This is a genomic window from Parasphingorhabdus sp. JC815 (assembly GCF_040717415.1).
In the GTDB taxonomy this organism is placed as follows: domain Bacteria; phylum Pseudomonadota; class Alphaproteobacteria; order Sphingomonadales; family Sphingomonadaceae; genus Parasphingorhabdus.
The window spans coordinates 860,693-1,085,655 of the sequence record NZ_JBFEFM010000001.1 but is presented as its reverse complement, the minus strand read 5'-3'; the positions used below and the strand labels follow the sequence as shown (position 1 = coordinate 1,085,655).

At 54.3% G+C, this 224,963-nt stretch carries 226 protein-coding genes, 4 tRNA genes and 1 pseudogene (2 of these 231 running past the window's edge); 112 read left to right on the top strand and 119 right to left on the bottom strand.

Annotated features, from left to right (window positions below; all coding sequences use genetic code 11):
* A protein-coding gene (thiD, locus tag AB1K62_RS05265) for a bifunctional hydroxymethylpyrimidine kinase/phosphomethylpyrimidine kinase (protein WP_367002069.1) crosses the window boundary here: on the top strand, window positions 1-532 show its 3' portion. Its footprint begins 221 nt before the window's first position; 532 of the gene's 753 nt are visible here — the last part of the coding sequence; its start codon lies beyond the left edge, outside the window; it ends in the stop codon at window positions 530-532.
* On the top strand, window positions 529-1,098 hold the full coding sequence (locus AB1K62_RS05260; RefSeq protein ID WP_367001838.1) for a ribonuclease HII: 570 nt from the start codon (window positions 529-531) through the stop codon (window positions 1,096-1,098). Before thiD ends, AB1K62_RS05260 begins: the two co-directional genes overlap by 4 nt.
* A gap of 9 nt (window positions 1,099-1,107) precedes the next feature.
* Here AB1K62_RS05260 and AB1K62_RS05255 read toward each other — a convergent pair whose 3' ends face one another.
* Complete coding sequence (locus AB1K62_RS05255) at window positions 1,108-2,100, bottom strand: acyl-CoA desaturase (RefSeq protein ID WP_367001837.1); 993 nt, start codon at window positions 2,098-2,100, stop codon at window positions 1,108-1,110.
* A 334-nt stretch (window positions 2,101-2,434) separates the two neighbouring features.
* On the opposite strand from AB1K62_RS05255, the gene AB1K62_RS05250 reads away from it, so the two are divergent.
* The 3 genes from AB1K62_RS05250 to AB1K62_RS05240 all read left to right on the top strand — a co-directional run bounded on the left by AB1K62_RS05250 (window position 2,435) and on the right by AB1K62_RS05240 (window position 6,026).
* Window positions 2,435-3,661 (top strand): DNA methyltransferase, encoded by a 1,227-nt coding sequence (locus AB1K62_RS05250; RefSeq protein ID WP_367001836.1) that lies wholly within the window; start codon window positions 2,435-2,437, stop codon window positions 3,659-3,661.
* Window positions 3,662-3,671: 10 nt separating this feature from the next.
* Entirely contained in the window at window positions 3,672-4,790 is a 1,119-nt protein-coding gene (gene folP / locus AB1K62_RS05245) for a dihydropteroate synthase (RefSeq protein ID WP_367001835.1), read from the top strand.
* A gap of 342 nt (window positions 4,791-5,132) precedes the next feature.
* Complete coding sequence (locus AB1K62_RS05240) at window positions 5,133-6,026, top strand: OmpA family protein (RefSeq protein WP_367001834.1); 894 nt, start codon at window positions 5,133-5,135, stop codon at window positions 6,024-6,026.
* 96 nt (window positions 6,027-6,122) lie between these two features.
* Here the strand turns inward: AB1K62_RS05240 and AB1K62_RS05235 are convergent, their stop codons facing one another.
* Window positions 6,123-7,364, bottom strand: coding sequence for a threonine ammonia-lyase (locus tag AB1K62_RS05235; RefSeq protein ID WP_367001833.1), 1,242 nt, complete (start codon window positions 7,362-7,364; stop codon window positions 6,123-6,125).
* Between the two features lie 57 nt (window positions 7,365-7,421).
* Between AB1K62_RS05235 and AB1K62_RS05230 the strand changes: the two genes are divergently transcribed.
* The 4 genes from AB1K62_RS05230 (at window position 7,422) to AB1K62_RS05215 (ending at window position 11,411) form a co-directional block, all read left to right on the top strand.
* Window positions 7,422-8,309 (top strand): NAD(P)-dependent oxidoreductase, encoded by an 888-nt coding sequence (locus AB1K62_RS05230; RefSeq protein WP_367001832.1) that lies wholly within the window; start codon window positions 7,422-7,424, stop codon window positions 8,307-8,309.
* A 39-nt stretch (window positions 8,310-8,348) separates the two neighbouring features.
* Window positions 8,349-10,031 carry an amidohydrolase gene (locus AB1K62_RS05225; RefSeq protein WP_367001830.1) on the top strand — a complete coding sequence of 561 codons (1,683 nt, stop codon included), beginning with the start codon at window positions 8,349-8,351 and terminating at the stop codon, window positions 10,029-10,031.
* Between the two features lie 199 nt (window positions 10,032-10,230).
* Window positions 10,231-10,473, top strand: coding sequence for a hypothetical protein (locus AB1K62_RS05220; RefSeq protein WP_367001829.1), 243 nt, complete (start codon window positions 10,231-10,233; stop codon window positions 10,471-10,473).
* A 179-nt stretch (window positions 10,474-10,652) separates the two neighbouring features.
* Entirely contained in the window at window positions 10,653-11,411 is a 759-nt protein-coding gene (locus AB1K62_RS05215; RefSeq protein WP_367001827.1) for an arginyltransferase, read from the top strand.
* A 53-nt stretch (window positions 11,412-11,464) separates the two neighbouring features.
* Here the strand turns inward: AB1K62_RS05215 and AB1K62_RS05210 are convergent, their stop codons facing one another.
* From AB1K62_RS05210 to arfB, 3 genes and pseudogenes are all read right to left on the bottom strand, one after another.
* Window positions 11,465-12,097, bottom strand: coding sequence for a hypothetical protein (locus AB1K62_RS05210; RefSeq protein WP_367001826.1), 633 nt, complete (start codon window positions 12,095-12,097; stop codon window positions 11,465-11,467).
* A 159-nt stretch (window positions 12,098-12,256) separates the two neighbouring features.
* Window positions 12,257-12,743: pseudogene (locus AB1K62_RS05205) on the bottom strand (GAF domain-containing protein).
* 109 nt (window positions 12,744-12,852) lie between these two features.
* Window positions 12,853-13,254: an alternative ribosome rescue aminoacyl-tRNA hydrolase ArfB gene (arfB, locus tag AB1K62_RS05200; RefSeq protein WP_367001824.1), complete on the bottom strand. Its 402-nt coding sequence runs from the start codon at window positions 13,252-13,254 to the stop codon at window positions 12,853-12,855.
* A gap of 350 nt (window positions 13,255-13,604) precedes the next feature.
* Between arfB and ctrA the strand changes: the two genes are divergently transcribed.
* Window positions 13,605-14,312, top strand: a complete 708-nt coding sequence (gene ctrA, locus AB1K62_RS05195) for a response regulator transcription factor CtrA (protein WP_367001823.1) — start codon at window positions 13,605-13,607, stop codon at window positions 14,310-14,312.
* 102 nt (window positions 14,313-14,414) lie between these two features.
* Here the strand turns inward: ctrA and AB1K62_RS05190 are convergent, their stop codons facing one another.
* From AB1K62_RS05190 to AB1K62_RS05170, 5 genes are all read right to left on the bottom strand, one after another.
* The gene (locus AB1K62_RS05190) at window positions 14,415-15,188 is read right to left on the bottom strand and encodes a metallophosphoesterase family protein (protein WP_367001821.1); all 774 of its coding nucleotides are present in this window, start codon (window positions 15,186-15,188) and stop codon (window positions 14,415-14,417) included.
* Between the two features lie 124 nt (window positions 15,189-15,312).
* A complete protein-coding gene (locus AB1K62_RS05185; protein WP_367001819.1) occupies window positions 15,313-16,494 on the bottom strand; it encodes a saccharopine dehydrogenase NADP-binding domain-containing protein in 1,182 nt (393 codons plus the stop codon).
* Window positions 16,495-16,899: 405 nt separating this feature from the next.
* Window positions 16,900-17,454: a dCTP deaminase gene (dcd, locus tag AB1K62_RS05180; protein ID WP_367001817.1), complete on the bottom strand. Its 555-nt coding sequence runs from the start codon at window positions 17,452-17,454 to the stop codon at window positions 16,900-16,902.
* A gap of 56 nt (window positions 17,455-17,510) precedes the next feature.
* Complete coding sequence (locus AB1K62_RS05175; protein WP_367001816.1) at window positions 17,511-18,203, bottom strand: GH25 family lysozyme; 693 nt, start codon at window positions 18,201-18,203, stop codon at window positions 17,511-17,513.
* 79 nt (window positions 18,204-18,282) lie between these two features.
* Entirely contained in the window at window positions 18,283-18,765 is a 483-nt protein-coding gene (locus tag AB1K62_RS05170) for a UPF0262 family protein (RefSeq protein ID WP_367001814.1), read from the bottom strand.
* Window positions 18,766-18,930: 165 nt separating this feature from the next.
* Between AB1K62_RS05170 and AB1K62_RS05165 the strand changes: the two genes are divergently transcribed.
* Entirely contained in the window at window positions 18,931-20,430 is a 1,500-nt protein-coding gene (locus AB1K62_RS05165) for a replicative DNA helicase (protein WP_367001812.1), read from the top strand.
* 34 nt (window positions 20,431-20,464) lie between these two features.
* Here the strand turns inward: AB1K62_RS05165 and AB1K62_RS05160 are convergent, their stop codons facing one another.
* From AB1K62_RS05160 to AB1K62_RS05095, 14 genes are all read right to left on the bottom strand, one after another.
* Window positions 20,465-21,943, bottom strand: coding sequence for a hypothetical protein (locus tag AB1K62_RS05160; RefSeq protein WP_367001810.1), 1,479 nt, complete (start codon window positions 21,941-21,943; stop codon window positions 20,465-20,467).
* 55 nt (window positions 21,944-21,998) lie between these two features.
* A complete protein-coding gene (locus tag AB1K62_RS05155; RefSeq protein ID WP_367001808.1) occupies window positions 21,999-22,451 on the bottom strand; it encodes a hypothetical protein in 453 nt (150 codons plus the stop codon).
* A gap of 43 nt (window positions 22,452-22,494) precedes the next feature.
* Complete coding sequence (locus AB1K62_RS05150) at window positions 22,495-23,205, bottom strand: C39 family peptidase (RefSeq protein ID WP_367001806.1); 711 nt, start codon at window positions 23,203-23,205, stop codon at window positions 22,495-22,497.
* Window positions 23,202-24,245, bottom strand: coding sequence for a hypothetical protein (locus AB1K62_RS05145; protein ID WP_367001805.1), 1,044 nt, complete (start codon window positions 24,243-24,245; stop codon window positions 23,202-23,204). The genes AB1K62_RS05150 and AB1K62_RS05145 overlap by 4 nt, the downstream gene beginning before the upstream one ends.
* A gap of 61 nt (window positions 24,246-24,306) precedes the next feature.
* Complete coding sequence (locus tag AB1K62_RS05140; RefSeq protein ID WP_367001803.1) at window positions 24,307-25,182, bottom strand: hypothetical protein; 876 nt, start codon at window positions 25,180-25,182, stop codon at window positions 24,307-24,309.
* 24 nt (window positions 25,183-25,206) lie between these two features.
* The gene (locus tag AB1K62_RS05135; RefSeq protein ID WP_367001801.1) at window positions 25,207-26,079 is read right to left on the bottom strand and encodes a hypothetical protein; all 873 of its coding nucleotides are present in this window, start codon (window positions 26,077-26,079) and stop codon (window positions 25,207-25,209) included.
* A 154-nt stretch (window positions 26,080-26,233) separates the two neighbouring features.
* Window positions 26,234-26,956, bottom strand: coding sequence for a Crp/Fnr family transcriptional regulator (locus AB1K62_RS05130; protein WP_367001799.1), 723 nt, complete (start codon window positions 26,954-26,956; stop codon window positions 26,234-26,236).
* 292 nt (window positions 26,957-27,248) lie between these two features.
* On the bottom strand, window positions 27,249-28,028 hold the full coding sequence (locus AB1K62_RS05125) for a phosphoadenylyl-sulfate reductase (RefSeq protein WP_367001796.1): 780 nt from the start codon (window positions 28,026-28,028) through the stop codon (window positions 27,249-27,251).
* Window positions 28,021-28,446 carry a DUF934 domain-containing protein gene (locus AB1K62_RS05120; RefSeq protein WP_367001793.1) on the bottom strand — a complete coding sequence of 142 codons (426 nt, stop codon included), beginning with the start codon at window positions 28,444-28,446 and terminating at the stop codon, window positions 28,021-28,023. Before AB1K62_RS05120 ends, AB1K62_RS05125 begins: the two co-directional genes overlap by 8 nt.
* Window positions 28,439-30,073 carry a nitrite/sulfite reductase gene (locus AB1K62_RS05115; protein WP_367001790.1) on the bottom strand — a complete coding sequence of 545 codons (1,635 nt, stop codon included), beginning with the start codon at window positions 30,071-30,073 and terminating at the stop codon, window positions 28,439-28,441. Before AB1K62_RS05115 ends, AB1K62_RS05120 begins: the two co-directional genes overlap by 8 nt.
* 16 nt (window positions 30,074-30,089) lie before the next feature.
* The gene (locus AB1K62_RS05110; protein ID WP_367001787.1) at window positions 30,090-30,386 is read right to left on the bottom strand and encodes a DUF2849 domain-containing protein; all 297 of its coding nucleotides are present in this window, start codon (window positions 30,384-30,386) and stop codon (window positions 30,090-30,092) included.
* On the bottom strand, window positions 30,383-31,189 hold the full coding sequence (gene cobA / locus AB1K62_RS05105; RefSeq protein ID WP_367001784.1) for a uroporphyrinogen-III C-methyltransferase: 807 nt from the start codon (window positions 31,187-31,189) through the stop codon (window positions 30,383-30,385). Before cobA ends, AB1K62_RS05110 begins: the two co-directional genes overlap by 4 nt.
* Window positions 31,190-31,255: 66 nt before the next feature.
* Entirely contained in the window at window positions 31,256-32,707 is a 1,452-nt protein-coding gene (astD, locus tag AB1K62_RS05100) for a succinylglutamate-semialdehyde dehydrogenase (RefSeq protein ID WP_367001781.1), read from the bottom strand.
* Between the two features lie 155 nt (window positions 32,708-32,862).
* The gene (locus AB1K62_RS05095; protein WP_367001778.1) at window positions 32,863-34,269 is read right to left on the bottom strand and encodes a protein adenylyltransferase SelO family protein; all 1,407 of its coding nucleotides are present in this window, start codon (window positions 34,267-34,269) and stop codon (window positions 32,863-32,865) included.
* 62 nt (window positions 34,270-34,331) lie between these two features.
* Between AB1K62_RS05095 and AB1K62_RS05090 the strand changes: the two genes are divergently transcribed.
* The 4 genes from AB1K62_RS05090 (at window position 34,332) to AB1K62_RS05075 (ending at window position 38,261) form a co-directional block, all read left to right on the top strand.
* A complete protein-coding gene (locus tag AB1K62_RS05090; protein WP_367001775.1) occupies window positions 34,332-35,192 on the top strand; it encodes an alpha/beta hydrolase in 861 nt (286 codons plus the stop codon).
* Between the two features lie 34 nt (window positions 35,193-35,226).
* Window positions 35,227-36,363: a glycosyltransferase family 4 protein gene (locus tag AB1K62_RS05085; protein ID WP_367001772.1), complete on the top strand. Its 1,137-nt coding sequence runs from the start codon at window positions 35,227-35,229 to the stop codon at window positions 36,361-36,363.
* Window positions 36,364-36,460: 97 nt separating this feature from the next.
* A complete protein-coding gene (locus AB1K62_RS05080) occupies window positions 36,461-37,864 on the top strand; it encodes a nitronate monooxygenase (RefSeq protein ID WP_367001769.1) in 1,404 nt (467 codons plus the stop codon).
* Window positions 37,865-37,931: 67 nt separating this feature from the next.
* On the top strand, window positions 37,932-38,261 hold the full coding sequence (locus AB1K62_RS05075) for a PilZ domain-containing protein (RefSeq protein WP_367001767.1): 330 nt from the start codon (window positions 37,932-37,934) through the stop codon (window positions 38,259-38,261).
* Window positions 38,262-38,292: 31 nt separating this feature from the next.
* On the opposite strand, the gene AB1K62_RS05070 is transcribed toward AB1K62_RS05075, so the two are convergent.
* A complete protein-coding gene (locus AB1K62_RS05070) occupies window positions 38,293-39,594 on the bottom strand; it encodes an ammonium transporter (RefSeq protein WP_367001764.1) in 1,302 nt (433 codons plus the stop codon).
* A gap of 60 nt (window positions 39,595-39,654) precedes the next feature.
* Window positions 39,655-40,668, bottom strand: coding sequence for a D-glycerate dehydrogenase (locus AB1K62_RS05065; RefSeq protein WP_367001762.1), 1,014 nt, complete (start codon window positions 40,666-40,668; stop codon window positions 39,655-39,657).
* Between the two features lie 136 nt (window positions 40,669-40,804).
* On the opposite strand from AB1K62_RS05065, the gene AB1K62_RS05060 reads away from it, so the two are divergent.
* The gene (locus AB1K62_RS05060) at window positions 40,805-41,296 is read left to right on the top strand and encodes an SH3 domain-containing protein (RefSeq protein WP_367001759.1); all 492 of its coding nucleotides are present in this window, start codon (window positions 40,805-40,807) and stop codon (window positions 41,294-41,296) included.
* Window positions 41,297-41,702: 406 nt separating this feature from the next.
* On the opposite strand, the gene AB1K62_RS05055 is transcribed toward AB1K62_RS05060, so the two are convergent.
* Window positions 41,703-42,893: an acetyl-CoA C-acyltransferase gene (locus AB1K62_RS05055; protein WP_367001756.1), complete on the bottom strand. Its 1,191-nt coding sequence runs from the start codon at window positions 42,891-42,893 to the stop codon at window positions 41,703-41,705.
* A 223-nt stretch (window positions 42,894-43,116) separates the two neighbouring features.
* On the opposite strand from AB1K62_RS05055, the gene AB1K62_RS05050 reads away from it, so the two are divergent.
* Both AB1K62_RS05050 and AB1K62_RS05045 read left to right on the top strand, forming a co-directional pair.
* Complete coding sequence (locus AB1K62_RS05050; RefSeq protein ID WP_367001754.1) at window positions 43,117-43,878, top strand: prepilin peptidase; 762 nt, start codon at window positions 43,117-43,119, stop codon at window positions 43,876-43,878.
* A gap of 91 nt (window positions 43,879-43,969) precedes the next feature.
* Window positions 43,970-44,054: transfer RNA gene (locus AB1K62_RS05045), tRNA-Leu, on the top strand.
* Between the two features lie 231 nt (window positions 44,055-44,285).
* Here AB1K62_RS05045 and AB1K62_RS05040 read toward each other — a convergent pair.
* From AB1K62_RS05040 to AB1K62_RS05010, 7 genes are all read right to left on the bottom strand, one after another.
* Complete coding sequence (locus AB1K62_RS05040; protein ID WP_367001752.1) at window positions 44,286-47,219, bottom strand: TonB-dependent receptor; 2,934 nt, start codon at window positions 47,217-47,219, stop codon at window positions 44,286-44,288.
* A 241-nt stretch (window positions 47,220-47,460) separates the two neighbouring features.
* On the bottom strand, window positions 47,461-50,004 hold the full coding sequence (locus AB1K62_RS05035) for a TonB-dependent receptor (RefSeq protein WP_367001750.1): 2,544 nt from the start codon (window positions 50,002-50,004) through the stop codon (window positions 47,461-47,463).
* A 192-nt stretch (window positions 50,005-50,196) separates the two neighbouring features.
* Window positions 50,197-50,272 (bottom strand) — tRNA-Thr (locus AB1K62_RS05030).
* Window positions 50,273-50,313: 41 nt separating this feature from the next.
* Window positions 50,314-51,186, bottom strand: a complete 873-nt coding sequence (locus AB1K62_RS05025) for a hypothetical protein (protein ID WP_367001747.1) — start codon at window positions 51,184-51,186, stop codon at window positions 50,314-50,316.
* A 102-nt stretch (window positions 51,187-51,288) separates the two neighbouring features.
* Window positions 51,289-52,527 (bottom strand): mechanosensitive ion channel, encoded by a 1,239-nt coding sequence (locus AB1K62_RS05020; RefSeq protein ID WP_367001745.1) that lies wholly within the window; start codon window positions 52,525-52,527, stop codon window positions 51,289-51,291.
* A gap of 141 nt (window positions 52,528-52,668) precedes the next feature.
* Window positions 52,669-53,661: an NADPH:quinone oxidoreductase family protein gene (locus tag AB1K62_RS05015; RefSeq protein ID WP_367001742.1), complete on the bottom strand. Its 993-nt coding sequence runs from the start codon at window positions 53,659-53,661 to the stop codon at window positions 52,669-52,671.
* Window positions 53,662-53,753: 92 nt separating this feature from the next.
* Entirely contained in the window at window positions 53,754-55,070 is a 1,317-nt protein-coding gene (locus tag AB1K62_RS05010) for a replication-associated recombination protein A (protein WP_367001740.1), read from the bottom strand.
* Between the two features lie 136 nt (window positions 55,071-55,206).
* On the opposite strand from AB1K62_RS05010, the gene AB1K62_RS05005 reads away from it, so the two are divergent.
* Entirely contained in the window at window positions 55,207-55,665 is a 459-nt protein-coding gene (locus AB1K62_RS05005) for a hypothetical protein (RefSeq protein ID WP_367001737.1), read from the top strand.
* A 36-nt stretch (window positions 55,666-55,701) separates the two neighbouring features.
* Here AB1K62_RS05005 and AB1K62_RS05000 read toward each other — a convergent pair whose 3' ends face one another.
* Window positions 55,702-56,883, bottom strand: coding sequence for a glycosyltransferase family 1 protein (locus AB1K62_RS05000; protein ID WP_367002067.1), 1,182 nt, complete (start codon window positions 56,881-56,883; stop codon window positions 55,702-55,704).
* A gap of 61 nt (window positions 56,884-56,944) precedes the next feature.
* Here AB1K62_RS05000 and AB1K62_RS04995 point away from each other — a divergent pair, with 61 nt between their 5' ends.
* On the top strand, window positions 56,945-57,601 hold the full coding sequence (locus AB1K62_RS04995; protein WP_367001734.1) for an MOSC domain-containing protein: 657 nt from the start codon (window positions 56,945-56,947) through the stop codon (window positions 57,599-57,601).
* A gap of 4 nt (window positions 57,602-57,605) precedes the next feature.
* On the opposite strand, the gene AB1K62_RS04990 is transcribed toward AB1K62_RS04995, so the two are convergent.
* The 11 genes from AB1K62_RS04990 to AB1K62_RS04940 all read right to left on the bottom strand — a co-directional run bounded on the left by AB1K62_RS04990 (window position 57,606) and on the right by AB1K62_RS04940 (window position 65,687).
* Window positions 57,606-58,553 carry a hemolysin family protein gene (locus AB1K62_RS04990; protein ID WP_367001733.1) on the bottom strand — a complete coding sequence of 316 codons (948 nt, stop codon included), beginning with the start codon at window positions 58,551-58,553 and terminating at the stop codon, window positions 57,606-57,608.
* 21 nt (window positions 58,554-58,574) lie between these two features.
* A complete protein-coding gene (gene ybeY, locus AB1K62_RS04985; protein WP_367001731.1) occupies window positions 58,575-59,084 on the bottom strand; it encodes an rRNA maturation RNase YbeY in 510 nt (169 codons plus the stop codon).
* Complete coding sequence (locus tag AB1K62_RS04980; protein WP_367001729.1) at window positions 59,071-60,099, bottom strand: PhoH family protein; 1,029 nt, start codon at window positions 60,097-60,099, stop codon at window positions 59,071-59,073. The genes ybeY and AB1K62_RS04980 overlap by 14 nt, the downstream gene beginning before the upstream one ends.
* A complete protein-coding gene (gene miaB / locus AB1K62_RS04975; RefSeq protein WP_367002065.1) occupies window positions 60,099-61,436 on the bottom strand; it encodes a tRNA (N6-isopentenyl adenosine(37)-C2)-methylthiotransferase MiaB in 1,338 nt (445 codons plus the stop codon). Before miaB ends, AB1K62_RS04980 begins: the two co-directional genes overlap by 1 nt.
* A 9-nt stretch (window positions 61,437-61,445) precedes the next feature.
* Window positions 61,446-62,246 (bottom strand): lysophospholipid acyltransferase family protein, encoded by an 801-nt coding sequence (locus AB1K62_RS04970; protein ID WP_367001728.1) that lies wholly within the window; start codon window positions 62,244-62,246, stop codon window positions 61,446-61,448.
* Window positions 62,218-62,640: a Fur family transcriptional regulator gene (locus AB1K62_RS04965; protein ID WP_367001727.1), complete on the bottom strand. Its 423-nt coding sequence runs from the start codon at window positions 62,638-62,640 to the stop codon at window positions 62,218-62,220. The genes AB1K62_RS04970 and AB1K62_RS04965 overlap by 29 nt, the downstream gene beginning before the upstream one ends.
* A gap of 118 nt (window positions 62,641-62,758) precedes the next feature.
* The gene (locus AB1K62_RS04960) at window positions 62,759-63,178 is read right to left on the bottom strand and encodes a MucR family transcriptional regulator (RefSeq protein WP_367001726.1); all 420 of its coding nucleotides are present in this window, start codon (window positions 63,176-63,178) and stop codon (window positions 62,759-62,761) included.
* Between the two features lie 134 nt (window positions 63,179-63,312).
* The gene (gene rimI, locus AB1K62_RS04955) at window positions 63,313-63,825 is read right to left on the bottom strand and encodes a ribosomal protein S18-alanine N-acetyltransferase (RefSeq protein ID WP_367001725.1); all 513 of its coding nucleotides are present in this window, start codon (window positions 63,823-63,825) and stop codon (window positions 63,313-63,315) included.
* A 4-nt stretch (window positions 63,826-63,829) separates the two neighbouring features.
* Window positions 63,830-64,462, bottom strand: a complete 633-nt coding sequence (gene tsaB, locus AB1K62_RS04950) for a tRNA (adenosine(37)-N6)-threonylcarbamoyltransferase complex dimerization subunit type 1 TsaB (RefSeq protein WP_367001724.1) — start codon at window positions 64,460-64,462, stop codon at window positions 63,830-63,832.
* Between the two features lie 15 nt (window positions 64,463-64,477).
* The gene (locus AB1K62_RS04945) at window positions 64,478-65,071 is read right to left on the bottom strand and encodes a malonic semialdehyde reductase (RefSeq protein ID WP_367001722.1); all 594 of its coding nucleotides are present in this window, start codon (window positions 65,069-65,071) and stop codon (window positions 64,478-64,480) included.
* A gap of 43 nt (window positions 65,072-65,114) precedes the next feature.
* Window positions 65,115-65,687 (bottom strand): NifU family protein, encoded by a 573-nt coding sequence (locus AB1K62_RS04940; protein ID WP_367001719.1) that lies wholly within the window; start codon window positions 65,685-65,687, stop codon window positions 65,115-65,117.
* A gap of 175 nt (window positions 65,688-65,862) precedes the next feature.
* On the opposite strand from AB1K62_RS04940, the gene AB1K62_RS04935 reads away from it, so the two are divergent.
* Window positions 65,863-68,790, top strand: a complete 2,928-nt coding sequence (locus tag AB1K62_RS04935; protein ID WP_367001718.1) for an insulinase family protein — start codon at window positions 65,863-65,865, stop codon at window positions 68,788-68,790.
* Between the two features lie 32 nt (window positions 68,791-68,822).
* Here the strand turns inward: AB1K62_RS04935 and AB1K62_RS04930 are convergent, their stop codons facing one another.
* The 5 genes from AB1K62_RS04930 to AB1K62_RS04910 all read right to left on the bottom strand — a co-directional run bounded on the left by AB1K62_RS04930 (window position 68,823) and on the right by AB1K62_RS04910 (window position 72,241).
* Window positions 68,823-69,431: a peroxiredoxin family protein gene (locus tag AB1K62_RS04930; RefSeq protein WP_367001717.1), complete on the bottom strand. Its 609-nt coding sequence runs from the start codon at window positions 69,429-69,431 to the stop codon at window positions 68,823-68,825.
* 28 nt (window positions 69,432-69,459) lie between these two features.
* Window positions 69,460-69,861, bottom strand: coding sequence for a GFA family protein (locus AB1K62_RS04925; RefSeq protein WP_367001715.1), 402 nt, complete (start codon window positions 69,859-69,861; stop codon window positions 69,460-69,462).
* Between the two features lie 32 nt (window positions 69,862-69,893).
* Window positions 69,894-71,195 carry an ATP-dependent protease ATPase subunit HslU gene (gene hslU, locus AB1K62_RS04920; RefSeq protein ID WP_367001713.1) on the bottom strand — a complete coding sequence of 434 codons (1,302 nt, stop codon included), beginning with the start codon at window positions 71,193-71,195 and terminating at the stop codon, window positions 69,894-69,896.
* A 66-nt stretch (window positions 71,196-71,261) separates the two neighbouring features.
* A complete protein-coding gene (hslV, locus tag AB1K62_RS04915; protein WP_367001712.1) occupies window positions 71,262-71,804 on the bottom strand; it encodes an ATP-dependent protease subunit HslV in 543 nt (180 codons plus the stop codon).
* 188 nt (window positions 71,805-71,992) lie between these two features.
* Window positions 71,993-72,241, bottom strand: a complete 249-nt coding sequence (locus tag AB1K62_RS04910; protein ID WP_367001710.1) for a hypothetical protein — start codon at window positions 72,239-72,241, stop codon at window positions 71,993-71,995.
* A 260-nt stretch (window positions 72,242-72,501) separates the two neighbouring features.
* Between AB1K62_RS04910 and AB1K62_RS04905 the strand changes: the two genes are divergently transcribed.
* A complete protein-coding gene (locus AB1K62_RS04905) occupies window positions 72,502-72,768 on the top strand; it encodes a hypothetical protein (RefSeq protein WP_367001707.1) in 267 nt (88 codons plus the stop codon).
* 18 nt (window positions 72,769-72,786) lie between these two features.
* On the opposite strand, the gene AB1K62_RS04900 is transcribed toward AB1K62_RS04905, so the two are convergent.
* Complete coding sequence (locus tag AB1K62_RS04900) at window positions 72,787-74,073, bottom strand: MFS transporter (RefSeq protein WP_367001705.1); 1,287 nt, start codon at window positions 74,071-74,073, stop codon at window positions 72,787-72,789.
* Window positions 74,074-74,254: 181 nt separating this feature from the next.
* Between AB1K62_RS04900 and pgsA the strand changes: the two genes are divergently transcribed.
* Genes pgsA through AB1K62_RS04885 form a run of 3 tightly spaced genes read left to right on the top strand, consistent with a single transcriptional unit; the run spans window position 74,255 to window position 75,522 of the window.
* Window positions 74,255-74,806, top strand: coding sequence for a CDP-diacylglycerol--glycerol-3-phosphate 3-phosphatidyltransferase (gene pgsA / locus AB1K62_RS04895; RefSeq protein WP_367001702.1), 552 nt, complete (start codon window positions 74,255-74,257; stop codon window positions 74,804-74,806).
* A 12-nt stretch (window positions 74,807-74,818) separates the two neighbouring features.
* Window positions 74,819-75,082: a molybdopterin converting factor subunit 1 gene (moaD, locus tag AB1K62_RS04890; protein ID WP_367001699.1), complete on the top strand. Its 264-nt coding sequence runs from the start codon at window positions 74,819-74,821 to the stop codon at window positions 75,080-75,082.
* The gene (locus AB1K62_RS04885; protein ID WP_367001698.1) at window positions 75,079-75,522 is read left to right on the top strand and encodes a molybdenum cofactor biosynthesis protein MoaE; all 444 of its coding nucleotides are present in this window, start codon (window positions 75,079-75,081) and stop codon (window positions 75,520-75,522) included. The genes moaD and AB1K62_RS04885 overlap by 4 nt, the downstream gene beginning before the upstream one ends.
* Here the strand turns inward: AB1K62_RS04885 and AB1K62_RS04880 are convergent.
* The gene (locus AB1K62_RS04880) at window positions 75,519-76,442 is read right to left on the bottom strand and encodes a hydrogen peroxide-inducible genes activator (RefSeq protein WP_367001696.1); all 924 of its coding nucleotides are present in this window, start codon (window positions 76,440-76,442) and stop codon (window positions 75,519-75,521) included. The two genes, AB1K62_RS04885 and AB1K62_RS04880, sit on opposite strands and share 4 nt — an antisense overlap.
* Before the next feature lie 152 nt (window positions 76,443-76,594).
* On the opposite strand from AB1K62_RS04880, the gene epsC reads away from it, so the two are divergent.
* The 3 genes from epsC to AB1K62_RS04865 all read left to right on the top strand — a co-directional run bounded on the left by epsC (window position 76,595) and on the right by AB1K62_RS04865 (window position 79,153).
* A complete protein-coding gene (gene epsC / locus AB1K62_RS04875; RefSeq protein ID WP_367001694.1) occupies window positions 76,595-77,299 on the top strand; it encodes a serine O-acetyltransferase EpsC in 705 nt (234 codons plus the stop codon).
* Window positions 77,299-77,655 (top strand): DUF2794 domain-containing protein, encoded by a 357-nt coding sequence (locus AB1K62_RS04870; RefSeq protein WP_367001692.1) that lies wholly within the window; start codon window positions 77,299-77,301, stop codon window positions 77,653-77,655. The genes epsC and AB1K62_RS04870 overlap by 1 nt, the downstream gene beginning before the upstream one ends.
* 145 nt (window positions 77,656-77,800) lie before the next feature.
* A complete protein-coding gene (locus AB1K62_RS04865) occupies window positions 77,801-79,153 on the top strand; it encodes a porin (protein ID WP_367001691.1) in 1,353 nt (450 codons plus the stop codon).
* A 78-nt stretch (window positions 79,154-79,231) separates the two neighbouring features.
* On the opposite strand, the gene phoB is transcribed toward AB1K62_RS04865, so the two are convergent.
* The 7 genes from phoB to AB1K62_RS04830 all read right to left on the bottom strand — a co-directional run bounded on the left by phoB (window position 79,232) and on the right by AB1K62_RS04830 (window position 86,707).
* Window positions 79,232-79,927, bottom strand: a complete 696-nt coding sequence (gene phoB, locus AB1K62_RS04860; RefSeq protein ID WP_367001690.1) for a phosphate regulon transcriptional regulator PhoB — start codon at window positions 79,925-79,927, stop codon at window positions 79,232-79,234.
* 4 nt (window positions 79,928-79,931) lie between these two features.
* Window positions 79,932-80,657 (bottom strand): phosphate signaling complex protein PhoU, encoded by a 726-nt coding sequence (phoU, locus tag AB1K62_RS04855; RefSeq protein WP_367001688.1) that lies wholly within the window; start codon window positions 80,655-80,657, stop codon window positions 79,932-79,934.
* Window positions 80,658-80,686: 29 nt separating this feature from the next.
* Window positions 80,687-81,484, bottom strand: a complete 798-nt coding sequence (pstB, locus tag AB1K62_RS04850; RefSeq protein WP_367002063.1) for a phosphate ABC transporter ATP-binding protein PstB — start codon at window positions 81,482-81,484, stop codon at window positions 80,687-80,689.
* 65 nt (window positions 81,485-81,549) lie between these two features.
* Window positions 81,550-82,797 (bottom strand): phosphate ABC transporter permease PstA, encoded by a 1,248-nt coding sequence (gene pstA, locus AB1K62_RS04845; RefSeq protein ID WP_367001686.1) that lies wholly within the window; start codon window positions 82,795-82,797, stop codon window positions 81,550-81,552.
* A 10-nt stretch (window positions 82,798-82,807) separates the two neighbouring features.
* Window positions 82,808-84,190 carry a phosphate ABC transporter permease subunit PstC gene (pstC, locus tag AB1K62_RS04840; RefSeq protein ID WP_367001684.1) on the bottom strand — a complete coding sequence of 461 codons (1,383 nt, stop codon included), beginning with the start codon at window positions 84,188-84,190 and terminating at the stop codon, window positions 82,808-82,810.
* 81 nt (window positions 84,191-84,271) lie between these two features.
* The gene (locus AB1K62_RS04835; protein WP_367001683.1) at window positions 84,272-85,315 is read right to left on the bottom strand and encodes a substrate-binding domain-containing protein; all 1,044 of its coding nucleotides are present in this window, start codon (window positions 85,313-85,315) and stop codon (window positions 84,272-84,274) included.
* A 162-nt stretch (window positions 85,316-85,477) separates the two neighbouring features.
* The gene (locus tag AB1K62_RS04830; RefSeq protein ID WP_367001680.1) at window positions 85,478-86,707 is read right to left on the bottom strand and encodes an ATP-binding protein; all 1,230 of its coding nucleotides are present in this window, start codon (window positions 86,705-86,707) and stop codon (window positions 85,478-85,480) included.
* Window positions 86,708-86,924: 217 nt separating this feature from the next.
* Between AB1K62_RS04830 and AB1K62_RS04825 the strand changes: the two genes are divergently transcribed.
* The 4 genes from AB1K62_RS04825 (at window position 86,925) to AB1K62_RS04810 (ending at window position 89,606) form a co-directional block, all read left to right on the top strand.
* On the top strand, window positions 86,925-87,344 hold the full coding sequence (locus tag AB1K62_RS04825) for a hypothetical protein (RefSeq protein ID WP_367001678.1): 420 nt from the start codon (window positions 86,925-86,927) through the stop codon (window positions 87,342-87,344).
* 94 nt (window positions 87,345-87,438) lie between these two features.
* Window positions 87,439-87,714: an HPr-rel-A system PqqD family peptide chaperone gene (locus tag AB1K62_RS04820; protein WP_367001676.1), complete on the top strand. Its 276-nt coding sequence runs from the start codon at window positions 87,439-87,441 to the stop codon at window positions 87,712-87,714.
* 6 nt (window positions 87,715-87,720) lie between these two features.
* Entirely contained in the window at window positions 87,721-88,590 is an 870-nt protein-coding gene (locus AB1K62_RS04815; RefSeq protein ID WP_367001674.1) for an HprK-related kinase A, read from the top strand.
* Window positions 88,587-89,606: a nucleotidyltransferase family protein gene (locus AB1K62_RS04810; protein ID WP_367001672.1), complete on the top strand. Its 1,020-nt coding sequence runs from the start codon at window positions 88,587-88,589 to the stop codon at window positions 89,604-89,606. The genes AB1K62_RS04815 and AB1K62_RS04810 overlap by 4 nt, the downstream gene beginning before the upstream one ends.
* On the opposite strand, the gene AB1K62_RS04805 is transcribed toward AB1K62_RS04810, so the two are convergent.
* Window positions 89,603-90,304 (bottom strand): HAD hydrolase-like protein, encoded by a 702-nt coding sequence (locus AB1K62_RS04805; RefSeq protein WP_367001669.1) that lies wholly within the window; start codon window positions 90,302-90,304, stop codon window positions 89,603-89,605. The genes AB1K62_RS04810 and AB1K62_RS04805 overlap by 4 nt on opposite strands.
* A 95-nt stretch (window positions 90,305-90,399) precedes the next feature.
* Here AB1K62_RS04805 and glmU point away from each other — a divergent pair, with 95 nt between their 5' ends.
* From glmU to queE, 9 genes are all read left to right on the top strand, one after another.
* Entirely contained in the window at window positions 90,400-91,746 is a 1,347-nt protein-coding gene (glmU, locus tag AB1K62_RS04800) for a bifunctional UDP-N-acetylglucosamine diphosphorylase/glucosamine-1-phosphate N-acetyltransferase GlmU (protein WP_367001667.1), read from the top strand.
* Between the two features lie 73 nt (window positions 91,747-91,819).
* Window positions 91,820-93,643, top strand: a complete 1,824-nt coding sequence (gene glmS, locus AB1K62_RS04795; RefSeq protein ID WP_367001665.1) for a glutamine--fructose-6-phosphate transaminase (isomerizing) — start codon at window positions 91,820-91,822, stop codon at window positions 93,641-93,643.
* A gap of 3 nt (window positions 93,644-93,646) precedes the next feature.
* Window positions 93,647-94,087 (top strand): OsmC family protein, encoded by a 441-nt coding sequence (locus AB1K62_RS04790; RefSeq protein WP_367001664.1) that lies wholly within the window; start codon window positions 93,647-93,649, stop codon window positions 94,085-94,087.
* Between the two features lie 123 nt (window positions 94,088-94,210).
* Window positions 94,211-95,395 carry an aspartate aminotransferase family protein gene (locus AB1K62_RS04785; RefSeq protein ID WP_367001662.1) on the top strand — a complete coding sequence of 395 codons (1,185 nt, stop codon included), beginning with the start codon at window positions 94,211-94,213 and terminating at the stop codon, window positions 95,393-95,395.
* On the top strand, window positions 95,392-96,318 hold the full coding sequence (gene argF / locus AB1K62_RS04780) for an ornithine carbamoyltransferase (protein WP_367001659.1): 927 nt from the start codon (window positions 95,392-95,394) through the stop codon (window positions 96,316-96,318). The genes AB1K62_RS04785 and argF overlap by 4 nt, the downstream gene beginning before the upstream one ends.
* Entirely contained in the window at window positions 96,318-97,232 is a 915-nt protein-coding gene (locus AB1K62_RS04775; RefSeq protein WP_367001657.1) for an Hsp33 family molecular chaperone HslO, read from the top strand. The genes argF and AB1K62_RS04775 overlap by 1 nt, the downstream gene beginning before the upstream one ends.
* Window positions 97,233-97,436: 204 nt before the next feature.
* Entirely contained in the window at window positions 97,437-97,841 is a 405-nt protein-coding gene (locus AB1K62_RS04770; protein WP_367001654.1) for a hypothetical protein, read from the top strand.
* 221 nt (window positions 97,842-98,062) lie between these two features.
* Complete coding sequence (queC, locus tag AB1K62_RS04765; RefSeq protein ID WP_367001652.1) at window positions 98,063-98,776, top strand: 7-cyano-7-deazaguanine synthase QueC; 714 nt, start codon at window positions 98,063-98,065, stop codon at window positions 98,774-98,776.
* A gap of 19 nt (window positions 98,777-98,795) precedes the next feature.
* Entirely contained in the window at window positions 98,796-99,440 is a 645-nt protein-coding gene (gene queE, locus AB1K62_RS04760; RefSeq protein WP_367001650.1) for a 7-carboxy-7-deazaguanine synthase, read from the top strand.
* 63 nt (window positions 99,441-99,503) lie between these two features.
* Here the strand turns inward: queE and AB1K62_RS04755 are convergent, their stop codons facing one another.
* On the bottom strand, window positions 99,504-99,803 hold the full coding sequence (locus AB1K62_RS04755; protein ID WP_367001647.1) for a hypothetical protein: 300 nt from the start codon (window positions 99,801-99,803) through the stop codon (window positions 99,504-99,506).
* A gap of 36 nt (window positions 99,804-99,839) precedes the next feature.
* Window positions 99,840-100,493 carry a lipoyl(octanoyl) transferase LipB gene (lipB, locus tag AB1K62_RS04750; protein ID WP_367001644.1) on the bottom strand — a complete coding sequence of 218 codons (654 nt, stop codon included), beginning with the start codon at window positions 100,491-100,493 and terminating at the stop codon, window positions 99,840-99,842.
* 73 nt (window positions 100,494-100,566) lie between these two features.
* Between lipB and AB1K62_RS04745 the strand changes: the two genes are divergently transcribed.
* The gene (locus tag AB1K62_RS04745; RefSeq protein WP_367001643.1) at window positions 100,567-101,319 is read left to right on the top strand and encodes a hypothetical protein; all 753 of its coding nucleotides are present in this window, start codon (window positions 100,567-100,569) and stop codon (window positions 101,317-101,319) included.
* On the opposite strand, the gene AB1K62_RS04740 is transcribed toward AB1K62_RS04745, so the two are convergent.
* The 3 genes from AB1K62_RS04740 to AB1K62_RS04730 are packed head-to-tail and all read right to left on the bottom strand — an operon-like array spanning window position 101,293 to window position 103,257.
* Window positions 101,293-101,910 carry a GNAT family N-acetyltransferase gene (locus AB1K62_RS04740; RefSeq protein WP_367001641.1) on the bottom strand — a complete coding sequence of 206 codons (618 nt, stop codon included), beginning with the start codon at window positions 101,908-101,910 and terminating at the stop codon, window positions 101,293-101,295. The genes AB1K62_RS04745 and AB1K62_RS04740 overlap by 27 nt on opposite strands.
* A gap of 7 nt (window positions 101,911-101,917) precedes the next feature.
* On the bottom strand, window positions 101,918-102,802 hold the full coding sequence (hemF, locus tag AB1K62_RS04735; RefSeq protein ID WP_367001638.1) for an oxygen-dependent coproporphyrinogen oxidase: 885 nt from the start codon (window positions 102,800-102,802) through the stop codon (window positions 101,918-101,920).
* Window positions 102,799-103,257 carry a tRNA (cytidine(34)-2'-O)-methyltransferase gene (locus AB1K62_RS04730; RefSeq protein ID WP_367001635.1) on the bottom strand — a complete coding sequence of 153 codons (459 nt, stop codon included), beginning with the start codon at window positions 103,255-103,257 and terminating at the stop codon, window positions 102,799-102,801. The genes hemF and AB1K62_RS04730 overlap by 4 nt, the downstream gene beginning before the upstream one ends.
* Before the next feature lie 172 nt (window positions 103,258-103,429).
* On the opposite strand from AB1K62_RS04730, the gene petA reads away from it, so the two are divergent.
* The 3 genes from petA to AB1K62_RS04715 are packed head-to-tail and all read left to right on the top strand — an operon-like array spanning window position 103,430 to window position 106,168.
* Window positions 103,430-104,011, top strand: a complete 582-nt coding sequence (petA, locus tag AB1K62_RS04725; RefSeq protein WP_367001633.1) for a ubiquinol-cytochrome c reductase iron-sulfur subunit — start codon at window positions 103,430-103,432, stop codon at window positions 104,009-104,011.
* A 12-nt stretch (window positions 104,012-104,023) separates the two neighbouring features.
* A complete protein-coding gene (locus AB1K62_RS04720; RefSeq protein WP_367001630.1) occupies window positions 104,024-105,295 on the top strand; it encodes a cytochrome b/b6 in 1,272 nt (423 codons plus the stop codon).
* A gap of 18 nt (window positions 105,296-105,313) precedes the next feature.
* Window positions 105,314-106,168 carry a cytochrome c1 gene (locus AB1K62_RS04715; RefSeq protein ID WP_367001628.1) on the top strand — a complete coding sequence of 285 codons (855 nt, stop codon included), beginning with the start codon at window positions 105,314-105,316 and terminating at the stop codon, window positions 106,166-106,168.
* Window positions 106,169-106,592: 424 nt separating this feature from the next.
* Here the strand turns inward: AB1K62_RS04715 and glpK are convergent, their stop codons facing one another.
* A complete protein-coding gene (gene glpK, locus AB1K62_RS04710; RefSeq protein WP_367001627.1) occupies window positions 106,593-108,065 on the bottom strand; it encodes a glycerol kinase GlpK in 1,473 nt (490 codons plus the stop codon).
* 184 nt (window positions 108,066-108,249) lie between these two features.
* A complete protein-coding gene (locus AB1K62_RS04705) occupies window positions 108,250-109,065 on the bottom strand; it encodes a flagellin (RefSeq protein WP_367001625.1) in 816 nt (271 codons plus the stop codon).
* Between the two features lie 544 nt (window positions 109,066-109,609).
* On the opposite strand from AB1K62_RS04705, the gene fliE reads away from it, so the two are divergent.
* From fliE to AB1K62_RS04615, 18 genes are all read left to right on the top strand, one after another.
* On the top strand, window positions 109,610-109,945 hold the full coding sequence (gene fliE, locus AB1K62_RS04700) for a flagellar hook-basal body complex protein FliE (RefSeq protein ID WP_367001623.1): 336 nt from the start codon (window positions 109,610-109,612) through the stop codon (window positions 109,943-109,945).
* 1 nt (window position 109,946) lies between these two features.
* Complete coding sequence (gene fliF, locus AB1K62_RS04695; protein WP_367001621.1) at window positions 109,947-111,662, top strand: flagellar basal-body MS-ring/collar protein FliF; 1,716 nt, start codon at window positions 109,947-109,949, stop codon at window positions 111,660-111,662.
* Complete coding sequence (gene fliG, locus AB1K62_RS04690; protein ID WP_367001619.1) at window positions 111,655-112,716, top strand: flagellar motor switch protein FliG; 1,062 nt, start codon at window positions 111,655-111,657, stop codon at window positions 112,714-112,716. The genes fliF and fliG overlap by 8 nt, the downstream gene beginning before the upstream one ends.
* A complete protein-coding gene (locus AB1K62_RS04685; RefSeq protein ID WP_367001618.1) occupies window positions 112,703-113,377 on the top strand; it encodes a FliH/SctL family protein in 675 nt (224 codons plus the stop codon). The genes fliG and AB1K62_RS04685 overlap by 14 nt, the downstream gene beginning before the upstream one ends.
* Window positions 113,371-114,702, top strand: coding sequence for a FliI/YscN family ATPase (locus tag AB1K62_RS04680; protein WP_367001615.1), 1,332 nt, complete (start codon window positions 113,371-113,373; stop codon window positions 114,700-114,702). Before AB1K62_RS04685 ends, AB1K62_RS04680 begins: the two co-directional genes overlap by 7 nt.
* Window positions 114,699-115,121 carry a hypothetical protein gene (locus AB1K62_RS04675; RefSeq protein ID WP_367001612.1) on the top strand — a complete coding sequence of 141 codons (423 nt, stop codon included), beginning with the start codon at window positions 114,699-114,701 and terminating at the stop codon, window positions 115,119-115,121. Before AB1K62_RS04680 ends, AB1K62_RS04675 begins: the two co-directional genes overlap by 4 nt.
* A gap of 4 nt (window positions 115,122-115,125) precedes the next feature.
* A complete protein-coding gene (locus tag AB1K62_RS04670; protein WP_367001610.1) occupies window positions 115,126-116,550 on the top strand; it encodes a flagellar hook-length control protein FliK in 1,425 nt (474 codons plus the stop codon).
* Window positions 116,551-116,576: 26 nt separating this feature from the next.
* On the top strand, window positions 116,577-117,176 hold the full coding sequence (locus AB1K62_RS04665; protein ID WP_367001608.1) for a flagellar basal body-associated FliL family protein: 600 nt from the start codon (window positions 116,577-116,579) through the stop codon (window positions 117,174-117,176).
* Window positions 117,176-118,063 (top strand): FliM/FliN family flagellar motor switch protein, encoded by an 888-nt coding sequence (locus AB1K62_RS04660; protein ID WP_367001607.1) that lies wholly within the window; start codon window positions 117,176-117,178, stop codon window positions 118,061-118,063. Before AB1K62_RS04665 ends, AB1K62_RS04660 begins: the two co-directional genes overlap by 1 nt.
* The gene (gene fliN / locus AB1K62_RS04655; protein ID WP_367001606.1) at window positions 118,060-118,458 is read left to right on the top strand and encodes a flagellar motor switch protein FliN; all 399 of its coding nucleotides are present in this window, start codon (window positions 118,060-118,062) and stop codon (window positions 118,456-118,458) included. The genes AB1K62_RS04660 and fliN overlap by 4 nt, the downstream gene beginning before the upstream one ends.
* Before the next feature lie 2 nt (window positions 118,459-118,460).
* The gene (locus AB1K62_RS04650) at window positions 118,461-118,718 is read left to right on the top strand and encodes a flagellar biosynthetic protein FliO (RefSeq protein ID WP_367001604.1); all 258 of its coding nucleotides are present in this window, start codon (window positions 118,461-118,463) and stop codon (window positions 118,716-118,718) included.
* A 38-nt stretch (window positions 118,719-118,756) separates the two neighbouring features.
* Complete coding sequence (gene fliP / locus AB1K62_RS04645; protein WP_367002062.1) at window positions 118,757-119,476, top strand: flagellar type III secretion system pore protein FliP; 720 nt, start codon at window positions 118,757-118,759, stop codon at window positions 119,474-119,476.
* Between the two features lie 14 nt (window positions 119,477-119,490).
* A complete protein-coding gene (locus tag AB1K62_RS04640; RefSeq protein ID WP_367001602.1) occupies window positions 119,491-119,766 on the top strand; it encodes a flagellar biosynthetic protein FliQ in 276 nt (91 codons plus the stop codon).
* Between the two features lie 9 nt (window positions 119,767-119,775).
* Entirely contained in the window at window positions 119,776-120,570 is a 795-nt protein-coding gene (gene fliR / locus AB1K62_RS04635; protein WP_367001600.1) for a flagellar biosynthetic protein FliR, read from the top strand.
* 8 nt (window positions 120,571-120,578) lie between these two features.
* Window positions 120,579-121,724 carry a flagellar type III secretion system protein FlhB gene (locus AB1K62_RS04630; RefSeq protein ID WP_367001597.1) on the top strand — a complete coding sequence of 382 codons (1,146 nt, stop codon included), beginning with the start codon at window positions 120,579-120,581 and terminating at the stop codon, window positions 121,722-121,724.
* A 73-nt stretch (window positions 121,725-121,797) separates the two neighbouring features.
* Window positions 121,798-123,180 (top strand): flagellar filament capping protein FliD, encoded by a 1,383-nt coding sequence (gene fliD / locus AB1K62_RS04625; RefSeq protein WP_367001596.1) that lies wholly within the window; start codon window positions 121,798-121,800, stop codon window positions 123,178-123,180.
* A 62-nt stretch (window positions 123,181-123,242) separates the two neighbouring features.
* Entirely contained in the window at window positions 123,243-123,611 is a 369-nt protein-coding gene (locus tag AB1K62_RS04620) for a flagellar export chaperone FliS (RefSeq protein WP_367001594.1), read from the top strand.
* Window positions 123,612-123,783: 172 nt separating this feature from the next.
* On the top strand, window positions 123,784-124,599 hold the full coding sequence (locus tag AB1K62_RS04615; protein WP_367001591.1) for an NUDIX domain-containing protein: 816 nt from the start codon (window positions 123,784-123,786) through the stop codon (window positions 124,597-124,599).
* Between the two features lie 9 nt (window positions 124,600-124,608).
* Here the strand turns inward: AB1K62_RS04615 and AB1K62_RS04610 are convergent.
* Window positions 124,609-124,685: transfer RNA gene (locus AB1K62_RS04610), tRNA-Arg, on the bottom strand.
* A 173-nt stretch (window positions 124,686-124,858) separates the two neighbouring features.
* On the opposite strand from AB1K62_RS04610, the gene AB1K62_RS04605 reads away from it, so the two are divergent.
* Entirely contained in the window at window positions 124,859-125,590 is a 732-nt protein-coding gene (locus AB1K62_RS04605; protein WP_367001588.1) for a queuosine precursor transporter, read from the top strand.
* A 7-nt stretch (window positions 125,591-125,597) separates the two neighbouring features.
* Here the strand turns inward: AB1K62_RS04605 and AB1K62_RS04600 are convergent, their stop codons facing one another.
* A complete protein-coding gene (locus AB1K62_RS04600; RefSeq protein ID WP_367001586.1) occupies window positions 125,598-126,035 on the bottom strand; it encodes a hypothetical protein in 438 nt (145 codons plus the stop codon).
* A gap of 146 nt (window positions 126,036-126,181) precedes the next feature.
* On the opposite strand from AB1K62_RS04600, the gene AB1K62_RS04595 reads away from it, so the two are divergent.
* The gene (locus AB1K62_RS04595) at window positions 126,182-126,718 is read left to right on the top strand and encodes a peroxiredoxin (RefSeq protein WP_367001584.1); all 537 of its coding nucleotides are present in this window, start codon (window positions 126,182-126,184) and stop codon (window positions 126,716-126,718) included.
* Window positions 126,719-126,839: 121 nt separating this feature from the next.
* Window positions 126,840-127,355, top strand: a complete 516-nt coding sequence (locus tag AB1K62_RS04590; protein WP_367001582.1) for a 2'-5' RNA ligase family protein — start codon at window positions 126,840-126,842, stop codon at window positions 127,353-127,355.
* A gap of 34 nt (window positions 127,356-127,389) precedes the next feature.
* On the opposite strand, the gene AB1K62_RS04585 is transcribed toward AB1K62_RS04590, so the two are convergent.
* A complete protein-coding gene (locus AB1K62_RS04585; RefSeq protein ID WP_367001579.1) occupies window positions 127,390-128,625 on the bottom strand; it encodes an FAD-dependent oxidoreductase in 1,236 nt (411 codons plus the stop codon).
* A gap of 214 nt (window positions 128,626-128,839) precedes the next feature.
* Between AB1K62_RS04585 and AB1K62_RS04580 the strand changes: the two genes are divergently transcribed.
* Both AB1K62_RS04580 and AB1K62_RS04575 read left to right on the top strand, forming a co-directional pair.
* Window positions 128,840-128,916 (top strand) — tRNA-Met (locus AB1K62_RS04580).
* A gap of 178 nt (window positions 128,917-129,094) precedes the next feature.
* Window positions 129,095-130,348 (top strand): integrase arm-type DNA-binding domain-containing protein, encoded by a 1,254-nt coding sequence (locus AB1K62_RS04575; RefSeq protein ID WP_224800986.1) that lies wholly within the window; start codon window positions 129,095-129,097, stop codon window positions 130,346-130,348.
* Between the two features lie 7 nt (window positions 130,349-130,355).
* Here the strand turns inward: AB1K62_RS04575 and AB1K62_RS04570 are convergent, their stop codons facing one another.
* Window positions 130,356-130,559 carry a DUF5818 domain-containing protein gene (locus tag AB1K62_RS04570; RefSeq protein ID WP_224800987.1) on the bottom strand — a complete coding sequence of 68 codons (204 nt, stop codon included), beginning with the start codon at window positions 130,557-130,559 and terminating at the stop codon, window positions 130,356-130,358.
* Window positions 130,556-131,140, bottom strand: coding sequence for a lytic transglycosylase domain-containing protein (locus AB1K62_RS04565; protein WP_224800988.1), 585 nt, complete (start codon window positions 131,138-131,140; stop codon window positions 130,556-130,558). The genes AB1K62_RS04570 and AB1K62_RS04565 overlap by 4 nt, the downstream gene beginning before the upstream one ends.
* A gap of 145 nt (window positions 131,141-131,285) precedes the next feature.
* Here AB1K62_RS04565 and AB1K62_RS04560 point away from each other — a divergent pair, with 145 nt between their 5' ends.
* The 3 genes from AB1K62_RS04560 (at window position 131,286) to AB1K62_RS04550 (ending at window position 138,602) form a co-directional block, all read left to right on the top strand.
* Window positions 131,286-132,200, top strand: coding sequence for a toprim domain-containing protein (locus tag AB1K62_RS04560; RefSeq protein WP_224800989.1), 915 nt, complete (start codon window positions 131,286-131,288; stop codon window positions 132,198-132,200).
* A 76-nt stretch (window positions 132,201-132,276) separates the two neighbouring features.
* On the top strand, window positions 132,277-136,524 hold the full coding sequence (locus AB1K62_RS04555; RefSeq protein ID WP_322295529.1) for a strawberry notch-like NTP hydrolase domain-containing protein: 4,248 nt from the start codon (window positions 132,277-132,279) through the stop codon (window positions 136,522-136,524).
* Window positions 136,525-136,628: 104 nt separating this feature from the next.
* Window positions 136,629-138,602: a ParB/RepB/Spo0J family partition protein gene (locus AB1K62_RS04550; protein ID WP_322295528.1), complete on the top strand. Its 1,974-nt coding sequence runs from the start codon at window positions 136,629-136,631 to the stop codon at window positions 138,600-138,602.
* A 184-nt stretch (window positions 138,603-138,786) separates the two neighbouring features.
* Here the strand turns inward: AB1K62_RS04550 and AB1K62_RS04545 are convergent, their stop codons facing one another.
* Together AB1K62_RS04545 and AB1K62_RS04540 are read right to left on the bottom strand one after the other, a co-directional pair.
* Complete coding sequence (locus AB1K62_RS04545; RefSeq protein ID WP_322295527.1) at window positions 138,787-139,269, bottom strand: hypothetical protein; 483 nt, start codon at window positions 139,267-139,269, stop codon at window positions 138,787-138,789.
* Window positions 139,269-140,750 carry a hypothetical protein gene (locus AB1K62_RS04540; RefSeq protein WP_367001575.1) on the bottom strand — a complete coding sequence of 494 codons (1,482 nt, stop codon included), beginning with the start codon at window positions 140,748-140,750 and terminating at the stop codon, window positions 139,269-139,271. The genes AB1K62_RS04545 and AB1K62_RS04540 overlap by 1 nt, the downstream gene beginning before the upstream one ends.
* A gap of 461 nt (window positions 140,751-141,211) precedes the next feature.
* Between AB1K62_RS04540 and AB1K62_RS04535 the strand changes: the two genes are divergently transcribed.
* The 5 genes from AB1K62_RS04535 to AB1K62_RS04515 all read left to right on the top strand — a co-directional run bounded on the left by AB1K62_RS04535 (window position 141,212) and on the right by AB1K62_RS04515 (window position 144,754).
* Window positions 141,212-142,141: a zincin-like metallopeptidase domain-containing protein gene (locus AB1K62_RS04535; protein WP_322295525.1), complete on the top strand. Its 930-nt coding sequence runs from the start codon at window positions 141,212-141,214 to the stop codon at window positions 142,139-142,141.
* 11 nt (window positions 142,142-142,152) lie between these two features.
* Window positions 142,153-142,593, top strand: a complete 441-nt coding sequence (locus AB1K62_RS04530) for a hypothetical protein (RefSeq protein ID WP_322295524.1) — start codon at window positions 142,153-142,155, stop codon at window positions 142,591-142,593.
* A gap of 219 nt (window positions 142,594-142,812) precedes the next feature.
* Entirely contained in the window at window positions 142,813-143,748 is a 936-nt protein-coding gene (locus tag AB1K62_RS04525; protein WP_367001573.1) for a DUF2493 domain-containing protein, read from the top strand.
* 70 nt (window positions 143,749-143,818) lie between these two features.
* The gene (locus AB1K62_RS04520; protein ID WP_367001570.1) at window positions 143,819-144,088 is read left to right on the top strand and encodes a hypothetical protein; all 270 of its coding nucleotides are present in this window, start codon (window positions 143,819-143,821) and stop codon (window positions 144,086-144,088) included.
* 267 nt (window positions 144,089-144,355) lie between these two features.
* Window positions 144,356-144,754, top strand: coding sequence for a single-stranded DNA-binding protein (locus AB1K62_RS04515; RefSeq protein WP_322295522.1), 399 nt, complete (start codon window positions 144,356-144,358; stop codon window positions 144,752-144,754).
* Window positions 144,755-144,819: 65 nt separating this feature from the next.
* Here AB1K62_RS04515 and AB1K62_RS04510 read toward each other — a convergent pair whose 3' ends face one another.
* The gene (locus AB1K62_RS04510; RefSeq protein ID WP_322295521.1) at window positions 144,820-145,086 is read right to left on the bottom strand and encodes a DUF6437 family protein; all 267 of its coding nucleotides are present in this window, start codon (window positions 145,084-145,086) and stop codon (window positions 144,820-144,822) included.
* Between the two features lie 343 nt (window positions 145,087-145,429).
* Here AB1K62_RS04510 and AB1K62_RS04505 point away from each other — a divergent pair, with 343 nt between their 5' ends.
* The 4 genes from AB1K62_RS04505 (at window position 145,430) to mobF (ending at window position 151,951) form a co-directional block, all read left to right on the top strand.
* The gene (locus AB1K62_RS04505) at window positions 145,430-145,651 is read left to right on the top strand and encodes a hypothetical protein (protein ID WP_322295520.1); all 222 of its coding nucleotides are present in this window, start codon (window positions 145,430-145,432) and stop codon (window positions 145,649-145,651) included.
* Between the two features lie 680 nt (window positions 145,652-146,331).
* Window positions 146,332-146,661, top strand: a complete 330-nt coding sequence (locus AB1K62_RS04500) for a hypothetical protein (RefSeq protein WP_152434326.1) — start codon at window positions 146,332-146,334, stop codon at window positions 146,659-146,661.
* Entirely contained in the window at window positions 146,651-148,990 is a 2,340-nt protein-coding gene (locus AB1K62_RS04495) for a type IV secretion system DNA-binding domain-containing protein (RefSeq protein WP_367001567.1), read from the top strand. The genes AB1K62_RS04500 and AB1K62_RS04495 overlap by 11 nt, the downstream gene beginning before the upstream one ends.
* Before the next feature lie 48 nt (window positions 148,991-149,038).
* Window positions 149,039-151,951 carry a MobF family relaxase gene (gene mobF, locus AB1K62_RS04490; RefSeq protein ID WP_367001565.1) on the top strand — a complete coding sequence of 971 codons (2,913 nt, stop codon included), beginning with the start codon at window positions 149,039-149,041 and terminating at the stop codon, window positions 151,949-151,951.
* Between the two features lie 93 nt (window positions 151,952-152,044).
* Here mobF and AB1K62_RS04485 read toward each other — a convergent pair whose 3' ends face one another.
* Entirely contained in the window at window positions 152,045-153,259 is a 1,215-nt protein-coding gene (locus AB1K62_RS04485) for a type II toxin-antitoxin system HipA family toxin (RefSeq protein WP_367001563.1), read from the bottom strand.
* Entirely contained in the window at window positions 153,256-153,879 is a 624-nt protein-coding gene (locus AB1K62_RS04480) for a helix-turn-helix transcriptional regulator (RefSeq protein WP_367001561.1), read from the bottom strand. The genes AB1K62_RS04485 and AB1K62_RS04480 overlap by 4 nt, the downstream gene beginning before the upstream one ends.
* Window positions 153,880-154,216: 337 nt before the next feature.
* Here AB1K62_RS04480 and AB1K62_RS04475 point away from each other — a divergent pair, with 337 nt between their 5' ends.
* Window positions 154,217-154,849 carry a tyrosine-type recombinase/integrase gene (locus AB1K62_RS04475; RefSeq protein ID WP_367001559.1) on the top strand — a complete coding sequence of 211 codons (633 nt, stop codon included), beginning with the start codon at window positions 154,217-154,219 and terminating at the stop codon, window positions 154,847-154,849.
* 166 nt (window positions 154,850-155,015) lie between these two features.
* Here the strand turns inward: AB1K62_RS04475 and AB1K62_RS04470 are convergent, their stop codons facing one another.
* Genes AB1K62_RS04470 through AB1K62_RS04455 form a run of 4 tightly spaced genes read right to left on the bottom strand, consistent with a single transcriptional unit; the run spans window position 155,016 to window position 160,534 of the window.
* Entirely contained in the window at window positions 155,016-158,129 is a 3,114-nt protein-coding gene (locus AB1K62_RS04470; protein ID WP_367001558.1) for an efflux RND transporter permease subunit, read from the bottom strand.
* Between the two features lies 1 nt (window position 158,130).
* Window positions 158,131-159,243: an efflux RND transporter periplasmic adaptor subunit gene (locus AB1K62_RS04465; protein WP_367001555.1), complete on the bottom strand. Its 1,113-nt coding sequence runs from the start codon at window positions 159,241-159,243 to the stop codon at window positions 158,131-158,133.
* Window positions 159,237-159,650: a hotdog fold thioesterase gene (locus AB1K62_RS04460; protein ID WP_367001553.1), complete on the bottom strand. Its 414-nt coding sequence runs from the start codon at window positions 159,648-159,650 to the stop codon at window positions 159,237-159,239. The genes AB1K62_RS04465 and AB1K62_RS04460 overlap by 7 nt, the downstream gene beginning before the upstream one ends.
* A complete protein-coding gene (locus AB1K62_RS04455) occupies window positions 159,647-160,534 on the bottom strand; it encodes an alpha/beta hydrolase (RefSeq protein ID WP_367001551.1) in 888 nt (295 codons plus the stop codon). Before AB1K62_RS04455 ends, AB1K62_RS04460 begins: the two co-directional genes overlap by 4 nt.
* A gap of 66 nt (window positions 160,535-160,600) precedes the next feature.
* Between AB1K62_RS04455 and AB1K62_RS04450 the strand changes: the two genes are divergently transcribed.
* The 3 genes from AB1K62_RS04450 (at window position 160,601) to AB1K62_RS04440 (ending at window position 162,933) form a co-directional block, all read left to right on the top strand.
* Window positions 160,601-161,086, top strand: coding sequence for a MarR family transcriptional regulator (locus tag AB1K62_RS04450; protein WP_367001550.1), 486 nt, complete (start codon window positions 160,601-160,603; stop codon window positions 161,084-161,086).
* Between the two features lie 316 nt (window positions 161,087-161,402).
* On the top strand, window positions 161,403-161,840 hold the full coding sequence (locus tag AB1K62_RS04445; protein WP_367001548.1) for a PRC-barrel domain-containing protein: 438 nt from the start codon (window positions 161,403-161,405) through the stop codon (window positions 161,838-161,840).
* 205 nt (window positions 161,841-162,045) lie between these two features.
* Window positions 162,046-162,933 (top strand): cobalamin B12-binding domain-containing protein, encoded by an 888-nt coding sequence (locus AB1K62_RS04440; protein ID WP_367001547.1) that lies wholly within the window; start codon window positions 162,046-162,048, stop codon window positions 162,931-162,933.
* A gap of 81 nt (window positions 162,934-163,014) precedes the next feature.
* On the opposite strand, the gene AB1K62_RS04435 is transcribed toward AB1K62_RS04440, so the two are convergent.
* The 3 genes from AB1K62_RS04435 to AB1K62_RS04425 all read right to left on the bottom strand — a co-directional run bounded on the left by AB1K62_RS04435 (window position 163,015) and on the right by AB1K62_RS04425 (window position 164,815).
* On the bottom strand, window positions 163,015-163,650 hold the full coding sequence (locus tag AB1K62_RS04435) for a S24 family peptidase (RefSeq protein ID WP_137675989.1): 636 nt from the start codon (window positions 163,648-163,650) through the stop codon (window positions 163,015-163,017).
* Window positions 163,651-163,953: 303 nt separating this feature from the next.
* Window positions 163,954-164,205: a hypothetical protein gene (locus AB1K62_RS04430; RefSeq protein ID WP_367001544.1), complete on the bottom strand. Its 252-nt coding sequence runs from the start codon at window positions 164,203-164,205 to the stop codon at window positions 163,954-163,956.
* A 70-nt stretch (window positions 164,206-164,275) separates the two neighbouring features.
* A complete protein-coding gene (locus AB1K62_RS04425) occupies window positions 164,276-164,815 on the bottom strand; it encodes a thermonuclease family protein (RefSeq protein WP_367001542.1) in 540 nt (179 codons plus the stop codon).
* A 123-nt stretch (window positions 164,816-164,938) separates the two neighbouring features.
* On the opposite strand from AB1K62_RS04425, the gene AB1K62_RS04420 reads away from it, so the two are divergent.
* Window positions 164,939-165,148 carry a hypothetical protein gene (locus tag AB1K62_RS04420; RefSeq protein ID WP_367001541.1) on the top strand — a complete coding sequence of 70 codons (210 nt, stop codon included), beginning with the start codon at window positions 164,939-164,941 and terminating at the stop codon, window positions 165,146-165,148.
* Between the two features lies 1 nt (window position 165,149).
* Here AB1K62_RS04420 and AB1K62_RS04415 read toward each other — a convergent pair whose 3' ends face one another.
* Genes AB1K62_RS04415 through AB1K62_RS04330 form a run of 18 tightly spaced genes read right to left on the bottom strand, consistent with a single transcriptional unit; the run spans window position 165,150 to window position 182,745 of the window.
* Window positions 165,150-167,852, bottom strand: coding sequence for a conjugal transfer protein TraG N-terminal domain-containing protein (locus AB1K62_RS04415; RefSeq protein ID WP_367001540.1), 2,703 nt, complete (start codon window positions 167,850-167,852; stop codon window positions 165,150-165,152).
* A gap of 9 nt (window positions 167,853-167,861) precedes the next feature.
* Entirely contained in the window at window positions 167,862-169,298 is a 1,437-nt protein-coding gene (locus AB1K62_RS04410; RefSeq protein WP_367001539.1) for a conjugal transfer protein TraH, read from the bottom strand.
* A complete protein-coding gene (locus AB1K62_RS04405) occupies window positions 169,288-170,097 on the bottom strand; it encodes a conjugal transfer protein TraF (RefSeq protein WP_367001538.1) in 810 nt (269 codons plus the stop codon). The genes AB1K62_RS04410 and AB1K62_RS04405 overlap by 11 nt, the downstream gene beginning before the upstream one ends.
* A complete protein-coding gene (locus tag AB1K62_RS04400) occupies window positions 170,094-171,815 on the bottom strand; it encodes a conjugal transfer protein TraN (RefSeq protein WP_367001537.1) in 1,722 nt (573 codons plus the stop codon). Before AB1K62_RS04400 ends, AB1K62_RS04405 begins: the two co-directional genes overlap by 4 nt.
* The gene (trbC, locus tag AB1K62_RS04395) at window positions 171,812-172,567 is read right to left on the bottom strand and encodes a type-F conjugative transfer system pilin assembly protein TrbC (protein ID WP_367001535.1); all 756 of its coding nucleotides are present in this window, start codon (window positions 172,565-172,567) and stop codon (window positions 171,812-171,814) included. Before trbC ends, AB1K62_RS04400 begins: the two co-directional genes overlap by 4 nt.
* Window positions 172,564-173,577: a conjugal transfer pilus assembly protein TraU gene (traU, locus tag AB1K62_RS04390; protein ID WP_367001533.1), complete on the bottom strand. Its 1,014-nt coding sequence runs from the start codon at window positions 173,575-173,577 to the stop codon at window positions 172,564-172,566. The genes trbC and traU overlap by 4 nt, the downstream gene beginning before the upstream one ends.
* Window positions 173,574-174,206 (bottom strand): type-F conjugative transfer system protein TraW, encoded by a 633-nt coding sequence (traW, locus tag AB1K62_RS04385; protein ID WP_367002061.1) that lies wholly within the window; start codon window positions 174,204-174,206, stop codon window positions 173,574-173,576. The genes traU and traW overlap by 4 nt, the downstream gene beginning before the upstream one ends.
* Entirely contained in the window at window positions 174,206-174,712 is a 507-nt protein-coding gene (locus tag AB1K62_RS04380; RefSeq protein WP_007163820.1) for a S26 family signal peptidase, read from the bottom strand. The genes traW and AB1K62_RS04380 overlap by 1 nt, the downstream gene beginning before the upstream one ends.
* Window positions 174,709-175,089, bottom strand: coding sequence for a TrbI F-type domain-containing protein (locus tag AB1K62_RS04375; protein ID WP_041685066.1), 381 nt, complete (start codon window positions 175,087-175,089; stop codon window positions 174,709-174,711). The genes AB1K62_RS04380 and AB1K62_RS04375 overlap by 4 nt, the downstream gene beginning before the upstream one ends.
* Window positions 175,082-175,489: a hypothetical protein gene (locus AB1K62_RS04370; protein ID WP_011413826.1), complete on the bottom strand. Its 408-nt coding sequence runs from the start codon at window positions 175,487-175,489 to the stop codon at window positions 175,082-175,084. Before AB1K62_RS04370 ends, AB1K62_RS04375 begins: the two co-directional genes overlap by 8 nt.
* Window positions 175,486-178,035, bottom strand: a complete 2,550-nt coding sequence (gene traC / locus AB1K62_RS04365; protein ID WP_367001531.1) for a type IV secretion system protein TraC — start codon at window positions 178,033-178,035, stop codon at window positions 175,486-175,488. The genes AB1K62_RS04370 and traC overlap by 4 nt, the downstream gene beginning before the upstream one ends.
* Entirely contained in the window at window positions 178,032-178,616 is a 585-nt protein-coding gene (locus AB1K62_RS04360; protein WP_367001528.1) for a hypothetical protein, read from the bottom strand. Before AB1K62_RS04360 ends, traC begins: the two co-directional genes overlap by 4 nt.
* Window positions 178,613-179,491 (bottom strand): DsbC family protein, encoded by an 879-nt coding sequence (locus AB1K62_RS04355; RefSeq protein ID WP_367001526.1) that lies wholly within the window; start codon window positions 179,489-179,491, stop codon window positions 178,613-178,615. Before AB1K62_RS04355 ends, AB1K62_RS04360 begins: the two co-directional genes overlap by 4 nt.
* On the bottom strand, window positions 179,488-180,771 hold the full coding sequence (locus tag AB1K62_RS04350; RefSeq protein ID WP_367001523.1) for a TraB/VirB10 family protein: 1,284 nt from the start codon (window positions 180,769-180,771) through the stop codon (window positions 179,488-179,490). The genes AB1K62_RS04355 and AB1K62_RS04350 overlap by 4 nt, the downstream gene beginning before the upstream one ends.
* Complete coding sequence (locus AB1K62_RS04345) at window positions 180,771-181,526, bottom strand: type-F conjugative transfer system secretin TraK (RefSeq protein ID WP_367001521.1); 756 nt, start codon at window positions 181,524-181,526, stop codon at window positions 180,771-180,773. Before AB1K62_RS04345 ends, AB1K62_RS04350 begins: the two co-directional genes overlap by 1 nt.
* Window positions 181,523-182,092 carry a type IV conjugative transfer system protein TraE gene (locus AB1K62_RS04340; RefSeq protein WP_367001519.1) on the bottom strand — a complete coding sequence of 190 codons (570 nt, stop codon included), beginning with the start codon at window positions 182,090-182,092 and terminating at the stop codon, window positions 181,523-181,525. Before AB1K62_RS04340 ends, AB1K62_RS04345 begins: the two co-directional genes overlap by 4 nt.
* A gap of 12 nt (window positions 182,093-182,104) precedes the next feature.
* On the bottom strand, window positions 182,105-182,392 hold the full coding sequence (gene traL / locus AB1K62_RS04335; protein WP_010412623.1) for a type IV conjugative transfer system protein TraL: 288 nt from the start codon (window positions 182,390-182,392) through the stop codon (window positions 182,105-182,107).
* A gap of 26 nt (window positions 182,393-182,418) precedes the next feature.
* Window positions 182,419-182,745 (bottom strand): hypothetical protein, encoded by a 327-nt coding sequence (locus AB1K62_RS04330; protein ID WP_011413834.1) that lies wholly within the window; start codon window positions 182,743-182,745, stop codon window positions 182,419-182,421.
* 363 nt (window positions 182,746-183,108) lie between these two features.
* Between AB1K62_RS04330 and AB1K62_RS04325 the strand changes: the two genes are divergently transcribed.
* Complete coding sequence (locus AB1K62_RS04325) at window positions 183,109-183,570, top strand: hypothetical protein (protein ID WP_138615241.1); 462 nt, start codon at window positions 183,109-183,111, stop codon at window positions 183,568-183,570.
* 1 nt (window position 183,571) lies between these two features.
* Window positions 183,572-183,838, top strand: a complete 267-nt coding sequence (locus AB1K62_RS04320) for an AlpA family transcriptional regulator (protein ID WP_086438276.1) — start codon at window positions 183,572-183,574, stop codon at window positions 183,836-183,838.
* A 47-nt stretch (window positions 183,839-183,885) separates the two neighbouring features.
* Here the strand turns inward: AB1K62_RS04320 and AB1K62_RS04315 are convergent, their stop codons facing one another.
* Window positions 183,886-184,272, bottom strand: a complete 387-nt coding sequence (locus AB1K62_RS04315; RefSeq protein WP_367001516.1) for a helix-turn-helix domain-containing protein — start codon at window positions 184,270-184,272, stop codon at window positions 183,886-183,888.
* A gap of 82 nt (window positions 184,273-184,354) precedes the next feature.
* Here AB1K62_RS04315 and AB1K62_RS04310 point away from each other — a divergent pair, with 82 nt between their 5' ends.
* The 14 genes from AB1K62_RS04310 to AB1K62_RS04245 all read left to right on the top strand — a co-directional run bounded on the left by AB1K62_RS04310 (window position 184,355) and on the right by AB1K62_RS04245 (window position 203,964).
* On the top strand, window positions 184,355-184,717 hold the full coding sequence (locus tag AB1K62_RS04310; protein WP_010412645.1) for a DUF3703 domain-containing protein: 363 nt from the start codon (window positions 184,355-184,357) through the stop codon (window positions 184,715-184,717).
* A gap of 8 nt (window positions 184,718-184,725) precedes the next feature.
* Complete coding sequence (locus tag AB1K62_RS04305) at window positions 184,726-185,370, top strand: class I SAM-dependent methyltransferase (RefSeq protein WP_221572382.1); 645 nt, start codon at window positions 184,726-184,728, stop codon at window positions 185,368-185,370.
* A gap of 2 nt (window positions 185,371-185,372) precedes the next feature.
* Window positions 185,373-185,786 (top strand): hypothetical protein, encoded by a 414-nt coding sequence (locus AB1K62_RS04300; RefSeq protein ID WP_367001514.1) that lies wholly within the window; start codon window positions 185,373-185,375, stop codon window positions 185,784-185,786.
* Window positions 185,787-185,850: 64 nt separating this feature from the next.
* Window positions 185,851-187,089 (top strand): TolC family protein, encoded by a 1,239-nt coding sequence (locus AB1K62_RS04295; protein ID WP_367001513.1) that lies wholly within the window; start codon window positions 185,851-185,853, stop codon window positions 187,087-187,089.
* A gap of 11 nt (window positions 187,090-187,100) precedes the next feature.
* Window positions 187,101-188,264, top strand: coding sequence for an efflux RND transporter periplasmic adaptor subunit (locus AB1K62_RS04290; RefSeq protein WP_367001511.1), 1,164 nt, complete (start codon window positions 187,101-187,103; stop codon window positions 188,262-188,264).
* 46 nt (window positions 188,265-188,310) lie between these two features.
* Window positions 188,311-191,532: a CusA/CzcA family heavy metal efflux RND transporter gene (locus AB1K62_RS04285; RefSeq protein WP_367002059.1), complete on the top strand. Its 3,222-nt coding sequence runs from the start codon at window positions 188,311-188,313 to the stop codon at window positions 191,530-191,532.
* A complete protein-coding gene (locus tag AB1K62_RS04280; protein ID WP_367001509.1) occupies window positions 191,532-194,024 on the top strand; it encodes a heavy metal translocating P-type ATPase in 2,493 nt (830 codons plus the stop codon). The genes AB1K62_RS04285 and AB1K62_RS04280 overlap by 1 nt, the downstream gene beginning before the upstream one ends.
* A complete protein-coding gene (locus AB1K62_RS04275; protein WP_367001508.1) occupies window positions 194,021-194,659 on the top strand; it encodes a cation diffusion facilitator family transporter in 639 nt (212 codons plus the stop codon). Before AB1K62_RS04280 ends, AB1K62_RS04275 begins: the two co-directional genes overlap by 4 nt.
* The gene (locus tag AB1K62_RS04270; protein ID WP_367001507.1) at window positions 194,610-195,125 is read left to right on the top strand and encodes a hypothetical protein; all 516 of its coding nucleotides are present in this window, start codon (window positions 194,610-194,612) and stop codon (window positions 195,123-195,125) included. The genes AB1K62_RS04275 and AB1K62_RS04270 overlap by 50 nt, the downstream gene beginning before the upstream one ends.
* A gap of 121 nt (window positions 195,126-195,246) precedes the next feature.
* The gene (locus AB1K62_RS04265; RefSeq protein WP_367001506.1) at window positions 195,247-196,482 is read left to right on the top strand and encodes a TolC family protein; all 1,236 of its coding nucleotides are present in this window, start codon (window positions 195,247-195,249) and stop codon (window positions 196,480-196,482) included.
* Window positions 196,479-197,969, top strand: coding sequence for an efflux RND transporter periplasmic adaptor subunit (locus AB1K62_RS04260; RefSeq protein WP_367001504.1), 1,491 nt, complete (start codon window positions 196,479-196,481; stop codon window positions 197,967-197,969). The genes AB1K62_RS04265 and AB1K62_RS04260 overlap by 4 nt, the downstream gene beginning before the upstream one ends.
* Window positions 197,966-201,133, top strand: coding sequence for an efflux RND transporter permease subunit (locus tag AB1K62_RS04255; protein ID WP_367001503.1), 3,168 nt, complete (start codon window positions 197,966-197,968; stop codon window positions 201,131-201,133). Before AB1K62_RS04260 ends, AB1K62_RS04255 begins: the two co-directional genes overlap by 4 nt.
* A complete protein-coding gene (locus AB1K62_RS04250) occupies window positions 201,112-201,495 on the top strand; it encodes a copper-binding protein (protein WP_336986780.1) in 384 nt (127 codons plus the stop codon). The genes AB1K62_RS04255 and AB1K62_RS04250 overlap by 22 nt, the downstream gene beginning before the upstream one ends.
* 138 nt (window positions 201,496-201,633) lie before the next feature.
* Window positions 201,634-203,964 (top strand): heavy metal translocating P-type ATPase, encoded by a 2,331-nt coding sequence (locus AB1K62_RS04245; protein ID WP_367001501.1) that lies wholly within the window; start codon window positions 201,634-201,636, stop codon window positions 203,962-203,964.
* 15 nt (window positions 203,965-203,979) lie between these two features.
* Here the strand turns inward: AB1K62_RS04245 and AB1K62_RS04240 are convergent, their stop codons facing one another.
* From AB1K62_RS04240 to AB1K62_RS04195, 10 genes are all read right to left on the bottom strand, one after another.
* A complete protein-coding gene (locus tag AB1K62_RS04240) occupies window positions 203,980-205,329 on the bottom strand; it encodes an MBL fold metallo-hydrolase (protein ID WP_367001500.1) in 1,350 nt (449 codons plus the stop codon).
* A 71-nt stretch (window positions 205,330-205,400) separates the two neighbouring features.
* Window positions 205,401-206,105 carry an NAD(P)H-binding protein gene (locus AB1K62_RS04235; protein WP_367001499.1) on the bottom strand — a complete coding sequence of 235 codons (705 nt, stop codon included), beginning with the start codon at window positions 206,103-206,105 and terminating at the stop codon, window positions 205,401-205,403.
* 93 nt (window positions 206,106-206,198) lie between these two features.
* Window positions 206,199-206,687: a DUF6692 family protein gene (locus AB1K62_RS04230; RefSeq protein ID WP_367001498.1), complete on the bottom strand. Its 489-nt coding sequence runs from the start codon at window positions 206,685-206,687 to the stop codon at window positions 206,199-206,201.
* Window positions 206,684-207,211, bottom strand: coding sequence for a DUF305 domain-containing protein (locus tag AB1K62_RS04225; protein WP_367001496.1), 528 nt, complete (start codon window positions 207,209-207,211; stop codon window positions 206,684-206,686). Before AB1K62_RS04225 ends, AB1K62_RS04230 begins: the two co-directional genes overlap by 4 nt.
* Window positions 207,208-207,621 (bottom strand): potassium channel family protein, encoded by a 414-nt coding sequence (locus AB1K62_RS04220; RefSeq protein WP_367001494.1) that lies wholly within the window; start codon window positions 207,619-207,621, stop codon window positions 207,208-207,210. The genes AB1K62_RS04225 and AB1K62_RS04220 overlap by 4 nt, the downstream gene beginning before the upstream one ends.
* Window positions 207,618-208,367 (bottom strand): MauE/DoxX family redox-associated membrane protein, encoded by a 750-nt coding sequence (locus AB1K62_RS04215; protein ID WP_367001492.1) that lies wholly within the window; start codon window positions 208,365-208,367, stop codon window positions 207,618-207,620. Before AB1K62_RS04215 ends, AB1K62_RS04220 begins: the two co-directional genes overlap by 4 nt.
* 111 nt (window positions 208,368-208,478) lie before the next feature.
* Complete coding sequence (locus tag AB1K62_RS04210) at window positions 208,479-209,831, bottom strand: APC family permease (protein WP_367001491.1); 1,353 nt, start codon at window positions 209,829-209,831, stop codon at window positions 208,479-208,481.
* Window positions 209,832-210,042: 211 nt separating this feature from the next.
* The gene (locus AB1K62_RS04205; protein ID WP_173214113.1) at window positions 210,043-210,318 is read right to left on the bottom strand and encodes a hypothetical protein; all 276 of its coding nucleotides are present in this window, start codon (window positions 210,316-210,318) and stop codon (window positions 210,043-210,045) included.
* A 44-nt stretch (window positions 210,319-210,362) separates the two neighbouring features.
* Entirely contained in the window at window positions 210,363-210,830 is a 468-nt protein-coding gene (locus AB1K62_RS04200; protein WP_367001489.1) for a DUF411 domain-containing protein, read from the bottom strand.
* On the bottom strand, window positions 210,827-211,513 hold the full coding sequence (locus AB1K62_RS04195) for a class I SAM-dependent methyltransferase (RefSeq protein ID WP_011413848.1): 687 nt from the start codon (window positions 211,511-211,513) through the stop codon (window positions 210,827-210,829). The genes AB1K62_RS04200 and AB1K62_RS04195 overlap by 4 nt, the downstream gene beginning before the upstream one ends.
* Before the next feature lie 149 nt (window positions 211,514-211,662).
* Here AB1K62_RS04195 and AB1K62_RS04190 point away from each other — a divergent pair, with 149 nt between their 5' ends.
* The 7 genes from AB1K62_RS04190 (at window position 211,663) to AB1K62_RS04160 (ending at window position 217,547) form a co-directional block, all read left to right on the top strand.
* The gene (locus tag AB1K62_RS04190) at window positions 211,663-211,959 is read left to right on the top strand and encodes a hypothetical protein (RefSeq protein WP_011413849.1); all 297 of its coding nucleotides are present in this window, start codon (window positions 211,663-211,665) and stop codon (window positions 211,957-211,959) included.
* 3 nt (window positions 211,960-211,962) lie between these two features.
* Window positions 211,963-212,397, top strand: coding sequence for a periplasmic heavy metal sensor (locus tag AB1K62_RS04185; protein WP_173214117.1), 435 nt, complete (start codon window positions 211,963-211,965; stop codon window positions 212,395-212,397).
* Between the two features lie 6 nt (window positions 212,398-212,403).
* Window positions 212,404-212,970 (top strand): RNA polymerase sigma factor, encoded by a 567-nt coding sequence (locus AB1K62_RS04180; protein WP_367001488.1) that lies wholly within the window; start codon window positions 212,404-212,406, stop codon window positions 212,968-212,970.
* Between the two features lie 48 nt (window positions 212,971-213,018).
* Window positions 213,019-214,869, top strand: coding sequence for a copper resistance system multicopper oxidase (locus tag AB1K62_RS04175; protein WP_367001485.1), 1,851 nt, complete (start codon window positions 213,019-213,021; stop codon window positions 214,867-214,869).
* Window positions 214,866-216,215: a copper resistance protein B gene (locus AB1K62_RS04170; RefSeq protein ID WP_367001484.1), complete on the top strand. Its 1,350-nt coding sequence runs from the start codon at window positions 214,866-214,868 to the stop codon at window positions 216,213-216,215. Before AB1K62_RS04175 ends, AB1K62_RS04170 begins: the two co-directional genes overlap by 4 nt.
* Before the next feature lie 154 nt (window positions 216,216-216,369).
* On the top strand, window positions 216,370-216,792 hold the full coding sequence (locus AB1K62_RS04165; RefSeq protein ID WP_367001483.1) for a nuclear transport factor 2 family protein: 423 nt from the start codon (window positions 216,370-216,372) through the stop codon (window positions 216,790-216,792).
* A 20-nt stretch (window positions 216,793-216,812) separates the two neighbouring features.
* Complete coding sequence (locus AB1K62_RS04160) at window positions 216,813-217,547, top strand: PepSY domain-containing protein (protein ID WP_367001482.1); 735 nt, start codon at window positions 216,813-216,815, stop codon at window positions 217,545-217,547.
* A gap of 13 nt (window positions 217,548-217,560) precedes the next feature.
* On the opposite strand, the gene AB1K62_RS04155 is transcribed toward AB1K62_RS04160, so the two are convergent.
* On the bottom strand, window positions 217,561-218,001 hold the full coding sequence (locus AB1K62_RS04155) for a hypothetical protein (RefSeq protein ID WP_367001481.1): 441 nt from the start codon (window positions 217,999-218,001) through the stop codon (window positions 217,561-217,563).
* Window positions 218,002-218,094: 93 nt separating this feature from the next.
* Window positions 218,095-218,382: a hypothetical protein gene (locus AB1K62_RS04150; RefSeq protein ID WP_090479056.1), complete on the bottom strand. Its 288-nt coding sequence runs from the start codon at window positions 218,380-218,382 to the stop codon at window positions 218,095-218,097.
* 223 nt (window positions 218,383-218,605) lie between these two features.
* On the opposite strand from AB1K62_RS04150, the gene AB1K62_RS04145 reads away from it, so the two are divergent.
* The 3 genes from AB1K62_RS04145 to AB1K62_RS04135 all read left to right on the top strand — a co-directional run bounded on the left by AB1K62_RS04145 (window position 218,606) and on the right by AB1K62_RS04135 (window position 220,257).
* The gene (locus AB1K62_RS04145; RefSeq protein ID WP_245755803.1) at window positions 218,606-218,995 is read left to right on the top strand and encodes a hypothetical protein; all 390 of its coding nucleotides are present in this window, start codon (window positions 218,606-218,608) and stop codon (window positions 218,993-218,995) included.
* 213 nt (window positions 218,996-219,208) lie between these two features.
* The gene (locus AB1K62_RS04140; protein ID WP_367001479.1) at window positions 219,209-219,838 is read left to right on the top strand and encodes a DUF2231 domain-containing protein; all 630 of its coding nucleotides are present in this window, start codon (window positions 219,209-219,211) and stop codon (window positions 219,836-219,838) included.
* Window positions 219,839-219,846: 8 nt separating this feature from the next.
* Window positions 219,847-220,257, top strand: coding sequence for a hypothetical protein (locus AB1K62_RS04135; RefSeq protein WP_367001478.1), 411 nt, complete (start codon window positions 219,847-219,849; stop codon window positions 220,255-220,257).
* Window positions 220,258-220,519: 262 nt separating this feature from the next.
* Here the strand turns inward: AB1K62_RS04135 and AB1K62_RS04130 are convergent, their stop codons facing one another.
* The 3 genes from AB1K62_RS04130 to AB1K62_RS04120 all read right to left on the bottom strand — a co-directional run bounded on the left by AB1K62_RS04130 (window position 220,520) and on the right by AB1K62_RS04120 (window position 223,808).
* Complete coding sequence (locus tag AB1K62_RS04130; RefSeq protein ID WP_367001476.1) at window positions 220,520-221,872, bottom strand: MBL fold metallo-hydrolase; 1,353 nt, start codon at window positions 221,870-221,872, stop codon at window positions 220,520-220,522.
* A gap of 289 nt (window positions 221,873-222,161) precedes the next feature.
* Window positions 222,162-222,398 carry a hypothetical protein gene (locus AB1K62_RS04125; RefSeq protein WP_367001475.1) on the bottom strand — a complete coding sequence of 79 codons (237 nt, stop codon included), beginning with the start codon at window positions 222,396-222,398 and terminating at the stop codon, window positions 222,162-222,164.
* 9 nt (window positions 222,399-222,407) lie between these two features.
* Window positions 222,408-223,808 carry a M28 family peptidase gene (locus tag AB1K62_RS04120; RefSeq protein WP_367001473.1) on the bottom strand — a complete coding sequence of 467 codons (1,401 nt, stop codon included), beginning with the start codon at window positions 223,806-223,808 and terminating at the stop codon, window positions 222,408-222,410.
* A gap of 187 nt (window positions 223,809-223,995) precedes the next feature.
* On the opposite strand from AB1K62_RS04120, the gene ettA reads away from it, so the two are divergent.
* A protein-coding gene (gene ettA, locus AB1K62_RS04115; RefSeq protein WP_367001472.1) for an energy-dependent translational throttle protein EttA crosses the window boundary here: on the top strand, window positions 223,996-224,963 show its 5' portion. It continues 712 nt past the right edge of the window; 968 of the gene's 1,680 nt are visible here — the first part of the coding sequence; its start codon is at window positions 223,996-223,998; its stop codon lies beyond the right edge, outside the window.

Sequence of the window (224,963 nt, the reverse complement as noted above, 5' to 3'; positions counted from 1 at the left end):
TGTCGATGCGATCAAGATCGGGATGTTGGGTTCGCCCGAAATTGCATTGGCAGTTGCCGGATTCCTGAAATCCCTAAAGGATATTCCGGTCGTTTTTGATCCCGTGATGGTAGCCACGAGCGGCGCTGCACTGGCAGACGAGCAGACGGTTTCCGCTTTTCAGGAGATAGTTCCGTTGAGCAGTCTGGTGACGCCCAATCTGGACGAGATGGAGCGTATGGGCGGGGAATCTGTTATTGCCGATTACACCGTGCCGTTTCTGGTCAAAGGTGGGCATGGTGATGGCGATATTCTGACAGATAGGCTGATTGGCGCGGAAGGAGAGCGGGAGCGCTGGGAAGGCAGCAGGATAGTCACGCAGCACAGCCACGGCACCGGATGCACCCTGTCTGCAGCTATTGCGACCCATCTCGGGGCAGGTGACAGCATGAGTGTGGCAATTGGCAAGGCGCGTCAATATGTGCGGAAAAGCTTGAAAACTGCACCCGGCTATGGCGCGGGAAATGGCCCGATGGGCGTGCCGAAAATATGATGTTGCAAATGGTGGCAGGAGTTGATGAAGCGGGCAGGGGGCCGCTGGCAGGGCCGGTTGTTGCCGCAGCGGTGATTTTGCCGGATGGGCATGGTATAAAGGGGCTGGATGACAGCAAGAAACTGACCGCGAAAAAACGCGCTGCCCTGGAAACAGAAATACTGGATAAAGCCTATTATTATATAGCATTATGTAGTGAAGCAGAGATTGATTCTATCAATATATTGCAGGCGACTATGTTGGCCATGACCCGGGCGGCCGATGGCCTGTCGTGCAGGCCCGATCACATATTGGTCGATGGCAATCGCTTACCTAAGTGGGGGCATCAGGCAGAAGCCGTGATTGGCGGCGATGCAATCCACCCGTGCATTTCGGCAGCTTCCATATTAGCCAAACAATATCGTGACCGGATGATGGTTGCGGCCGCAGAACGTTACCCTCAATATGGCTGGGAACGGAATAAAGGCTATGGCACGGCGGAGCATATGGCCGCGCTCAGACAATATGGGCCTACACCTTTGCACCGTAAAAGCTTTGCGCCAGTCGCGCAGTTCGCATTGCTATAATGCTCCGTATCAGTAAGATTGTTTGGCCGTGCCAGTTGCTTTTTGTTGCTGCACCCATTCACCATTTTCATTTTTGATATAGCGCGGCGCCCATTTGACGTTCCACACCAGCCCCATTTTTTCCCACAGCCGGATTAGACCGGCACATGGATCAAATTCCCACCATGTGACACCGGACGTTGCAGAGCGGGGGTGCTGATGATGGTTATTATGCCAGCCATCGCCCATGGTCAAAATGTTAATGAAAATATTGTTTCGAGCCGTATCATGTCCAGTAAATCTTTGCGATCCAAAGAGATGACCAATACTGTTCACACTTTGTAATACCGTAAGAACTGCAAAAATTCGCAGGAATCCGGCTATTAATATTGTCCCGATAATTGCTTCGGGACCAGCAAAAGCCAGCGCCCACAAAACAGGAAAAACGATCGCAGACACAAAATACCAGAACCACCTTGTGCGATGCGCGAACATGACAATTTCATTATCGATCAAGCCTTTTCCATAGATTTCAAGATCGGTTGTCGTACGGTCGAACAGCCAGCCGACATGACTGTGATGGAATTTCGCAAACCCTTTTAGCGGCTTTCCATGGCCATCAAAATGCGGGCTATGGGCATCGCCGACCTTATCCGTCATAGCATGGTGGCGGCGATGATTAGCGGCCCAGTGAAGCGCAGACCCCTGCGCTGCCGATTGGGTCAAAATAGCAATGAATATGCCCATTGGTTTGGATGTCTCAAATGCGCGGTGCGAAAAATAGCGGTGATAGCCGACGATGCACCCGATCATGGATAAGACATAACCGACCAGAAAAGCAGACCATTCCGTCCAGCCGGAACCATAAGCGATCATCCAGTAGACTGCTGCAATAGAGCCGCCGATTTTAGTTGTGGATAATATGGCATGTTCACGCAATTTTGCACGGGCCGCCCGTCCGCCATATTTGACCCCGGACGGCATTGTAATATCTGTGCTTTTACCGCTGCTATCAATCGCCATTACATGCCCCCCCCCAAATGGTCAGATAAAGCTCTTTGTAGAAATGTTACCGGAGTATAGTCATATTTTTGCTGATCGGGCAATTGGGTTAACCGATATCGGTGATAGGCGCCCACAATTGTTGGGCCAATAAATTATTATCATTTTTTTTCGTTTACTTATTTTAGCGAGTCCTTTTCGCCACACCACAAGGGATTGAGTCCATGATACCGGCCACGACTCCACATCTGGTGAGCGGACTCCTTTCGTTCTCTTTTTGCTATAATCGTTAACCATGGAAACGCGCCTTTAACCTAAGTTAACAGCCTTGACCGCTCGCCTCAAAGGACTCACCGTGAAGATCACTTCAGTCAAAGAGGCAAAATTCATGGAAATTATTGAGCGTATCGACACGCCCAAAACAAAAACGAAAGCAAAGCCGGTTAAGCGGGTAAAAGCACCAAAAACGGTTTCTAAAAAGCTAAATCAGCTGTCTAAAAAAGACGCAGCCGCGTTGCCGCTCAACCAGATTTTGAAAATGGATTGTATTGAGGCAATGAAATCCTTGCCTGATGAGAGCGTCGATATGGTTTTTGCCGATCCGCCCTATAATCTGCAACTGGGCGGAGATTTGTTCCGGCCCGAAGGCGGTCAAGTCGATGCAGTTGATGATGATTGGGACAAATTTGACAGCTTTGCTCTTTATGATGCTTTTACCAAGGCCTGGATGAAAGAGGCGCGGCGCATATTAAAGCCTGACGGATCGCTATGGGTGATTGGCAGCTATCACAATATATTCCGTGTCGGTGCTTCCTTGCAAGATCTTGGCTATTGGATCCTCAACGATATTATCTGGCGCAAAGCCAATCCGATGCCGAATTTCAAAGGTACACGCTTTACCAATGCACATGAAACGCTGATCTGGGCCTCGAAATCCGAGAAAGCCAAATATACATTCAATTACCGAGCCATGAAAAACCTCAATGACGAGTTACAAATGCGTAGCGATTGGGTCATGCCGATTTGCGGCGGGCAAGAACGGTTAAAACGCAATGGTGTCAAAGCTCATCCGACACAAAAACCGGAAGCGTTGCTCTATCGGGTCATGCTGGCAACCACTAATAAGGGAGACGTGGTGCTGGATCCGTTTTTTGGAACCGGAACCACCGGCGCTGTCGCAAAGCGTCTGGGCCGTCACTGGATCGGTTGTGAAAAAGAAGACAAATATTGTGATGTAGCGCAGGAGCGTATCGATGCGGCGTTACCGCTGGATGAAAGCGATCTTAAAACCATGCAGTCGCCAAAATCTAAACCGCGGGTGGCGTTTGGCACATTGGTCGAAACCGGCTATCTGAAACCGGGGACAATATTGTGCAGCAAGAACCGTAAATTCAAAGCAAAAGTCCGCGCGGATGGGTCGCTCTTATGGGAGGGCCACGAAGGCTCCATCCATAAAATCGGAGCGACTGTTCAAGGCGCGCCAAGCTGTAATGGCTGGACCTATTGGTATTATGATGATGGCAAACAGTTGAAACCGGTTGACGATTTGCGTCAGACATATTTGTTAGCCACAGAGCCATAAGGAAACCATCATGGCGGGACCATCTCGGCCAAATGCGAAACTCTATCTGAAACCTACGAGCTTTCTTGAAAGCCCGCAATATTATGATGAGCAGAATCTACGGCTAAACAATAGCTTATTGTGGTTCTCCCAAATCGAATGTCTGATAACCGAGGACGGCCAGCCGACGGTCAGAAAACTGGTCCCGGTGGAGCTATGGGCCACAGTCGCTTCGCATTTGCCGGAAAACCTGCAACCACGAGCCGCCGCATTATTTGACAATCTGGTCAAAAGCCATGCACCGCTGCAATGCGGAGATCGGGTATTACGCTTTGATCAGCCGCATGTGATGGGCATAGTGAATATCACGCCGAACAGTTTTTCAGATGGCGGCAAGCATGATGGCGATCCGCAAAAGGCGGCAGACGCCGGTTTTGACATGGCAGCGGCGGGGGCATCCATCATCGACATCGGCGGAGAATCTACCCGGCCCGATGCAGACACTGTTTGGGAAGGTGACGAAATCAAGCGGGTCGTGCCGGTGATCGAACGGCTTGCCCAATGCGGTGCGGCTATATCTATTGATACGCGCAAGGCAGCGGTGATGGAGGCTGCGATTGCGGCAGGGGCGCATATCATTAACGATATATCTGCATTGCTACATGACAAACGGTCTTTAGAAGTTGCTGGTGTGTCCGGCAGACCGGTTGTGTTGATGCACGCACCGTCCAGTGGAGATGATCCGCATAAGGGCGGTGAATATAAAGATGTCGTGACCGAAACGTTCGATTGGCTGGAACAGCGCATCACAGATATTGTCGAAGCGGGTTTTGAAAGAAACAGGATTATTGTCGATCCGGGACTTGGTTTTGGCAAGTCGCTGTCCGAAAATCTGGCACTGATGAACAATATTGCGCTATTCCACGGATTGGGTCAGCCGCTGCTTATCGGGGCCAGTCGCAAACGGATGATCGGTGCACTTTCCAATGAAGCAACGGCGGATCAGCGCCTTGGCGGCTCCATCGCGTGCGCCCATCACGCTGTGCAACAAGGCGCACAGATTGTACGGGTGCATGATGTGCCCGAAACTGTTCAAGCAATTCAGATGTGGCGTGGCATGCGGGACGCCGGAGTTACGGCGCGAGTTTAAAAGTCTTGCGGCAATAATTCTAGCCGTCATCTCCTCTCAAATCTATCCTCGCAGTTTTAGAGTGCATATTCGCGTTGTTTTGCGGCGCGGAATGTAACGGTTCGCCGCAAGGTCTGCTCGGATTGTCCTTAGAACGGACAATGAAGGCGGTTGTGTTCATGCGCGAGAAAGGATGTCTTGACCACTTGGGAAGCCGATATGTTCACAGGCGGTATCTATGCCGCTTCTTATTGTGCTGCCACCGGACGGGGAACCTGACAGGCGGTGCATCATCACGGGTCCGGTTTTACAAACACCACTAATATGCTGGACCGGAAGCTAATGCTTGAAGGAGTAGAAATCATGAGCAACTTTTCCAAAAGTCTAAGTATCCCCTACCTGCTTGCTACAGTCGCTATATTGGTGCCGGGCAGCGTGTCTGCACAGCAGGGTATGACAGAAGCTGAAAGACAGGCCATCATTGTATCCGGGCAACAAGCGCAAGAAGCTGAACTTCTATTTGAAGCCGCTACCGAAGGGCCGGATATTGAAGGTATTATCAGCGCGCGCAGCGGCGACAGTTTGCAAATCACGGCGAACGACGGCACAAGCACGATTATTACATTTAATGAAGCCACCGAGATTAAAGCCAAAAAAGGCTTTTTGGGTCTTGGCCGTAAAAGTCTCTCCGGTGACTCGCTTCTCAATGGCCTGCCTGTTTCGATTAAGACATTGCAGTCGGGAGGCCAATTGATCGCGAGTAAGATCAGTCTGGATAACAGTGATCTAGAAACCGCTAATATGATCCACAATGGTACGGCACAGGGTTTTGCGAAACAGACCGCGGCAACCGAGGCGCTGCGTGGTCGTATGGGCGACATTGACAAATATAATGTCAAGGGCACAACGAATGTGAACTTTGACTCGGGCAAAGCCGTGCTTTCCGAGAAAGCCAAGGCCGATCTGTGTGCGACAGCAAGCTCCGCAGAAGCTATTGATAATGCTCTGCTGCTTGTGGTGGGTTATACTGACTCAACCGGAAGCTATGAACTAAATCAACGGCTGAGCGAAAAACGGGCGAGCCGCGTGGTCAATTATATCCAGCAGAATTGTGGCTGGAAACCATATCGCATGCTGACCCCCACCGGCATGGCCAAAGCGGATCCGATTGCGAGCAATGCCACCGCAGAAGGCAAAGCGCAGAACCGGCGTGTGGCGGTAAATATTCTGGTTAGCAAAGGGCTCGACGGCCTATAAGCCATGCGGGGCGGGTGCTTTTGGGTGTCCGCCCCTAATCCAGAGCAGTCCAGTAACGCATTTTAGCCGGAGATTGCAGAAAAATACCTGCTTAGCCTAATCTGCCAGCTCGACCTGTCGGACATCATAGCCGGATTTATTAAGATCAACGATCAGTCCATCAAGTTGTTCTTTGTCTTTGGCTTCACATTCAATATCCGTAATCAACCCCTTGGCTGGTAGGTTTGTAAATACGCGCTGGTGGTAGACTTCGATTATGTTGACCCCATGTTCGGCAAATTGTTTCACAACATTGTAAAGTGCGCCCGGCTGATCACGCAGATGCAGGCGCAGGCGGGCAAGGCGACCGGACCGGGCCAGATCGCGCAGCAGAACATTCGCCAGAAGTCGGGTATCAATATTACCGCCGCATAAAACCAGACCGACTTTTTCACCGGCGAATTTTTCCTTGTTAGCAAGCAAAGCAGCAAGCCCGGCAGCACCGGCGCCCTCGACAACGGTTTTTTCTATCTGGAGCAGCAAACTGACCGCGCCTTCCAGTTGCGCTTCACCGACCAGCAAAATTTCATCGACATATTTTTGAATAATTCCGGCGGTAAATTCCGATGGATTGCGAACGGCAATCCCTTCGGCAAGCGTATCACCGCCAGCGGAGACTTCTGTGCCATTCAGCTTGCCATACATGCTGGGGTAAAGAGCGGCCTGTACGCCGGTCATTTTTATCTCTGGTTTCATGGCATGTGCGGCCGTTGCCATACCTGAAAACAGACCTCCGCCGCCAATCGGTATGATAAGACGGTCAAGATCAGGAACGGCCTCCAGCATCTCAATCGCCACAGTTCCCTGTCCAGCAGCGACGCGTGGATCATCAAAGGCATGAATATAAGTGAGGCCGCGCTGCTGCGCGAGTTCCAGCGCGTGGGAATAGGCTTCGTCATAACTGCCGCCCGCCATCACAATTTCTGCACCATGGCCACGGGTTTGCTCGACCTTCACCATTGGCGTGGTGGTCGGCATGACTATTGTCGCGGGAATGTCCAATTTTCTGGCATTATAGGCAAGACCCTGAGCATGATTGCCAGCCGAAGCGGCAATCACTCCGGCGGCCCGCTTGCTCTCGTCCATCAATAGCAGGGCATTCAGTGCGCCGCGTTCTTTGTATGCGGCAGTAAATTGCAGGTTTTCAAATTTCAGATAAACGTCCGTACCCGCCAATTCGGACAGGGTAATGCTCTTTAATGTCGGAGTTTGCACGACACGGTCACGAATGCGCGCATGCGCCGCCCGGACATCGGCATAGTTGAAAGATGGAAGCGAGCTGGTTTCTTTATCTGTCATAGGCGAAACGCCCTAACCTATCTGGTCTTTCAGGGAAACAAAGATTATGCAAGTGTAATGGTGAAAATTGCATTTATCGGAATTGGCGTAATGGGCGGCCCTATAGCTATGCATCTGGTCCGGGCTGGTCATGAGCTAACAGTCTATAATCGCAGCAAATCCAAGGCTCAAAAATGGGTCGACGAAAATGGCGGAACGGTTGCCGTCAACCCCGCCGAAGCGGCAAAGGGCGCTCAGATAGTCATTAGCTGTGTTGGTAATGACGACGATCTTCGTTCTGTGACCATGGGACGCGATGGTGCTTTTGGCGTGATGCCTAGCGGATGTCTGTTCATCGATCACACCACAGTATCAGGACATCTAGCGCGGCAGTTGTCAGTTGAGGGGGAAGGGCGCGGTATTCATGTTTTGGACGCGCCGGTATCGGGCGGTCAAGCAGGCGCGGAAAACGGCAAGCTTTCAATCATGTGCGGCGGAAGTCAGGAGGCCTTTGCCGCTGCAAAGCCTATCATGACAGCTTATGCATCCCGCATAGTGCATGTTGGTGCGCCGGGGGCTGGGCAGATGACAAAAATGTGCAACCAGATTGCCATTGCCGGTATCCTTCAGGGATTGTCAGAAGCATTGCGCTTTGCTCAGGCAAGCAGTCTGGATCTTGATAAAGTGCAAGAGGCGATTTCAGGCGGAGCGGCGCAAAGCTGGCAAATGGATAACCGCTGGGCGACGATGGCGCAGGACGAGTTTGATTTTGGTTTTGCAGTAGACTGGATGCGCAAGGATCTCGGGCTGGCGCTGGAAGAGGCACGGACTAACGGTTCGACTTTGCCTGTCGCTGCACTGGTTGATCAATTTTATGCCGAAGTGCAGCTTGCCGGTGGCGGTCGCAAGGATACCAGCTCGCTGGTCTCACGGTTGCCAGGCGGATCTAAGGACCTCAAAAGATAAGTTACTAAATAGCCAGAAGGCCGGTTTTAACAAAGGATAATGATGCGTATTTTTTCAATATCAGGAATGGGTACGGCATTATGTGCATGTGCGGCCCTTTTGCTTGCAGATGCACCGGCACGGGCCGAAAGCTTGATTGCAAATGTTAACGGCATGACGCTTGGTGAAGATGGAAAGCTCATTCGCTTTTCTGCCATGGTCATAGATGATGATGGCCGGGTAAAGGAACTGCTAAACCGCAAAGACAAGCAACCTAAGGACGTTGATTTCCGCTTTGACGGCAAAGGGAAAACCCTGATTCCCGGCTTTGTCGATGCGCATGGTCATGTAATGGGGCTGGGCTTTGCTGCGCTCACACTCGACCTGTCCAGAACAAAATCTCTGGAAGAAGCGCAGCAGGCATTGCGCGATTATGCGGCCAAATATCCCAATCGCCAATGGATTATCGGGCGCGGCTGGAATCAGGAGGCTTGGGGACTAGGCCGCTACCCCAATGCCGCAGAGCTCGACGCGGTCATAGCTGATAGGCCAGTATATCTCACGCGGGTCGATGGCCATGCCGCATGGGTGAACAGCGCGGCCATGAAAGCGGCAGGGATTACCGCCACGACCAAATCGCCATCCGGCGGCGCAATTGAAAGAACCGGCGGCAAACCAAGCGGAGTTTTCATTGATAAGGCGCAAAGCCTGTTTGAACAGGCCATTCCGGCACCGCGTCCGGTGGAAGATGATATAGCTTTGATGAAGGCTCAGGATATATTGCTGTCGCAAGGCGTAACTACGATTACGGATATGGGAACAACTCTTCGGGACTGGCAGAGTTTTCGCCGGGCAGGGGATAAACAGCAGTTGCAGATGCGAATCATCTCTTATGCAGGCGATATAGAAAATATGGTTGCGATTGGCGGTCCGGGGCCGTCGCCGTGGCTCTATGATGACCGGCTGAAGCTGGCGGGTGTAAAATTATATCTTGATGGCGCCCTGGGCTCGCGCGGCGCTCTTTTGAAACAGCCTTATTCCGATAAACCGGCAGAGCAGGGACTTGCCCTTATCACTCCGTCGCAGCTCAGGAACAAAATGAGCAGGGCAGCGATGGATGGCTTTCAAACAGCGGTCCATGCTAATGGTGATCAGGCGAACGCTGAGCTTTTATCCGCGATTGAAGAATTGCAATATACATTCAAGGGTGATCGGCGCTGGCGCATAGAACATGCACAAATTATTGATCCCGTCGATTTACCAAATATTGTCAAAACAGGGGCAATCGCATCAATGCAGCCGGTCCACCAGACATCTGATCGGTTGATGGCAGAGGCGCGTCTTGGTCCTGATCGTCTAGCCGGTGCTTATGCGTGGAATACTATTCTTGAGTCGGGCGCGAAATTGGCTTTTGGCACAGATGTACCAGTTGAATCTGCAAATCCGTTTCCGGGGTTGGCAGCAGCAATGACCCGGGAAGATGCTAATGGCCAACCCGTTGGAGGATGGATGTCAGCAGAGCGTTTGACGCGGGTAGAGGCATGGAAGGCTTATACAATGGGCGCCGCCTATGCGTCATTTGCAGAAGATAGAATTGGTAGCCTGACAAAAGGAAAGCGTGCGGATTTTCTGATTATCGATAAAGACATCATGTTGGCGCAGCCGCAGGAAATAAGAGATATTACAGTAGAACAAACATGGATTGCCGGTCGTCCGGTTTTTATTAGGGCAGCGCAGCAATAATCATTACAACCTATTGTAAAGGCAATTAGGCTTGTTTTTTGGGATAGCTATTTGATTTGTAAATTGTCTGTCCGTACTATCAACCTGATAGTGTATGCAAAAATAAATAGAGTCGTGTAACACTATTATCCTATCAAGGGATTCAGCCGACGTTGGATTAATCTTTGATAATTAAAAAATATTCTGATTGGAGTATGGAATGAACTTGAAAAAATTAGCAGCATCAGTTGCTGCTGTATCTCTCGCAACTGCACCCGCAATGGCACAATCTGTGCAGAGCACTGCTCCTGTTGCAGAGCGCATTGGTGCGACTACGGATGCCAAATCTCAAAAGCTTCAGGGAAGCACAGGCATCATCGTTGGTGTTTTGGCAGCGGCGGCTGTTATCGCTGGCATTATCATCATTGCTGATGATGACGACGATGCTCCGACAAGCCCCTGAGTTTGAATAAATTTCAAGAAAGGCGGGGCTTTTGTCCCGTTTTTTTTTGTCTTAAAGCCATGTATTTTATAAATATATACTAATCAGCTAACATCATGGTAAATGGCCTTTTCATATTTGCTAACAAAAGGCATATTAGATTCATCGATTCTTAACCTTGTAGATTGAGGTATATATCTGTGACCGCACCGGTTCGTTTTCCACGATTTTTTGTCACGAACCCTAGTCCGTGCCCGTATCTGCCGGGCAAAAGCGAGCGGAAAGTTTTTACCGAACTAAATGGCCCGCATACAGATGAATTGAATGACGCATTGGGCCGTATAGGGTTTCGCCGTAGTCAGAATGTCGCTTACAGACCAAGCTGTCTTGATTGCAAAGCCTGCGTTTCTGTGCGTGTTGTGGCTGATGAATTTCGTCCAAATGCCACGCAACGAAAATTGATGAGGCGTAATCAGGATCTGGTGGTCGAGGCCTGTCAGCCCTGGGCGACGGAAGAGCAATTTGCGCTATTGCAGGACTATCTCTCGAAGCGGCATCCCGGCGGAGGGATGACGGAAATGGATGAGATGGACTATTCCGACATGGTCGAACAGTCTCCAGTCAAAAGCTATGTCATTGAATATCGTGAACCACCGGTAAACGGGGTTAAAGGCCGGTTGGTCGGTGCATGCTTAAGTGACCAGCAGGGTGATGGTCTTTCGATGATTTACAGTTTTTTCGATGCAAACCATCCTAGTCGTAGCGGCCTTGGCAATTATATTATTATTGACCATATATTGCGCGCTCGCAAAGCAGCATTGCCATATGTTTATTTGGGCTATTGGGTCAATGGATCAAGCCGGATGGAGTATAAGGTCCGGTTTCAGCCGCTAGAGCAATTAGGCCCTGATGGATGGCACCGGTTTGATGCTAAACAGGTAGCGCTTCAGCACAGTTGATAGCCGTCAATATTTTAGAAAACCGCGATCAGTCCTAAAGTTTTCTGACCAGCCTATTCTTCGTAGTAGGTTGTGGTTGTACTTGTTGGTGCCGTTTCAATCACGATCGTAGTAACCGGATATTGATAATAGGCAGGATAATAGTAACCACCATTCCAGCCATTAGGGTGTCGTGTCTGAGGCTGATACTGTGGTCCGTAGTGATATTGAGGATATTTATGATATTCTGACGGGCGGGCTGGAACCCGATACTCGGCATTTGGCGCGCGGGAATATTGGTGATGCTCATAGTTACTACCCGCTTCTTCGGCTGAGCTATCCAAATATGTATCATCAGCATAGCTGACACCTGTTTGGGCAGCATTAGTGCCTATGAAAGTGCCAGTATATTGTCCTTCATACACGGTGCCCTGAGCATCCCGGTAAGTGCCTTGCCATTGACCCTGGTATGAGCCGTCTTCGCGATATGCTCCGATCCAATCACCTTGATAAGTTGACGATCCGCGTATACCCGGATGGCTTGCGAAAACGCGATCCTCGTTCATCAGAATGCTGTCGTCATAATCTGCGCGATAACGGTCAGGTCCGGCAGGGGAAGCAGTTGCGGTGGATGATTCGGGGGCAGCTGCTGTTACTGGTGTTATCGCCAGTGCGCCAGCCAAGCCGGTGAGCATAAGGGTTCTCATAGTTAACAACTCCCGTTCTGGAACATGCCACCAATATGATCTACTATTGATGATTAACAAGAAACTAACATTATTCGCGCTGTATAGCTATTAACAGATAGTAAAATACGACTATTCTTGTAAACTGTCTCGTAATGGGGCGATATGATGTATGGTCGATTAACCAAGCCTATTAGTAATTGCAGCAATCAAGGATGCCAGACCGCTTTTCATCCGCTGACGAAAAGCGGTCTGGTGATGGGCTGTCTAGGTCAAGGACGGCGATTACTTTTCCTGCTTTGCTGACCGGTACAACCAGCTCGCTTCGGCTTGCTGCGTCGCAGGCAATATGGCCCGGGAATGCGTTGACATCGGCTACCCGTTGCACTTCGTTTGTCGCTGCTGCGACCCCGCAGACACCTTTACCGATCGCAATCCGGATGCAGGCAGCTTTCCCTTGGAATGGACCGAGAACCAGTTCATCATCCAGCACCCGGTAGAAACCGGCCCAATTCAGATCGGGTATATACTGCCAAATTAGTGCAGCGATATTGGCCATATTGGCAATGGCATCGGGCTCACCATCCGTCAGCGCACACGCTGCGGCGGTTAAATCGTCATATAAGATGTCGGGTGATTGTACTGAGGAGATGGAAAAATCATACATAGGGCAGATCACCTTATCGGGAAGGAGCTTATTTAATATAGAGATGACACATAAGACGACAGCAATTACTTTGTGTCGATAAACTCATATTTTGCCAAGCACTATAAGTTCAGTCCAGCTTTGGCTTGCTACGCATTTTTTTGATGCCGGATTTCTTCTTTTTGGAATCCACCCGCCTTGCCTTTGCGGCGCGGCTTGGCTTTGTTTTTACCCGGCGGGCATCGCGCTGATGCGCTTCGACGAGCATTTCTTCCACTCGTTTGCGCGCTTCTTCGCGATTGGCTTCCCGCGTGCGATGTTGCCGGACGGTTATTATTAACTCACCACCGCTCGTCATCTTACGTCCAGCCAGCTCACGCAATTTGCGAAACGCAAAAGGTGGTAAGCGCAATGCATAAATATTAACGCGCATCTGCACGGCTGTCTCGACCTTGTTAACATTTTGCCCACCTGGTCCAGAGGCCGCGAGGAAGCTTTCGCTGATTGCTGTTTCTGGAATATCAAACGCCATAATCTGTCTCTAGTCTATCAGGGACATAACGCATAGGGGGCGCAAAATGGAGAATATCAGAGGAAATAAGCTGGCCGAAAATGTCAATTTTTAAGGCGGAATTGGATTTTCGACCAGTTTTAGACTGTTTGTCCCGAAAAATATTAATTTATTTTTGTAGCAGTCATAATGACGTGAAATGACTCATTTCTGCGGCTTACAGAGTCTGAAGCCGTCTTGCGACTCGCCTTATATCCTGTCTTAATCTAAAATTAACCTTTTACGTTCATCTGTCTTATGGTTAATAAATATAACAGGGGCATCGGGATTTACTCGTTGCGAATGCATTAAATAACAAAAGGGGCTTCCCAATGCGTGTGCTGCTTATTGAAGATGAGCCAACAACAGCAAAAGCAATTGAGCTGATGCTTACGACCGAAGGCTTTAACGTATACACAACGGATCTGGGTGAAGAGGGCCTCGATCTTGGCAAGCTGTATGACTATGATATCATATGCCTCGATCTAAATCTGCCTGATATGCACGGCTATGACGTGCTGAAAAAACTGCGCGTTGCGAAAGTGCAGACGCCAGTTCTTATTCTTTCCGGTATCAGCGAGATGGATAGCAAAGTGCGTTCCTTTGGCTTTGGTGCCGATGATTATGTGACCAAGCCTTTCCATCGGGATGAGCTTGTTGCCCGTATTCATGCTGTTGTGCGCCGGTCCAAGGGGCACTCGCAATCGGTTATCCGCACTGGCAAGCTTGCGGTGAACCTTGATGCGAAAACCGTAGAAGTTGATGGCAACCGCGTTCACCTTACCGGCAAGGAATATGCGATGCTTGAATTGCTCTCCCTGCGTAAGGGGACGACCCTGACCAAGGAAATGTTCCTCAACCATCTTTACGGCGGTATGGATGAGCCGGAACTGAAAATTATCGACGTGTTTATTTGTAAGCTTCGTAAAAAATTGTCGCTGGCTTGCGGCGGTGAAAACTATATCGAAACCGTGTGGGGGCGCGGATATGTTCTGCGCGATATGGAAGAAGAAGCCGGGTCAGAGGTGCAGGTCGCTTAAGATTTACTCGTTGTCTGCCATTGCTAGGACAGCGTTTCGCCTGAAAGCCTATTTCACTACCCAAAACTAACTTTCGGCGGATCCCGTTAGGGTTCCGCCATTTTATTGTGGGGCGGAGGTATCAAGATACCAGCGTTGATCAGCCTCCAGCGCCAGCGCGGTTAGCTTTTCAGTATAATAAGCTCCGGTATCAATCCCGATCCTGTTACTTTTCTCCACGACATCGCCATTGATCGTATGGCCATAGACGATGACTTTTTCATGCGGCTCTTTTGCGGATAGAAATTCTTCCCTTATCCAGCGCAAATCCTTTGGCTTTTGCTCTTCGAGAGACAGGCCGGGGCGGATTCCGGCATGCACGAACGCATAATCCCCGATAGTGATCTGATCCTCAAAACTTTTGACAAAATCAATGTGGCTAGCCGGAATAAGGTCCGGCAAACGCACCGCCAGAGCAGCGCTGTCGAGGTTCATATATTCCTGCATGCTGATTTCATAACTTAATATCGTTTCTTTTCCGCCGATACGGGTGAAAAAGCGGGTGGCTTTTTCGTTGCCGCTTGCAGCTTGCAGAAAAACTTCTTCATGATTGCCCATCAGGAAACGGACATTGCCCAGTTTCTGTTTAAGCTGCATCGCGGTTTCAAGAACGCCGGAGCTGTCCGGGCCGCGATCAATAAGGTCGCCGAGGAAGATTATTTCGGTTTCCGATTTGCCGCGTGCGGTATCATCATCAATAATTTTCCCGATCAGCTGTTGCAGCAAATCGTTGCGGCCATGCACATCACCAATGGCATAAACACGGCGCCCTTCCGGTACAGTCGCTTTATCCAGAGGACGGGATCGGGATTTCTTTTTGAACAGGCTCTTTAACATAGTGCCAACGAACTTTTTCCATTTTATGTTTCAAGCATGTGCGCGCACTTTTGCATTTATCCGCATATCAGTGCGAGCCGGCTGCTCCATATAGTGATTTAATATGAATGGGAAATTTAGGAGGCTAGTTTTCAATGGTGAAACTCAAACCTGCATTTTTTTCCAGTCTTTTGGTCAATTTCTCACCCATTAATGCACCGGGGGTCCAAATACCGCCGCCATAGGCATTGCCGTCCAACGCAATACATAATGCGGATTCGGCAATCATTTTGGATGTTGAGCCATAGCCGGGGTCTTTGTCCCCTTTGACGCAAAGGCTTGCGCTATTACCATCTGCCGTTTCCCCAAGGAATAACAGGTCGTAATAGCCATTCTCCCGTTGTTCAGGGGTCGGGCCTTCGCCCGGTTTGGGCGCATCATCGCCACCTAGCGGATTGGCTTTGGCTATCATTTCTGCTGCTTGCTTGCCGATGTCACCGGGGCTGGTGACGATCATTTCGTCATATTTGAAATCTTTGCCATAGGGAAAGTCGAGTAGATAATTTGTACGGTGGACATTTTTTGTATTGATCGTCGCCATGATGAACGGCGCGACCCAGCTATTCAGAGCCTTATCCTTTTTGGGTATTAGCATATTTGGCTGATCCGGCCCTTCAAATCCGGGCGTGAGGCCAAAGCTGCTTGTCAGGATTTTAACCAGCGACGGGTCCTTCGCAACCGCCTTCATCGTTTCTTTCAGGCTGGCCGCAGTACCACCAGAGAAAGTGCCCTCCATAGCGCGAACACGGCCCTTGATACGGGTAGCGGGTTTGCCGAAGCGTTTTTCCATTTCCTTCTGCAACATCAACACGCCCAGATCAAAGGGGATGGAGTCAAAGCCGCAAGAAAAACAAATTTGCGCTCCGGATTTTTCGGCAGCGTCCTGATGCTCGTCAATTTTTTGACGCATCCAGCCGGGTTCACCGCACAGATCGACATAATGCGTCCCGTTTTTGACACAGGCAGCGACAAGTTCGTCACCATATAATTGATAAGGTCCGACTGTAGTCAGGATTACGGCGGCGCGGCTCGCCATCATGTCGAGGGATGCCGGATCATTGGAATCTGCGACAACCAGTGGGGTTTCCTCCGGTATGCCGATAAGATTGCGGACCTCTTTCAGCTTTTCCATTGAGCGTCCGGCCATAGCCCATTTGGGCGCTTCGGGACCAAGACCATATTGTTGAGACATATATTCGGCTACCAGACGGCCAGTATAGCCGGTTGCGCCATAGATGATGAGATCAAATTCGCGTGCGTCGGCCATGATATATTTCTCCTGATTATAGCTTCCGGTTTTATTCCCGGTTATCGCGCAATTTAGGCTTAAAGAGTTAGTGAAACAAGCCGCTGTTTATCCCTGAGCGGATATTATGTTTTCGTGCCTTTTCTGCAAAAAACATGCTGTTAATTTGAGCACCCTTTGCCCTAAGTTCAGTAAGTTCACACCAAGGAAGGTTTATTTTCCCTCAATTCCGGTTTTTTTGCGAAAGATTTCCAACAATTGTCCAACATCTCTCGGGAAGAAAAAAATACACCCTTCGCCGTTAAAAATAAGCGGGTGGTGTAACATCTGTCTTACCGGGAAAGCGCTCCATCTATCATGTGCGCCGCTCTGTAGGAAAGCACTTAGTGAGTGAGATGCTGGTATTAGGGTAATACCCAAGGGCAATTAAAGTTTCGGCAGGGTCACACCTTGCTGGCCCATATATTTGCCTGCCCGATCAGCATAGCTTGTTTCACACGGTTCATTGCCTTTCAAAAACAGAAACTGGCATGCCCCTTCATTGGCGTATATTTTTGCGGGCAGGGGCGTGGTGTTGGAAAACTCCAGCGTCACATGACCTTCCCAGCCCGGTTCAAGCGGGGTTACATTTACGATGATACCGCAGCGGGCATAGGTCGATTTTCCAAGGCAGATGACCAGAACATCACGCGGGATACGGAAATATTCCACTGTCCGCGCCAAAGCAAAGCTGTTGGGCGGAATGATGCAACAATCGGTTTTGCGGTCAATCAGACTGTCTGCATCGAAATTTTTCGGATCAACGACAGCGCTATTCACGTTGGTAAAAATCTTGAACTCATCGGCCACTCGCGCATCATAACCATAAGATGACAGACCATAGCTGATACAGCCGTCACGCTTTTGGCCTTCAACAAATGGTTCGATCATTTTATTCGTTTGGGCTTCTTCGCGAATCCATCTGTCAGACAATATGCTCATATTTTTCTTTCTTCGGGCGTTAGAACGTCTTGTGGCAAGGCTTCATGCCAGCAAGCTCACGGGCGCACAACATTCCAGTTAACCGGACCATCAATACCACTGACACGGCGCATGTCCGATGCGCGCCACATCACCCATGGCTTGGCTGCATAATCCGGGGGAAAGAAGTTTTTTTCCAGCCAGAATGTGCGATTAAGGCCACTGCTGATATTATATTCTTCTTCAAATTCTTCGGATACAGCGATGACGGCGGGTTTTCCGCTATGTCCTTCGATCTGGTTCAGGAAAGTATTCAACTCGCTCAGCAACAATGCGCGTCCGGGGCGATCCTCGCACGGATTATCAAATGTCAACCGGACCGTAGGGGGCAGGATGTTCTTGTCGCGGGGAACTGTTGTCACAAATAATGCTGCCTGGTCATTGGCGGAGCCGCAAAGATTATATGAGTGAACAGCGCCATAGCGGATACCCGCTTCACGCGCGCCTTTGATATTTTCAGCAAAAAGCGGATCGCGTTTTTTCGCTCCATTGGTGGCGCGGATATAGGCAAAATCGACACCGGTAGCACCGGCAATATGCCATATAATCTCGCCGTTGCCGGCATCCACCGAAATGCCCTGAACGGGATATTGATTGCGCGGTGGTGCCCATCCGATCGCTATATTACGCACGACAAAGGCAATGATGAGCAGCGCAGCGATGATCAGGCCCACCTGCAGCACGGTTTTTTTCCTGTTCTGCTTGGCCACTCTGTTTCCCTGATGCACGACGGTACGAAAATATTTGTTCAATTATGAAGAAGTTGAAACACAGCCGAAAGAGAATCGGCTAGTTCTTGATATGTAATACGCATATCAAAGTGAAGAGGCGACGAGCGGTTTTGAAATCAACTTCGATTTTGCCGTCAAGCCGTTCGGTGAGCAATTCTGCTCCATGGTCATGCACTCCGCGCCGGGCCATATCTATGGTTTCTATTTCCTGCGCCGTGGCCTTGCGAATGGCTTGATAATAGCTGTCACAAATTGCGAAATAATCGCGGATAGGACGCCGGAACCGGCCAAGTGCAAGGATAAGGGTCTCCAGCGGGTCGCCGTTTTCACGCGCGATGGAAATGACCAGCCGGCCTTCCTGAACGCTAAGATGCAGATTATAGGGACCGGCGTAACCATCCTCATGCTCGCGCAGCGGCTTAAAGTGGTTTTCTTCGATCAGGTCAAAGATCGCAATACGCCGTTCTTGTTCAATATCGGCATTGCGCCACAATATTGTCGCTTCGTCGAGTTCGACATTTATGATGCGAGGATCGGCCATGCATGCTCTGTTGCCGCAGCGCCGAGGTAAGAACAAGTTATTTTGCAGTGCAGCAGGAAAACAAAATAATTATCCACAAGGCTATCCCCATCAATGTCCACATTTGTTTAGCAAATTTTAGGGAACGGGCTTGCTCTGAATCGCTTCTGCGTGGATGATAAGGGCATGGCCCAATTAGTTCGTTTTGATGCAGTCGAAGAAGAGACCCAGCGCCTGCCGCGCAATGTTGAGGCAGAGGCCACGTTTCTGGGCGCGTTGCTGATCGACAACCGTGTAGCAGAGGATGTGCAGATAAAACTGCGTCCTGAACATTTCTACGAACCACTGCATGGCCGCATTTACGAGCAAGCCTTGAAGTTACTCGACCGCAATATGGTCGTCACGCCGGTCACGCTAAAACCTTATTTTGAAGCCGATGAAGCGATGAAGGTTCTGGGCGGGCCGTCCTATCTCGCCAAGCTGACCGGAGATGGCGCCGGTTTGATCGGTGCGCGGGACTTTGCCGACCAGATTTATGATCTGGCGCTGTTGCGGGAATTGGTCAGCGTTGGCCGGACTTTAGTTGATAATGCACTGGATACCAGCGAAACCGTTGACCCCAAGACACAGATTGAAAATGCGGAATCGGCACTTTACCGCGTATCGGAAGGCGAAGCGCAGGAAGGCGGCGTTAAATCTTTCCTGGCTGCATCGACCGAAGCGCTGAGCAATGTCGAGCGCGCATTTAACAGCGGCGGTAAAGTATCGGGTATCACTACGGGCCTAACTGATCTTAACGCCAAAATGGGCGGCCTCCACCGTTCGGATTTGCTTATTCTGGCAGGGCGGCCCGGCATGGGTAAGACTTCACTGGCAACCAATATTGCGTTTAACGCCGCGAACCGGTTTCGCCGCGATATGCAGGATGGCATTGAACCGGAAGATTCGCTTGGCGCCAAAACCGCTTTTTTCAGCCTTGAAATGTCCGCGGATCAATTGGCGACCAGAATATTGTCCGAGCAAGCGGAAATAAGTTCCGAAAAACTCCGCATGGGTTCTATTAGCCGCGATGAAATGCACCGTTTGGCGCTGGCATCGCGTGAATTGCAGGATTTGCCGCTATACATTGATGACACACCGGCGCTGACCATTGCAGCCTTACGGACCCGCGCGCGGCGGTTGCAGCGGCGCAGCGGTATTAATTTGATCGTCGTCGATTATCTTCAGCTTCTTCAAGGTTCGGGCCGGGCCAGTGATAACCGGGTGAACGAGATTTCCGAAATTAGCCGGGGTCTTAAAACTTTGGCCAAAGAATTAAATTGTCCGGTGATTGCGCTGTCCCAGCTTAGCCGCCAAGTGGAAAGCCGCGAAGATAAGCGCCCACAGCTTTCGGATTTGCGTGAATCCGGTTCGATCGAGCAGGATGCCGATATTGTGATGTTCATTTACCGCGATGAATATTATCACCTTGCCGTGAAACCCGATGATCCGGATGAACATTCGACCGAGGAACAAAAGGCCAAATATCTGGCTTGGGAAACCGAACATCAAAGCAAAGTTGGCAAGGCCACAGTTATCGTTGCGAAAAACCGTCAGGGTTCAACCGGCAATATCCAGCTCAGCTTCCTGAGCGAATTTACCAAATTCGGCGATCTGGCCTTTGGCGACGGACCTGAAGAATATTAAGCGCTTCGCAAGGCTTATATGGTCTTTTGCATCGTTAGAATATGATCGGTAGTCGCACGGAAAATGTGAAGTCGGGCGATTCATCAGTCAAACCGTTTGCTGCTGAAAACACCAGCGACATTTTATCGGTCAAGCCAATGGATGTGCCCAGCGATAACCGTGCATCATGGGTTCCCGATCCGGGTATTTTTACGCCGTTGGACCGGGTCGCAAAACGCTGTTTGTCGAGGAAAGAGAAGTTCATCGACACTCGCTCGTTAATGGACATATTCATACCTGTGAAAAATTCAAAACCGTGGCCCGGCTCAATCAACCCGAACTCGTCAAACCGCCGTTTGAATGTGTAGTTAAAGCTACCGCCTGCAAACAGGACCACAGGATCAATAGGCCAGACAAATGTTACGCCCGGTGAGATTGTGTAAAAACCGGAACCCGTTGGCGCTGCGGTTAAAATGCGTTCGGGGCTATCTTCTTCGGGGGCAATGCGCTCGATTTCAAACGCGCTTTTGCCAGTAGGAAATTCTGCTTGTAACCGGAAGATGGTTGCAGGACGCCAGCCTCTAGCCGCGAACGGCTGCCAGGCGAGGGTCAAACCAACATCGCCAAGACCATTTCCTGTAATACGCCGCTCGGTAGCATCACCAGTGCCAATTCCGGTTGTCTCTGTATCGTTACGGTAGACATAGGGAACCCGCACATCGACCTGCACTCTTCTGGCCAGACCATAGCGGGCGGTTAGTGCGCCGGTGATGATGTCACGGTTCACATCATCCACTCGTATGGAGCCAATGACAATGGCGTTAAAGATTGAAAAGCCGCTGATATTGACGCGGTCGCTGGAAATGGAAGTGTAATCTATACTCGGCTCCAGCTGGAATTTCCCGGCCGGTAATAATACGCCGCCTTGGTCGAGGAGAAGCTGATCGACGGCCTTGTCCGATTGCGGACGATCTTCACTATCCGCCTGACCTGATGCGGTGCTATTATCTGACGGCACAGGCTGGGCAGGGAGGTCTTGTCTGGTTTGCTCTTGTGGCAACTGTGGCTGCGGAGACAATTGCACAGTTTGAAACCGCCCGGACTGCGGGAGGGTCCGGTCGATTGCATCCCATTTTCCCTGCCCAGCAAGTGCGACCCGCAGCCTTTTCGTTTCGAGCATCTGGTCTTGGAGTCCGCGGCCTTGCTCTGCGATGACTTGCGCTTGTCGTTCTATAATACGTTGCTGGTTTTCCAATTGAGTGGCCTGAGCATCCAATCGCGCTTCCAGTTCGTTTAACCGGTATTCCAGCTTGATATTCCGATGCTTTTCGGGCGCTGCTTCACTATCGTATTGAGGATCATCACTATCCTCTATAACCGGTATTTCCCCCCTGTTGTTCTTTGCCATTGCGGATTGTAACGGCACGACTGAATAAGCCAGAGTGCCGATAATCACCGATATATATCCTAGATGAAAATAGTTGTTCACATCATTTGATGCACTCATCCCCGGTGTAATTCTTGTATTCTTCATCTTTTCACACTCCCGCTATGACGATGATTAGAAATTTATTATGTGTCGGTTATCTTCAAAAACCGAATGCAGACCCGTTTGTGATACCGCTTGTATCTGCTATGCCGCCTTCCAGAATATAGACGTTCAGCGTCAGATTATTGTTCACGATATTATTATTGCCGACAATCGATGCAAATTGAACAAAGCCGCCGGTATTGGGCAGGCTTGCCAAACCAACATCCAGGCTGACCAGATCAGAAGATTGCGAATTGATGTTAACGCCGGGGGGTAAATCGCCGCTCAGGCTGGAAATGTCACCATAGCCGGAAAGGCTGAACAATATTCCGCCATAGCCTCCTCGCGTTTCGCCCAGTTCTGTATCCGACATAGCACGCATATCATCGGGTGCTCCGGCAAAACTCAGCGCGGCAAGCGTGCCTGTGTTTGCAGTAGCTCCGCTAGCTGCGACCAATAAAAAGCCGCAAAAACTGATTTTGGCCAGGGATTGTAACTTTATCATGGTCATGGTCCGTCTCCTTTCGAATAATGTGGTTTTGTGTATTATTGTTCTAAAATTCCCCCGGTAATTTTATTTCTCTTGCGCCCAGAGCGACGCTGATCGACCTCAGGTCTGATGGCCGCGCGAGTATTGTGGGATCTTCCATGAAAACCGGCTGCGGCGCTGTGCCTTGCTTGACTACGGCCAGAATGATCCCGTTCCATTGGCTGGCAAAGGCTTCCATCGTCGGGCGTGTGTTGCCAAAAGCAGGGTCGGCGATCAGGACACGGCCATTATGTACGCGCTTTATGACCACAAAATGGTTGTAGCCGCGTACATTGACCAGTGCGATGACTGGCACTTTCAGATTGACGAGCTTCTCTACGGATTTCATTTCGAAGCCACCGGCAATAAAGCCTTGTGTTTCCAGATAGCGCTTCAGTTCCAGAAGCGAAAAACCCTGCGCTGCAATTTTCTTTTGTGCTTCTTCGGGTACGCCCTCAAAAATCGAGTTGATAATTGTTCTTTCATCTCTGGGCATATCATATGCATAGGTGAGCAGGGTAGCTACAGCAGCAGCGCCGCAGCTTAGATCCTGTGACTGGCGAGTCATATTACGAAAGCGCATATCCGCCAGTGATGTTACATTAACTCTGATCTGTCCTGTGCCCGCCAACGGTATCGGGAGGGATTGTGCATGAGCAAGCGAGCCGACACAAAGGCAGGCTGTGATATACAGCGAGCCTGTTTTCATAACCCGCGTAGATGTCAGCCAACTCATAATCCGCCACCTGGAATATGTGTCATGGATATACTCATGCTATTCGTGGTTTGATTGGCATGACCGGAAACCTGTGAAACCTGAGCGATACCGGCAAAGCCGTCGAACGATCCGGCAAGGGTCGTGCTGCCGTTATTGTCGCTGTTATTTTCTTCTAAACTTGTAGGTGCTGGATGAACTGTGCCGAGGCCGTTATCTGAAATAGCCTGTGCATCCGCATAGTCTCCCAAAGCTATAGCCAGTAGATTGGATTGCAGGTTGCCGCCGCCGCTGGCTTGATTAACCTGTGCCAGGCCACCCATATTATTAAAGCTGTCCATGAGGGAAACCGGGCCTGCATTTGCGGCATAGACCTCGTTTTGCGATGATATGTCACCATTATCGCTTGATCCTACAACATCGGCAAGCGCCACGCCGCTTGGTGCCGCTGCGACGGCGATTATATTTTCTTGAATACCGCCGTTACCCGACACCTGATTTAGCGCGAAAATACCGCTCGAATTATTGCCGACATTGGTAATTGTGCTGGTGGCTAAGATGTTATCAAATGTTGCCGGGTTAGTCTGGCTGACCATTGCCGATCCGGTTGCGGAGGCGACAGCAAGATTATCTCTTTCTCTTACTATTGCCAGCGCTGCGATGTTCGCTTGTGAAGACCCTGTTGCAGATGACTGGTTGACCGCAGTAACACCGGATGATGCGTTTCCAACATCGGCCATAACTGCACTTGCATTGATACTTGCGTTGCTGTGCGAATTATCCGTGGCGCGTTGAGATGAAGTGGCATCCGATAAAGCAGCGCCATTGTTCGTAACGACGCTGGCTGCAAAAATATTATCCTGCTGCGTTAAATCAGCTGCGGATTGGTTGAGCTGGAATATACCGCTACTTTCATTACCTGATCCGGATGTCTGTGCATCAGGCTGTATAGCCTCAAGGTCTTCATCGGGACTATTGACTTGCGCTATTGCAGGGGGCGTTTGCAATATTAACGCTAATGTAACGGTCCCGATGAAGGAAAGGTTAGTGCATTTTATCATTATATTTCCGCCGTTAGGGAAAGCGGTTGGATTGATAACCGCTTTCCCGCCTAGCTATGCCTTATTGACCAAGGCCAACGGCGCTGCTCAGAGCAGCCACCGAGATAACCGTTGCCTGATTGTTAAAGGCGCCGGTTGCTTGATTGACATTGGTCACACCAGAGTTGCCATTCATGGAATTAGCCACGATAGCCGTTTTCAGTGTGTTCACGTCTAACAGCGTGTTACCACTGTTTTCCTGACCCAGGCCGGCATCTGACAGAGCGACAAGCGCGTTATCACCGACAGCTGCTGACAGGACATTATGCTGGTTATTTGCATTACCAACATTCTGGTTGCCCTGAACAATACCGGTATTCCCGTTATAGGAATTGGTAATTCTCGCTGTCAGGTCAAATTCAAAGTCACCGTCAAGAGTAACATTGCCTTGGTTATCAACCAGCCCTTCGAGGTTGTCGAAGCCTTCCTGGTGAGTGGCGCTACTATCGGTTATTCTCTGGTCGGCATAAGCTTCGGACATTACGACCTGACTATCTTCCTCTCCAGAGAAAACCACGGCAGCAGAGACTACGTTACCCTGATTGGTCGTTTGACCTGCATCCTGGTTGAACTGCACAATGCCGGTGTTTTCATTAACCGATTCATTTGTCCGGGCTTCCTTGTCGATATCTTCGTCCGTGACACCTTCTTCAATCGGTCCGATTTCAACACTATCGATTGTTGCATTAACAACAGCGTCTGATTGCGCTGAGCCATCAAGCTCAGCATCAAAAACAACGTCTACATCGACATTCTTGTCTTTGAACGTGTCAACGTCAATTACTATGTCTTTGTTGACATCAACGGTTCCTACTACTTGAACATCCGCCATCGCGGGCGTCGCAAGGCCAGCCGACAGGATCAGTGCCAGGGCTGAAATTTTTACTGTATGAGTCATTTCCTTGTCCTCCTTGGACATGATTTAGTTAGAGAATGTTGGCAGATCGGAACCGACGGCGGCTATCGAAACGATATTTGCCTGGTTCGACATGTTACCGACGGACTGGTTTACACCGACAATACCGGTGTTTCCGTTCAGCGAGTTGTTTACCGTGGCAATTTTATTGATACCAAACGGGTTCTCGGGGTCGCTGGATTCCTGAACGATATTATTAGCGTTCACCTGACCAAGGTCTGCTTCGGAAATGGCCACTCCATTGTCATCAAGCGCAAATGCCAGTGACAGAATATTGACCTGATTGGCCATGTTGCCGGTGGCCTGGTTGCCGTAAACAAGGCCGGCATTCGTGTTAAAAGAGTTACGAATATCGGCGCTGCGGAACAACACATTGACGGTTTCGACAAGGTTACCACCATCCGCATAACTGCCGCCTTCACCGGCTAGGGCATCGGGTGTGCCATTGCGTTGATCTGCTGCGGCAAGTGATTCTGCAAACCCGCTATTTCCGGGAACATCCGGATCATCATTGTCTGCATCAATCGCAACACTGATCAAGGAACCCTGGTTATTGAGGTTGCCGCCAGCTTGGTTCAAGGAGACAATACCTTCATTGTCGGATGCGGAGTTACGGATGAAATCCTCTTTTTCCGCACAATTGGTGCAGGCCTCGTTGTCATAATTGCTCTGGTTCGCAATAGCTGTGGATTCAGCAAATTTTTCTGCGTCTAGATTGACATCAACTTCCAATAGAACATCAGTATCGACGTCTATTGTTTCGAAAACATCAATAGTTTTGGTGAGGTCGATCTCGCCAATGACCGTTACATCAGCCATGGCTGGTGCAGAAATGCCCAGCGCGATTGTCGCCGCTCCGGCGAGTAATTTATGAGTCATGATTTCTCTCCATCTCTCTGTTTTGCCCCTTAATTAAGGAGTGGTAATAAGATGAACTAACCAGTAATTTTTACAATATTAGGATTCTATTAATCTCTCATAAATATATTAAACTATATATAGCTGTGTAATTTAAGAATATCTTATATTATATTTAGTGACGGTGAGTTAATTCTTTAACTGCATTAAGATCGCAAATCTCAATCTCACCTTTTACTAATTTTATCAGGCCATCCGCTTTCATTTTTTTAAGAATTTGGTTAAAATAAACGGGGGTTACGCCGATAGCTGCGGCCAGATCGACCTGACGGATTTTGATGCGATTATCCACACGAGTCGGTTGATTAATTTCTGACGGAAGATTGTTGCCGTTATGTACGGCAAGAAGGATATAGGCCACGCGGGCGGACCCCTGGCGGCACATGATGTTGCTAAGCCCTCTATATGCACGTATCAGCGCGGCATTCATAACTTCCCCAACAGCATGATATAGCTGCGGTTCAGATAATAATATCCGCCGAAAGCTCTCGGTCGATAATATATGCATACTAACGTTAGAGAGGCATTGTGCGGAATGACTGGCATTTGTGCCAAAACTGCCAGCATCCATAATTATGGAGTTTTTGAATTGAAAATCAAAGATCTGTCGGTGGTCATTCGGGCAGAGATGGACAATGGCGACGCAGCCTTCATCAATATAGTAGATATTGCCTACATTCTCTCCTTGCCGAAAGAGATAATCGCCACGGTGTCTTACGGTCGCCACGCCCTCATCATGGATATAGGATTTTAGTTTTTGGGTCAGCACGCTAGACTGATAAAAGCCATTTTCCGTGTCGAAAGATAATTGCTGCTGCGATACCGACATATGGTTCATAAAGGCCTCCGAGACCAGATATCTGCTTCTCACAGATTGTCTGGGACATGGCGACCCCTATTATTTCATACATCTTGCGAGCCGTTTCGTCGGCTTCTGATGCAATTTCTTTAACAAGTTAAGCTACGAGATTAACTATAGTTTGTCAATGTTGGCTGTTGAGGGCATTAGCAAAGAGCGTGAGCCTGTTTCAATATAGAACAGGTATCCCAGAACGCCACTGGCAATAGTTTCAGGCTCAATAGCTATAGAAATAGCTAGATTATAGCCGCGTCAAATGTTGTGCCGTGGACTAAAAAATCGGATCATTAGGACTATCATCATCCTCTGAAAGCGGGGTCACTTCATTATGGATGCCGCATTCTGTTTTATCCCATCCGCGCCAGCGTCCCGCGCGGGGGTCTTCACCAGGTTTGACCTTGGATGTGCAGGGCGCACAGCCGACAGATAAATAGCCTTCTGCCTCCAACGGGTGCCGGGGTAACTTATGTTCTTCAAAATAGGCTTCGAGATCATCTTTAACCCAGTCGCCAAGCGGATTGATTTTCAAACGGCCGTCTTCGACTTCGAAACGTGGCAGGTTTTGACGGGTCACGGACTGGAATGCCTTGCGCCCCGAAATCCAGCTATTCAAACCGGATTTGGCACGCGCCAAAGGCTCTACCTTACGGATTTCACAGCACCCATCAGGATCAAAAGACCAACGCAGGCCATTTTCATCTTTTTCAGCAAGAACTACCGGGTCCGGCTGCACAACATTGGCATTTTTAATCCCCAATGTGCGGATCAGCATGTCGCGATAGGTCAGCGTTTCAGGAAACATTTTCAATGTATCGACAAATGTTACCGGAATGGACGGGTCTGCCTCTGCTACCAGATGCAATAAGACCGCGCTTTCGGTCCCGAACGAAGAGACAACGGCGGTTTCGCCAAGATTGCCTTCCTCAAACAGCGCTTTTAACAAAGCAGAGGCATGAACACCTTCAAACCGTGCATTTAATGCATCGGCATCGGCTTGTGTAAAATCCGGACGGGCATCAATAACATCTATTGCGCGCGCTGGTTCACTCATGACGCAATTTCCAAATAGGCACGGCATCATCAGCGGCCGATTGATAGACATATTCGTAACGGTTCAGCGACTTTTCGACGACTTCCGGATCAAGCGGGCTATTGGGCGCAAAGCTGTCAAAGCCACAGCGGCGCATGTGCCAGATCTGATCGACCAGAACATCTCCGACAGCGCGGATTTCGCCCTTGTAACCGGATTCGCGCAATATCCGTGCTGAGCTATATCCGCGCCCGTCACGAAACCGCGGAAAATCAATCACTACCAATTGTAACCGGTCAAGATAAGGCAGTAGGTCACGGGCATCGTCGCCAGCTTCGATAAGCACCGCACTGGAATTGCTCTGCTCGGAAAAAGCAGAGATGGTAACCACCGGTTCCATCGGGGCATCATCATCCCGGTATCGTAAAATATCAGTCATAGAGAGCCTCCTTGAACGGAGCCATTCCGACACGGCGATAGGTGTCAAGAAAACGTTCCCCGTCTTCGCGTAATTCGCGATATTTAGTGATTGTCGTTTCAACAGCATCGACGATACCGTCCTCATCAAAACCGGGGCCGGTTATTTTGGCAAGGCTGGCATCTTCGGCTCCGGAGCCGCCAAGCAGAAGCTGGTAGTTTTCAGTGCCTTTGCGATCAACGCCCAATATTCCGATATGTCCGACATGATGATGTCCGCACGCGTTAATACAGCCGGAAATTTTCAGTTTTAATTCGCCCAGATCGCGTTGTCCTTGGGGATCGGAAAAGCGCTCGGCAATTTTCTGTGCGACCGGGATCGAGCGTGCGTTTGCAAGGGTGCAATAATCCAGCCCGGGGCAAGCAATAATGTCGCTGATAAGATCAAGATTTGCAGGAGCAAGACCAGCGGCATCAAGCTTTTGCCAAAGCGCATATAGATCAGATTTTTTGACGTGCGGAAACACAAGATTTTGTGCGTGGGTCACGCGCAATTCATCGAAACTATATTGTTCGGCCAGATCCGCAATCAGGTCCATCTGCTCAGCGGTCGCATCGCCCGGAATACCCTTGTCCGGTTTCAGACTGATATTCACAATGGCATAGCCCGGCTGCTTATGTTGCTTGATATTCTGATCTACCCAGATTTTGAAATCGGGATCGCTAAAGTCAATTTCGTCCTTTGCGTTCTGGTCAAAAGCGGGCGGTTCGAAATAGGTGGCAATCCGATCCAGTTCCTTTTGCGGTATGTCCGAGGCATTGGGCAGAATAGCCTGCCATTCGGATTCTACCTGCTCTGTAAATTTCTCGGCGCCCCATTGATGGACAAGGATTTTAATGCGCTGTTTATGGATATTGTCGCGCCGCGCCCAGCGGTTCCACACACGCAGCACCGCCTCTGTATAGCTGAACATATGATTCACGGGCAGAAATTCGCGGATCAGCGGGGCTACAAATGGCGTCCGGCCCATGCCGCCGCCGACATAAACTTCAAAGCCCAGTTCGCCAGCGTCATTGCGTATCAGTTTGAAGCCCAGATCATGGGACCGCATTGCAGCGCGATCTTCGTCGCTGGCGATTACCGCAATCTTGAATTTGCGGGGCATGTAGCTGAATTCAGGATGAAAGCTGGTCGCTTGCCGGATTAGCTCCGCATAGGGACGCGGATCTATAAGTTCATCGGCGGCGGCACCGGCATATTGGTCTGCCGAAACGTTACGGATGCTTTCACCGCTTGTCTGGATCGCGTGCATTTCAACGGTCGCCAATTCCGCGAGAATATCAGCCGCCTGTTCGAGCTTGATCCAGTGATACTGGATATTCTGCCGCGTGGTGAAATGGCCATATCCGCGGTCATATTTTCTTGCGATCTCGGCAAGTTTACGTAACTGGCGGGAGCTAAGCGTGCCATAAGGTATGGCAACGCGCAGCATATAGGCATGCAGTTGCAGATAGAGGCCGTTTTTCAAACGCAATGGTTTGAACTGGTCCTCCGTCAGTTCGCCCGCTATCCGGCGGTTTGCCTGGTCACGAAATTCGTCAACCCGTGCGTCGACCATGGCCTGGTCATATTTGTCATATTGATACATCGTTATATTACCTAAATTATATTACCCAGTTCCCGGCTTCAGGATCGGCTGGCTTTAATGTAAGATCGGGTCTGACTGTTGGTCCCAATGCACGAACCCGGTCCTTGATATGGGCAGGGCGTGGACCGTCTTCAGTTGCTTCAGCGTTAATCGCATAAGACGAGTTCACTTTGCGCGTGGCTTCTTCTCTTTGCAAAATGGCTTCATAATTATCGCCGACGTCAACAGCATCTTCTACATGGCGGGACCAGTCGCTTCCGGTCCACCAAATTACATCGCCTGTCTTGAGGTCATTTCCGGTTAATATCTTCAAAATTCTACTCCTGCCATTTGGGCATATTCAATAAACTTGTCTTCTGCATCGCCATAACGGGCCACTTCGCCAACCACCAAGAGCGCAGGGCTTTTAACATTTTCACGCTGCACCAGATCACCAAGGTCAGTGAGAAGTGTCTGAAGCGCACGAAAATTATCGCGCGTGCCGTTTTCCAGCACTGCCACTGGAATATCTGGTGAGGCACCATCCGCAATCAGTTTTTCGACAATGGCTTCGGCATTTGCAACGCCCATGTAAATAACCAGTGTCCGGCCTTTGCCCACCAATCCGGACCAGTTTTGATCAGACAGGCCTTTGCATTGCCCCGCTACGAAAGAAACCGCACTGGACGCATCACGATGGGTCAATGGCATTCTGGCCTGTGCTGCACAGCCAAGCGCTGCGCTGATACCGGGGACAACCTCAACCTGGATGCCCGCTTTAATACAATCGCTGGCTTCTTCACCACCGCGGCCAAAAATAAAGGGATCTCCGCCTTTTAAGCGCACGACCTTATGGCCTTTGCGCGCCTCGGAAATCAGCAGGGCGTTTATGGCCTCTTGTTTCATACTGTGACGGGAGCGCTGTTTGGCAACAGATATTCGTTTGGTGGTCGCCGGAGCCATGGCCAGTATATCCATGCTGACCAAGCCGTCATGAACAATGATGTCCGCTTCGGACAGGAGCCGGGCAGCGCGCAACGTCAATAGTTCGGGGTCACCCGGGCCTGCGCCGACTAGATAGACTCTACCGTCATTACGCGGCGACAGACGCCGAGATGGCAATTCATAATTTTTCATGGGCCCGATATGCAGCGATAGTCGGCCCTTTTCAAAGCAGAAGTTTTTTGGGTAGCCTAAGTTATACTATTGACCAGCAGAAGAAGCCTCATCTTCGGCATCGCCACTATCTTCATCTTTCAAGCCAATTCCGATAGATGCTTTTGCTTGATCCGCTTCCATGGAAACGACCGGATAAGCGCAATAATCTGCAGCATAATAAGCACTTGGCCGGTGATTTCCAGACAGGCCTACGCCGCCAAACGGGGCTTCGGAAGATGCGCCAACGGTCATTTTGTTCCAATTGACAATACCAGCGCGGCTATGGGACCAGAATTGATTAAATTGATCCGCGCTTCCACCGATTAGCGCAGCTGATAATCCGTATCGCGTGTTATTTGCCTCTGCGATGGCCTCTTCAAAGTTACTGACGCGAATAATTTGTAAGATCGGGCCAAATAGCTCAATGTCGGGACGTTCGGCCATGCTGGTGACATCAATTATTCCCGGAGTAAGAAACGGGCGATTTTCTATTGGTCGCGCCATATGTTTGACCGGGCGGCCACCGTGGCTCATTAACGCAAGAAAGCTCTCGGTCAGGCCGTCTGCTACGTCATTGTCGATGACCGGCCCCATGAACGGGGCAGGGGTGCTGAACGGGCCGTCAATGATCAGACGGTCAGCGATGCGTTTTACTTCGCGAACCACGCGGTCATACAGGCTATCCTTGACGATCATGCGGCTTGCAGCGGAACAGCGTTGCCCTGCGGTCAGAAAAGCGGATTGCACGACCAGAACGGCGGCACTGTGAATGTCACCGGTATCCCAGACAATTATCGGATTATTGCCGCCCATTTCCAAAGCCAATATCTTGTCCGGACGGCTGGCAAACTGACGGTTGAGCGCAACGCCGGTTTGTGCTGATCCGGTGAATAAAAGACCGTCTATATCGTCATTAGCTGCCAGATTTTTTCCAGTATCCGGCCCGCCTTGCAATATATTGAACACGCCATCAGGCACACCTGATTTCTGTAAAATATCAAATAGAAACTGTCCGACAGCCGGGGTTTTTTCGGACGGTTTAAACACGATAGTATTGCCAGCGATCAGGGCCGGGACAATATGTCCATTGGGCAAATGCGCGGGGAAGTTATAAGGACCAAGAACAGCCAGTACGCCATGGGGTTTATGACGAAGAGCCGCGCGCATATCTGCCGGACTGGATAGCTTGCGCTGCGGAGTACGCTCGGCAAAGGCTGTGACCGAAATATCGACTTTCTTGATCACCGACTCTACTTCGGTATGGGATTCCCAGATCGGTTTGCCCGTTTCGCGTGAAATAAGTTCCGCAAATTCATCTGCGTGCTGACGAACGCGATTGGCATATCTGCGTACCACTTCGATACGCTTCATAACCGGAAGCGCAGCCCAGCTTGGCCAAGCGGCGCGTGCATTGGCCACAGCAGCATCGGCATCACCGGCTTCGCCTCTCCACAAAATTTCGCCAGTCGCTGGTTCAGTTGATATGAGTTCAGTCAAAAATCATTCCAATGTTTTAATTCGCGCAATACGCTAAATGTCGGTTGGTTTATAGAACCCTTAACTAGTCGGGGTCGTGCAAAAATCCAGCCGATATTACCTTTATTTACGCTCCTTTAGCCATATACAGATAGTTGCTGGTGTAACAAAGCCTCTCATGGCTTCAGAGACCTTAACGCATGCCCCATGTTTCGGATGGCGTTGATTTTACGGGTTAAAGGCTGCCAATCATCGTCCTTCGCAATAGCATCCCAGATTGTTTCGACTTCTTCAATATGCATCGAGCAGGGCGCACCGGATTGCCAGTAATCATGTTCCGATCCGCGAACCTGTTTGCGTTTTTCCATTTCCTGCCGAAACACTTTAAATTCATCAGACGTATATTCCGCGCCTTCGGGAATGACATCCTGCCCCCAATCAAAGAAAAACCGGTCAATGGTCACCGTTTTGAGGCCCAGTGCTTTTTCGGCAGCTATGACAAGAGGTTTATCTTTGTCAAAACCTTCACTTTCCACGCCAAGTCGCCAACACATATGTTCGGTAAAGGCTTCGCCATATGAACGGGGAAAGCTATCCAATGTTGCAACCAGCTGATCGCTCTCGCAGATTAAAGTGAGTGCGCTGGCTAATTGTGCGAGATTCCAGTGCAATGCTTCGGGTTGCCGGGCAAAACAGTAAAGCCCTTCACGATCAAAATAGGCGGCAGTGAAACCCGGTTCCCAATATGGGGTGAAACGCCATGGGCCATAATCGAAGCTTTCTCCGGTAATATTGATATTATCCGTATTCAGCACACCGTGGACAAACCCTGCGGTCATATAACTAGCTGCTAGCCGGGCGGCTCTGCTTGCTACATACTGGAACAATTCCGTTGCCGGATTATCGGTTTTCGCGCCGCCATAGAAATTTTCCAGACAATAATCGACCAGCGCATGCATAAGGTCGGTATTTCTTTCAGCTGCTATCCTCTGGAATGTGCCGTAACGGATATGGCTGTGACTGAGCCGTGTCATCACTGCTGATCGGGTGGGGGAGGGTTCGTCACCGCGATATAGTTTTTCTCCGGTTTCAATCAATGAAAACGTCTTGGATGTTTCAACGCCCAGCGCTTCCAGCATTTCAGTGGCTAATATTTCGCGAACGCCGCCTTTCAATGTCAGCTTACCATCGCCGGAACGGCTCCACGGGGTCGTGCCCGATCCCTTGGTGGCAAGATCCATTAGCCGGTTTTCATGATCACGCATCTGGGCAAATAGAAAGCCGCGCCCGTCACCGATATCCGGATTATAATTTCGGAACTGGTGACCATGATAACGCAGCGCTAATGGTGGGTCCAGATTATCGGGGAGCGGATCGAAACGACCAAAATGATTGATCCATTCGTCTTCGGTCAGGTCTGATAAGCCAACAGACTGATCCCAGCGATCATTACGAAATCGCAACTCGTGCATCGGGAAAACGGCAGCTTGTACAGGATCTCCGATTTTTTCACCCAATTGCGTTATCCTTACATCAGGACGGTAGGGCGATTTTGCGGGTTCAGCTTGCGGTTTATATGGCATTACTCAATAGTGGGGATGAATATAGGGCGCGGCAAGGCAGAACCGGGGGAAATACAAGATTTATGACCCAGTTAAATTATAAAGACCGATATTGGACATCGGATGATGGCCTGCAATTGCATTATCGCGATTACCCGGGTGACGAGCAGAAGACTCCCATTATCTGTATCCCCGGATTAACCCGCAATATCCGTGATTTTGTTCATTTGGGTGACTGGCTAGATGGAAAGCGCCGTATCATCATGGTCGATCTGCGCGGGCGGGGTGAAAGCGAATATGCCAAGGATAGTACAAGCTATAATGTGAAAACCTATGTTGGTGATATTATCAGTCTGATGGACGAGAATAAGATAGCGAAAGCCGTGTTTTTCGGAACATCGCTGGGCGGAATTGTCACAATGGTTATCGCATCCAGGCATCCTGCGCGTATTGCCGGTGCCATGATCAACGATATTGGTCCCGATGTCGATCAGCGCGGGTTGGACCGGATTGCTGAATATCTGGGGCAGGGGCGTAGTTTTGATACATGGGCCCATGCGGCTCGTGATATGGCGGTCATTAACAAGGATATTTTTCCTGATTTTAAGCTGAAAGATTGGATTGCTCACGCTAAGAAGCTCTATGGAATGAACAGTTCCGGGCGGATCAAGCTGGATTATGATATGAAAATATCCGATCCGTTTGAAAGCAAGGGCGGTGATAATGCTGCACTTTGGCGAGCATTGGATTCATTACAGGATGTGCCGACGCTGATCTTGCGGGGCGCTTTGTCAGATCTTTTCAGTCTGGCAACCGCACAAAAAATGCTTGGTAGATTGAACAAGGCTGAACTGGTTACCATCCCGCGTGTCGGACATGCGCCGACTTTGGAGGAACCTGCATCTCTTGACGCGATTGCTGCATTGCTTCAACGGATAAATTGATCTTTTTCGACTTTAGCGATAGCCAGCATATCCGATGAAAACATCCAGAATCCTGCATTTGCACAGCACGTTTAATCTTGGCGGCAAGGAAGCGCGAGCGGTCCAGCTGATGAACTATTTTGGCGAGCAGGCAGAGCATACGATATTATCAGCAGAACCCGGAAATTTATCGGCGCGCGAGGCGATTGCAAAGCATATCAAAGTCAATTTTCCGGAGGATGCACCGCCTCTTGCAGGTAAACCATCCTTGAAACGCTATCGTAAAATGATTGATTATTACCGGGGCTTTGATCTGGTTTTATCATATAATTGGGGAGCGATGGACGGCGTGATGGCACGGACATTATTTTCCGGGTTTAAAGGATTGCCGCCTCTGATCCATCATGAAGATGGTTTTAACGAGGATGAACGCACAAAGCTGAATTGGAAACGGAATTTGTTCCGGAAATTCGCGCTGGGTGGTAGTATGGCGCTGGTGGTTCCTTCGGAACGGTTGGAAACCATCGCAAAAACAGTATGGAAACAGCCAGAAAACAAAATACACCGGATTCCTAATGGAATTGAGGTGAAGCGTTTTGACAAAAAACCGCAACGCGGTGCACTGCCGGGCTTTAAGAAAGCAAAAGAAGATGTCGTTGTCGGGACAGTGGCAGGGCTTCGCGCGATTAAAAACCTGCCACGACTGGTGCGGGCCTGCGCTACGGCTGGTGATAATGTCAGGCTGGTGATTGTTGGAGAAGGACCGGAAAAAGAAGCGGTTTTAAGCGAAGCTAAGCGTTGCGGGATGGACGACCGATTGTTAATGCCCGGGTTTCAGGCTAACCCCGAGCGATACGTCGGACTGTTCGATATATTTGCATTATCTTCGGATAGCGAACAATTTCCGATTTCTCTGATTGAGGCGATGGCCGCAGGCTTGCCTGTAGTGGCAACCGATGTTGGTGATATAAAATCTATGGTATGTCAGGTGAATCAGGAGTTTATTACGCCTGTTGTTGAAGAGGATGCATTTGTCAGAGCACTGTCAAAACTGGTCCAAAGTGAACAGTTGCGGCAGAATATTGGCGCGCAAAACCGGATGAAGGCACAGGCAGAATATAACGAAAGCAAGATGTTGGCGCGATATGCAATATTATATGGCCATGCTTTGGGTAGACCCAGATTTGCTTAGATTCTGATGCAGAATAATATTATCAATATTTACTAATTTTTTCGGACAATTTCGCGATGTGGTGTTAAGGCCCGCTCGATGTATATAGGAGAATATAGTGTTTAAAGGGCTTAAGCCTATCCAGTATAACGGTCGAGAAGTGTGGCCGTTGATAGAAGGTGGTAAAGGTGTTGCTGCCACCAATCATGCGAGTTCCGGCGCATGGGCCGCTGCGGGCGGTATCGGGACTGTTTCTGCCGTCAATGCGGACAGCTATGATGATGACGGCAATGTCATTCCGCAAATTTACCATGGCAAGACTCGCGGCGCTCGCCACGAAGAGCTGGTAAAATATGCCATTGATGGCGCGGTTGCACAGGTAACACGCGCCCATGAAATTGCTGATGGCAAGGGTGCGATCAATATTAACGTATTGTGGGAAATGGGCGGTGCCGAGCAGGTATTACACGGCGTTCTGGAACAGACCAAAGGCATGGTTGCCGGTGTTACCTGTGGTGCTGGGATGCCCTATAAGCTGTCGGAAATTGCCGAACAATATGGTGTAAATTATCTGCCGATCATTAGCTCTGCCCGCGCGTTTCGGGCTTTGTGGAAACGGTCTTATAAAAAAGTGCCAGACTTACTTGGCGCGGTAGTTTATGAAGATCCGTGGTTGGCGGGTGGACATAATGGCTTGAGTAACGCGGAAGACCCCCGCAAACCCGAAGATCCTTATCCGCGCGTAAAAGCTGTGCGCGACGTCATGCGCGCAGAAGGCATAGCAGACAGTGTTCCTATCATCATGGCGGGCGGTGTCTGGGCGCTTAAAGATTGGGATGACTGGATTGATAATGAGGAATTGGGGCAGATTGCCTTTCAATTTGGTACACGCCCACTGCTGACCAAAGAAAGCCCGATCCCTGATACTTGGAAGAACGAGCTTATCAAGATCAAGGAGGGGGATGTTCTTCTGCACAAATTCTCGCCTACCGGGTTTTATTCTTCGGCAGTGCGTAATGAGTTTCTTCGCAGTCTGGAAGCGCGTTCGGAACGCCAGATCCCTTATTCGACCGAAAAAGCCGGAGAGCATACCCATCAATTGGATGTCGGTGTGAAAGGCAAGAATTTCTGGGTTACACGCAATGACCTTCTACGTGCGCGCAGTTGGGATGGCCTGGGCTTCACCATGGCGCTTAAAACGCCAGATAACACGCTTATCTTTACAACGCCCGATGAAGCTACGATGATTCGTAAAGATCAGGCAGATTGCATGGGTTGTCTGTCACATTGTGGTTTTTCCTCCTGGAAGGATCATGATAATTACAGCACAGGCCGATTAGCCGATCCGCGCAGCTTTTGTATCCAGAAATCCTTGCAAGAAGTGGTCCATGGATCACCGGTTGAGGAACATCTCATGTTTGCAGGACATGGTGCTTATAATTTTGGCAAGGACCCTTTCTATTCCAATGGTTTTGTGCCCACTGTCCAACAGTTGATAGATCGCATCCTGACCGGAGAATGAATGACTTAGCGCCGTTAACCTTTTGATATCCTCTTCCATTTACATAGTGCTAAAGATTGGAGGGGGCATGGCGTTAAAATCATCACGTTATCGAAAAGTCGGGCCAGCATCGTTGAGCCAGCGTACCGAGCCGCGTCATACTGTAGTGATTTCCAGCGCTTCACTAAAACGCAAAGGTAACAAACCGATTGCTGCTACTCTGCTGGATATATCCATTTATGGATGCCGTTTTGAAGCGGACGCCATATTTAAAGAAGGCGAAAAAGTGGTTGTGACAATGGATGAGCATGAGCCGGTTAATGCGACTATGGTATGGCAGAAAACAAGGCAAGCCGGATGCCGTTTTGCCGATGCACTGGATACAGAAGTTTTGCGCGCTCTCACTCTGTCAGCATAAACCGTAAGCGACTCCTACTTCCTATATTTTCCTAATCTATATTCAATGCCCGTTCGCCGTGATTGGCGATGTCGAGGCCGTCGCGTTCGTCATCTTCACTAACCCGCATCGGTAAAATAAAGCTGATCCCGAAGCCGAGAACTGCCGTGGCGATGGCAGACCAAATGACGACGACGCCAACACCGATCAATTGCGCGATAAACTGGCTTCCAAATGCCATGTCGTCCGCATAGCCAACACCGCCCATGCTATCGCCAAGAAATATAGCGAGCATTAGCGAGCCGAATATTCCGCCCACCGCGTGAATAGCGAAAACGTCCAGACTGTCGTCGATCTTGAAACCATTTTTGACTAGCCCGATCGCAAAGAAACACACAAAAGCTGCGGCCGCGCCAATTATCAGCGCACCGCCCGGCCCTATATAACCGGAAGCAGGAGTAATGGCCGCTAACCCGGCAATTGCACCTGTAGCAGCGCCAATGGTGGTTGACTTTCCGACTTTGATCCGCTCCATCAATATCCATATCAACGATGCCATGGCAGCTGCGACATGGGTGTTGATAACTGCGGCTGAAGCATTGTCGGTTGCGGTTAAAGCAGAGCCGCCATTCAGCCCAAGCCATCCCACCCAAAGCAATCCTGCCCCGGCAACGGCAAAAGCCGGACTATGCGGTAGCATCAGGGTTTTTGGCCAACCAATGCGATTGCCCATCATAATTGCGATGACGAGCGACGAGATACCAGCTGTAGTATGAACAACAATGCCGCCCGCAAAGTCCAGCACGCCAAGCTGCGCAAGCCAGCCTCCACCCCAGACCCAATGCGCTACTGGCGCAAAAACCACCAGAAGCCATAACGAACAAAAGGTTATCACCCAGCCAAATCTTGCGCGGCCCACCCATGCGCCGACCATTAGTGCACAGGCGATAATCGCAAATGTCATATGGAACATCGCAAAGGCCGATTCCGGTATTGCCGTTCCTTCGCGCACATTACCAAGATTGCCTAACATCCAGTTGAAGCCATTGCCTAAAATACCGCTGCTGACCGGCCCAAAGGCAAGGGTATATCCCACTACAACCCACAGGATTGATATGATTCCCGCAATCGCGAAGCATTGTATCAGCACCGACAGGAAGTTTTTCGAGCGAACCAGACCGCCATAAAATAGGGCAAGACCGGGAATGGCCATCAACAGGATTAGCGCGGTGGATGTCAGAACCCAGGCCGTGTCACCGCTATTGCTGACATCAACAGGGTCGATATATTGCTGAGCAGTTGCTGGTGCGGCGGCCAATATTGTTGCTATGCCTGCGACAATAGTTTTACCCATATGTTTCACCTATTCCCTCTGAAACAATGTTCTTCTTAGCATATATTCATGCCTGAAAGATTAAGCCCAGCCTTCCAGCACCTGATCAGGCGGTCTGTGTCCATCGGCCCATACACGAATGTTAGCGATAACGCGTTCACCCGATGCTTCGCGTCCTTCAAATGTGGCGCTGCCCATATGCGGGAGCAAAACGACATTTTTAAGCGTTAGCAGGCGTTTATCTACCGCGGGTTCACGCGCATAGACATCAAGCCCCGCTCCGCCGATCTCTTCATTCTGAAGCGCTGTGATCAATGCATTTTCGTCAATCAGGTCGCCGCGGGCGGTGTTGATAAAATAGGTGGAGGGTTTCATCATCGCTATGCGGTCGGCACTGATCAAACCATGGGTTTCGGGTGTGCGTGGGCAATGGATGGTAATGATGTCACAGCTGCGGATAAGTTCATCCAGATCAGCAATATAGCTGGCGTTCAAAGATTCCTCGACTGCGGGGGGCAATTGGCGACGGTTGTGATAAACAATGGATAGTCCAAAGCCCGATGCCCGGCGTGCAACCGCCTGACCGATGCGGCCCATGCCGATAATGCCGAGTTTCTTTCCACCGATACAGTGCCCAAGCATGCCTGATGGTTTCCAACCCTCCCATTTTCCAGAGCGCATCAGTTTTTCGCCCTCGGCCAGACGGCGGGGAACAGAAAGAATCAACGCCATGGTCATATCGGCCGTATCTTCGGTAAATACGCCCGGTGTGTTGGTGATCATAATTTTGCGTGAACGGGCAGCTGCCAGATCAATATGATCTACCCCGGCACCAAAGCTAGCAAGCAGTTTCAGGCGATCTGGCGCTTGGGCAATCATCTCGGCATCTATCTGGTCGGTGACGGTAGGGACCAGAACATCACAATCGGCCATGGCCGCGATCAAATCATCGCGGGTAAAGGCGCGATCAGTTAAATTGGGCACGACATCAAAAAGTTCACCCATTCGGTCGTGAACAGAATCGGGCAGTTCCCGGGTCACTATGACTCGTGGTTTTGCGGGGCGAGGTCGGTCGTATTGAGATGTAGCAGCCATATGGCATTTGCTATGCCTGATTTTTACATCAGGTCAAGAAGGTGGCGCTTGAAGCGTGTTCGGCTTTCAGTTTATGACTGTTACTCAAAGGTTGCTTAAAGCACTGCGCTACTGGGGAATAATATAGTTTTGCATCATGGGTAAATTTTTATCGAGAATATTGCCGATGCTCGGGCTGGCTATCTGGATATTGGCATCTGCTCCCCCGGCGATGGCTGAGCGGGACCCCCCTTATTGGGCCTCAATTGATAAACCAAAAGCACGAATGCGTACGGGGCCAAGCACCGAATATCCGATAACATGGATATACAAGCGGAAAAACTTGCCGATAAAAATCGTTGCGCGCTATCGGTCCTGGCGCAAGGTTGAAGACCCGGGCGGCACACAAGGCTGGATACATGCCGGCCTGTTAAGCGGCTCTCTAACCGCGATGGTGACGGGGCAGAAGGGGCAGGTGCGAACATTGCACGCTAAGCCGGATGAAGATGCGAAAATAATCTGGCACGTTGAAGCAGGAGTTGTTGGCAAGATTAGCCGATGCGAAAACGGATGGTGTCTGTTCGATGTCGATGGACGTCGTGGTTATATCAATCAGGCAGTTATCTGGGGCGGCCAAGCATTGGAATAATGAAGAAGATGTTCAGTTGATATAAATAACGGAGCTATTCTATCTGTCACCGCTAAGTTCACTAAGTTCACACCAAGAACGGCTTTTGCCAGAGCTTCCCGTCGATATTTCTTTTTCAAAGTTCACACAAATCACACGGTGATTTCCGGATAATATTCGTATTAATCTATCATTTCCGGCGATCTACCATTTCCGGCGATTTATCATTTCCGGCCAAAGTTCTGCTCTGGCCAAAGTTCAGCCGCGTAGATGTTATTCAATATAAGAAAGAGCCGGATGAGTGTTTATCATAGAGAACCCATGTAGGACAGCTTCATAACTGTCCCTCGTCCGGGGAGAATATTCGCTGTAAGTCCCACCAAGGGGCAGGAAACAATGTTTCCCGCCCATTAGTGATGGCCTGGAATTATTCAGCCAGCTCTATCGCAACCGCAGTTGCTTCTCCGCCGCCGATACACAGCGCAGCGACACCGCGCTTCAAGCCCCGTTTTTTCAATGCAGCGATCAATGTTACCATGATCCGCGCACCGCTGGCTCCAATCGGATGGCCCAGCGCGGTTGCGCCGCCGTTGACGTTTAACTTGTCACGGGAAATCCCGATATCCTGCATGGCGAACATAGCAACACAGGCAAAGGCTTCATTCACTTCCCACAGATCAACATCATCCACATTCCAATTCGCTTTTTTCAGCACTTTTTGAATTGCTGCCACGGGAGCCGTGGTGAATTTGGCGGGTGCATGGGCATGGGCGGCATGGGCAACAATTGTGGCTTCAGGCTTCAATCCTTTGTCTTTTGCCACGCTGGCCCGGCTTAATACCATCGCCGCCGCGCCGTCCGAAATAGAAGAGGCATTGGCCGCGGTGATTGTGCCGTCTTTCGCAAAAGCAGGACGCAATTGCGGGATTTTGTCGGGATTGCCTTTTAACGGTTGCTCATCCTTGTCCACTGTAACGCTGCCTTTGCGGGTCTTGACCTCGACGGGGACGACTTCATCATCAAACGCATCGCTCTCGACAGCAGCTTTTGCGCGAGCGAGCGATTCAATCGCATATTCGTCCTGAGATTCGCGGGTCAGTTGATATTCGCCAGCAGTTTCCTCGGCAAAGCTGCCCATCGCCCGTCCGGGCTCATAAGCATCTTCCAGTCCGTCGAGAAACATATGATCCATTGCCTGCGCGTGGCCCAGCCGCGCGCCGCCACGCATTTTCGGAAGCAGATAAGGCGCGTTGGTCATGCTTTCCATTCCGCCGGTGACAATGATGTCCACCGAACCTGCGGCCAATGCTTCGGTGCCCATGATTGCGGCCTGCATACCCGATCCGCACATTTTGTTAAGTGTGGTGGCTTCGACCGATTGCGGTAATCCGCCCAAAATGGCTGCTTGACGGGCAGGGGCCTGACCCTGGCCAGCGGATAAAACATTACCCATGTAAATGCGTTCCACATCCGCGCCATCGACGCCTGCGCGCTCTACCGCCGCGCGAACGGCAACAGCGCCCAGATCAGGCGCGCTTACGTCGCCCAAAGCGCCTTGCATGCCGCCCATCGGGGTGCGGGCATAAGAAAGAATGACGACTGGATCGGATTGAGACATGAGTAAGGCCTTTCAAAAAAAATCTGCGAATGTATCTGCGTGGGCAGTGTGCATATTGGCCTTCGACATAGGCGCCACTTCGCAGTTTTTCAATGCAGGGATAAGGGAAAAAGCGTTGTTCAAATTGCGTGCTTTTGAGAAAACCAGCGCTTTCGGCTCGACAAGTTCAAGGGTAACGGGAAAGAGAAGCATATCCATTTGCCAAGACGTTTCAGGATAAGCAATGAATCCTATCCTCTATCCCATTTCAGGAGCCATATTCGGCCTGATGATTGGCAGTTTTCTGGCGACGATATTTGCTCGCTGGCCACAAGGGGAATCGGTCGTGTCGGGGCGTTCGCGCTGTGATCACTGTGGTCAAAAATTGCGGGCGGTTGATCTTATCCCGGTTTTCAGTTTTATTTTGCGGGCAGGAAAATGCGCGAAGTGCGGCGCAGCGATAAATTACGATCATCTGGTGATTGAGCTGGCAGCGGGCCTGATCGGGGGCGTGGCTCTATATGCCGCGCCGGGCATCACGGGCGCTCTAGGCGCTATATTTGGCTGGTTGCTACTTATCTTGGCGTCGCTTGATGCAAAATGGCAATGGTTGCCCGACCGGCTGACAATGGCATTGGCGGTGACCGGATTGACGGGCTCCCTCATAGTCGATGATCCTGATTTTCTGAACCGGCTGATTGGCGGTATTTCCGGGTTTTTTGCGCTTTTTCTGGTTGGCTGGGGCTATCAATTGCTACGCGGTCGGGAAGGGCTGGGAGGCGGTGATCCTAAATTACTGGGTGCGATCGGATGCTGGCTGGGATGGTCGGCGCTGCCATTGGTCATATTGGGTGCGGCGCTGACCGGATTGACTATGGCCGCATTACAAAGACTGCGCGGACAGGGGATTGCGGCGGATACTGCGTTGCCTCTGGGCAGCTTTATGGCGATCGCTGCTTTCCCGCTTTGGATCATTCAGACAATGACCAGCGGGAACCTGCTTTAAGCGGAAACGCATTCAGAGGGTTGCCAGCAAAATTATACTCCGCTAACAGGACCGCGATTTCGTAAATGCCAGTCTACGGCAAAGGAAGTCAGCCCCTGTGGTGGAATTGGTAGACGCGCTCGACTCAAAATCGAGTTCCGCAAGGAGTGCCCGTTCGAGTCGGGCCAGGGGCACCATTTTCCAGACGATCATCCAGCGGATGATCGCTCGATACTATCTCCTCTGGAAAATTGCTCCTTCTGAGAAAAAGGGTGAATACCGCCCATCATTATCTGCGGGGCATATTCGGCAAAACCTGCAATCGGTTACTACGCAGCATATTTTTGGCACCCGGCCTATAAAGCTCAGCCTATAAAAAAGCCCCGCCAGTTTCCCGGCAGGGCTCATTTTTCTACGTGACGATCTCTTTAGAACTTAAAGCCCGCTCCAATACCATAGCGGCGCGGGTCAAGCGTGAAGACATTTGTGTAAAGGCCTGATGAGGCATCTGTCACATATTGCCCCGTGATACTGTTGCTATCAAATATATTTTGAATAAATCCGCGAACATACCACCTGTTATCGGCGCCATTCAGCTGAACCTGTGCATTGGCTTGAGTAAATCCTTCGATACGGTCCGGTGTGCTATTAAAAATACTACCATAGCTGTTGCCGGTATAGGCAATATCGAGGCGTGGAACCAAGCTCATGCCATTGTTGAAGTTTGCGGTATATTGTGCCCCAACCGAAAATTTGACATTGGGTGCCTGTGGCAGTTCGTTGCCTCGGATATTAACCGGAACACCGGAACCCAGAACTTCAAATGGCAGATTGCCACCCGTTATTGCCCCGGCCAATACAGAACAGATGCTGTAAGCCCCCGTTGATGCAATACCGCCATCGGCCGGAAATGCTTGTGGTGCGTTCAGGCCCAGTCCGGCATTGACCGCAGCAACAAAGCCGTTAACTCCGGCTACATTACCCGCAACCGTTGGAACCACAGCACAGTTAGATGCATTGGACAGGTCTTTAATAATGACCGCATCGCTGCGTCCACCACCGGGGTCTCTGGGATTGGAAAGAAACTTGTCTTCCGACACCTTGGTGTGAAGGTAACTAAAGCCAAGGTTAAACACCCAATCCGGATCGGGCCGGATGACCGCTTCTGCTTCCAGACCATAAATATCAGCGCCGACATTGTCATTAACGGATGTTCGCGCAACAATACGGCTAAGCTGCAAGTCTTTATATTTATAGTAGAAACCTGTCAGATTAAGCTGCAATGCGCCATCAGCAAATGAGTTTTTCAGGCCGACTTCAAATGCATCCACCTTTTCCGGCCGGAATGCTTCGTTTACTGTGAATACCGGTGACAAAGGCGGGTTTATACCACCGGATTTATAACCGCGCGAATAGGATATATAGAGTAAATTATCGTCCGTAATTTTATAGTCGATGACTGCGCGCCCCGTCAGCTTGTCAAAACTGACTTTGCGGTTTTGAAATGGTTCACAACCTGCAGCAGATCCGACAGCCCCTACCGGAGAACCAGCAGTACAAGGTGTCGAAAGATCCGCATCAAATAATGCTCCATACGGCGTGTCATCAATATTGCCGGTCAAAGTATAAGGGATGAAGACCCCCGAATTAAGCAGTGCTGTCCGTGCACGAACAGACTTTTTATCGTTGTTGTAACGAAGCCCGACTGTGAATTTCAGACGATCACTCACATCGAAATAAGCCTCACCGAAAATACCATAGGATTTCAGATTAAAATTGTCCGTATTATTACGATAAAAGGATTGCCCTTGATGGGATGGTGGCAATCCACCAGCAAGAGAACCAAATGATCCCAAAATCGCTGACGAATAATCAAGCCCGAAAGCATTCACATAATAGCTATTTTCTTTCACGTCAGACTCAGCGTAGATGCCGCCAAGAAGAAAATTGAACATTCCGTCCAGATCGCTACTGATGATTGCTTCACCTGACCATGCCGAACCTTTCTGGTTAGAACGGTCAAATTGTAGCGGCTCACTACCGCAAATTGCATTGCCGCCAAACGAACCAAGTCCCGTCGGATCAGTATCAGACGTGCAATATATGCCGCCGCCCGGTCCGCCCGGGTTAAGCGCACTTGCCGCCGGAGCAAAATAAGCCGCCGGTAGTCCTGGAATTAATCCGGCAGCCGCAGCGGCAAGCGTCGTTAAGCCCGGTGTATAGAGCGACTTGTCCCCCACATTCAGGTTATAGTCCTGCCGCGAGTCAACTTTTATTTCCTGATAAGTACCAGATAGCTGTGCGCTGATCGGTCCGAAATTATGTTCTACTCTGCCCTGAAAAATAAGTTCGCTGGTAAAATATTCCGGGGTAAAAGCCGTATTTACCTTACGTGGATCACTAGGCGTTACGGAATTTGCGTAAATATCCGGATCATTTTCCAGACTCCCAAGCGCGAATGCTGTCGGAATACCGGCAATTGACAATAATTCTGTCGAAGCAAAAATTGCCGCTAGCGTGGAGTTCCCGTTGACCGGAGAAGCATCCAGACGATTATTGAGGCAGCCTAACACGCCTGTCGGGTCGGTTTGGCAGAGCTGTTTCTGGATACGCATCCGGTCATCATCTTCCCGGAAATAAGACGCCATGAAATCAACTGTTGTATCCGGACCCGGCTCCCAACGTAGAGAACCACGAATGGAATATAGATCACGACCATCAATTCTGCTGTTATCAAACAGGTTTTTTGTGAAACCATCCCGATTGATGTACACGCCGGCAATTCTTGCTGCCAACGTTTCCCCGATTGGGACGTTTACCATGCCTTTGACCTTGAAGGATTGGTAATTGCCATATTCACCGTCAATTGAAGCTTCAAATAGGTCGGTCCTGGGTTTGGTAGTTACAACGTTAACCACGCCGGATGTCGCGCTACGGCCAAATAATGTCCCCTGTGGGCCACGCAAAACTTCGACGCGTTCCAGATCATAAAACTCTGTTTCGAAAAGCCGCGTTTGAAACAGCGGTGATTCATTGAGGTGGATCGCCGTAGCCGAGTCGCAAGTGACCCCGGTACATAAATCTCCGATGCCGCGGATGGTAAAGCTGGAACTGGTAAAATTGGTCTTGGTGAATGTTATGTTCGGCAACGTCAGTTGAAGGTCGGAACTATTTTCAATCTGTTGCGCTTCCAATGCGGTTGAATCGAACGCAGAAACAGCAATTGGAACGTCTTGAAGGCTTTGGGCCTGTCGCTGGGCTGTCACGATGATGATCTTGTCATCCATTCTGTTATCTTGCGCTAATGCTGGTGATGATACAGCAGTTATGGCTGTGGCAGCTAATAGTAACGACTTACGCATAAATCTCTCCCGTCCCCTATGTTGACTGGAGAGTGCAGCTTTATGCTCATCCCTCCAGATACATTGATATTCAACTAATCAGGCAATTAAGTCTAGATAGAAATTAAAAAAATGCACCCTTACGTTACATTATTGCAACTTTGCTCCCTGGGTTTCGTGAGAAGCGAACGAAAAAAAAAGCCCCGCCAGTTTCCTGGCAGGGCCTGTTAAACCTTGAAAAGCTGTGGCCTTTCCGGCTCTGCTAAAACTTGTAACGTGCGGTTACACCATAGGTTCTTGGCTGGTTTGGATAACCGCTAATGCTGCCGCTTTGCGCGACGGAAGGGAATACCAGGGTCAGATATTTGTCATTCGTCAGGTTGCGGCCATAGACCGATAGCTCAAATCCACTGATATGTTGAAAGGTCACAGCAGCGTTTAACTGTTTGACTTCCCGTTTCAGACTTTCTGCAAAACCATTTGGGAAACCGATAAGTCCGTCGACCAAATGCACCGGGCTTTCATACAAATAGTCACCGCGCGCAATTAAACGTGATCCATTGTCAAATTCATGCGTGTAAGTTGCGCCCATTGAAGCAGAAATGCCGGGGATACCAGCCGGGGTCGCGCCGGAAATATCTCCAAATGCCGAATTGACGAACGAGTCATATTTTGTATCGAGATACGTCACCGCCAAAAATAATGTCAGCGGGTCAACCGGAGTCACCGTACCATCAAATTCTATTCCAAAGGTGGATTGCTCGCCTGCATTGGCCAATGCAAAACCTGTTCCGGTGAACACATTGCTCTGGAATCCTTCAATTGATTGTTTGAAGGCTGTAATATTGAAAGCCGCATAGTCAAACTGGGCTTTCAAACCGATTTCATAGACTTCAGAATTTTCCGGTCCGGCAAAGCGCGAGCCGGATGTCAGATTAGGCGTATTCAATCCGCCAGCGATTATTGCGGGTAAATCCGTTGCCAATGGCCGGCTATCGCGCGAGAGGTTAATCGAACTGGCCTTGAAACCTGTTGCATAGGTTGCATAGACGTTGACATTGTCGTTAACCGCATAAGAAGCGCGAACAGACCATGCGAGATCATCGTCATTGGTCCGGCCATCTTCCACGGCATTCGGCACGTTCAGGAACGGCGGAAGGAATTGGAAGTTTTTCAAGTCAGCAAGTGGGTTTGCGCTATCACCATTTGGCAACGTCGCAGTGGGATTAGCAGCAAGAAACGCCGCGGTGGCCGGGTCTACACCGCCACCAATCAACAATTGCTCCCGGAATGGTGCATATTGCGGTGCATCAAGGTCGATGCCGGAAAAGACATCACTACTCGTCACATCTGTGGAAAAGCGTTTTTTATCCTTGGTATAATTAAAACCGCCAGTCAGTGTGAGCTTATCAGTAATTTCAAAATCGACCGTGCCGAAAATCGAATAGGCTTCGTTGGAGAAGTCATAGGCTTCGTCAAAACCGTCAGCAGAACGGAAAAATCTCCCGACATATTGGGTGGGATCGCCGTCCAATGCACCAAAGGTTTGCTCAAGCATAGGAACACTCAAAGCCCCGCCAGATGCCGCCTGAACTAACGCATTGCCATAAGTGCGGAATTGGCTGCCAAATTGAAACTCGTTAATTTGGTCAATATTTTCGTCAAAATAATAGCCGCCAAGCAGGAAGTTGACCGGACCATCAAATTCAGATGCCAAACGTAATTCCTGTGTAAAGGTCTTGATACGCGTATCAGCGAAATTTCGACCGATGAGATCAGCGCCAGTAAAGTCGGAATCCTGATCCGTCACGGCATTTACACGCCGATAAGCGGTGATAGCTGCCAGGTTCAGCGCACCAAAACTATAGTCGAGCTGACCCGAAACACCATAGTTTTCAATATTGTTGGAGGACAGGAAGTTGTTATAAACATTATATGAAAACGGATTTTCCGGATCGACAGCTTTGCCGCCAGCCAGCATATCGGAAATTGCGCTCGTCGGACCGTTTACAATATTGGCTGCGATACAGCAGTTCTCGTCAATCTTGTCGTAATCCGCAATCAAGCGGACCGATAGATCGTTAGATGGTTCAAACAGTAATTGCGCGCGCGTGCCCCAGCGATCACGATCGTTAACATCCGTGCCCAGGGCCAGATCCTGTGCATATCCATCCCGCCGGTTATATTTACCGGCAAGACTGAAAGCCACGGTGTCGGTTAGCGGTCCGGTAATATCAGCCTTCGCAACAACCGTATTGTAATTACCATAAGTCAATGAAGCAGAACCGCCAAAGTCAAATTGCGGCTTTTGCGTAACCACGCTGATAACGCCGGCAGATGCGTTCTTTCCGAACAACGTAGATTGCGGCCCGCGAAGTACCTCGATCCGCTGAACATTCGGAAGATCGCCAATCTGCGCCGCAGAGCGAGAACGATACACACCATCAATGAACACGCCCACAGATGGCTCGATACCGGCATTATTAGCGCCATTGCCAAAACCGCGAATAACAAAATTGGTATTGGCCGAGCTTTGAAATTGCGACACACGCAGCGACGGAACGATAGATTGCAGGTCCAGAAGATCACGGATTTCCGCTTGTTCAATGGTCTCTGCACCTGTCACCGAAACGGCGATTGGGGTCTCTTGCAAGGTTGTTTCACGCTTGGACGCGGTCACGATGATGATATTGCTATCAGCCGCGGTATCTTGCTGCGTATTTTGTGCAACATTCTCAGCATAAGCAGGTACAGCTGAAATCAGGCCACCAATTGCGGTAGCGGTCAAATATTTTGATATTTTCATGATATACTCCTGAGAGCCCTTTTCGTATAAAGTGCGCTAAATAAATCCGTTATAAATCTGCGCGCTCCTTGATGGAGGCGAGTCAATAAGTCCACCGTTACCAGTTACTTAGCGCCACTATACGCGCCATTATTGTAAGGATGCACACAAAGCGTTGCCGCGATGCAACAGATAAGTTCAGAGTTTAAATAATGGTGCCGAATATCCGACTCGAACGGATGACCTACCGCTTACAAGGCGGTTGCTCTACCAGCTGAGCTAATTCGGCGCTGGTTTTGTGGCTGTTGCCAATAACGAGCGCTCTTTGCTTCAAAAAACTCCAAAGGTCCAGCCCTCTTTTTGTGCAATTTCATTTGTTAGCATTGGCGGGTGCCATAGCTTTGTGTTCAGGCTTGCGTTTTTCATCCATGTAGCGGTGATTAATGCGTCTGTGCTATGGTCATCATAGCGCCGCAGTTTTGGCGGCAGAGATGAATTAAGTGACGACAAAGCGCATTCCAGCCCACTGCGATCGCGTATTTTGCTTCGGCCCTTGGGCAATCCTGCTGCACGTGCGGCAATCGCGGTGTAAATTTCTACGATCATGGGGCCGTTATCAGGCACGGGGTCAAAGGGCCAGATGGGAATAGCGCCATCGAGTTGATGCAGCATACGCATTCCGGTCAGGCTGGATTTACCGACCTGCGCTGCACCAATTAAGTTAAAGCAACTGGCGCTGTTACATTGCCCGGTATTGCGTTGATGATGTTCAACAACGCGCAACCGTCCTGCACCGCCGATAAACAAATCCCCGACATGATCGCGGCTGTGCCTGAAATGGCGCGCGGCTTCACGATGGTTGAGAAAGGATTGAACGCCCAGATAAGGGTCGGCGGCGCATAGATGCTCTACCAATTGCCACAAACCTGCCGCGTTGGCAGGAGTAGCGTCCCATTCAGGGAAATAGGCTCCGCTATCCAGAAAAGGCAGTCCCATCGACAAGTCTAGACCAATTAGCATATTCTGCTTGGTCGTCGATATATGTAACAGCCAGTCGCGGACATCTTCGCGTGACCATTTCGGGCTGGGGGAAATCAGGGTCGGCGGTCCGTCCGGTCCAATAACAGCTACCGCTATGCCATCGGGGCGTTCCGTTTTTGCTCCGGACCAGTCAATGCAGGTAAAATATTCAAAACGACGCATTTGGTGATTTTAAGGCATGAAGTTCATAAGTGGCAAAAAATAGACAAAAGAAAAGGGCAGGCCACACGGACCCGCCCTTTAATTCTTTAAAAGTTTTCCAGCTTATTTGCCGGCAGAGGGCTTTTTAGGAGCCGGTTTGCGAGACGCTGGTTTAGCCGCGGTTTTTTTCGGAGGATTGGCATATAAGTCCTCCAAAACTTTGCCAGCGACATTGCGGCCGCCCCAACCAAAGGCCAAAGCTGCTGCCGCTGCGCCGCCAATCACGAGAGCCATAAAGGCCATCTCGACGATTTCTTCGCCCACGCCCATGAATTGCAGACCCATGAAAGTGAACAGCACGATCGCAGCATAACGCACGATAGAAGCGGCCATATTGCTTTCTCCGGTGCCGCTGATGACCCGGGCCATAAGATTGGCGATAAGAAAGCCAACCCCGATCACTACGCCGCCAAAGATAACCCGGCCACCAAGGACGAGGATTTGGTCAAGGATGATGGTCAGATCACTAAAGCCCAGCATACGTGTTGCCGCAATGGCAAAGAACAGCATGATTGCAATCTGTGCGATACGGGCAAGAATGGAAGTAAGCGGTGTTCCGCTTGGCAGAATATCCATTGCCGCAACCGATTGATCAACGCCCAATCCTGGCAGAACTTCCTTAATAATCTGAACCGCAAACTTGCTGATCAGATAACCAATGCCAAGAATGATCGCAGCACCGATAATATTCGGGATAGCGGCAAGAATCATGCGGAGCATATCGCTAGCTGGTCCGGAAACGGATTCTAGTTTCAAGGTTTCAAGCGAAAGGATTGCGACCGGAATTATAATCAACACATATGCAATAGTTCCTAATGTTTTGCTGATCTGTGTATTGCCGGTAACTGTATCGACGCCTCCACGATTAGCCCATTTGTCAAAATCTACCGTTTGCAATGTCGTCACCAGAATATCGCGGACGATACGTGCGACAACCAGACCAATGAAGAATATTATTGCCGCACCCAAGAGGTTGGGAACAAATTCCATGATACTGTTTAACAGGGTTTGAATAGGCGCATCGACGCCGCCTAAACCTAATACGCGCAATATGATGAGCAAACCAAAAAGCCAGATCAGTAAAGATACTATTTTGCCGAGGGATTCTCCGACCGAGGTGCCAGAAGATGTATCCTGTCTGAGGAAGCCTACATTATCAACCAGCTTTGCGAACGCCCATTTAGCTGATTTAGCTAAAACCCAAGTAACGAGGAGGACTAGCAGTGCAAGGCCTACTTTCTCTCCTAGTTGCATGGCGAGCTCAGCATCAAAAGCATAGTTCCCTATTCTTATTCCATCCATAACGCTTCCCCTTAATTGTGGATAATCATATATTAAACAGAATGGTAACATGTTATTCATGCAAGATACAGGGTTGAGTAGTTTCAATGGCACGGCACAGATGTAACATTTTGTTTCGTGCCGCAGTTGAATGATTGTGGGTTAAAGCGTCATATCAATCACTACTCGCCCGATTACGGCCCGTTTTTCGAGGACGCGAAGGGCGTCTTTCGCCTGGTCCAGCGCAAAGCTGTGCGAGATATGAGGGTGCATTATGCCCTGCTGCGCCAGATCGAGAAGCGCTTTTTGACTACGCTTGGCCAGTTGCGGGTCGCGTCTAGCGCTTTCGCCAGCGCGCAGGCCGATGAGGCTATAGCCTTTGATGAGTGCATGATTGGCCGGAAATGATGGGATATCACCGCTGGCAAAGCCGACAATGAGATAACGTCCGCCCCAACTGATAGCGCGCGTTGCTGTTATCGCCAAATCACCGCCGACCGGATCGAACACGACATTGACTCCTTTTCCGCCGGTCAGCTCTTTGACTTTGGCGGCAAGGTCCGGGTCAGCAGGGTCAAGACTATGCGTCGCTCCCGCTTCCATAATCGCCCGCCGCTTTTCATCGCTGGACCCTGTGCCAATTACTATCGCGCCTATATGCTTGGCGAGTTTGACCGCTGCCATACCAACGCCGCCACTGGCACCGAGGATCAGGACCGTTTCGCCTTTTTGTAACGCAGCCTTGTCGTTGAGGGCATGCCATGCCGTGATCGCAGCGCCGTGCCAGCATGCGCCTTCGGTGAAGGAGAGGGCCGGGGGCAGGGGAGTGGCTTTATCGGCGGTCAGAATGATCTGTTCGGCAAAGCCATCGCCCTTGTTGCCGCCCATTATACGGTCACCAATGGCAAAGCCGGTTACGTCTGGTGCGACCTCGATAACCTCTCCGGCGATCTCAAGGCCTGGAACGAATGGAGGCGATGGGCGGAACTGGTATTTCCCGTAAGCCATTAATAAATCAGGGAAATTTAATCCAGCTGCTTTTACGGCTATGCGTAGCTCTCCAGCCTGTAGCGGTTCTGCCTCCATCTCTTTAATCTCGATGGAATCTGGTCCGCTCAACGCGGAGCAGACAGCGGCGCGGTATGTTTTACTCACAGGGACACACTATAGTAATGGCGAGTGAACATGATTCATTTGCTCCAATCGGCGTTTATGACCCGGGCACCCCGATAGATGCCGGTAAGACTTTAACCATTTCTCTCACGCCGTAAATTCTCCCAATAGTCTAGTCTCTCACGGATTTTCCGTTCAAAGCCGCGATCAACCGGCGTATAAAACTGCATGGCTTCCATTTCTTCGGGCCAGTAATTATCGCCGGAAAAGCCCGCATCCGTGCTATGGTCATAGGTATAATCTTTGCCGTAACCAATATCTTTCATCAGCTTGGTCGGCGCGTTAAGAATATTTTGCGGTGGCATGAGCGACCCTGTTTGCTTGGCGGATTTCCAAGCAGATCTTTGCGCTTTGTAAGCCGCATCGGATTTCGGGGCCGTCGCGCAATAGATACACGCCTGCGCGATGGCCAGTTCGCCTTCCGGACTGCCCAGAAAATCATAAGCATCTTTCGCGGCCAGCGCCTGTATCAACGCCTGCGGATCAGCCATTCCGATATCCTCGCTGGCAAAACGCACAATCCGCCGAAGGACATACAGCGGCTCCTCTCCCGCCACCAGCATGCGGGCAAGATAATAAAGCGCCGCCTGAACATCCGATCCGCGCATTGATTTATGCAGTGCGGAGATCAGGTTATAATGACCCTCCCGATCCTTGTCATAGACTGCCATACGCCGGTGCAACAGCTTTGCCAGCGCAGCAGAATCAAGCGGCTCATTGATGTCGAGCGAAAATAATGTTTCGGCCTGATTGAGCAAAAACCGTCCATCGCCGTCGGCGCTGGCAATCAACGCATCACGCGCACTCTCTGTAATTGGCAGGGCTTTGCCCATCAACGCCTCAGCCTTGGTCAAAAGCTGATCCAGCGCAGGGCTGTCCAGCCGGTTGAGGATCAGCACCTGTGTCCGGCTGAGGAGGGCGGCATTCAGTTCAAAAGACGGGTTTTCAGTTGTCGCCCCGACCAATATGACCGTGCCTTTTTCAACATAAGGCAGAAAGCTGTCTTGCTGCGAGCGATTGAAGCGATGGATTTCGTCAACAAATAACAAAGTTTGCTGGCCGGTTTGTTGTCGCTGCCCGGCCTCGGCAAATACTTTTTTAAGCTCCGCAACGCCGGAAAAAACCGCCGATATAGCCTTGAAATGAAGGTCGGTTTCATTGGCGAGCAGCCGGGCCAGACTGGTCTTTCCGGTTCCCGGTGGCCCCCAGAATATTATGGAAGACAGCTTGCCAGCCACGATCATACGTTTCAGCGCGCCATTATCCCCGACAAGATGGTCCTGACCGACCACATCGTCCAGCTTCTGAGGACGAAGCCGCTCGGCCAGCGGACTATTGTCGGCCATATCGCCTTGTGCCTGCGGGGTATCAGAGAGGAACAAATCATCCATCACTTGCGCTTATGGCATTTTCTTTACTGAAAAACAGCTTGATCGTTGCTCTATCCCTGAATTTTCCTGAAATTTTTCCATATTCTGCAATCAGGATGCCTGTGGTATAATGTCAAAGCGGGGTAAGGAGAGAAAAATGTCTGAAACACTGGAAGCCTTAACCCATGATAGACGGCCAAAAACGCCGTGGCATATATGGACGGTCGGTATCATTGCCACGCTATGGAATGCGGGGGGTGTGCTGGATTATGTAATGACCCAGACGCGCAATGAATCTTATCTGGGTTCATTCTCCCCCGAACAACCGGATTATTTTTTCAATTTTCCAATCTGGGCCAATATCGCTTGGGCATTTGGCGTCTGGGGTGCATTTATCGGCTCGCTATTGATATTATTACGCAGCCGTTATGCCGTTGCTGCGTTTATCATATCCTTGCTGGGATTGATTGGATCAACAATCTATCAAATGACTGCCGATATGCCATCCAGTTTAAACACACCGGGAATCTGGGCTTTTAACGCGCTTATCTGGACGTCGGTAATTTTCCTTATCTGGTATTCCAGCAAGATGACTGGCAAGGGTATATTGCGTTAGAGTGATTGCTCACCCAAACTCATAACCCGCTTTAATTTACCGGACAGCGGCCTGTTTGATCGGGCTGTGACCGGATTGGCGCTGACGGATCAGACGAATATAGGTTTCTGCGACCGTGTGGTTAATCTGATCCCAGCTAAACTCATCGGCGCGCTTCTCGCCAGCTTTACCATGGTTTTTGCGAATGGCTTCATCTTGGCAATAGAGCTGTAAAACATCGGCGAAATCGCGAATGGCGCCGGGTGTGACCAGCCGTCCCGATACCTTGTCTTTGACCAGACTTTGACTTCCCGTTGCCTTTGCCGCGACGACCGGTAGGCCGCAAGCCATGGCTTCCAGCGTTACATTGCCAAAGGTTTCGGTGATGGACGGATTAAAAAGCATATCCATGCTGGCTACCGCACGTCCCAGATCATGCCCTTGCTGGAACCCTGCAAATATCGCGTCGTCCATCCGGTCTTCAAACCATTGCTGGGCCGGGCCTTCACCAATGATTAGCACCCGGTGTTTAATGTCGCGGCGTTTTAATTCGTCAATCGTGTCGGCAAAAACGTCCAGTCCTTTTTCCATGACCAACCGGCCCAGAAAGCCGATCACCGGCTCATCATTAGCAATTCCGAAGGATTGCCGCCAAGCCAGATCGCGCTTTGACGGATTGAAAACATCTTTATCAACGCCGCGCGACCATATTCCGACATCATAGTTCATGCGTTGTTCTCGCAACACCTGTGCCATGGATTCGGAAGGGGCGACCAGCGCGTCACAGCGGCGGTACAAGCGGCGCAAAATCGCCTCGATCACCGGTTCCAGAAACGCCAGATTATAATAGCGCGGATAGGTTTCAAAACGGGTGTGCACCGAAGCCAATACCGGAATATCACGATTACGCGCCCAGCTAACCATACGGTGGCCAACGCGGTCGGGACTCGAAATTTGCATGATATTGGGGTTGAACTCTGCCAGATCGCGTTTGGCAGTGGCCGAAATATGTGTAGGGAAACGATATTCCCCGCGTCCCGGAAAGGCAAAAGAAGGGACGCTGATCAAATCGCCGGTAGGTTCAAATGCCGGAGTATCCGTGGTCGGAGAATAGACGCGCACGGCGGCTCCCTGACGCAGAAGATATTCCGCTAATCTGTTCAAAGCCTGATTCGCGCCATCGCGTACGAAATTATAATTGCCGCTATATAAGGCAATGCGAAGGTCACTTATTTCCATTTTTGCCTTGAAGCATAATAAATCGGAAATTGCCAACGTGAACTTTGCCAGATATAAATTGATGATGATAGTAACATCGCTCGACGCCTTGCTCATCGGCATGCCGAAATTATTTCGTGAAGATGGCGAGATGAGCGCCATTGTAAAACATCCGGTAACAGAGGCAATCGAACTGGGGCCGTTCGGTTTTGTCGGCAATCAGGTCGGTGATCTATTGCACCACGGCGGGCGCGACAAAGCCGTGCATCTTTATCCGCTGGAGCATTATGATTTCTGGAAACAGAAATACCCCGGACTGGATATTCTGGAGAAACCCGGCGCGTTCGGAGAAAATCTTAGCTGCACCGGAATGACCGAGGACCGGTTGCATCTGGGCGATATTTTCCGGTTGGGCGAAGCGGTGATCGAATGTAGCCATGCGCGGCAACCGTGCTGGAAACTCAATCACCATTTTGGCCATAAAGATGTCATGAAAACGGTAATCAAGACGACCAGATCGGGCAGCTATTTCCGCGTGCTGCAACCGGGCATCGTGCGCGCAGGCGACCGGTTAATCCAGATAGACCGCCAGCATGACGACTGGCCGTTAACACGCCTGTTCAAGCTGATCATTGGCGGTGAACATAAAGGGCAGGGCGCTGAACTGGAAAAACTGTCCACAATGCCCGCATTGGCAGAAACGTGGCGTAAGCGAGCGGCGCAATTGGCCGCTCACTAATCATTTATGCGTCAGGGGTATTTATTTCTGGCGGTAACAGACGCAGTTTCGTCACACGCCGGTCATCTGCTTCCGTAATTTCCAGTTGCCAGCCGCTGGGGTGGGGCAATATTTCACCGGTTTTGGGAATATGCCCGGCGAGAACGAAAGACAGGCCGCCGATTGTGTCGACATCCTCGTCAATTTCCGCCAGCGCCGGATTGATTTCACGGCCAACATGAACCAGCTCTGCCCGGGCGTCGGCTTCCCAAATCCCACTGTCCAATTGTTTCAGCATCGGGACAGGCTCGTCATCATGCTCATCCTCGATATCGCCGACAATTTCTTCGACAATATCCTCAATCGTAACGAGACCTTCTGTGCCGTTATATTCATCAAAAATAATGGCCAGATGAATACGCGTCGCCCGCATTTCGGCAAGCAGATCCAGCACGCCCATGGATTCGGGCACAAAGCGCGGTTGGCGCAGATAGGGAGTGATGTCTGTAGGCGGTGTTCCGCCTTTGGCAACCAGCGCAAATATATCCTTGATATGGATCATGCCAATGATTGTATCGAGGTCATTGCGGTAAACCGGAATGCGGCTATGCCCGTGTTCAGAAAATATCTCGACATATTCGCTGAACGGTGCGCTTTCCTCGATCGCGATTATGTCGGCGCGGGGAACGGCAATATCGTCAACGCGGTGGTCGCTGAAATGAAGCAAATTACGCAGCATTTCCACTTCAACCTGTGAAATGTCAGTAATGCCGTTTTTGGAGCTATCCCCGTCATTCTCATGTTCGTCAATGACTTCTTCGAGTTGCGCGCGTAGCGAATTATCTTCCGCTTCCCCGAAAACCAAGGCTTTCAGGTTGCGCCATATTCGCCCGGGTTCGTCATCCTCGCCACGGGAAGCAGGCGATGATCGTCCTACAGCTCCGTTGCTATTTGTATCGGTATCCTCTGACATATTAATATTCTTGGTCACTTTTCATATATGTTGTTCGATATAGGGATTGGCAATACCCAGATTTTGTAACGCTTTAATTTCCAGCGCTTCCATTATCAAAGCATCTGATTCTTGCTCATGATCATGGCCCAATAGATGTAAAACGCCGTGAACCAGCAGATGCGATGCGTGGTCCTCCATAGGAATGGCTTTTTCCTGCGCTTCGTTCTGGCAAATATCATAAGCCATTATAATATCACCGAGCAAGACTTCGCCGTCATCACTGTTGGACAGGCCATCAAGCAGATCATAAGGCACCATGGGGAAAGACAGGACGTTGGTCGGTTTGTCTTTGCCACGATAAGCCAGGTTCAACTGCTGGACTTCTTCATTGCCAGAGAGCTTGATACTGATTTCCAGCGCAAAATTACGATCAGCCAAGCCGCCGTAGGAAGATACAGACAGCGCAGCTTTTGCAGCTTCCTCGCTTCGTTTCTGCCAATCAATTCCGTTTTGCCACTGCGGGCCGGTGTTCAGCTCAATCTGTAGCATCTTTGCCTTCATAGGCTTCGACAATTTTCCCGACAAGGGGATGGCGCACAACGTCCGAAGCCCCGAACCTCACCATGCTGACGCTATCAATACCGTCAAGTTTCTGGACCGCATCGGCAAGGCCGGACGTTGCCCCGTCGGGTAAATCGACCTGCTTGGGATCGCCGCAAATCACCATCCGGCTGTTCATGCCGAAACGGGTGAGGAACATCTTCATTTGCGCTGTCGTTGTGTTCTGGGCTTCGTCCAATATTACAAAGGCATCGGCCAATGTCCGGCCCCGCATGAACGCGATTGGGGCAATTTCAATTTCCCCGCTTTCAATCCGGCGTTCTACCTGCTCTGCGGGCAGCGTATCATAGAGTGCATCATATAGCGGGCGCAGGAAAGGATCGACTTTTTCTTTGAGATCACCGGGCAGAAAACCGATTTTTTCCCCGGCCTCGACCGCCGGGCGAGAGAGGATCAGGCGGTCAACCGACCCTGTCACCAATTGGGATACAGCCTGAGCCACAGCCAGATAGGTTTTACCCGTACCCGCCGGACCCAGCGCAAAAATCATATCATCACGCGCCAGCTTTTCCATATAATCGGCCTGCCGGACGGAGCGCGGAAATATCGTTTTCTTGCGCGTCCGGATCATCACTTTGGGCGGCGCAGACAGAGCATTTTTCACCTGTTTTTGCGCGCTAGCGGACTTGGTGGATTTGGCTATGCGGGGATCAGCAACCATGCTGATAATCGCTTCGACCACGGCGGTATCAATTTCCTGCCCATCTTCAAGCCGGTTATAAATGCCGACCAGAACATCGCGTGCCTGTGTCGCTGCTTCTCTGTCGCCTTCGATTTTCAGCTTGTTCCCGCGTGCAGCGATATAGACATTAAGACGGTTTTCAATCGCCACGATATTGCGGTCATATTCGCCAAACAAATCGCCCAGAATCTGGGGATCGTCAAATTCAACATCCAGAGTCAAGAGATCGGGGCTGTCGCCAGCAATGCTCTTTTTTGCCATCAGGCAGCTTCTTTCTGTGTCAGCCTGCCTTGCAAACTGTTGGGACCCGCGCTTTCGATAGTGACATCAACCATATCACCAATCGCAAGTCCGGGGGCAACGATATGAACCGACTGAAGCCACGGCGTTTTGCCGACAAGTTGCCCGTCAAGTTTGCCATTGCGTTCCAGCAATATGTCAGTGCGCCGACCCAGAGCCTGTCGATTGAAATCATGCTGTTGTTCGTTCAACAAGGCTTGCAGCCGTTGCAGTCGCTCGTCCATGACTTCCGGTGCGATTTGATCTTCCATCGTTGCAGCAGGGGTTCCGGGACGCGGTGAATATTTGAAGGAATATGCCTGCGCGTAATTGGCTTCTTTGACAACCGCCAGTGTCTCTTCAAAATCGGCATCGGTTTCGCCGGGGAAACCTACAATGAAATCACCGGATATGGCGATATCGGGTCGGGCGTCCCGCATCCTGGCAAGAATATCGAGATAGCTGTTAGTGGTGTGTGAACGGTTCATGGCTTTGAGAATCCGGTCACTGCCAGACTGCACCGGAAGATGCAGATAGGGCATTAATGCCGGAACTTCGCCATGGGCCGCAATTAACGCATCCGTCATGTCATTCGGGTGGCTGGTCGTATATCTTATCCGCTCCAGACCATCTATAGCGTCGAGCGCACGGATCAGGCCATCAAGGCCCTGTATCCGTCCCTTGTCATCTTCGCTGGTCCAGGAGTTCACATTTTGGCCGAGGAGAGTGATTTCCTTTACGCCCCCGTCAACCAGCGCGCGCGCCTCGTCGAGCAAGTCATTCCACGGGCGGGAAATTTCAGCGCCGCGAGTATAGGGAACAACACAATAGGTGCAGAATTTGTCGCATCCTTCCTGCACGGTAAGAAAGGCGGTGGGCCGGACCTGTTTCTTGCGCGTGGGCAGAGCATCGAATTTCGATGCAGCAGGCATATCTGTGTCCAGTGCCTTCTTGCCGGTTTTGGCACGCTCGATAAGCTCGGGAAGCCGGTGATAGGCTTGTGGCCCAACAACAATGTCAACACTGGGCGCACGGCGAGAGATTTCTTTTCCCTCTGCCTGTGCCACACAGCCAGCGACGGCAATCATCGGGCTTTTTCCGTCCTTGCCGCGCAAACGGCCAATATCGGAATAGACTTTTTCAGCCGCTTTTTCCCGGATATGACAGGTATTGAGCACAACCAGATCGGCGTCCTCACCGTCTGCGGCGCTTGACATGCCCTGATCGGCAAGCATTTCGGACATGCGCTCGCCATCATAGACGTTCATTTGACAGCCGAAGGATTTAATACGGTATTTTTTTGGATTGTTTCGATTCATATCCGCCATCTATACAACGGGCTTTCCGGCCTGGGAAGCGGAAAGCGCCTGAGCAATCCGCCGCTGTGCTTCTGCACTAATAGATTTCCGGTCACCAAAGTCTGAAGGATCGAACGGTTCAAGGAAATATAAGGTGGTAGGAATAATGCCAATTCGGGCAAATAACCGCTTTGCGTTAACCAAAGCCGGTTCATCGCCAACCCATGCAATTTCTTTGTTCAGTTTACCATAATCGAGCAACATGGGCTGCACCATGGTCGGCACGGGCGGCGGAGCCATCGCCTGAAATAAAGAAGGTTTGAACGGTAACAAGTCCGTCCCGTCACCCGTTGTTCCTTCCGGAAACACCGTAATCGGGTAATTTTCTTCTATGGCCTCGCGAATAATGTCAATTTGGCCATTGACCCGCATACGGTCAGTTCGCGACACAAAAATTGTCTTGTTAATGCGACATAGCCAGCCAATTACAGGCCAGTGCGCTATCCCGTCCTGCGCGACAAAAGTGCAACCGGTAACGCCCGCTATAACAGGAATATCGAACCAACTAATATGGTTGGAGACGTAAAAAACGTCCTTTTTCAGGCGTTGTCCCCGGGTTTTAATCACGGCACCGCAATTTGTGGCGACAAGCCAGAGAAAAAATCGTGGCCATGGCGATGGCAAACGAAACAGCCGCCACAAAAAATGCAGGAACAGAGATATTACCAAAGTGAAAACAATGGCCGAGATGCGTAGCCCTATGAGTAGCAGGCCAGCCACCGGGACCGAAAGCTGGTTTGCATCACTTTTTCCGGTCAGCGGATACGCCATATAGCTCCATGCGGTGATCAACCAGTCTGTAGCCTAGTTTTTCAGCTATCTGCTTTTGCAGGGATTCCAGTTCGGGATCGACAAATTCGATCACCTTGCCGGTTTCTACATCAATAAGATGATCATGATGGGATTCCGGAACCGCTTCATAGCGTGCACGCCCGTCACCAAAATCATGGCGATCAAGAATGCCGGCTTCTTCAAAAAGACGAACTGTCCGATAGACTGTAGCGATCGAGATACGCGGATCTACGGCGGTTGCGCGCTCGTGCAATGTCTCGACATCAGGATGATCATCAGCATCAGAAATCACCCGGGCAATGACGCGCCGCTGGTCCGTAATCCGCAAACCTTTTTCAGCGCATAGCTTCTCGAGATCAATTCTATCTGACATTTGCTCCATCCTGATAATGATATCTTAGTTTATCCCCAACTTACCATAAAGCAAAGGAGAATAGGGAAAAACATATGCTGTCGCGTGATAGAGTTTATCTAACGCGAACAGGCCATGATCACTTTTTTTTCTTTCGACCCAAGCCGATTGCTTTGGCCAATTCCCTACGTTGCTTGGCATAGTTGGGCGCGACCATGGGATAATCTCTCGGCAGGTCCCATTTGGCCCGATATTCGTCGGGTGTCATTCCGTAATGAGTCATCAAATGCCGTTTCAGCATTTTCAGTTTTTTGCCATCTTCCAGACAGACGATATAATCAGGTTTTATTGAGGATTTAATCGGCACAGCCGGTTCGGGGCGCTCTTGTTCCGCGGTTTTTTGGGAGAGCCCGGCTAAAGCCTCGTGAACATTTGTAATTATTAAAGGCAAATCCGAAACAGCGACGCTGTTATTTGCAACATGCGCGGCAACTATATCCGACGTCAGCGCAATCAGCATTTCATTCAGAGCGCCATCTTCTTCTGTTTTTTCTGTCATAATTATCTCAGGGAGCCGGTAAATTTCAGCTTGGTTTGTTTTAAGGAGAGGGATTCATAGGCTCATTTGCACGGACAAATTTTCTTTTCAATAGTGAACCCGTATATTATGTTTATTTCACTATAAAATTTTTATTACAAAGACTTTCTATAGGTAATTGCATCAAATTTTTGTTTCCCTTCTCCGGTATAATAAGCGCGACGTATTCCGATTTTCTGGAATCCAAGTCTTTCATACAGGTTTTGGGCAGGGTTATTGGATCGCACTTCTAAAAATACTGCGGCAACCTTATTCTTGGCGGCATCAGCTATGAGCTGTTTAAGTAAAATTAATCCAATACCTTTGTTTTGATATTGTGGATCGACCGCGATCATCAATAACTCTTCTTCACCCGCTATGTTCCGGCTTATGGTAAATCCGCATGGCTCGTTATCATAGCTGGCGATTATCAACTGGGTGCCCGGCAAGGACAGCATCGACCGGCATTGATTGTTGTTCCAGGATTCCCCGTATCGACTGGAAAAAGCCGATTGCATGATTTGCATCACAATGGCTAGCTGTCCGATATGCCCATTTTCCAGCACAAGCGAGGTGGCGGGGTCTGTGAGATTTCCCTGATTACAGAGACTAGGATGAGTTTCCGGCATGGTTTTACAACTGGCGAACCGGCTGTGCATCGGGCGGGCGGCCATAAATCGGCGTAACGGCTAAATGCCTTGACGAAAATAACAAAGAATTGGCGGCATCAGGCAGAATATTGGAATAGGTTATATCGCTGTCATCGCTAGAAAACATGTCAGCAAGGGATTGCGCCGCTGAACCTGCGAAATGATCGGCTTTTCGGTGGAGCAAAGCTGTTTCGGCTGACAGGGAAAGCAGGTCATCAATAGCTTCTCCGTCGGCACCGAAATTCTGGACAAAAAATTCACCATGGCCACCGATCATAGTAACAAAAACAGGGGCAGGGTTATTCATTCGAGATAAGGCCTGTGCAGCGACAAGATGCAGACATTGATATCCGGATATTCCTGCTTGCCAAGCCAAAGCGAGTGCTTTTGCGGCAGACAGACCGATTCGAACGCCGGTAAAGCTCCCTGGCCCACAATTGACGAGAATATGATCAGCGCGGCCCTTACCCGGTAATTGCGCGATCATCGGTATCAGTTTTTCTGCATGACCGCGGCCAATTTCTTCATAGGCGCTGCTAACCAGCCGTTCGTTGTCGAAAAGAGCAACCGAGCAAGCCGTGCTTGCCGTGTCTATGGTGAGGATGCGGCTACCCATTTTTTAAACTGGTCGTCAGATAATCATGTTGAATTTGGAAAAGTCGGGGCGGGGGCTGCGCTCGAAAATTGTTGTCGGATCGCCGTAACCGAGTGTGGAGATGAAATTTGATTTCACGCTGGGCTGATCAGCAAAAAATTCCTTGTCTACAGCATCATTGTCAAATCCCGACATCGGGCCGGTGTCGAGCCCTAATGCACGGGCGGCGAGGATGAAATACGCGCCTTGCAAGGAGCTATTCCGCATGGCGCCTACCGCGCGACCTTCTGGATCACCCTCGAACCAGCTTTTTGCATCTGTATGGGGGAAAAGCTCTGGAAGATATTCGTGAAAATCCTCATCCATGCCAATGATGACCGCGGCAGGCGCTTGAATGATTTTGTCGGGGTTTGCGCCAGTCGAGAGATCCGCAAGCCTTTGTTTGGACTCTTGGCTATGGCACCAGACAAGCCTTGCCGGTAGCATATTGGCGCTGGTCGGACCCATTTTCATCAGATCCCAGATCGCGTGAAGCTGTTCGGTGGTGACAAGTTTATCTTGATAACCGTTATATGTCCGCGCCGTTCGGAAAAGCTGGTCCAGTGCAGCATCATCAAGAGGCTGGTTCATAAAAATCCTTTGGTTTATTATCGGTTCGAGACTGGAAGTTCGGTTAAGCAGCTCTGACTTCTGTCACTTCTGGTACATAATGTTTAAGCAAGGATTCAATACCATGTTTCAACGTTGCGGTTGAGGAAGGACATCCTGCACATGCGCCCTGCATTTTCAGAAACACTGTCCCCTTGTTGAACCCGCGATATATAATATCGCCGCCGTCATTGGCCACAGCGGGGCGAACGCGGGTTTCAATCAATTCCCGGATTTGTGCAACAATGTCTGCATCTTCGGGATCATCATGGACTTCTTCCTCTGCCGGAATATGTATTTCACCCGCGGTCCCGGGCTTGAACAAAGGTAGATCAGCCGAAAAATGATCCAGCAATATGCTTAATACCTGCGGCTTGACATCAGACCAATTTGATCCGGGAGCAGCGGTCACAGAAACGAAATCCGAACCGAAAAATACGCCGGTCACATCGCCAAGGGTGAACAGCGCCTCCGCAAGTGGTGAAATTTCGGCATCTTCAGGGGATGCGAAATCTCTTGTGCCGTCAGACATGACAGTTTGACCCATCAGAAATTTGAGGGTGGATGGATTTGGGGTTTTTTCGGTTTCTATCAACATAACTCTAATGTGGGACTATTAGGCCGGGCTATCAAGCCCAAAGTGCCTTATTGCCTATATATGAGGAAACATTCAGCCGAAATGGTCCGATATGGCTTTGCGGACGATCAGATTTACGTTCTGCAACCTTTATTATTCATTGGCTAGTAAGATGCGGCCTGTTTATAACTGCGCTATGAACAAATATCATAGCGCATCTGCCTGTTTTATTGCCGGCATCTCCTTATTCGCTGGAGCACTATCATCTAGCTTTACTGTGCCATTCGTAGCGCACGCACAGGATATTCAGACCGAAGCAAGCACCGCGCAGAAGCCGTGGTTATATGAAGGCAGCAATGTTCCCGTTGATAAAAGCTGGACATTCGGTGTGCTTGATAACGGCCTGCGCTATGCGGTTAAAAATAACGGTGTTCCGCCGGGACAGGTCTCGATCCGGGTCCGTATGGATGTCGGATCTTTGATGGAGCAGGACCATGAGCAGGGCTTTGCCCATTTTATGGAACATCTATCATTCCGAGGCTCGGAATATGTGCCTGACGGAGAAGCGAAACGGATATGGCAACGGCTGGGCGCGACTTTTGGTAGCGACAGCAACGCAGAGACGACCCCGACTCAGACCGTCTATAAGCTTGACCTACCGGATGCCAATCCGGGCAGCCTTGACGAAAGTGTGAAAATTATATCCGGTATGATCAGCAAGCCGGGCCTGAATGCCGCTGCAATAAATGCCGAACGACCAGTTGTAATGGCCGAGCTACGGGAACGCGAAGGGCCGCAATCCAAATTGCAGGATGCAACCCGTGAATTATTTTTTGCAGGGCAGCGTCTGGCCACACGGGCGCCGATAGGCACGATGAAAACATTGAAAGCTGCTAAGCCGGACATGTTGAAGGATTTTCATAATCGCTGGTATCGACCGGAAAATACGGTGATTGTAATCGCCGGTGATGGTGATCCAGAGGTTTTTGAAGCATTAATCAAAAAACATTTTTCCGATTGGCGGGTAGCAGGCGATCCGGGTGTTGCTCCTGCATTTGGTGATCCTGATCCCAGCGCAGATATTAGCAGAGTGATGATCCAGCCCACTTTGCCTCGGTTCATAACTATGGCCACAGTCCGCCCATGGCGGCAGGTTGATGATACTATCGCATATAATCAGCAATTGCTGATCGACTTGCTCGCTTTGCAAATGATTAACCGTCGCCTTGAATCACGGGCGAGGGCAGGGGGAAGCTATCTTCAGGCGAATGTGAGCCAGGAAGATGTCAGTCGCTCTGTTGATGGAACCTTTGTCAATATTGTACCCTTGGGTGATGATTGGGTTTCTGCGCTTCGTGATGTGCGCGCTGTTATCGCAGATGCAACGACACATGCGCCGTCAGAAGCCGATATTGAACGGGAAATCTCCGAATTTGATGCTGCTCTTGCTATCGGGGTCGAGGGCTATTCCACCGAGGCTGCGCGAAAACAAGCCGATAATATTATAAATGCTGTGGATATTAGAGAAACCGTGGCGACACCGCAAACGGCGCTCGACGTATTTCGGAATATGCGCGATCTTTATACTCCGCAAAGATTGCTGGAATCGACACAAAAACTGTTTGATGGTGTCGCGACGCGGGCGTTGATGTCATCACCGACGGTTGTGGAAAAGGGCAAAGTCGAGCTTGCTAAACTATTAAGCGAAAAGGTTACTGCGGCGGACAATGCGCGTGTCGAACAGGCGCAACTTGGCTTTGACGCACTGCCACAGATTGGAACAAAGGGAAGGGTTGTTTTGTCCGAGAATATCAAACGGTTTGAGATTGAAAAATTGATCTTGTCCAACGGTGTTCGGGTGCTGTTATTTCCCAATACTGCCGAGCGTAACAAAATCATGGTCAATGCGCGCTTTGGTAAAGGCTATAGCGGCCTGAACGCCAATGAAGAAGGGTTGGCATGGACAGGCGGAATGGCATTGATGGCTAGCGGTATTGGTAAGCTGGGCCAGGAAGGACTAGATAAAATTACCACTGGTCGGCGCATCGGCTTAAAGTTCGATATTGACGATGATGCGTTTGAGATAAAAGCAGACACAAGACCTGCTGATCTTGAGGATCAACTACATTTGATCGCTGCGAAATTACAATATCCTCGCTGGGATGAAGCGCCGGTTATACGCGGCAAAGCCGCGGCCTTGATCGGTTATGACAGTTTCTCAGCCTCGCCACAGGCAGTGCTGAATCGCGATCTGGAATGGCTTGTTCGTGGCAAGGACCCACGGTGGAAAACTCCCGATAAGGACGATTTCAATGCTTTGACACCAGAGAAGTTCAAAGAGTTTTGGGAACCGATTTTGGCCAGAGGTCCCGTTGAACTGATGTTATTTGGTGATTTTGACCGGGATGAGGCGATGGAGGCGGTGTTGAAAACCTTTGGCGCGCTTCGCAAGCGACCGGTTGATAAAATAACGGATGGCTCCGTGTCGCCACAGTTTCCCAAACCTAATGGAACCCCTGAAATCCTGATACACAAGGGCGGTAAAGAACGTGCGGCGGCTTTGATTGCCTGGCCGACCGGCGGTGGGTTGGAGAATATTCGCGAAAGCCGTAAGCTTGAGGTGCTGGCTTCAATCTTTAACGACCGGATGTTTGAAATATTGCGGTCCAAACAAGGCGCTAGCTATAGTCCGCAGGTTATCAATAACTGGCCGACTTCGTTTAAGACAGGTGGCTATATCAGCGCATCCAGCCAGTTGACGCCGGAAAATATAGACCGATTTTATGGCGTGGCGGAAGAGATCGCCAAGGATTTACGCGAGAATCCGGTTAGCCCCGATGAGTTGCAGCGGGTCGTCGAACCGCTCCGCCAGCTCATATCAAGAGCCAGCAGTGGTAATAGTTTCTGGATGAGCCAATTGGAGGGCGCCAGTCTTGATCCGCAAAAGTTTATCTCACTGGGTTCTCTGTTAAGTGATTATACGGTGATAACGCCCGAGGAAGTGCAGCAACTGGCGCAAAAATATCTGAAAGATTCAACTCAATGGAAATTGCTGGTGCTGCCAGAGGGGAGCAGTAAAGCCTCAGCCGCTAATGATAGTGCTCAGGTCAGCGGATTCAGATAGGTCAAGCCTATAGCATGGGTTTTAGCCGATATTTAAATGGCGTCCACCATGGCCAGAATTTGGTCATTGCTGGGGCGCTTGGTATAATCACCGGACACTGATTTCCCGGTAATCGTGCCATTTTTATCGACTATAATGATAGAGGCATAAGGAACACCAACAGCTTCCCCTTCGGTATATTGCGGGTCGCGCAGGCCAAAAGCATCTATTGCGGCAGAGCTTTCATCAGACAACATTTTATAGTCCAGCATCTGGTTCTTTAAGAAACGATCCTGACTCTCGGCGCTGTCATAGCTTATGCCATATAAATTATAACCGCGCTGTTCCAGATTACTGGCGATTTCACCTAAGCCTTTTAACTGCGACTGGCAAAAGGGGCACCATTTCACTGACCGGGTGAATATCAGCACCGCCGGACCATCTTTCAGCACATTTGCCAAAGTTGTTTCACCGTCAGTTGTAGCAAATTTTGCTTGTAAAGGGACTGTCTCACCAATGGCCAGTCCGACATCTATCGTCGGCACTGTGTCAGCTTCCGGAGCTGTGGTTTGTTCCGCTTCACTGGTATCGGCTCGATTTTCATTGTCTGAGCATGACGCAAGGACAAGGGCCGTGACGAAAATAAGGGCGTTTCGTGTCATAATATGGCTCCTGAAAATATAAGCCGACTTATTCCTGCGGCGGGAAACGGTCAAATCCGGGTATTTCATGAGCGGTTTTTTCCCATGAAATCTGTTCGCTAAGTTGAATATTCATTACCGGAGAATAGTCGTCCGGCGTATCTAGCGTAGCGGTTTTTACATCAATAAGATCGGGCAGCATCTGGTCATTTTTATAAGCAATACCCGTCCCGCAATCGGCACAAAACAAACGTTGTGCCCCGGATTGGCCATTCACGGATTTTAATTCGCCCTTCGTTAAGGTGAATGCGTCTTCCGCCATCATGATCCAGGCAACAGATGCCGCGCCGCTACTTTTCTGGCAATCACGGCAGTGACAGATGGCATGGGTGATCGGGTCGCCAGAAATTTTGTAGCGCACAGACCCGCAATAACATCCGCCCTCAGCCATCTTTCTCTCCGTCGGAGTTTGTTCAGATGTGTTTATAGCACATATTTCGACAAATCTGTATCTTTGACAACATCGGATAGCTGGCTGTCCACATAGGCAGCATCAACAGTAATAGTTTCCCCTTTTCTATCCTCGGCATCAAAGCTGATATCTTCGAGCAGTTTTTCCATTATAGTCTGCAATCGCCGCGCACCGATATTCTCTACCGATTCATTCACTTCGGCGGCTACCTGCGCCAGCTTGGCAATCGCATCGCTTGTGATCTCAACCGTGACATCTTCAGTCTCTAATAGAGCGATATATTGCTCTGGCAGATTAGCCTTGGTTTCTGTTAGAATACGGACGAAATCTTCTTCGGTAAGCGCTTGCAGCTCCACCCGGATCGGAAGGCGTCCTTGCAATTCGGGAAGCATATCACTGGGCTTGGAAATTGAAAAAGCGCCTGAAGCAATGAACAATATATGGTCGGTTTTCATCGGGCCATATTTGGTGGCGACTGTTGTGCCTTCGATCAGCGGTAACAGGTCACGTTGGACGCCCTCCCGGCTGACTGAACCGCCGCGCACGTCACTGACAGCAATCTTGTCAATTTCATCGAGGAACACAATGCCATTGGATTCCGCATCGGAAATCGCCGCACGCGCAATATCGTCATCATCGAGGCGTTTGTCTGACTCTTCCTCGATCAGCTTGTCCCACGCATCCGCAACCCGCATTTTGCGGCGCTTCATCGCGTTCTGCCCAAAAGCCTTGCCCATCATGTCAGACAGGTTGATCATGCCAACCTGACCGGACATGCCGGGGATGTCCATTGGCGCGCTAGGCGTATCTTCAACCTCGATTTCAATCTCGGTGTCATTCATGTGATTGTCGACCACTCGCTGGCGGAAGCTCTCGCGGGTTGCTTCGCTGGCATTTTCTCCGCACAATACATCTAGCAAGCGTTTCATCGCTGCCTCTGATGCTGCGTCACGCACCGCCAACCGGCGACGCTCACGCTCAAGACGGACCGCCTCCTCGGCAAGATCGCGGGCAATTTGTTCAACATCGCGGCCAACATAGCCGACTTCGGTGAATTTGGTTGCTTCGATTTTGATAAACGGAGCATCGGCCAGCTTTGCCAGACGCCGGGAAATTTCTGTCTTACCGCAACCGGTCGGCCCGATCATGAGGATGTTTTTGGGGGTTACTTCCTCGCGTAATTCAGCAGGCAATCTCTGACGCCGCCAGCGATTACGCAATGCCACGGCGACTGCTCGTTTTGCCTCTTTTTGTCCGACGATATGTTCGTCCAGCGCCTTGACAATGGCCTTGGGGGTGAGATTTTTTAACATGTTCAACCTTTGATGGAAGATAGTTGGAAAACTGTAGATAAAACTACAGATTCAGGGGGAGCGAAATTACGTTGCGCTATCGAGAATCTCGGTTGTAACCTGATCATTCGTATAGACACAGACTTCTGCCGCAATAGCCATGGCTTTGCGCGCCAGTTTTTCGGCATCTTCTTCATATTCAACCAGCGCCCTGGACGCGGCAAGCGCAAAATTACCACCGGATCCAATGGCTGCAATGCCTTCCAACGGTTCCAATACGTCGCCATTGCCAGTCAGTATCAAGGTAACATTTTTATCCGCTACGATCATCATAGCTTCCAGATTACGTAAATATTTGTCTGTACGCCAATCCTTGGCCAATTCCACAGCCGCGCGCATCAATTGGCCATTATGGCGTTCCAGCTTTGCCTCCAGACGCTCAAACAAGGTAAAAGCATCCGCTGTTGCGCCGGCAAAACCACCGATAACGGAGCCATCGTGCAGTTGACGGACTTTACGCGCATTGGGTTTCATTACGGTTTGACCCATAGAAACCTGGCCATCGCCGATAACGATTACTTTGCCATTTTTACGAACGGAGAGGATGGTGGTGCCATGCCATTGTTGCATGCCATGCTGCTGATTTTCTGTCATAAACGGGATATGGGAAATCTGTTGGGCAAGTGCAACCGTTGGAAGCACCGCAGCAATTATTTGTATCTCTTCAAGACGTCCAGAAAAAAGGGATACAAAAAAATGGATACAAAAAAAATGGCGACCAAAGGGCCGCCATCTTTAAAATATCTTACAACCTGAGCTCAGGGGCTGGTTGGTGCATCGTCGCTTCCGTCAGCGGCGATAACGATACCACCAATTACAGCGGCAGCAGCGAGAACGGCAATGATGATGCCTGATCCGCCAGCAAGTTTGCTTTCTTTGTCTGTAGATGCGCTAGCACGAACAGCTTCAGAAGCTTTAGAAACTGGCTGAACAGCCTGTGCGAACACAGGAGTTGCTACCAGTGAAGCGGCTGCAACTGCAGCCATACCAATTTTATCGAGACGCATAATTTGCTCCTTCGGGGTTTCGCATTCACTCAATAGAATTGGGGCACTGCCATAGCAATTATTTGAAATCAACCAGATTTTGCTTCATTTCGGCGCAATTATGTGACGTTGTTGCAAAGATCACACAATTGTAAATTATGTCCATTCAGACTGTTTGCCTATCGTTGTTAAGTAAAGAAATCCGTATCATTTCAAGACAATCACATAGAAAGGCCATTTTTCAATAGATTTAATGCCTAATTTTTTGTTAACAAATGGGCATGAAAGATATGCGAACCCGTTCTTTGGCGTTTCGTGATGCCCGTTTTTTCCCACTCGGTGAAGGAATTGCCGAGAGAAGCACTGGGAAAAGTTCAAGGCATCCTTTCCGAATCACCTTGTCGCATAAACTATTGGTGCAGACCGACGATCAGGCATGCTGCGAGCAAGCTGCCGCACAGCCAAAAAAATGGTTAGGCGAGGATATGAGCCTTTTTCTCCTCAGCTTTTCAGCGTTTTTTACTGCCTTTTATCTATTCATATTTTAAGCTGATTATCGGTGCTATTTAATCGCAAGCGAGATGCAGTTGCTGGCCAAGCCATGCTGCTACTACACACATAGCTGCAACTAATAATAATTGTTCAGTGGTAGAAACGCCCAGCAGATTAAGCCCTAAAGCCAATAGCGCGCCCAGCACCATACACCCAGAGTTGACTACATTATTCGCGGCAATCGTTCTGGCGGTTTCGCTAATATCAACAGTAGTTGTCAAAAAGGCATATAGCGGCACGACAAACATACCTCCAAATATCGAGACACCCGCCAATGTCCCCAATAGTGCCCATGCTCCGTCATGCATCATGAATGTGCTGAATGTGTATAGCTCTCCACCGGGCAAGCCATCCCAACTGCGGGCAATGAAGAAAAGAATAATAACGAATATGCCCATCACAAGTACGCTAAACGGTGCGTAGCGTGCTGATACTTTACTATCGAGCAAGCGGTTGATCATGATCGAGCCTACCGCAATTCCAACTGAGAAAACACCGAGAAACAGGCTGGCGACAGCAGGCGTTGCGGTTAGAACATTCTCAACCAGTGGCGGAAATTGGATGATGAGGACCGATCCGATAGTCCAGAAAAAACTTATTGCTGCAATCGCAAGATATAATGGCCGGATATGTAGTGTCGCAGAAATGAGTTTGATAGATGAACGAATAAAATTGAAATCTATTTTATCGACTGTTTTCTGGGGTGGTGCGCTTGGCAAGAAATGTGCTGCAATACGGCCAATCAAAGCGACCACAAACACCGAAATAATAGCAATCTCAACCCCTCTACCCTTACTATCAATTATAATGCCGCCCAATATTGTGCCGGCCAATATGGCAATATATGTGCCCGCCTCTACCAACCCTGTCCCGGCTAGAACTTCGTCTTTTTCAAGATGTTGTGGTAGAATTGCATATTTGATTGGTCCGAAAAAAGTGGATTGCAAACCAAGTAGGAACAAGGCCGTTAACATAACAGGAATCGATTCCATCCACAGTCCAAGACCGCCGATAATCGCAATCACAATTTCCAGTGTTTTTACAAATCTTGTAATCCGTGCCTTGTCATAATTGTCGGCCAATTGCCCGGCGAGTGACGAGAAAAGAAAAAACGGCAGAATGAAAATACCTGATGCAAGGGCGTTGAACTGAAAATCTTGCTGCGGGTTCTGATAAATTCCATATGTGACCAGAATTATCATTGAGAATTTGAACAGATTGTCATTGAACGCTCCCAGCATTTGAGTGACAAAAAGCGGCCAAAAGCGCCGTTTCGCCAATAATCGAAGTGCTGGGGTCATTTTCGGGATTTTCAGTTATTGAGCATTGTCAGACAGGATGAATTTGATCGACACCCTAACGATGTTAACTGATAGCGCAAGGCGTTGAATGTTCGAAAGTTTATGGAGGTGGGCATATTTCAAGGATAGGATTTTACTTTAGCTGAAATCTAGGTAAGGCAGCGAGCATGTTGGTAAAAATATGTTGAACCTACCAAATATATTGACCCTTTCCCGTATATTCACGGTGCCGTTTCTTGTCGGCTTATTATGGTGGCCGGATTGGAGGCTTGGTTATTTGCTGGCAACCGGTCTTTATATCTTGATGGCGATTACGGATTATTTTGACGGTTATCTTGCCCGATCTCAAGGGACAGTCTCAAGACTTGGTATTTTTCTAGATCCGATCGCGGATAAGATCATGGTCGCTTCCGTCATTCTCATCCTTTGTGCGAGCGGCGATATAGAAGGATATAGTGTCATTGCTGCGCTGGTTATTTTGCTACGCGAGATTGCGGTTTCGGGATTACGCGAGTTTTTAGCAGGGTTGCAGGTGAGTGTGCCTGTTTCCAAATTAGCCAAATGGAAAACTACATTTCAGCTTGTCTCGCTGGGCGCTCTGATTCTGGCTGGCGGATTGCCGCAGTTTTCTTTCATACAGATCGTCGGAATCACAACTCTCTGGGCGGCTGCTATTTTGACATTGATCACGGGCTGGGACTATCTTCGGGTGGGCCTGAAACATATGGATTAAATAACTGCGATTATGCCGCATCAAATCAATATAGTATATTTTGCATGGGTTAAGGAGCGGCTTGGTCGTGACCAAGAAACTGTTGCTTTTCCGGAAACCATTAAAACGGTTGAGGAGCTAGTTGAGCATCTTCGCAATATCGACGTTTCTTATTTTGATGTCTTTTCTGATCTTAAAAAGCTGCGTTTTGCATTGGACCATGATTTTGTCGGAACGGACCATTTGCTGGCGAGTGCGAAAGAGCTTGCAATATTTCCGCCGGTTACTGGCGGATGATAAAAATAGCGGTCATTACTGGCGATTTCGATGCCGGTGCCGAGATCAAATATCTTTCGGCAGATGGCGGCGGTGCGGTTAACAGCTTTCTGGGACAGGTGAGGGGGGAAGGCGACCTTGAAGCCCTCGAACTGGAACATTATCCGGCCATGACAGAGGGAGCCCTGCGGAAAATTGCCGATAAAGCTGCGGCCAAGTGGGATTTGCGGGGCATTACCATCATTCACCGTGTCGGTAGGCTGAAAGTTGGAGAGCAAATTGTTCTGGCAGCGACTTGTTCCGATCATCGGCAAGCTGCGATTGAAAGCTGCGCGTATATTATGGACCAGCTTAAAACTGTTGCGCCCTTTTGGAAAAAAGAAATATGGCGAGACGGTAGTGAAAGCTGGATAGAGGCGCGCCAGTCTGATAGGGATGCTGCTGAACGGTGGGACTGCTAGGCCGCTTTTTCAGTAACCCAGCTTTTCGTCTGCCGCATAATCTCAGCCAAAAGCTTGAACTCATCTTTTCGCGGACTATTTTTGCGCCAGACGAGTGCGATATCACGCGACGCATGTTTTGTTTTGAGCGGACGTGCAACAATGTCGGTGTGGTTCAATATCCCGCTATCAATCGCCATTCTAGGGAGCAGTGTCAGTCCCAGGCCGTTATCAACCATTTGCACCAATGTATGCAGGGATGTTCCCATCATTCGGGCTGATGCTCTTAATTCCGGGCGATTGCAGGCAGCCAGAGCATGATCTTTCAAGCAATGACCATCTTCAAGTAACAGCAAGCGGTTCTCATCAATGAGCGCAGGGTCAATGATCTTGGGCGGATTTCGGGGATCATCTTTGGGGAAAGCGACCAGGATCTCATCATCGAATAATATTTCCGATTCCACATCTCCGCATGCGAAAGGTTGAGCCAATAAAACACAATCCACATGTCCGTGACGGAGAGAATCACAAGCGGCCTGACTAGGTTCTTCTTTCAGATAGAGTTTAAGTTGCGGCCGTTCCTTGCGTAACCGGGGGAGCAGTTTGGGGAGCAGAAATGGCGCGATAGTGGGGATAACACTCATCCGGACATCGCCAACCAATGGCTGACCGGCTGAACGCGCCATATCGGTCAGTTCTTCGGCTTCGCGCAGGATTCGGTGTGATTTTTCTACCATTTTCTTGCCTAGCTCGGTGAATCGGACAACCCGGCGTGTCCGTTCGACCAAGGTGACATCAAGCAAAGTTTCCAGTTCCTTGATACCGGCAGATAACGTCGATTGCGTGACATAACAGGCTTCTGCAGCCCGCCCGAAATGACCATGGTCTTCGAGCGCTACCAAATATTGTAGCTGTTTCAATGTTGGCAGATAGTTCGTCACGATTGATTCCTTCAATGAATAAGGTTATATTAAGTCGATATGGTGATAAATACGAGAGGTAAAAGCCTTGCTCTAAATCAGTAGCAAGAAAAGACTGGAAATGTCCTCTCACCAACCCTAGTTTGATGGCTGTTAATCTACCGGAGAAGAAGATGTTTCGGGAACTGCGTGAATATCTGGATTCCGTGAAAGAGCGTGATCCTTCGCCCCGCTCCCGCTGGGAAATACTGTTATATCCGGGCGTTTGGGCTTTGGGGCTGCACCGTGTCGCCCATTGGTTATTCAATGGGGAACTTTATTTTCTGGCGCGGTTTGTTAACCATTTTGCACGGCTTATCACTGCGATTGATATTCATCCGGGTGCTAAAATTGGCAAGCATCTCTTTATTGACCATGGTTTTTCGGTCATCGGAGAAACGGCGGAAATCGGGGATAATGTTACTATTTACCAATGCGTGACCCTTGGTGGAACCAATCCTGCAAACGGGATTGGCGGCAAAAGACATCCGACGATTGATGATGATGCGATTTTGGGATCAGGGGCGCAGATATTGGGACCGATCACGGTTGGTAAAAGATCGCGCATCGGTGCTAACGCTGTAGTGACGCAAGATGTTCCGGAAGGCGCAACGATGGTTGGAGTCCGCGCACGTCCCACGTTGGTTAAGGTGGAGCAATATCAGGAAGAGTTCACACCCTATGGAACGCCTTGTAGCGAGGTGTTTGATCCTTCGACGCAAAAACTGGAAATATTACAGTGTGAAGTCGAGCAGTTGCAAAAGCGCATTGCCGCTTTCACTAAAGGTCGCAAAAATGTCGGTGAAGATAATACAGAAAGCGATAGAGATAGTGCCTAATGGGGTCCGAAATCTCTAACGTTTCTCCCTTTCCTGATCCACGAGCGTTTCCTGTCCAAGTTGGCTTTGAACGGCGGGAGATGGAACGCATTTTCAATCTTTATGGGCGAATGGTGGCCGCTGGACATTGGCGCGACTATGCGATAGACATGGGCAAGGATGCTGCAATATTTGCAGCCTTCCGGCGAGCTTCGGAACGTCCTCAAATACGTATTGAAAAACGACCCGCGAACCGGAACAAGCAAGGTCTGTGGGTATTGCATGGCGAACATGGTCAAGTTTTGAAGCGCGGCGATGATCTGGCCGCCGTTCTGGCCCCAATCGAACGCCGGTTGATGAAGTTGATCAAGAAATAGGCCTTCTGCCAAGATATTCTCTTGGTGAATCCTTGAAAAATATCCCTTGTAAAATAACTGCAATAAAAGTGACGTTTTTTCGAAACGCTTCAGCCATAGAGCCGAGTTATTATTCATCAAGAAGTTATGAAGGGCTCTTAAAAATATGAAATTGAAATTTGTTTTTGCAACCGGTGCGGCCATTTTTGCTCTGCTACCCGGTCAGGCTTTTGCAGCACCACTTTCCGAACAGGAAGCGACTGCGTTGCTAGAACGCCTGAACCAGATGGAGCAAGAGATTGTTAAGCTGCGTGGGCAATTGGATGCTGTAGAAAATGAACAACAGCAAAGTAGAAAAGTTGCTGAAGTTACAAAAGTTGATCAGTCTAAAAAGGCGACAAGCATAAAATTCAAGGGGGCTCCGGAAATCAAAACCGCTGATGGATGGAGTTTTAAGCCGCGGGGCCGGATCCTCTATGACTTTAATAATCTTTCATCCGTGCCATCCACAATCAATATACCGGGTGAGGGCTTCTCTAACGAAGCGCGGCGCGTCAGACTAGGTGTGCAAGGAAGCATTCCAGGCGGTTTCGGATATAAGCTTGAGGCCGATCTTTTGGACGGTGTCGAGATAACAGACGCTTATCTTGACTATAAAACGGATGGCTTAACGGTGAAACTTGGCCAGCATAATAATTTCCAGTCTCTGGAAGAATTGTCCAGCAGTAATGATGGTAGCTTTATCGAGCGCTCGGCCTTTACCGATGCCTTTGGTTTCCAACGTCAGGTTGGTGTTTCGGCTGCCTATCAATCCGGAGCGCTATTGCTGCAAGCCGGTGTTTTTACAGATAATATCGCTGACCTGAACGACGGAAACGACAGCATTGGACTGGATGGCCGCTTGGTATTCTCTCCAAAACTTGGAGAGGCCCAGCTTCATCTGGGTGGCTCGCTTCACTGGAAAGATCTTGGAGACAATATTGGCTCACTACGATATCGCCAGCGCCCATTGATCCATAGTGTCGATACCCGTTTTATAAATACCGGGAATATGGCAGCCGATGAACAGCTGACTTATGGATTGGAAGCGGCAATCATTGCAGGCCGGTTTCATGCTTCAGCAGAGTCTCATTGGGCAAAGGTCATCCGGTCAGGGCTAGCTAATCCGACATTTTTTGGAGGATCGGTGGAGGCCGGTATATTTCTGAGCGATGACAAGCGCGAATATAAAGGCGGCGTTTTCAAGGGCGTGAAAGTTAGCAATCCGGTAGGTTCTGGCGGTTCCGGGGCGTGGCAGATCAATGTCCGTTATGATCGGCTCGACCTTACCGATAAGACTATTATTGGAGGAACGCAGGACGGTTTTATGGCCTCGCTCATTTGGACACCGGTTAATTATGTTCGCTTCCTTTTGAACTACGGGCATCTGTCTTATGGAAATGCACTTGGTATTGTTGCCGGGGCGCCCAATGATTATTCTGTGGATGTTGTTGGAGCGCGAGCGCAAATTTCCTTCTAACTAGTGTTATTAGATCAAAGAAAAGGCCGGTTTCATCCGGCCTTTTTTATGTCTGCATAATTTGCGTATGTGATTACATCAGGCAGCCTCAGTGTCGAGGGCGTATCCCGCTGAGCGAATTGTCCGGATGATGTCAGGCTGTTGGTTGACATTTATTGCTTTGCGAAGGCGGCGAATATGTACATCTACGGTCCGTAATTCTATATCGCTATCCTGACCCCAAACGCTATCAAGCAACCGTTCACGAGAAAATACCCAATTGGGATGCTCCAGAAAATGCCGTAAGAGCCGAAACTCGGTTGGCCCTAGAGCTATTGCTTTACCGTTACGTTTGACCCTGTGACCGACAGTGTCCATCTCGACATTACCAAAAACCAGTTTTTCACCGGCCAGAGCAGGTCGCACCCGCCGTAGCACAGCTTTTACTCTGGCAATCAGCTCGCGCGGACTGAAAGGTTTAGTAATATAATCATCCGCTCCGGTTTCGAGGCCACGGATTTTATCCTCTTCCTCACCGCGTGCGGTTAGCATGATGATAGGGGTATTCGCTGTTTCTGATGAGCGGCGTAGATTTCGGCAAACTTCAATTCCGGAAAGATTCTCTATCATCCAGTCCAGTAAGATAACATCAGGGCGATGTTCTTTTACGAGTAATAAGGCTTCTTCACCGTCGGATGTATGAATGACGTTATATTCTTCTTTTTTGAAGTGCCATGATAAAAGTTCCGCCAATGCCGCATCATCTTCTACCAATAATAATTTTGCACCTGACATTTTGCTAACCCTTGTCTTGAGGTTCATCCACAAAGTCAGTGGGATTATCACCGCGGTCGCGCTCGGGCATGGGTTCTCCCCGTGCAGCGAAATATACCATTTCAGCCACATTGGTTGCATGATCGCCAATACGTTCCAGGTTTTTGGCGATGAAAAGCAGGTGCGCCGCTTCACCGATATTTTTGGGGTTTTCAATCATGAACGTGATGACGGACCGAAAAATGCTGGTGTAAAAATCATCAACAATCTGGTCCCGTTCACTCACTTCCAGAGCCAGCTCGGCATCGCGCCGTGCAAAGGCTTCTAAGGCATCACGCACCAGTTCCGATGCTACATTCGACATAGACGGAAGCAGGGAAGCTGGTTCCAATCGGTGTGTGCTGCCAATGACGGGCACGCGTTTCGCGATATTCTTTGCATAATCCCCAATGCGTTCGACCACTCCCGATATTTTGAAGGTGGCAATCAACTCGCGTAAATCATCCGCCATTGGCGCGCGCAGAGCTATGGTTTGTATAGTCAACTCGTCGATGCGTTTTTCAAGTTCATCGATTAACTTGTCTTCTTCAACAACTTCTGCAGCCAGTTCAAGATCATGTTTTGACAGCGCACGCATAGCTTTGGCTATGGCCTGTTCACTGCGACCACCAATTTCTGCAACCATTCCGCGCAGCTCGTTGATGTCGGTGTCAAAGGCTTTAACCGTATGCTCTGTGCCACTACTTGTCATTTCTCGGGTTCCTTCCATTAGCGCTTCGACTAACCGTAGCGTCCAGTAATATAGTCTCTGGTTTTCTCTTCAGTCGGATTAGTGAATATATCTGATGTAACACCATATTCGACTAATGTTCCCAGATGAAAAAATGCGGTTCGCTGCGACACACGGGCAGCTTGCTGCATATTATGTGTTACGATTACGATAGCATATTTGCCGCGTAGTTCATGAATGAGTTCTTCAATCTTCGCGGTTGCAATTGGGTCCAGTGCAGAACAGGGCTCATCCATCAGGATAACTTCCGGATCAACGGCAATCGCACGGGCAATACATAATCTTTGTTGCTGTCCCCCGGACAAGGCGGTTCCGCTGTCTTGCAAGCGGTCCTGCACTTCACCCCAAAGACCCGCGCGTTGCAGGGATGTTTCAACAATATGATCCAGTTCGTCCTTGCTGCTGGCAAGACCGTGAATACGCGGGCCATAAGCGATATTGTCATAAATTGATTTGGGAAAAGGATTAGGCTTTTGGAAAACCATCCCTACACGGGCGCGCAGTTGGACAACGTCCATCTTCGGGGCGTATATATCCTCACCTTCTAGCGCGATTTCACCTGTTACTTTGGCAATTGGGATCGTGTCATTCATCCGGTTCAAACATCGCAAGAAAGTTGACTTCCCGCATCCGGATGGACCGATAAAGGCGGTAACATTATCCATGGTGACGTCGATGGAAACATCTTTGATAGCTTGCTTTTTTCCATAGAAAACGTTCACATTTCGCGTGGTCATTTTCAACGGCCCATCACCGGCTGAGATGGCTAAGTTGGAAGGTTCGGTCATAGTTGAACTCTCAATCGGGCTTTTCTTTGAACTGGCTGTGTCTATTGTCTCTATCATATCATTTTCTACCAACGGGTCTCAAAACGATTACGCAAATAAATAGCTAAAGCGTTCATGGTTAAAAGAAACAGAAGCAATATGATGATCGCAGCAGAGGTTTTTTCAACAAATCCGCGGTTTACTTCATCGGACCATAAATAGATTTGCACGGGAAGAACCGTTGCGGGTTCCACAATCCCGCTTGGCGGCGTTGCGATAAAAGCGCGCATTCCGATCATCAACAGCGGGGCGGTTTCACCTAATGCGCGCGCCATTCCGATGATGGTGCCGGTCAGTATGCCGGGCAGCGCCAGTGGCAGGACATGATGGAATACAACCTGCATTTTACTGGCCCCGATACCCAGTGCTGCCTCTCGAATAGACGGCGGGACGGCTTTGACCGCATTACGACCAGATATAACGATAACAGGCATGGTCATAAGAGCCAGCGTCAAGCCGCCAACCAAGGCAGCAGATCGCGGTAAGCCAAAAAGATTTAGGAACACCGCAAGGCCTAACAGTCCGAAAATAATCGAAGGAACAGCAGCAAGATTGTTGATGGATACTTCGATCAGGTCGGTAAAACGGTTCTTTGGTGCATATTCTTCCAGATATAGAGCAGAAAGCACACCGATAGGAAATGCGATGATCAACGTGATGAACATCGTTATCAATGAGCCTTTCAGCGCTCCCCATATTCCAACCTGCATCGGATCGGTCGCATCGGAATTGCTCAGGAAATTCCAGTTGAATCCCGTGCTAAGCTTATCTCCCAGTTCAGCGACTTTTTTCTCTGCAAAGGGATTGCCTTTACCTTTGTAAGCGACATCAATGTCGGATTCGACAGGAAGGTGAATAATGGCTTTGGTTTCGACAATCTCAGGATTGTTGAGAATTTTCATCTTAACGGTCTGCCATCCACCGTCTGAAAACAAATCAGTGCCATTGTCATCATATTGGATTTGAACGCTGGTATTCACAATATCCTGAACGCCCAGCGTCTGCACGTTCGCGATTGCATTCTGGCCTTCAAACTGGCTAGCCGACGCGCCGCCGGTCATCGCCGGAAAATCTATTTCCACAGGCAGTTCGGTCTGGGTAAATCCGCGCAAACCATTGCCGACCATTACGATCAGCAGAAACGCCAGAAAGCTCACCGATAGGACAACCGCGCCCAGACCTATGGCTTTGAACCGCCGTTCGGATGCATAGCGCTTGCGGATGCGGTTTTGCATCGCCTCGCCCTGCCAATCGGTTGGATTACGTTCTTTCATGACAGCGCTGCTATTCATAAGCTTCCCGATATTTTTTAACGACTCTGAGCGCGATGAGGTTGAGCAGCAAAGTCACGATGAACAACACAAGTCCCAGCGCGAAAGCAGCCAGAGTTTTTGGGCTGTCAAATTCCTGATCACCAGTCAGCAACTGGACGATCTGGGTTGTTACAGTGGTCACGCTGGAAAACGGATTGGCGGTCATATTTGCCGCCAGACCAGCGGCCATAACGACGATCATAGTCTCTCCGATTGCGCGGCTTACTGCCAACAAGACACCGCCGACAACGCCTGGCAAGGCAGCCGGAATTAGAACTTTCTTGATGGTTTCGCTTTTCGTTGCCCCCATGGCGAGAGATCCGTCACGCATCGCGCCAGGCACAGCGGCAATGCTGTCATCTGCCATTGAGGAGACAAATGGGATTATCATGATGCCCATAACCACACCAGCAGCCAGCGCCGATTCCGATGATGCGTTGGAAATGCCGATAAAAACCGCAAAGTCGCGCAAGGCGGGAGCGACAGTTAATGCTGCGAAATAGCCATAAACTACTGTTGGAACCCCTGCGAGAACTTCCAATATCGGTTTCATCCATGCCCGGAACTTGGGCGCAGCATATTGGGTGAGATAAACCGCACTCATCAAACCGAGTGGGATAGCCACGATCATCGCAATGATGGCGCCAATAAAAACAGTACCCCAAAAAAGCGGAATGGCACCAAATCCGCTTTCTCCACGGGGGCCAGCGACAGATTTCGGATTCCATTCGGTTCCGAATAAAAAGTCCAGCGGTGATACCATGGAAAAGAAGCGCGCCGATTCAAATACCAGCGAAACAAATATACCGACCGTGGTGATTGTGGCGATTAGTGAAGCAAAAAGTAGCGCCATCATTGTGACCCGCTCTATCTTCGTACGCGCTCTAAGGTCTGGTTTTAGCCGAAGCCAGGCAAAGGCACCGCAGGAAAACACCAGAAGTAGAACCGCAATCGTGCCAAGCATTCCATAATAGGACAGGGCAGCTTTGTAAGGCTGAACCATAGTCATGGATAAAGGATTAAACGCTTGTGTCTGCTGTTCTAATGCGATCAAACGGGCTTCAGCAAGTATCGCTCCACGGGCAAACGGGTCTTGCGGTAGTTGCTCAGCAGCCGGACTGGTTAAAGCTGCATCGGTGATTAGTGCCGGGCTAGCAATATTCCAAATGACAAGAAATAGCAGAGCCGGGCCAATTGCCCATAAGGCAACATACCAGCCATGATAGCTAGGCAGTGAATGAACGGCATGCTTATTTGGGCTGTTTATTGAAAAGCGCCTCGCTTTGACGCGGCCAAAAAACCAGGAAACACCACCAAGTAAGATGATCAGCAGGAAGAGAATGGAGCCTGTCACGGTATAAAACCTGATCCTTGATTAGAGATTTGTGTAATCATATGCGGGCTACAAAATAGCAGCCCGCATTCCAATAACTTATTATTTCAATTCAGTACCGGATAATGTTGGAAGATTTTTTACAACCTCCGTCGTTCTGGTACGGATATTTTCAGGTGAAGCGATTAACCCGGCCTTTGCCAAATAACCATCATTTCCTCCCGCACTGGCAAATTCAGTTAGATAATCCTGAAGTCCCGGAATAACGCCGACATGCTGTTTTTTGGCATATATATAGAGCGGGCGTGCACCCGGATACTCCCCTGATGCGATCGCATCATAAGTAGGTTGAACGCCGGAAACCGCGATCCCGCGAACAGAATTGCTATTCTCTTCCAGAAAACTATATCCAAAAATACCCAAACTATTGGGGTTTGCTTTTAGTTTCTGGACAATCAGATTGTCATTTTCACCAGTGTCGACATAGGCTCCGTCGGTACGAATATCGTGACAAATACTTTCATATTCGTCTTTGTTTTTATCTTTCAATGCCTTGGTTTCAGGGTCCGTTTTGCAGCCCACTTCCATGATCAATTCGGTCAATGCATCACGCGTCCCGGATGTTGATGGTGGACCGTAAATATTAATAGCAATGTTGGGGAGTGATGGGTCAATATCTGACCAGTTTTCAGTTTTATTTTCTTTGCCGAATGGCCGCTCGGCAATGGCTCGGTAAATATGCTTTGGTGTTAGGTTAATTGCCGGGCCTTTAATGGATTGTGCAACGGCAATTCCGTCAATACCTATCTGAATTTCAACAATGTCCGTTACACCATTTGTTTTACACATTTCAAATTCGGACTTTTTCATACGTCGTGAAGCGTTGACAATATCAGGTGTATTCGCCCCAATACCCGCGCAAAAAAGCTTCATTCCGCCGCCGGTACCAGTAGATTCCAGGATAGGCGACGTATTTGCACTGTTCACACTATATTTTTCAGCAACCGCTTTAGCGAAAGGAAAGACTGTTGAGGAACCAACGATTCTGATTTCATTACGCGAGCCGCCCTGACCACCCGAGGCCTGATCCTGACATGCTGTCAGAGCTAGTGTGGATGCCGCTAAAAGGACGATTTTTTTTAACATTATTCGTTTCCTGTCTTTTTAAAGTATCGAAATCTGGTTCAAGAATCAGACATGATTTTCAACTGATTGACTTGCCTCTAAAAGTCTGGAGTGTCCCATTGATTACATATTTGTGACAGTTTCATTACAAATGCTCCGTAATTCGCATAATGACTGGCTGAATTATCTGACCGGTAAAAAAATTGTTACGCTTGTGCCTATTCCTTTTTTGCTGGTAATTTCCATTCTACCCCCATGCCGCTCAGTAATATGTTTAACTATCGCGAGGCCCAGCCCCGTACCGCCAATGGATTTGCTGCGTCCTTTATCAACACGATAAAATCGTTCGGTCAATCGAGGGATATGCTCGGATGCTATGCCATCTCCTTTGTCAGTCACAGTCATACGTAACAGGGAATTGTTGCGATTGGGGGCTACGGAGACGGTAACAGATGTTCCTTTCTCTCCATATTTAAAAGCATTGCTGATCAAATTATGGAGCAATTGGGATAGTTGTGCATAATCACCCTGAATCATCGGCAAGTTTTCGGGCACTGAGAGATTAAAGTCTGTCTCCTGTTTGTTACGACTGTTTAGAAAAACAGCTTTCACATCTGATATAAGATTTGCCAGATTGACTGGCTCTGATGGCAATTGATATTTTTCCGCTTCAATGCGTGACAAAGACATCAAGTCTTCGACCAGACGTTGCATGCGATCAGCTTCTTTATACATTATCTGCAGAAACCTGATGCGCGTTTCGTCATCTTTGCCAGCATCGGGATCTTCCAGAGTCTCGATAAAGCCCTTTATCGCGGCCAGCGGTGTGCGTAATTCATGACTGGCATTGGCAACAAAATCCGTACGCATTCGTTCGGCGGCATAATGGCTGCTTTGATCGGAAAGCTGAACCAACTTTAAGCCGTCGGCCAAGGCATGAATACGTAATTCCCAGCGCTGACCAGCGCTACCAACCCCAACAAGCAATATCGGCTCTCCTGTGTGCTGGACATTGGGATTTGCAAGACGATCGGCAGCGGCGGGATGACGAATCGCAACCCGCACATCTTCTCCGATGATATGATCACCAAGAAAGCTCTTGGCTGCTGCGTTCGCCTGCGCCACCTTTGCGTCCCGGATTAGAAGTATGGGATCGGTAATCGGCTGAATTACTTCCCGATAAGCTTCTGTTTTACCCTGCTCGAATATCCGCTTTTTCTGGCGCTCTAATATACTCAAGTCTGGGGGGGGCGGTTCATGATCTTCCAAGGCAATAATTGCTAAAGCAACAAGGCCAAACGCTGACATGATGATGATTTTCAGTAATGCTGCGGGGGTTTGTGTCGCCAGAATTGATCCTCCGATAATCAGAAGGATTGCAAAAATCAGGCGAAGAGGGGAGATGCTATTCATATTATCCAAAGTAATGAAATCCGCTCACCCATGTTTACCCGTGTTTTCGTGATAACGGCAATGGCTAAGATTATCGTTTGCGAAAGCAGTGTGCATGTTATGCGTTAAATATTTCCGGTAATTTGTCCCGTTTATAGACGTTGAACCATGAGGACGACTGTTTACTCGCATTTAATCGTTTTTCCTCTAAAACGGGGGCTAAAGGAATTCAAACACCATGACTAGCAAGTCGGACCAAGATCAACGAGAAGCGAAAGATTGCACAAACGCAGCGATTGTAACGCGCCGCCGCGCCCTTATGATGGGTGCAGTAACGGCTTCTGCGGTAGTCAGTATCAAGCCAGCTTTGGCACAGACAGCGGGTTCCGTGCTTAACTGCGAAATTCCGGTTCCGGGTAACCACGCCGCAGGCGGATATATCGGCGCAGACGGGAAGATTGTTCCGCCCGATACGCCCGGTGCATTTCCGCCAGCGGGGCGTAATTTTACTGGCGAAGAGGTCAAGCGCGCAATGAATGGTCGATCATTGCCCGGGACATCCTATGACCAGTCCAAAGCCTATGTGAATTACATCCGCCGGTTACAGTCCGGGCAAAGCGGCTTTACTTGTTACGCTTCCTTGCAAATGCCACGATAGCCAAAGGCTTATTAACATTTCCATGCTAGCAGACGGGCTTGTTTGAACGACTTGCTGCCGCTTAAGGCTGCGACCGGGGAGTGTGTAACCGCAAATGAGCAATCTTTACCGCGCTGCTCCTGATGGGCTGATACAGCATCCGCTGGATAGTATGACTCTGCTTTTCCAGAGGTCATCGGGGATTACACATATGGTTGCTGATCCTGTGCCCGCAATTATGGAGGTTATGGAGACTGACTGCGTAACTGCGAATGATGTCGTTCAGCGCTTGGCTCTCAGTTACGATATGGAAGTTGGTATGGAGACCATCGACATCGTCTTGGCCCGTCTGGAAGAGCTCTGCGCGCTCGGTCTGGTTGAGCGGGTTTAGCGGAAGGTGGCTGGACTTCATCACCTTTACCTGACCGTGGGGCCGGCACGTTTCCGGGTGACTTCTTCGTGGCGCAAGCCATTGGAGCAACTCGCTGCGCTGTATAGCGGTTATCCAGCCTCCCAAGACGGTTTTGCCGATTTCACCGTCCGGCTGGAACCGGAAAAGCCGTGGCGGCGCTATATCAGGCCATCGGTGCATATTTCCGGAGATTATTGGCTTCCCGATGCCGCGCCCTTACCGTTGAGTCAAAGCCTGCTTGCGGCTGAAATGGGGATGAACCTGCAAATGGCTCTGGGCTGGCGCAGACACTTACTACTCCATGCCAGCAGCGTGGAAAAAGAAGGCAAAGCGCTGCTGATGACGGGCCTGTCCGGCTCCGGCAAATCGACACTGTCCGCGATGCTGGCTGAAAGGGGCTGGCGGTTCATGGGCGATGAATTTGCCCTGATCAATCCTGAAACCGGCATGGCGCATAGTTTTCCGCGTCTCATCAGCCTGAAAAACGAAGCGATTTCAGCGATGGAGGCAATAGTGCCTGAAACCCGTTTCGGACCGTTGATGCAAGGGACGCCCAAAGGCGATATCCGCCATATTGTTCCGCCATCAGATGCGGTGAGCAGAATGACGGAAACAGCCAAGCCTGCACTGCTTTTGTTCCCGCGCTTTGGTTATGAACCAGCCTTGCGTGATATGGGCAAGAGCGAGATTTTCATCCGCTTGACCCAGGCATCGACCAACTATGTTGCTTTGGGAGAAACGGGTTTCCGGACGCTTACAAAATTTGTCGATACGGTTCCGGCAAAGGCCATGGATTATCAATCTGGTGAGCAGGCAGAAGAATTGATCGAAAGCCTGTGGAGCGAGCTTCCATGATCCGCAATGCCCGGCATTTGGTGGACGCCCTACGTGAACCCGAAACAGTCCTGTCATTGAGCGGTAGGGACTGGACGGACCTGATGAGTATCGCGCGAGCCGAATCTTTACTTGGCAGTCTGGCCCATCGTTTGTCGAATATTGCAGTTCCGCAAGAGGTTAAACCTATTCTGAAAGATGCGATTCAAGCCACTGACTTTGCACGGTTACAGGCATTGTGGGAGGCGGACTGCGCGCGCCGGGCTTTAGCACCACTAAAATGTAAAACTGTGCTGATGAAAGGGACCGCCTATGTCGCGGCGGATCTTGATGCAGCTATTGGCCGGAATATCGGTGATCTGGATATCATGGTCGCGCATGATCGCTTATCGGTCGTCGAAACCGCTTTGCTGGATGCTGGCTGGGAATGGGTAAAGCCGGACCCTTATGATGACCAATATTATCGTGATTACATGCATGAATTGCCGCCACTCATCCACCGTGAACGGGACCGGATGATCGATGTGCATCATACAATTTTGCCACTGACCGCCGGGCCTACTCCAAACGCTACCGCGATTCTGGACGCGGCGGTGCGGCTTGATTCCGGCCTTTATGTCATGGCTCCGCCCGATATGTTGCTACACTCGATTGCACATCTTTTTGCCGATGGCGATCTTGCGGGGGGATTGCGTAATTTATGGGATATTGATCAGTTGATCCGGCAGTTTTCTTCGAATGAAGGCTTTTGGACGGACTTGCGAAGCCGCGCGAAAACACATCAACTGGAGCCGCATTTGGCACGCGCACTGCGTTTGGCTACCCGCTTATATGATACTCCAGTTAGGAAAAATTATACCGGTCAAACAAGGTTGACCGACCATTTTTATGTCCGGCGCCTTTTGGCGAGAGATGGCTGGGGACGAGAGAAATATAAGCTGACACGACTGGCTTTTTATATCCGCTCGCATTGGCTACGCATGCCACCGCTTATGCTCGCACGTCATTTATGGACAAAATGGCGAAAGGGTAATTAACGCCCGCCCAATTGGGCCAAAGCCGGAACCAGTTGATCATAATGGTCGATAATTGCATCGGCGCCTAATTCCTCAACCGGATGATGCGAAAAGCCGAAACTTACCGCAACATTGGTAATGCCGGCATTTTTTGCAGCTTTAATGTCGAAAATACTGTCGCCGATAAATGCGGCGGGTGTTTCGTCCACCACACCACCGCAGCGTCGAATCATCTCGTCAATCGGATCACGTTTGGGTTTGCTTCGGCCTTTACCCATTGTATCGCCGCCGATTACAGTAATGAACCGGTCGATCATTCCGACATTGGTAAGCAGTTTAACCGCGAGATTTTCAAATTTATTGGTGACGACGGCCAATTTTATGTCTTGTCCCTGAAGAAAATCCATAGCGTCGATCAGACCGTCAAACGCAGGTGAATTCCGGCCAAGATTGGCCTCATAATGGTCGATCAATACGGGCAGCAGGCTTTTGGCCAGATCCTGATCATCATTTTGGTCATTGCTGTCAGAATCATTCAAGGCCATTTCCAACATATGTCGCGCACCCATGCCAACGAGTGAGCGTACAGATTTTTTGTCCACATGGGGCTTGCCTGCATGTGCAAGAGCGTGATTAAGCGATGCAGCCAGTTCCATGCTGGTGTCCAGCAAAGTTCCGTCCAGATCAAAGCCAATAATTTTATACGGTATGTCTTTCATGCAAATACATAGAACCGATCTTTCTGGTATAAGCAACCGCATCATGGCATGGGGCGGCAATTCAGCACGCAGAACAATTAGACGGAGTTTCTTGCATGAGTGATCGCCCGGTAGCCGCCATTATATTAGCCGCGGGTCAAGGCACGCGGATGAAGTCGGAAAAGCACAAAGTGCTGCACCCGATTGCGGGCAAGCCCATGCTCCATCATTTGCTCGATACCGTTGATTCTATTGGCGTTGAGCGAACTGTCATTGTCGTGGGCGCACGGCGGGAACAGATAGAAGCCAGTGTCGAGGGCCGTGATGTCGCCATTGCGGTGCAAGAGGATCAACTGGGCACCGGACATGCCGTTGCACAAGCAAAAGCTGCGCTGGAAGGTTTTGCCGGTGATATACTCATTTTATACGGCGATGTTCCGATGGTTAGCGCACGGACGATGGAAGATATGATTTTCCGTCTGAATAACGGCACTGATCCGCGCGCTGTCGTGCTAGGGTTCCGTCCCGATAATGCTGGAGCTTATGGCCGGATCATTGCCGATGATCAGGGCGAAATCAAAAAAATGGTAGAATTTAAAGACGCCAATGATGAAGAACGCAGTGTAAGCCTTTGTAATAGCGGCCTGATGGCAGCGCGAGCGACCGATTTGTTCATACTGCTGGATCAGATCAGCAACGATAACGCTGCGGGTGAATATTACCTTCCGGATATTGTGATGTTGCCGGGTCAAAAAAGCGCCGTGATCGAAGTAGATGACCCCGCCGAGGTTGCCGGAGTGAATAGCCGTGCGGAACTTGCCGCAGTTGAAGGAGAGTGGCAACGCCGCCGCCGCAATCTGGCTATGGCGGATGGTGTTAGCCTGATTGCGCCGGAAACCGTTTTCTTTTCACATGATACAGAGGTTTCTTCAGATGTAGTGATAGAACCTAATGTTATTTTTGGCCCCGGTGTTTCCATTGCAAGCGGGACACGGATTTACGGGCATAGCCATATTGAGGGCGCTTCCATTGGCGCAAATAGTAATGTCGGCCCGTTTGCGCGATTACGGCCCGGCGCGGTAATGGAAGAAGGCTCCAAAGTCGGCAATTTTGTTGAAATGAAGAAAAGCACATTAGGCAAAGGGGCCAAGGCCAATCACCTGACCTATCTGGGTGATGCCGAAGTGGGTGAGGGCGCAAATATTGGCGCGGGCACGATAACTTGTAATTATGACGGATTTTTCAAATATAAAACGGTGATCGGTAAGGGGGCGTTTATCGGATCAAACAGCGCTCTGGTCGCTCCGGTGACAATAGGTGACGGTGCAATAGTCGCAGCAGGAGCGACGCTCACCAAAGATGTTGCCGCCGATGATCTTGCGCTCGTAAGGCCTGAGCAATCGGTGAAAACCGGGTGGGCAAAGAAATTTCGTGAAGCGATGATGAAGAAGAAGAGGAGGTAAGCTTTTACAGGTGTTTAACCTGAAATGCTTATATTCTTTATAGCCTGGATTATAGAAGGACAGCCAAAACAATATGTGCGGAATTATTGGAATTGTGGGCAAGCAAGCCGTCTCTGATCGTCTGGTCGATGGCCTGAAGCGTATGGAATATCGCGGCTATGACAGCGCCGGTGTTTGCACGGTTCATGATGGCTCGCTGATACGCCGCCGTGCGGAAGGAAAGCTCGCCAATCTGGTTGATGTGTTGAAATCCGATGATGCTGCCGGGAATATCGGTATTGCCCATACTCGCTGGGCTACGCATGGCGCGCCAACCACCAGTAACGCGCACCCTCATGCCACTGCCGAAGTTGCGTTGGTCCACAATGGCATTATCGAAAACTTCAAATCTCTGCGCGAAGAACTGATGGCGCGGGGGCATAGTTTTGAAAGCGAAACCGATACAGAAGTGGTCGCGCATCTTATCAGCGAGCAGGTCGAAGACGGTAAGTCTCCACAGAACGCGGTCAAGGCCGTTCTGCCTTTACTACGCGGGGCTTTTGCTTTGGCTATTGCGTTTCGTTCACAGCCTGATTTGCTGATTGGTGCGCGGCTTGGATCGCCGTTGGTGGTCGGCTATGGCGATGGTGAGACTTTTCTGGGGTCCGACGCGCTTGCGCTTGCGCCCCTCACGCAAGAAATTGCTTATCTGGACGAGGGCGACTGGGTGGTTATCACCCGTGATAATGCCCATATTTATGACAAAGATAACAACCCTGTAGAGCGGGAAGTTACGACTTCAGGTGTATCGGCTGCGACCATAGAGAAGGGCAATTATCGCCATTTCATGCAGAAGGAAATTTTTGAGCAACCCACCGTGGTCGCGCAAACTTTGCAGAGCTATCTTCGGCCATTGGAGCAGCAAGTGGCATTGCCGCAAATGGATTTTGATTTGCGTGATATAAAGCGCATCACCATCGTCGCCTGCGGGACCAGCTATTATGCAGGAATGGTTGCGAAATACTGGTTTGAAAGTTTTGCCCGCGTGCCGGTCGATCTCGATTTCGCATCCGAATTTCGGTATCGTGATCCGGTCTTCGAACCGGGCGGACTGGCGCTGTTTATATCCCAATCGGGTGAAACTGCCGATACATTGGCCGCGCTTCGTCATGCCAAAGAAAACGGACAGAAAATAGCCGTGGTGGTCAATGTGCCGACCAGCTCGATGGCGCGTGAGGCCGATCTGTTGCTGCCCACCCATGCCGGACCGGAAATTGGCGTGGCATCGACCAAGGCATTTTCGTGCCAATTGGCAGTATTGGCGGCGCTCGCAGCGCATCTTGCCGTGGTGAAAGGACAAATGACGCGGGACGAGGAACGTCAGGTGGTTAAACATCTGACCGAAGCCCCAGCAGCGCTCAATGCCGCGCTCGACCATGATGAAAATATTGCCGATATGGCGCATGTCATCGCTCCGGCGCGTGATGTGCTGTATCTTGGCCGTGGCCCGGATTATCCGCTCGCACTGGAAGGGGCACTGAAATTAAAGGAAATCAGCTATATACACGCTGAAGGCTATGCCTCAGGCGAGATGAAACATGGCCCGATAGCCTTGATTGATGAAGATGTGCCGGTGATTGTGCTGGCGCCTTCCGGGCCACTGTTTGAGAAAACAGTGTCCAATATGCAAGAAGTGCGCGCGCGCGGTGGCCAAGTGGTTCTGATTTCCGATGCCGAAGGACTTGCAGAAGCTGGTGAAGGTTGCATGGCGACGATTGAAATGCCAAAAGTTCACCCGTTGATCGCGCCACTTGTCTATGCTGTGCCTGTGCAGTTGCTGGCTTATCATGTAGCAGTGGCGAAGGGCACGGATGTCGATCAGCCACGTAATCTTGCGAAATCAGTAACGGTGGAGTGAAATATGGTTAGCAATCCTTCCTACCTCACGGTTGAAACAGCAGATGGTAAATTTCAGCAAACAGTCCGTGTGGGCAAACATGTTTTTATTGCTGACGAACCGGAATCCATGGGCGGGGACGATGAAGGGCCATCACCCTATGATTTATTGCTTGCGGCTCTAGGCACCTGTACCTCGATGACGATGAAGATGTATGCGGATCGCAAAGATATTCCGCTAGAGGCCGTGCATGTTGAACTAGAGCACAGCCGCGAACATGTTGAAGACTGCAAAACATGTAATAATAAATCCAACCGGATCGACGTAATTGACCGCGCCATCACCCTGACAGGTGATCTGACAGATGAACAGCGGAGTAAACTGCTGGAAATTGCTGAAAAATGCCCGGTCCACCGCACATTGGTAAACCATATCGATATTCACACCACGCAAGTGCGCGTGTGACGGATTGACGGAGAGCGGCTACGGCGCGTATAAGCGACCACGCAAGGGCGGCCAGTCGGGTCGCCCTTTCTGTTTGGCCTCTTTCTCTCGAATAACAGTAACAGAAAGATAAAGGAATTAAAGATGACGATTACACCGCTCATGCCCGTATATCCCCGGTGTGGTTTTCGTCCTGTGCGAGGCGAAGGCGCCTGGCTGATTTCTGAAGACGGCAGCCGCGCCCTGGATTTTGCCAGCGGTATCGCGGTGAATCTGTTGGGCCACGGCCACCCGCATCTGACTAAGGCTATTCAGGAGCAAGCATCGACTTTGATGCATGTGTCGAACCTTTATGGTAGCCCGCAGGGTGAGAAATTCGCTCAAAGGCTAGTCGACACGACCTTCGCTGATACGGTTTTCTTTACCAATAGCGGCGCGGAGGCGGTTGAATGTGCGATTAAAACCGCCCGTGTCTATCACCAGTCACAAGGCAGCGAGCGGTTTGAAATCATCACGTTCAAAAACGCTTTTCATGGCCGGACAATGGCAACCATATCCGCGTCCAATCAGGAAAAAATGCACAAAGGCTTTTCTCCGCTATTGAATGGTTTCAAATATGTGGATTTTGATGATCTGGAAGGTGCAGAAGCGGCAATCGGTCCAAAGACCGCCGGTTTTTTGGTTGAGCCTATTCAAGGTGAGGGCGGCGTTCGCCCGGCTTCAGAAGAATTCATGAAAGGTCTGCGCGCTTTGGCGGACGAGCATGGCCTATTGTTGATCCTCGACGAAGTGCAATGCGGTGTAGCGCGGACCGGAGCGCTTTATGCTCATGAGCTTTACGGCATTAAACCTGATATTATGGCAAGCGCAAAAGGTATTGGCGGGGGCTTCCCGCTTGGGGCCTGTCTCGCCACCGAAGAAGCTGCACGCGGAATGGTTCCCGGCACACATGGTTCTACCTATGGCGGCAATCCGCTGGCTATGGCTGCGGGTAATGCTGTCTGGGATGTGGTCGCGAATGATGAATTTTTAGCGCATGTCCGCGATATCAGCGGAAAACTGCGTTCTGCGGTTGAACAGTTTATCGGTAATTATCCCGATCTGTTCACCGGCATACGCGGCCATGGATTGATGCTGGGTATTACAATGACTCACGAAACCCGGTCCTTTGTAGCGCATTTGCGTGATAATCATGGGCTGCTGACGGTTGCAGCAGGGGATAATACCCTGCGGATATTGCCGCCACTTAACATTGATGAAAACCATATAGCGACATTTATGGAAAAACTGTCCGCTGGTGCGGCTGATTATCAGGTGCCTGAATCATGAGCCGGCATTTCCTGAACCTTGCCGATGCAGGTGGTGATGCGCTGGCCGCGATGCTGAACGATGCCTTGGAGCGTAAAGAAGCGCGCAAAACCTGGCCTAAAGGCAAAGTCGATCCTGATACGCCGCTTAGTGATCATGTTCTGGCGATGATCTTTGAAAAGAGCAGCACCAGAACCCGTGTGTCATTTGATATTGCTATTCGTCAATTAGGTGGAACCAGTCTGGTCATGGACAGCGGTTCCATGCAATTGGGCCGCGGTGAATCTATTGCTGACACGGCCAAAGTCTTGTCGCGTATGTGCGATGCAATCATGATCCGGACCGACGACCATGCTAAAATCGAGGATCTGGCCGCCAATGCGAGTGTGCCGGTTATCAACGGGCTTACCGATCTGTCGCACCCTTGCCAGATTGTCGCTGACCTATTGACGCTGATTGAACACGGCAAATCACTTCCCGGACTGGAAATAGCGTGGCTGGGCGATAGCAATAATGTTCTGAACAGTATTGTCGAAGCGGCAGGATTAATGAAACTCAACGTTCGTATTGGTAGTCCTGAGGGCTATGATCCGGATCAGAGGTTTATCTCACAGGCGCAGGCGGAAGGAGCCAATATCACTTTGTACCGTAACGCGATGGAAGCGGCCGCCGGAGCGGATGTAATTGTCGCTGATACATGGATGTCAATGGGGCAGGCGCATGCCGATGAAAAAATCGATGCAATGATGCCGTTTCAGGTCAATGATGTCATTATGGAGCAGGCGAAACCGGATGCCGTTTTTCTGCACTGTCTTCCGGCCCATCGCGGCGAAGAAGTCATGCCTTCGGTTATTGACGGGCCACAGTCGCTAGTGTGGGATGAAGCAGAAAACCGTATTCATGCACAAAAATCAGTTTTGCGCTGGGCTTTTGGTCAAATCTGATGGCTGGCAATGCGACTGACACGACGTTGATTGACAGGAATCTGTCTTTCTCAATCCCGGCAAAACACTGCCGGGGACGGGCGGTGCGTCTTGGCCCGGTGTTGGATGACATACTTGCGGCGCATAATTATCCGCCACAGATAAAAGCATTGCTGGCCGAAGCGGTCTGCCTGACTGCTTTATTGGGAGCTTTGCTGAAAGAGGAAGAAGCACAGCTTACGTTGCAGGCGCAGACCGAAAGCGGCGTCATCAGCTTGCTTGCTTGCGACTATAAAGACGGTGACATGCGTGGCTATGTCCAGTTCGACGCCGAACGACTCGCTAGAGAGCCAATGGAGCCCAACTTGATGGCACTCTTCGGTAAGGGCTATCTTGCGATTACATTTGATCATCCTCCGCCGCGTGGGCGCTCGCAGGGCATTGTTCCGCTGGAAGGCGCAAGTCTCGCGGAAGCTGTGCAAAGTTATTTCATGCAATCCGAGCAAATTCCGACCTTGGTAAGAGTCGCGCATAAGGTGGAAGGGAATCACACCGTTGTTGGCGGATTGTTAGTACAGCATCTTCCCGATGGTGAGGAGGGCAAGGAGCGGTTGCACGTCCGTATTGATCATCCGGAGTGGGAACATGTCAAGATAATGGGCGGCAGTGTTCGGAACGAAGAGTTGCTCAATCCCAATCTATCAATGGAAGATTTACTCTGGCGCCTGTTCAGCGAGAGCGATGAGGTGAGGCTCTTGGGTGGTAAACCGCTGGTTAAGGGGTGCCGCTGTAGTGAGAATCATATCCGGGACGTCATTGCGCGTTTTCCGAAACAAGATAAAGCGGATATGGCCAGTGAGGATGGGACAATCTCGATTGATTGTGCCTTTTGCAGCAAGACCTTCACCATCTCGAGTGCAAGCCTGAATAACTGAGATTGATCCATATTAGATTATTTTTTCGCTAGGATTTGTCGAAAATATACAATCAATCGCCGCAATTGAGCGCGATAATCGCCACAATCTTTTGGTACTAGAGAGTTTATAAGAAGCTCTAATGGACCCTAGACGAATATCTGGCGGGTGGATCCGGATCTTCATTGCCCGGTTCATCATAGGTAACAGGAAAGGAAGCATAGAATGAAAGCTATTACACTGATGAAAATAATCAGTGCATCTATTGCCGTATTTCTTGTATTTCCGATTTCAGCGACGGCACACTCATCAGAACTGACATTATTGAGCAGTTTACAAAAAGGCGAATGGACGCTGAAGGAGCGCGGTTCACAGACCAGCAAAAAACTTTGCCTTGGTGATCCGGCAATATTGCTGCAAATTCAGCATAGTGGAGCGGCTTGTTCGCGCTATGTCATTCAGGATAAACCCGGTATACTTCGTGTAAGTTATAAATGCGGAAGCTCTGACCATGGCGTAACCACTATAAAGCGCGAATCTAGCGGATTAATACAACTTCAATCGCAGGGCATTAAAGCCAATGCCCCTTTTTCCCTGAATTATGAGGGACGCAGAACGGGCAGCTGCTAGATAAAGCTGGGCATCCAGTTTCGTTCATCAAATATTTACCATTATTCTGTTAGGGAAGGAACATCATGTTTTGGCGTGATTTCTTCCTTTCGGGTTTGAACTAGAAACCCAAACTGGGCCGCGTTCCATTGGAATGGGGCCCTATTTTTTGAAAAATTTATGCCTAATAGCCTATTTCTGAATGCTTGATTATCCCCGCGAAGAGGATTAGCGGGGCGGGCATGTCTCAAAATAACAAAAAAGCCGTTGTGCTGCTTTCCGGCGGCCTCGATTCCATGGTAGCTGCCGCGATTGCGCGGGAGGAGGGCTATAATATCGTCGCTTTGACTGTCGATTATAATCAACGGCATAAAATTGAACTTCAATCTGCTGCCCGAATTGCGAAGAAGCTAGATGTTAGCGAACATATCATTCTGCCGCTAGATCTAAGCCGTTTTGGCGGGTCGGCGCTAACTGATGATATTGATGTCCCGAAATCCGCCGCTCAATCTGGTCAATCATCCAGGACAGCCAGCGATATTCCGGTAACCTACGTCCCTGCGCGCAATCTGATTTTTCTGTCACTCACTCTTGGTCTGGCCGAAGCCCGTAATGCACGCGACATTTATATTGGTGTCAATGCGCTGGATTATTCGGGCTATCCTGATTGCCGCCCCGAATTTATCGAAGGGTTTGAGAGACTCGCCGACCTTGCAACCAAAGCCGGAGATATGGGGAGCGGTTTTACAATACAAACACCGCTGCAGTATATGACCAAAGCAGACATTGCCAAAGAAGCGCAGCGGCTGAATATTGATCCGGCGCTGAGCTGGACCTGTTATGATCCTGTAGATGGCGATTTACATTGTGGCCAATGTGAAAGCTGTCATTTGCGCCACAAAGGTTTTGTCGAAGCGGGAATAGCCGATCCCACGCGCTATGCGACTATATCGTGAGCTTCTTGAGACTGATATTATGAGTTACGCAGTAAAGGAAATGTTCCTGACGTTACAAGGAGAAGGTGTGCAGGCCGGGCGCCGCGCGGTATTTGCGCGTTTTACCGGATGCAACCTTTGGTCCGGCCTTGAAAAGGACCGGTCATCTGCCATTTGTCAGTTTTGCGACACCGATTTTGTTGGAATGGACGGGGATGGCGGCGGCCGGTTTCGGGACGCGGCCGCTTTTGTTGATGCGGTTACTGCCACATGGGGAGAGGGCGTTGACGCCCGGTTTGTGGTGCTTACTGGCGGCGAACCGATGCTGCAAGTGGATGATTCGTTGATCTCTGCACTTCACGAAGCAGGGTTTGAAATTGCGATTGAATCCAACGGTACATTGGCTGTGCCGCGCTCGATCGACTGGATTTGTATTAGCCCGAAAGCAGGAAGCGAAACAGTTCAGCGGTCAGGCGATGAATTGAAATTGGTCTGGCCGCAATCGGGGAGTGATTGGGAAGCGATGCAGGAGTGGGATTTTGCCAATCATTTGCTGCAACCGATGGACGCTCGCCTGGATCAGGCCGCCAATGACGACAATCTAAAAAGTGCAATTGCTTTTGTTCAAGCTCACCCGAAATGGCGCTTGTCTCTGCAGACCCACAAGATTTTGGGGCTGGCCTGATTTGTTCGTGCTGAAAGTGATTCCGGTTTAAGCGCTTTATTTTTCCGCGCCAGTTGTACCTGATTAGCCCTCACTATTTCCGGCATCTTCATCAGAAGCGGTTTTTTCAGCAGTATCCTCTTCTTTGGAGTTTTTCGCATCAGCGCGGTCGCTGTTAAGCATATCGTCGGTAGTTTCCTGAGCATCGACATTAAGCATGTCGTCGCTGATTGTACCGTCAAGAACATCAACTTCATCCATACGGGTTTCGGTTACCGTATCACTTTCCGGAGCTTCCGGGTCGCCCGAACAAGCTGCGATGGAAAAAAGGGCAATCGCCATAGCCGAAGTTTTGAGGGCGGAAGTTTTGATCAATTTTGTCATGATTATTCCTAGTCTTCTTTCATTCGTAATAACGCGTCACACGACTTTATCAATTGCAGCAAGAAAATCAGGAGCGGCTTTCTTTAATGCTGCGTCAAAATCTTCCATAGTGGCATCAATGCCCAATTGTTTCAGGCTAGTTACCGGATATTCGCTGATACCACAGGGAATAATACCGCCAAAATGGCTGAGATCCGGATCAATATTCACTGAAAACCCGTGCATTGTTACCCATTTGCGAATGCGAATACCAATGGCACCGATTTTCGCTTCCTCCCCCTGCGGTGTGTCGCACCAGATGCCGACCCTTCCCTCGACAGCCCGTGCATTGACACCAAATTCGGCCAAAGCACTGATGACCCAGCCCTCCAACGCATGGACAAAATTACGAACATCGGCTTTCCGCTTTTTCAGGTTCAGCATCACATAGCCCACGCGCTGACCCGGCCCATGATATGTATGACGTCCACCGCGTCCGGTTTCAAAAACCGGAAACTGCTGACTGAGTAATTCCGCGGGATTGGCACTTGTCCCGGCGGTATAGAGTGGAGGATGTTCCAGCAGCCATATAAGCTCGGGCAGTTCGCCAGCATGAATGGCTGCATTGCGCTGCTCCATTTCGGCCAGGGCATCCGGATAGGCGACTCGGCTATTGGTTTTGCGCCATTCAATGTCGGATAAATTGTTCATAAAAATTCCGTGCACAATTGGCGCGCCGGTGGCAAGAGTGGGCCAATGAAATTCCAAGCTAAGGGTTGAATCGATGAAGCTCAATTACATGCAATGCTGGAACGGAGCGATGGCGATTTTCCGTGATCATAAAGAAGCGATTCTAGCGATAGCAGGGGTCTTTGTGTTTTTGCCGACCTTGTTAATGGCGCAGTTCGTCGGACAACCTGCTATAGATGGAGGTGAGGACCTGAACGCGGTTGCAGCAGCTTACTCGGCCCATTTTAGCCAAAATGCGGTGGCGATCATCCTGTCTAATCTGTTGATCAGTTTTGGCGGATTTGTGATATTTATGACAGTCGCTCGTTCGCATAGCGGCACTGTAGCTGATGATTTAAGCAAGGGGCTGCGGTTATTTGTAATCTTTCTGCTCGCCAATATCCTGACTGGCTTGGCAACTTTTGCAGGTTTCATGCTGTTGATCATTCCCGGAGTTTATATCGCATGCCGGCTGGTACTGGTGCCGATAATTATTGCCGATCAGGGCGAGAGAAATCCGCTGGAGTCGCTAAAAACCAGTTGGTACATGACAAAAGGTAACGGTTTTTCAATTCTGTTATTTATTCTTATCATCGCTATTGTCGGGGCCATCACGGTTAGCGTGGCCCAAATGATTGTCGGAGTGATCGTTGGTATCGCCACAAGTGGCGAGGGCTGGGCATTGATCGATAATCTCGTATCGGCCCTTGGCAGCACGGCTCTTCAGCTTCTGTTTACATTGATCATCGCATCAATTTATGATCAATTATCTCAAAATAATTCACAGGTTGGAGATGTTTTTAGCTGACGGAATAATCGGCACATGTCGCCCGGCATCCATTGGTAGATGTCCACTAAGGCGCGGGTCGGTAGCTATCTCGATCTCGCGTTTATATGCAGTAAAGCCCACGCGTTCATAAAAAACAGGTGCGCGGGGCGAATCATTGGTACAAGTATGTAGCCAGACCCGTTTAATCCCGTCTTTCCAAGCGCGTTCCAGTGTCTGAGCCATCATAATGCTGCCCCGGCCTTTGCCATTCATTTCCGGGATTAGTCCGAAATAAGATATTTCGCATTGCTCTGGCTGGCTAAAGTCCAGTTCCACGAATCCCACAGTATTCCCATCGTACATCGCTTTGAAAATCTTTACATTGGGATCGTGGATTGCCGAACGCAACTCATCATCGGTTAGCAATAATCTGCCAAACCACAGCCAGTCATCGCCCACCTGCCGGAACAATTTTCTATATTCTTCCAGATCAGGACGGTCCCAGGCCATTAAGGTTAAATCGGTTTTATTGCCAAAAATCTCGGGTTTTTGGGTCATTTCGAAATATGTGACGACAGCTGCGAGTTTACCGTCAGGGACTTTACTTATAGTTACCGGATTATCGCCCATAGGCTGATCAGCTCCACTTTGCTTCGGGTGGCAGGCTCATCAATATCGCATCGACATTGCCCCCGGTTTTCAAACCAAATGTAGTCCCGCGATCATATACAAGATTAAACTCTGCATAACGACCGCGCCAGATAAGCTGTTGCTCTTTTTCATCTTCGGTAAACGGTAAGCCCATGCGCCGCCGCACAAGCAAAGGGAAAATGTCAAGGAAAGCCAGACCAACATCTTTCGTAAATGCGAAGTGTTTCTCGAAATCATCGTCTGATTCGAGTTCCAGATGATCGTAAAAAATGCCGCCAACACCGCGATGAACTTCCCGGTGGGGAATATAAAAATAGTCATCTGCCCATTTTTTATATTCCGGATAATAATTCGGATCATGATGGTCACACGCCTGTTTTAACCGTGCGTGAAACGCCTCCGTGTCCTCTTCATAAGGAATTGGCGGGTTGAGGTCGGCCCCGCCGCCAAACCAGCGCTTTGTAGTGCACAGAAACCGGGTGTTCATATGAACTGCGGGAACATGGGGATTGGCCATATGCGCGACAAGACTTATGCCGGTCGCAAAAAAGTGCGGATTTTCAGCTGCTCCGTGAATGGATTTAGCGAATTCCTCGCTAAATGTACCGTTGACGGTTGAAATGTTCACACCGGCTTTTTCAAAAACTTTGCCTTTGATTACACCGCGGACACCGCCGCCGCCCGGGCTGCCATCGGGATCTTTACGATCCCATGATAAATAATCAAAGTGGGCGTCACTCCCTGCCTCAATTTCGATTTTTTCAAATTCTGCACAAATATCATCGCGCAGTTTTGCAAACCATGCCTGTGCGCGCAATTGCTGATCATCCAGAGGCTTGTCATTTTCTGGAGCAGGGGGATGTACTGTCATGAAGGGAATTGTCCTGTCTGTTTTAATGCTTCGCCCAGTGCCATGCCCGTAGAAACGGCAAGGTTCAATGAGCGCATACCATTTTTCATCTTTATAGTGATTCGTTCATCCGCGCGTTGATTAACATCAATGGGTACGCCGCTACTTTCCGATCCGAACAACAGAATATCATCCGGTTGAAACGCAAATTCATGGTAGCCTGTCTGAGCCTTGCTCGTGAGCAATATGATCCTGGCCGATTGTGAATCAGCATAAGCCAAAAATGCGTCCCAATCCGCATGTCGTGTAAAATCAACATGGTCAAAATAGTCCATACCTGCGCGTTTCAAGCTGCGGTCACTAAACGGAAATCCACACGGCTCGATGATATCGACAGCGACATCAAGGCAGGCGCATGTCCTTAGAATCGTTCCTAAATTTCCGGCAATATCGGGTTGATACAGGGCTACTCGCATGATGTGTCCAGCATGGGGTTGTTTATAATGTTCGGTCAATCAAAAATTGACTGTTGGCAAACCATAGTATTCGAGGCTATCAGGCGCGCAAATCACTGTCAGTTGAAACTTATTAAGCGTTTTGTTTGAATTGGCAGGCAGGGATAAGAAACAAACGTAAGGGCATGTTTGCATGGCTAGTCTTGATACCGCGGTTGAACCAGATGATTCAGCCGTTCTGGAACCTGAAATCGGTGGCGTCCGGCGCCGGGATTTTATTAACATCGCGGCAGTGAGTTTTGGCGGAGTTGGCGTTGTTGCTACCGTTTTTCCACTGGTGAACCAGATGAACCCAAGCGCAGATGTTCTGGCGCTTTCATCAATTGAAGTCGATATTTCGGCCATTGAGCCGGGTCAGGCGATCAAGACCAGTTGGCGTAAGCAACCTATTTTTATTCGTAACCTGACCCCCGCAGAGATTAAAGCAGCTAATACAGTTGATGTTTCGAATCTTCGTGATCCAGAAACTTTGGCCGATCGGACATTACCCGGTAAGGAAAACTGGTTAATCACCCTGGGCGTTTGTACCCATCTTGGCTGTGTTCCTCTTGGTGCAGCACAGGGCGAAGTCAAAGGCGAGTTTGGCGGCTATTTTTGTCCATGCCATGGTTCGCACTATGATACGGCAGGGCGAGCACGTAAAGGCCCGGCACCGACCAATTTGGAAGTGCCGGAATATAGTTTTCTATCAGATACTGTCGTGAAAATCGGCTAGGGGCAAGAAAAGATGAGTTTTCCTTGGGCAAAGCAATATAAGCCAACGACCGGATTTGGTCAGTGGATGGACGAGAGACTGCCGGTCGGCCGGATGGTGTATAACAGCCTTGGTGCTGGTTATCCGGCGCCTCGCAATCTCAACTATATGTGGAACTTCGGTTCCATAGCCGGTTTTTTTCTGGTCGTTCAGATTGTAACCGGTATAATATTAGCGATGCATTATGCTGCCAATGCAGCCATCGCATTTGACTCCGTTGAACACATCATGCGTGATGTAAACAGTGGCTGGATGATCCGCTATGCCCATGCCAATGGTGCAAGCTTTTTCTTTATTGCTATCTATTTGCATATCGGCCGTGGTCTTTATTATGGTTCTTATAAAGCCCCGCGCGAGATGATCTGGTTGCTTGGCGTTGTTATATATTTACTCGCCATGGCGACTGCCTTCATGGGCTATGTGCTTCCTTGGGGTCAGATGAGCTTTTGGGGCGCAAAAGTGATTACCGGCTTGTTCGAGGCCATCCCGATTGTGGGTAAGCCGATCCAGGAACTGCTCCTTGGTGGTTTTGCACCTGATAATGCGGCGTTGAACCGGTTTTTCTCACTCCACTATCTATTGCCGTTTATCATTGCCGGTGTTGTTATCATGCACATCTGGGCATTGCATATTCCGGGGTCGAGTAATCCGACAGGCGTTAATGTTAAAGGTGAGCAGGATACTATTCCTTTCCACCCTTTTTATACCGTTAAAGATGGCTGGTTCCTTGGTTTGGCTCTGATCTTCTTTACGGCTATGATGTTCTTCATGCCCAATGCTCTGGGTCATGCTGATAACTATATTCCGGCCAATCCGCTTTCTACTCCGGCGCATATTGTTCCTGAGTGGTACTTCTGGCCATGGTACGCCATACTGCGCGCCTTTACTTTTGACTTCTTGTTCATTCCGGCAAAATTACTGGGTGTATTGGCGATGTTCTCAGCCATATTGGTCTGGTTCTTCCTGCCATGGCTCGATAAATCACCAGTTCGCTCGGGTGACTATCGGCCAAAGTTCAAGAAATTCTTTTGGTTTGGTTTAATCCCTTGCGTCGCGGTGCTTGGCTATTGCGGCGGGGCGCCAGCGGAAGAGCCGTTTGTCATGATGAGTCAGATTGCGGGTGCTTATTATTTTGCACACTTCCTGATCATTCTGCCGCTGCTGTCACGGATTGAAAAACCCGAGCCGCTGCCAAATTCGATCACCGAAGCGGTGACCGGCAAACCACTAAAACAAACCAGCTAAGTAACAGGGATCTGGGTAATGGTAAGATTTTTCGGTATATTGATCGGTTTGTTCTTTACTGGGATGCTGGTCTATTCATTTGGACGAGGCGCAGTGGAGTATATTTCCAATCCGCCAGTAAAGGCTGTGGAATATCAATTCCACGAAGAGCCAAAAGACGTTTCGTTCGCAAGCGATGGTCCGTTTGGTAAATTTGACAATCAACAACTGCAACGTGGATTTCAGGTTTACAAAGAGGTTTGTGCAGCTTGTCATTCCATTCGTCTGGTAGCGTTTCGCAATCTTGCGGAACTTGGTTATACCGACGATGAAGTAAAGGCTATCGCTGCAAACTGGCCTATTGAAACGCCAGCTATTGATCCTGAAACTGGTGAAGCATCTACTCGTCCATCAATTCCGGCGGATAAGTTTCCTCTCGCTTTTGCAAATGATGTTGCGGCTGCTGCAGCTAATAATAACGCCATCCCGCCTGATCTTTCGCTGATGACCAAAGCACGTGAAGGTGGCGCGCCTTATATCTATTCGTTGCTTACAGGTTACACCGACCCACCAGCGGCGTTGCCAGAAGCCAATCGCCCTGGTCCCGGACTGCATTACAACCCTTATTTTGCGAACTTGAATATCGCTATGGCACCGCCGATCACTGGTAATGATCAAGTGACATATTCTGACGGAACTAAGGCTACTGTTTCGCAAATGGCAAAAGACGTTTCGGCATTCCTGATCTGGACCGCTGAACCTTCATTGATCAAACAAAAGCAGACTGGCTGGGCCGTGATCGGGTTTTTGTTGCTAGCGACTATTCTGGCTTTCCTGTCTTACAAAACAATCTGGGCAGACCTGAAAGCCCAGAAGAAGAAAAAAGCTGCATAAAGCTTTCGTAATATAATATATAAAAAGGCCCGCCAGATGGTGGGCCTTTTTTTTAACTAAGCTATTCTATCCCGGTTATTATCTCAGCTGTAATTCGGTGCATTTATCAGTCTCGGGGATTGAGGACGCGGTAGTATATATTCAGATTTTACCAGCGCTTCCCATATTAACTCTCTATAACCTATTGCTGTTCACTTTGATCAGTTCTTGAAATCGGATTGCAATAGTGAGCCAGTCGTTTGATAACGGAGAAGTCAAAAGCAACTATTTCGTTACTCGTGAACCGCGGATACGAAAGCTAGTGAAAATAGAGATTCTTATAGTTCCCGCAATTACAGCTATGGTTCGTAACCTTCTCACTTTTGGCCTTCGTGCCGCTACGTCGAGCTAGCGGCCCGGATTCGCAAAATTAAATGTATTGTTTTTAGCTCGCCAAAACACCATCCACAGCCTTTTTCCATCCAGCAATACGGGCGCTATGTTGCGTTGCCTCAATTGCGGGATGATAGGTTTCAAAACCCGCTATCATAACAGAAGCATCCTGTAGTGTCTCATAAGCCCCGCAGCCAACCGCCGCGAGCATGGCGGCGCCTAGCGCGGTTGTTTCAATAAAATCGGGCCGTTCAACTGGAATATTCAGTATGTCTGAGAGGTCTTGCACCATCCAGTCATTGGCAACCATGCCGCCATCAATGCGTAGGTTTTGCCAATCAGTCCCATCAGCAGAAAAAGCCGTTTTAAGATCGTGGCATTGATAGGCCATTGCTTCTAGCGCGGCTCGGATAATATGTGCCTTTGTAGTTGAGAAGTTGAGGCCTGAGATAGTCGCCGTAGCATCTGCTTTCCAATAGGGTGCGCCAATGCCGGAAAGTGCAGGAACCAGATAAACCCCGCCATTATCCTTAACCGACCGGGCCAGCTCTTCACTTTCACCGGCATATTTGATTAAACCTATTTTGTCGCGAAGCCATTGTATTAAACTGCCGGCTACGAAAACAGACCCCTCCAGCGCATAAATACGCTGTCCATTAAGTTGATATAGCACGGTGGAAAGTAGACGGTTCTTGGAATGGGGCGGTTTCACTCCGCTATTGGTCAGAATAAACGCGCCGGTACCAAAGGTCGCTTTCGTCTCGCCTTCGCTAAAACAGGCTTGCCCGATTGTAGCGGCCTGCTGATCTCCGGCAGAACCACATATTTTTATGGGTGCGCCGAATAACTCTTTACATGTTTTGCCTAAGTCTCCCGCACAATCCACGATGGCTGGCAATGTTTTGCGCGGAATATCAAAAAGAGCCAGTAATTCATCATCCCAATCCGTTCTGTCCAAGGCCATTAGCATTGTACGACTGGCATTGGTGGCATCGGTGATATGATGGCCGCCGGTTAAGCGATATATAAGATAGGATTCAATCGTTCCGAAAGCCAGATTGTCCCCCACTGCTGCTACTTCAGGTTTGTTTTGAAGTATCCAACTGATTTTGCTGCCCGAGAAATAGGGATCGAGCAGCAATCCTGTTTTTGACTGTATAGTCGGTTCCAGATCTTTTGCTTTTAGAGCGTTGCACATATCAGCAGTCCGGCGATCCTGCCAAACAATCGCTTTGCATAAAGGCTCCCCGGAGCGCTTGTCCCAAGCGACAATAGTTTCACGCTGATTGGTAATGCCAATAGCGGCGATTTTTTCTGCTCCGCCAGCTTGCTCAATCATCTTTTGGCAACAGAGCAGCGTCTTCGTCCAGATTTCCGCGGCATCATGCTCGACCAGACCTGTCGCGGGGTAATATTGCTGTAGTTCTTCCTGCTGCGATCCACGTAATTTGCCATCAATGCCAAATAGCATGGCTCGCGTTGAGGTTGTTCCTTCATCAATTACCAGAATTAGCTGTGCAGCCATAATAGCGCTCCCATATGAGGGCTCACGCTAATTACTCGCTCGTAAAAGGCAAGGGTAAGCTATGATGGGGGGACAACAACTGACAGTGAAAAAAACCTCCGGCGCCAGTCAGTAACTGAAAGCCGGAGGCTGAGTATCCGCTAGATAGGATAAATGCCTATCTGCCTATAATTTTACAGATATATTAGCGGACCAGGCTAAGCACGCCCTGCTGCGATTGATTGGCCTGAGCCAGCATTGCGGTGGATGCCTGGCTTAATATCTGTGATTTGGCCAATGCAGTGGTTTCTCCGGAAAAGTCTACGTCTTCAATGCGTGACCGCGATTCCGTCATGTTTGTCACTCGTCCAGTCAGATTGGAAATAGTCGCCTGCAGCCGGTTTTGCGATGCACCCAGAGACGCTTGAGCAGTGGTCACGGTATCCATTGCTGCAGTTAGAGTCGCCAGAGCCGCTGTAGCGCCTGCTGCAGTGCTGATATCAAGTGTATCGACAGCCAAACTTGTTGCCGTAACATCGGCAAGGTTAATAGCTACATTTTGGCCTGCCGCGGTACCGGTCTGAATGTTAACTATGGGGGTACTACCATCCAGCAAGGCAACATTATTAAACTCTGTCCGCGTTGCGACATCCCCAATTTGCAAGATCAAAGCCGCGACTTCAGTCTGAAGATTGACGCGATCACCGGCAGATAAAGTACCGTTAGCAGACTGAACAGATAGCTCGCGCATACGTTGCAGCATGTTGTTAATTTCTTTCATGCCGCTTTCTGCGGTCTGAGCCAGCGAGATACCGTCATTAGCATTGCGGATGGCCATATTCAGACCGCGAACTTCAGCAGTCATCCGAGTGGAAATGGCGAGGCCAGCGGCATCATCGCTTGCATTATTGATACGCCGCCCAGTGGACAACCGCTCAATGGACTTAGCAAGGCTCATTTCTGCACTATTGGCTGCGCGGTTGGTACGCATGGCTGCCACGTTGGTTCCGATAATCGTCATATTATTTTCCTTTCAAAAGCAGATGAGTCGCCCAAAAATAGAAATAGTGGCGGTCTCATCCACAAAAACGGAGCCGTTGAAGATTGCTTTAGCGGTTAGTTTTTAGGGCCCGTAGAGAGTGCCAATAAAATGGCAGGGCGTCAGCGATTTGGCACAGAAAAGTCATTAAATTGGCTTTGCGTCCAAATGAAATCTCTAACCATCTGTAAAATAATGAGAAATATTAACTCTGTAAATTGGCACAGCGCTTGCGAACCTATTGTTTAGCTGAGCTTTCTTGTTTCAGCAGCGGCTATTTTTAGGACCAGTAAACGGGAAAAATGATGACCTCAATTAAATGCGCGGTACGTAAAATATATTCTCTCCTATACGCAAATCCGTTTCATAGTAATTGCGGGATCAATTCTCGCGCCGTTCTCGTCACAGGCTCCCCCATACTGGTCGGGGTGAGCTTTGGCCTACCGCTGTGCGTCAATTCGCAAATATCACGAAACCCTTTGGTAGTGAAGCGATGCACAGCGGACTTGGCTGTTGGGGAAGTATCGTGAAAGCCATCAACAGTTCGCAATTAATGATAATGCGACAAGCTATTATCGCACAAAATGATATATTGAAAAAAGCCGCCTCTGCTCCTTCCGGTACAGTTGCTACCCCATCCCAGCCAGTATTCAGTGATGCTTTGAAATCTGCAATTGGAGATGTCAGCAAATTGCAGCACATATCTGGTGACATCACGCGTGAGTATACGTCAGGCCAGAGTAACGAAGTTGCTAAAGTGATGATAGCCAAGCAAAAAGCTTCACTCGGATTCGAATTGACGCTTCAGGTTCGCAATAAGCTGATCAAAGCATATCAAGACATCATGACCATGCCGGTGTGATATGAACGAACTCAGCCTTACCACTAACGATCAGATCTCTGACCCAGAGAAAGGGCTAACGCGGGTTGTTCCAATGAATGCCTTTGCATCCGGTGTGGATTGGCGAGACCGTTTGCGTGGTCTGGCAACGCAGCCTGCTATCATGCGTGCTCTTCCATTGCTTGGTTTGCTAACTGTCGTGGTGGCTGCCGGAGCCTTGTGGCTGGCATTACGGGAACCGCCGCAGCGCGACCTGTTCAGAGGGCTACCTGAAACGGATAGGGCCGCCGTTGCCGAAGCGTTAAAGCAATCTGATATTTCGTTTGATTTTAACGATACTACCGGGGCGTTGACCGTTGCGGAGAGCGACTACCACGAAGCCAAGCTATCGCTTGCCGCACAAGGGTTGCCCAAATCGTCGCCTGATGGTGACAGCTTGATTTCGTCTATGCCCATGGGCGCGAGTAGAGCAGTTGAAAACGAGCAACTACGCAGCGCTCGCGAGCTTGATTTAGCGCGGACCATAGAGGCTATGGATAATATAGTTTCGGCCCGGGTGCTTTTAGCTGTTGAACCGCCAAGCATATTTGTACGCGACCGATCAAAGCCATCTGCGTCGGTGATGCTAAATCTTGCTAGCGGAACACCGCTTACCGAAGCACAAGTGCAATCCATCATCCATCTTGTCGCTAGTTCAATTCCAGGCCTATCTGCCGATGCGGTAAGCGTTGTCGATCAAAATGGTCGGTTGATGTCCCGACAAGGCGATACAGGGTCCTCTGCTCAGGTAGAACGACACTTGATGGTGCAGGCGCAGGTCGAGGAACGGTATCGGCGAACCATATCATCATTATTAACTCCGATGATTGGCGCTGAGAATTTTACTGCGGAAGTTACTGCAGAAATGGACTTTTCCGAAAAGCAGGCCACTCGTGAAAGCTTTCCCAAAGAAGGCGCGCGGATCAGGTCCGAGCAAGGAAGCTGGTCCAGTGAACCAGGTGAGAAAGCAAGCTATGGCATCCCGGGGGCATTATCTAATCGTCCGCCAGAGGGTCCTGAATTAACTGATGGTTTTCAGGATGGTAAGGACCAGACGGATAAAGAAGAAATCAGCCGAACTTCTGAGAAATTTGCTCGCCGATTTGAATTGGACCGTGAAATATCGGTCTCCAAAGAGGCTGCCGGTTCGCTTAGTCGCTTGTCCGTTGCAGTCGCTTTGCGCTCACCAGTGGGAAGCAATCAGCGTTCCGAAGAAGAATTATCAGCTGTCGAAGCTTTGGTGAAGGGGGCAATCGGTTTTCAAGCGCAACGCGGAGATGTCGTTGCGATAGAGGCCCGTCCATTCATGCCGGTGGAAGTGGTAACACAAAACTGGTGGGAAGCGAGTTGGGTTTCCTTGATGGTCCGCAATCTCTCCGCATTATTCGTGGCGCTAGCATTGGTTTTTGGGATTGGACGTCCGTTACTCAAAAAATTCCGGTCGGACAAAACGAAGCTGTCAACTGAACAGCAACTGGAGCTGGCATCCGATCTGGATGAGGAAGTTGCCCATGCCAATAGGCGGCAGACTCCACCTGTTCGTCCAGTATCTCTGGATATGATTAGTTCAGCAGATGGTTATTCGGAACGAGCCGCGCTTATTCAGAACTTCGTGCGCCAAAACCCCGATCATGCGGCGCTGACTGTGCAGGATTTGCTTGCAGAAGATCAGACGGAAGGGGAAGCTGTCGATGGTTGAATCTGTCGTTAATGAAAAGAACGAGCCCCAGATAATATCGACTGTAACAGATGTTCAGGAGCATCATTTGTCCGGGCGTCAAACAGCAGCGATATTATTGATGATTTTCGGGGAGGATGAAGCCGCCGATATTCTGTCACGCCTGCTACCTGATGAAGTCCAGGGACTTGGCGAGGCGATGTTTGAGATTCGCAACGTCACCGAAGAAGAGGTCAATCTTGTATTTGACCGCTTCGTTGAACGGGCGCGCAGTCGTACGACTGTCGGTTATCGCGCAGACAAGCAAATTCAAAACATGTTCAATAAAGCACTGGGGCCCAGCCGGGCAGCAAATATGTTGTCTCGGGTCCGGCCACAGCAAAACTGTGCGGAATTGAACCAATTAAAATGGATGACGGCAGAAGAAGTTGTCGAGATGATAGCGGATGAACATCCACAGTTGATGGCAGTAGTCTTATCATTTCTTGATCCGGAAATTGCAGGGAAGGTGCTTCAGAAACTGGACGCTGATATTCAGGATGATGTTGTTTTTCGTGTCGCATCTATGGGTGCTATCAGCGCAAATGCTGTATCCGATATTGAATCATTATTGTCGAAACAGGTTCAGAAACCCGGTGTGATAATCGGTTCTCGTGCAGGTAACGCCAGTGACGCCGCTGCTATCATGAACAATGTCGAAAAACCGGCGGAACAACGGATCATAAAAGCGCTACTTAAGCGTGATAAGTCGATGGCGCGGGCAATCGAAGAAGAAATGCTTGTTTTTTCTGATCTTATCGCTCTTGAAGACAAAAGTCTGGGCACGCTTATCCGGTCTGTTGAGAATCCGGTATTGCTTTTGGCTATCAAAGGTGCGGAAAGCAGTCTGGCAAAAAAGATGTTCGCTTGCATGTCCAAACGTGCTGCGCAGTCCATTCAGGATGAACTGGCGGAAATGGGGCCAGTTTCCAAAGATGATGTAATCATTGCACAGAAACAGATAGTCGCGCTCGCCCGATTAATGGCCGAAGAAGGCACAATTATACTGAAAGGGCATAGTGATGACTTTGTATGATCATGGGCCCGATCACAATTTTGTATCCATGCAAGAGTCGGATAATCTGTTTGTAGCTGGCACGTGGCAAACGGGCGAACCGGGCTTTAATCCCAAATTCGCTCTAGCCGTTCATCAGGTAGATCAGGAAGTCGATGATAGTGGTGAGATTGACTGCGAGGAAGACAGTCCTCTTGCCTCAGACGCAACGCTTCTGAAAGTTGCCGAGGCTTATTCACAAGGATATCTTAATGGGCAGCAAGCAATTGCCGTTCAGCTTGACGAGAGTGAGGAAAGACAGAAGGCTCTCGCACAAGCCATAAGCCGGTTGAAACCGGTTGATGAAGCCAAGCTGGCGAAACAGCTTTGGGAAGCGGTGTTGTCGTTGTTTCGGCAAGCAGTTGGAAATGCGAAAATCGATGACGCGCTAATGCAACAGCGATGCGAAGAGGCGGTGAAATCCATTGATAGTGAACGGGGCGAGTCATGTTTGTACGTCGCGCCAGCTGATGTCGAATTCCTGCGATCATATGATTGTGCCATTCCGATCGTAGCGGATCCTGAACTGTTGCCCGGTTCGGTGTATCTGGATTCTGAATCAGGCCAGCTTACCTCTGGCACCTTATCGATTGAGCAGGACATTGCATCGCGCATCGGACTGGATGGCGGTGCGACATGTTGAAACTGGACTATGATCGGCTATCTCGTCTTTTGATTGAGACTGGCGAGATCACACCTGGGCCTGTGAAATGGGGGAAGGTGAAGTCATGTTCAGCAGGTTTGCTGCGGGTTAGCGGTTTTGATTACCCGATCGGATTTGGTGCCGAAATCAGTTCAGAAGATGGCCGGAATATTGGTGCCGAGGTTGTCGGTTTTGATGGCGCGATGACAACCCTTGCCCCTTTTGATGAACATGCGGCTATACGGGTAGATGCGCTGGTAAAACCTATGGCAAATGCAGCGGAGATTGATGTCGGTTCTGGTTTGATTGGCCGGATTATTGATCCTCTGGGCAATCCGATGGATGATATGGAGCCCATCATCGCAGAATCGGGATGGCCCCTGATGGGCCGGAAATCCAACATCATTCATCGCGGACGCATCACGGAGCCGCTGGATGTTGGAGTTCAGTCGATTAACGCGCTCCTACCGCTGGGCTGTGGTCAACGGGTCGCTGTTGTCGCCGGGTCGGGCGTGGGAAAAACTGTTCTAATGCAGCAACTTAGCTCTTCTTCCCAGGCCGATGTGATTATCGTAGGGCTAATCGGGGAACGGGCGCGGGAAGTGAGCGATTTTATTACTGCGAGCCGGAACAGCGGGATCGCGAAAAAGATGGTCATCGTTGCCGTTCCTGCCAATCACAGCCCGATTTTACGAATAAAAGCGGCTCAGCGCGCAGCCGCTATCGCCGAATATTTCCGGGATCAGGGCAAAAATATTTTGTTGATGATTGACAGTCTGACACGGGTTGCCCACGCGCAACGCGAAATAGGATTGGCTGCGGGTGAACCGCCGACGATTAAGGGTTATCCGCCCAGTGCAATTGCCCTGATACCGCAATTGCTGGAGAGGGCCGGGAGGGATACCGTGTCCGGCGGATCAATCACTGCAATTTACACTGTACTTGCCGATGGCGATGATCTTGATGATCCGATTGTCGATGCCGCGCGCGCTATTGCCGACGGGCATATCATATTGTCGAGGGAGCTGGCGGAGCAGGGGGTTTATCCTGCCATTGATATTGGCAAGTCAATCAGCCGCGTCGCTCAGGATATTATCGGCAGGGATCATGCAGCAGCACTACAGAACTTTCGATCCTTGTGGAGCTGTTACGCGGAAAACCGCGATCTGATTTCGATGGGGGCCTATCGCGCAGGGAGTGATGATCTGTTGGATCAGGCCATAGCGCGTCGCTACGATCAACTAGAGTTTATGAAACAAGCGGTTAACGAGAAGGTCAGCCGTAGCCGCTCTGTAGAGAAACTGGTCCGGGAGTATGGCGAATGACCCGACATATCCGGTCAAAGCAACGTATCCTCACCATTTGCAAGGTGAATGGCAAAATGACGGAGCGCGATTATCTGCGCGCGCGCAAGGATATCGTAAAAAGAGAAGCGTCCCGCGATCAACTTGGCGTCATGACGAAGCAGATGCTGGATATGGGCGGCTGTCTTTCGTCTGCAACGCTCGCGGCAAAGATGGAGTTTGGCCATCGGCTCATCTCTCTCAATCAGCATCAGAAACAGCGTATCGCGCAGGATGAGAAAGCAGCCGCGATGCTTTTATCTAAAGCACATTTATCAAAACAGCAGGAAGAGCAAGCAGCACAGAGTCTGCGGGCTACAACGAAATCTTTTGAAAACCGGCAACAGCAAAACCAGCCGGTGAGGACGAAAAGCCGTCATTTTGATAACAGGGAAGGGTAACAATATGAACGGTCTTGTCCAATTGACGCCGAAGTCCACGGCTTCTCCATTGAAATCACAGTCTATTCTGTCTGAAGATGAGCAGATTTCATCGAGTTTTTCCAATGCTTTTATCGACGCATCAATCAATGAAACCGCCAATAGCGCCACCAATATAGTTACGGCTGGTGATGGCATTGAAAGTGGGATTGACCAAAAGCTAGTGGAAAATAGCGAAGAGAATATTACCAATGACAGACCGGTCATTGAATCAGCGATAAGCGAAGAACCAGAGCCATTGAAACCGGATGTGGAATTGGCTTTACTCTCTGTCGTAGAGTCCAAAAAACCGGAAGTCTTTATTAAACCACGCGCAGGAGTCGAAGGGGAATCCGTAACTGGAGCCTTTCTTGAAACTGCTCCTATATCTGCGCCTATTTCCAAAGTAGCATCCGCTATCGCCAGTCCGGATCAATTGACGGCGGAAATCGTAGTATCACAAGGAGGAATAGAAGAAGATACAGCAGCGCAAGACAAATTATTGCAGCGTAGCACGCATATTCCGTCGCCGCTGGTTCGCGATGCTTCGATCAAAGATAAACCTGTAGCGATAACCGAGCAGCTGCCTTCAAAAGCCGCACGATCACTGGCTGAAGTTCCTGCGAAAGCCAGCGCAATGGAGCAAAAAATATTTACCGCGCTCGCATCAGATGATTTGGCGCCGGATGAATTCGCGCCAGTTGAAGAGGCATCATTACGTGTCGTGCGGTCCGGACCCGCCCAGTTAGTAAATGTCAATGTGTCGGCAGCGACCATCAACGATACCGCGATGACGCAAAACGCTGCTGCTTCATCAGCCATGTCCCCCGCACCATTGTCACCAATGGCTGTGTCCTCCACACTATTGCCTCCCTCGAATATGTCAGCACCTGTTTCTGCGCCGGTTCCGACGTTTGCACCGACATTGAATATGGATACGGGCAATGAATGGGTCTCCAGATTAAGTCAGGATATAGGCCAGCTATCGGCCGAAAAACCGGAATTGAATTTTCAGCTCAAGCCCGAACATCTGGGAAAATTGTCTATCAAAATCACAGCAGGTGCCGCGGGTGATATTGTTCGGATGGAAGCAGAAAATGGAAACGTTAAAGCGCTGATAATCAGTTCGCAAACCCGGTTGGAACAGGATATCCGGCTGTCGGGACTGAAACTCTCGCGCGTTGATGTTGTGGTGCAGGATGATGCACAGTTTGACCAAGGGTCCGGCCCGCGCGACGACGGATCGGGTAACCGTGCCACGGGTGAAAACTTGTTACAGGACGCGCAACGACAAGATCAGTCACCCAAATCCCGATCACAAGGCTTTTCGGCGGAGGCGGATATGCTCGCGCAAAATGATCGGAGTGCCACTGCCGCCACTTCCCAGCATTACGGCGCACGATACGCCTGATCCTTACATAAAATTGGAGAATACCTATGGCTGACGCCGAGAAAGCTGAACCTGTGCGCTCTAAACAGGGCCGACATATAAAGAAAAAGGCAATGGCCGTTCTATTGCTAACTGTGCTTGGCGCTGGCGGCGTGGCCGTTGGCTATTTTGCAGCAAATGGTTTTCAACCGTTAAATATGTCCGGTGAAGTGGAAATGCCCAAACTGGTGGCAAAGGAAGGCCGGTCGATAGATCCTGTGGTTATGACCACCAAACCAGCGGCTATAATTTCTAATGAGGGATCAAAGGACCAGATAGAGGAAAGCGCATATAAAGCGACTTATTATCCTATTGAAGATCCCTTTACGACCAATTTGAAAAATAGCGACAGCTTTGCACAGATATCCATTTCTGTAGCGACCTATTATGATGCACAGGTGCTGGACAATATTGCGGAGCATGAAACCGCTATCCGGTCGGCAATTTTAATGTCTCTTGCCGATCAGGAACTGGTAGCGCTTGGCACTCCGCAGGGCAAACGGACGCTGCAGAAGATATTGACCGATGCAATCAATGGCGTGCTGAAAGAAAAGACCGGCTTTGGCGGAGTCGATAATGTGTATTTCACCAGCTTCGTGGTGCAATAATGGCAAAGATTGTTTCATATAGTTTTGCTGAGAAGCCCGCCCATCGTCTGACAGATCTGTCGCCGCTCAGGCGGATATCGGACCGCTATGTTTCGGCCATGGAAAATGCGATTGAACATATTGCCGGTCAGCCCGTTCAAGTCGTTGCGGAAGAGATTGAATTTACGGCATATTCCCGGTGGTCATCGGCGCTTGATACATTGTCCAGCCTGTCGGTTTTCCGCCTTTACCCTTTGCGCGGTACAGTAATATTGCGTCTGGAAGAAGGGATGATTAACCATTTAATCAACGTCTATTTTGGCGGTGCCCCGGCACCTTCTGTGCGGAGGACAAAAGAGGGCTTCCGGCCAACCGAGATGCAGTTGATTGATCGTCTGGCGCCTTCGCTGATAGATCATCTGTGCGATATTTTCTCCGGCTACGGCCCGATGAAACCGGTTTTTCAGCGCCATGAGTCCAGCCCTTCGCTTATCACCGGTTATAAAGAGCAGGAACAGGTGATGCGCCAACCGTTCCGGATCACCGCTGACGCTAAAAATTCGTGGCAAGCTGAATTGATATATTCGTCCGAAGCGGCGGCGAGCGCGATAGAGTTTGTGCAGAACAAGGATATTGAATTACCGGCAGCATCCGATCCGTTCTGGCAGCAGCGGTGGGCGGAAAATCTGAAACAGATATATTTGCCGCTACGCAGCATATTGGCGCAGCCGACTATGCGGATGCCAGAACTTTTCGAGTTAAAACCCGGCGATGTCATCCCGATCACGCCGCAAGCCAACCCGCCATTATTTGTCGCTAATCGCAGATTCGCAACCGGCACATTGGGCGAGAAAAACGGCTGTGCCGCTTTCAGAATAGAACATATCGAACAGGGAGATAAAGGATGAGTGATACAAAGCCTGCTCAGGCAGCGAAAGCCACGAAGAACATAAATAAAGCAAAAGATAGTAAAGCATCTGCCCAAGCTAGTCAGCTACCGGGCCAGCAACCGGTAAAGCAATCCGGAAATAGCGAGAGTAGCCATTACCGCCTATTGGCCGATATTCCTGTGCGGCTGTCTGTCGAGGTGGGTTCGGTCTCCAAGCGTCTGGCCGATATAATGGCGTTTCAGGAAGGCGAGGTTGTCGAACTCGACCGGCAATCGGATGATCTGCTTGACATAAAGGTTAATGGCACGCTGGTCGCCAAAGGAGAGGTCGTCACGATTGATGGGCGCTTTGGTGTACGGATTGCCGAGCTAGCCGATCAATCTGCGGGTTTTCCAGCGGTTGAGAGGCGCTGACAATGGCGGTTTATATTCTAAAGCTGCTGATTTTATTGCCAGTCATGTGCGGGCTGATTTTTGCGGCCTTATGGCTATATCGTAAATATCAGCCCGCATTGATCGAAGGGCAGAAACAGCGCGGCATCAAAATGCTCGAAACACTGCCGCTGGGTAATTTTGCCAAGCTGGTCATCATTGAATTTGGTGGCCGGAAAATTCTTCTATCCGTGACCAGAGGCCGGGTAGAACGGATTGCGGCAAACGACGACGCGTCATGATCCGTTTGATAGCCTTTGGCGTCATGGCCGCACTATTGATGAGTGGTTTTGCCGAACCTGTATTTGCACAGGATGGCGGTTCAGGAGGCTTGGGCAAAGCTCTAGACGAAATTTCGGGCGATGGCAGACCTTTGACCCTGTCGCTCCAGATTTTGCTGCTGATGAGCTTGCTGACCATATTGCCGTCTATCATTTTGATGATGAGCAGTTTTACCCGCATTATCATTGTTTTGTCGATCCTGCGCCAGGCTTTGGGATTGCAGCAGACACCGCCCAATCAGGTGCTGGTCGGGCTATCATTACTTTTGTCATTATTTGTCATGAGTCCGGTTATTGATACCATTAATGTCGATGCCTATTCGCCATTCGGGGAAGGGGACATACCGGTTGAAGAGGCGATTAGTCGCTCTGGCACTGCGCTGCATGGTTTTATGATTAAACAAACACGGCAGTCGGATCTGAAACTGTTCATGGAACTGGCCGATGCTCCGCCGATTGCCAAGCCGGTAGATACACCGTTTACCATCCTTTTGCCCGCCTTTGTGACCAGCGAGTTGAAAACCGCTTTCCAGATAGGTTTCCTGATATTTCTGCCATTCCTGATCATTGATCTGGTGGTGGCGTCAACATTGATGGCACTAGGTATGATGATGTTGTCCCCGACAATTATATCCATGCCGTTCAAGCTATTGCTGTTCGTGCTGGTCGATGGATGGGCGCTGACGATGGGCACTTTGGCCGGTTCTTTTGCGACCTAGCGAGAGGAGACAATATGACTGACAGCAGTGACTTTTTTATTGGTATGGCGCAGCAAACATTGTGGATTACCGCGCTTGCCGCTGCGCCGATACTGGTGCCTGCGCTGCTCGGCGGATTGCTGCTGGGCATGGTTCAGGCAGCAACGTCGATAAACGAAGCAACGCTAAGCTTTGTGCCCAAATTGTTGATCGTGGCGATCATGCTGGGGCTTTTCGGCGGGTCGATCATGTATTTGATCGTTGATTTTACCCGTGACGTTTATGACCGGATACCAGCGCTGCTGGTTTGACAGACTGATATGATCGCGCCCGGATTTGCTGGATTGGAAGAGCAGCTATGGCTGTGGCTTTTCGCTATGATCAGGCCGGGTGCCGCTTTTTTTGCAGCTCCTGTTACGGGCGCGAAAATGGTTCCGGTGCAGTTGCGGCTTATCATCTCTCTAGCGGTCGGAATCGCGGCTGTCGGCGGGTCGGCTATCACATTACCGCAGGACGGGTTGATCAGTATCTCGGGCTTTGCCTTGATTGCCGGAGAGATTGTCATCGGCCTTGCTATCGGTTTTACAATCCAGATCGGCTATGCTGGCGCGTTTGTCGCGGGAGAGACGATCAGTAACGCCATGGGACTGGGTTTTGCTTCGATGTCAGACCCGCAAACAGGGCAATCCACGCCAGTCATCGGGCAGTTTTTGTCGATCATAGCGACGCTTATATTTCTGGCCATTGACGGCCATCTGATCCTCGCCTCCGTCATTGTGCGTAGCTATGAAAACTTGCCTCCGGGTGGCGGTATTCTGTCGGCGGATGCTGCGCTGAGATTGGCCCGGTTTGGCGGCACATTGTTCGTTGCGGGGCTGGCCATTGCCTTTCCTGTCGGATCTGCCTTGCTTCTGGTGCAGATCATCATGGGCCTGCTTGCGCGCTCTGCGCCATCGATGAACCTGTTTGCCGTTGGTTTGCCAGCGACGTTAACTCTTGGGCTGGTGATGCTGGCGATGGCCGCCCCTATGATGATTGACGGCATCGGAAGGACGCTGGTCCAATCGCTGGAATTTAGCGACACTCTGGCGAGTGATGCACAGAATAGCCGATAGGGGGGATAATGGCAGAAGGACCACCGGGCGGCGGTGAAAAAACCGAACCGCCCACACCCAAACGGCTTCAAGACAGCGCGAAAAAAGGCGATGTCCTACAATCAAAGGAGCTGGGCGGGGCGATGATCGTAATTGCCGGAGCAGCGGGATTTGCAATGCTTGGCGATATGCTGGTGGACGGGCTGGCGCAGATGGTAACCAGCGGCTTGACCATCGAACGCAGCGACATTGAACATTTCAATCCCGGTGAGCGGACTTATCGTCATCTGGGCAAGATTATTCTGCCATTTATTGGCCTGTTCTCGATAACTATATTGGCAGCTTTAGCCACGCCGTTACTACTCGGTTCTCTTGGTTTCCGCTGGACAGCGATGAAGCCGAAGGGAGACAAGCTGAACCCGGTAAATGGCCTGAAACGGATGTTCGGGACGCGCGGTTTGATTGAATTAGCCAAATCTTTGGCAAAGGTCGTGCTGCTTGGATTTATCGGACTATGGCTGGTTTATGCGAACCTGCCATATATGTTTGCGATGGGCATGCAGGATGTACGGGCTGCGGTAGGGCAGTTTGCCGATTTGTTCATTATCATCATCATGGTCATGGCCGCAGGATTTTTTATCATAGCCGGAATTGATGTGCCCGCGCAGATGTTTCAGCGCAACAAGCGGCTGCGGATGACTAAGCAAGAGGTCAAAGATGAACATAAGGATATTGAGGGGTCGCCGGAACTGAAATCGGCTTTGCGAAAAAGACAGCAAGAAACCCTGTCCCGATCCGCACGCAAGGCGATGGAAGAAGCGACTGTCGTGCTCAACAATCCCACTCATTTTTCCGTGGTTTTGCGCTATCGGCCCGGCATGGATGCCGTTCCCGTTGTTTTGGCGCGAGGCAGGGATGAAGTCGCGGATGCCATAAGACAATTGGCCGAAGAACGATCGGTACCGATGCTGCAATATCCGATGCTAACCCGCGCGATTTATTTTACGACGCCGGTAGGCGGTGTAATTGACGAGCGGCTGTATGTTGCTGTCGCTACCGTATTGGCGTTTCTGTTCCGGCTTGATGCACAAATTGCCGATGAACTGGACCGGCCCCATGTCGATCTGCCCAAAGAATTACGTTTTAACAGTGATGGACAAAGCGCCGAAGAATAGAGCGAGGAATAACGTCAAAGAATATTTCGAACGTTAATATAAATTTACCGCTGCCCTTGTCGTTTTGAGTTTCATGTTTGATTCAATATCCAATCTCATCGGCTCTGGTACCGGGGTGAATAGCGGGCAGCTTATTGTTGACCTCTTGGCGGCATCTCGTGAACCAAAGGAAGCCATTCTTCAAAACCGCCAACAAGCCAATCGTGCAAAAATTTCGGCACTGGCATCGGCTTCATCATCGCTGGATACATTTACCAATGCGTTGACGGGCTTGCTCAATGGCCGTGCTTTTTCCGGCAATCTGGTGTCCAGCCAGCCATCCTTGGCCACTGTTGGTTTTGTGGATGGCACCCGTCCTCAAGGGCTTCCCGCTACGCTTGAAATATCACAAATAGCGTCAGCTCGCCGGTTGGTGTCAGCGCCAGTTGCTAACAGCAATATTGCACTTGGTGCCGGAACTATGACCATTACAGGTGCCGGTGGTAGTTTTAGCGTAACTTTGGCGCCCGGTACAGATAGTCTGGCCGAGCTTGCCAATGCGATAAATCAATCAGCAGCCAATCAGGCTGGGCCAAAAGTTTCAGCCTCCATCATAACTGATAATGGTGGTGCCAGGCTTGTTCTGGAAGGGCAGGAGGGTGCAGGTCAGGCATTTACTGTAACCGGTGATTTTGCAGATTATAATTATCCGCCTGGCGCTGGTATGACTTTGGTCAGCGATGCAGCCGATGCGTTAATAAAAGTTGATGGCGTGGATCTAAGTTATAGCAGCAATATCATTGAAAACGCTATTCAGGGTATTTCGATCAATCTGAAAGCAGCGTCGCCGGGAACGCAAATTATCATCAGCGGAGATCAACCGGCAACCACTGTCGCCAATCTCGTCACGGAATTTGTGGATGCTTATAACCAGCTAAGATCCGCTCTGAACAATGCCACTTCTGTTAAAGCCGATGGCGAAGCAGGTCCATTGGCCGGTGATGCGGGTGTGCGGGAAATGATCCGTTCGCTTGGACAAATTGGCGCGACTGCTCTGGTCGATAACGGTCCCTATCGCGCCTTGTCGGACATCGGTGTGAAAACAAACCGGGACGGGACGCTTAGCATTGATAAAACCCGGCTTGATGCTGTTCTAGCTAATGATGTTGATGCGGTTGCGAATATGCTGGATCCGCTGGTCGTAAATGGTAATAATCCGGGGGTCGCCGGTGTGTTGCAAACGATAAGAGATCGCTTGCAAGGCGATAATGGCCCGCTGAAATCATCCCAAAACCGGCTGGAACAGATTAAAACCGATTTGGCAGAGGCTTGGGAAAAGCTGGATCAGGATAGCGAGCGCTATGAAGAACAGTTAAGCCGCAGCTTTGCCAATATGGACCGTCAACTGGCTCGGTTAAAAGCCACGCAATCCTACCTTACCCAGCAAATTGCTGCCTGGAATAACAATCGAGAGTAGGTTTCGGCCTTTGGACAAATCAGCAAGATAATCAGGGGAGAAAAAGCGTGTATAATATAAATTTGGTTGAATCAGGCTATGCCGCAGCCGGTAAAGAAGCACGGGTTATGAACGCCAATGCTCATGAGTTGATTACCATCCTGTTTGAAGAATTGCTGAATCTTCTAGACGAAATCTACGTGATCCAGTCGCGTGACGAAAAACGGGGAATTGCCGATCAACAAGCGATGGCATTAACTATTGTAGATTCCCTGATGATTAGTCTGGATATGGAAAAGGGAGGGGATTTGGCAAAAAATTTGCACCAAATATATTCCCAGGTGCGTCATTTAATTGCCGCTAAGGAATCGGCCAGCAGCTTGGAAAATAACCGTGCCGCGCACCAGATAATTTCTGAAATATATTCCGCATGGTTACAAATCGAGGTTTAATTTGCGCTTCTTCATGGCTCACCAAGCATCACTCAAGTCGTAAGGTTCGACAATTCCTATGACATATTGACTGCTACGATCCGCAGCCCTTTGCAAATGGCTATAGGCTTAGATTATGGCTTTACTTTCTCAATGGCTTTACTTTGCTCGTTCTTGCTGGTCATATGCAGATATGACAAACGAACAACAACCAAACAGCATTGACGCTTTGACCGGAAAGCCGATGCCAAAACCCATTCCTGCATCAACATTGGTGATTTTTCGGGATCAGGAAGGTGCTGCGGCACCGGATCTGTTAATGGTGGAGCGTTCGGCAAAAATGGCGTTTGCCGCTGGTGCTGCGGTTTTCCCGGGTGGACGGGTTGATGATGCCGATTATGATTTTGCCGCAACGCTGGGCCATGATGATGTCGATGAATATGCTGCGCGTATCGCCGCCATTCGCGAGTCAATTGAAGAAACCGGTATTGCAGTTGGCGTGGAAGGCGATCTACAGGCACGCCGGGTTACAGAAGCGCGTGAAGCATTGCATGATGGCACGATATTATCCGAGATATGCAACCAGTTTGATTGGCAATTGCGTTTGGAAAAGCTGGTGCCCTTCACCCGCTGGTGCCCGCCATTTGCTGAGAAACGGGTGTTTGATACGCGCTTCTATATGATCGCACATGATGACCATGCCGCAGAAGCCACAGTGGACGAGACAGAAAATTACAATTTGTTCTGGAGCAGCGCCCAAGGCGTGCTGGAAAAGGCGGAAGCGGGTGAAGTCAAAATTATTTTCCCGACCAAGCGTAATCTGGAACGACTAGCGCAATTCAACTCTTTTGCAGAAGCGGCAGAGCATAGCCGCCAGCATCCCGTGTCCTTGGTATCCCCCACAGTCGAAAAACGCGACGACGGTACGCATCTGTGTATTCCGGAAGGAATTGGCTATCCGATAACATCCGAACCAATGGACGCGGTGCAACGCGGTTTCAAGAAATAGCGGAAAAAATGGCGCGCCCGACAGGAGTCGAACCTGTGGCCTCAAGATTAGAAGTCTCGCGCTCTATCCAGCTGAGCTACGGGCGCGCACCTTTGGAAACCCCCTGTTTTGGGGAAGTCTCGCTTAATCGCAGTTTTCTGCGGCCTTGCGGGTAAACAGGATCGTATGGATTGTCAACCATGCTGATTGTATCTGATCATCACCGGACAAGTGATAGTTATGCCATTGAAACTTCACGGCGATTGGCTAACATCCCTCGATGAGCACCGACCCTATCAAACGCAGCAGCGCCGCCAGTCAGGCAGGCCATAATTTCCGCTATTTTGATTTTGTGATGGCCGCGTTTGTCACTGTCTTGTTGCTATCCAATATCATCGGCGCGGCCAAACCGACGTTTATCATGATTAGTGGTGAGCAATGGGTATATGGTGCCGGAATATTATTCTTCCCGCTTGGCTATGTCATCGGCGATATATTGACCGAAGTTTATGGTTATGCACGGGCGCGGCGGGTTATCTGGGCGGGCTTTGGTGCTTTGCTGTTCATGGCGCTTATGAGCTGGGTTGTCGTGTCCTTGCCACCCGCGGATGGCTGGGACGGGCAAGCGGCCTATGAAAGCGTATTTGGCCAGGTACCGCGCATTGTGGCAGCATCCATAGTCGCTTTTTGGTCAGGAGAATTTGTCAACAGCTATGTCATGGCACGGATGAAGCTGTGGACTCGCGGCAAAATGCTATGGTCACGCACAATCGGCTCAACCATAGTCGGGCAGGGGGTTGATAGCCTGATCTTTTATCCGCTCGCATTTTGGGGCGTATGGGAAACCTCAGCGATATTCATGGTTATGGCATCTAACTGGTTACTCAAAGTATCATGGGAGGCAGCATTGACCCCTGTGACCTATGCCGTAGTGGGCTGGTTAAAGCGGAGGGAAGGCGTGGATATCTATGATGAATCCACGGATTTCACTCCCTTCAAAACCTCTATTTGAAAAGCGGCTATTCAATGATGCGGCTTTTCTCTGCCCAGTGCGCGAAAATGAAAAAAATGATGGCCAGCACCAATATGAGTAATTGCATAAACCAGCCGGCCAGGTCGAAATATTCTGTATAGCCGTCGAGAATGAAAAAGCTGGAAAACTGGACCAGCACTGAGATCAGGGATAGCAGGAACAGGCGAACTGTAATCGGCCTTCGGAGCAATAGCATTACCGCTCCCAGAAACCCGGTAATGGCCGCTACGGCAAAGGCGGCGCTCGCCCAAAAAGGGCGGTTGGCGAATAAATTCTGTTCTACCGCGGTCAATCGTGCAAAATCCCCTGCGCTCATTGTGACTTCAGATGCATAGGCGGCGAGTCCAAAACTGTTCCATATTAGCGCAAAAACCGCACCGATCCAGAACCAGACCGGGGTATGAGCCTGTCTATTATATGCCATCTATATTTTCCTCTAGTCAAAAACCCGAACTCTTTAACAATACTGATTTTGCTCATTGAAAAACTAGATAACTCCGATGAATTTAATCAATTTCATAAATTATAAAATTACACTATAATAGAGCCATCATTCAAATGGAGATAAATATGATCGGTAGAAATGTCCCTCAAGTAACCCTTCACACCCGCGTTCGTGACGAAAGCGTAGACGGTCCTAATCCGTTTCGTTGGGAAGATGTAGATACCAAAGATTTGTTCAGCGGCAAGCGTATTGCTGTGTTCTCCCTGCCCGGCGCTTTCACGCCAACCTGTTCAAACGAGCAATGCCCTGCTTTTGAACGGCTTTATGATGAGTTCAAAGCCAAAGGTGTTGACGAAGTATATTGTATTTCGGTCAATGACGCTTTCGTGATGTACCAATGGGGTAAGTCACTGGGTCTGGAGAAAGTCAAATTGCTGCCAGACGGATCGGGCGATTTTACCCGTCGTATGGGTATGTTGATCAAAAAAGACCATCTTGGTTTTGGTGATCGCAGCTGGCGTTATGCAATGATTGTCGATGACGGAAAAGTCAGTGCATGGTTTGAAGAGCCTGGCATTAACGATGATGGCTCGGACAGCGATCCTTATGGTGAAACCAAACCTGAAAAATTGCTGGCTTGGCTAGACGAGAATAAAGGATAAAACAGCCTCATTTTTGGCTGAACAAGCATTGCAGGGGCCGCGAGCGAATATTCGTTCGCGGCCCTTCTGTTTTGTGGATAATCTGAATTTGAATAATATATGGTGCAACTGTTAGCAGGCTATGACAACGCTCAACAAACCAATCATCATGACGGCCACAATGGCCAAACAGGATTTTTCATGGGCCGACAGTCTACGCCGTCAATATTATCCGCCCGAGCGCAATTTAATCTCTGCACATATTACGCTTTTTCACCATCTGCCGCCTCAAGCGTTGGAGGAGGTCAAGCGGTCTGTCATAGACATGGCCCGGCATAGTAAGCCGCCCGAAACAATGCTTCAACGTTTGATCCATCTGGGCGGCGGAGTGGGGTATCAGCTACATTCGCCAGATCTATTGGCAATGCGGATGGAATTGGCAGACAGGTTTCACGGTTTATTAAGCGTACAGGACCAACAGGTTCCCCGGCTTCACATCACGATACAGAACAAGGTGTCTGCGAAAGAAGCCAAGCAATTGCTGAACCATTTGTCGCTTGAATTCGAGCCAAGGCCCTTGCAGATCAAAGGTCTGGCGCTGCACTATTATATGGATGGACCTTGGCACGAAATTGGAGAATGGCCATTTCGCGGCTGAACAATAATTTAGTCCCGATAATCTTGAACAGGGGCTAGACGCGTTCGACTTCCTTAATCGGAATATTGGTATCCGCTAGTTGTGTCGTATCAAGGCATAGTCCGCTTTCTACTATTTTGCGACCCTGCACATAATCCTTGGTTGCATTAACGCAATCAAGCGCGATAACCTTGCCATCTTTCAAATAGATTATGGAGAATTTACGGCTCGCCGGATCTCCGCGCACCACATATTCATCATGGCCGCTGGAAAGACCGACTGTTTGCAATTTCAGATCATATTGATTTGACCAGAACCATGGAACCGCATCATATTTGCAATCTTCACCCATGATATCCAAAGCCGCAACTTTTGCCTGGTCATTGGCATTTTGAACTGATTCAAGCCGGATATGCGCGCCATCAGCATAGCGATTGCCATGTGCGGCGCAGTCACCAATCGCATAAATACTGTCGAGGCTGGTTCGGCAATGCTGATCGACATCGACACCGTTCCCTGCGGCAGCACCAGCAGCAACCAAAGGACCGGTTTCGGGAATAATGCCAATACCAACGATAATCATATCTGCATTCAGAACGCGCCCGTCCGATAGCTTTACGCCCGTAGCCATGCCATTTTCATCGGTTTCAAAAGCCTCAACCGTCGCTTCCAACTCAACGGTAACGCCTTGCTTACGGTGCTCTTCCTCATAAAAACGAGACAGGGTTTCGCCCGCTACCCGCGACAATACGCGGTCGAGCGATTCCAATATCGTCACTTTTTTGCCCAGCTTGGTCAATACGGCGGCGGCCTCAAGCCCGATATAGCCTCCTCCGACTACGACCACTGTTTCGGTAGTGGGCAGGGCAGCCATAATCTTGTCCACATCGGCTCGTGAACGCACACCATGGATATTGCGCGCCTGACTCCCCGGACAATCCAACATGCGCGGTGAACCACCGGTGGCCCAGATCAAGTTGCCGAATCCGATTTCATCATCGGTGCTAAGCGTGACAGTTTTTCCCACAGGATCAACTTTGGCGACGCGATAACCGGTTAAAAGATCAATCTCCCGTTCACTCCAAAAACTTTCAGGACGCAGCATGATACGCTCGAAAGGCTTATCTCCGGCCAGATATTCTTTTGAGAGTGGTGGCCGCTCATAGGGGGGATATTTCTCGTTACCCAACAGTCCGATCGTTCCGTCAAACTTTTGCTGTCGCAACGCAATAGCGGCCTGAGCACCGGCATGGCCTGCTCCAACAATCAGTGTGTCGTAAAATTTATTCACATTCTGCCCCTTTGCATCGTGATCTGGCACGGGCACGACTGTTAGCGCGTATAATAGCCGCCATGCAAGTATTAGCAGAAAATGAGCTGCAACTTGTTGACCGATCAGAATGCTGTGCCTATAGCGCCGCGGACCAAGGAATTTTGAAGCGATTCTGATCGCATCAAAAACCGGTGTACCAGATTGATTTTTCAATCTGATAATCGGGTCAATTGGCGGAGTAGCTCAGGTGGTTAGAGCAGTGGAATCATAATCCATGTGTCGGGGGTTCGAGTCCCTCCTCCGCTACCAATCTCGAATCCGCATGGGTTCGCTTGCTTCCGCATACATCCGTAAACTTCAATTAAAACAGAATGATGTGAGTGATTCGCGTCCGCTTGCGTGCGCATGCATTCGCTTGAAGCCGGATTTGGTGTGGGGGTATTTTGGGGGTATTTTCCGGGGGTAGCGAAAAGGAGCGATACCCCCAATGGCCTTGAGTGAGATTCAGATCAAAAAAGCGAAGGCGGCTGAGCGTCCATACAAGCTTGCGGATGGGGAGGGATTATTCCTCCTGGTGCAAAAGAACGGCTCGAAGCTCTGGCGGCTGAAATACCGGTACCACGGGAAGGAGAAGCTGCTTTCTTTCGGTGCCTACCCCGAAGTCGGAATAGCGGCCGCAAGAGAACTCAAGAGAGCTGCCAAGGGTGTGCTGGCCGAAGGCAGGGACCCGATGGTTCACAAACCGGGTCGGGACTTCGAAGAGGCTAAGACCTTCAGGGCGATTGCCACCATGTGGCATGAGAACAGAGCAAGTAGTCTCAATCCCGCCCATGCGAAGCGCGTGTGGTCGCGGATGGAGCAGGACGTGCTTCCTGTCTTAGGCGAGCTCATGATGCATGAGATAACTCCACCAGAAGTCCTGAAGGTCATTCGGAAGATCGAGGAGCGCGGCGCGCTCGACATCAGTCGACGGGCCAAGCAATGCATTGGTCAGGTATTCCAGTTCGCGATTGCCAGCGGACTTTGCGATTCCGATCCAACGGCGCATCTTCGGGGGGCTTTGAAGCCACGTCCTCGGGTCAAGCATATGGCGAAGCTGCCTCTGGCACAGCTACCCGAACTCATCATCAAGATGGAGCGATACCAGGAAGAGGGTGAGAGACGATCCGAAATTACGCGGGCGGCATTGACCTTTGCTCTTCTTACATGGGTCCGGACCAAGGAACTCCGGTTCGCCAAGAAGCACGAGTTTGAAGGTCTAGTCGGAGATTTACCAGTTTGGCGCATTGGCGCTGATCGGATGAAAATGGGCCGCGAGCATATCGTGCCTTTGTCGCGACAAGCCGCTTCTCTTGCTCAAGATATGATCAGCAAGTCCGAAGGCGAATACGTCTTTCCAGGCCAGAAGCCCAAGATGCCGCTTTCCGAGAATACGATGATCTATGGCCTCTATCGCCTCGGTTACCACGGGCGACAAACTGTTCACGGCTTCAGGGGTCTGGCGAGCACCTGGGCGAATGAGCAGCTGGTCGAGGTCGGCGAACCACCGATGTGGATCCGCAGATATCATGAAGACTGGGTCGAACTGCAATTGGCACACAGCGAAGAGAACGAGGTTCGCGGGGCATACAATGCTGCCGAATATCTCGCTCCCCGTCGTGCAATGCTGCAGGATTGGGCAGACTTCCTCGATTCCATCGGCGGCAAAGCGCAAAACATTGCTGTTTTGAGAGCCGCTTGACCTGCTCCTAGGCGGGCACCTGCCCCAGCCATTCGACGCGAAGGCGGTCGAACCCGACAACGATACCCTCTGCGGTAACCTCAAATCCAAAGTCGTTGTTTGAGGGTTCGTAGTCTTCGAGAACCCAATGATCTCCGGCATCGGTTACAATTACGGCTCCCCGAGGAAGGTGCTCGAGCCGTCCGCTGATCCTTTTCCGATTCGTAGTCATATCGAACCGTATGCCATCCATCGGTCGACAACGCTCTTCACATATCCAGGTGTTTCACGATTTTTCGGTATCCCGCCGGCTCGCGACACAGCGCCGGGTCCAGCATTGTATGCGGCCAGCGCGAGATGGATCGCACCGAAGCGCTCTAGCATCTGCTTCAGATACCGCGCGCCGCCATCGATGTTCTCAGCCGGATCGTGGCGATTGCTGACACCAAGTTCTCTTGCCGTTCCCGGCATGAGTTGAGCGAGCCCAGCGGCGCCAGCCGGACTGATTGCCATCGGGTTGAACCGCGATTCCTGCCAAATCAGGGCCTGAAGCAGTCGAGGCGGCAATTGGTATCGCGCTTCAGCTTGCCGGATGAGTGGCTCATACAAGGCTTCCTTGAAGCTTCTATCGATATAGGCCGCGCCGCCATCTGGCTTGTCCAAGTGGATTGCAGTCGGGTTGAAAGCGCGCCCTTTGTCGGTTGTAACCTCAACTGTGCCGAGGTCATGGTCGAAGACCTGAAACTCCTGCGCGTGCGCGGATCCCGAAATCGCAATCGCGAGCGCACCGCAACCACAAGCCACCAGAGACATTCGCATTGAATTACCTTTCACCTTGCCTCGATCCGCAAGAGAACATAAATAGAACGAATGGGTGTAGGAAAACGTTTTTTTGCGAGTTTATCCGAGAGGAGAGGGGTTCGTCTGGAAGGGGCAATTGTGAGGCGATGGAGCCGGTATGCCTGTTTCGAATTCAACCCTGTCACGTACCTCGCTTGAGGACACCGCCCGCAACATCTGCGAAAGCCGAGGGGGCAAATGGTCAGGCACAAAGGGGATGGCCTGCTGCCCCGCACACGAAGACCGCACACCTTCGCTCGGCGTGACGCTCGGCCGAAAGGCTATTCTCTTCCATTGTTTTGCGGGCTGCGATCAGCAGAGCGTGCTTTCCGCTCTGGCACGCGAAGGTTTCGAGGTGGCCAGGTTTTTCTCGGGTTCTTCGGCCGAGGATCAGCTCGAGCCAACCAGGGTGCGCAAACCCTCGGCAGCAGCGTTGAGGATCTGGCGCGAAGCAGAACCATTGGGTGGCAGTCCGGCGAAGGCCTACCTTGAGAGCCGCGGCATCCTGGCCGCATCTTCAGCTCTTCGCTTTCATCCACGCACGCCACTCGGGCCGAAAGGACGGACCCGTTTTCTTCCCGCTATGATTGCGGCGGTCAGCCTCGACGAGGGGCCAATCGCGATCCACCGCACATTTTTGTCCGTCGAGGGCTCAACCAAGGCAGCCTTCGAAAAGCCAAAGCGCGCGCTTGGCTCGCTCGGTGAAGCTGCTGTCCGTCTCTTTGCTCCGGTTTCCGGGAAGCTCGGCCTTGCCGAGGGGATCGAGAGCGCGTTGTCAGCCTATGCGCTCACCGGCATTCCCGTTTGGGCGACCCTCGGGAATGAGCGCTTCGGTCTCGTGAGCGTGCCCGAGACCGTGACCGAACTCCACCTCTTCGTCGATCACGATGCTGGCGGCAAGTTGGCCGCTTCTCGTGCCCTGGCCGCCTATGCCCGCGATGGACGCACGATCCACGTTCGCAAGCCGTCATCACGCGGTACCGATTGGAACGATGAACTTACAGCATGGCTGCACCGCAAGGCGGCACAGTAAGAGGAGAGAGGGCTTCTCGAATTCCTGATCCGGCAGAGGGCGTGTCCCGATGCCCCCATCAGGAGGACGAATTGCCATGTTTCAATCAGACCTGTTTCCAGCTGGCGAGCAGTTGTCGTCAGTGCCATTGGCCTACGCCATCGGCACCAGGATTGCCGAGCTTCTTGCTTCGGGACGTCATCTTACCCGCGCTGACATTTCCGGGCTGTTCGCCGACAAGACCGGCGTCATGGACTGGGGAAGCGCCTGGACCATCGACGACTACAACAACGCGGTCGAGATCGGCGCACTGCTCTGGCTGCGAGAGTCTTCTCGCATCGGTCTGGCGACAAGCATTCACGAAGCAGAAGCACGTTTTGACTGGCTCGAAGCAGCCTTGCCGCCGCGGCACGTTCGCAGCGAAGCACAGGTCGAGCTCCAACAATTCTCGACCCCGCCAATGCTGACCTGGCTGATGGCAAAGGCCGCAGCTGTCTCTGCGCAAGACACCCTACTCGAGCCGTCCGCAGGCAATGGTGCCCTTGCACTTTGGGGCAGCGTTGAGAACGCTTCGCTGCTCCTCAACGAGATCGACCCGGCAAGACGAGACAGCCTAGGCCATATCTTCCCCACGCACGCAATCACTGCGCATGACGGGGAACTGATTGCCGACCTGAATCGCGGTCCTGTACCGTCGGTCGTGTTGATGAACCCGCCGTTCGCCCGCAGCCAGGAACGCGGCAAGGATGGCGAGACGGCGCAGCGCCACCTTCGTAGTGCAATCCGAGCCGCTGCCGCTGGTGCGAGGATAGTCGCCATCATGCCCGAAGGCTTCGATGCTTCCGCTTTCGCCAAAGCACAGGACGAAACGTCGCTCCTGCTCAATGTCCGCTTGGAGCAGATGTTTCGCCGGACAGGGACGGGGATTGCCGTTCGCCTGGTCGTGATCGACAAGGTGCCTTCTGCGCCTGAGCCAGCGATCACCGGAGATACCTGCGACCTGATCGCGCTCCACGAGCTTGTCACCGCGCTTCCGCGCCGCGCGCAAACATCCGCCAGCCTCCATCGCCTGTCAGTCGGAAAGCCAGTGCGCCTCGTTGGCAAGACTTCGACCCGACCTACGCCGGTTCGACCGATGGCGCCGTTCGCCTCGACACCAGCAGCCACGGCGAATGCGATCGACCTTGCCTATTCGGTCCTCGCCGACCCCGCGCCTGTGCCCGAACAGGCAGGCATCTACCTGCCTTACCGCCCCAGCCGCATCATGTTCGAGGATGCGCCGGTTCATCCCACCCCGCTCGTGGAATCGGTCGCCATGGGTTCGGTCGCAGCACCCCAGCCGGACGTCACACCGCGCCTTCCCGCTTGCTGCCAGGCCGAGGGCCTTCTGTCCGAAGCGCAATGCGAGACACTGGTCTACGCTGCCCAGGCATTTGCGCGCGATCTTTCGGGTCAGTTCAAGGTGAGCCAGGAAGGCACCTCGCTGGAACTCTCCGAGGACGGACACTCCTACCGCCAGGGCTTCTTCCTTGGCGACGGGACCGGAGCTGGCAAGGGTCGCCAGATCGCGGGCGTCATGATGGACCGCTGGCTCTCGGGCGAACGCCGCCATGTGTGGATCACCAAGAACGAGGCACTGCTCGAAGATGCGCGCCGCGACTGGGAAGCGCTTGGCGGGCTCCCGCTCGATATTCAGCCACTCTCCCGATGGAAGCTCGGAACTCCAGTGACGATGCCCGAGGGTATACTGTTCGTCACCTATCCAACGCTGCGTTCGGGACGCGCCGAGGACACGAGGCTCGATCAGATCCTTGCTTGGGCCGCCGAAGATTTCGAGGGCGTGATCGCCTTCGACGAAGCGCACGCCATGGCGAACGCGCTCGGCTCCTCTTCCAGCCGCGGCAACACCAAAGGATCGGAACAGGGGATGGCAGGGCTCAGGCTTCAGAACCGCCTGCCGCGCGCTCGCGTGCTGTACGCTTCTGCTACCGGCGCGTCTGACATTGCCAACCTCGGTTACACCTCCCGGCTTGGCCTGTGGGGACCCGAGACCGCCTTTCCGACCCACGAGGCGTTCATGACCGAGATCCGAGCTGGCGGCGTTGCGGCGATGGAACTCGTCGCCCGCGACCTCAAGGCCCAGGGGCTCTATCTCGCTCGCGCACTGTCCTTCGCTGGGGTCGAGTACGAGATCCTTGAGCACAGCCTGACCGAAGCGCAGGTGCGGATCTACGATGCCTATGCCGATGCCTGGGCGATCATTCACCGCAACCTCGAAGCTGCGCTCGAAGCAACCCGCGTGGTCGACGAGGACAGCGGCGATACGCTCAACCGCAATGCCAAGGCTGCAGCGCTGTCGATCTTCGAAGGCACCAAGCAGCGCTTCTTTGCCCAGCTCCTGCTTTCGATGAAACTGCCGAGCCTGATCCCCGCGATGGAAGCAGAGCTTGGCGAAGACCATTCGGTAGTCGTGCAGCTGGTTTCGACCGCGGAAGCCATGCTCGACCGACGCCTCGCCGACCTCACCGTGGAAGAACGCGAAGCGCTCGATATCGATCTGTCCCCGCGTGAATACGTCATCGACTATCTCGCCAAGAGCTTTCCGGTGCGATTGATGCAGGTCTTCGCCGACGAGGAGGGTAACCTGCGTTCCGAGGCAATGAGCGACGAGGAGGGCAATCCCGTTTTCTGCCCGCGCGCCGTCGCCGCGCGCGATGCGCTGATCGAGCAGCTCTGCGCGCTGCCGCCCATCGCAACAGCACTCGACGCGATCATCGAGCACTTCGGAACCGACGCCGTGGCCGAAGTCACGGGTCGGACCCGCAGGCTTGTACTGGGCCGTGATGGTCACCAGCGTCTCGAACGGCGAAGCCCCAGTGCCAATGTCGCCGAAGCGCAAAGCTTTATGGAAGGCACTAAGCGCATCCTGGTCTTCTCGGACGCTGGCGGCACGGGTCGATCCTACCATGCCGATCTTGGCTGCCGTAACCAGCAGCGCCGGGTTCATTTCCTGCTCGAGCCGGGCTGGCGCGCCGACAACGCCATCCAGGGTCTCGGTCGCACGAACCGCACCAATCAGGCCTCGGCCCCGCTGTTCCGGCCGGTAACCACCGACGTGAAGGGCGAGCGCCGCTTCATCTCGACCATTGCGCGAAGGCTCGACGCATTGGGCGCGCTAACGCGCGGCCAGCGCCAGACGGGCGGTCAGAACCTGTTCGACCCGGCCGACAATCTCGAAAGCGACTATGCGCGCGACGCGCTCAGCCGCTGGTTCCAGCTGCTCTACGAGGGCAAGCTCGAAGCCACGAGCTTCGCCAACTTCGTCGAGCGCACCGGCCTCCGGCTTGAAAATCCCGATGGCGGATTGACCGACAATCTCCCGACGATCCAGCGCTGGCTGAATCGCATCCTCGCGCTTCCGATCGCGCTGCAGAATGCCATATTCGAGGAATATCTTGGCCTCGTCGAAGCACGGATTGAAGCCGCGCGCGAAGCTGGAACGCTCGACCAGGGGCTGGAAACCGTGAGGGTCGATCACTTCACGGTCCTCGCCGATGAGCTCCTGCGCACAGATCCCGTGACCGGTGCCGAGACCCGCCTCGTCTCGCTCGAAGTGACAAGGCACCTTCGGCCCCTAAGCTTGCAGCGCCTGGTGCGGATGCACGAGATCGGCAGCTCACACGCGATACCGATGCGCAATACCCGCTCGGGCAAGGTCGCACTGTCGGTTCCAGCCCGGCGTCTCATCGCCGACGACGGCGCCGTAATCGAACGTCGGCGCCTGCTGCGCCCGCTTAACTCCGTAAACTGGACACTTGAGGCACTCGGTGAAAGCCACTGGGAGGAAATTGGCGTCACCGCATTCACCAGTACCTGGCGGGCCGAGGAAGAAGAGGCTGCCGCGTCACCGGTGACCGAGCGCGTCCATCTCGCCACCGGACTGCTGCTTCCGGTCTGGAAGCGCTTGCCCGGCGATCATGTCCGCGTCACCCGGCTCGTTGCCGAGGACGGCCAGTCGATCATTGGCCGCGAAGTGCTCGATATCGATCTCGCTGCGATTGCCGAGACCTTTGGTCTTTCCGGGGTTACCGGACCATCGGCAGAGCAGATCGGCGACCTGGTCATCGCCAGCGGAAAACCGCTGGGCCTTGCGAGCCACGATCCACTCACCGTGAAGCGATCGCTGGTCGGCGGCGAACAGCGCCTTGAACTGACCGGATTTTCGCCGGATCGGCTCGACTGGTACAAGGGCAAAGGCTGCTTCACCGAGATCATCCGCTACCGCACGCGCCTGTTCGTCCCGGTGTCGAATGCCTCGTCGGTTCTCCCCGCGCTTGCCGCCTGATCCCTCGGGCAGACCCCAATCTCAGAACGAGAGTGGAGGGAGCCCTTTGGGCTTGTGGGCCTCGTGATCCTCACCTGCGCCTTCATTCCATCAGGAGAACACCCATGATCCAGTCGATTCCCTTGAAGAAGCTCGTCCCGAGCCCGCTCAACGTTCGCAAGGCGAGCGACGTGCTGGCCGACCTCCAGCTGCGGGCAGACATCGCTGCGCGCGGCCTGTTGCAGAACCTTGTCGTGCGCAAAGGAAAGCGCGGCAAGTTCGAAGTCGAGGCCGGCGGTCGCCGTCTCGCCGCGCTGCAGGCGTTGGCCGGAGAGGGCACCTTGCCCGAAAACCACGAGGTTACCTGCCTCGTCATCGAAGGCGAGGAAAGCGAAGTGCGCGAGGCCAGCCTTGCCGAGAACTTCCAGCGTCTCGCGATGAACCCCGCCGACGAGGCGCAGGCCTTCGCTTCTATCATCGAGGCAGGGGCTACCCCCGAAGACGTGGCGCGCCGCTTCGGCCTCACCGTCCGGTTCGTCGAAGGACGTCTGCGCCTAGCCTCTCTCGCGCCTTGCGTCTTCGAAGCGCTCGCCGAAGGCACGATCACGCTCGATATGGCCAAGGCCTACGGCGCTATCTCCGACGTGGAGCGCCAAGCTAATGTCTATGCCGAGCTGCAGGACGCCTGGTACCAAATCACGCCCGACACGATCCGCCGCATGGTGCTCGACGCAACCGTTCGTGGCTCCGATCCGCGAGCGGTTCTCGTCGGACGCGATGCCTACCTCGCCGCGGGCGGCCGGATCGAACGCGAACTGTTCGACGACGATGCCAGCGAGAGCTGGATCGATATCGCGCTGCTCGAAGACCTCGCGCACAAGGCCATGGAAGAAGCCGCAGAAAAGGCCGCGCTCGGATATGGCCTTGCCTGGGTGCGCCCGACCCTTGGCAACTATGTCAGCCACGACCTTGTTGAAGGTCTCGGTCGCTTGCCCTGCGAGCCTGCGCCGATGACCGAACAGGAAGCTCAGGAACTCGGCGAGCTCGAGGCCGACTACGACCGCGTCGCCGCTGTGCTCGAAGACGAGGACAGCGACGAGGACGAGGTCGCCAAGGCCGAGAAGGAACTAGTGGTGATCGACCGTGCCATGCGCGTGCTCAATGACCGGCCGCCGGTACTCGCCGACGAACTGAAACCGGAGGCCGGCGCCTTCCTCGTCCTCTCGCGCAATGGCGAGCCGACCCTGGTCCCGCAGTTCTACACCGAGACCGAGGTCATCGCTGACGAAGGCGTGGTCGAGGCCATTGAAGAGAGCGGTGCGGCTAAGCTCAAGGGGAGCTCGCTTTCCCAGCGCCTGCTCGACGAACTCGCAATGCAGCGCCGCGACATCCTGGCAATCCATCTCGCCAACGACCCGGCACTAGCGCTCGACTTTATGGTCTTCACGCTCGCCGATGCCGATGGGCACGACTGGCGCGCCAAGAAAGCGTCGACCCTCGTTGGCTCGGTCGCGTCCGGGCCTATCGCTGGGTTCGAGGCGAAGGATGCGCCGGCGAGTGCCGCGCTTGCCGAGTTCGCCGGGTCGCTCGATGAAAGCTGGCGTGCGGGTGAAAGCGATGTCGAGCGGTTCGCGAAATTCCGAGCGCTTTCCGACGAGGCGCGCTCAGCATGGCTTGGCCATGTCGTCTCGCGCACTCTGGTTGCCAGCCTTGCCTGCGAAGGCGAACGATCGGTGCCGATGCACGAGGCACTCGGCTCGCTCCTCGAAATCGAGACCGCGCATTGGTGGCGTCCCACGGCGAACAACTACTTCGACCGGGTGGCTAAGGCGCGCACGCTCGAAGCGCTCGACGCCGCCGGCGGTCCCGAACTCGTCAGTCGTTATGCCGCATCGAAGAAGGCTGAGCTTGCGAGCGCTGCCGAACGCATCTTCTCGGGCAACTTCATTGGCGAGCCCGAGGTCAAGGAACGGGCGCTGGCTTGGGTTCCGACGATCATGTGTTTCGCCGGTGCCGAGCAAGTCGCACCGATTGCCGCCGACGGCGAAGAGTCGGTCAGCGAAGACACCGCTGGTGAAATTGCCGAGCAGGCTGCCTGACCCCTCCTGACAGGTCCATGCCACTCGGTGGGCGGTCCGTCCCTCTCGGGATGGGCCGCCTTTTCCATGTCAAATTCTGGACCGTTTGTAGTTTGCCGGCTTCTGTCAGAAAGTAGTGGCAAGCTGCCTTGGGCGGCTGTCAGGTCAGCCCGCTGGTGTTAAGCAACTGGTCCGAACGACGGGATCAGGACTTGCCCTTCAAGGCGCCTGCGGGCGTTGGTGGCGCGGGAGCAATGTTTTCAGTGTCAGGCCGCTCGATCATTGGTACGAACAGCGCGTTTTTGGGGCATCTGCTTCCTTCGGGTAAATTCACGAAGCTTCCCGCTGTTGCTCTCGGAAAGTAGAGATCTTCACCGTAATCCACGGTCAGGCCAAATGCCTGCAATCTATCGCTCCCTACAACCAGCCGATCTGATCCGCCCCGGAACACTGGCGTGAAGTGCTCGCTACCGACCGTCAATACCAAACAGCGGCCGTCAAGTCGTAAGATGCCAGCAGTGCCACCCATTCCGGCCGACGTAGTGCCTTCCGGCGGATCGACGACATACAGGTTCTCAACAATCTGATTGTCTACCGGATCGGATAGCACCCTATTTTCTTCCATCCCACCTGGTTGGCATGCTGCGACTGATACGGCCAGCAGAATCGAGGCGAACCCTTTAGTCATCAGTTCACCGCCACCGCACCGGTCGTTGTCAGAATCGTGCCAGCAGCATGATCGTTAATACGGTCAATCGGCATATAATATGCGGGGCAACTCTGGTCGCCCGGCATGACACAAGGTCGATCATATCCGTCTCCACGATCGCGCACGGATCCTATGAGAACGATCCCCGCCGCCTTCACCTGATAATAACCTGCTGTCGAATTCCACACAGGTTCGGTGACCGCCGGCCCGCCGCTGTCCCCACCGTTTGCCAAGACCATGTAGTCCTGACCCTCGACTTTCACGTATCCGTAGTATTGCCGCGTGGAGCCATCGTCCAATACTTCGACGGCGGTGGTCGAAGACGCTGTGATAAGGCCACAGGTAATTCCGGTGGTCTGGCCGCCGAGGCATCGTGTCTGACCGGCGGCATGGTTGTAATTCTGCGTGTTAGCCGAAGACCCAAGCACCGCTCCGGTGACCTGCGAGTAGCCGCCCTCAATCGGATAATTCGGGTTTACGTTTGCCCAACTCTTGTATTCCCAGCCACTCAGCGTTTTCTGATAATAGTTCCCGCCTCGATTGTTCCAAAACCAGACATATGGACCAGGCTTAATTGTTCCAGTCCGCACCTGGCGATAATCATAGGATCGACCCGAATTGTTGAAAACGAACCGGTCAACCTCCGCAGGTGTGACCAGCGTCACGGTGTGTCCGTCAGGATATTTGTATGCAGCATTGCCTTGGCAATGCCCCGAGCTAGCGGTCAGCATCCCATCCTGCCCGCTGCCCGTTCGGATCGAAAACGCATACGTGCAGGTCGGGGTGCCCGTGCCCGGAGCGGGAAAGAACTGCCAACCGCCGTAAAATACATCGCCTGATCGTGCGCCAGTCTGCACAGTTTGAGGCTTACCTCCCGGAACGAACCGGACGACCGATCTTAAATCCGTTGGGAGTGCGGGCATGAGTTTCTGCCCGGCGGTTTCGGTAGCACTGATTTCGAACTTGTCTGTGCGAAAGTCATAGCCCACCGTTCCGGGCAACTTCATATTCGCGAGGGTATCGGCAATCCGCCTGTTCAGTACATCGAGTTCGCTGACGGTATATTTGCTTCGCTTGACCGCTACATAGCGCCGCAATTCCTGCGCCACCATCTTCTGCGCATCACCAACCGGTACATCGCGCGCAATTACGTAAGTGACCCTATAGTTCGGCTCATGGTCGATGAACACACTGACGAAATCATCGCCGAACGCCTCTACAAAAGAAGCAGTACTCTCGGTAATCTTTTCGTCTAGCGCAAGTCTTTGCCTAGCCTCAAGCTCCGAGAGGCCGAAGCGCTTCGCCAGATAACCAGCTCCGGGTGCCTTTTGAGACTTGGATACTTCGACGGGAGCCGAATCCGCTGCCGGAATCTCCGGTGGCCCGGGAGGTTGTTGTGCAAGGAGACTCGGACCCGCGAGTGCAGTTCCAAGAACAAGAAGGCTCTTGAAAATTTTCATGCCAGACGTCCCATGTTTGCGTAGTGGCAACCGTATTGGTCGCGGCATTCAACTCAAATGAACGTAAATTCTCCATTACGGTTCCATGCTTTGGGGTAGTCGGGTGACGTCTGAAAAAGTTCGGTATCGTAGAGTCGGCGGGATAAGCATGGAATTCGCTCGCACATCCTTGGCAGACTTTGCCTAAATATTTCCCGCATCCATCAAACTCGGAAGTGATATCGATAAATTTGGCTGCGTGTCTGCCATCGGTGCAACGGTTGGCGCGACATTAGGGTTTCGAGGGTTTGGTTGAGAGCGCAAATTTGCCACTCTAAGGGAGCGGCAGCTTTCGGGGAAATTGCCAGTGGACGCGAACGGCTGAGTACAGGGCGCCAAGCGGCCAACAGGAAACGAGAGGGGAGGGAGCTTTGCTCTTCCTGAGCCGGGGCATGCCCGTCCCGGCGATCAGGAGAGCTCCCATGACCAAGTATCGCCGCACTGCTTCGACCTCGCCAGCTGAGCGCATCACTGCCGCCATTATCGAAAAGCTTGAAGAAGGCACCAAGCCTTGGGTCAAGCCGTGGCGCGGTGTGTCAGTCTCGCGACCCTTGCGCTCCTGCGGAACGCCCTATCGCGGAATGAATACCTTCTGGCTATGGATGGTGGCCGATGGCTGCGGCTACGCCTCGCCATACTGGATGACCTATCCCCAGTGTCAGGCGCTCGGCGGACAGGTCCGCAAGGGCGAAAAATCGACGATCGCGATCTTCTACAAGAGCTACACCAAGGAGGTCGAGACCGCAGACGGCGCAGCGGACACCGAGAACCGGCGCGTGCTCAAGGCCTATGCCGTGTTCAACGCGGATCAGTGCGATGGCCTTGCTGCATTCTACCATCCCAAGCCACTCGTTGCCGCGCTTGAACCCGAAGGCCGCGAAGCCCGGCTCGATGCCTTTTTCGGTCAAGTGGGCGCCAACCTGCGCCATCAGGGCGCGCAGGCCTACTACGAGCCGCTGCGCGACCGCGTGACCATGCCGCCAGCAGAACTTTTCGAAGCCTACGACCACTACTACGCTACACTCGCACATGAACTGTCGCACTGGACGGGGCATTCCTCGCGGCTCGGTCGCGATCTCAAGAACCGTTTCGGCAGCGACGCCTATGCTGCCGAGGAACTGATCGCCGAACTTTCGTCGGCAATCCTCGGCGCTGAACTGGGTCTTCCGGTCACCCACCTCGATCATCATGCCAGCTACATCGCCTCCTGGCTAAAGATCCTCAAATCGGACGAGCGCGCGATCCTCACTGCTGCGGCCAAGGCCGAGGAAGCGGCAAGCCTGCTGCTCAAACTGGGTGGTTGCCAATCCCACGAAAGCAAGCCCGACATCAATCTCGCTGATGCAGCCTGAGGAGCAGAGAGATGGGACGTTCAGTCAGCTATCCGACCGGCTCCGTAGTGGCCTTTCGCCTGCTTGATGAGGGCGAAAACGAAGATGTCGACTGGGTCTACGAGTGCCTCGTCGACGAGGTCATCGATACCGCGAAAGCGGCCTTTCCTTCCTTCGAGCGCTTCGACGGATGGCGCGGGCGCGAGGATCGCATTCTCCTGCGAAACGCCTTCGCTGATTGCGGCGTTTCGACTTATTGCGGGCTCGCGGCGATCTGGCTCGCCGAACGCGACGATGCCCGGTACTGGGAGGCCGATTTCTACAACCCACGAGCGGCGAGGGCACGGCACTGGCTCGACCAGGTGTCGGCAAGGTTCATCGAATTGTTCGGTGAGCTGCGCATGGTCGGGCGGTTCTCGAATGGCGAAGCGATCTTCGAGCGCTCCCGATCCACCTGCGACACCGGGTCCTGATCCTGCCTCATCCCTCTCCGCCGGGAGAGGCCCTTGGGCCGGTCAGGGCGCGCCGCAACCTGCGGCCCGTCGGCCCGTGTTGCCCGCGCCAGCCTAGGGCCGCAGGTTTCCCGCTGCGCGGTGCGTCACGCCCCTTTTACCGGCCCTGATCGGGCTCCGGCGGACAGGGCCGAGGCAATGGTGCCTCCTTTCCTTGTTCCCGCGATCAGGAGACACCCCATGTACGACAGCTTCATCGACCAGTTGAGCGGCCTTGACCTTTCAGGCCTCAGCATCAGGCCGGCGCGATTCAGCGAAACCGACTTTCCCTGCGAGGACGCGATCGAGCAGACGCTTGGCGCCGTATGGTCCGACCTCTTCGCGATGTTTTCCGACACGGCCCTGGAAGCTGACGCCGAGGACATTGCCTGGGGCGTGGTCAATCTCTTTCACCGTGCAGCCAGCCGCAAGTCGGCTCAACTTGATCGGGCCAGCGACGAGATCCGGGTCCTCCTCGCATCAGCCGACGGGTCCGAAGTGCATTCGAGCAATCTTGAAGAGCAGGTTGAGCGCGCGCAGGCTGCCGAAGCGAGCATGCTGGCCTTCGAGCAGATGCGCGAGGCTGCGGCAGCACTATACCGCGATGAGACCGGCTCCTCTTGGAAGCCGGTTTCCGGCTCGCGCACGAGCCATACGCGCCACCTTACCTCGGCTGTGATCGATGCCCGCGATTTCCTTCGCGCACGTGCTGAGAACCGGCGCCACGCCCTGATCCCGGAAGGAACTCCAATCGTCTTTGCCGGTGGTCGCCAGAGCTTCGAAAGCGCTGAGGACGCGCGCGTTTATGCCGACAATATCTGGGCAACGCTGGACAAGGTTCGCGATGCGGTTCCCGATCTCTTCCTGGTCCATGGCGGCGACGGCAAGGGTGCCGATCGCCTGGCCGCCAGCTGGGCCGAACGCCGCGAAGTCCAGCAGCTGACTTATTCGCTCGATCGTCGTCTCGGTGCCCGCGCCGGGTTCAAGCGCAACGAGCAGATGCTTTCGCTGGGTCCGCGTTATGTCGTCGCCTTTCCGGGCAATGGCGTGACCGAACGGCTCGTCATCGATGCCAAGGCACGCCGGATCACCGTGGTCGATCGTCGCGGCCCCTTGGGCACATCTCCCGGGTCCTGAGGGGCCCTTGATCATCTGCATCTGAATTGCCTGGATGTGCATTCGGCGCCGACCCGACTATGGACCGGTCATGCAACTTGACGATCTGCTGCAGCGCTACTTTGCCACCACCGACCTCTCCGGGGTTTCTCCCGATACCTTTGCAGCCGGCATTGAGCATTGCCGGGTCGATCTCGGCCTTGAGAAGGACCGGGGCAAGCGCTTTGCACTGTGGTCGTTCTTGCACATGTTCGGGTCTGCCCCCGATCTCGACGTTGCGTTCGAAAACGAGGAAGACCGGGAAGCAGCCCGCAACTTCATGGATCTTCTGGCGGCATCGGAAGGCGATGGAGCAGGCTGATTGCAGCAGGGTATTGGCACCTTCAGGCCCGCACCCGATACCCATCCGGCTTTCTTCGCGAACAGTCCTGAACCAGGTCAGCTGAGGACAGCAACCCGTTCCTTGCCGGCCGTGTTAGCAGCTGCGCTGCCTGCCCGCACCACCCGTCATGAACAGGTTCCCCTTCGGCCCTTCAGGCCTGCGGTGCAGTCCTCCCATGTCCTGCTTCTTCTGGATGTTCGCAAGCCGGAGATGGTCTCCGGTTTGAGGAACCGAAGGAATACACCCATGACCAATATTGCAATCCTCACTGGCCGCATCGCTCGCGATCCCGACACCCGCGAGACCAAGGGCGGCACCAATGTTACTGGGATCACCGTCGTCACCGATCGACCGCTGCGCGACAAGGACGGCAAGACCTACAAGGACGAGAACGGCTACACCGCCAAGGAAAGCGAGTTTCACCGGGTGACCTGCTTCAACGGCCTTGCCAAGACCGTCGGGCAGTACTGCTCCAAGGGCCAGCTGGTTTCAGTCCAGGGCCGCATCCACTATACCCAGTGGGAAGATAAGGACGGGGTTACCCGCTACGGCACCGAAATCCTCGCGGACAAGGTCGATTTCCTCTCCCGCGGCAGTGGTTCGAGCGACGACAACGAGAACACCGACGCTCCCGAGATCGACTGAACTCTCCCGTCGGTCTCCCTCCCGAAGGGGTCCTGTCTTAGCGGACAGGACCCCTTTTGTTTTTCCTACTCTTCCGATGACTGTTCGGTGCGAGAAGACGATCGAGCCGGTGGAACCAGCTTCAGTAGAGACGCCTCTTCGCCGAGCTTTCCAAGTTCTCCGGCAACTCTTGCGAGCGCCTTCTTCGAGAAGGTCTCAAGTCCTGTTCCCAATATGATGCGGCCCAGTTCTAGGGCGGCTTGCTCCTCAAGTTGTTTCTGGCGCTCGGCAAGTGCCAGCCGGTCGGCCTCGAGTTTCCGGAGTGCTGCGACAGCGCTTCGTTTGGTTGGCATCGGGGTTCCTTTCCTGCACCCCTCGGTGGATCCTCCCTTCGATCAACATGCACCCGGGCACAGCCTGTAGGAAAGTCCAATCGCGCGGGTCGTCCCTTGCACTCCATAACGGAGCGGGGGAGGGGGCTGGCTCACCGAGTTCCAAGGGTGATGGGCATAGGGCCGGCGCGTCAAGGACGGCGGGGCCCCACCATTTTGCCTCCCCTGCGCTTTGCTCCGGTCCGACAAAATCGTTGCCCCCACCGCCGCTTCGCGGTCGCCCTCAGGGCGATCCCTGACCCGCCGGCCCCATGCCCCTCCGCCTGTTTCCTGTCGTCTCAGCGACAGGTTTCAGGAGGATATCATGACTGCACTCAGCACCTTGGACACGAACGCGCACAGCTATTTCGAAGCGCTTGCAGTTGCCGAAAGGCGCGCCCTGCACAGTTTCTTCGACCAGCACGTGGTGGAAGATGAAGACCTGGGCTACTTCGCCCTGGACGAGGGTGACTACAACGCACTGCCTGCGCATCTCGCCAGCCGCGTGGTGCACACGGTCCATGGAGCCATGCTCGACGAATACTGACGACCAAACGAGGGCAGGAGCCGGTGACGGTTCCTGCCCTTTTTTCGTGTTCGCTGGCACTGGAGCGGGGCGAAAAGCGGAACGGGGCTGGGGTCGCGCTCGGTCCCGCCCCGCCTTCGGCGGTGCTCCTGCGGGCGCGGCCTTCTTGTTCTGGGCCCCGCACGCACTCCCGAACGACAGCGGGTCGGACCGGCGCGGTGCCGCGGGAACCGACAGACCCCGGTCCCGGGCACCGCACGCGCTCCTTTGCCGCAGCCTTTGCGGGGGTGCGGACCTTGTGCGTGGTATTCATTCAAACGCAGATCAGGCTCAATTACGTTCGCGAACTGGATGCTCGCGCCTCCGAGGGCTCAGTTGGAAAATGCCTTCGAGAAAGGAGCGACCAGGGTCACCGGATTTCACCGCGCAATGGGGAACAGAATTGGCACACCGTACGCAGCGGGTGCTGCAATGGAAGGCATTAAAATGCTTCGCGAATTCACGAAATCTCGCCGATGTCATCTTCTGTGCCGGATGCGGTCCAGTTGCTCGCTCGTCCGTGCCGAGTCGGCACAGATCCATCTAGCCTCCTGCAATTGTTTGTGAATTTTCCGTTTTCCTACACCCCGTGCTGCGGCCTAGAGTGGCACTTGCCTTTCGAAGGGTGAGCCAGGTTCTTTGAACACAAGGAACTTGGAAAAATGCAAAGACACCACCGGTTTGTAACCTATGTCACGCCCCTGATCGCCGAATGGATCAGGAAACAAGCAGACGAGCGCAGGGTCAGCGCGAGTATCGTTGTTTGCGATTGCATCTTCGATGCCTGGCAGCGCGCGACCGAAGCTGACCTGAGGACTCCGGCGACCGATCCGGTCCGCCAGAACATCTTCATCACGGTCGCATTGGATGCGCTGCTTACGCATCATCCCGACACTACCTTGCGTGATAAAACCGTCGCTGCCTACCAGCGCCGGCTGGAGCGCCTCGGTATCGTTGCACCCCGACCCATGGGAGGCGACGATGAAGCATAATCTCGTCAACTTCACCCGCGGCAGCCAGCTTCTGGGGCATTTCGGCTTCATGTTTGCTGCGGGCCTCAAGGGGCCCTTGGTCGTGACACTCCTGGTCGTTCTCGGGCTGGTCTATTGGGACGTAAGCAGCGCGCTAGATGACTATCAGGTCTACCTCCTGTGGATGCATGCCTATGCCTCTGGCTATGCCTTCATGGAGTTCGATCCAGACAAGCTTGTGAACCTCAAGCTGGCCGATGGGAGCCTCGTCGCATTTCCCATTTCCGTGGTGACCGATTACCCGCCGATGCGCGAAGCGGTCGCGCTTTTCCAGAGCGCGGTCATCAGCGCTTTGTGGCTTGCAGGGTTCATTCTTGCGCCGCTCTTCGCGCTTTTCTGGTGGGTTGCCGAACGCTTCGGCGAGAAGTCGAAACAGAAGAAGCATGTGCGCGGGGCGGAGCTTGCTACCTTGCGTGAACTTGACCGGGAGATTGCCGCGCACAACCGCAATGCCCGTGCCCGCGAGTATGGCGATGCGCTGGGCTGGCGCTGGCGTCTGGCCGGGTCGGCTTCGCTGCGGGATGCGGGCTTCTATTCTCCAGCGCATCTGGCAGGGGTCAGCTGGCCTTGGCGCCTCGAGCAGAGCCACGCGATGCTTGTTGGCACAACCGGGACAGGCAAGACCGTCGTCCTAACCGAGCTTACCAGGGAGATCCGTGAACGGGGCGAACGTGCGGTCATTTTCGATCTTACCGGGGCCTTTGTCGAAACCTTCTACGATCCCAAACGCGACATCATTCTCAACCCGCTCGACGCGCGTTGCCCCGCATGGAGCGTGTTCAACGATTGCTCCACGCGTGCCGAATTCCATGCCGCAGCGGAGTCGCTCGTCCCGCATGATGGGGGCGGTGCCGAACAGTTCTGGGTGCTCGCCGCGCGCACGCTGTTCGTCGAGACCTGTCTCAAGCTCGCCGAAGCAGGGCGGGGCACCAACGCCGCGCTTGCCCATGAACTGATGAACGCCGATCTCTCCGATCTGCACCGCCTGGTCGAAGATACCATGGCCGGTCCCATCAGCACGCCGAGCGCGGCGCGCATGGCGGAATCGGTCCGGGCAGTGTTCAATGTCAATGCCAAGGCGCTCCAGATGCTGCCCGAAGACGGGAAGCCCTTTTCGGTCCGCGCGTGGATCAACGGGGCAGGTGATCCGGGCTCGATCCTGTTCCTGTCTGCCCGCTACATCGACATGAGCGTGCTCTCGCAATTGCTCACGCTGTGGCTCGACACCGCGATCAATACGCTGATGGCGGGCCAGCGCTCGCGGGACATCAGGCTCTGGTTCCTGATCGACGAACTGGGCGCCCTGCATCGTCTCCCTTCACTCGAAAAGGGCCTCCAGACCGCGCGCAATTTCGGGGGCGCGATCGTCACCGGGATTCATGCCTTTGCCAAGCTCGAGGATGTCTACGGTGAGAACATGGCGATGACCCTGTCCTCACTTGCCCGCACCAAGCTTATCCTTGGTACCGCAGATCGCGAGACCGCCACCTGGTGTTCCGATATCATCGGCCACCGCGAGGTTCGCGAGATGGAGGAAGGATACAGCTATGGCTACAACAATGCGCGTGATGCGGTCAGCCTGACGCCCCGCCGCCAGGTCGTCCCGCTGCTGCTTCCCGACGAGCTGATGAAGCTCAAGAACCTTCATGGCTTCATCAAGTTTCCCGAAGGATTTCCGGCGGCACCCGTGGTTCTCGAACCGCGCAACTGGCCTCGGGTAGCCGAAGGCTTCATTCCCCGCGATATGCCGAAGCCACCGCCGCAGACCCGGCACGCTGATGATAAAGATGGAGCAGGGGGCGGTGCCGGAGCAGCCTCTGAAACAGGCGACAATGATGGCGATCCTCGCCGGATGAGGGACGCGCACGATCGCTCCGACAGCGCTGAAAAGAAAGCCGACAAGGAAGACAAAAAGGAACTGCGCCGGACCCGTCGCAGCAACAAGGGCGATCAGGCTCGACCGGACCAGACAAGGAAGCGTCGCGATCCGAATGCGCGAGGGAAAAGGGCGACATCGGACCCTCAGCGGCCGGCTCAATCCGAACTTCCTCTGGCTTCGAAAGCTGAGGAGCACCGCGGCATGGAGCAACGGGCTGTGCCTTCCGCCAGGTCCGATATTCCCGATCCCGCAGCGCATCAGCGAGCACAGGTCGCGCGCGGCAAGGCCGACCAGAGGCTCCAGGAAGAGCAGCAGAAGTCGCTTCTTGGCGGTGCAGCGAAGCAGGGCCGCGATGCCGATCAGGGGCAGGACCATGGTCACGATTACGGGGACTTCGATCCGGATATGTGACGCTCAACCGGGGAGGGGACGAGGGCCAAGAGAAAGTGATCCCAGCCCATGCTTTCCGTCGCCAATGTCCGCTCGCCATCGGCGGCGGCAAGCTACTTCGCTTCGGACAATTACTACGCGAGCGCCGATGCCGACCGCTCGGGCCGGTGGGTTGGCGAGGGTGCAAGGCGCCTTGGTCTCGACGGCAAGGTCGAGACCGCAGTGTTCGACGCGCTGCTGCGCGGAGAGCTGCCCGACGGCAGCAGTGTCGGCAATCCCGGGCAGGCACACCGCCCAGGTACAGACCTCACCTTCTCCGTTCCCAAGAGCTGGTCGCTGCTGGCGCTCGTCGGGAAGGACGAGCGGATCATCCCTGCCTATCGCGAAGCCGTCCTCGAAGCGCTGCACTGGGCTGAGAAGAATGCGGCCGAGACCCGGATGGTGGAGAAAGGCAAGATCGTAACGCAGGCCACCGGAAACCTTGCGATCGGCCTGTTCCAGCACGACACCAACCGCAACCAGGAGCCGAACCTCCATTTCCATGCGGTGATCGCCAATGTCACGCAAGGCAAGGACGGGAAGTGGCGTACGCTCAAGAACGACCGGCTCTGGCAGCTCAACACCACGCTCAATTCTATCGCGATGGCGCGCTTTCGCGTCGCGGTCGAGAAGCTTGGCTATGAGCCGGGACCGACCCTCAAGCATGGCAATTTCGAGGCGCGCGGTATCACCCGCGAACAGGTCATGGCGTTCTCGAGCCGCCGCCAGGAAGTACTCGATGCACGGCGCGGTTCTGGTCTTGAAGCGGGCCGCATTGCCGCGCTCGATACGCGCGCGAGCAAGGACGGGATCGAGGACCGCGAGGCCCTCGGCATGCAATGGAGCGAAACCGCGAAATCGATCGGGTTGGACCTCGCGCCCTTGGTCGAGCGGGCGCAGACCCGCACACTGAAACAGTCGATCGAAACTGGCAGGTTCGGTTCGCTTGCCGAGCGCGGGCGCGCATGGCTGGGACGTTTCGCCGCGCATGTCAGGGGCGATCCGGCCGATCCGTTCGTGCCCAAATCGGTCCTCAGGCAGGGCCGTGAGACGATCGCAGCTGCGCAGGCCGTCGCTTCGGCGGTGCGTCATCTTTCGCAGCGCGAGGCTGCCTTCGAGCGCACCGCGCTCTACAAGGCTGCGCTCGATTTCGGGTTGCCAGCGACGATTGCCGATATTGAAAGACGGACCCGCGCCTTGGTGCGCTCCGGCGACCTGATAGCGGGCAAGGGAGACCACAGGGGCTGGCTCGCCTCGCGTGACGCGGTGCTGACCGAGCAAAGGATCATGTCCGAGGTTGCCGCCGGCAAGGGTGCGAGCTCATCTGCAGTTGAGCCGGGAAGCGCTACTGATCGTGTCCAGACCGCTGCAATGGCAGGGCAGGGGTTCCGCCTCAACGAGGGCCAGCTCGGAGCGGCGAAGCTGATCCTGACGTCAGAGGATCGAACGATCGCGGTCCAGGGAATTGCCGGTGCCGGCAAGAGCAGCGTTCTGAAGCCAGTCGCCGAGGTGCTGCGCGACGAGGGCCACCCGGTCATTGGCCTCGCGATCCAGAACACGCTCGTCCAGATGCTCGAACGCGACACCGGCATCGGCTCGCAGACGCTGGCACGCTTTCTTGGTGGCTGGAACAAGCTGCTCGACGATCCCGGCAACGCGGCGCTGCGTTTGGAGGCCAAGGCGGCGCTGAAGGACCATGTGCTCGTGCTCGACGAGGCTTCGATGGTCTCGAACGAGGACAAGGAAAAGCTCGTCCGCCTTGCCAATCTTGCTGGCGTTCACCGCCTGGTCCTGATGGGGGACCGCAAGCAGCTCGGCGCAGTCGATGCGGGCAAACCCTTCGCGCTGCTGCAGCGGACGGGCATGGCGAGCGCTGAAATGGCGACCAACCTGCGCGCCCGCGATCCAGTCATCCGCGAGGCGCAGGCGGCAGCACAGGCGGGTGATGTACGCACGGCGCTGCGTCACCTGCAGCCGCACACGGTCGAGGCCAAGGGCGATGGCGCGCTGGTCGCTGCTGATACCTGGTTGGCGCTCGACAAGGACGACCGCGCGCGGACATCGATCTACGCCTCGGGCCGCGCCATCCGCTCTGCGGTCAATGCTGCCGTCCAGCAGGGACTTCTCGCCAATGGCGAGATCGGACCGGGCAAGGCCGAGCTTGGAGTGCTCGATCGCGTCAACACGACCCGCGAAGAACTGCGACATCTGTCAGCCTACCAGCCTGGCCGGGTGCTCGAGGTCTCGAGAAAGCAACAGGCCCTGGGACTGTCAGCGGGCGAGTATCGTGTCCTGGGACAGGACCGGAAGGGCAGGCAGGTCGAAGTCGCGGACAAGCGCGGCAAGCGGTTCCGGTTCGATCCCGCGCGGATCAGGGCAGGGAAGGGCGACCAGAATCTGACCTTGCATGAGCCGAGGAAGCTAGAAATCCATGAAGGCGACCGGATCCGATGGACCCGCAACGATCATCGCCGCGGCCTCTTCAATGCCGACCAGGCCAGGGTGGTTGCCATTGCCGGTGGGAAGATCACATTCGAAGCTTCCAAGGGAGACCAGGTCGAGCTCAAAAAGGACGATCCGATGCTGAAGCGGATCGATCTTGCCTATGCGCTCAACGCCCACATGGCGCAGGGTCTGACATCCGATCGCGGCATAGCCGTCATGGACAGCCGCGAGCGCAACCTGTCGAACCAGAAGACCTTCCTGGTGACGATCACGAGGCTTCGCGATCACCTGACGCTGGTTGTCGACAGTTCGGACAAGCTCGGAGCGGCCGTCGCACGCAACAAAGGCGAGAAGGCATCGGCCCTCGAGGTCACCGCACAGTTGACCCCGACAGAAAAGAAAATCGGCGAACTTGATCAGCTGAAACCGGAAGAGGCCAACAAGGCCGAAAAGGAACTCGCTCGAAGCAAGAGCAAGACACTGGATTTCGGGATTTGAAGGGCCGCTTTGCGACCCAATCTTCAGACGTGTTGGTCCGGCAGTTGGTCCAGGTGGTGCTTACGCGCGAACGATCGGATTTCGGAACCGCTCTCAGATCGCAAGAGTCTTGCGATGCCTCTCAATCGCGCTTCGCACGTCATCGGGGAAGGGCAGGTGTCCGCTTTCGTTGCTCCAGGCGTCGTCGAACTGTGCAACGACATCCTTCGCTGTCGCGGTGATCAATTTGGCAGGCAGCCTTGCCTTGTCGGCGATCGTCTCGAGTTCGTCATAGGTGTAGGATGCCCACTCGCGCGAGCTATGAAATTTGAGTGCAGCATCGTCGCCTGGGATATAGGCGAGCGTCGAAAGCAGGTCATAGGCAGGTGCCAGCAGCGCGTTGCGCCGGTCCGGATAAATCAACGACCAGTTCTTGAGATGCATGTCGCCATTGCCGATCAGCACCGAGTAGGTGAGCCGGCGGACGAATTCGATCACGCTTTGCTCGTCGGTCTCGATCGCCAGCACGCTGAGGATCTGGCGGTAGCTCGCATTCTCGTATTTATCGTCTGCAAAGACACCGAACACCTGGGCGAAGTCTTCGGTGTGCACTGGTCCTTCTTCCCCCCGGTCGAAGCGCCGGATGGCAAAAGCGGATTTACCGTAGCGTGTGATACCTTCGGGTATGCCATCAATCTGATCGAGGGGCACAAGGTCGATTTCAGGTACGTCGATCCCGATCTTTGCTGCCAGTTTCATCGCTGCGAATTCAGCCTCGGGCACGTCCGGATGTCTCGCAGAGGGGAGCTTGACGATCCAGTCGCCGCCGCTGCCTGTGACTGGGATCGTCAGTCCGCCATTCTTGCCCTGGGCTTTGATAGCCGAGAATTTGAGTTGCACGCCGGCAAGCGAGAAGCGCAGCGCGCGCTCTGCCTGCTTCCCCGCCGCTTCTTCATCTAGCTCGTCGGCCTCCGTTTCCTCGGCATCGACGGCGAGGGCGCGCACTGCGCCGGGAAGATCGTGCCCGAGCTGTGCGAGAAGGTGGTATTCGCGCACGGCTTTCACGCCGGCGCGGCGGGCCAGGTAGTCGCGAAGCGTTCCTTCAGGAAGGAGGTTGGAGAAGAACGGCTCGATCTTCGTTCGATAGCTACGTGGCTCTGCGATGATCTCGCCATTCGCGTCCTTGTAGGCGAGCGAAAGCGTCGGCCGATCCTGGTCGGCAAGGTAGACATCGTCGAATGTGAAGATGCTCGCATCTCCATCGAGGCGCGCAATCGTTCCAACGCGCGTCTCACCCAGAAAGATATCGAGAGCCGCTGCGTCGATCATGTGGCGTCGTCCTCAAGCCGGTAAGCAGGTAGTTTGCGGGCACTATCTCGATCGATTGCGTGGACCTGCAGGTTTCTGACGTGTTTGAGGGCACGTGTGGATGCCGCGATCTGTTGGGCGAGTTTCTTCGTTCCCTTTTGCTGCTCAAGCGCCCAGCCGAGATCCTGGAGATGCTTTTTCAGATGAGCGACGGGCTGCAAGGCTTGCTGGATGGCCTTGAGCGTTTCGGGAGTGAAATTAATGGTCTGGATATCTTTCAGGGCGCTTTGAAGCTCATTCACCTCGGTGACGCTCGGATAGCTCTCCCGTACTCGCTCGGCGAACCGGTTGGTTTCGGCAATAGTTGCGAGCGTTCGGCTTGTCTCGCTTCTTTCGCGCTGTGATCGCAAAACGCCTTCGATCGCCGGTACGGTCTTTCGAGGCACAAGCTTCAGCTCGAGGTCGAGCGCGCGCGCTATTTCGACAAGGCTTGAAATCTGTAGGTCTACACTCCCGCCTTCGATTTTGGAGATATGGCTTTGAGGCAAGCCTACCCGTTCACCCAGCTGTTTCTGGGTAAAGCCTTTTGCTATCCGTGCCGCTTTGATGCTTGCGGCGATGTCCTCGATTGTCGTGCTCATAAATATGTTTCTACATATGCTGGCCTACGTCTATATGTTTTAGCATATACCATGATCGTTGAGAAAGGCAATAGAGATATGCAATGGCATATATACACTACCCATGATAGGCCATTGCATATCATGGGTAGTGTTTGCCGCGCATAAAGCGTGAGCAGTCGTCACTTCAAAGAACCTTTGCCGGTCCTTCAGACGACAGAGCTTTCGCCCAGAAATCTGCCGATAAGTCAGGAAGGCCAACGGCGGCAATGCGCCCTAGTTTTGGCCATGGCGATCCCAGATCTTAGTTCCCAATAGCGGACATTCTTCGTGGCCATTCCGGCCAAGGAGAATGAAAATGACCTATTCACAATTCGACCCAGCTGCACAGAACCGAGTACCTTGGAATTTCGGCGCAAAGATTGGCCCCAAACGCCCATTCAATCAGAAACAGATCTGGGCCATTCGCTTCTTCCTAGATCGCGAAGAGCGCATCAGAGACCGGGCGCTGTTCGACTTGGCAATCGACAGCAAGCTGCGTGGTTGCGATCTGGTTGAGTTGAAAATCGGCGACTTGGTGAGCGGTCCCGAAATCAGGAAACGAGCGATGATCACGCAGCGCAAGACTGGTCGGCCTGTTCAGTTCGAGATTGCGACAGACGCACGTGCAAGTCTATTCGCGTGGCTGGAGCTCAGAGGAGGTGACGTTGAGGACTTCGTCTTTCCGAGCCGAGTTGATGCCACTCGCCACTTGAGCACGCGGCATTATGCTCGACTGGTTGACGAGTGGGTAAAAGGGATTGGCCTCCGAACTGAGGAGTATGGAACTCATTCGCTTCGCCGCACAAAGGCCTCGATCATTTACAAGGCCACAGGCAACATAAGGGCGATCCAAATTCTATTGGGTCATTCCAAGATCGAAAACACCGTTCGATATCTAGGCGTTGACATTGAGGACGCTCTCACGCTCGCTGAAAAGACCGAGATCTGACCGCTATGGGACGCCAGTCTCGCTTGGACTGGCGTCCGCTCCGCCGCGAAAAAGCAGACGGCTCTGATCGCTATTGCCAGCCTTTGTCTAGCGATAGGTGTAGGGATTCAGCGCGACTATCTCATGAAGCAGATCAGTCGGGAAGATCATCCCAGATCGCTCCTTCCTATGCGCCAGAATTGGAACGGATGAACGAGAATTTCGCAAGTTTTGTACGTAGCTTACTTACGCCGCCCCTCAAGTCCGCCGAGGCCGCATATGCTGCAGGAACGACGAGCAATGTGAGGAAAGTCGAGGTCGTTAAACCTCCGATGATGATGAAGCCCATTGCGTTGCGCCATTCGGCGGCGTCGGATTGGGCTAGTGCTACAGGTAGCATTCCGAAGACCGCTGCCAGCGCTGTCATCAATACGGGCCGCAAGCGCTCCGGGGCGGCGCTGCGCATCGCAGCACCAGCCTCGTCGCCTCGGTCGCGATATTGATTGGCAAGATCGACCAACAGGATACCGTTTTTCATCACAATACCCATGAGTGCAATCATTCCGATCTGCGCGAACAGGCTCATCTCTTCACCCGTTGCCCACATCAGGAAATAAGCACCGGAGAATGATAGCGGCGCGGTCAGCATGATAATTATCGGCTGGCCAAAGCTGTTAAACTGGCTCGCTAGCACAATGTAGAGCGCCACGAGCGCCAGCCCGAAGGCAAAGATGATGGCCTCACCCGTTTCGGCCAAGCGGCGGGCGGTACCTTCCATTTGGGTGGCCAATCCAGCGGGCGGCGGGTTCGCTGCTAGCAAATCTTCAACCTCTAAAACGGCGACGCTTAAAGGCACACCGGGTGCTGTGTTTGCCAATACTGAAATCTGGCGAGATCGATCGATTCGTTCTATTTCTGCAGCGCTCTGATTCACTTCAACCGTGGCCACCGAAGCAAGGTCTACCAGCGTCCCTTGCCCAGTTCGCAATGGCAGTGTTTCGACATCGGAAAGGTTCTGCCGCGCGCTCTCATCAAGACGGACCCGCACATCATACCGACGCTCTTGATCGTTAAATGTGCCAGCATCACTGCCGCCGATCAGGGTGCGAGACGCAGCAGCCAAACTGCGTGCGGAGATGCCCAAATCCGCCGCGCGGTCGCGGTCGACCACAATTTGCAATTCGGGACGCCCACCTTCGTAAGTTGATCGCACGTCAACAAAATTGGATTGGGTCGACAGTTCGCCTGCTAACAATTGCGCATAGTCGTTGATTGCGGCTGAATCCCGTCCGGTGATGATTAATTCAATGGCGGTCTGTCCAACACCTGCCCCTGATACCCAAGGGACCTCCCCGATGGCAATTTCGCGCGCGCTTGGCACATTTTCGCCAAGCGCATCGCGTGCGAATGTCATTAGATCATCCTGTGACAGATCGCGGGAGCGCTTGTGCGTGAGCCCGACATAGATATCGAGTTCGTGCACCTTCGGGTTGCTCCCGCTGCCTGCACTCACGAATACGAGGTCAATCTCCGGATGCTCTCGTAAGGCTTCATCGACTTGTCTTGCAGCTTCCTTCGCGCCCGAAATACCAGTTCCGAGCGGCAATTTAACCGTTGTAAGAAATTCAGACCGGTCAGTGGTCGACATAAAGGTGCTGGGGACTTGGGAGGCGAATAGGCCGCCGACAAACACGCTTGCGAGCGCGCCTCCGAGTACCAGATAACGGCGGTCAATCGCCCATCCCACCAAGTGTTCATAGCGTTTGCGCATCCCGACATGGAAACTCTCGATCCTGCCTAGCCAGCCACTATCGGCATGTTCAGGTCGCAGCAGCCGAGCCGACATGGCTGGTGTCAGCGTTAAGGCGACCAACATCGACACGCTGACCGAGAAGACGATTGAAAGTCCGTATTGGAAGAAGAAGCGCCCGACGATCCCTTCCATGAAAGCGATTGGTACAAATACCGCCAGTGTTGCGAATGTTCCGGCCAAGACTGCCAGCGCCACGCGTTTGGTTGCCGAGTGCGCCGCCTCGGTGGCCTCAATTCCTTCATCGACATCATTTTGCACGGCCTCAACCACAACAATCGCATCATCGACCAGCAGGCCAATCGCGACCGTCAGCGCCAGCAGTGTGATCATGTTGATGGTAAAATCGAACATCGCAAATGCGACAAAGGTCGCAACGATTGAAGTTGGAATGGCGAGAAGCACAATGATCGTCGCACGCCAACTCAGCAGAAATAGGAAGGTCACTGCCACAACCAGCAGAACTGCGATAAACAGATCGAACAGTACGTCCCCAATTGCCTGTTCGATAAACCGCGAGGTGTCCCGCGCGATTACAAAGTTCACGCCTTCGGATGCGGTGGCTTCAATATTCTCGATTTCTGCGCGTATCTGTTCGGCGACGGCGACCGTGTTCTCGCCGCTTTGCTTGCGCACTTCGAGCACCACGCCAAGTTCACCGTCGAGCTGAGCGTAGCTATCTTCGTCTTCGACCGAGTCTTCTACCCGCCCGATATCGCCAATCCGCACCGTTTGCCCATTGGGCCGATAAGCGACCGGGATCGCTGCAAACTCTGCCGCATTCGCCGCCTCGGCCAATGTGCGAATGCCGAATTGCCGAGTCCGACCATCGGTTACCAGCCGTCCGCCCGGCAGCTCTGCGTTCTCGCGCTGGATCGCAGACAGCACATCATCCGCTGTGACCCCGCGGGCTCGCATTGCTGATGCGTCAAGCCATATACGCATTTCGCGTTCGCGCCCACCGACAAGTTCAACCGAACCGACACCGGGAACCCGCTGCAAACGCTCTTTGACCACTTCGTCGGCGAAAGTGGTTAGATCACGGATTGGCAAGTCGCCCGAGAGCAGCACCGAAAGAATCGGCGCTGCATCAGGATCAACTTTTTCAATTACCGGTGGCTCGGCATCAGCGGGCAGATCACCTCCCAGCCGGGATATCTTGTCGCGAACTTCCTGCGCCTTCAGGTCTGCGTCTTCCTCCAGCTCGAACTCTAGATTGACGATGCTGACACCTTCGGCGCTGATGGATCGCATCTGTTTGAGGCCGGATATGGTGTTGAGCTGCTCCTCAATAATATCGGTGACTTCAGTCTCGACTGTTCCCGGAGAAGCACCGGGCAGAGTGGTGGTAACGGATACGTAGGGAAACTCGACCTCAGGGAAGAGATCAACGCCAAGACGGCCAAAAGAGACAATGCCAAGCACGACAAGCGATGCAATCAGCATCGTCGCAAAGACCGGTCGCCGGATTGATACGTCGGCTAACCACATATTAGGTTTCGCTTGGCGTGCGGCGCGGCTTGACTGGAGCGCCTACACGCAATGTGGCCGGAGGATTGAGTATGACCTCGTCTCCCTCGTTCAACCCCGACTGGACGCGAACTCTGTCAAGATCGATACTCTCGTAGGTTACCTGGCGGCGCTGCGCCTTGCCGTCTTCGACCACCAATACAATAGCGGATGCATTGTCGCCTTGAATGGCGGTGCCCGGCAGGATGATCGCCGGTTCGGGAGAAACTTCAATCAAAGCACGTGCGGCCAACCCCGAGCTAATCCGATAATTCGGGTTGCGGATCGGGAGCCTCAGCTCGACCATTCGGCTTTCCGGATCGACGCGGTCATTGATGATGTAAACGATGCTATCGAACGGCTCATCAAACCCTTCGATAAACACGCGAGCAGGCATATTTCGACGGAAAGAATCCACGTATTCCTGCGGGGTATTGACGATAGCGGCGACTGTTCCGAGCTCTTGCAGTTCAAGCGCTGCCGACTGTCCTCCCATCGAAAAACGATTGTTGAGATAGACGCCTTCATCCACCAACCGAGCGGTCACGACACCGTCATAGGGTGCGCGTGTGATCGTGTCGCTAAGCGCCTGCCGTGCCGTTCCAAGAACGGCTTCGGCTTGGGCCTTCTGCGCGCGCGCGACAGCCAGCTCGGTTTCGGCAGCGTCGACTTGCGCCTTAGAGACGAACCCCCTTGGAGCCAGCGCCATCACCCGGTCATATCGACGCTCTGCCTCAATCGCCTGTGCCTCGTTCAGATCAACCGCTGCCTGCGCCTCTGCGACCCGGCGTTGATAATCAGCCTGTCGAATTCGGAAGAGCGGCTGCCCGCGCGTTACCCTGTCGCCGACTTTGACGAATATCCGTTCGACAGGCCCCTCGGCCAATGCACCAATTGCGCTGCGCTGCTTTGCCGCGATGGTACCAAACGCCTTTACCGGCTCTGCCAAGAGTTCAGGCTTTACGATGATCGTTTCGACTTGGCGCGGCTCTGATTGCGCCGGTTCGATTACATCGACAGTTTCCGAGCTGTCCGAACACGCTGCCAGAGCGAGCGCGCAAATGGCCAGCCAAAACAGGGCTCCGCGCCTCAGCATGTATAGGCACCCCGGCCACTTGCTACGAGCTTGCCCGCAGGGCCAGTAATGTTTGTCTCTGCAACGGATATCTGCCGCCCAATCTTCACAATGCGCCCCGTCGCCGTGAGCGGCCCTGATGTGGCAGGACGATGATAATCGACCCTTAGATCGGCGGTCGCTTTGACCTTCGTCCCCATCGCAAGGAGTGTGTAAAGTCCGGTAAGATCGATAAGAGCCGCCAGAACGCCCCCGTGAGCAGCGCCTAACATGGGGTTGGAAACAATCTCATTGCGCCATGGCATTAGGAGCTGAAGCTGATCGGCTGAATGCGACTTGATCTCGACGCCCAGCCATTGGTGGAAGGGCGCGATGCGCAACATCTCTTCCAGCTGTTCGCGCTCGATAAGGGCTGGCTCCTTGGTCATGTAGCCTTTTCCTTCGTGCCATGATGGCGTTTCAGAAAGCCGACAATCGCCGCCGAAAATGCATCGTTGGAATCCCCGACCACCATGTGCGTTGCACCGGCAATGTCTGTGTATTCGGCATGGGGAACCATTTTTCTTAGGTGCGTGACTGACTCCTCAGAGACGAGGTCGCTCGATCCCCCGCGAACGAGATGCAGCGGGAGCGACAGATTTGCCGCCGCCTTACTCAACCCTTCAAACTGTCTTTCTTGATGCTCTGGGTCCAATCGCTTTTCGCTCATTATGTTGCGGATAAATTGGGGGTCCCAATGCCAATAAAAGCGTCCATCGGCCTTTTGCCGCAAATAGTGTTTGAGGTTTCCTCCAGCCCCGCGCTTCTGGCGATGCGGCATGTAGCTGGCGATAATTTCTGCCGCTTCTTCTGGGGAAGCAAACCCGCGATCAATATGCTTCTCCATAAAGCCGACCACACGCATGACCCCGCTTGGCTCCATCCGCGGTGCTATGTCGACAAGAGTGAGTGAAGCGAAGCTGCCCGAAGCAAGTTCACCCTCGGCAATCATTCCTGCAAGCCCGCCAAGCGATGCACCCACGACCGCAGGCTTGCGATCAAGCTGCGACGTTACCGCAACGAGGTCAGACGCGAAATCGCGCAGGTCATAGGAGCCGTCTTCGGACCACGCACTGTCACCATGACCGCGCAAATCAAGCGCAATGACGCGGAAGCCAGCCGAGGTGAGCTCACCGGTGACACGTTTCCAAGCGCGGCGGGTTTGTCCACCGCCATGCGCAAGCAAGACCGGGGGAGCACTTTCGTCTCCAGAGACCTCGGCGGCGAGCTTGATCGCTTCATGGCCTCTGATGGTTTGCGCGTTGTCTGACATATCCGTCAGTTGCTACATTGTAATGTGCTTTACAGTAAAGAATTTTATTTTTCTCAGGGAGATGGTATGGGTCCGGTGATGGCATCCAACTCGAAACAAGACGCTGACGCAGCCGCAGAGAGCTTTCTGACCGACACAGATCGGTTCGTCTTTCTGCTAGAGGATGTGACCTCGCGATTGCGGCGCAACTTTGATTTTTCGGTCGAACAGTTTGGCCTCACTCGCACGCAGTGGCGCACCTTGGCCTATGTCTACCGGACACCCGGAATGACCCAGACGCAGCTGGCAAAGCGGCTGGACCTCGAGCGCGCCAGCATTGGTCAGGCAATCGATAGGCTTGAGAAAATGGAGCTGGTCGAACGACGAAGTGCGCAGAATGATCGGCGAGTGTGGCATGTGCACCTGCTGCCTGCTGCAATCGAGCTATTGCCAGCATTGCGCAAGGAAGCGGACGCTACATATGAGAGACTGCTCTCTGGTTTGGAGCTCAACGATCTGGAGCGCTTCGGTAAAGCCTTGCTGAAGATGCGCGATAATCTTGATGTCGATTAGGCGCTGGTTGGCAGGGACGAGCCACCTGTCGGATTGGCCTAGGTAAACTTCTGCAATTGGGTCGGGAGCGGAATGGCAGCTTCTGTACTACCCAAACCGAAAAGCAGACTGACAGGTTCCGGCCCATATGTCGTCATCGGCCGCCATAAGTAATTATTTCGGAACGATATTTGGAATGGCCCGTTTATGTATTGAACACGCCGATAGCGATGTTCGACGCCGGTGGCGCCTCCCCTTTGCGGTCGAGTACGAGCCACCTCAATCAAGCGCCCAGTAGGGGCCGCGTCCGCTTTCGGCCAAACAGGAGATTTGCATCATGCAGACTACTGAAAAAACTCTTTCACAAAAGACTTTCGACACAACCACGCTGGACGAGCGTAAGGAATTTGATCGCAGTCGCCCCCTGGAGCGCGATGAGACGACATTCCTCATTTCATCAGGCAAGGTAGAAGGAACTGATGTGTTCGCCACTGATGGTGAGAAGATTGGTACGATCGATCACCTGATGCTTGGTAAGCGCAGCGGCCGCGTCGAATACGCAGTCATGAGTTTTGGCGGCTTTCTCGGGATAGGGGAGAGTTTTGCCCCACTTCCATGGGAGACGCTGGATTACGACCCCGAGCGTGGTGGCTATGTCGTGAATATCGACAAATCCCTTCTAAAGGATGCACCGCGTTTCGAACGTGACAGCGAACCTGCTTGGGATACCGCCTACGGCCAGCACGTCTATTCGTACTACGGTGTGATGTACTAACCTAGGATTGAAATGGCTTTAAGGATGAGATCACTCATCCTGAACACACAAGGGCTTCGACGTTATCGTCGGAGCCCTTTTTATTTGGATTGGGCCAAGGTCGATATCGAACTAACCCAACCTGGTCACCTATGGACTCTTCAGTGGCGATCTGATTTTATGAAGGTTTGCTGTCTATCAAAGGTCGAAGTTATGGAGTAGCGCGATGGGCCGGTCGCAGGAACAGATAGCGGTTCCAGTAATGGACCGCCATGAAGTTCGCCAGGTCGAACGATACTTTGTCGAGCCAGAGATTTATGCGCGCCCTGATGTCTCGCGGCGCCAGGCAAACCTCGCGCGGTTTGTATCAGGTGAGATAGTCCCGAGATTGCTGCGCCTTCATACCGAAGTCGTTCCTGACGCACCGCCCGCAGAACTATTGATCAAAGCTCTGCGGCCCAACAGCACGGATGTGGGTGAGCTCGCCAAGATAGTCCTGGGTGATGATCTTGCAGCAGCGACGTCTTATGTCACGGTCATGCGAGATCGCGGCCTGTCTATAGAGACGCTCTATACTCAGCTGCTTGAGCCGACCGCTCGTTGTTTGGGAAGGATGTGGGAGAATGACGAGTGTGATTTCATCGATGTCACCATCGGTGTAGGACGCCTTCAACTCCTTCTCTCTACGTTCAACGAGACCTGCTCACTGCCTGAACTTGCAACCAACCGCCGCTTTTTGATTGCAGCAGCACCTGGCAACCAACATGTCTTCGGTGCATCAATGATTGAAAAACTGTTGTCCGCAGGCGGCTGGCAGGTTCAGCCGGAATACTCTGGCGATCCCGATCAAATTGAACAGGCAGTGCGAAGCAACTGGTTTGCGGTTGTAGGCCTGACTGCGGGTTCGGATCTGCAACTGGAAGATCTCAAATCAATCATTGCTGATGTGCGTAAGCAATCCCAAAACCGAGCAATTGGCATATTGGTTGGTGGGCCGATTTTCATAGAAAACCCGACGCTTGCAGTCGAAGTAGGGGCGGACGCTACAGCTAGCAACGCTCCTGCAGCAGTCCTTGCTGCGCAAAGACTATTTGATGCCGCTGTTCAAAGGTAATTTGCCAGCCTCGAAATTACGTCAGCCTTCCTAGGTGTCGTACAAAGAGCGGACTGTCTGCAATCGGCCCAAGTCCTGCCGTTACAAGGCTCGGCCAAACCAGATGACCCGACCGACGACGTGCACCTCAGATCGGTCCATGTCGTGCCAAGTTGGATAAGCTGGGTTGTCGCTGGCGATTGTGATTTGTCGGCCACCAGGCTTGATAGCAATACGCTTAACGACCAGAGCATCATCAGCGCGCAAAACGTAGATTCCATCGCGCAATCGTGAGCCATGGTCTGACGCGTCGACCAGGACCTCGTCACCATCGCTGAGCGTGGGCTCCATCGAGTCACCCTTTACGCCGACGATCGACAGGCTGGCGCTCTTGGCCGACGTCAGGTGCCGCAGCCACCGCTCATCGAACCCGAACCGGGTGTGTGCAGTCTCACTGGCAGCTACCGCGCCGAATCCAGCAGATGCTTCCACATCGAGAACGGGGATCTCGACCATACCATCATTGACTGGATTGGCGGGACCGCCGAGCACTTGCTCATCGACGCCGAAGAAGCAGGCGAGTGTCTTTCGGTCTTCGTCATCGAGCTTTCGCGGTGAACCGCGCTTGATGAATTGCTGCACATAGGCAGGGTTGCGGCCAAGCAGCCGCGATATCGAGGCGTAGCCATATCCGCCCTTGAGGATCAGCCGGTCGAGCTCTTCCCTGACATGTTCCATCTGTCTGTCCTTCGAATCTCAATTGTAGGAATTTTCCTAGACTCGCGGATGTGATCCTACTAAGAACATAACAAGAACACAAGGGATTTGCGAGTCGGAGCGAAAGGGTTATGACCTTGCTGGAACGGATCGAAAAGCATCTGAAAGATCACCATATTTCGGCAACGCGCTTCGGCCGGCGCGCAGTTGGCGATCCTCGATTCGTACTCGATCTCAGGCAAGGGCGAAGGCCGCGTCGACGAACGCTTGAACGGCTGGAAGCCTATCTGCAGTCAGTCGACGCTAGAGATCCTCAAGGTTCTATCAGGAATAGGTCCTGCGCTCGACAAGTTGCTCATAGCGACGGGCAACATTCTGCCAAAGTCTTCCCCCGTCCTGCGCGCCGGCCCGGTTTAGCTGATCGATCTTCGACGCAATGAATTCACCTCCGGCATCGCCGTGGTGCTTCTCGACCCATAGCGCCATGCCCCAAAGTTCCTGATCGCGGGTGAGCGTCAAAAGAGCGCCGCGATGCCAACAACAAGCATGAGAACGACCGGTATACCCAGAAGCCATGCCTCGAGCTTCAATTTCCATTCTGGCTCATTGCTCGGAAACGGCTCGTTGCTGTCGGGCCAATCGCGCATCAGCACCAAGGCTCCCTGCGACCGGACCAGGTTCGCGCAAGGCCTTCGGCGACCAGCTGGTCGCCGATCGAGCGCCCATTGCGCAACAGCACCCGCAGCTTGCGACCGTACTGGTCTTCGTCCCTGCTTCCAATTGTCACCGCTTCGAAGTCGCCCTGGTTGAGCAGGGCAACCAGCCGGTCGCGTGCCTTGATGCCGAGGTCGTACTCGTAGTCGCACTTAGGCTGCGAGATCTCAGGCGTGTCGATGTCCGCGATCCTGATCTTCACGCCTTCGAGCCAGATTGTGTCGCCGTCGACGACGCAGGTGCGTCTGACCATGCCGCAGACCGCAAAGCTGTGCGTGGTTCGCGCTTCGGCGCTCGCCGACCCAAATGGCCAATAAATGCCAACCAGGCCTCCAAGAATGCAAGCGAAGAGACCGCCAGCTACAAGAAGGGCGAGGCTTCTTCCTCTGCCGCGCTTGCTCCGGTCACGTCCGGTCCGGAACTCGACAACATTATCGCGGGGTGGTCTCTTGGCCATTCCACCTTCTTTCATTTCCGGACTGTCAGGCCAAGACACCGTGCTCGCTTTCCCGATGATTTTCGGCTAGTTTCTCTGCAACGCGAGGGGGCGGCCTAGAGGGGAGAGTGCAGACTTGCTCCCGAAGGAGAATGAGCGATGAGCGATCCAGACAACACTCCCACTGGCGGCAAGCAGGACTGGGAAGGTCTTCGTGAAGTTGACCGGGCCATCGCCGAGAACCGTCTCACTTCCTACACCTGGAAGAAGATCTGGGCTGATCCTTGGGAGCGGCGCGGAATTTACCTATTTGCCGCGTTGTTCCTAGCGTTTGTGATCTACGTGATCATCTACGACGGACTGATCTGAACTACCATTCCTTCACATCGTCCGCCGCTTCTGCTGAGGCTCCCTTGGCATCGCGGGTCTTTCCGTCGAGGTAGCCCTTTATGGAACCGATGCTCTGTTCTCCCCGTCGCTGGACCCGATCGACATCGCGGGCGATGTCTTCTCTTTCGCTGGACGGGGTGCTCAGGCTTCCCGGCACGCCGCCAAGCTGCACCGATCCCCGGACGCTTTCCGCACTGCTCACCGAAGGCCGAGCGACGGGCGCAGAGGGTGGCAAGACCAGGTCGCCCGCGATCTCGGCATTGAACTGGTCCGCATAGCTTTCGACGAACCGCGCCTGAAGCTGCTGGCCCCGCGCGCTCATCTGGAAGTCGATGTCGTCAAAGCGGACCGGGCCGTAGTAGTCCCGGTTAGCCTCGATCTCCGCCATGCCCCATTCGCGATAGGCCTGGCTGAGGTTGAGAGTGCCTGCGGCATTGGCGCTTTCGTACCAGCTTGCCTGGTTCTCGAGTCGGCTGGCGATCTCTTCGGCGCGGCGCGCTTCACGCGTGTAGCTCTGCGCCTCTGTGATCGAGGTAGTGATGCCTGCCGAGGTGCTGGACACCAGTGCTTCCGAACTAGAGCTCGTTTCGCGCAAGAAACCTTCCCGCGTGCTCGACCAGCTACGGCTGTCCGAGATTTGGCGCAGCGCACCCGTGATGCGCGAGCGGTCCTCTGAAGCGATCCCAATGTCGCTGTCAGTCCAGCTCTGATTACGGCCGCCGCCTAGCCCAAGTGTTCCCTTCGTACCCTTTCGCTCTACTTTTCCTTCGATCCCTGCATTTCCATTTAGGAACCACGAGACTGTGATGTCGTCGGCCGCGCGGCGCGACAGCCCGAATTGCTGCTGGAGTGTCTTCGAGGCGTTGTCGACCTCGCTGAAGGCGCTGCCGATGCTGTCACTCGTTGACGTGCCACTGACGCTCTCGTTCGAGCGCGAGCGGGTGTAGGCATCGCGTAGTTCGCTGAAGCGGGTGACAGCTGAACTCGTCGATTGCTGGGCAAGATTCGAGAATGTCTCGCTCTGGCCGCGGCTCTGGCTCGCCATGGTGGCAAGCCGGCTCGAGAAGTCCTGCCCGAGTGTCGGAGTGAAAGGATAGCTCGAGGTCGGCACAGTCGCGAACTCGGCTTGAGGGAAGCCGGTGGTCTGGGTGCCGTTTTCGCCCGTGGCTCGCGTCTGCGCGGCGCCGTAGCCAATGTTGGGCGCGAGGCTGGCTTGCGCAAACTGGCGCGAGAACACGTTCGAGTTCTCAAGGCTGGTATTGCCGAGCGAAACATTGCCGGTGCTCGCTTCGCGCGCCGCCTCTTCTGCCGCGTTCTGGCTCGGATTGAGGTAGCTCGTTGCCTGGCCCGATATGGCGAGCGCGCCCCTGGCGACGCCGCCTGCAAGGAACGGTATCGATGCGACGAGGTAGCCGGCCAGAATCCCGATATCGTTGTTGACGTCGGTCATGCCGGAAAAGGTCGCGAGGCTGAGACCGGTTGCGCCGCCCGCTGCCGCCACATCGCTCGCGCCCTTGAGCATCAGGATCATGTGAAGGATGACGAACAGCGGCCCCCAAGCTGCCAGATAGAAGAAGCCCGTGACATAACCTCTTAGTGCGATCGGTCCGGTCTTGGGCATCAGGAACAGTGGGAAGAGCACCGGAAAAAGCGCGTAGAATACGACCGTCAGGACGACATTGAGGATCGGGACCCACTTCATGGCGTTATGCGCGATCGAGGAATAGGTCCGCTCGGTCTGGATATCGGCGCGGGTCTGCGCGAACACATCGACGCTCGATGCGCCGCTAGCTCCGGCAAATCCATGCATCGCCTGGTTCATGGCGTTGATGGTCAGAACCTGGCGGAAGATGCTGCTTGCATCCTTCGAGACGCCGGTGAGGTATTGATAGGCAATCGGCAGGTCGGCGATAAGCTTGGCCTTCGCGAGCGCCTCGGTCTGGCGGGGGTAGAGCTGGCGTCCGGCGACCTGTGTCATCTCATCGATAAGCCCGGCCCATTGGTTGGAGAGCGCAGTGTAGGCCTCGCGGCAGGTGATGATCGAGGCCGTAACGCTATCGTCCGCCTGCCGGGTGACGAAGCGCTGTGCACGCGCGGCACTGCCAGGCGCAATGGTCGCCCAGATATCGTTGCTTTCGGACAGTTCCTTCATCGAGTAGCGGCCGAGGAGCAGGTCGTAGAACACGCATTGCCGCACATGCTCGTCGAAATTGGCGGCAAACTCGGGATCGGCGATGCGCAGCGAGCGTGTCGCTTCGAGCAGGCGCGCGCCATAAATCATGCCGTTCTTCGAATAGTTGAGATCGTCGGGAAGCCCGAACACGGTCTCGGCTGAGCGGGTGAGGTAATCGCCAGCCTGGCTGGTGAAGCTCGCCATCAGGGCGAGCCCGAGCGGAACATTAGCAACCGTGGCTGGGGCTAGGCTCGGATTGACGCGGTCGGTGACCTGCACATCCATGCGCGGCACCATCAGGCACATGTAGATGAGCGTCGCGCCGAGGAACCAGTTGAGCCAGGAGCGCCAGTCCTGATTGAACGCGACGACAATGACCGCAAGCGCCATCCCCATGACCAGCGCCACCTGGATCAGGCTCTTGTAACCGCCTGCACCCGTCCATGCGGCGACGGCGTTCAAGACATTGACGATGTATTCGCCGCCGCCGGTTGTGAAGATCTCGACCATGTCGCGGCCTCAGGGGATAATGGAGCGCGACTGGAGCCCGCGCGACCAGTCGAGCGCTGCGGACATCGAGGGCGACATCGAAGCCGCGAGGGAGTTCTCGATCATCGCGGTCTTCTCGATGATCTGCATGATCGCCGAGACCTTGGCCTGTCCGGTAGCCTGCCTCTGGACCAGGCCAGAACGCACTTCGGCGACCTGGCCGCGCCAGATCGCAAGCTTGGCTTCATCGGAGGCGATGAAGCTCGCCATCGAGCGACCGGCTTCCGAGACGATCCGGTCGAGGATGGCATAGAGCAGATCGATGCTGGCGATCTCGGCGAGCGTTTCGCGGTCGTCGGTCGGCATGCCGCGTCCATAGGCGGCCTGGACGGTAAGGATCTTGTACAAGGGGACAGAGGCGACCTGCAGCAGTTCCTTTTCGGCATTGCCGATCGCGGTGTCGGCCCGGATCGCATCGACCATGTTCCCGATGAGGAGCGCGACCCGCGGGCGGATGGCCTTTGCATTCGATAGGCTCATCTGCTCGAAGGTGGGATTGAGGCAGAGATCGGTCTCGTCGCAGCGGAAAACGCGCACGGTCTGGCCCTGCGTCCCGTCTAGGAGCGCGCTTACGAGCGTCGAGGACGCGTCGCCCGCGAACGGCACAAACTTGCCGGGCTCATCATCCTTGGGCGGCACGTAGATGACCGTGCCAATCAGCGTCATGGCGTACTCGGCGAGTTCGCGGTCGAAGGTCCCGCCGGGATTGAAGAAGGCACTCTTTTTCAGGACGTGCCAGGTGTAGTTGCGCGCGACGCCGGGATTGACGTCGGCATAGTCGCTACCGGCTCCCTCGTTGGTCGAGGCGCGCTGGCCGCGCGTGCCGCAGCCGTGCTTCGCTGCGGCATAGTCGGTGAAAATGCCTTCGGAATTGCCGATCGCTTCGCAGATCGCCTTGTCGGCGAGATCGCCCTTGGGCCACAGGCCGCCGACCAGCCCCTGCGCCATTTCGCAGGAGTTGATCGAGAGATTGTTCATGAGCTGCGCCTTCTGGCTGAACTCCTGCATGATCTTGTTGCACTCTGGGCACACGGTATCGATCGCCAGGCTGAACGCGAACCCGACCGCGTTGTTGGCGACGGCTTTCAGAAGAGCGACCATCTCGCTTGCATTGATGAAGGAAAAGGATCCGGCAAAGATATCGATGCCCCCGCAGCCCGCCCTTGCGCGCGGCAGCTGGAGATTGGCGATGTTGGTCGTCTTCTGAGGGAAGCGCGTCCAGACATTGCCGAGGCTGTAATAGCCCGCCGACTGGCCTTCGAATGCGGTCGGGCCCGTGACATTCGCCGCCGCCCCCATGTCGTCCATGAAGCGGTCCATGCTGTCGCCAACATTCGCGGCGACCGGTGAGGCAACAATGCTGGCGGCGGCAAGGGTCAATGCCGCGTTGCGGATGCTAGTAATCATGTCCGGCTTCCTTGGAGGTGAGAAGGTAGATGCGGTCCTGCAGCTCGTCGGCCGAGAGCACGCCGTAGCCGATCGGAATCGGGCGTTTGGTCACGCTGTCCCACAGCACCAGAGCGGGGGTGGCTTTGCCTTCGAGACCAAGCTTGCCGCGCTGGTTCGTCTCGACCCGATAGTCGGGAAAATGCCGGGATGGACCGCCATCGGTGGAGATCGCGCGCACGGTGATCCGCCAGCGGTCGGCGACGCCCTTCACGATCGGGCTCATCACTTCGCACGGTCCGCAGGTCGAACTGAAGAAATAGAAAAGGCCGTAGCGCTGCGAGAGCGTTGCCATGACGTGATCGCGCTCGGCGCTGCGGGCATCCTGCCACTGCTTCTTGGCGACCGCTCCGACGGGGCGTTCAAGCGTGTAGTCGAGGTCCGGGTCCTGCCAGATCGCCCGCTGCCAGACATCGGAGAACAGCGAGGCGCGGTCGAGCTGCGCGCGCTGGAAACGGATATAGGCCGCGACATTCGCTTCGGTCGGATAGAGGATCGCTCGTGCCTTCAGCTCGCGCAGCTCGGACGTGATCGCGTCGAGTTCTTGGCTGGCCGGGACCGGTTCGGTTTCGGGCTGTTGCAGATCTTGTGCGGGAGGTGGTTTGACGCAGTAGAACCAGTAGCCGAGCCGGCGCTCTTCGCAGTAGAGCGTGTCGGCCGCAGTGGTCGATGGAGTGTCTTGCCGTTCCTGTGCCTGGGTCGACGTAGCGGAGAGGGCAGCAACCCCCAGGACGAGTGCCGTGCGATACAAATGGGTCATTGGCCGCCCCTTGCGTAATAATCGTCGATCTTTTGCTGGATGAGGATGCTGGTCTCGAGTTCGTCGGGCAGCCGCGCGGCCTCGGTGAACTCTGCATAAACCTCGGTGAAATCCATACGGGAAAGATCGAGCTGCGCAAACTCGTCGAGAGTGAACCCCTCACATTGTTCTTCTTTGGGCTTGTCCCATGGCTTGGGGAGCTGCTTACGGCCCTGTTCCTGCAGGATCCGCGAGAGCTTGCTCTCGAAACAGCAATAGACCTTCTTCTTCGTCAGGCAGACGCCAAGGAACTTGTCCGAACAATAGGTCCCGACATAGGCGCACAGCCCCTGCGCATCGCGTTCGTGGAGCAGCACTTCCTCGCGATTGCAGCCGAGCGCGACCAGCAGGCTGATCCCCGGAATGAGCGGGAAACCCTTACCCTTGCAGCAGTTGAGCACGCCGAAGACCTTGGACGAGCAGGTGTTGCGCGTGCCGCGGAACAGTGTCAGCGTGTTCGGATCGAACTGGCCGCGCGCCTCGTCCATGGCGTGCAATGCGACCGCCGCATCCTTGAACTCGTCATTGGCGGTGCGCTCGATCGTCTCGCAGCTGCCATCAATGCAATAGACATCGCCGTCGCAGACATACTGGGTGGAGCTGTCCGTACCGGGCAGGGGACATTCGTAGATGCGCTCCCAGGTCTCGCAGGGCATCTCGTCGGTGAGGCATTCCTCGCCGATGAACCGGCAGGTGCCCTGGCTTTCGATGTCCGAACAGTCGCTCGCCGCCTCGCGCGATGTGCAGGTGTAGCTGCGCTGCCATTCCCAGCAGGGCCGGGTGACCGAGACACCGTCGATCACCCGTGTCTGCGGATCGGCATCGGTGCAGATCTCGGTATCGAGCGTACAGTCGCCATTATCGGCAAATCCGGTGCACTGGCTCTCGTCGGAAAAAGTATCGATCGAGTTGTCCGTGGTCACCGCATAGGGCGTGTAGCGCGCATCTGGAGTGTCGCATGTGATTTCAGCGACGGGATCGCCAGGTTCGGTGCAGTATCTGTAGAACTGGTCCTCCCGCCACTGGAGGCAGGGTCCGGGCCGATACCCGGTGATCCGGCACGAGCCACCATCGAATGCCGAGCACCAGGGATATCCATAGACTGTGCTCGTTTCATTGCAGAGATAGTGCCATCGCTGGCGCCGGGTCACGTTGGCGACGAGCGGGACTTCGCACTGGCCCGCCGACTGGTCGATCCGCGTGCCAGCGTTGCAGGTAGCGGTGTAGGTCCCTGCCGATCCGGACCCGGGCGGCAGCGGCACGCAATTGCCCTGGCCGCCCGAGATTGCCATGCCGCTGGTGTAGTCGAGCGGGGTCTCGTTGATGGCGAGGCTGCGCGCGATGACGTCCTCGATCTCACTCGGATCGAAGCGCGCGCGATTGGCCACGCTGTCGCGCATCGCCCGATAGCCTTGGTGTCCGGTGGCAGCGGCTGCCGCGCTACTTTCGATCCGGTCGGGATCGTCGGCGAGCGTTTCGAGGTCACGCACGGCATTGCGATCGTAGTTGGGGAGGGTGGATGCGTCGGGCTGCGATCTGGCAGCTTCTTGCGCTTCGCCTCGCAGGCTTTCGCCAAAGGCCTTGCCATCGGCCCGCGCGTCCTGCTGCTGAGCGGAAAGGGGCGCGGCGAGGACGAGAAGAGCGAGCAGCCCCATGCGAAGCGATTGTGTGACAATCATGGCCGCTCTCCCTCGAGGCGGCGAAGGTGGAGGCGAGCAAGTTGTGCGCCCGGACCGCCTCCCGAAGCGAAGGTGTCAAGCACTTCGGCCACGCTGATATTGCCGGCAATGCGGTCGTGCGGCGGCAAGACGTCTTTGCAGTCGAACCCGTCGCAGGGGCTGAAATCGCTTGCGATCATCACGAAGCTCGGGGCAACCTTGATATCGAAGGCGCGGAACAGGCGCGGGTCGATCCCGAGCGCGCCGGCATCATCGCTATCGTTCCAGATGGCGGCGATGCGTTTCTTGAAGCGCGCGCTGTCGCCTTGCGGGAAACCGCGCAGTACGGTGACGCCGCCGGCCCTTGAGACATCGCGAACCAGCGCCTTCAATGAGGGCTCGGGCATTGCCAATGAGGCAAAAGCGATGAACCGGGGCGTGTCGCCCATCGCTGCGACTTCCGCATCGGCCTGGGCGCGGATCATGCCATCGATATCGAGCGGCCCGGCATTCGCGGTCGCCTGCGCAGTCTCGGCATAGGCTGCGCGATTGTCGAAAGCCGTTTGCTGAGCGGCGCGCGCGTCTTCTGCGAGGGCATCCGCTTTTGTCCTGACCGATGTGGCGAGAGCCTCGGCGTCGGCGGCATGTTCGGCCGCGCGCGCGCGGATTTCGGCGAGGTCAAGGTCGGGCCCGGCATCCTGCGCGGAAGCTGCTGCAAATCCAGCAGCGATCACGAGGCTCAGGCCGACGAGAAGGGGGAAGGCGTTTCTCATAGCGCGCAGCAATTCCTCTTGCGCCAGACGAGGTATCCCATGTCTTCGCCGATGGCGGGGATGACCTGTCCGGGGGACTGGAAGGTGGTGGAGGCACCAATGGGCGGGCAGGCGTAGCGGCCCTTGGTCGCCGGGTTGGGGTTGGTGGCCTGGAAGCGGTATTGCTGCTTGCGCATCACCGGCATCAGGTACTTGCCGCACAGACCCTTCGAACCCATCGTCCCCCACGAGACCAGCTCGCGGTGGAGCTTGTAAGCGAAGCGCGAGAGCACGAGCCGCGAGGCCTGCACATGTCCGATCGAGGCCGAGACATTGCCATTCATCGGGTACATCGAACCCTGGCAGCCCGCGCACCAGAACATCTCATCGAGCGGCAGGTTCGCGGTCGATGCAGCGCAATCCGCAGCGCAAGCGGCAAGCGCCAGCGGGTTGGCGAAGAGCACCGCTTCGGGGTTGATGATCGCGGTGAGCTCGCTGTCCTGCCACAGCGGATCGATCTCGGAGATGTAGAGGATGTCGATCGAACCGGGCTCGAGGCACAGGAAATCGGCGACGATCTCCATCCAGTAGATCAGCGGATAGGCATACCAATGGACGTGCCAGCTCGAATAATACTGGCTCGCGCCGCCCACCGCCGAAGGACCCGAGATCGAGCGGAACCCGATATCGAAGCCGGGATCGAGTTTCATGCCGCCGAGGTTCACGAAGCACCATGGCTTCATACTGACATCGGCGAGCCGGACCGGCTCCCAGAACCCCATCGCGATGCCGGGCCGAAGACCGCACAGGCACAGCGGGAAATCGGGGTTGTCCGGATCGGGGCGATTGCTCGGCCAGATTTCGAGCCCGCCGACGGATATCGGGAACAGGCACGACCAGCAGATGTCGGTGATCGGATTGACGAATTGCCCGGTGCACTTGCCCGGACCGGCATCGGCCGAAGCGGGTGATGCGAAGACCAGCGACAGCATCGCCGTGAAAAGCACGAGGAAGGCGCGGATTCCGGTCATGGCTGTGCCTTCCGGCGCGGCAGCGCAATCTCGCTGACTTCGAGGAAGCGCCCGTTCTGGCGCACCCGCGCGGGAACAGCCTTGATACCGAATTTTTGCGTCAGCTTGCCGCCCTGGTCGAAATAGAAGCGGCGTTGACGGGCCTTCATCAGCTCGAGCGGTGCGCCTTTCACGAGGATCAGCTTGGCATTGGCGTCCTGCCTCAGCGCCCAGGCGATCTGCGCAGGGTCGTCGCCGTCGAGAAACAGGAGGTCGGAGCGCAGCTTGACGCTGTCGAGCGGATTGACCCGGGTTCCGGCGGCATGGATCATCTCGCCTTTTGCGCCCCGGATATCGGCAGCAAGCGCGATTGTCGGATCGAACGCCCAGCTGCGGCTTGCGCTTGCGCGAATGAGGCCGGCAACCGGATCGGGTCGGTTGACGCGTGCGATCGTGCGACGCTTGAGTTCCTCGTTGAGCCGCGCGGTCTCGCCCGACTTTTCCATCTGCGCGAGGCGCGTATGAATCTGTTCGAGCAGGTCGCGCTCGATCACAGGGAAGACCGCGCCGCGCTGGCCGTAGTCTCGTGCCTGCAGGCTGGCAGGGAGCATGGCGAGGAGAAGCGCGCCAATCGGAAGGAAAGAGCGCATCACAGGATTGCCCTCCCGCTGCCGAGGATCTGCCCGCGGCAGACGAAGCCGATTTCCCCGTAGCGGCTGTCTAGCCCGCGTGGATGGTCGGTTCCGGTGTAGTAGCAACCTTCCGGTATTGCGCCTTCGGGACCGCGCGTGAGCGGCACGCCAAGGCGGGTGACCTCGAGCAGGCTCGCGACCTGCTTTCCGTCGATGAAGACCGCATCGCCCTCGTGGCGCACGACATCGCCCGGCATGCCAAGCACGTGCTTGCCGAACATCTGCGGTTCCTTTCCGAAATGCCTTTCGACGAGTTCGCTTTGCGGCGGCTCAAAGAAGATCAGGCTGCCGCGTTCGATCGGCGCGCGCTTGTCGAGCCAGAACGCCCAGTTTGGCAGGCTCGGGCTCGCATTGATGAGGAAAGCGTGGTCCTTGCTGAAGGCATCGAGCGGCGCCCAGGCGAGCGGCAGCAGGACCAGCCCCGAGAGCAGCAGCGAACGGCGGATCGAGCGGGGCAGGCTCATGGCTGGATCTCCCCTGCGAGCTTGTCCGCGATGCGCTGCTCGAGTTCGGAGGTTGCGTCTTCGGCAGCGCCCGCGAGCACGGCCTCGGCAACCAGCACCACGCGGCCGTCATGGCCCATGTCGGCAACGGCGCTTTCGGCGGCCTTGAGGTAGGCAAGGCTAGCCGCCTGGACGACCGCCGGATCGGCATCGGCGCGCGCGGCTTCCTCGACGAATGTCCCGATGGTCTCGGCGAGCCGGACCGTGACGATCCGCTGCTCTGGCGAGCTGGTGACCTGCTGCGTAATCCACGCACCCCACAGGAGCGCGGCAACGAGCAAGGCTACGGCGAGGAGTTTCGGGCCCAGCTGGCTAAGTGGGAGGTTCAGTCTATCCATGGCGGGGAGATCCTTCGGCGAGGCGGCGATCGAGGCGGCGCAGGAAAGCCGGCAATCGCAGCAGGGCGAGGCCGCCGGCTGCGATGAGGAATGCGATCTGGAGGTCCTGGGCAAAGAAGCGGCGCGCGACCGGTTCAGCGGTGCGGTAATGGTCGGCAAGATTGCCGATCTGCGCGAACAGCGCCGTCAGGTCCCATCCAGCGATGAGAAGGAACACGAACAGCGGCAGGCCGAGGACCAGCAGCAGCGTGCTCGCCGCGAAGCTTGCCGTTTCGATCAGCACCAGGCAGGTGCCCTGGGACAGCGCCAGCCAGTCGATCACACGGTGCTTGTCGCGGGCTTGTCTGACTGACGGAAGCGGCACGCGATCTATGAGCGTGGTGGTCTCGAGCACCATCATGCGCCTCCTTCCACACCTGCGACCAGCGCGACTGCGCGCTCGAGCGGCATGCCGTTTTCGACATGGCGGCGGATCGCGGCATAGGTGTCAGGATCGGAGGAGAAGATGGTTGCCGAGAGTGGGTCGAGCACCAGGCGTCCAACGGCTTCCATCTCGGGACCTTTGAGGTAGATCTCGCTGTACTCGGTGCCCGAGCGCTTGAGGCTGCGGATCAGCGTCTCGGTCCGGTCGTCCATGTCGAGCCGGGCCTCCTTGCGGAAATCGGCGATGGTCTCGGGCTTCTGTTGGAGCACCAGCATCCAGTCGCTGTTTTCGAGCGCGGCGCGCGCACCATCGGACTTGTAGTAGTCGTTCAAGGACTGGGTCGCGGTCGCAAGCGCGCCGCCATATTTGCGCGCGGTGCGGGCATAGGTCTCGACGAACTCGCCCATCGAACCGCCCTTGAGCATCGCCCAGGCCTCGTCGATCAGCAGCAGCTTCTTGGTCGAGCGCGACGAGCGCGTCATCGCCTGACCGGTCATGAACATGATTGCCGAGAGGACAACGCTTCGAAGCTCCTCGCGGGACGCGAGGTCGCTCATCTCGAAGACGGTGAAATCGTCTTCGAGCGCGAAACTCGCTTTCCCGGAGAAGAAGCCGGCGTAGCTGCCGCCGCGGCAGAAGGGCGCGATCGCGGTCGCCAGGTCCTTTCCTGCCTCGTTCTCGCTCTGATGGAGGGCATGCGCGACATCGTCGATCGCGCCGCCGCTGCCGAGCGCTTCCCAGACCTGCGTCACCGCGCGGTCGATGAGCCCGCGCTCGGTGTCCGAGGGCGCGGCGCTTGGCCGCGCCATCTGGCTGACGATCGCCTTGATCATCGCAAAGCAGTCGAGCCGGTAGTCCTCGTCCTCATGCGCGCGGGCATCGTCGACCATCGAGAAGGGGTTGAGCGAGAATCCCGAGGCAAGGGTGAACTCGACGAAGCGGCCGCCTTGCAGCTTGACCGAATGCTCGAAGCTGCGACCGTCGTCGATCACCACGACCTTGGCGCCCGCGCCGCGCAGCGCGGCACAGAGTTCCTGCAGCAGCACCGACTTGCCCGAGCCCGACTTCCCGCAAATCGCGATGTTGTGATTGCCGGCCGCGTTCTCGAAGGGCGACCAGAAGAAGGGCTGGCCGCGTCGTCCGAGGAGCAGCAGGTGCGGGATCGTCCCGCCGAGATACTCGCCCTGCAGGGGGGCGATATGGGCCGCGGTGGTCGAGAGCATGGTCCGAAAGCGTTTGAGCCGCGCAAGGTCGTGGACCAGACCATCGGCGAGGCTCAACGGGAACGCCGCGACGAGGCCCTGGAGCTGGAGGAAGCGCTCGTCGGCAAGGTCCCATCCGGCCGCCTTGTAGATAGCCTTGACCGTGCGCTCATGCGCATCGCCTTCGCCAAGCGGCGAGATCGTGGTGAGACCGTAGAACAGCTTGACGAGCTTCTTGCCCGCCTGGAGCTCGGCCTGGACGTGTTTCCATTCTGCCGACTGCTCGGACAGTTTGGGCAGGAAACGTGCGCTCTTCGTTTCCGACAGGCTGGTGGTGCGCATGAACTTGTAGCCTGCGCGCGCCGAGGCGGCTTCCTGGTCGGGATAATGCAGGCACAGCATGGTCGCAGCCGGGCAGGGAAAGCGCAGCTTGTCGGTGAACATGTCGCCGATGAGCCGCGCGCATTCCCACGGTGCCCAGCGCTCAGGGGTAGAGCGCACGCCGTAATGGCGCACATCGAAGCGGTCGGGATAGCATTCACCTACCTGCGGCACGCCATCTCGCGAGCGCCCGGTCTCGCGGAAGCGCTCGGTGCGCAAGATCAGCCGGTCGTCCTCGACTTCGAGTTCGATGTCGCGGCGGATCGCTTGCGCGTCGAGCGTGTCCTCGCGGTTCCAGTGGGTGAGATCGGGTTCGCGCGCGGTGGTCGGCGAGGTGAGCTCGTCGACCAGTGCGAGGAGGCCTGCGGGCTCGAGCTTGTTCGATGCAAGGCTGAGCGAGTTCAGCATCCCCGCCATCCCGTCGCGGCATTCGGTGAGTTCTGCATCGGTGACGCTTCCGGGCACCGGAACGCCGAGCGAGAGCACCAGACGCACATGGCGTGCATGAAACGGCGCGTGTGCCGAGCCCGACTTCCAGACGAGATCGTAGAGCCGGTTGGTGCGGGCCTTCGCGATCGCTTCGTAGATCCCGCCCTGCTCGTAGCGCGGCGCGAACCAGGGGCCGACGATGGCACCGATGCGCGGAGACGCGAAGTTCAGCACCTGCAAACAGGCGCCTTGCGGCAGGCTCTCGGAGAAGAACTGCCCGAGGATCTCACCTGTCCGCTCGTCGGCTCCGATGAGCGGGGTGACTTCGAGAATGAAGCCCTTCGAGTGCGCGTTGCGGTAGAGCGCTGCATCCTCGTCGTAGACGCGGTACGGAAGCCAGTCCGACAGCATGTCGAGCGCGAAACGCGGCTGCGCATGGTCGGCTTTCTTCGCATCGCCGAACAGGCCAGCAAGGAGCGCATCGCGCGCAGAGGATAGCGAGAGGTTCACTTGGGCTCTCCTTCGGGCAGAACAGGGTGGGGCACCTGGCCGGGGGAGGGGGAACGACCAGGTGCCCCGGGGTCCGGCGCTTTGGCGCCGGGCAGCTCCGTCAGATCCTGCGAGGGGATGACCAGGACATCGGGAGGTTGCTGGGGGGACGGATTGGAATGCTGGAAAGGAATTGCTTCTGCGGCGGTGGGCGGCGGGCCTTCCGCTTCAGCCGGGCGCGCCAGCGCGCGCAGCACGTCGCCCGTCGAACGCGGCGCGCGCCAGCGCTCGGCAGCGCGATCGGCCAGCACGACATGAACAACCCGGGCCTCGTGGATGCGGCCCGCCTCGTCGCGGTAACCCGCAAGGACGATCCGCAATCCGCGATCACCGGACCCGTGCGCTCGCGCAGGGGCATGACTTGGCCGTTCTGCCTGTGAAACGCGGGTCGCGGCATCGTCGATCATCGAGGTCGGCGCGCAGCTTCCCTCCGGCGCGCGGCAGGCAAAGTCGCCCTTGACGTTGCCGCCAAGCGTCGCGCAGCCGGCGATCGTCAAGGCGAGGGTGGCCGTCACTCCGACACGGGTCGCACCGCCGCTCATTGCTTCGATCCGGTCTTGGCATTGGCAAAGGCGCGCAGTGTCTTTGCATCACGGTAGCCGTGCAGCACCGCACCGTCGCGCGCCCGGACGATTACCGGGGTTCCGGCAAAGCCGTTGGCCTGTGCAAAGGCTTCGTTGGCATCGAGCGCAGCGGCTTTCTTGCAGGCAGCGCGCGGTTCGAGGTACTTGCCGGTGTAGGCGGCATGGAGCGCCCCGACCGGATCGGCGGCGCACAGCACCGCCTCGGACATGCGCCGGCTCGATGCGCCGAAGATCGAGATCGGCCGTTCCTCTACAAGAACGCCTGCCTTCTCGAGTTCGCCGGTGAGCCGCTTACAGTAGCCGCACTGGAAATCCGAGAAGACAACCAGCTTCGGCCCCTTGGGATTGCCCCACAGGATCGCGCCTTCCTTGGGAAGGGCTTTGAGATCGACATGCGTCGCGACCTGCCTGTCGCGGGTTTCGGCAACGTCATGGCGCCCTCCAGTGTCCTCGCCGGCGTGGCGGGCTGCGCCGGCGGCGAGCAGGTCGGGGTTGAGTTCGAGCAGGCGCGCGGCAGTCACGTCGCGCCGCTCCTCCATGTCGTAGAGCCGCCCGACGAAGAGGTAGCGTGCCGCTTCGTCGATGTAGAACAGCGTCTCACCCGAGACGACCTCGCACCATGGCGCGAATGTCGTGCAATCGAGCGCGTCGATCGGCGTTCTGGGCAGACGAAGCTTGAGCGCTTCAACCACATCTCGCGTGATCGCGGCCTGCGCGGGCATGGCGGTTACGATCGCGACGCCGCTTGTAAGGAGGGCTGCTGCGCTGGCGGCGGCGAGCGATATGTGCGCGGCGCGCGCCTTGAGGCCGGGCCGCTGGTTCGAGTAGTTCATTGGGGTGTGCTCCTGACATGGACGCCGTCGAGAAAGACGATCTCGACTGCGATGCCGGTCGGCATCTCGACGACGGGTTGGTACTGTTCTGCGCGTTCGATGAGGTATTTGCTGACGGTGTCGGCGGCTTCGCCCGCGCCCTGGCCCAGGCCGCCTGCGAGGATGTCGGTCGGCGAGAGCGCGTCGCGCTTGCCGTCGCTGCCGACAGGCTGCGCAAAGATGCCGTTGGCATTGGCCGAGAAGCCGCGGCCGAAGCCGCCGACGATTCCGGCGAGCAGCGCCTGGCTGACGAGGCTGCCTTCGCGGCTGACGACATTGCCGCGCACGCCCGACTTGCCGGCGAAGGCGATGAATCCCTTCACTTCGCTCACCGCGAAGCGTCCGCCGGGCTGCGCACAGGTCATGCGCACGAGCTTGACGTAAACCTTCTCGGCCGAGAGATCGCCGCGCGCCGCGCCGTTGACGAGGCAGCCGGTGAGATCGGTGGTGAGGAGCTTGTTGCCCTGCAGCACCGAGCGCGCCGGACCGGTGATCCGCAGCACCACGGGCAGCGGATCGCTCTGGCTGGTGACCCCGGTCGAGGCGTCGACCCCGACGATTACGGTGGCAGGTGCATAGCTGTTGGGCGGCAGGTAATCGCGGCTTGCCTCGAGCAGCAGCGCCGGCGCGCTTTCGGTTGCCTTGGCCTTGGCGGTACCCGGCTTGTCGTTTGAGAAGCTCAGCAGGCTTGCCTTGGGTTCGCTGGGTGGCTCGAGCGGTCCGGGAGCGAAGCCCGGAGCCCGCGGATCGACTGCGGCCACCGGCGCAACTGGGGGATTGGTGCGGACGGTTTCGAGTTCCGAGCGCAAGGCAGCGTTCTCGGCCGAGATCGCATCGATCGCAGCTTGCCCGTCGCTCAGCATCCGCGCGTTCTCGCCCCGCAGCGTTTCGAGCTCCTGCTCGATCGAAGCCCTGGGAAGCTGGGTCTCCTGCAGGTCCTTGATCGCCTTGCCCTGCGCATCGAGGCGGTTGCCGTAAGTGGCGACGAATTCGCGCTGCGAGAGATTGCGATTGACCAGCGCGCCGGTCTCGATCGTGGTTGCGCCCGCGCCGTCGGCGCTCGCTTCATCCTCGCCGCCGAAGATGAACATCGAACCGGCGATGAGCGCCACGCCGCCGATCCCGGCAAGCAGCAGCTTCTGGCGCTGCGCGACCGTGCGGTTGAGATCGCGCCGGGCTTTGCCGCGCGTCTCGTCCTTTGGCGCTGCCGCGGGCGTATCGCGTGTGTCGGGATCGGCCATTATTCGAGCCCTCCCTTCGTAAAGACAAGGAAGGCTTGCGTGCTCTCGCCGGGCTGGAGGCTGTCTCGGCCATAGGCAAAGGCCAGCGCCCCGGCGGGCGCCTCGCGCTCACCGGCAAGGTCGACGGGCTTCGGGCCGAGATTGCGCAGGGTGAAGGCCTGACCGATCAGCTCGGCACCTTCGTATTCGGCGACCTGCTGCACTTCGAGGCTGTCGGTCAGGCGCGGACGCGAAAGTTCGGCGCGCGCCCGGAAGCCCGGCAGAACGCCGTCGCTCGCCATCGCCTCGATCAGGCGGATCGCGGCTTCGTCGCGGGTCGGGGCTTGGCCTTCCCATTCGCCCGCCTGGGACTTGGCGAGCGCGGGATTGGTGACGAAGAGCTGGCTCGCTTCCTCGCCTTCGACGCGGCAGGCGAACTTGTAGACATAGCCCGCGCTGCTGGTCGCGAAGAAGCTGACCCTTGCGCTCGCATATTGCAGCGGCACCGAGACATAGATGTCGCCGCGCACCGGTTCGTGGGTCACTTCGAAATCGTTGTAGGGATAACCGCTTGCCATCTTGGAGACATTGGCAAAACCATCCTCGATGAGGGCGATACGGGTCAGCGCGTCGCGCGCGAGCACGCAGTCGATCGCGGCGCCATCAGCGGCCTCGACGAACTGGTCGGCATGCGCTGGGGTGGCAAAGGCGCAGCTTGCGGCGGCGAGCGCCACGGCGGTCAGCGCGGCGGGGAAGGGGCGGGATAGGAGTGTCATGGGTTCTCCTCCTCGTTTTCGGTTGGGAGCTGGCGGAAGCCGGTGAGGCCGAGACTGAGGCCGCGGCGGTTCCAGCTGAATTCGAAGCTGCGCTCTTGGCTTGCGATCACCTGCGCGCCGACGAAGGTCTTGAGCGTGCCGGTGACGACAGCGGTGAGCGCCTGCGCGTCGACCTCCATCCGCGAGATGACGAAGGCCTGGCTGATGTCCGAACCGCGCTGCTCGTCGACGATCTTGACGAGCTCGGCCTTGAGGCTCCCGTGCGCTGACGGATCTGCCACCTTGAGGACCTGTTCCATCCAGTAGTCGAGGCTCTCGGGTGCGCGATTGAGCAGCATGAGCGCGGTGTCGCGGGTTACGAGTTCGAGGTAGTGCGCATCGGTACCGCCGCTCCCGAGCGTCAGGCGCTCGGTCGTGACAGGCACCAAAATGACGCTTTCCTCGCGCGTCGCCGCCGCGCCGACCGCCAGCAGGCTGGTAAGGCTCAGCACGGCTGACAGCGCGGCGAAGCGGTTGCGCTGTTTGAGGTGACGCTGCGCTTCCTCATAGGCGAATTCGTGTTTCACTTGGATCCTCCCTCAGCCTGCGAGCAGGCGGCAGTGGGAGGGCGGCGTGGCTTTCAGCCCGAGGAAGCTCCCCGGCAGATACCAGTAGGCAGCATGGACCAGTTTCGACCCTGCGCCTGATGCCTTCGCCTTTCGAAGGGCGAACCAGGTCATGACCGATAGGCCGGTGCCGATGATGATGTGCTGCGAAAGGATGCCCCACGCGAAGGGGACGAGCAGTCCCGCAAACTCGTCGATGGTCCAGAAGCCGATGAGCTCCGGATCGTCGAGCCGCCGTGGAACGAGGTATCTGTCGGCCATGCCGCCCTCCCGTCGTTAGACCGCGATCAGATGGTCGCGGTCACGACCGAGGTGACGATCGGCACACCGGTGCCGACGCCGATACCGACACCGACCGGGACCGCGACCTGCCCGAGGGCGAAGCGGCCCGAGGCGAGCGCGATAAGCCCGCCGGCAAGGCTGAGGACGGTGATGATTTTCCCGCCCGAACCTTCGAGGAAGTCGGTAAATTTCTGCAGCGCCGGATCAAAGGTCGTATCGGCACCGGCATAGGCGGCACCGGCGCAGGCGAGCGCAATGGCGGCCGGAAGAATATAGTTGCGGGCACGAATGCCTTTGCTGGATTGGCGCTGAAGAGTGATTGCTTTGGTCATCGAGGAACTCCGTTTCGAACATTGGCAGCGATGCGTTCGCTGTATGTTCTTTCCTCGATTGGAAGGCAGGGTGTAGGAAAACGGAAACTGCAGCACGCGGTATTCCGACCAAGAGAAATCGTCGATTCTGGGCAATCTGACCGGGTTTTGCGCGACCGGTGCAGACATTGCGGCCAAGAATACCGATCATTGCGCCACCCATACCGAAATCTGAGATCGAGGGACCGGAATCTGCGCGAATCAAATCGTGTGACGATGAGCCGGTTTCCTACGTGTTCCTTATTTGTTCTTTTTCCTTTCCTACAGTTTGACGCGTTGCCTAGCCTGTTGGTGATTCGCTAAAGATCACCGGAAGCAGGAACAATGGCGCGAAACGCAAACGACAAATGGGAAGAACTATCGCGAGGAGTCGCAGCTTTCCTCGACCATGCCGTGGACGAAAGTGGCAAGTCCCGGCGGACGATTGCCGCACAGACGAATATCAACAAGGACGCGCTCCGACGCATCCTCGCCGGGACACGGTCAGCCACACTGCCAGAGGCGCTGGCCATCCTTGACGCGAGCGGACACGCGCCGCGCACCTCCCTGATGCTGGCACTCGCGGGGTACTCGCAGCGTAGCGAGGATTGGCAGAATAGCGGCGTGCTGGAATTTCTTGAAACCTTCATAAGCGAGTTGCCGTCTGCTTTGGATCAGGCGCTGGGCGAGAGGCTGCTCGATGTGAGACCGCGCTGGGCAAAGGGGACCGCGCACCGCACCGCCGGTCTCCTGTCGGATCACCTCGCGCAACTGGAGCGGCAGGATGAACAAAGCTTCGCTCTCTGAAATGACGACCGGTCTCGAAACGGACGCGGAAGCCGTTCCTGTCGAGCCAACGCCAGACCGGCTCATTCGTCTTCCCGAGGTCATGGCGCGCGTGGGCCTGCGCCGAACGGCAATCTATCAGCGGATGCGCGAAGGCCGTTTTCCAAAGTCGCGTTCGCTCGGTCCCCGTTGCACGGTTTGGGTCGAATCCGAGATCGATGACTGGATCGGTTCTGTTGTCGAACGCACCGACGAGATATGTCAGAACACGCCCCGAATTTCGAGATGATCATGTCTTGCGTCCCGTCACTGCTCCCATAAACGCCCTCTGTCCGGCTAGCCGGAAAGCACTTCGATTATCCGGCATTCGCCAACCGCTCCGTGCTGGCAGTCGTCGACCATATGGCGCAGTTCGGTTCGCAGTTTTCGCAAGTCACCAAGCTTCCGATCCACCTCGCGCAGGTGGAGGCTGGCAATAGAGTCCACGGCTTCGCACGATTGCGATGGATCATCCGCCAAAGAAAGCAATTGGCGCACCTCCGCCATGGTGAAGCCGAGGTCGCGTGCGCGGCGGATAAGCCGCAATCTGGCCAATTCGGTCGGGCCATAGTCCCGGTAGTTGCCGGCGGTGCGTGGTGGTTCCTCCAGCAATCCGGTCCGTTCGTAGTAGCGGATGGTTTCGGCGGTCGTGCCGGTCTTCCGCGCCAGGGCACCAATCTTCATGGGTTTCTCGCAATCCTTGACCTTGTAGCCACTACAAGGTGCATAAGACGATTCGAAGATGCAAGCAGAACGGTGAAATCCTGTGGCAAAGAAGGACATTATTGAACTTATCGAAGCTGAGCGGCGCGTTTTCCGTGCCGCCAGGCAGTCTGGTGATCGGGCTTTGGCTTGGACCGCGCTCGAGCGGGAACATATTCTGGGCCAGGGCTTCTTCGGGCCGCACCTTCGTTCACATATGACGATGCTGGGCTATGCAGTTGAAACCCGCGATGGCCGCGAAGTTCTGGGGCAGGTCATACGTCTTGCGCTCGCTCCCCTTGGTAATCTCACCGGACGGCTCCCCTGGGGCAATACCGGACGCGCAAACGTGAGCGCATTCGCGCCAATGCCATACCCGGACGACCTCGCGGAGGTTTTCACCATCTCTTCGGACGAGGTTCGCTAGCACGCGCCATGGCAATTCTATCCAACGAACAGGTTGAACGTCTCTACGACAAGAACGCGGGAATCTATGACCGATTGGTGTCGGGGTTTCGGTGGGCCGGTCTTGGTCGCTGGCGACGCGATCTGGTTAACCGGCTTGAACTCAACGCCGGTGACCATGTGATCGATCTATGTGCTGGCACCGGCGCAAACCTCGCGTTTCTGCTTGAGAGAGTAGGACCAAGCGGCAAGGTGACGCTGGTCGACCTTTCGCAAGGCATGCTCGACCAAGCCCGTCGACGAGCGAAGCGCCTGCGAGCTAGCAATGTCGAATTTGTGCAGTCAGACGTAGCCGCCTTCCGCTTTCCGAGCGAGACCAGCGCAGTCATCAGCACCTTTGGACTGGAAATGCCACCTGACTACGCCGCGATCATCGAGCGCGCCTCAGCTGCTCTCCCGACGGGTGCCCGGATGGCCCTACTTGGCCTGAAGCACCCCGAGCGCTGGCCGCGATGGCTGATTGAAATCGGCATAGTGCTGACCAAACCATTTGGTGTGGCGCGGGAATATGAAGAGTTCCGCCCTTGGCTTCCAGCACGCAAAGTTTTGCGCGAAGTTCATTTCCGCGAGTTTCTGGCCGGTTGTGCGTATGAATTCGTCGGTGCCAAATCGTGATCATGAAAAGACAAGCGCTCAGACAGCCGTGGTTGCGCAAGCTTTGCAAGGTTGCTAAAGGGTTGAGTAACATGCCGCGTCTTGTGTTCCCCTTCCTTGCGATCATCGCCATTCTTTTCGGTAGTGTCCTATCGTTACCTGACGCGCATGCTTCAGAAGGCGAAAGCTTCGTTCATGCGGCCGATCACGTTTATGCGCATGGGGCGGACCACTTCGATAGCAATGATCCCGAGCCGGACCATGATGGTCAGGACCATTCGGCAACGCATCATCACAATTGCAGCTTCAGCCTCGCCGATAGTGGAGTGTTCCTGGCGTCGCCCTTTGCGCGCACGAATAGCCTGAAGGGTCCGCTTGCGACTTCGATGCTCACCTCGCGCGCGCCGCCGGTTCTGATCCAACCTCCCAAAGCCTGACAGCAAATCATGTGCGAGTGCGCCTGCGCGTGCGCTCGATTGGTTTCAGTCAGGAGATACAATAATGCGGTGCTTTGCACTGGCCGCGGCCTTGATTGCCGTGTCCACGGGTTCGCCAGTATTGGCACAGGAAACAGTTACACTCGAGCAAGCGCTCGCTCGAGCGGGCGTCGGCGTTGAAGGGGAAGATGACCCTTCCAGCAATCCACGGGTTTACGGCCCTCAGGCGGAGGCCGAAGCCGCGCGTGCGGCTATCGACCAAGCACGCCTCCGACCCAATCCCGAGTTATCGCTCGAGGCCGAGAACATCGCGGGCTCCGGCGCTTTCTCCGGGCTGCGATCGACCGAATATACCCTGGCGATCGGCCAGCAGCTCGAACTCGGCGGCAAGCGAAGCGCACGCATCGCGAGCGCACGCGCATCATCCGATTTCGCCGGCTTGCAGAGCAAATTTGCCTTGTCGCAACTCGCTCTGGGGGTGCGCGAGCGTTATGTGGAGGCTGTAGCCGCAGGCCAACGCCTCGTTCTCGCGCGGCAAATCGTCGAGCGAAACCGTGAACTGACGCGGATCGCCAACGTGCTTGTAGAGGTTGGGCGGGAGCCGCCGCTTCGAGCTATGCGTGCACAAGCTACGCTTGCCGAGGCGGAAGCCGAACTGCAGGCTGCAGAAGCGGCTAATGGTGCGGCTCGTCAGGCGCTCGCGGCACTCTGGGCGACCGGTCAGTCCAGCCCATCTGTTTCTGCCGCATTTCCCGAACTATCGCCGCCGCTTGACCTGCCGAGTTCGGATGATCCCCTGCCGTTGCGGATTGCAGGGGCGAGAACTGCCTTCGCGCAGGCGGAGATCGCGCGCGAGCGCTCGCTAGGAGTGCCCGATCCCACGCTGTCCGCAGGCGTGCGGCGCTTTGAAGAAAGCAACGATCAAGCCTTCATCGTCGGCATTTCTATCCCGCTGCCTTTCCGCAATCGCAACCAGGGCAACATCGCAGCCGCTGAAGCGCAATATCGCGCGGCAAGCGCAAGCGAGGCAATAGCCGAGGCGGACTACCGGCTCGATTTCGAGCGAACCCGAACGCTTTATCTGGCCGCCGAAACGCGGGTGGAAACCCTTTCCAGCGCATCCCTGCCGCAGGCCGAGGAAGCGCTCAGGCTCGTCGAGATCGGCTACCGCAATGGCAGATTTCCGCTGATCGAAGTCCTGGCAGCTGCCGAAGCGCGCGACGCCATTCGTGAAAATCTGATCCAGGCAGAAGAGACCCGCGGCCTGCTCGCCGCGCGGCTCATCTGGCTCTCCGCACAGTGAGATCCCTTCCCATGAAACGTAACTATTTTATCGCGATAATCGGCATCCTTGTTCTGGTGGCCGTATCTGCTTGGGCCTTCTGGCCGTCAGGGTCAGTCGACCACTCTGAAGACGGGCATAGCGAAGAGGAAGGCGGAGCAGAAACCGCAGGTTCCGAAGGCGTTCTGCTGATAGACGCGAAGCAGATCGTGGCTTCGTCGATAGAAATCGAAGCTGTCCAATTCGGCGCTGCGACGGAGCTTGTATTCCCAGCGACCGTCGCCGCAGCGCCGAATGCCAGCGCGCGGATCGATGCACGTGCTTCCGGTGTGGTGAGGAGCGTGAACAAGACGCTTGGCGACTATGTCAGGCAGGGGGAGGTGATCGCGCGGATCGAGAGCGCTGATGCTGCCGGACTGGCTGCGCAGGTCGCTGCCGCGCGTGCCCGCGTCAATGAACTGTCTGCGCTCTACGACCGCGAAAAGCGGCTGTTCGAGGCCAATGTGACGGCCCGGCAGGATCTCGAAGCGGCGCAGGCCAATCTGCAAGTGGCAAGATCGGAGCTGTCACGCGCACAAGCCGCATCCGCAGCTGCTGGTGTCAGCGGGGATGGGCGTTCGCTGGCCGTGACGAGTCCGATTTCAGGGCAGATCACCAGCGCGCCGATCGTGCTTGGCTCCTACGTCTCCGTCGGTGAAGAGATGTTCCAGATCATGAACGCGAGCGGCTTGCAGGTGCAGGTCGCCTTGCCTGCCAGCGATGCTGCGAGAATTCGGCCGGGCGATGAAGCTACGTTGGAGCTCGGTCAGGACCGGGAGATCGGCGGACGTGTGCGCTCGGTGACCCCGGCACTCGATCCGGAAAGCCGTAGCGCGACAGCGATAATCTCACTCGCCGGAGCGGTCCCTGGATTGCAGCCAGGCGCTTTCCTGCAAGCTCGCATCAGACCCTCTGGAGAAGCTGACGCGACAGCCATTTCGGTGCCTGAATCCGCAGTTCAGATGGTCGAAGGCCGGGAAGTCGTGTTCCTTCGCACGCGTACCGGCTTCCGGGCGACGCCTGTCGTGACGGGATCGCGCTCGGGAGGGCGCATCGTGATCGAGTCCGGATTGCAGAATGGCCAGCGGATCGCGACCGAAAACGCCTTCCTGCTCAAAGCCGAACTCGGAAAAGAGGAGGCCGAACATGGACATTGATCGGTCTGAAAGCGGTTTCGAGGAGGAGCGCAGCAGCCATGATGGCCTGATTGGCGGCGTCCTTGACTGGTCGGTGCGCAATCGCTGGGCGGTCGTAGCCCTTGCCCTAGGTGTTGCCATTTGGGGCGCGTTCAATCTTGCAAAACTGCCGATTGATGCGGTGCCGGACATCACCAATGTTCAGGTGCAGATAAACACCGAGGCACCGGCCCTCTCGCCCTCGCAGATCGAAACGCAGGTAACCTTCCCTGTCGAAACCGGACTAGCCGGTATCGAGGGACTTGAGATGACCCGCTCGATCTCGCGTAACGGCTTCAGCCAGGTCACCGCGATCTTCGAAGAAGGCACCGACATCTACTTTGCCCGGTCGCAGGTCGAAGAGAGGATCGCCAACCTGGCCTCTTCGCTTCCTGCAGGTGCGGAGCCGTCAATGGGTCCGATTGCAACCGGTCTCGGCGAGGTGTTGATGTATACCATCGAATTCGAGCATCCGGGTGGAACCGATGCGCCCAAGGGTGGTGCTGTTGGCTGGCAGAAGGACGGCAGCTTTCTCACGGACCGGGGCGAGCGATTGGACACGGCGGTGGCAAGAGCCGCCTATCTGCGCACGGTACAGGATTGGGTTGTCGCGCCGCTGATGCGTACGGCCGACGGCGTGGCGGGCGTGGACTCGATCGGTGGCTTTGAGAAGCAGTACCTGGTGCAGCCAGACCCCGACCGCCTCAACGGCTACGGCGTTTCGCTCGACCAGCTGATCGCCGCGCTCGAAGCGGCGAACCAGGCCGAAGGCGCCAACTTTGTCGAAAGGGCTGGCGAAGCTCTTCTTGCACGGGTCGATTCCCGGCTGAATTCCGTAGAAGACATTGCGCAGGCAGTGGTGGCAACGCGCGAAGGTGTGCCGATCCGCGTCGGCGACGTGGCAACGGTCGAGATTGGCGGCGATCTCCGCACTGGTGCAGCCTCGCTGAATGGCGAGGAAGCCGTCGTGGGTACTGTGCTGATGCGCGCAGGCGAAAACAGCCGCACCGTAGCTGCGGGTGCTGCCGACAGGCTCGACGAGGTACGGTCGTCGCTTCCAGCAGGAGTTGAGGCGGAGATCGTCTACAACCGTTCGACACTCGTCGATGCGACCATCGTGACGGTACGCAACAACCTTGTCGAGGGCGCGCTGCTCGTCATTGTCGTTTTGTTCCTGCTGCTTGGAAACATCCGCGCCGCCATCATTGCAGCTCTGGTCATCCCTTTGTCGATGCTGATGGCAGCTATTGGCATGAACCGGCTTGGCGTATCTGGCAACCTGATGAGTCTTGGTGCGCTTGATTTCGGCCTGATTGTCGATGGCGCTGTCATCATCGTCGAAAACAGCATCGCGCGCCTCGCCGCAAGGCAGGAGCACGAGGGACGTTTGCTCACACTGCGCGAACGCCTTGCCGAGACGCGGGCAGCGGCGCATGAGATGATCAAGCCAACGGTGTATGGCCAGGCGATCATCTTTCTGGTTTTTGCGCCGCTCCTCACCTTCACCGGGGTTGAGGGCAAGACATTTTCGCCCATGGCCATCACGGTGATGCTGGCACTTGCCTCAGCATTCATACTCTCGCTTACTTTCGTCCCAGCGATGATCGCTCTCTTGCTGAACAAGAAAATCAACGAGCAGGAAGCAAAGCCCATCCGATTGGCGAAAGAGCGCTATGGTCCGCTGCTGCGCAGAGCGCTTGCCCGTCCATGGCCTGTCATCGGTACCGGAGTCGGCGTGTTCGCGCTCGCGGCGCTTGTCTTCAGCTTCATCGGCAGCGAATTTACACCGCAGCTCGACGAGCGTGATCTGGCTGTCCAGTCATTGCGTATTCCTTCCACCCCACTGGAGCAGTCGCTTACAATGCAGCGCCAGGTCGAAGCGCGATTGAAGCAATTCCCGCAGGTTGAGCTGGTATTCTCGCGCACCGGCACGGCAGAGGTCGCGACCGACCCCATGCCGCCGAACATCTCGGATGCCTATGTTATCCTCAAACCGCGCGAAGAATGGCCTGACCCCTCGCTGTCTAAGGATCAACTTGTAAGCGAGATGGAAGAGGCGCTCGGCAATCTCGTTGGCAATCTCTATGAATTCAGCCAGCCCATCGAGCTGCGCTTCAACGAGCTCATCGCAGGCGTTCGCGGCGATGTCGCGGTCAAACTCTACGGGGATGATCTTACGGCTATGACTGCGGCTGCAAACCAGGTCGCGGTCGTGCTCCGCGGTGTCGAGGGCGCGGCCGATGTGAAGGTCCAGCAGGTTTCGGGTTTTCCGACGCTCGATATAGCCTTCGATAGGCCAACGATTGCGCGCTACGGCCTCACGGTCGAAGACGTGGCGCAGTCCGTTGCCATAGCGCTTGGAGGTCGAAACGCAGGGCTGGTGTTCGAAGGCGATCGACGTTTCGATGTCGTGGTCAGGCTGTCCGATGCGAACCGCAACGACTTTGACCAGCTTGGAACATTACCCATTGTCCTGCCCAATGGCGGAAGCGTCCCGCTTCGTACTGTGGCAGAATTTCAGGTGATAGATGGGTTGGCCGAAGTCCGGCGCGAGCAAGGGCGCCGACTGGTGATTGTGTCCGCCAACGTCCGTGAACGTGATCTCGGTTCATTCGTCGAGCAGGCACAGTCCGAGGTTGCCGCGAATGTTGATTTGCCGTCCGCATCATTCATCGAATGGGGTGGCCAATATCAGAACCTGCAACAAGCTCAGCAGCGTCTGCTCATCGTGGTCCCGCTTGCCTTCGCGGTTATCCTACTGTTGCTTTATATGGCGGTCGGCGGTTGGGTCCCTGCGCTGGCGGTGTTCAGCGCAATCCCCATGGCACTGGCTGGCGGGGTCTTTTTCCTGGCTCTGCGCGGCATGCCTTTTTCCATCTCGGCAGCGGTCGGGTTCATTGCTCTCTCCGGAGTTGCGACGCTGAACGGCCTCGTCATGATCACAGCGATCAAGCAGCGTCTCGAGCAAGGCTTGGAACTGGGCGACGCGATCATCGAGGGCGCGATCGCGCGGCTGCGGCCGGTGTTGATGACAGCGCTAGTTGCATCGCTCGGCTTTGTTCCGATGGCGCTTGCGACGGGAACCGGGGCCGAAGTGCAACGTCCATTGGCTACGGTTGTCATTGGTGGGTTGATCACCGCCACCGCGCTCACCCTGTTCGTATTGCCTGCCATTGTAAGCCTGATCTTCGCGAGAAAACCGCGCGCGACCCAGGTTGAGACATCAGCAGCAGCGAGGAGCGACAGCTAGTGACACGGAATATCGAACTCGAACTATCGTCGCTTCTCCCGGACATTCCGAGCGACACCGACAGATGTATCGCTCGGCTGCAGTCGTTGCTCAGTTCGCGGGCAGGTGTGCATGGGGTCGAGGTCGTTGAAGGATCGAACAGTGCACCTGCCCAGCTTGCAATATCTTACGATCCCGATCGTCTCACGATCGCGCGGATCAGAGAACTTGCGCACGTAGCAGGAGCGGAAATTTCCGGGCGCTACGGGCATGTTGTGTGGCAAACCGAGGGCATTAATTCGGTGCGCCGGGCGCAGACGGTCGCAGATCTGGTAGCCCGCGAATCCGGCGTACTTGAAGCAAATGCCGATGCGAGCGGAAAGCTGGTCGCCGAGTTCGACCGCCGGCGTACCGATGAGACCGCGATTGCCAATGCGCTGCAAGAACTGGGGGTTTCAATCAAGGCCGACAAAATCGCCGCAAATGCCAGAGATGCTGAAGAACACCGCCATGACGATAAAGATCATTCCGGGCACAGTCACGGCGGCATCTTCGGCGCTAATACTGAACTCTTTTTCTCGCTCGCTTCGGGCGCATTTCTCGCCATCGGCTTCGGGATCGAGAAGCTATGGGACGGGCATCCGGTCTGGCTGCCGTTCGCTTGTTATATAGCGGCATATTTCTTCGGAGGCTTCTTCACTCTCCGAGAGGCGTGGGACAATTTGCGCCTCCGCCGGTTCGAAATCGACAGCCTCATGCTTGTCGCCGCTGCGGGCGCCGCCTTTCTCGGGGAATGGGCCGAAGGCGCGCTACTGCTGTTCCTGTTCAGTTTCGGCCACGCGCTCGAACACTACGCGATGGGGCGCGCGAAGAAAGCTATCGAAGCGCTCGCCGGGCTTGCCCCGGACACCGCACGGGTAAAGCGCGGAACTGACGTAGTTGAGATCCCGGTCGAGGAGCTTGAGCTAGGCGACGTGGTAATCGTGCGTCCGAACGAACGCCTTCCGGCTGATGGCTTCATCCTGGACGGCGTCAGTGCCATCAATCAGGCTCCGGTGACCGGCGAAAGCGTGCCGGTCGACAAGAGCGCGGTTTCGGATGTCGCTTCTGCGCGCGCCAATCCTGACAATCTTGCGGATGACAATCGCGTCTTCGCGGGGACGATCAACGGATCGGGCGCACTCGAAGTGGAAGTGACCCGGCGATCGAGCGATACGACCCTAGCCAAGGTCGTCCAAATGGTGAGCGAAGCCGAGGCTCAGCAATCTCCTACCCAGCGCTTCACGCAGCGCTTCGAGCGAATTTTCGTGCCTGCCGTGCTCGCTCTGGCCGGCCTGCTCCTTTTCGCATGGGTCGTCATCGACGAACCCTTCCGCGACAGTTTCTACCGGGCGATGGCGGTGCTTGTGGCTGCCAGCCCCTGCGCTTTGGCGATCGCGACCCCGAGCGCGGTCTTGTCCGGAGTGGCCAGAGCAGCGCGCAGCGGCATTCTGGTAAAGGGCGGCGCGCCGCTCGAGGATCTCGGTGCGCTCAAGGCCATCGCGTTCGACAAGACCGGTACTCTTACCGAAGGCGAACCCCGCATTACCGATGTCGAACCCGCGCAGGGTGTATCTGAAAACGAACTGCTTGCGATTGCTTCGGCGGCTGAAAATCTGAGCGATCATCCCCTGGCACAGGCGATTGTCAGGGACGGCAAGCAGCGGCTTGGCGATGAGACTCTGCCCGAAGCAACCAATCTCGAAAGCTTCACAGGCAAGGGCATCACCGCGCTTGTCGGCGGTGAGCGGGTGTGGATCGGAAAGCTCGAAATGTTCGGGCAAGATGGGGTCCCTCCGCTCAGTGCCGAACTGTCGGATGCTATAGAGTCCATGCGCGAGCGCGGGCGGACGACGATGGGCGTTCGCTCGGAAACGCGCGATCTCGGAGCGATCGGCTTGCTCGACACGCCGCGTGCGGCGGCAAAGGCGACGCTCGAAGCGTTGCGCGGCCTCGGGATCACCCGAATGATCATGATCTCGGGCGACGACCAAAGAGTGGCCGATGCGGTTGGAAAGGAAGTCGGCCTCGACGAGGCCTGGGGCAATCTCATGCCCGACGACAAGGTCAAGGCCATCCGCAAGCTTGCCGGCCAGGACAAGGTTGCGATGGTCGGAGACGGGGTCAATGACGCTCCGGCCATGGCGAACGCAACGGTCGGAATAGCAATGGGGGCTGCCGGATCGGACGTTGCATTGGAGACAGCCGATGTCGCGCTGATGGCCGATGATCTCGCCCGACTGCCTTTCGCCGTCGATCTGAGCCGACAGACCCGGTCGATCATCCGGCAGAATATGATCGTCAGTCTCGGAATTGTCGTCGTGCTCATCCCGGCAACCATTTTCGGTCTCGGGATAGGCCCCGCTGTCGCGGTTCACGAAGGATCGACACTGATCGTGGTCGCCAACGCGCTCCGGCTGCTGGCGTATAAGGAGAAGGGCGGCACAAAAGAGAGAACGGGGAAGCCAGTATGAGCTGCAACGATGACTTCGATCTGGATTCGGCGGACAAGCGACGCACATTGTGGATCGTAATGTGGCTCAACGTCGCAATCGCGGTTGGTTTCTTTGTCGTTGCCTATTTTGCGGACTCGAACGCGCTCTTGGCCAACGGGCTCGACAATTCATCCGATGCATTTGTCTACGCGCTCAGTCTTCTGGCTCTCACCCGTTCGCAATCCTGGAAACGAGGGGCCGCGCGTTTCTCAGGCATTATGCTCCTAGTCTTCGCCGGAGGCGTTATCGCCGATGCCGTCAGGCGTTTCATCGAAGGCTCCGAGCCGGGCGGCCTGATGATGATCGCCATGGCGGCCATCGCGGCGGTGGTGAACCTCATATGCCTGCGCATGCTCCAGAAGCTTCAGCAAAAGGATGTCAATCTGCGCGCAGCGACCACGTTTAGCTTCAACGATTTCATATCGAACGGCGGTATCATCGTCGCCGGGATCATCGTTATGCTTACAGGCGCAAATTGGCCGGATCTCGTGGTTGGGATCGCGGTTGCTGGCATCGCCCTGTATGGCGGGATCGATATCCTTCGCGATGCGCACAGGGATAAGCATGAGGAAGCGGGCACCGAACATATCAAAGGCGACGAATTCCGAAGATAATGCTCGAATTTTGCATTTTGGCCGCTGGATTGCCTCGGCTCCTTATTCAGACTATCGCAGGTTCGTGAAATTTGTTCGCGCCTTGACCCTGATTTGCTTCAGCTTTGGACTGCTTGTGCAGGTTGCTGCGCAGGCGGCCGTTCCGCAGAGCGAAATGGCTGGGTCGGCTGATTGTGCTGAAATGGCGCAAGGCATGGCCGAGCACGGCATGTCTGAACACGCGATGCCCGAACAGATGGTTTCCGAAACGGACCCGGCCGAACAGCATGGCTCATGCTGCGAGATGAGCCTCGATTGTCTCGTAGCCATGAATTGCCTGCCACCGCTGGCGCTTGCGGGTCCGGGACTGGCGCATGCAGGACCGTTTCCTGTTGCGCCTACGTATCTGGCCGCTAGCGCCAACAGGCTCGACAGCCAGCCTCGACCGCCGGAATCTCCGCCTCCACAAACCGAACTCACCATCTAGCATTTCCCGGGCGGTGCTCTGCGCCGTTTGCGAGCTTGACGGATTACTTGACTTGCGCCGTGTCGATTGACGCGTACACCGAAGTCGTTCCCGGCCAGTTCGCTTTGAAAGAGTGAGTATTATGGATTGGCGAATTGGCTGGGTGGCGTTTTCGGCACTGCTCGCCGCGCAAGCTGCGCAAGCGCAGTCTGTCGGATACGAGGAAGCACTTGCAGCGGTGCGGGGCGAGCAACCCGTTTTGGAAGCTGGCGCGCTGCGTGTACAATCACGGCGCGAGGCTGCGGAAGCGGCGGACGAGCTTCCCGACCCGCGTTTACGCGCAGGGGTTATGAACCTTCCGGTAAGCGGACCCGCGGCGTTCGAGCTTGACCGGCAACTTCCTACGCAAGTCGCCATCGGTATCGAGCAGGAGATACCCAATCTTGCGCGGCGACGGGCGAGGTATGGCGTTGCCAGTTCCGAAGTTCGGGTGGCGGAAGCACGGCTCGGTATGGCGGAGCGCAATCTTCTCGCAAGCGCTGGAACCGCTTGGGTCAGCTTGTTCTACGCGCAAGAACGCCTCGATCTCGCCAGCACAGCGCTCGATGAGCTGCGAGCCTTCATCCCTGTTGCCAATAGCGCAGGCGCGTCGGGCTCGGCCCGCCCGGCCGAAAGCCTCGTGATACGGCGCGAATTGCTTGGGATCGAGGATGCAGCGACGTCGATCGAGGCCGAGCGCGAGACGGCGCAAGCGCAGCTTTCCCGATACATACCGTTCCCTGACCCGGTTGCATTGGGTGAGGCTCCCACGGCGGCTCTGGATGAAAACCAGCTTCGCTTCGAACTGGAAGGGAATCCCGAACTCATTCTGGCCGATGCGGAACGAGACCGGGCCGAAGCCGGTGTCGCGCTCGCTCGCGCTGAAAAGAGGCCGGATTTTGGGGTGAGCGTCAACTATGGTCGTCGCGACCAGGCGTTTGGCGATGCGGTGTCGGTCATGGGGTCGATTACTCTTCCGATCTTCACCGACCGGCGGCAGAATCCGCGCATCGCCGCCGCCGAAGCCGATGCCGCTGCCGCTTTGGCCGAACGCGAGGATCGCAGACGCGCGCTGGTCGCGGATTTCGAAGCCGATCTCGCCACTTGGCGCAGCACTATGCGCCAATGGCGCCGCGCGCGTGATGAACTTCTTCCGCTCGCGCGTGACCGCGTTGACCTCGAGACAGCCAGCTTTGCGGCCGGGCGTGCCGATCTCGTCGATGTGATTGCGGCGAAATCCGCACTTGCCCTGCTCGAGCTGGAAATTCTCGAACGCGAACAGGCGGCGGTGCAGGCGGCGGTCAAACTACAACTCACATACGGGGAGGGCAGGCCATGAACTCCGTGCTCGAACGATTTACGCAGCGCCAACGCATGTTTGCGGCTGGGCTAGGTATTGCCCTTGTCAGCCTGGCTGCTGGCTACGGTCTTCACATGCTCGGCGGCGAGAGCAGCGGAGCTGGCTCGCCGACGGATACTGACTGTGAGGACGTGCTCTATTGGTACGATCCGATGGTGCCCGGACAACGTTTTGACGAGCCCGGTAAGTCGCCCTTCATGGACATGATGCTGGTTCCCAAGTGCGCGGGAGAAGCTGCGGAAGCGGGCGTCCGGATCGATCCGGGCCTTGTGCAGAATTTCGGAATTCGCACCGCAGCAGCCGAGTTCGGCGTTCTCGAACCGGAGATCACCGTTACGGGTGTCCTCGCATACAACAGCAGGGATATAGCTATCGTCCAGCCACGCGCGGGGGGCTACGTTCAACGCACCTATGGCCTTACGCAGGACGATGTCGTCAGTCGCGGCGCTCCGATCGTCGATATTTTGGTCCCTGATTGGGGCGGCGCGCAGCGCGAGTACATTGCTGTGCTCAATACCGGCGATCGGGCGCTGGCAGATGCGATGCGGCAGCGCATGCGCTTGCTTGGAATGAACGACGCAATGATCGCATCGGTCGAACGCACACGCAGAGCCCAAAACACGATCACCGTCACGGCTCCCGTGGGCGGTGCCGTAACAATGCTTGGGGTGCGCTCGGGCATGACTGTAATGGAAGGTCAAACTTTGGCCGAGATTACGGGCTTTTCGCCGATATGGCTTGAAGCTTCGGTTCCTGAAGCCCAGGCCGCAAATATCCGGCAGGGCCAGCCCATCAGTGCGACCCTGGCAGCGTATCCGGATCAGCGATTTGCGGGACGGATTGTTGCCATCCTTCCAAGCGCCGATGCCGCGAGCCGAACCATCACCGTCCGGGCTGAGCTACCCAATCCGCGCGGCAGGTTGAAACCAGGGATGTTCGCGCAGGTGTCGCTTTCACCCGACACACGGCGAGCCTTGCTGGTACCGTCGGAGGCGGTCATTCGAACCGGACGCCGAAATCTCGTGATGCTCAAGGAGGATGAAGGCGCGTTCCTGCCTGCCGAGGTCGAAATCGGGCGCGAAGCGAATGGCAGGACAGAGATACTCGCAGGCCTTGCGGAGGGCGAGCAGGTCGTCACTTCAGGTCAGTTCCTGATCGACTCCGAAGCAAGTCTTGGCGGGATCGACGTCAGGTCAATCGATGGGACCATGAGCATGGCGTCGGAAGGCTCGCCAAACATGAGGACGTACACCGCTACGGGAAGAGTGACGAAAATCGCTGGTGCTTCGATCACTCTCAATCACGCGCCGGTTCCCGCTCTCGAATGGCCGAGCATGGTCATGCCCTTCGCACTCGAAGACGCCGCTCTAGTTGACGGTATTGAACCGGGCGACAAGGTCGAGTTTACGTTCTCGCAGCACGACACCGGTCCGCGTATCGAATCCATTCGGAAGACCGACCGATGATCGCGCGCATAATAGATGCATCGATCGCCAATCGGTTTTTCATCGTTCTGGCGGCTATCGCGGTCACGCTGGCTGGCTTCTGGGCGGTGCGCGCAACGCCGGTCGATGCGATCCCCGATCTGTCTGATGTGCAGGTCGTGGTGCGGTCGAACTATCCTGGCCAAGCTCCGCGCATCGTTGAGGATCAGGTCACCTATCCGCTCGCAACGACGATGCTCTCGGTGCCGGGCGCGGAAACTGTGCGCGGCTATTCGATGTTCGGCGACAGCTTCGTCTATGTGATCTTCGAGGATGGGACCGACCTCTACTGGGCGCGCTCGCGCGTGCTTGAATATCTCAACCAGGTGCAAAACGAATTGCCCGACGGAGTGACCAGCTCGCTCGGGCCGGACGCGACGGGGGTGGGCTGGATTTACGAATATGCTCTCGTCGACCGAACGGGGAACAGCGATCTTGCTGGGCTCAGAAGTCTTCAGGACTGGTTCCTGCGCTATGAGCTGCAGACCATTCCGGGCATTGCAGAGGTCGCCAGCGTTGGCGGCATGGTCAAGCAGTACCAGGTCGTGCTGGAACCCTACCGGATGGCTTCGCTTGGCGTCACCTACAGCGATGTCGTGCGTGCCATACAAGCTTCCAATCAAGAGGCTGGCGGATCGGTGGTTGAAATGGGCGAGGCCGAATTCATGGTCCGCGCTTCGGGCTATCTCACGTCTCTCGACGACTTCAGACAGATTCCGCTGAAATCGGTGGGTAACGGTATCCCCGTCGCCTTGTCCGATGTCGCCACGATCCAGCTTGGCCCCGAAATGCGGCGAGGGATCGCCGAACTCAATGGCGAAGGCGAGGTCGCAGGCGGTATTGTCGTGCTTAGACAAGGCGAGGATGCGCGGGCAACCATCGCGGCTGTCGAAGAGAAGCTCGACGTGCTCCAGGCCAGTCTTCCCGAAGGGGTCGAGATTGTCACGACCTATGATCGCTCGAAGCTGATCGACGCCTCGATCGAAAACCTGACAGGAAAACTCATCGCCGAGTTTGTCATCGTCGCGATCGTTTGCGCGCTATTCCTGTGGCATGTGCGATCAGCATTGGTGGCGATCGTCACACTGCCATTGGGGGTGCTGGCGGCCTTTATCGTGATGCGGTTCCAGGGGGTCGATGCGAACATCATGTCCTTGGGCGGCATTGCCATCGCAATCGGCGCGATGGTCGACGCTGCCATCGTCATGATCGAGAACGCGCACAAGCACATCGAGCATTGGGAAGAGGACCATCCCGACGAACAGATGTCCAATGATGAGCGTTGGAAGCTGATTGCGGACGCATCGAAAGAGGTGGGGCCAGCGCTGTTTTTCAGCCTCCTGATCATAACCCTATCGTTCCTGCCGGTGTTTACTCTGCAGGCGCAGGAAGGGCGGCTCTTCTCCCCACTGGCCTTCACAAAGACCTACGCCATGGCGGCGGCCGCCATTCTGTCGGTGACGCTGGTTCCCGTTCTGATGGGTTGGCTGATCCGCGGGAAGATACCCAAGGAGGACACCAACGTTCTCAATCGCTTGCTGACCAAAGCCTACCGGCCGGGTCTTGATTGGGTGCTCAGCCGACCCAAGACGACAATGCTGGTGGCCGGACTGGTGTTCCTCACGGCGCTGGTCCCGTTCACGCGCCTTGGTGGCGAATTCCTGCCGCCGCTCGATGAAGGCGACTTGCTTTACATGCCAAGCGCGTTGCCTGGCCTGTCTCCTGGTGAAGCGTCGGCATTGCTTCAGCGGACGGATCGGCTGATCAAATCCGTGCCGGAAGTCGATACCGTGTTCGGCAAGGCAGGACGCGCGGATACCGCAACAGACCCGGCGCCGCTCACGATGTTCGAGACGACCATCCGGTTCAAGCCGCGCGAAGACTGGCGGCCGGGCATGACGCCAGAGAAGCTCGTCGACGAGCTCGATCGTGCTGTGCAGGTGCCGGGACTCGCCAATGTCTGGGTGCCCCCGATCCGCAACCGCATCGATATGCTCGCGACCGGTATCAAAAGCCCGATCGGCGTGAAAGTGTCCGGCGAGGACCTTGCCGAAATCGAGCGCGTAGCTTTGCAGGTCGAGAATGTCGCAAAACAGGTTCCTGGCGTCAGCTCCGCATTGGCAGAGCGTCTTTCGGGAGGCCGCTATGTCGATGTGGACATCGACCGGGTCGCTGCGGCGCGTTTCGGGCTGAATATCGCCGATGTTCAGCAAATTGTGTCAGGCGCGATCGGCGGCGCGAATATCGGCAGAACGGTCGAAGGACTGGCGCGATTTCCCATCAATGTCCGCTATCCGCGCGAGATCCGCGACAGTCTCGCAGAACTGCGCGCGCTGCCTTTGCTAACCCCCTCTGGCCAGCAAATTACGCTCGGCACCGTAGCGCAGGTGAGCGTCAGCGATGGCCCCCCCATGCTCAAGAATGAGCAGGGCCGTCTTATCAGCGTGGTCTATGTCGACACGCGCGGGCGCGATCTTACTTCGGTCGTAAGCGATCTTCAGGAGGCGGTGTCAGAGGGCGTCGATCTGCCTGCCGGTGTGAGCATCTCTTACGCGGGCCAGTTTGAATATCTCACCCGCGCCAATGAACGGTTGCAGGTCGTCGTTCCCGCGACGCTCGGCATCATCTTCGTTTTGCTGTACCTGATCTTCCGCCGCTTCGACGAAGCGCTACTTGTTATGGGCACGCTGCCCTTTGCCCTCACCGGCGGCTTCTGGCTGCTTTATCTGATGGGCTACAACCAGTCTGTTGCGACATCGGTGGGTTTTATTGCGCTTGCCGGTGTGTCTGCCGAGTTCGGCGTCATCATGCTGATCTACCTCAAGTCTGCGCTGGCCCGGCGCAGCGGCGCCCTCGATGCGGACGGCGTGGGCGAAGCCATCAGGGAGGGCGCTCTTTTGCGCGTGCGTCCCAAGGCGATGACCGTGGCCGTCATTCTTGCCGGTCTCTTCCCGATCCTCATTGGAACCGGCGCAGGTTCGGAGGTCATGAGCCGCATCGCCGCGCCGATGGTGGGCGGCATGATCACCGCGCCGCTGCTTTCGATGTTCGTTATCCCCGCCGCATATTTGTTGATGCGGCGCCCCCGGCCCGAACGGCCAACCCAACCGCAAGGAGAAAAAGAATGCGTACCACAACCCTCATGAGCCTATTGGCCGCCCCGCTGGCGCTGGCGGCCTGCGATTCTGGTCAGGACACTGCCGAGATGAACGACATGCCGATGGCAGAGAATGAAATGATGATGGACGGCGAAGATATGCCGATGATGGAACCTGGCAGCGAAATGCAAACCGCCAGCGCAGAAGGCACGGTTACTGCAATCGATGCCGAAGCGGGCACGATAACCGTCGACCACGGTCCGGTCCCGGCGATCGAGTGGCCTGCAATGACCATGGCGTTTGAAGCCGATGAACAACTGCGCAGCGAAGTAAGCGTCGGTGAGGGAATTGCCTTTGAATTTCGTACCGGTTCTGAAGGCAATGTGATCACGTCGATCACGAAGCAGTGAGTCGGTTGGGTGGTGCCAGGCAAACCTGGTGCCGCCCAACGAAATGCGGACGACCGAAACCTGGTATCGTGCCGGCACCGCCAAAGTATTCGGCACAAGGCTGTAAGAGGTCTGCTTTAGAGTGAGAAAGGAAGAGCGATGAGCACGGACGCAAGCTTACTCGAAGGCACCGCCATCGATCCCGTCTGCGGCATGAGCGTAGCGATCGACGGAGCAGAGCATATCGCGAAGCATGCGGGGGCCGAGCACTATTTTTGTTCGCCGCGATGTCACGACAAGTTCGTCACCGATCCCGAGCTCTATCTCTCGGGCGCGCATCTCGACGCGGTCGAGGATGTGCCCGAAGGCACGATCTACACCTGCCCGATGCACCCTGAAATCCGCCAGCCCGGGCCGGGTTCATGCCCGATTTGCGGCATGGCGCTCGAACCGGAAACGGTTTCGCTGGACGATGGCCCCGATCCCGAACTGGTTGATATGCGGCGTAGGTTCTGGTGGAGCGCGCTGCTCACGCTGCCTCTGTTCGTCTACGCGATGAGCGACATGGCACCGGGGCTCAGTTTCGACCGGCTGATCGAACCTGCCTGGGCGCAATGGGCGCAGTTTGCCCTTGCCACACCGGTTGTTCTTTGGGGAGCCTGGCCGTTCTTCGTTCGGGCCATACAGTCGCTCAAGACGCGCAATCTCAACATGTTCACGCTGATCGGGTTTGGCGTTGCCATCGCCTATCTGTTCAGCGTGGTGGCGACGGTCGCGCCCGATCTGTTCCCTGCGGCGTTCCGCGACCATTCGGGACGGGTCGGGATCTATTTCGAGGCGGCAGCGGTCATAACCACACTCGTTTTGCTCGGACAGGTCCTCGAGCTCAAGGCAAGAGGCTCGACCTCGAGCGCTTTGCGCGCATTGCTCGAATTGGCGCCGCCCAGCGCGGTCAAGATCTTCGGCTCCGGCGATGAGCGCGAGGTGCCGCTCGACCAGCTGGCCACAGGCGATCGTCTGCGCGTTCGACCGGGCGATAAGGTTCCGGTCGATGGCGAGATCGAAGAGGGATCGAGCGCCATCGACGAATCCATGATCAGCGGCGAACCGCTGCCGGTCGCCAAACAGGCTGGCGACACAGTCATTGGCGGCACGGTCAACCAGACTGGCGGGTTCGTCATGCGCGCGACCGGTGTGGGCAAGGACACGATGCTGTCCAAGATCGTCCAGATGGTGGCCGAGGCGCAGCGCAGCCGCGCACCGATCCAGCGACTGGCAGATCAGGTGGCGGGCTGGTTCGTGCCTGCGGTGGTGGTGATAGCCATCGCCACCTTCGTGGTATGGGGAATCTGGGGGCCCGCACCAGCGCTTGCCTATGCGCTGGTCAATGCCATTGCAGTCCTGATCATCGCCTGTCCCTGTGCGCTCGGTCTCGCTACGCCGATGTCGATCATGACGGGCACAGGCAAGGGTGCCCAGCACGGGATTCTGATCCGCAATGCCGAGGCGCTGGAGACACTCGAGAAAATCGATACGCTGGTGGTCGACAAGACCGGCACGCTGACGATGGGCAAACCCGATTTGGTGGCGGTGACGCCGGCAGATGACATCAAGGAAAGCGATTTCCTGGCTGCGGTGGCAGGTGTCGAAATGGGGAGCGAACATCCGCTGGCCCATGCCATTGTCGAGGGCGCGCGGACGCGCGGCGTTTCTCCTGCCAATGCCACGGATATCGCTTCGACGACTGGGGAAGGCGTTGAAGCCAACGTCCAGGACCGCCGTGTTGCGATCGGAAATGAGAAGATGATGCGGCGCGTCGGGATCAATGACGAGGCCTGGCTGGGCTCGGCCGAAAATGGTCGCAAGCAGGGTCAGACGGTGATGTTCGTTGCGTTCGATGGCCGGCCGGCAGGCCTTATCGCGGTGGCCGATCCGATCAAGCCTACCAGCGCAGCGGCTATTGCGGCGCTGCACAAGCGCGACATCCGGGTCGTTATGCTGACGGGCGACAGCCGCAGCACTGCCGAAGCGGTCGCGCGCGAAATGAAAATCGATGAAGTGCATGCGAATGTCTCGCCCGAAGACAAGCACCGCAAGATCGAAGAGCTGAAAGCGCAAGGTCGCCGCGTCGGCATGGCAGGGGACGGGATCAACGATGCGCCTGCACTGGCCGCCGCCGATGTCGGCATTGCCATGGGCACCGGCACCGATGTCGCAATCGAAAGCGCCGGCGTGACGCTGGTTCGCGGCGACCTGACAGGAGTGGTGCAGGCCATCGTGCTGTCGCGTGGGACGATGCGCAACATCCGGCAGAACCTGTTTTTCGCCTTCGCTTACAACACACTCGGCATCCCGGTCGCGGCAGGCGTGCTGTATCCCTTCTTCGGAGTGCTGCTCAGCCCGATGATTGCGGCCGCAGCCATGAGCCTCTCTTCCGTATCGGTGATAGGCAATGCGCTGCGGCTGCGGGGTCTGCGCCTCGAAGTCTGAGAGGCCAAACTTCAGCTATACGCGTTTTTTCCAAGCGCCCATGGAGCCGAGATAGATGTCGAGGCGCTTGAAGCCCTGGCTTGCCAGCCAGCCCGCAGCAACGCTCGCCCGCATACCGCTCGCGCACATCAGCGTGTAATGGCGGTCGCGGTCGAGATCTTCCCACCGCGTGTTGAGCTCACCGACATAGATATGTGCTGACCCGTCGATCCTTGCTACTTGCCGTTCGTCCGCGTCGCGCACGTCGAGCAAGGTCCACTCGCCGCTGTCTTGATCGAGCCTGCGCGCGATTTCTCTTGTGCCGATCATGGGAATGCTGCGCATCGCTTTGCCCTGTGCGGCAGCTGGAACCACGCCGACATAGCCGCCGACAACATTATCGAGACCGATACGCACCAGATGGGCCATGGCCTGGGCTAGCTGGTCTTCCTCGGAAGCGATGAGGGCGATCCTGTCGCCTTCACTGAGAAACCATCCGGCAAAGGCCGGTATCATTCCCACCGGAAGGCACATGGCACCCGGCAGATGGCCGGCAGCGTAGGCGAGCGGCTCGCGCACATCGACCAAGTGATCGGCTTCGATCTCGTCAAGCTCTCCCAGCCCTAAGCGCCTTGGTCGTATGACCCGCGGCGCGGCATCGGCCCCTTCGAGGTTAAGCCGTTCCATCAGCCGGAAATAGGGAGGTTGGTGGTGGTGTTCTGCCACCTTCGCCTTGATGAACTCGTCGCGGTCGGAGATGCGCAGGCGAGGGTTGTTGCGTCGCTCGTGGCCGATTGTCGAGAATTCCCGATCCGCCATTCCCGACCCGCAGACCGAGCCCGCACCATGCGCCGGGTAGATAATCGCCTGATCGCCGAGGCCGCAAAGTTTCTGCAGTGAGTCGAACAGAAGGCCTGCGACCTCTTCCTTGCGCTCGGGATAGAAATCGGTGCGCCCGACATCGCCGACAAACAGGGCATCGCCGGTAAAGACGCCGACCGGTCCCTCGGAATATTCGCCGTCATGGATGATGAAAGCGAGATGATCGTCGGTGTGTCCAGGTGTTTCCAGCACCTCGATCCGCAATTGACCCAGCTCGAAACAATCGCCCTCGCGTGCGGTATTGGCAAAAACGATCTCGCCTGCCGCGTTGGGCCCGTGATAGACCTTGGCTCCTGTCAAATCGGCCAAGATCGGCGAGCCGCTGATCAGATCCTCATTGCGATGGGTTTCGAAGATGTGCGTTATCTCCAGTCCTTCGGCCCGCGCCTTTTCGACATAGATCTCGCAGTCCCGGCGCGGATCGATGACCGTTGCCTGTCCGCCCGAGCCGATGATATAGGAAAGGTGCGAGAGGCCAGGGGTTTTGATTTTCTCCAGAAACATACGATTTCCTTGTCTGTTGCTCACAACTTGCAACGTGCGGGCCTGTCACAAATCGCAAAATTATCCGGCGCTCAATCGATCCCGAGTTCGGCCTTGATGGCGGCGGGACTTTCGAAATGTTCGGCTTCGGGCCTGCCGATGGCAGGCTTTGCGTTGATCCAGGTATCTTCGCACACGAAATCGAGCAGGCTCGCCGCGAGATCAGCATGACGGCAGCGGAAACAGCCTTCTGCCAAGCGTTCGTCCGTAATGACGGCATCGCCGGTGTAAGGCTCATCCAGCAGCCAGCCCGGTCGTGCGGCCGTCCATTTGATGCCTTGGGCGTCGCTGAGCATCGCTTCCATGGCGCGCATCTGCTCGAGTATATTGAACAACGCAGGCTTGGCGGTGAGTTCAAACCACGCCGGGACGCTCGACTGATGTTCGACGAAGGCAGCGGAGATCACGGCAATGCGGTCGATCTTCGTCTGTGCCATCGCCTCGAGCAGGTTGCGCGTGCCATCGGTATAGAGCGGCGGTGGATCCATCGCATTGCCCGGACCGAAAGCGACACCGAGCGTCGAGATAGCCGCGCGGCAGCCATCGAGATCGCCCGCGAAATCGTCCGACAGCACATCGCATTCGATGTATTCGAAGTCGCCCACCCGCTCGTCTGGCCCAGGCACTGTGTGTTCGAAGGCGCGGATCGGTATGTCCAGGGCACGGGCACGCCTCAATAACTTGGTGCCGGTCTTTCCGCCCGCCCCGAAGACAGCGATGGGCCTCGTATCAGTCATCTGCTTGTTCCCGTTAAAACTGGTGAGGGCGACGAAGGGCGGAGGCACGGGCGCACGGGTTAGCCGACGGCCCGCCCACGCGCCCTGCCAGTATCAGGCTCCGTCAGCCGGACAGGTGGTATAACCCCAGAAGCCGAATTCATCCTTGGCTCTTGGCGCTGCGACGATCATCTCCTGCATTTGCAAGCCCGCATCGCCTTCACCATCCAACATACGGGTTTTGATCCGAAGCTCGCCATTCGAATAGCTACCGGGACCATCAGAAGCGACGGGGATCAATTTGCCATTGATCTTGATCGCTCCGCTCCCGTCACCGTCATAGACAAATGAGGGAAAGGCCACTTCGGTCAGGCGGAACTGGCAGGCCTGTCCTGCGCCCAGAGCAGCAAGGTCCGCGTCATTCATGGTCCCGGGAAGCATGAGGCCCGGGTCAACATTTGCCAGTGCACTGGCCGCATCCTCGATCGGCGCGGCAGTGGCAGGCGGGTCGAGCTGGGCTTCGCGGTCGTTGCCCGGAGCGGTGTTCGAATTGCAGGCGGCAAGCGGTAGCGCGATGAGCGCCGTGAAAGCTATCTTGTTCATGGCTGCATCTCCTCGGGCAGGCGTTCTTCGGTCCGAGGACCGTTCTGCTCGATATCGTCGATGAGATATTTCATCTCGGCGATTTCGCGGCGCTGCGCGACGATGATGGCCTGCGCGAGTTCGCGCACGCGAGGATCTTTCAGGCTCGCGCGTTCGCTGGTCATGATCGCGATCGAGTGGTGCGGGATCATCGCTGCCATATATTCGGTATCGTCGACGGTGGTCTGGCTGCGCACCAGCCATAGCGCGAGCGCGAACACAAAGGCCCCGACGCCCAGAATGATGAAGTTCTTGGTCTTGTCCTTGTACATGCCCCACATGAAGAGAAGCATGACGACCATCATCATCGCGCCCATGACGAACATCATCCAGAAGCGCGTTTCGCTCCAGAAAAGATCATCGACGGTAAAGGTGTTGGCATACATCAGGAAGAACATGATCACGGTCGAGGTCGACACCATGGCCATGAATCGCCAATAGCTGCCGCCCCCTCCCTTGTCCGAATGGGAGGTCTTTTCAGTCATGCTTTTTCTCCTTCTTGCATCATGGTCCAGAATAGCTGCGCCGAGCAGCTGATGAGAGCGAAGCCGGTGAGGGCCTCGACGCCGGCGAGAACCCTCAGGTGCTCGGTCGGATAAATGTCGCCCAGGCCCAGTGTGGTCACGTTGATCAGCGAGAAATAGAAGTAGTCCATCCAGTCCATTGAAGGCGCCTTGTCGAACCCTCCCAGGCCCCACTGCGCGCCCAGCCAGAAACCTGCGGCAAAAAGGATCGCGACCAGAAAATGCGACGCGAGCACGAGCAGCGAAACGGCAAGCTTTGCCAGCGTATCGCGGCGGCGATCGAGAAGCCGGTGGCCGACACCCAGAATGGCAAGGTGGGAAGCGACGGCTGCAAGGAACAGCAAGACGGAGAGGAGGAGCGCGGTGATCATGTGAAAAGCTTCGCGCCCATCCACAGACCCATTCCGATCATGAACAGATTTTCGGTTAGCGAGACAAAGCCGAGCGGCACATTGCTGCTGCCGCCGACGCAGGCGCATTTGAGTTCGCGCTTGTCGATGTAGACAGCCTTGAAGACGCTGACAGCGCCGACGGTGCCGATGAACAATGCCAGCGGGGCCGAGAGCCAGGTCAGCGCGCCCGCGGTCATGAGAATGCCGGCAGCGGCTTCGCCGAACGGGTAGACGAAGCCATAGGGCACCCAGCGCCGTGCGAGCAGGTCGTAATTGAGGAACATCGTCGAGAAGCTGCGCACGTCCTGAAGTTTCTGGACGGCGAGCAGGGTCATCGACAGGCTGACGAACCATTCGGCGGCCCGGACAGTGAAGAGGTTATCAAAAAAGGCCCAGCTCAGTCCGAACGCGAGCAGAAGCGCGACCGCGAAAATCGCAATGACCGGCTGATAGCTGGTCTCGCCTTCCTCTGGCTGCGAACGGCTCTTGCCGAAGAACTCGCGGACATCGTCATAGCCGCCAATGCGCTTGTCTTCGATAAAGGTCTGCGGGGTGGTCTCGACGTTGTGCTTGTCCTTGAATGCGTCGGTTTCCTCCCTGCTGGTCAGGTGATGATCGTCGACCTCGAAACCTTGCCGCTTGAGAAGATCGACCGTCTTGATGCCATAGGGACAGACATGGTCCTCCATTACCATGCGGTAGACCGCCGCTGTTCGGGTCGTCATGAATCGCTCCATCTGTTTTGCCTGACGTGTCTCGTGCTCAACGCCGGTTTTCGGTGAACGGTTTCGAAAAACCCCGCTGCAAGAGCCTCAAGGCCCAGCGAAAAGTTGCCATCAACTCTTCTCTTCTGACCGATCATCTTTGTGAGAAGCGGGCGCTTCGGAATTGTGCGAAAGGTAAATCCATTCTCCCACGAAGACTGCGACGATGCCGATCGCCGCATAGGCGACAACGGCAGGATCGCTGTGCAATTTGGCCGCGGTAAAAGCTGCAAGGACCACGCCATCTGCCGCGAGTGCTGTAAGAAGTATTGTTGCGCGCGCGCCGACTTCCTTGCGCAGGTGACGCAGGACGCCCCAATGCACCAGCATATCCATGACGAGGTAGAAGAAGGCGCCCAGCGAGGCGATCCGCGACAGATCGAACAGGACGGCAAGCGTCCCGGCAATGACCACCGTATAGACCAGCATGTGGCTGCGAATTCCGCCGCTCATACCGAAATGGCTGTGCGGGATCATCTTCATGTCGGTCAGCATCGCAAGCATGCGCGACACAGCAAATACGCTCGCGATCACGCCCGAAGTCGTGGCGGCGATCGCGATCGCGACGGTGAAATAGAAGCCCAGCTCACCCAGCGCCGGACGCGCCGCTGCCGCGAGCGAATAATCGCGCGCCTCGACGATCTCGGATATGCTCAGGCTCGAACCCACCGCCAATGCGACGAGCAGATAGATCACGATGCAGACCGCGATCGAGATCACGATGGTCCGACCGACATTCTTGTGCGGGTCGACGATTTCGCCGCCGCTATTGGTAATCGTGGTGAAGCCCTTGAAGGCGAGGATCGAGAAAGCAACAGAGGCGAGCATGGCTTCTGCATTCGTCAGCGAAACGGGCTGCGAAAACGCGCCTGATGAAAAACCGCTGGCCCAGATCGCCGCGACTGCGAACAGCGCGATGCCGCCGATCTTGATGGCGGACATGATGAGCGAGAAGCCGCTTACCGACTTGTTGCCCGCTGCATTGACGAGATAGGCGAAGATGATGAGGGCAAGCGCTGCGAGAGAAACGAGCCACCCGCTGCTTTCGAGGCCGAACGGGCGCAGCGCATAAGTCGCGAAGGTGCGGGCCACGAGGCTTTCATTGATGACCATCGAGAGCGCCATCAGGAGCGAGGCAGAGGCGGCGATCACGCCGGGTCCGTATGCTTTTTGCAAGATCATCGCGATGCCGCCCGAAGACGGCCATTTGTTCGACATCTTGATATAGCTGTAGGCCGCCAGCGAGGTTACCAGCGCGCCAGCGATGAAGGATAAGGGGAAGAGCGGACCGGCAAGCTCGGCGATCTGCCCGGTCAGCGCGAATATGCCGGCACCGATCATGACGCCGGTTCCCATCGCCACGCCGCCCAGCAGGGTTATCGAGCCAGCTGTCTCGCTTTGATTCTCGTGCTCATGGTCTTGCAAGACTTTCCCCTGTCGATGGTCTTCCGTTCAAGAAAGATCATGCCGGACAGTACGTTCAGCCGGGGCTCATCCCTCAAAAATATTTCAGGACAAATCCGGAGGGTTGCGTTTTGCTCGGGGCGCTCGAGCAAATTGCGGCCCAAAGCGGACTGCTTGCGCAGCTGAAAATGCTCGGCGAGTATCAAGGCACGCGTCCATCGCCGCCGATTTACTACGTCCTGAACCGGTTTCGGAAAAATCGCAGCAGTGGCACCCCAATGACCGCGATGTACCAACCGTACAGAAAGCTGCCGAGAGCGCCTGCCAAAAAGCCCGAGAGGGTTAGCCATTCGAAACCGGGAAGCAGCGGCGCCCACGCTTCGTGCATGTGCACCTGTTCGGGCGCGAGCAGGCCGAAACCGATGCAGATCAGGTAGCTGAAAAGCAGGAAGAGGCTGAGTGTCCAGCCCCATATGAGAATTGAGGTTTTGACCGAATAGTCCGACATGATGGTCCTCCGTTAGAGTTGGCGCGAAAATGGCTTGTCCATAGTCACGGGTCGGATGCGAACACGCTCCGCCCGCCTGGGCCGAAGGCGATGACATTATAGGGCTGCACCTGCTCTCCGACTTCCATTCCGGGCGAGCCAAGCGGCATTCCGGGCACAGCCAGGCCAGCAACGCCTTCGGGGCGTTCGCGCAATAGCTTCGCGACGGCATCGGCCGGCACGTGGCCTTCGATGATATAGCCATCGACTTCCATCGTGTGACACGACCACAGATCCCGTGGCACACCCTTGGCTGTCTTGAGCGCAGCCATGTCGTCGGTGTCGACCGAGGCGACCTCTGCTTCGAGCCCATGTTCGACGTGACCGGCCCAGCTGAGACAGCAGCCGCATCCTGCGTCGCGGAACATCGTGTAGGTCGCGGCCTGCGCTGCATTCGAGCAGGCTGCAAGGGCGAGGAGGAGCGAGGCCGCCAGCGAACGGCGTAGCGGTCTCGAATCTTTCGTGAGGTTCATTGGACATTGCCTTTCTTGATGCCGCGCCAGAGAGAAATGGTTCCGGTCGCGGTATGGATACGATCGAGCAATTCGGCGTCTGCGAAAATCTCGGCGAGCAATTTCTCGACGGCTCCGTCGGCGCTCGGCTGGGTGTCCTTCACGCCGTCGAGAAGCTGAACGCTCGAACGGAACAGCGCGCGCATGACTGGAGCATCCTGCCCCATATAGTCGGCAATCAGCGCCATGCCCCCTGGGGCCAGCAGGTTCTCGATCTGCTCGAGGATCGCGCGTTTTTGCGAAACGGGCACCTGGTGAAGGACGAGACTGCTGACGATCTTATCTGGTTGCCAGCCGTCGGAAAGCTCGAGACTGTCAAGAAAGCCGTTGTGCCACCGGACCATATCGACTCCGGCACCGAATTTGCGCTGCGCGATCGCCAGCGCGGCGGGGTCTGGCTCAACGCCGATGAAGCCGGCTTCGGGACAGCTGGCCATCAGCGCTCTGAGCAAGGTCCCGGTGCCGCACCCGACATCGATGACCTTGTCGCCCGGCACCAATACGGCCTCTTCGACGATCGCGCGGCGCCACCGGCTCTCGCGCGTAAAGATTGCGATCGCGCGGTCATAGAACGGCGTGAGCCAGCTTTTGCCCAGCGGCGGAGTGAACTCGCGTTCTTTTGACGGAACTGCCGCGCTTTTCATGCCATGGCTCCCATTCGACGCTGGTACATACCGCTGTTGCTACAGATATCTCCTCTTACGCGTCGCCAACCCGCAGCCCTCAAAAAAGAAACTTGAGGGTTTGCGCGAAGTGTCGCGTATAGGAACCGTGCAACCGACAGGAGCAAGGGATGCGTGAAAATCAGACACTCGATGCGATGCTCGGCACCATGGCCTCGCAGAAGGCTGGCGACGTGCCGCCCGACTTCATGAACGGCGTCTGGCAGCGCGCGGGACAGCTTGGCGAAATTGCCGATCAGCGACGCAGAATGGCCTTGTTCGCCGGTCTGTTTGTCGTCGGGCTGGCAGCTGGCGCAGGGACCAGCGGATGGCCTTCCGAATATGGCGCTCCTACAGAAATTGTTGGCGAGAGCCTCGTTGGCGGAGAATCCCTGTCACCCGCTGCATTGCTTCATGTGGGGTCATAGGCGTTGAAGAAGTTTCACCTTGTCCTCGCGGTTCTGCTGGCGGCGCTCGCCGGATGCCTCGGAGCGCTTGCCGCCGATCGCTGGTCCAACGACGATGCGGAGGACAGCCTGCACCAGTTCGTGCACGATGAACTCTCGCTCACGGCTGACCAGGAGGAGCGGCTCGATGCGCTCGAAGCGCGTTTCGCGGTAGAACAGGCAAGGCTCGAAGCCTCTGCGCGCGCAGCCAACGCACAGCTCGCCCAGGCAATGGAAACCGAGCACGAATACGGGCCCGAAGTCAGTGCCGCGATCGACGAGGTGCATGCGCGCATGGGCGAATTGCAGAAAGCGACCGTGCGGCACGTCTTCGATATGCGGGAAATTCTCGATCCCGATCAGCAGCTCCAGTTCGACCGGAAAGTGTCCGCGGCCCTCACGCGCGATCCGCGTGACTGATCAGCCTTGGCAGCGGTGGATGACACTTCGAACGAAGCGCTGATCGGGCGGGCAATAGCCGGTGACAAGCGGGCGTTCACAACTCTCGTCGAACATGAGATCGCCCGGTTGATCGCGCTTGCCACGCGTATGCTGGGTTCACCATCGCTGGCCGAAGATGTCGTCCAGGACAGTCTCGCTTCGGTCTGGCTGACACGGCATCGCCTCGACCCGAGCAAGCCCATCGGTCCCTATTTGACGACAATCGTTCTCAACAAGTGCCGCGACAAGCTTCGCCGGAGGAAAGTTGCGGGCTTCCTTGGCTTGCCGAGCGGCCGGGAAGCCGACGCCGTTGCCGACGATGCCCCTAATCCCGAAAATGTTGCCGGAGCCCGCGAACAGCTGCGGCTGGTCCAGGCCGAAATCGGGCGCTTGCCGGTGCGCCTACAAGAGGCGCTCGTGCTGGTCACTGTCGAGGGGTACAGCCAGGCCGAGGCTGCCGAGCTGCTCGGCACCACCGAGAAAGCCGTCGAGACGCGCATCTATCGTGCGCGCAACCGGCTGAAGGAGCGGTTCGAAAAGTTTGAGGGGTAGGGCAGCTGACCGCGTATGTGACGGTATACGCATTTTCAGGAGCCCCCTATGCCTGCCGTCAATCGCCGAAAATTCCTTGGAACAAGTGCCAGCGGGCTGGGCCTGCTTGGTCTCTCCGGTGCCATGCCGGCCTGGGCGCGCGGCGCGGACATCCTGGCGGGTAACGCTAGGAAAGGACTGGACGAGGTAGCGGGGCCGAATATCGACCTCACTGTCGCACGTTCTGCCTTCGCGACGGGTAACAGGCGCGGCGGCGCCATCGCTGTCAACGGCACGATCCCCGGCCCCTTGTTGCGCTTGAAGGAAGGTACAACCGTCCGGCTCAACGTTCATAATCAGCTCGAGGAAGACACCTCGATCCACTGGCACGGGCTGCTCGTGCCATTCGAACTCGACGGGGTGCCAGGTGTAAGCTTCCCCGGCGTCAAGCCCGGAGAGACCTTCACCGCTGAATTCCCGGTGCGCCAGTCGGGCACCTACTGGTGGCACTCGCATAGCGGCCTGCAGGAACAGGCCGGGCATTACGGCGCCATTGTGGTGGATCCGGCAGGACCCGATCCGGTTCAGGCCGACCGCGAATATATCGTGGTGCTCAGCGAATTCAGCGAAATGTCGCCCCACTCGATTTTCGACAAGCTCAAGAAGGGCGAAGGCTACTTCAACTACAACATGAATACCTGGACCGACGACTATCCGCTTTCGGGCGAGGATCGCCGGATGTGGGCGAGAATGCGTATGATGCCGACCGACCTTAGCGATGTGTCGGCCCCAGCCTACACTTACCTGCTGAACGGTCATGGCCCGCTCGACAATCTGGAATATCTCTTCCGTCCGGGCGAGCGCGTGCGGCTGCGCTTCATCAATGCCGGGGCCATGACCTTCTTCAATATCCGCATTCCAGGCCTGCCGATGACCGTCGTTCAGGCGGACGGGCAGAACGTCGAGCCGGTCGAAGTGGACGAGTTCCAGATCGGCGTCGCGGAGACCTACGACGTCGTCGTGACGCCGGGTGAGCAGCAGGCGTACACATTGGTGGCCGAGTCGGTGGATAGGTCCGGAATGGGGATCGCGACGCTTGCGAGCGCGCCTGGCGCGCGCGCGGCCATTCCGCCGCTGCGCGATCCCCCGCTTCTGACCATGGCTGATATGGGCATGAGCGGTATGGACCACGGGGCTGGCAGCAACGATGCCGGTATGACCGGCATGGATCATGGCGCCGGCGGTATGGCCGGAATGGACCACGGATCGAGAAGAGCGGCTGGCGCGGATGGGATGTCCGGTATGGATGGCGGTTCGGCGGAGATGGCCGGAATGGCTGGCATGGCGGGAGGTATGCAGATGCGCGATACATCGCTCCTGCCTCCCGACGTGAAGGTCGGGCCCGGTCTCGACATGGTCTCGATGAACCCGGTCGACCGTATGGGCGACCCCGGCATCGGCCTTGCCGATGTCCCCCACCGCACCCTCGACTATCGCAAGCTCCGCTCGCTGACACCTCATCAGGAGGGCCGGACTCCCTCGCGGCGGATGGAAATCCATCTCACCGGGAACATGGAACGCTACATGTGGTCGTTCGACGGCAAGAAGTTCTCCGCCGTCTCCGACGAGCCGATCCGCTTTGCCTATAACGAACGCGTGCGTGTCAAATTGATAAACAACACGATGATGGCGCACCCAATCCATCTGCACGGACACTTTTTCGAACTGGTCAACGGCGCACCTGCCGATCGCCAGCCGCTCAAGCACACGGTTAACGTGCAGCCGGGCGGCAGCGCGCAGTTCGACCTGACGGCGGACGAGCCGGGCGACTGGGCCTTCCACTGCCACCTTCTCTATCACATGCATGCCGGGATGTTTCAGATCGTCACGGTTGCCAACCCGGTCGGAGAGGGCGCATGAAGATAGTGATTGCCAGCCTGCTCGCCTCGGTCGCAGCCAGCTCAGTTCTCGCCTCCCCCGCCGCGGCGCAGCATGCCGGTCACTCGCCGGCGGAGCCGCAGCAGAGCGCCGAGGCGCAGGCTGACGCCAAGACAAAGTGCGAGGCGGAAGCCGAGCGCCATCGCGCGATGGGGCATCCGGTAACTGAAAGAGCTTGCGAACGGGCTGCCCGGCCTGAGGCTGTCATGGACCACTCGACGATGGACCATTCGACGATGCCTCATGGTTCGATGACCGCGCAGGATGGTCGTTCGGGCATGGAAACGCCCATGGAACAGACCGGGCAGGAAAGTGGACAGGCAAACCACGGTGCGATGAACCACGGCGATATGCCAATGACCCAAGGGCAGCCTGTCATGACGATGCCGATGGGCCAGTCCGGTCAAGAGGCCGGGCAGATGGACCATAGCCGGATGAATCATGGTGCAATGCCGCAGGATCAGACCGCTCAGGGTGAGATGGATCATGGTCAGATGCAGGATGATCCGGCTCCAGGGCAGGCCATGCAGAATATGCAGGGGATGGATCATTCCGCCATGCAGATGGACTCCGGGCCGGAAATCCCGCTGCTGCCGCCTCCTCCCGAGGCCGGCAGCGGCCCCGCCCGTGCGGCCGTCTCTATCTGGGGAGAAGAGGCCATGAACGAAGCGCGGAGCGAACTCATCCGCGATACCGACGGCGGTATGCGTTTCTGGTTACAGGGCGACCGGCTCGAATACCGCGCCCGCGAGGGAGCGGATGGATATCTGTGGGACATCCAGGGCTATTATGGCGGCGATATCGACAAATTCTGGTTCAAGTCCGAGGGTGAAGGCAGCTTCGGGGAGCCCGTCGAGGGCGCGGAAGTCCAGGCGCTCTGGAGCCGCGCCATTGCGCCATTCTTCGATTTTCAGGCTGGTGTTCGCCAGGATCTGACCGGCCCCGAACGCACTCACGCGGTCATCGGTATCCAGGGCCTCATGCCGTACCGTTTCGAGGTCGATGCCGCAGCCTTCGTCTCCACCAAGGGGGATGTAACGGCGCGTATCGAGGGCGAGCTCGACCAGCGGATCACCCAGCGCCTTATCCTCCAGCCAAGGGCGGAACTCGCGCTATCGGCACAGGACATTCCCGAACTCGGTATCAGCGCAGGTCTCGACCGGATCGAGGCAGGTCTGCGTCTTCGCTACGAGTTCGCACGCGAATTCGCGCCCTATGTTGGCGTTTCCCAGGAATGGCGGATCGGTGACAGCGCCGATTATGCCCGCGCCGTAGGGGACGACCCCAGCGTGACGAATTACGTCGTAGGCTTACGATTCTGGTTTTAAGAGAAGGAAATATACAATGAGAACAAGACTATCTCTAAGCGCAGTCGCCCTGGCCTTGGCTGCAGGGGGCGCTCCCGCCCTGGCACAATCCATGGACCATTCGGCGCATTCGGAACATTCGGTATCAACGCCGATGGACCATACGGAGCAGGGCATGAACCATGCCGAGCATATGTCTGCGATGCACGACGACGTCGCTGGGGCAGAAGCGGTTCTGACATTATATCGCGATGCCCTGACGTCGCGCGATGCAGAGGCCATGGCCGCGCTGTTTGCCGAGGAATCCTTCGTTTACGAAAACGGCAAGGCGGAAGGCAGCTTCACGCATTACATGGAGCATCACCTGGGACCGGAACTTGACGCAATAACCAGCTTCACCTTCGGCGAACCGACGCTCGCAGTCACCCGGATGGGGCATATGGCTTATGGCCGCGAAACGTACACCTATCGGATCGAACTTGCCGACGGCCGCGTGATCGACCGCGAAGGCGTTGCGACCTCTGTGCTCGCCCATGATGCGGATGGCTGGAAGATCGTTCAGTACCATTCGTCGTCACGAGCGCCGCGTAACAACTGATTTGATCGGGGGAACACCGATTGGCGACTCGCTCTTTCAAGCTGCGTCTGCATGTGCTGGGCAGCAAGCTTCACAAATGGCTGGCAGTCTTTGTCGGCGTCCAGGTGCTCCTGTGGATGATCACAGGGGCGCTGATGTCGTTCCTCGACATCGAAGAGGTCCGGTCCGAACATGTCGTTTCGCGCGCACCGGAGGTGTTGCCCGATGATGCTGTCCTGCCCCAATGGCTCGATAGCAGGGAGGGGGTGGTTTCCCTTGCGACGCGCGCGGTCGGCGGCAGGGCCGTGACCGAAATCCGTCGGGAAGATGGAAGCGTCACGCTCCGCGATCCGGAAAGCGGCATGCTCCTCTCGCCTCTTCCCGCCGTGAGCGCACAGGCCATCGCCCGACGTGCCTGGACCGGGCCGCGAACCACTATAGCGAAAACACTATTCGTGGAAGACGCAGTCGGGACCGAATTCCGCGGTCCGTTCCCGGCGTGGCAAATCACTTACGGCGATGAGGATAATACCCGCGTCTACATCGATGCATCGAGCGGCTCGGTGCTCGCTGCCCGCAGCGACACCTGGCGCCTGTTCGATTTTATCTGGGGGCTGCATATTATGGACTGGACGCAGCGCGACCGCATCAACAGCTGGTGGTTGCTACTGTTCGGGATCGGCGGGACGATTATCGCGGTTTCGGGCTTTGTCCTGCTTGCCAACCGGTTTCCCAGGATCAGGCGGCGGGCGAAACCTGCGCCCAACGCTCCCTAAAGGCGTCCCCTGTTCACTCGGCCTTGGCTCGGGCAAAGCGGACCAGAAGGATCGTGAGCACCGGCACGATCGTCCACATCGCGATCGGAATCAGCGCCAATCCCGTTACTGGCTCGTGCGGCATCAACTCGCTGTAGCGCCAGCTCAGGAAACTGTTTGCCGGAAGCGATGTGGCGATCATTTCGACGGCGATTGCGACGACAAGCCCGAAGCCGAAATAGATCGCATAGGGTAGTTTGTCTGACTGCCAGGGCCACGCATGCCCGCCGCGCAATGCTGCAAGGCTGTAAGCTGTCAGCAGGATCACGCCATCGCCCAGGCTTGCGATGCCGCAGCGAATGGTCTGCTCATAAGTCTCGAGATTGCCCGGCTTGAAAAACGGCATCTGGAAAATCTCCCAGACGAACGCGATCAGGCTCCCGCAAACAAAGATCAGCCAATGGGTTCTGGTCATGCTTCGGATACGCCGGAATGATGTGCGCAAGGAAATAGCGGCGGGCCGGAGTTCCACGTCCTGCATAACACCTTTGCTGCCCCAAAGCCTGGATCAGTCACGGTCTTCGCGGCTCTCGGTTTTGGCCATGCGAGCAGCGCGTTCGAGAAATTTCCGCATGTCACCTGCTGCCAGTTCGGTAAGCGGATGCCGGCTCGCATCGGGACGCGGTTCGATCATGTCCGCACGTTTCCTGATCTGTTCGATCTGTTCGTCGCTCGCCCCGGACAAGAGGCCGAGAACTATGTTCTCGAGAGTTATGAGGCGAATGCGCATTTGCACCAGCTCGGCATGATCGGGCTCCGGAACATCCCAGCTGCCGTCCTCATTGACCGTGCTCACGACTGCTTCTCCGACGGCTCTGCTGGCACCATGATACTCCCCATTCGTCGTTATCGGCTTCTCTCAAAAAGGTGGCCGAAAAACAGCACCGCTGCAACCGGCCGTGCTTCGGCCCACCAGCCCCACCGCTGCTGCGGATTGTTTGAGGGGAAGAGATGTCGGCTGCGTAAAAAAGATGAATGCACACAGCATCCACCGCAAGACCGACTAAAGGAAATCGACCATGAAACGGACAGTTCTAGCTTTCGCGCTCGCCACCGGCCTGGCAGCCACCCCGGCAATGGCCCAGCAACAGCATGACCACGGAGATCAAGCGGCGGCGCAGCAGCAGTCACACGCTGGCCATATGATGCAGGATTCCGACGCTATGGCGGCCCATCGTGAAAAGATGGCAGAAATGCGCGCGCTGATGCAGCAGGCCCACGCGGCGGGCGATCCTGCCGAACGCCAAAGGCTGATGGCCGAACATCGTGCAAAAATGCAGGAGCACATGGCGGGCATGATGCAGGGCGGCAATGCCGATATGATGGCGGCCTGTCACCAGCGCATGATGATGATGCACGACATGATGGAGCAGATGGCGGCTCACGAGAACATGGCGCAAGACGATTAGGAGATGGTGGCCGAGCTTTCGCTTTGTGACTGAGGCTGGCCACCCTCACGAAGGAGCGGTGCAAGGCAGGAGACCCAAACATCTCGTGAGTAAAATTTGAACCGTCACGCGCCGACGTTCGCCGCGCTGCATCACCGCAAGAGATGAAGGTTCGCAGAGCAGTGCCGACGCAATAGGTCGCACGACCGTCATCAAAACCGGAGCCCGTAGAGAATGAAACCAATCCAATTCATGGCTATTGTGGCCGCCAGCCTACTCTGGATAAGTTCGGTCCAGGCCCATCCCGGCGAAGAACATGGCGAAGCGGCCAGTGCGACCGTGTCGGAATCGGCGTCAGTAGACAATCAGGCAGCGGAGGGGCATGATCATACCTCTGGCGCCCATGACGAGACAGGAGGACACGTTGCAGGTGAAGGCGACAGGGGCGTGGTCGGCGTGCTCAAGGCGCTGCATCCTGCCACCGTACACTTTCCGATCGCGTTGTTTTTAATGGCAGCTCTCACTGAGCTAGTCATCATCGCACGGAAGGGCACGGGCCTCGAGCCGGCAGTGCGCGTACTTGTCTATGGCGGTGCCGCCGGGGCGGTCGTCTCAGCTATATTCGGTTGGATCCATACCGGTCTCTGGTTCGGCGGGGATGCGGCAATGCAGGTTCATCGCTGGAACGGAATGCTGATCGCCGTCCTCGGTCTGGCGATGGCCTATCTGGCGAGCCGTGCTCTCGCGAACCGGACCCCGCTTCGCGCCGCAATCTTTGCCATGGCCGCTCTCGTGTTGGTTCAGGGATTTCTGGGTGGCGAACTTGCGCACGGTGCCAATCATCTTGGTATCTCCTGGCTTTGAAGGATAGAATGATGCGCAGATCGAATCGGAACGGGTTTGTTGCCCCCCTTGCTGCGGCGGCACTGGGGCTAGGGCTCGCTGCATGTGATCAGACGCAGGACACTTCATCAGAAGCTGAAGCCTTGCCACTGTATACGGCCCCGCCGACCGAGAGCACAGGTCCTGGCGAAGGCGAAAGAGACAACGCTGCCTCTCCCGCTGGAGAGGCCAACACGAACCGGTCGGATGAAGCTGTGACTGCCGGTAGGCAACCAGACCGACCGGCGAGCACTCCGGTAGTAGCGCCGTCACCTGCGGCCACTCCCCCGCCGATGAATGCGAAGCCTAGCGACACACCCGATCCGCATGCGGGCCACAATATGCCGTCCATGCCAGACCATGACATGTCCTCGCTGTACGATCGGGCGGATGGTTCATGACCTGGCGTTTCGCCTTCTGATCGGCCCGAAAACGGCCGACGCTCCTTTCACCTGTCACTACGAATAACATGTCATCGTTTGCCAAAGGCGCTTTATCTCATCTGTCCGATTCTGGGGGTATTGATGGGGGTATTTGCAAGGTGATTCAAAAAGTTGATTAGGTAAATCAGCATGTTATACGCTCCCTATATTTCCCTCCTCCGCTACCAACTTATCTCTGAAGAACTATGGCCTACATAGAGTTGGCCGGTTATCGTTCAGACTAATCATGTACATTGGACCATGCGCCCATTGATCCCAGATATATATCTATATTCTCGAATCCTTTTGACGCTAACCAACCTGCTGCAACGGTTGCGCGCTTGCCGCTTGCACACATCAGAGTGTAAGAATGATTTTTATCAAGTTCTGACCATTTTTCATGCAAGTGACCAACGTAAATATGTTTTGATTGAGGAATATTCTTTGTTTGCACTTCATCGATTGCCCGCACGTCTAGCAATGTCCAGTCAGCATCATTTGATTTCAATCGGGCTTCAACGGTTTCTGTTCCAATCATCGGGATAGAGGAAAAATCATGCCCCTGTGCAACAGCTTCCACTACGCCAATATATCCGCCCAGAATATTGTCCAATCCTATGCGGGTCAGATGTTCGACCGCAGTTTGCAAATCATTCTCATCAGTTGCCACCAAGGCGATTTTTTCACCTTCTTTAATGAACCAACCCGCGAATGCAGGAATCATCCCGGCGGGTATCGAGATTGAACCAGGAAAATGCCCAGATGCAAAAGCGTTGGGTTCCCTGATATCCACCAGATGGTCTGGTTTCAGCGATTTCAATTGATCCAGGGATAGAAGTTTTGGAAACATTATACGCGGAGCTTCATCACCACCTATAAGATTTAATCTCTCCATCAATTTGAAATATGGGGGAACATAATGTTCCTCATCGGTTTTGAAACGGATAAATGCTTCTTTACTCTCTATTTGCAACCTAGGATTGTTCTTACGTTCATGCCCCACTGTAGAGAACTCACGATCTGCCATACCTGAGCCACAAACCGAACCAGCTCCATGGGCAGGGTAAACGATTGTTTGATCTCCCAACTTTATAATCTTTTGAAGACTGTCATATAACAGACCGGCAACTTCTTCTGCTTTTTCAGGGTAAAAATCTGTACGTCCAACATCGCCCACAAAAAGCGCATCACCTGTAAATACGCCCACGGCTCCCTCGTCATAATCTTGGTCATAAAGCGCGTAAGCTAAATGGTCGTAAGTGTGACCCGGTGTTTCAATGACTTCAATAGTAAGACTACCGATTTCAAATTTCTCACCTTCATAGGTTGTCTGTGCGTATTGCACTTCGCCATCTGCATTGGGACCATGTAACACTTTGGCACCTGTCCAATCAGCCAATATGGGTGCACCTGAAATTAAGTCCTCATTGCGGTGCGTCTCGAAAATATGGGTTATTTCCAGACCATTTTCACGCGCTTTTTCGACATAGATTTCGCAGTCCCGCCTCGGATCAATGACAGCAGCTTTCCCCTTTGCACCGATGAGATAGGATAAATGGGCAAGTCCCGGTGTTTTGATTTTCTCTAGTAACATTGTGACATGAACCTCCAACATTACTAACTAAAATCGCTGTTTATAGTTCCCGAATGGTAAGCCCTTATAGTGGCGACTGTGTGGAGTGCCCGGCATCATACTACTCATGGCTATGCGCGTTGGATCGTTTTTATGGGCATTTGATCAGGATGTGTTGCTTTAGTATGTTGATGAACAGCCACTTGTCCTTCAGTGATTTTAAAGCCTATGCTTCACTATTTCAGTGAACCGTATATCATTCATATTAAATAGGTATCGCGATGCTTGTCATGGCCGCATGTAAAGGTGGTCAGGACTCATCGGATTCCTTTTTGATTGGCACCGGTGGGGGAACGCCATCCGCTTTTAATGAATCTTCAATTTTCGATTGCAGCACACTTACGGCTTCATCGGCGGCGGCTTCCAGTGATTTGGCATCCCCCTCAATCTGTTTCTCGATCGCGGCTTCGTTGCTGCCCGCCTGTTCTTCCGAGGAAGATTCTGCACAAGCAGTCAGGAACATCAGAGCAAGAAAAAGAGGACGCATGTGCATCGGCTATTCCTTTTCCGGCTTAGTGAAGTCGGCAGTGCTATTGGCGATGATTGACAGCACAGTGCTCCAGGCCGCAACATTTTGCCGCATCTGTTTCGGATCAATCTTGTCCAAAGTATCGTCCGGTGTGTGGTGCAGGTCAAAATAGCGGGTTCCATCCTGCTGGAGGTCGATCACTGCAAGATTGTTGCTGGCGATAATGTCACGGACATCGGCTCCGCCTGTTGCAGGAGGGCCAGATGCGCCAATACCAAGGGGTAATAGTGCTTGTGCTATCTGCTCTCGCACAGCTTTGGCTTCATCCGGAAGATTAAATTCTACGCGCCAGATATTATCTGCGCCGAAATCGGATTCCATCGCTATCGCATGTTTGTCGCCTGCATGTGCTTTAGCATAGGCTTTACCACCCCACAGACCGACTTCCTCTGCACCCGCCCATAAAATGCGGATTGTGCGTAATGGTTTGCCGTGATCCATTATCTGTTTAGCCGCTGCGGTTACGATACCGCAACCAGCCGCGTCGTCGAATGCGCCCGTCGCCAAGTCCCAGCTGTCGAGGTGGCAGGCGACTAATATCATGCCCTTGGACGGGTCACGGCCTGTCACTTCTGCGATAATGTTTCCGGATTCCTGATTTCCGATATTTTGCGGTGTTAGCACGAGCTTCATTTTTACCGGCGTATTCGTATTTCGCGCTAATTTTACCATCCGTTCCAAATTATCTGCATCCGGAAGTGACAATGCGCCCGTCGCTATTGGTTTTACGCCGTCCGGGAAATTCGTGTTACCTGCATGGGGATTGCGGTGATAATCGGTTCCGATAGACTTAATCACATAAGCCAAAGCGCCTTTTTGCGAAGCGATGGCCGGGCCAACCCAGCGGATCGGTCCAAAAGCCCCATAGCCTGATCCATCCTGTGCACGGTGCATATTGTGGGTAACAAATGCAATTTTTCCGGCAAGGCTGCCATCCGGGACTGCCTTCATCGCGGCCAGAGAAGCAAAATGAACCACTTCTGCTTCTATACCCTTGGCGCCGGTACTTGCGCTGTTTCCCAGTGCCGTGACATGAAATTTCTGAGGGAAGGGCGATGTCACCTCCGCAGTTTCCTCTCCGCGGACCCAAGTGGGCATCATGAACGGTTCGTTGCGGACATTTTGAAAGCCAAGGGATTTCAGTTTTTTAACTGACCAGTCGCGTGCCCGGGCTTCCGCCTCGGTTCCAGCTTGACGCGGTCCGACTTCAGTCGTCAGACCTTCGGTAATCTCATAAGCCAACGAATCTTTAAGTGCACTGGCCTGAATAGCTGCCGGATCATGCGAGGTCGCATAAATTGCCGAGGAAAAAAGCAGGGCCGATGCAGCGGCACCAAGCGGAGCGAGCAATTTTGATGTTTTTATCATAAGCACCTGACTAACTCGCCTTTTATCGTTTGCCAATGCTCTCTTGCGAGTAGCGGACGGAATAGCTACATAGGCGGCCAAACAAGCCTTATATCCCGTGAATGCTGAGATTGTCGGAGCATGCTTCCCGATAAGCGCCCCTCGACAGTCCCGGAACGAACGGAACAAATCTAAGAAAGTATCCAAAATGGCCGTCCAATATAGTTATGTCATGAAAGGTTTGACCAAAACTTTTCCCGGTGCTCCAAAACCGGTGCTTGATAATATTCATCTTCAGTTTTTACCCGGCACTAAAATTGCCATCATTGGTAAAAACGGTGCAGGTAAATCCACCCTGATGAAAATCATGGCCGGGCAGGATGAAGAGTTTCAGGGTGAAGCCTGGGCAGGGGAGGGGATTCGTGTTGGCTATCTCGCTCAGGAACCTGAACTGGATGAGTCAAAGACGGTTAAAGAAAATGTCATGGACGGTGTGCGTCCGGTGGCAGATCTGGTTGACCGGTTCAATGAAATCTCCAACATCATGGGCGACCCACCGGAAGATGCAGACTTTGATGCATTGATGGAAGAAATGGGCACATTGCAAGAAAAAATCGACGCTGTTGATGGCTGGACACTGGATAACCAGCTTGAAATCGCAATGGAAGCTCTGCGTTGTCCTCCTGGTGATAGCCCGGTGACTGATTTGTCCGGTGGTGAAAAGCGCCGCGTGGCACTGTGCCGTTTGCTGCTCGACAAGCCGGAAATCCTGATGCTTGACGAACCGACCAACCATCTGGATGCCGAAAGCGTTGCGTGGCTCGAAAAGCATTTGATTGATTATGCCGGTAACGTCATTCTTGTTACCCATGACCGCTATTTTCTGGACAATGTTGTGAACTGGGTGCTCGAAATTGATCGGGGCCGGGGTATCCCATTCGAAGGAAATTATTCTAACTGGCTCGATGCCAAAGCCAAGCGTATGGCTCAGGAAGAGCGCGAAGATAAGAGCCGTCAGAAAGCTATCGAGAGCGAACTTCAATGGATGCGGCAATCACCCAAGGCACGGCAAACCAAGTCCAAGGCCCGTATTAAATCCTTTGATGATCTGGTGGCTGCACAGGAAACCCGGCAGATGGGCAAGGCGCAGATTTTGATCCAGACACCCGAGCGGCT

Excerpts from the sequence above, each read along its gene's own strand:
- AB1K62_RS04555 (WP_322295529.1), top strand. The coding sequence starts at position 132,277 with ATGTTTCAATCAGACCTGTTTCCAGCTGGCGAGCAGTTGTCGTCAGTG.
- AB1K62_RS04810 (WP_367001672.1), top strand. The coding sequence starts at position 88,587 with ATGATCCGCAATGCCCGGCATTTGGTGGACGCCCTACGTGAACCCGAA.
- AB1K62_RS04485 (WP_367001563.1), bottom strand. The coding sequence starts at position 153,259 with ATGATCGACGCAGCGGCTCTCGATATCTTTCTGGGTGAGACGCGCGTT.
- moaD (WP_367001699.1), top strand. The coding sequence starts at position 74,819 with ATGCCGCATCAAATCAATATAGTATATTTTGCATGGGTTAAGGAGCGG.
- epsC (WP_367001694.1), top strand. The coding sequence starts at position 76,595 with ATGTTTCGGGAACTGCGTGAATATCTGGATTCCGTGAAAGAGCGTGAT.
- AB1K62_RS05125 (WP_367001796.1), bottom strand. The coding sequence starts at position 28,028 with ATGAGTGAACCAGCGCGCGCAATAGATGTTATTGATGCCCGTCCGGAT.
- glmS (WP_367001665.1), top strand. The coding sequence starts at position 91,820 with ATGTGCGGAATTATTGGAATTGTGGGCAAGCAAGCCGTCTCTGATCGT.
- AB1K62_RS04170 (WP_367001484.1), top strand. The coding sequence starts at position 214,866 with ATGAAGATAGTGATTGCCAGCCTGCTCGCCTCGGTCGCAGCCAGCTCA.
- AB1K62_RS05040 (WP_367001752.1), bottom strand. The coding sequence starts at position 47,219 with ATGCGTAAGTCGTTACTATTAGCTGCCACAGCCATAACTGCTGTATCA.
- AB1K62_RS04925 (WP_367001715.1), bottom strand. The coding sequence starts at position 69,861 with ATGGCTGAGGGCGGATGTTATTGCGGGTCTGTGCGCTACAAAATTTCT.
- AB1K62_RS05150 (WP_367001806.1), bottom strand. The coding sequence starts at position 23,205 with ATGAGTTGGCTGACATCTACGCGGGTTATGAAAACAGGCTCGCTGTAT.
- AB1K62_RS04605 (WP_367001588.1), top strand. The coding sequence starts at position 124,859 with ATGAGCACCGACCCTATCAAACGCAGCAGCGCCGCCAGTCAGGCAGGC.
- AB1K62_RS04900 (WP_367001705.1), bottom strand. The coding sequence starts at position 74,073 with ATGACCCCAGCACTTCGATTATTGGCGAAACGGCGCTTTTGGCCGCTT.
- AB1K62_RS05240 (WP_367001834.1), top strand. The coding sequence starts at position 5,133 with ATGAGCAACTTTTCCAAAAGTCTAAGTATCCCCTACCTGCTTGCTACA.
- AB1K62_RS04265 (WP_367001506.1), top strand. The coding sequence starts at position 195,247 with ATGGATTGGCGAATTGGCTGGGTGGCGTTTTCGGCACTGCTCGCCGCG.
- AB1K62_RS04665 (WP_367001608.1), top strand. The coding sequence starts at position 116,577 with ATGGCTGACGCCGAGAAAGCTGAACCTGTGCGCTCTAAACAGGGCCGA.
- queC (WP_367001652.1), top strand. The coding sequence starts at position 98,063 with ATGTCTCAAAATAACAAAAAAGCCGTTGTGCTGCTTTCCGGCGGCCTC.
- AB1K62_RS05260 (WP_367001838.1), top strand. The coding sequence starts at position 529 with ATGATGTTGCAAATGGTGGCAGGAGTTGATGAAGCGGGCAGGGGGCCG.
- folP (WP_367001835.1), top strand. The coding sequence starts at position 3,672 with ATGGCGGGACCATCTCGGCCAAATGCGAAACTCTATCTGAAACCTACG.
- AB1K62_RS04680 (WP_367001615.1), top strand. The coding sequence starts at position 113,371 with ATGTTGAAACTGGACTATGATCGGCTATCTCGTCTTTTGATTGAGACT.
- AB1K62_RS05000 (WP_367002067.1), bottom strand. The coding sequence starts at position 56,883 with ATGGAAATAAGTGACCTTCGCATTGCCTTATATAGCGGCAATTATAAT.
- AB1K62_RS04245 (WP_367001501.1), top strand. The coding sequence starts at position 201,634 with ATGAGCACGGACGCAAGCTTACTCGAAGGCACCGCCATCGATCCCGTC.
- traW (WP_367002061.1), bottom strand. The coding sequence starts at position 174,206 with ATGCGCTCTTTCCTTCCGATTGGCGCGCTTCTCCTCGCCATGCTCCCT.
- AB1K62_RS05085 (WP_367001772.1), top strand. The coding sequence starts at position 35,227 with ATGAAAACATCCAGAATCCTGCATTTGCACAGCACGTTTAATCTTGGC.
- AB1K62_RS04225 (WP_367001496.1), bottom strand. The coding sequence starts at position 207,211 with ATGACTGAAAAGACCTCCCATTCGGACAAGGGAGGGGGCGGCAGCTAT.
- AB1K62_RS05165 (WP_367001812.1), top strand. The coding sequence starts at position 18,931 with ATGGCCCAATTAGTTCGTTTTGATGCAGTCGAAGAAGAGACCCAGCGC.
- glmU (WP_367001667.1), top strand. The coding sequence starts at position 90,400 with ATGAGTGATCGCCCGGTAGCCGCCATTATATTAGCCGCGGGTCAAGGC.
- AB1K62_RS04550 (WP_322295528.1), top strand. The coding sequence starts at position 136,629 with ATGATCCAGTCGATTCCCTTGAAGAAGCTCGTCCCGAGCCCGCTCAAC.
- AB1K62_RS04935 (WP_367001718.1), top strand. The coding sequence starts at position 65,863 with ATGAACAAATATCATAGCGCATCTGCCTGTTTTATTGCCGGCATCTCC.
- AB1K62_RS04505 (WP_322295520.1), top strand. The coding sequence starts at position 145,430 with ATGACTGCACTCAGCACCTTGGACACGAACGCGCACAGCTATTTCGAA.
- AB1K62_RS04720 (WP_367001630.1), top strand. The coding sequence starts at position 104,024 with ATGAGTTTTCCTTGGGCAAAGCAATATAAGCCAACGACCGGATTTGGT.
- AB1K62_RS05050 (WP_367001754.1), top strand. The coding sequence starts at position 43,117 with ATGAATCCTATCCTCTATCCCATTTCAGGAGCCATATTCGGCCTGATG.
- AB1K62_RS04435 (WP_137675989.1), bottom strand. The coding sequence starts at position 163,650 with ATGGAACATGTCAGGGAAGAGCTCGACCGGCTGATCCTCAAGGGCGGA.
- pstA (WP_367001686.1), bottom strand. The coding sequence starts at position 82,797 with ATGAAAGAACGTAATCCAACCGATTGGCAGGGCGAGGCGATGCAAAAC.
- AB1K62_RS04455 (WP_367001551.1), bottom strand. The coding sequence starts at position 160,534 with ATGTCAGACAACGCGCAAACCATCAGAGGCCATGAAGCGATCAAGCTC.
- lipB (WP_367001644.1), bottom strand. The coding sequence starts at position 100,493 with ATGAACAATTTATCCGACATTGAATGGCGCAAAACCAATAGCCGAGTC.
- AB1K62_RS05035 (WP_367001750.1), bottom strand. The coding sequence starts at position 50,004 with ATGAAAATATCAAAATATTTGACCGCTACCGCAATTGGTGGCCTGATT.
- AB1K62_RS04250 (WP_336986780.1), top strand. The coding sequence starts at position 201,112 with ATGCGTACCACAACCCTCATGAGCCTATTGGCCGCCCCGCTGGCGCTG.
- AB1K62_RS04120 (WP_367001473.1), bottom strand. The coding sequence starts at position 223,808 with ATGATAAAAACATCAAAATTGCTCGCTCCGCTTGGTGCCGCTGCATCG.
- AB1K62_RS04540 (WP_367001575.1), bottom strand. The coding sequence starts at position 140,750 with ATGAAAATTTTCAAGAGCCTTCTTGTTCTTGGAACTGCACTCGCGGGT.
- AB1K62_RS04600 (WP_367001586.1), bottom strand. The coding sequence starts at position 126,035 with ATGGCATATAATAGACAGGCTCATACCCCGGTCTGGTTCTGGATCGGT.
- AB1K62_RS04615 (WP_367001591.1), top strand. The coding sequence starts at position 123,784 with ATGACAAACGAACAACAACCAAACAGCATTGACGCTTTGACCGGAAAG.
- AB1K62_RS04500 (WP_152434326.1), top strand. The coding sequence starts at position 146,332 with ATGCAAAGACACCACCGGTTTGTAACCTATGTCACGCCCCTGATCGCC.
- AB1K62_RS04315 (WP_367001516.1), bottom strand. The coding sequence starts at position 184,272 with ATGAAGATTGGTGCCCTGGCGCGGAAGACCGGCACGACCGCCGAAACC.
- AB1K62_RS04520 (WP_367001570.1), top strand. The coding sequence starts at position 143,819 with ATGCAACTTGACGATCTGCTGCAGCGCTACTTTGCCACCACCGACCTC.
- AB1K62_RS04745 (WP_367001643.1), top strand. The coding sequence starts at position 100,567 with ATGAAGCTCAATTACATGCAATGCTGGAACGGAGCGATGGCGATTTTC.
- AB1K62_RS04450 (WP_367001550.1), top strand. The coding sequence starts at position 160,601 with ATGGGTCCGGTGATGGCATCCAACTCGAAACAAGACGCTGACGCAGCC.
- AB1K62_RS04805 (WP_367001669.1), bottom strand. The coding sequence starts at position 90,304 with ATGAAAGACATACCGTATAAAATTATTGGCTTTGATCTGGACGGAACT.
- petA (WP_367001633.1), top strand. The coding sequence starts at position 103,430 with ATGGCTAGTCTTGATACCGCGGTTGAACCAGATGATTCAGCCGTTCTG.
- fliF (WP_367001621.1), top strand. The coding sequence starts at position 109,947 with ATGAACGAACTCAGCCTTACCACTAACGATCAGATCTCTGACCCAGAG.
- AB1K62_RS04560 (WP_224800989.1), top strand. The coding sequence starts at position 131,286 with ATGCCTGTTTCGAATTCAACCCTGTCACGTACCTCGCTTGAGGACACC.
- AB1K62_RS05255 (WP_367001837.1), bottom strand. The coding sequence starts at position 2,100 with ATGGCGATTGATAGCAGCGGTAAAAGCACAGATATTACAATGCCGTCC.
- rimI (WP_367001725.1), bottom strand. The coding sequence starts at position 63,825 with ATGCCGGAAACTCATCCTAGTCTCTGTAATCAGGGAAATCTCACAGAC.
- AB1K62_RS05225 (WP_367001830.1), top strand. The coding sequence starts at position 8,349 with ATGATGCGTATTTTTTCAATATCAGGAATGGGTACGGCATTATGTGCA.
- AB1K62_RS04430 (WP_367001544.1), bottom strand. The coding sequence starts at position 164,205 with ATGGCTTCTGGGTATACCGGTCGTTCTCATGCTTGTTGTTGGCATCGC.
- AB1K62_RS05070 (WP_367001764.1), bottom strand. The coding sequence starts at position 39,594 with ATGGGTAAAACTATTGTCGCAGGCATAGCAACAATATTGGCCGCCGCA.
- AB1K62_RS04940 (WP_367001719.1), bottom strand. The coding sequence starts at position 65,687 with ATGTTGATAGAAACCGAAAAAACCCCAAATCCATCCACCCTCAAATTT.
- AB1K62_RS04740 (WP_367001641.1), bottom strand. The coding sequence starts at position 101,910 with ATGGGCGATAATCCGGTAACTATAAGTAAAGTCCCTGACGGTAAACTC.
- AB1K62_RS04870 (WP_367001692.1), top strand. The coding sequence starts at position 77,299 with ATGGGGTCCGAAATCTCTAACGTTTCTCCCTTTCCTGATCCACGAGCG.
- AB1K62_RS04730 (WP_367001635.1), bottom strand. The coding sequence starts at position 103,257 with ATGCGAGTAGCCCTGTATCAACCCGATATTGCCGGAAATTTAGGAACG.
- arfB (WP_367001824.1), bottom strand. The coding sequence starts at position 13,254 with ATGGCGTTTGATATTCCAGAAACAGCAATCAGCGAAAGCTTCCTCGCG.
- AB1K62_RS04400 (WP_367001537.1), bottom strand. The coding sequence starts at position 171,815 with ATGATTGTCACACAATCGCTTCGCATGGGGCTGCTCGCTCTTCTCGTC.
- dcd (WP_367001817.1), bottom strand. The coding sequence starts at position 17,454 with ATGAGCATATTGTCTGACAGATGGATTCGCGAAGAAGCCCAAACGAAT.
- AB1K62_RS04275 (WP_367001508.1), top strand. The coding sequence starts at position 194,021 with ATGAGCTGCAACGATGACTTCGATCTGGATTCGGCGGACAAGCGACGC.
- AB1K62_RS04360 (WP_367001528.1), bottom strand. The coding sequence starts at position 178,616 with ATGAGCGGCGGTGCGACCCGTGTCGGAGTGACGGCCACCCTCGCCTTG.
- fliG (WP_367001619.1), top strand. The coding sequence starts at position 111,655 with ATGGTTGAATCTGTCGTTAATGAAAAGAACGAGCCCCAGATAATATCG.
- AB1K62_RS04590 (WP_367001582.1), top strand. The coding sequence starts at position 126,840 with ATGACAACGCTCAACAAACCAATCATCATGACGGCCACAATGGCCAAA.
- AB1K62_RS04410 (WP_367001539.1), bottom strand. The coding sequence starts at position 169,298 with ATGATTACTAGCATCCGCAACGCGGCATTGACCCTTGCCGCCGCCAGC.
- AB1K62_RS04570 (WP_224800987.1), bottom strand. The coding sequence starts at position 130,559 with ATGACTACGAATCGGAAAAGGATCAGCGGACGGCTCGAGCACCTTCCT.
- AB1K62_RS04420 (WP_367001541.1), top strand. The coding sequence starts at position 164,939 with ATGAGCGATCCAGACAACACTCCCACTGGCGGCAAGCAGGACTGGGAA.
- AB1K62_RS05115 (WP_367001790.1), bottom strand. The coding sequence starts at position 30,073 with ATGTATCAATATGACAAATATGACCAGGCCATGGTCGACGCACGGGTT.
- AB1K62_RS04290 (WP_367001511.1), top strand. The coding sequence starts at position 187,101 with ATGAAACGTAACTATTTTATCGCGATAATCGGCATCCTTGTTCTGGTG.
- mobF (WP_367001565.1), top strand. The coding sequence starts at position 149,039 with ATGCTTTCCGTCGCCAATGTCCGCTCGCCATCGGCGGCGGCAAGCTAC.
- AB1K62_RS05005 (WP_367001737.1), top strand. The coding sequence starts at position 55,207 with ATGTCTGAAACACTGGAAGCCTTAACCCATGATAGACGGCCAAAAACG.
- AB1K62_RS04930 (WP_367001717.1), bottom strand. The coding sequence starts at position 69,431 with ATGACACGAAACGCCCTTATTTTCGTCACGGCCCTTGTCCTTGCGTCA.
- AB1K62_RS04530 (WP_322295524.1), top strand. The coding sequence starts at position 142,153 with ATGGGACGTTCAGTCAGCTATCCGACCGGCTCCGTAGTGGCCTTTCGC.
- traL (WP_010412623.1), bottom strand. The coding sequence starts at position 182,392 with ATGGCCGACAGATACCTCGTTCCACGGCGGCTCGACGATCCGGAGCTC.
- AB1K62_RS04235 (WP_367001499.1), bottom strand. The coding sequence starts at position 206,105 with ATGACTGATACGAGGCCCATCGCTGTCTTCGGGGCGGGCGGAAAGACC.
- cobA (WP_367001784.1), bottom strand. The coding sequence starts at position 31,189 with ATGAAAAATTATGAATTGCCATCTCGGCGTCTGTCGCCGCGTAATGAC.
- AB1K62_RS04425 (WP_367001542.1), bottom strand. The coding sequence starts at position 164,815 with ATGAAAGAAGGTGGAATGGCCAAGAGACCACCCCGCGATAATGTTGTC.
- AB1K62_RS04525 (WP_367001573.1), top strand. The coding sequence starts at position 142,813 with ATGTACGACAGCTTCATCGACCAGTTGAGCGGCCTTGACCTTTCAGGC.
- queE (WP_367001650.1), top strand. The coding sequence starts at position 98,796 with ATGAGTTACGCAGTAAAGGAAATGTTCCTGACGTTACAAGGAGAAGGT.
- AB1K62_RS05095 (WP_367001778.1), bottom strand. The coding sequence starts at position 34,269 with ATGCCATATAAACCGCAAGCTGAACCCGCAAAATCGCCCTACCGTCCT.
- AB1K62_RS04545 (WP_322295527.1), bottom strand. The coding sequence starts at position 139,269 with ATGACTAAAGGGTTCGCCTCGATTCTGCTGGCCGTATCAGTCGCAGCA.
- AB1K62_RS04630 (WP_367001597.1), top strand. The coding sequence starts at position 120,579 with ATGGCAGAAGGACCACCGGGCGGCGGTGAAAAAACCGAACCGCCCACA.
- AB1K62_RS05025 (WP_367001747.1), bottom strand. The coding sequence starts at position 51,186 with ATGCGTCGTTTTGAATATTTTACCTGCATTGACTGGTCCGGAGCAAAA.
- AB1K62_RS04200 (WP_367001489.1), bottom strand. The coding sequence starts at position 210,830 with ATGAACCTCACGAAAGATTCGAGACCGCTACGCCGTTCGCTGGCGGCC.
- AB1K62_RS05230 (WP_367001832.1), top strand. The coding sequence starts at position 7,422 with ATGGTGAAAATTGCATTTATCGGAATTGGCGTAATGGGCGGCCCTATA.
- fliR (WP_367001600.1), top strand. The coding sequence starts at position 119,776 with ATGATCGCGCCCGGATTTGCTGGATTGGAAGAGCAGCTATGGCTGTGG.
- hslV (WP_367001712.1), bottom strand. The coding sequence starts at position 71,804 with ATGCAACAATGGCATGGCACCACCATCCTCTCCGTTCGTAAAAATGGC.
- ybeY (WP_367001731.1), bottom strand. The coding sequence starts at position 59,084 with ATGCTACAGATTGAGCTGAACACCGGCCCGCAGTGGCAAAACGGAATT.
- AB1K62_RS05060 (WP_367001759.1), top strand. The coding sequence starts at position 40,805 with ATGGGTAAATTTTTATCGAGAATATTGCCGATGCTCGGGCTGGCTATC.
- phoU (WP_367001688.1), bottom strand. The coding sequence starts at position 80,657 with ATGACAAGTAGTGGCACAGAGCATACGGTTAAAGCCTTTGACACCGAC.
- AB1K62_RS05065 (WP_367001762.1), bottom strand. The coding sequence starts at position 40,668 with ATGGCTGCTACATCTCAATACGACCGACCTCGCCCCGCAAAACCACGA.
- pstB (WP_367002063.1), bottom strand. The coding sequence starts at position 81,484 with ATGACCGAACCTTCCAACTTAGCCATCTCAGCCGGTGATGGGCCGTTG.
- miaB (WP_367002065.1), bottom strand. The coding sequence starts at position 61,436 with ATGAATCGAAACAATCCAAAAAAATACCGTATTAAATCCTTCGGCTGT.
- AB1K62_RS04295 (WP_367001513.1), top strand. The coding sequence starts at position 185,851 with ATGCGGTGCTTTGCACTGGCCGCGGCCTTGATTGCCGTGTCCACGGGT.
- AB1K62_RS05220 (WP_367001829.1), top strand. The coding sequence starts at position 10,231 with ATGAACTTGAAAAAATTAGCAGCATCAGTTGCTGCTGTATCTCTCGCA.
- AB1K62_RS04960 (WP_367001726.1), bottom strand. The coding sequence starts at position 63,178 with ATGACAGAAAAAACAGAAGAAGATGGCGCTCTGAATGAAATGCTGATT.
- AB1K62_RS05075 (WP_367001767.1), top strand. The coding sequence starts at position 37,932 with ATGGCGTTAAAATCATCACGTTATCGAAAAGTCGGGCCAGCATCGTTG.
- traU (WP_367001533.1), bottom strand. The coding sequence starts at position 173,577 with ATGACCGGAATCCGCGCCTTCCTCGTGCTTTTCACGGCGATGCTGTCG.
- ctrA (WP_367001823.1), top strand. The coding sequence starts at position 13,605 with ATGCGTGTGCTGCTTATTGAAGATGAGCCAACAACAGCAAAAGCAATT.
- AB1K62_RS04510 (WP_322295521.1), bottom strand. The coding sequence starts at position 145,086 with ATGCCAACCAAACGAAGCGCTGTCGCAGCACTCCGGAAACTCGAGGCC.
- hslU (WP_367001713.1), bottom strand. The coding sequence starts at position 71,195 with ATGTTAAAAAATCTCACCCCCAAGGCCATTGTCAAGGCGCTGGACGAA.
- AB1K62_RS04130 (WP_367001476.1), bottom strand. The coding sequence starts at position 221,872 with ATGTTACTAGAGAAAATCAAAACACCGGGACTTGCCCATTTATCCTAT.
- AB1K62_RS05155 (WP_367001808.1), bottom strand. The coding sequence starts at position 22,451 with ATGACCATGATAAAGTTACAATCCCTGGCCAAAATCAGTTTTTGCGGC.
- AB1K62_RS04375 (WP_041685066.1), bottom strand. The coding sequence starts at position 175,089 with ATGGATAGACTGAACCTCCCACTTAGCCAGCTGGGCCCGAAACTCCTC.
- AB1K62_RS04260 (WP_367001504.1), top strand. The coding sequence starts at position 196,479 with ATGAACTCCGTGCTCGAACGATTTACGCAGCGCCAACGCATGTTTGCG.
- AB1K62_RS04155 (WP_367001481.1), bottom strand. The coding sequence starts at position 218,001 with ATGACCAGAACCCATTGGCTGATCTTTGTTTGCGGGAGCCTGATCGCG.
- AB1K62_RS05135 (WP_367001801.1), bottom strand. The coding sequence starts at position 26,079 with ATGACTCATAAATTACTCGCCGGAGCGGCGACAATCGCGCTGGGCATT.
- AB1K62_RS04595 (WP_367001584.1), top strand. The coding sequence starts at position 126,182 with ATGATCGGTAGAAATGTCCCTCAAGTAACCCTTCACACCCGCGTTCGT.
- AB1K62_RS04945 (WP_367001722.1), bottom strand. The coding sequence starts at position 65,071 with ATGAACCAGCCTCTTGATGATGCTGCACTGGACCAGCTTTTCCGAACG.
- phoB (WP_367001690.1), bottom strand. The coding sequence starts at position 79,927 with ATGTCAGGTGCAAAATTATTATTGGTAGAAGATGATGCGGCATTGGCG.
- AB1K62_RS04205 (WP_173214113.1), bottom strand. The coding sequence starts at position 210,318 with ATGTCGGACTATTCGGTCAAAACCTCAATTCTCATATGGGGCTGGACA.
- AB1K62_RS04465 (WP_367001555.1), bottom strand. The coding sequence starts at position 159,243 with ATGCTGAGGCGCGGAGCCCTGTTTTGGCTGGCCATTTGCGCGCTCGCT.
- AB1K62_RS04770 (WP_367001654.1), top strand. The coding sequence starts at position 97,437 with ATGAAAGCTATTACACTGATGAAAATAATCAGTGCATCTATTGCCGTA.
- AB1K62_RS05190 (WP_367001821.1), bottom strand. The coding sequence starts at position 15,188 with ATGTTAAAGAGCCTGTTCAAAAAGAAATCCCGATCCCGTCCTCTGGAT.
- AB1K62_RS05170 (WP_367001814.1), bottom strand. The coding sequence starts at position 18,765 with ATGGCCGATCCTCGCATCATAAATGTCGAACTCGACGAAGCGACAATA.
- tsaB (WP_367001724.1), bottom strand. The coding sequence starts at position 64,462 with ATGGGTAGCCGCATCCTCACCATAGACACGGCAAGCACGGCTTGCTCG.
- AB1K62_RS04775 (WP_367001657.1), top strand. The coding sequence starts at position 96,318 with ATGGCTGGCAATGCGACTGACACGACGTTGATTGACAGGAATCTGTCT.
- AB1K62_RS04405 (WP_367001538.1), bottom strand. The coding sequence starts at position 170,097 with ATGACCCATTTGTATCGCACGGCACTCGTCCTGGGGGTTGCTGCCCTC.
- AB1K62_RS04140 (WP_367001479.1), top strand. The coding sequence starts at position 219,209 with ATGAAACCAATCCAATTCATGGCTATTGTGGCCGCCAGCCTACTCTGG.
- AB1K62_RS04370 (WP_011413826.1), bottom strand. The coding sequence starts at position 175,489 with ATGATGGTGCTCGAGACCACCACGCTCATAGATCGCGTGCCGCTTCCG.
- AB1K62_RS04165 (WP_367001483.1), top strand. The coding sequence starts at position 216,370 with ATGAACCATGCCGAGCATATGTCTGCGATGCACGACGACGTCGCTGGG.
- AB1K62_RS04565 (WP_224800988.1), bottom strand. The coding sequence starts at position 131,140 with ATGTCTCTGGTGGCTTGTGGTTGCGGTGCGCTCGCGATTGCGATTTCG.
- AB1K62_RS04325 (WP_138615241.1), top strand. The coding sequence starts at position 183,109 with ATGGCGCGAAACGCAAACGACAAATGGGAAGAACTATCGCGAGGAGTC.
- AB1K62_RS04190 (WP_011413849.1), top strand. The coding sequence starts at position 211,663 with ATGCGTGAAAATCAGACACTCGATGCGATGCTCGGCACCATGGCCTCG.
- AB1K62_RS04705 (WP_367001625.1), bottom strand. The coding sequence starts at position 109,065 with ATGACGATTATCGGAACCAACGTGGCAGCCATGCGTACCAACCGCGCA.
- AB1K62_RS04495 (WP_367001567.1), top strand. The coding sequence starts at position 146,651 with ATGAAGCATAATCTCGTCAACTTCACCCGCGGCAGCCAGCTTCTGGGG.
- AB1K62_RS04995 (WP_367001734.1), top strand. The coding sequence starts at position 56,945 with ATGATGATAGTAACATCGCTCGACGCCTTGCTCATCGGCATGCCGAAA.
- AB1K62_RS04215 (WP_367001492.1), bottom strand. The coding sequence starts at position 208,367 with ATGACGACCCGAACAGCGGCGGTCTACCGCATGGTAATGGAGGACCAT.
- AB1K62_RS04650 (WP_367001604.1), top strand. The coding sequence starts at position 118,461 with ATGGCGGTTTATATTCTAAAGCTGCTGATTTTATTGCCAGTCATGTGC.
- AB1K62_RS04350 (WP_367001523.1), bottom strand. The coding sequence starts at position 180,771 with ATGGCCGATCCCGACACACGCGATACGCCCGCGGCAGCGCCAAAGGAC.
- AB1K62_RS04885 (WP_367001698.1), top strand. The coding sequence starts at position 75,079 with ATGATAAAAATAGCGGTCATTACTGGCGATTTCGATGCCGGTGCCGAG.
- AB1K62_RS05140 (WP_367001803.1), bottom strand. The coding sequence starts at position 25,182 with ATGACTCATACAGTAAAAATTTCAGCCCTGGCACTGATCCTGTCGGCT.
- AB1K62_RS04835 (WP_367001683.1), bottom strand. The coding sequence starts at position 85,315 with ATGTTAAAAAAAATCGTCCTTTTAGCGGCATCCACACTAGCTCTGACA.
- AB1K62_RS04905 (WP_367001707.1), top strand. The coding sequence starts at position 72,502 with ATGAAAGATATGCGAACCCGTTCTTTGGCGTTTCGTGATGCCCGTTTT.
- AB1K62_RS04470 (WP_367001558.1), bottom strand. The coding sequence starts at position 158,129 with ATGTGGTTAGCCGACGTATCAATCCGGCGACCGGTCTTTGCGACGATG.
- fliP (WP_367002062.1), top strand. The coding sequence starts at position 118,757 with ATGAGTGGTTTTGCCGAACCTGTATTTGCACAGGATGGCGGTTCAGGA.
- AB1K62_RS04965 (WP_367001727.1), bottom strand. The coding sequence starts at position 62,640 with ATGTCAGATAGAATTGATCTCGAGAAGCTATGCGCTGAAAAAGGTTTG.
- AB1K62_RS05120 (WP_367001793.1), bottom strand. The coding sequence starts at position 28,446 with ATGACTGATATTTTACGATACCGGGATGATGATGCCCCGATGGAACCG.
- AB1K62_RS05130 (WP_367001799.1), bottom strand. The coding sequence starts at position 26,956 with ATGAACCATATGTCGGTATCGCAGCAGCAATTATCTTTCGACACGGAA.
- AB1K62_RS04145 (WP_245755803.1), top strand. The coding sequence starts at position 218,606 with ATGAAACGGACAGTTCTAGCTTTCGCGCTCGCCACCGGCCTGGCAGCC.
- AB1K62_RS04660 (WP_367001607.1), top strand. The coding sequence starts at position 117,176 with ATGGCAAAGATTGTTTCATATAGTTTTGCTGAGAAGCCCGCCCATCGT.
- AB1K62_RS05185 (WP_367001819.1), bottom strand. The coding sequence starts at position 16,494 with ATGGCCGACGCACGCGAATTTGATCTCATCATCTATGGCGCAACCGGC.
- AB1K62_RS04475 (WP_367001559.1), top strand. The coding sequence starts at position 154,217 with ATGACCTATTCACAATTCGACCCAGCTGCACAGAACCGAGTACCTTGG.
- AB1K62_RS04670 (WP_367001610.1), top strand. The coding sequence starts at position 115,126 with ATGAACGGTCTTGTCCAATTGACGCCGAAGTCCACGGCTTCTCCATTG.
- AB1K62_RS04675 (WP_367001612.1), top strand. The coding sequence starts at position 114,699 with ATGACCCGACATATCCGGTCAAAGCAACGTATCCTCACCATTTGCAAG.
- AB1K62_RS05210 (WP_367001826.1), bottom strand. The coding sequence starts at position 12,097 with ATGAGAACCCTTATGCTCACCGGCTTGGCTGGCGCACTGGCGATAACA.
- AB1K62_RS04320 (WP_086438276.1), top strand. The coding sequence starts at position 183,572 with ATGACGACCGGTCTCGAAACGGACGCGGAAGCCGTTCCTGTCGAGCCA.
- AB1K62_RS04195 (WP_011413848.1), bottom strand. The coding sequence starts at position 211,513 with ATGAAAAGCGCGGCAGTTCCGTCAAAAGAACGCGAGTTCACTCCGCCG.
- AB1K62_RS04355 (WP_367001526.1), bottom strand. The coding sequence starts at position 179,491 with ATGAACTACTCGAACCAGCGGCCCGGCCTCAAGGCGCGCGCCGCGCAC.
- AB1K62_RS04785 (WP_367001662.1), top strand. The coding sequence starts at position 94,211 with ATGACGATTACACCGCTCATGCCCGTATATCCCCGGTGTGGTTTTCGT.
- AB1K62_RS04240 (WP_367001500.1), bottom strand. The coding sequence starts at position 205,329 with ATGTTTCTGGAGAAAATCAAAACCCCTGGCCTCTCGCACCTTTCCTAT.
- AB1K62_RS04480 (WP_367001561.1), bottom strand. The coding sequence starts at position 153,879 with ATGAGCACGACAATCGAGGACATCGCCGCAAGCATCAAAGCGGCACGG.
- AB1K62_RS05090 (WP_367001775.1), top strand. The coding sequence starts at position 34,332 with ATGACCCAGTTAAATTATAAAGACCGATATTGGACATCGGATGATGGC.
- AB1K62_RS04990 (WP_367001733.1), bottom strand. The coding sequence starts at position 58,553 with ATGTCAGAGGATACCGATACAAATAGCAACGGAGCTGTAGGACGATCA.
- AB1K62_RS04270 (WP_367001507.1), top strand. The coding sequence starts at position 194,610 with ATGAGGAAGCGGGCACCGAACATATCAAAGGCGACGAATTCCGAAGAT.
- AB1K62_RS04305 (WP_221572382.1), top strand. The coding sequence starts at position 184,726 with ATGGCAATTCTATCCAACGAACAGGTTGAACGTCTCTACGACAAGAAC.
- AB1K62_RS05145 (WP_367001805.1), bottom strand. The coding sequence starts at position 24,245 with ATGATAAAATGCACTAACCTTTCCTTCATCGGGACCGTTACATTAGCG.
- AB1K62_RS04220 (WP_367001494.1), bottom strand. The coding sequence starts at position 207,621 with ATGATCACCGCGCTCCTCCTCTCCGTCTTGCTGTTCCTTGCAGCCGTC.
- AB1K62_RS04715 (WP_367001628.1), top strand. The coding sequence starts at position 105,314 with ATGGTAAGATTTTTCGGTATATTGATCGGTTTGTTCTTTACTGGGATG.
- AB1K62_RS04535 (WP_322295525.1), top strand. The coding sequence starts at position 141,212 with ATGACCAAGTATCGCCGCACTGCTTCGACCTCGCCAGCTGAGCGCATC.
- AB1K62_RS04820 (WP_367001676.1), top strand. The coding sequence starts at position 87,439 with ATGAGCAATCTTTACCGCGCTGCTCCTGATGGGCTGATACAGCATCCG.
- argF (WP_367001659.1), top strand. The coding sequence starts at position 95,392 with ATGAGCCGGCATTTCCTGAACCTTGCCGATGCAGGTGGTGATGCGCTG.
- AB1K62_RS04230 (WP_367001498.1), bottom strand. The coding sequence starts at position 206,687 with ATGAACAAGATAGCTTTCACGGCGCTCATCGCGCTACCGCTTGCCGCC.
- AB1K62_RS04685 (WP_367001618.1), top strand. The coding sequence starts at position 112,703 with ATGACTTTGTATGATCATGGGCCCGATCACAATTTTGTATCCATGCAA.
- AB1K62_RS05010 (WP_367001740.1), bottom strand. The coding sequence starts at position 55,070 with ATGGATGATTTGTTCCTCTCTGATACCCCGCAGGCACAAGGCGATATG.
- AB1K62_RS04125 (WP_367001475.1), bottom strand. The coding sequence starts at position 222,398 with ATGCGTCCTCTTTTTCTTGCTCTGATGTTCCTGACTGCTTGTGCAGAA.
- AB1K62_RS04790 (WP_367001664.1), top strand. The coding sequence starts at position 93,647 with ATGGTTAGCAATCCTTCCTACCTCACGGTTGAAACAGCAGATGGTAAA.
- AB1K62_RS04460 (WP_367001553.1), bottom strand. The coding sequence starts at position 159,650 with ATGACCAAGGAGCCAGCCCTTATCGAGCGCGAACAGCTGGAAGAGATG.
- AB1K62_RS04175 (WP_367001485.1), top strand. The coding sequence starts at position 213,019 with ATGCCTGCCGTCAATCGCCGAAAATTCCTTGGAACAAGTGCCAGCGGG.
- AB1K62_RS04415 (WP_367001540.1), bottom strand. The coding sequence starts at position 167,852 with ATGGTCGAGATCTTCACAACCGGCGGCGGCGAATACATCGTCAATGTC.
- AB1K62_RS04330 (WP_011413834.1), bottom strand. The coding sequence starts at position 182,745 with ATGACCAAAGCAATCACTCTTCAGCGCCAATCCAGCAAAGGCATTCGT.
- AB1K62_RS04440 (WP_367001547.1), top strand. The coding sequence starts at position 162,046 with ATGGGCCGGTCGCAGGAACAGATAGCGGTTCCAGTAATGGACCGCCAT.
- AB1K62_RS04865 (WP_367001691.1), top strand. The coding sequence starts at position 77,801 with ATGAAATTGAAATTTGTTTTTGCAACCGGTGCGGCCATTTTTGCTCTG.
- AB1K62_RS04825 (WP_367001678.1), top strand. The coding sequence starts at position 86,925 with ATGACTAGCAAGTCGGACCAAGATCAACGAGAAGCGAAAGATTGCACA.
- hemF (WP_367001638.1), bottom strand. The coding sequence starts at position 102,802 with ATGACAGTACATCCCCCTGCTCCAGAAAATGACAAGCCTCTGGATGAT.
- AB1K62_RS04300 (WP_367001514.1), top strand. The coding sequence starts at position 185,373 with ATGAAAAGACAAGCGCTCAGACAGCCGTGGTTGCGCAAGCTTTGCAAG.
- AB1K62_RS05160 (WP_367001810.1), bottom strand. The coding sequence starts at position 21,943 with ATGAAGAATACAAGAATTACACCGGGGATGAGTGCATCAAATGATGTG.
- glpK (WP_367001627.1), bottom strand. The coding sequence starts at position 108,065 with ATGGCTGCACAGCTAATTCTGGTAATTGATGAAGGAACAACCTCAACG.
- AB1K62_RS05235 (WP_367001833.1), bottom strand. The coding sequence starts at position 7,364 with ATGACAGATAAAGAAACCAGCTCGCTTCCATCTTTCAACTATGCCGAT.
- AB1K62_RS04445 (WP_367001548.1), top strand. The coding sequence starts at position 161,403 with ATGCAGACTACTGAAAAAACTCTTTCACAAAAGACTTTCGACACAACC.
- AB1K62_RS04255 (WP_367001503.1), top strand. The coding sequence starts at position 197,966 with ATGATCGCGCGCATAATAGATGCATCGATCGCCAATCGGTTTTTCATC.
- fliD (WP_367001596.1), top strand. The coding sequence starts at position 121,798 with ATGTTTGATTCAATATCCAATCTCATCGGCTCTGGTACCGGGGTGAAT.
- AB1K62_RS04135 (WP_367001478.1), top strand. The coding sequence starts at position 219,847 with ATGATGCGCAGATCGAATCGGAACGGGTTTGTTGCCCCCCTTGCTGCG.
- AB1K62_RS04970 (WP_367001728.1), bottom strand. The coding sequence starts at position 62,246 with ATGGCGTATCCGCTGACCGGAAAAAGTGATGCAAACCAGCTTTCGGTC.
- fliN (WP_367001606.1), top strand. The coding sequence starts at position 118,060 with ATGAGTGATACAAAGCCTGCTCAGGCAGCGAAAGCCACGAAGAACATA.
- AB1K62_RS05020 (WP_367001745.1), bottom strand. The coding sequence starts at position 52,527 with ATGGATGGAATAAGAATAGGGAACTATGCTTTTGATGCTGAGCTCGCC.
- AB1K62_RS04515 (WP_322295522.1), top strand. The coding sequence starts at position 144,356 with ATGACCAATATTGCAATCCTCACTGGCCGCATCGCTCGCGATCCCGAC.
- AB1K62_RS04575 (WP_224800986.1), top strand. The coding sequence starts at position 129,095 with ATGGCCTTGAGTGAGATTCAGATCAAAAAAGCGAAGGCGGCTGAGCGT.
- AB1K62_RS04755 (WP_367001647.1), bottom strand. The coding sequence starts at position 99,803 with ATGACAAAATTGATCAAAACTTCCGCCCTCAAAACTTCGGCTATGGCG.
- pgsA (WP_367001702.1), top strand. The coding sequence starts at position 74,255 with ATGTTGAACCTACCAAATATATTGACCCTTTCCCGTATATTCACGGTG.
- AB1K62_RS05055 (WP_367001756.1), bottom strand. The coding sequence starts at position 42,893 with ATGTCTCAATCCGATCCAGTCGTCATTCTTTCTTATGCCCGCACCCCG.
- AB1K62_RS04980 (WP_367001729.1), bottom strand. The coding sequence starts at position 60,099 with ATGGCAAAAAAGAGCATTGCTGGCGACAGCCCCGATCTCTTGACTCTG.
- AB1K62_RS04910 (WP_367001710.1), bottom strand. The coding sequence starts at position 72,241 with ATGCGTCTCGATAAAATTGGTATGGCTGCAGTTGCAGCCGCTTCACTG.
- AB1K62_RS04345 (WP_367001521.1), bottom strand. The coding sequence starts at position 181,526 with ATGACACTCCTATCCCGCCCCTTCCCCGCCGCGCTGACCGCCGTGGCG.
- AB1K62_RS04830 (WP_367001680.1), bottom strand. The coding sequence starts at position 86,707 with ATGAATAGCATCTCCCCTCTTCGCCTGATTTTTGCAATCCTTCTGATT.
- AB1K62_RS04380 (WP_007163820.1), bottom strand. The coding sequence starts at position 174,712 with ATGAGCCTGCCCCGCTCGATCCGCCGTTCGCTGCTGCTCTCGGGGCTG.
- trbC (WP_367001535.1), bottom strand. The coding sequence starts at position 172,567 with ATGAGAAACGCCTTCCCCCTTCTCGTCGGCCTGAGCCTCGTGATCGCT.
- AB1K62_RS04640 (WP_367001602.1), top strand. The coding sequence starts at position 119,491 with ATGACTGACAGCAGTGACTTTTTTATTGGTATGGCGCAGCAAACATTG.